Origin of the sequence: Sinorhizobium sp. RAC02, assembly GCF_001713395.1 — a bacterium.
Taxonomy (GTDB): domain Bacteria; phylum Pseudomonadota; class Alphaproteobacteria; order Rhizobiales; family Rhizobiaceae; genus Shinella.
Genome location: NZ_CP016450.1, coordinates 3,362,915 through 3,590,850, shown reverse-complemented (window position 1 = coordinate 3,590,850; position 227,936 = coordinate 3,362,915). Strand labels below are relative to the sequence as shown.

211 protein-coding genes, 1 tRNA gene and 3 riboswitches (2 of these 215 running past the window's edge) are annotated in these 227,936 nt (G+C 63.7%); of the genes, 95 read left to right on the top strand and 117 right to left on the bottom strand.

Features of this window, described 5'->3' with window-relative positions; all coding sequences use genetic code 11:
- Nucleotides 1-138 carry the end of a hypothetical protein gene (locus BSY16_RS31980; protein WP_150129988.1) on the top strand. The gene continues 837 nt to the left of window position 1, outside the view, so only the last 138 of its 975 coding nucleotides appear in the window; the start codon falls outside the window, past its left edge; the stop codon is at nt 136-138.
- On the opposite strand, the gene BSY16_RS17240 is transcribed toward BSY16_RS31980, so the two are convergent.
- Nucleotides 139-999 carry a hypothetical protein gene (locus BSY16_RS17240; protein WP_069060806.1) on the bottom strand — a complete coding sequence of 287 codons (861 nt, stop codon included), beginning with the start codon at nt 997-999 and terminating at the stop codon, nt 139-141. It lies immediately after the preceding gene.
- Nucleotides 1,000-1,198: 199 nt separating this feature from the next.
- On the opposite strand from BSY16_RS17240, the gene BSY16_RS17235 reads away from it, so the two are divergent.
- Both BSY16_RS17235 and BSY16_RS17230 read left to right on the top strand, forming a co-directional pair.
- Entirely contained in the window at nt 1,199-1,462 is a 264-nt protein-coding gene (locus BSY16_RS17235; RefSeq protein ID WP_069060805.1) for a BON domain-containing protein, read from the top strand.
- A gap of 74 nt (nt 1,463-1,536) precedes the next feature.
- On the top strand, nt 1,537-3,180 hold the full coding sequence (locus tag BSY16_RS17230) for an AMP-binding protein (protein ID WP_069060804.1): 1,644 nt from the start codon (nt 1,537-1,539) through the stop codon (nt 3,178-3,180).
- Nucleotides 3,181-3,249: 69 nt separating this feature from the next.
- Here BSY16_RS17230 and BSY16_RS17225 read toward each other — a convergent pair whose 3' ends face one another.
- The 3 genes from BSY16_RS17225 to secA all read right to left on the bottom strand — a co-directional run bounded on the left by BSY16_RS17225 (nt 3,250) and on the right by secA (nt 8,809).
- The gene (locus BSY16_RS17225) at nt 3,250-4,521 is read right to left on the bottom strand and encodes a GNAT family N-acetyltransferase (RefSeq protein ID WP_069060803.1); all 1,272 of its coding nucleotides are present in this window, start codon (nt 4,519-4,521) and stop codon (nt 3,250-3,252) included.
- Nucleotides 4,511-5,938 carry a lipopolysaccharide biosynthesis protein gene (locus tag BSY16_RS17220; protein WP_069060802.1) on the bottom strand — a complete coding sequence of 476 codons (1,428 nt, stop codon included), beginning with the start codon at nt 5,936-5,938 and terminating at the stop codon, nt 4,511-4,513. Before BSY16_RS17220 ends, BSY16_RS17225 begins: the two co-directional genes overlap by 11 nt.
- Nucleotides 5,939-6,082: 144 nt before the next feature.
- Entirely contained in the window at nt 6,083-8,809 is a 2,727-nt protein-coding gene (gene secA, locus BSY16_RS17215) for a preprotein translocase subunit SecA (protein ID WP_069060801.1), read from the bottom strand.
- Between the two features lie 234 nt (nt 8,810-9,043).
- Here secA and BSY16_RS17210 point away from each other — a divergent pair, with 234 nt between their 5' ends.
- From BSY16_RS17210 to BSY16_RS17185, 6 genes are all read left to right on the top strand, one after another.
- Nucleotides 9,044-9,943 carry a peptidylprolyl isomerase gene (locus BSY16_RS17210; RefSeq protein WP_069060800.1) on the top strand — a complete coding sequence of 300 codons (900 nt, stop codon included), beginning with the start codon at nt 9,044-9,046 and terminating at the stop codon, nt 9,941-9,943.
- A 131-nt stretch (nt 9,944-10,074) separates the two neighbouring features.
- The gene (gene argJ, locus BSY16_RS17205; protein ID WP_069060799.1) at nt 10,075-11,307 is read left to right on the top strand and encodes a bifunctional glutamate N-acetyltransferase/amino-acid acetyltransferase ArgJ; all 1,233 of its coding nucleotides are present in this window, start codon (nt 10,075-10,077) and stop codon (nt 11,305-11,307) included.
- A 37-nt stretch (nt 11,308-11,344) separates the two neighbouring features.
- Nucleotides 11,345-12,103 carry a GNAT family N-acetyltransferase gene (locus tag BSY16_RS17200; RefSeq protein WP_083242937.1) on the top strand — a complete coding sequence of 253 codons (759 nt, stop codon included), beginning with the start codon at nt 11,345-11,347 and terminating at the stop codon, nt 12,101-12,103.
- Nucleotides 12,100-12,522 carry an 8-oxo-dGTP diphosphatase MutT gene (mutT, locus tag BSY16_RS17195; protein ID WP_069060797.1) on the top strand — a complete coding sequence of 141 codons (423 nt, stop codon included), beginning with the start codon at nt 12,100-12,102 and terminating at the stop codon, nt 12,520-12,522. Before BSY16_RS17200 ends, mutT begins: the two co-directional genes overlap by 4 nt.
- 108 nt (nt 12,523-12,630) lie before the next feature.
- A complete protein-coding gene (locus tag BSY16_RS17190; RefSeq protein ID WP_069060796.1) occupies nt 12,631-12,948 on the top strand; it encodes a hypothetical protein in 318 nt (105 codons plus the stop codon).
- Nucleotides 12,949-12,992: 44 nt separating this feature from the next.
- Nucleotides 12,993-13,172 (top strand): Flp family type IVb pilin, encoded by a 180-nt coding sequence (locus tag BSY16_RS17185; RefSeq protein WP_069060795.1) that lies wholly within the window; start codon nt 12,993-12,995, stop codon nt 13,170-13,172.
- A gap of 5 nt (nt 13,173-13,177) precedes the next feature.
- Here BSY16_RS17185 and BSY16_RS17180 read toward each other — a convergent pair whose 3' ends face one another.
- Nucleotides 13,178-14,047, bottom strand: a complete 870-nt coding sequence (locus BSY16_RS17180) for a methyltransferase domain-containing protein (protein ID WP_069060794.1) — start codon at nt 14,045-14,047, stop codon at nt 13,178-13,180.
- Between the two features lie 61 nt (nt 14,048-14,108).
- On the opposite strand from BSY16_RS17180, the gene BSY16_RS17175 reads away from it, so the two are divergent.
- From BSY16_RS17175 to BSY16_RS17155, 5 genes are read left to right on the top strand one after another with little or no spacing between them, the layout of a single operon-like run.
- A complete protein-coding gene (locus BSY16_RS17175) occupies nt 14,109-14,900 on the top strand; it encodes a ComF family protein (protein WP_069060793.1) in 792 nt (263 codons plus the stop codon).
- Between the two features lie 35 nt (nt 14,901-14,935).
- Complete coding sequence (gene grxC / locus BSY16_RS17170) at nt 14,936-15,193, top strand: glutaredoxin 3 (protein WP_069060792.1); 258 nt, start codon at nt 14,936-14,938, stop codon at nt 15,191-15,193.
- An 11-nt stretch (nt 15,194-15,204) separates the two neighbouring features.
- Nucleotides 15,205-16,062 (top strand): carbon-nitrogen hydrolase family protein, encoded by an 858-nt coding sequence (locus BSY16_RS17165; protein WP_069060791.1) that lies wholly within the window; start codon nt 15,205-15,207, stop codon nt 16,060-16,062.
- Nucleotides 16,059-16,487 carry a DUF1178 family protein gene (locus BSY16_RS17160; RefSeq protein WP_069060790.1) on the top strand — a complete coding sequence of 143 codons (429 nt, stop codon included), beginning with the start codon at nt 16,059-16,061 and terminating at the stop codon, nt 16,485-16,487. Before BSY16_RS17165 ends, BSY16_RS17160 begins: the two co-directional genes overlap by 4 nt.
- Nucleotides 16,487-17,065 (top strand): DUF3291 domain-containing protein, encoded by a 579-nt coding sequence (locus BSY16_RS17155; RefSeq protein ID WP_069060789.1) that lies wholly within the window; start codon nt 16,487-16,489, stop codon nt 17,063-17,065. Before BSY16_RS17160 ends, BSY16_RS17155 begins: the two co-directional genes overlap by 1 nt.
- On the opposite strand, the gene ubiG is transcribed toward BSY16_RS17155, so the two are convergent.
- The 4 genes from ubiG to BSY16_RS17135 form a co-directional block, all read right to left on the bottom strand.
- On the bottom strand, nt 17,066-17,815 hold the full coding sequence (gene ubiG / locus BSY16_RS17150; protein WP_069060788.1) for a bifunctional 2-polyprenyl-6-hydroxyphenol methylase/3-demethylubiquinol 3-O-methyltransferase UbiG: 750 nt from the start codon (nt 17,813-17,815) through the stop codon (nt 17,066-17,068).
- A 73-nt stretch (nt 17,816-17,888) separates the two neighbouring features.
- A complete protein-coding gene (locus BSY16_RS17145) occupies nt 17,889-19,013 on the bottom strand; it encodes a mandelate racemase/muconate lactonizing enzyme family protein (RefSeq protein WP_069061601.1) in 1,125 nt (374 codons plus the stop codon).
- Between the two features lie 75 nt (nt 19,014-19,088).
- Complete coding sequence (locus BSY16_RS17140; protein WP_069060787.1) at nt 19,089-20,588, bottom strand: aldehyde dehydrogenase; 1,500 nt, start codon at nt 20,586-20,588, stop codon at nt 19,089-19,091.
- 9 nt (nt 20,589-20,597) lie between these two features.
- Nucleotides 20,598-21,740, bottom strand: coding sequence for an iron-containing alcohol dehydrogenase (locus BSY16_RS17135; protein ID WP_069060786.1), 1,143 nt, complete (start codon nt 21,738-21,740; stop codon nt 20,598-20,600).
- A 92-nt stretch (nt 21,741-21,832) separates the two neighbouring features.
- Between BSY16_RS17135 and BSY16_RS17130 the strand changes: the two genes are divergently transcribed.
- The 5 genes from BSY16_RS17130 to BSY16_RS17110 all read left to right on the top strand — a co-directional run bounded on the left by BSY16_RS17130 (nt 21,833) and on the right by BSY16_RS17110 (nt 25,540).
- Complete coding sequence (locus BSY16_RS17130) at nt 21,833-22,759, top strand: LysR substrate-binding domain-containing protein (protein WP_286157151.1); 927 nt, start codon at nt 21,833-21,835, stop codon at nt 22,757-22,759.
- Nucleotides 22,760-22,943: 184 nt separating this feature from the next.
- Nucleotides 22,944-23,141, top strand: coding sequence for a hypothetical protein (locus BSY16_RS17125; RefSeq protein WP_069060784.1), 198 nt, complete (start codon nt 22,944-22,946; stop codon nt 23,139-23,141).
- Between the two features lie 75 nt (nt 23,142-23,216).
- The gene (locus BSY16_RS17120; RefSeq protein ID WP_150129987.1) at nt 23,217-24,011 is read left to right on the top strand and encodes a DUF6030 family protein; all 795 of its coding nucleotides are present in this window, start codon (nt 23,217-23,219) and stop codon (nt 24,009-24,011) included.
- A gap of 60 nt (nt 24,012-24,071) precedes the next feature.
- Nucleotides 24,072-24,695 (top strand): thermonuclease family protein, encoded by a 624-nt coding sequence (locus tag BSY16_RS17115; RefSeq protein WP_069060782.1) that lies wholly within the window; start codon nt 24,072-24,074, stop codon nt 24,693-24,695.
- An 80-nt stretch (nt 24,696-24,775) separates the two neighbouring features.
- Nucleotides 24,776-25,540, top strand: coding sequence for a metallophosphoesterase family protein (locus tag BSY16_RS17110; RefSeq protein ID WP_083242935.1), 765 nt, complete (start codon nt 24,776-24,778; stop codon nt 25,538-25,540).
- Nucleotides 25,541-25,558: 18 nt separating this feature from the next.
- Here the strand turns inward: BSY16_RS17110 and BSY16_RS17105 are convergent, their stop codons facing one another.
- The 9 genes from BSY16_RS17105 to BSY16_RS17065 form a co-directional block, all read right to left on the bottom strand.
- Entirely contained in the window at nt 25,559-26,986 is a 1,428-nt protein-coding gene (locus BSY16_RS17105; RefSeq protein WP_069061599.1) for a mannose-1-phosphate guanylyltransferase/mannose-6-phosphate isomerase, read from the bottom strand.
- 230 nt (nt 26,987-27,216) lie between these two features.
- The gene (locus BSY16_RS17100) at nt 27,217-27,624 is read right to left on the bottom strand and encodes a F0F1 ATP synthase subunit epsilon (RefSeq protein ID WP_069061598.1); all 408 of its coding nucleotides are present in this window, start codon (nt 27,622-27,624) and stop codon (nt 27,217-27,219) included.
- A 69-nt stretch (nt 27,625-27,693) separates the two neighbouring features.
- Complete coding sequence (atpD, locus tag BSY16_RS17095; protein ID WP_083242934.1) at nt 27,694-29,307, bottom strand: F0F1 ATP synthase subunit beta; 1,614 nt, start codon at nt 29,305-29,307, stop codon at nt 27,694-27,696.
- 26 nt (nt 29,308-29,333) lie between these two features.
- Nucleotides 29,334-30,215: a F0F1 ATP synthase subunit gamma gene (locus BSY16_RS17090; RefSeq protein WP_069060781.1), complete on the bottom strand. Its 882-nt coding sequence runs from the start codon at nt 30,213-30,215 to the stop codon at nt 29,334-29,336.
- A 102-nt stretch (nt 30,216-30,317) separates the two neighbouring features.
- Nucleotides 30,318-31,847: a F0F1 ATP synthase subunit alpha gene (gene atpA, locus BSY16_RS17085; RefSeq protein ID WP_069060780.1), complete on the bottom strand. Its 1,530-nt coding sequence runs from the start codon at nt 31,845-31,847 to the stop codon at nt 30,318-30,320.
- Nucleotides 31,847-32,413, bottom strand: a complete 567-nt coding sequence (locus tag BSY16_RS17080) for a F0F1 ATP synthase subunit delta (RefSeq protein WP_069060779.1) — start codon at nt 32,411-32,413, stop codon at nt 31,847-31,849. Before BSY16_RS17080 ends, atpA begins: the two co-directional genes overlap by 1 nt.
- A 262-nt stretch (nt 32,414-32,675) precedes the next feature.
- On the bottom strand, nt 32,676-33,059 hold the full coding sequence (locus tag BSY16_RS17075; protein WP_069060778.1) for an AGROH133_08824 family phage infection protein: 384 nt from the start codon (nt 33,057-33,059) through the stop codon (nt 32,676-32,678).
- Nucleotides 33,060-33,163: 104 nt separating this feature from the next.
- Nucleotides 33,164-35,368: a primosomal protein N' gene (locus BSY16_RS17070; protein WP_069061596.1), complete on the bottom strand. Its 2,205-nt coding sequence runs from the start codon at nt 35,366-35,368 to the stop codon at nt 33,164-33,166.
- Between the two features lie 61 nt (nt 35,369-35,429).
- The gene (locus tag BSY16_RS17065) at nt 35,430-36,563 is read right to left on the bottom strand and encodes an AAA family ATPase (protein WP_069060777.1); all 1,134 of its coding nucleotides are present in this window, start codon (nt 36,561-36,563) and stop codon (nt 35,430-35,432) included.
- Nucleotides 36,564-36,792: 229 nt separating this feature from the next.
- On the opposite strand from BSY16_RS17065, the gene BSY16_RS17060 reads away from it, so the two are divergent.
- Both BSY16_RS17060 and BSY16_RS17055 read left to right on the top strand, forming a co-directional pair.
- A complete protein-coding gene (locus tag BSY16_RS17060) occupies nt 36,793-37,728 on the top strand; it encodes a tyrosine recombinase XerC (protein WP_069061595.1) in 936 nt (311 codons plus the stop codon).
- Between the two features lie 63 nt (nt 37,729-37,791).
- Nucleotides 37,792-38,874, top strand: a complete 1,083-nt coding sequence (locus tag BSY16_RS17055; protein WP_069060776.1) for a TraB/GumN family protein — start codon at nt 37,792-37,794, stop codon at nt 38,872-38,874.
- A gap of 3 nt (nt 38,875-38,877) precedes the next feature.
- Here the strand turns inward: BSY16_RS17055 and BSY16_RS17050 are convergent, their stop codons facing one another.
- From BSY16_RS17050 to sdhC, 20 genes are all read right to left on the bottom strand, one after another.
- Complete coding sequence (locus BSY16_RS17050) at nt 38,878-39,366, bottom strand: DUF2867 domain-containing protein (protein WP_069061594.1); 489 nt, start codon at nt 39,364-39,366, stop codon at nt 38,878-38,880.
- Between the two features lie 83 nt (nt 39,367-39,449).
- A complete protein-coding gene (gene lpdA, locus BSY16_RS17045) occupies nt 39,450-40,856 on the bottom strand; it encodes a dihydrolipoyl dehydrogenase (RefSeq protein ID WP_069060775.1) in 1,407 nt (468 codons plus the stop codon).
- A 24-nt stretch (nt 40,857-40,880) separates the two neighbouring features.
- On the bottom strand, nt 40,881-41,633 hold the full coding sequence (locus tag BSY16_RS17040) for an SDR family oxidoreductase (protein ID WP_069061593.1): 753 nt from the start codon (nt 41,631-41,633) through the stop codon (nt 40,881-40,883).
- Nucleotides 41,630-42,121, bottom strand: coding sequence for a hypothetical protein (locus BSY16_RS17035; RefSeq protein ID WP_069060774.1), 492 nt, complete (start codon nt 42,119-42,121; stop codon nt 41,630-41,632). The genes BSY16_RS17040 and BSY16_RS17035 overlap by 4 nt, the downstream gene beginning before the upstream one ends.
- Nucleotides 42,122-42,123: 2 nt before the next feature.
- Nucleotides 42,124-42,768: a LysE family translocator gene (locus tag BSY16_RS17030; protein WP_069060773.1), complete on the bottom strand. Its 645-nt coding sequence runs from the start codon at nt 42,766-42,768 to the stop codon at nt 42,124-42,126.
- A 14-nt stretch (nt 42,769-42,782) separates the two neighbouring features.
- Complete coding sequence (locus BSY16_RS17025; protein ID WP_069060772.1) at nt 42,783-43,196, bottom strand: MAPEG family protein; 414 nt, start codon at nt 43,194-43,196, stop codon at nt 42,783-42,785.
- 11 nt (nt 43,197-43,207) lie between these two features.
- Complete coding sequence (odhB, locus tag BSY16_RS17020) at nt 43,208-44,443, bottom strand: 2-oxoglutarate dehydrogenase complex dihydrolipoyllysine-residue succinyltransferase (RefSeq protein WP_069060771.1); 1,236 nt, start codon at nt 44,441-44,443, stop codon at nt 43,208-43,210.
- Nucleotides 44,444-44,495: 52 nt separating this feature from the next.
- Nucleotides 44,496-47,492, bottom strand: coding sequence for a 2-oxoglutarate dehydrogenase E1 component (locus BSY16_RS17015; RefSeq protein WP_069060770.1), 2,997 nt, complete (start codon nt 47,490-47,492; stop codon nt 44,496-44,498).
- Between the two features lie 2 nt (nt 47,493-47,494).
- On the bottom strand, nt 47,495-48,247 hold the full coding sequence (locus BSY16_RS17010) for a hypothetical protein (RefSeq protein ID WP_150129986.1): 753 nt from the start codon (nt 48,245-48,247) through the stop codon (nt 47,495-47,497).
- Between the two features lie 79 nt (nt 48,248-48,326).
- Nucleotides 48,327-49,229 (bottom strand): succinate--CoA ligase subunit alpha, encoded by a 903-nt coding sequence (gene sucD, locus BSY16_RS17005; RefSeq protein ID WP_069060768.1) that lies wholly within the window; start codon nt 49,227-49,229, stop codon nt 48,327-48,329.
- Between the two features lie 17 nt (nt 49,230-49,246).
- Nucleotides 49,247-50,440 (bottom strand): ADP-forming succinate--CoA ligase subunit beta, encoded by a 1,194-nt coding sequence (gene sucC / locus BSY16_RS17000; RefSeq protein ID WP_069060767.1) that lies wholly within the window; start codon nt 50,438-50,440, stop codon nt 49,247-49,249.
- Between the two features lie 25 nt (nt 50,441-50,465).
- Complete coding sequence (mdh, locus tag BSY16_RS16995) at nt 50,466-51,428, bottom strand: malate dehydrogenase (protein WP_069060766.1); 963 nt, start codon at nt 51,426-51,428, stop codon at nt 50,466-50,468.
- A gap of 166 nt (nt 51,429-51,594) precedes the next feature.
- The gene (gene zapE / locus BSY16_RS16990) at nt 51,595-52,788 is read right to left on the bottom strand and encodes a cell division protein ZapE (RefSeq protein WP_069060765.1); all 1,194 of its coding nucleotides are present in this window, start codon (nt 52,786-52,788) and stop codon (nt 51,595-51,597) included.
- 38 nt (nt 52,789-52,826) lie between these two features.
- Nucleotides 52,827-53,372, bottom strand: coding sequence for a protease inhibitor Inh/omp19 family protein (locus BSY16_RS16985; protein WP_069060764.1), 546 nt, complete (start codon nt 53,370-53,372; stop codon nt 52,827-52,829).
- Nucleotides 53,373-53,528: 156 nt separating this feature from the next.
- Entirely contained in the window at nt 53,529-54,332 is an 804-nt protein-coding gene (locus tag BSY16_RS16980; protein ID WP_069060763.1) for a nucleotidyltransferase domain-containing protein, read from the bottom strand.
- Between the two features lie 2 nt (nt 54,333-54,334).
- Nucleotides 54,335-55,114 carry a succinate dehydrogenase iron-sulfur subunit gene (locus BSY16_RS16975; RefSeq protein WP_069060762.1) on the bottom strand — a complete coding sequence of 260 codons (780 nt, stop codon included), beginning with the start codon at nt 55,112-55,114 and terminating at the stop codon, nt 54,335-54,337.
- Nucleotides 55,115-55,126: 12 nt separating this feature from the next.
- On the bottom strand, nt 55,127-55,687 hold the full coding sequence (locus BSY16_RS16970) for a hypothetical protein (RefSeq protein ID WP_286157150.1): 561 nt from the start codon (nt 55,685-55,687) through the stop codon (nt 55,127-55,129).
- Between the two features lie 7 nt (nt 55,688-55,694).
- Nucleotides 55,695-57,536 (bottom strand): succinate dehydrogenase flavoprotein subunit, encoded by a 1,842-nt coding sequence (gene sdhA / locus BSY16_RS16965; RefSeq protein ID WP_069060760.1) that lies wholly within the window; start codon nt 57,534-57,536, stop codon nt 55,695-55,697.
- A 6-nt stretch (nt 57,537-57,542) separates the two neighbouring features.
- Nucleotides 57,543-57,923 (bottom strand): succinate dehydrogenase, hydrophobic membrane anchor protein, encoded by a 381-nt coding sequence (gene sdhD / locus BSY16_RS16960; protein WP_069060759.1) that lies wholly within the window; start codon nt 57,921-57,923, stop codon nt 57,543-57,545.
- Nucleotides 57,924-57,933: 10 nt separating this feature from the next.
- Nucleotides 57,934-58,326 carry a succinate dehydrogenase, cytochrome b556 subunit gene (gene sdhC, locus BSY16_RS16955; RefSeq protein ID WP_069060758.1) on the bottom strand — a complete coding sequence of 131 codons (393 nt, stop codon included), beginning with the start codon at nt 58,324-58,326 and terminating at the stop codon, nt 57,934-57,936.
- A gap of 300 nt (nt 58,327-58,626) precedes the next feature.
- Here sdhC and BSY16_RS16950 point away from each other — a divergent pair, with 300 nt between their 5' ends.
- The gene (locus tag BSY16_RS16950; RefSeq protein WP_150129985.1) at nt 58,627-59,085 is read left to right on the top strand and encodes a hypothetical protein; all 459 of its coding nucleotides are present in this window, start codon (nt 58,627-58,629) and stop codon (nt 59,083-59,085) included.
- Here the strand turns inward: BSY16_RS16950 and BSY16_RS16945 are convergent.
- The 5 genes from BSY16_RS16945 to tsaD form a co-directional block, all read right to left on the bottom strand.
- Nucleotides 59,066-59,722 (bottom strand): class I SAM-dependent methyltransferase, encoded by a 657-nt coding sequence (locus BSY16_RS16945; RefSeq protein ID WP_069060756.1) that lies wholly within the window; start codon nt 59,720-59,722, stop codon nt 59,066-59,068. The two genes, BSY16_RS16950 and BSY16_RS16945, sit on opposite strands and share 20 nt — an antisense overlap.
- A 70-nt stretch (nt 59,723-59,792) precedes the next feature.
- Nucleotides 59,793-60,224: an EVE domain-containing protein gene (locus BSY16_RS16940; RefSeq protein ID WP_069060755.1), complete on the bottom strand. Its 432-nt coding sequence runs from the start codon at nt 60,222-60,224 to the stop codon at nt 59,793-59,795.
- 5 nt (nt 60,225-60,229) lie between these two features.
- Nucleotides 60,230-60,523, bottom strand: a complete 294-nt coding sequence (locus BSY16_RS16935) for a YciI-like protein (protein ID WP_069060754.1) — start codon at nt 60,521-60,523, stop codon at nt 60,230-60,232.
- Nucleotides 60,524-60,555: 32 nt separating this feature from the next.
- On the bottom strand, nt 60,556-61,542 hold the full coding sequence (locus BSY16_RS16930; RefSeq protein WP_069060753.1) for an NAD(P)H-dependent glycerol-3-phosphate dehydrogenase: 987 nt from the start codon (nt 61,540-61,542) through the stop codon (nt 60,556-60,558).
- Nucleotides 61,539-62,633 (bottom strand): tRNA (adenosine(37)-N6)-threonylcarbamoyltransferase complex transferase subunit TsaD, encoded by a 1,095-nt coding sequence (tsaD, locus tag BSY16_RS16925; RefSeq protein ID WP_069060752.1) that lies wholly within the window; start codon nt 62,631-62,633, stop codon nt 61,539-61,541. The genes BSY16_RS16930 and tsaD overlap by 4 nt, the downstream gene beginning before the upstream one ends.
- Nucleotides 62,634-62,706: 73 nt before the next feature.
- Here tsaD and hemC point away from each other — a divergent pair, with 73 nt between their 5' ends.
- The 7 genes from hemC to BSY16_RS16890 all read left to right on the top strand — a co-directional run bounded on the left by hemC (nt 62,707) and on the right by BSY16_RS16890 (nt 69,194).
- The gene (hemC, locus tag BSY16_RS16920; protein ID WP_069060751.1) at nt 62,707-63,636 is read left to right on the top strand and encodes a hydroxymethylbilane synthase; all 930 of its coding nucleotides are present in this window, start codon (nt 62,707-62,709) and stop codon (nt 63,634-63,636) included.
- Between the two features lie 3 nt (nt 63,637-63,639).
- A complete protein-coding gene (locus BSY16_RS16915; RefSeq protein ID WP_069060750.1) occupies nt 63,640-64,365 on the top strand; it encodes a uroporphyrinogen-III synthase in 726 nt (241 codons plus the stop codon).
- Between the two features lie 252 nt (nt 64,366-64,617).
- A complete protein-coding gene (locus BSY16_RS16910; protein ID WP_069060749.1) occupies nt 64,618-65,865 on the top strand; it encodes a COG4223 family protein in 1,248 nt (415 codons plus the stop codon).
- Nucleotides 65,866-65,877: 12 nt separating this feature from the next.
- Complete coding sequence (locus tag BSY16_RS16905; protein ID WP_069060748.1) at nt 65,878-67,509, top strand: heme biosynthesis protein HemY; 1,632 nt, start codon at nt 65,878-65,880, stop codon at nt 67,507-67,509.
- A gap of 27 nt (nt 67,510-67,536) precedes the next feature.
- Complete coding sequence (locus BSY16_RS16900) at nt 67,537-68,025, top strand: tellurite resistance TerB family protein (protein WP_069060747.1); 489 nt, start codon at nt 67,537-67,539, stop codon at nt 68,023-68,025.
- 3 nt (nt 68,026-68,028) lie between these two features.
- The gene (locus tag BSY16_RS16895; protein ID WP_069060746.1) at nt 68,029-68,745 is read left to right on the top strand and encodes a glutamine amidotransferase; all 717 of its coding nucleotides are present in this window, start codon (nt 68,029-68,031) and stop codon (nt 68,743-68,745) included.
- A gap of 155 nt (nt 68,746-68,900) precedes the next feature.
- Nucleotides 68,901-69,194, top strand: coding sequence for a YggT family protein (locus BSY16_RS16890; protein ID WP_069060745.1), 294 nt, complete (start codon nt 68,901-68,903; stop codon nt 69,192-69,194).
- 93 nt (nt 69,195-69,287) lie between these two features.
- On the opposite strand, the gene ppa is transcribed toward BSY16_RS16890, so the two are convergent.
- The gene (gene ppa, locus BSY16_RS16885) at nt 69,288-69,821 is read right to left on the bottom strand and encodes an inorganic diphosphatase (RefSeq protein ID WP_069060744.1); all 534 of its coding nucleotides are present in this window, start codon (nt 69,819-69,821) and stop codon (nt 69,288-69,290) included.
- A 130-nt stretch (nt 69,822-69,951) separates the two neighbouring features.
- Here ppa and BSY16_RS16880 point away from each other — a divergent pair, with 130 nt between their 5' ends.
- Nucleotides 69,952-70,566 (top strand): hypothetical protein, encoded by a 615-nt coding sequence (locus BSY16_RS16880; protein ID WP_069060743.1) that lies wholly within the window; start codon nt 69,952-69,954, stop codon nt 70,564-70,566.
- Between the two features lies 1 nt (nt 70,567).
- Here the strand turns inward: BSY16_RS16880 and BSY16_RS16875 are convergent, their stop codons facing one another.
- The 4 genes from BSY16_RS16875 to BSY16_RS16860 form a co-directional block, all read right to left on the bottom strand.
- Entirely contained in the window at nt 70,568-71,074 is a 507-nt protein-coding gene (locus tag BSY16_RS16875; protein WP_069060742.1) for a GNAT family N-acetyltransferase, read from the bottom strand.
- 215 nt (nt 71,075-71,289) lie between these two features.
- Nucleotides 71,290-73,116, bottom strand: a complete 1,827-nt coding sequence (gene typA, locus BSY16_RS16870) for a translational GTPase TypA (protein ID WP_069060741.1) — start codon at nt 73,114-73,116, stop codon at nt 71,290-71,292.
- Between the two features lie 134 nt (nt 73,117-73,250).
- The gene (locus tag BSY16_RS16865) at nt 73,251-74,813 is read right to left on the bottom strand and encodes an alkaline phosphatase D family protein (protein ID WP_069060740.1); all 1,563 of its coding nucleotides are present in this window, start codon (nt 74,811-74,813) and stop codon (nt 73,251-73,253) included.
- A gap of 135 nt (nt 74,814-74,948) precedes the next feature.
- Nucleotides 74,949-77,009: a M3 family metallopeptidase gene (locus BSY16_RS16860; RefSeq protein ID WP_069060739.1), complete on the bottom strand. Its 2,061-nt coding sequence runs from the start codon at nt 77,007-77,009 to the stop codon at nt 74,949-74,951.
- Nucleotides 77,010-77,388: 379 nt separating this feature from the next.
- Between BSY16_RS16860 and BSY16_RS16855 the strand changes: the two genes are divergently transcribed.
- On the top strand, nt 77,389-78,507 hold the full coding sequence (locus BSY16_RS16855) for a DUF475 domain-containing protein (RefSeq protein ID WP_069060738.1): 1,119 nt from the start codon (nt 77,389-77,391) through the stop codon (nt 78,505-78,507).
- 252 nt (nt 78,508-78,759) lie between these two features.
- Here the strand turns inward: BSY16_RS16855 and BSY16_RS32470 are convergent, their stop codons facing one another.
- From BSY16_RS32470 to BSY16_RS16835, 5 genes are all read right to left on the bottom strand, one after another.
- A complete protein-coding gene (locus tag BSY16_RS32470) occupies nt 78,760-78,924 on the bottom strand; it encodes a hypothetical protein (RefSeq protein WP_171902425.1) in 165 nt (54 codons plus the stop codon).
- A 157-nt stretch (nt 78,925-79,081) separates the two neighbouring features.
- Entirely contained in the window at nt 79,082-80,599 is a 1,518-nt protein-coding gene (locus BSY16_RS16850) for a tripartite tricarboxylate transporter permease (protein ID WP_069060737.1), read from the bottom strand.
- Nucleotides 80,600-80,609: 10 nt separating this feature from the next.
- Nucleotides 80,610-81,098: a tripartite tricarboxylate transporter TctB family protein gene (locus BSY16_RS16845; protein ID WP_069060736.1), complete on the bottom strand. Its 489-nt coding sequence runs from the start codon at nt 81,096-81,098 to the stop codon at nt 80,610-80,612.
- The gene (locus BSY16_RS16840) at nt 81,095-82,039 is read right to left on the bottom strand and encodes a Bug family tripartite tricarboxylate transporter substrate binding protein (protein WP_069060735.1); all 945 of its coding nucleotides are present in this window, start codon (nt 82,037-82,039) and stop codon (nt 81,095-81,097) included. Before BSY16_RS16840 ends, BSY16_RS16845 begins: the two co-directional genes overlap by 4 nt.
- A 230-nt stretch (nt 82,040-82,269) precedes the next feature.
- The gene (locus BSY16_RS16835; protein ID WP_069061592.1) at nt 82,270-83,337 is read right to left on the bottom strand and encodes an ABC transporter substrate-binding protein; all 1,068 of its coding nucleotides are present in this window, start codon (nt 83,335-83,337) and stop codon (nt 82,270-82,272) included.
- Nucleotides 83,338-83,416: 79 nt separating this feature from the next.
- On the opposite strand from BSY16_RS16835, the gene BSY16_RS16830 reads away from it, so the two are divergent.
- The gene (locus tag BSY16_RS16830; RefSeq protein ID WP_069060734.1) at nt 83,417-84,091 is read left to right on the top strand and encodes a response regulator; all 675 of its coding nucleotides are present in this window, start codon (nt 83,417-83,419) and stop codon (nt 84,089-84,091) included.
- Nucleotides 84,088-85,479, top strand: a complete 1,392-nt coding sequence (locus BSY16_RS16825) for a sensor histidine kinase (RefSeq protein ID WP_069060733.1) — start codon at nt 84,088-84,090, stop codon at nt 85,477-85,479. Before BSY16_RS16830 ends, BSY16_RS16825 begins: the two co-directional genes overlap by 4 nt.
- Here BSY16_RS16825 and BSY16_RS16820 read toward each other — a convergent pair.
- The gene (locus BSY16_RS16820) at nt 85,476-86,117 is read right to left on the bottom strand and encodes a LysE family translocator (protein WP_069060732.1); all 642 of its coding nucleotides are present in this window, start codon (nt 86,115-86,117) and stop codon (nt 85,476-85,478) included. The two genes, BSY16_RS16825 and BSY16_RS16820, sit on opposite strands and share 4 nt — an antisense overlap.
- Nucleotides 86,118-86,281: 164 nt before the next feature.
- Here BSY16_RS16820 and BSY16_RS16815 point away from each other — a divergent pair, with 164 nt between their 5' ends.
- Entirely contained in the window at nt 86,282-86,767 is a 486-nt protein-coding gene (locus tag BSY16_RS16815; protein ID WP_069060731.1) for a MarR family winged helix-turn-helix transcriptional regulator, read from the top strand.
- Entirely contained in the window at nt 86,764-87,981 is a 1,218-nt protein-coding gene (locus BSY16_RS16810; RefSeq protein WP_069060730.1) for a multidrug effflux MFS transporter, read from the top strand. Before BSY16_RS16815 ends, BSY16_RS16810 begins: the two co-directional genes overlap by 4 nt.
- Nucleotides 87,982-88,048: 67 nt before the next feature.
- On the opposite strand, the gene BSY16_RS16805 is transcribed toward BSY16_RS16810, so the two are convergent.
- The 5 genes from BSY16_RS16805 to BSY16_RS16785 all read right to left on the bottom strand — a co-directional run bounded on the left by BSY16_RS16805 (nt 88,049) and on the right by BSY16_RS16785 (nt 91,765).
- Nucleotides 88,049-88,552, bottom strand: a complete 504-nt coding sequence (locus tag BSY16_RS16805; protein ID WP_069060729.1) for an invasion associated locus B family protein — start codon at nt 88,550-88,552, stop codon at nt 88,049-88,051.
- 341 nt (nt 88,553-88,893) lie between these two features.
- The gene (locus BSY16_RS16800; protein ID WP_069060728.1) at nt 88,894-89,283 is read right to left on the bottom strand and encodes a YkvA family protein; all 390 of its coding nucleotides are present in this window, start codon (nt 89,281-89,283) and stop codon (nt 88,894-88,896) included.
- A gap of 101 nt (nt 89,284-89,384) precedes the next feature.
- Nucleotides 89,385-89,693 (bottom strand): 4a-hydroxytetrahydrobiopterin dehydratase, encoded by a 309-nt coding sequence (locus tag BSY16_RS16795; RefSeq protein ID WP_069060727.1) that lies wholly within the window; start codon nt 89,691-89,693, stop codon nt 89,385-89,387.
- Nucleotides 89,694-89,771: 78 nt separating this feature from the next.
- Nucleotides 89,772-90,497 (bottom strand): beta-ketoacyl-ACP reductase, encoded by a 726-nt coding sequence (locus BSY16_RS16790; RefSeq protein WP_069060726.1) that lies wholly within the window; start codon nt 90,495-90,497, stop codon nt 89,772-89,774.
- 86 nt (nt 90,498-90,583) lie between these two features.
- Nucleotides 90,584-91,765 (bottom strand): acetyl-CoA C-acetyltransferase, encoded by a 1,182-nt coding sequence (locus BSY16_RS16785; protein WP_069060725.1) that lies wholly within the window; start codon nt 91,763-91,765, stop codon nt 90,584-90,586.
- A 292-nt stretch (nt 91,766-92,057) separates the two neighbouring features.
- On the opposite strand from BSY16_RS16785, the gene phaR reads away from it, so the two are divergent.
- Entirely contained in the window at nt 92,058-92,636 is a 579-nt protein-coding gene (phaR, locus tag BSY16_RS16780) for a polyhydroxyalkanoate synthesis repressor PhaR (RefSeq protein WP_069060724.1), read from the top strand.
- A gap of 34 nt (nt 92,637-92,670) precedes the next feature.
- On the opposite strand, the gene BSY16_RS16775 is transcribed toward phaR, so the two are convergent.
- The 4 genes from BSY16_RS16775 to mtgA form a co-directional block, all read right to left on the bottom strand.
- Nucleotides 92,671-93,078 carry a hypothetical protein gene (locus BSY16_RS16775; protein ID WP_069060723.1) on the bottom strand — a complete coding sequence of 136 codons (408 nt, stop codon included), beginning with the start codon at nt 93,076-93,078 and terminating at the stop codon, nt 92,671-92,673.
- A gap of 166 nt (nt 93,079-93,244) precedes the next feature.
- Nucleotides 93,245-93,430, bottom strand: a complete 186-nt coding sequence (rpmF, locus tag BSY16_RS16770) for a 50S ribosomal protein L32 (protein WP_069060722.1) — start codon at nt 93,428-93,430, stop codon at nt 93,245-93,247.
- A gap of 147 nt (nt 93,431-93,577) precedes the next feature.
- Nucleotides 93,578-94,225: a glutathione S-transferase family protein gene (locus BSY16_RS16765; protein ID WP_069060721.1), complete on the bottom strand. Its 648-nt coding sequence runs from the start codon at nt 94,223-94,225 to the stop codon at nt 93,578-93,580.
- 68 nt (nt 94,226-94,293) lie between these two features.
- A complete protein-coding gene (gene mtgA, locus BSY16_RS16760; protein WP_150129983.1) occupies nt 94,294-94,977 on the bottom strand; it encodes a monofunctional biosynthetic peptidoglycan transglycosylase in 684 nt (227 codons plus the stop codon).
- Nucleotides 94,978-95,185: 208 nt separating this feature from the next.
- Here mtgA and BSY16_RS16755 point away from each other — a divergent pair, with 208 nt between their 5' ends.
- The 3 genes from BSY16_RS16755 (at nt 95,186) to BSY16_RS16745 (ending at nt 98,082) form a co-directional block, all read left to right on the top strand.
- Entirely contained in the window at nt 95,186-96,103 is a 918-nt protein-coding gene (locus BSY16_RS16755; RefSeq protein ID WP_069060719.1) for a polyprenyl synthetase family protein, read from the top strand.
- Nucleotides 96,104-96,107: 4 nt separating this feature from the next.
- Nucleotides 96,108-97,163, top strand: coding sequence for a histidinol-phosphate transaminase (hisC, locus tag BSY16_RS16750; protein WP_069060718.1), 1,056 nt, complete (start codon nt 96,108-96,110; stop codon nt 97,161-97,163).
- Nucleotides 97,164-97,437: 274 nt separating this feature from the next.
- A complete protein-coding gene (locus tag BSY16_RS16745) occupies nt 97,438-98,082 on the top strand; it encodes a LysE family translocator (protein ID WP_069060717.1) in 645 nt (214 codons plus the stop codon).
- A gap of 61 nt (nt 98,083-98,143) precedes the next feature.
- Here the strand turns inward: BSY16_RS16745 and ispG are convergent, their stop codons facing one another.
- The 6 genes from ispG to BSY16_RS16715 all read right to left on the bottom strand — a co-directional run bounded on the left by ispG (nt 98,144) and on the right by BSY16_RS16715 (nt 106,026).
- Entirely contained in the window at nt 98,144-99,397 is a 1,254-nt protein-coding gene (gene ispG / locus BSY16_RS16740; protein WP_069060716.1) for a flavodoxin-dependent (E)-4-hydroxy-3-methylbut-2-enyl-diphosphate synthase, read from the bottom strand.
- A 242-nt stretch (nt 99,398-99,639) separates the two neighbouring features.
- Nucleotides 99,640-100,833: an MFS transporter gene (locus tag BSY16_RS16735; RefSeq protein WP_069060715.1), complete on the bottom strand. Its 1,194-nt coding sequence runs from the start codon at nt 100,831-100,833 to the stop codon at nt 99,640-99,642.
- A gap of 38 nt (nt 100,834-100,871) precedes the next feature.
- Nucleotides 100,872-101,636: a DeoR/GlpR family DNA-binding transcription regulator gene (locus BSY16_RS16730; protein WP_502696011.1), complete on the bottom strand. Its 765-nt coding sequence runs from the start codon at nt 101,634-101,636 to the stop codon at nt 100,872-100,874.
- 192 nt (nt 101,637-101,828) lie between these two features.
- Nucleotides 101,829-102,572 carry a Bax inhibitor-1/YccA family protein gene (locus BSY16_RS16725; RefSeq protein WP_069060713.1) on the bottom strand — a complete coding sequence of 248 codons (744 nt, stop codon included), beginning with the start codon at nt 102,570-102,572 and terminating at the stop codon, nt 101,829-101,831.
- Nucleotides 102,573-102,760: 188 nt separating this feature from the next.
- Nucleotides 102,761-105,313 carry an ABC transporter permease gene (locus tag BSY16_RS16720; protein WP_069060712.1) on the bottom strand — a complete coding sequence of 851 codons (2,553 nt, stop codon included), beginning with the start codon at nt 105,311-105,313 and terminating at the stop codon, nt 102,761-102,763.
- Nucleotides 105,310-106,026, bottom strand: a complete 717-nt coding sequence (locus BSY16_RS16715; protein ID WP_069060711.1) for an ABC transporter ATP-binding protein — start codon at nt 106,024-106,026, stop codon at nt 105,310-105,312. The genes BSY16_RS16720 and BSY16_RS16715 overlap by 4 nt, the downstream gene beginning before the upstream one ends.
- 60 nt (nt 106,027-106,086) lie before the next feature.
- On the opposite strand from BSY16_RS16715, the gene BSY16_RS16710 reads away from it, so the two are divergent.
- The 4 genes from BSY16_RS16710 to BSY16_RS16695 all read left to right on the top strand — a co-directional run bounded on the left by BSY16_RS16710 (nt 106,087) and on the right by BSY16_RS16695 (nt 108,387).
- Nucleotides 106,087-106,731 carry an arylesterase gene (locus BSY16_RS16710; protein WP_069060710.1) on the top strand — a complete coding sequence of 215 codons (645 nt, stop codon included), beginning with the start codon at nt 106,087-106,089 and terminating at the stop codon, nt 106,729-106,731.
- An 82-nt stretch (nt 106,732-106,813) separates the two neighbouring features.
- The gene (gene thpR / locus BSY16_RS16705) at nt 106,814-107,395 is read left to right on the top strand and encodes an RNA 2',3'-cyclic phosphodiesterase (RefSeq protein ID WP_069060709.1); all 582 of its coding nucleotides are present in this window, start codon (nt 106,814-106,816) and stop codon (nt 107,393-107,395) included.
- Nucleotides 107,396-107,773: 378 nt separating this feature from the next.
- Nucleotides 107,774-108,202, top strand: coding sequence for a hypothetical protein (locus tag BSY16_RS16700; protein ID WP_286157148.1), 429 nt, complete (start codon nt 107,774-107,776; stop codon nt 108,200-108,202).
- On the top strand, nt 108,199-108,387 hold the full coding sequence (locus tag BSY16_RS16695) for a helix-turn-helix transcriptional regulator (protein ID WP_069060707.1): 189 nt from the start codon (nt 108,199-108,201) through the stop codon (nt 108,385-108,387). Before BSY16_RS16700 ends, BSY16_RS16695 begins: the two co-directional genes overlap by 4 nt.
- A 69-nt stretch (nt 108,388-108,456) precedes the next feature.
- On the opposite strand, the gene BSY16_RS16690 is transcribed toward BSY16_RS16695, so the two are convergent.
- The gene (locus BSY16_RS16690; RefSeq protein ID WP_069060706.1) at nt 108,457-108,777 is read right to left on the bottom strand and encodes a low molecular weight protein tyrosine phosphatase family protein; all 321 of its coding nucleotides are present in this window, start codon (nt 108,775-108,777) and stop codon (nt 108,457-108,459) included.
- A 251-nt stretch (nt 108,778-109,028) separates the two neighbouring features.
- On the opposite strand from BSY16_RS16690, the gene BSY16_RS16685 reads away from it, so the two are divergent.
- From BSY16_RS16685 to BSY16_RS16660, 6 genes are all read left to right on the top strand, one after another.
- A complete protein-coding gene (locus BSY16_RS16685) occupies nt 109,029-109,739 on the top strand; it encodes a hypothetical protein (protein WP_069060705.1) in 711 nt (236 codons plus the stop codon).
- A 300-nt stretch (nt 109,740-110,039) separates the two neighbouring features.
- Nucleotides 110,040-113,120: a helicase-related protein gene (locus tag BSY16_RS16680; RefSeq protein WP_069060704.1), complete on the top strand. Its 3,081-nt coding sequence runs from the start codon at nt 110,040-110,042 to the stop codon at nt 113,118-113,120.
- Nucleotides 113,121-113,123: 3 nt separating this feature from the next.
- Nucleotides 113,124-113,543, top strand: a complete 420-nt coding sequence (locus BSY16_RS16675; RefSeq protein WP_069060703.1) for an RNA-binding S4 domain-containing protein — start codon at nt 113,124-113,126, stop codon at nt 113,541-113,543.
- Between the two features lie 183 nt (nt 113,544-113,726).
- Entirely contained in the window at nt 113,727-114,065 is a 339-nt protein-coding gene (gene fdxA, locus BSY16_RS16670; RefSeq protein WP_069060702.1) for a ferredoxin FdxA, read from the top strand.
- Nucleotides 114,066-114,537: 472 nt separating this feature from the next.
- Nucleotides 114,538-115,107: a CarD family transcriptional regulator gene (locus BSY16_RS16665; protein ID WP_069060701.1), complete on the top strand. Its 570-nt coding sequence runs from the start codon at nt 114,538-114,540 to the stop codon at nt 115,105-115,107.
- Between the two features lie 261 nt (nt 115,108-115,368).
- The gene (locus BSY16_RS16660; RefSeq protein WP_069060700.1) at nt 115,369-116,229 is read left to right on the top strand and encodes an RNA polymerase factor sigma-32; all 861 of its coding nucleotides are present in this window, start codon (nt 115,369-115,371) and stop codon (nt 116,227-116,229) included.
- Nucleotides 116,230-116,307: 78 nt separating this feature from the next.
- Here BSY16_RS16660 and BSY16_RS16655 read toward each other — a convergent pair whose 3' ends face one another.
- The 4 genes from BSY16_RS16655 to thiB form a co-directional block, all read right to left on the bottom strand.
- Nucleotides 116,308-117,801 (bottom strand): M48 family metalloprotease, encoded by a 1,494-nt coding sequence (locus BSY16_RS16655; RefSeq protein WP_150129981.1) that lies wholly within the window; start codon nt 117,799-117,801, stop codon nt 116,308-116,310.
- A gap of 226 nt (nt 117,802-118,027) precedes the next feature.
- A complete protein-coding gene (gene thiQ, locus BSY16_RS16650) occupies nt 118,028-118,747 on the bottom strand; it encodes a thiamine ABC transporter ATP-binding protein (RefSeq protein WP_069060698.1) in 720 nt (239 codons plus the stop codon).
- Nucleotides 118,740-120,359, bottom strand: a complete 1,620-nt coding sequence (thiP, locus tag BSY16_RS16645; RefSeq protein WP_083243009.1) for a thiamine/thiamine pyrophosphate ABC transporter permease — start codon at nt 120,357-120,359, stop codon at nt 118,740-118,742. The genes thiQ and thiP overlap by 8 nt, the downstream gene beginning before the upstream one ends.
- 4 nt (nt 120,360-120,363) lie before the next feature.
- Nucleotides 120,364-121,371, bottom strand: coding sequence for a thiamine ABC transporter substrate binding subunit (gene thiB / locus BSY16_RS16640; protein ID WP_069060697.1), 1,008 nt, complete (start codon nt 121,369-121,371; stop codon nt 120,364-120,366).
- A gap of 39 nt (nt 121,372-121,410) precedes the next feature.
- A riboswitch (TPP riboswitch) is annotated at nt 121,411-121,523 on the bottom strand.
- Nucleotides 121,524-121,702: 179 nt separating this feature from the next.
- Here thiB and BSY16_RS32465 point away from each other — a divergent pair.
- The 8 genes from BSY16_RS32465 to BSY16_RS16605 all read left to right on the top strand — a co-directional run bounded on the left by BSY16_RS32465 (nt 121,703) and on the right by BSY16_RS16605 (nt 130,394).
- Complete coding sequence (locus BSY16_RS32465) at nt 121,703-121,879, top strand: hypothetical protein (RefSeq protein ID WP_171902424.1); 177 nt, start codon at nt 121,703-121,705, stop codon at nt 121,877-121,879.
- A gap of 750 nt (nt 121,880-122,629) precedes the next feature.
- Nucleotides 122,630-123,295, top strand: coding sequence for a thiamine diphosphokinase (locus BSY16_RS16635; RefSeq protein WP_069060696.1), 666 nt, complete (start codon nt 122,630-122,632; stop codon nt 123,293-123,295).
- Nucleotides 123,296-123,298: 3 nt separating this feature from the next.
- Nucleotides 123,299-125,125 (top strand): ABC-F family ATP-binding cassette domain-containing protein, encoded by a 1,827-nt coding sequence (locus BSY16_RS16630; RefSeq protein WP_069060695.1) that lies wholly within the window; start codon nt 123,299-123,301, stop codon nt 125,123-125,125.
- 254 nt (nt 125,126-125,379) lie between these two features.
- Nucleotides 125,380-125,622, top strand: coding sequence for a hypothetical protein (locus BSY16_RS16625; protein WP_069060694.1), 243 nt, complete (start codon nt 125,380-125,382; stop codon nt 125,620-125,622).
- 99 nt (nt 125,623-125,721) lie between these two features.
- A riboswitch (SAM riboswitch) is annotated at nt 125,722-125,799 on the top strand.
- 60 nt (nt 125,800-125,859) lie between these two features.
- Complete coding sequence (metA, locus tag BSY16_RS16620; RefSeq protein WP_069060693.1) at nt 125,860-126,780, top strand: homoserine O-acetyltransferase MetA; 921 nt, start codon at nt 125,860-125,862, stop codon at nt 126,778-126,780.
- 2 nt (nt 126,781-126,782) lie between these two features.
- Entirely contained in the window at nt 126,783-127,235 is a 453-nt protein-coding gene (locus BSY16_RS16615; protein WP_069060692.1) for a GNAT family N-acetyltransferase, read from the top strand.
- Between the two features lie 96 nt (nt 127,236-127,331).
- Nucleotides 127,332-128,348 (top strand): aldose epimerase family protein, encoded by a 1,017-nt coding sequence (locus BSY16_RS16610; RefSeq protein WP_069060691.1) that lies wholly within the window; start codon nt 127,332-127,334, stop codon nt 128,346-128,348.
- Nucleotides 128,349-128,486: 138 nt separating this feature from the next.
- Nucleotides 128,487-130,394: a methyl-accepting chemotaxis protein gene (locus BSY16_RS16605; RefSeq protein WP_069060690.1), complete on the top strand. Its 1,908-nt coding sequence runs from the start codon at nt 128,487-128,489 to the stop codon at nt 130,392-130,394.
- 75 nt (nt 130,395-130,469) lie between these two features.
- Here BSY16_RS16605 and BSY16_RS16600 read toward each other — a convergent pair whose 3' ends face one another.
- Nucleotides 130,470-131,537 (bottom strand): alpha/beta hydrolase family protein, encoded by a 1,068-nt coding sequence (locus tag BSY16_RS16600; protein WP_069060689.1) that lies wholly within the window; start codon nt 131,535-131,537, stop codon nt 130,470-130,472.
- Between the two features lie 20 nt (nt 131,538-131,557).
- On the opposite strand from BSY16_RS16600, the gene BSY16_RS16595 reads away from it, so the two are divergent.
- Nucleotides 131,558-132,694 (top strand): helix-turn-helix domain-containing protein, encoded by a 1,137-nt coding sequence (locus BSY16_RS16595; RefSeq protein ID WP_353652368.1) that lies wholly within the window; start codon nt 131,558-131,560, stop codon nt 132,692-132,694.
- Nucleotides 132,695-132,697: 3 nt separating this feature from the next.
- Here BSY16_RS16595 and BSY16_RS16590 read toward each other — a convergent pair whose 3' ends face one another.
- From BSY16_RS16590 to BSY16_RS31975, 4 genes are all read right to left on the bottom strand, one after another.
- The gene (locus tag BSY16_RS16590) at nt 132,698-134,011 is read right to left on the bottom strand and encodes an MFS transporter (RefSeq protein WP_069060688.1); all 1,314 of its coding nucleotides are present in this window, start codon (nt 134,009-134,011) and stop codon (nt 132,698-132,700) included.
- Between the two features lie 45 nt (nt 134,012-134,056).
- Nucleotides 134,057-134,422 carry a MarR family winged helix-turn-helix transcriptional regulator gene (locus BSY16_RS16585; RefSeq protein ID WP_286157146.1) on the bottom strand — a complete coding sequence of 122 codons (366 nt, stop codon included), beginning with the start codon at nt 134,420-134,422 and terminating at the stop codon, nt 134,057-134,059.
- A 144-nt stretch (nt 134,423-134,566) separates the two neighbouring features.
- A complete protein-coding gene (locus BSY16_RS16580) occupies nt 134,567-136,264 on the bottom strand; it encodes a caspase family protein (RefSeq protein ID WP_069060686.1) in 1,698 nt (565 codons plus the stop codon).
- Nucleotides 136,265-136,311: 47 nt separating this feature from the next.
- The gene (locus BSY16_RS31975; RefSeq protein ID WP_150129979.1) at nt 136,312-136,542 is read right to left on the bottom strand and encodes a hypothetical protein; all 231 of its coding nucleotides are present in this window, start codon (nt 136,540-136,542) and stop codon (nt 136,312-136,314) included.
- A gap of 179 nt (nt 136,543-136,721) precedes the next feature.
- Between BSY16_RS31975 and BSY16_RS16575 the strand changes: the two genes are divergently transcribed.
- From BSY16_RS16575 to BSY16_RS16565, 3 genes are read left to right on the top strand one after another with little or no spacing between them, the layout of a single operon-like run.
- Nucleotides 136,722-138,437: a heparinase II/III domain-containing protein gene (locus tag BSY16_RS16575; RefSeq protein WP_069060685.1), complete on the top strand. Its 1,716-nt coding sequence runs from the start codon at nt 136,722-136,724 to the stop codon at nt 138,435-138,437.
- Nucleotides 138,438-138,860, top strand: a complete 423-nt coding sequence (locus BSY16_RS16570; protein ID WP_069060684.1) for a hypothetical protein — start codon at nt 138,438-138,440, stop codon at nt 138,858-138,860. It begins immediately after the preceding gene.
- Nucleotides 138,857-141,076 carry a glycosyltransferase gene (locus BSY16_RS16565; protein ID WP_069060683.1) on the top strand — a complete coding sequence of 740 codons (2,220 nt, stop codon included), beginning with the start codon at nt 138,857-138,859 and terminating at the stop codon, nt 141,074-141,076. The genes BSY16_RS16570 and BSY16_RS16565 overlap by 4 nt, the downstream gene beginning before the upstream one ends.
- 76 nt (nt 141,077-141,152) lie before the next feature.
- On the opposite strand, the gene BSY16_RS16560 is transcribed toward BSY16_RS16565, so the two are convergent.
- On the bottom strand, nt 141,153-142,382 hold the full coding sequence (locus tag BSY16_RS16560; RefSeq protein WP_150129978.1) for a PD-(D/E)XK nuclease family protein: 1,230 nt from the start codon (nt 142,380-142,382) through the stop codon (nt 141,153-141,155).
- A 229-nt stretch (nt 142,383-142,611) separates the two neighbouring features.
- A tRNA-Gly gene (locus tag BSY16_RS16555) sits at nt 142,612-142,686 on the bottom strand.
- Nucleotides 142,687-142,906: 220 nt separating this feature from the next.
- On the opposite strand from BSY16_RS16555, the gene BSY16_RS16550 reads away from it, so the two are divergent.
- From BSY16_RS16550 to BSY16_RS16535, 4 genes are all read left to right on the top strand, one after another.
- Nucleotides 142,907-143,416, top strand: coding sequence for a prolyl-tRNA synthetase associated domain-containing protein (locus BSY16_RS16550; RefSeq protein ID WP_069061589.1), 510 nt, complete (start codon nt 142,907-142,909; stop codon nt 143,414-143,416).
- A gap of 63 nt (nt 143,417-143,479) precedes the next feature.
- The gene (gene trxA, locus BSY16_RS16545; RefSeq protein ID WP_069060681.1) at nt 143,480-144,445 is read left to right on the top strand and encodes a thioredoxin; all 966 of its coding nucleotides are present in this window, start codon (nt 143,480-143,482) and stop codon (nt 144,443-144,445) included.
- A gap of 135 nt (nt 144,446-144,580) precedes the next feature.
- Complete coding sequence (locus tag BSY16_RS16540) at nt 144,581-145,261, top strand: LON peptidase substrate-binding domain-containing protein (protein WP_069060680.1); 681 nt, start codon at nt 144,581-144,583, stop codon at nt 145,259-145,261.
- A gap of 10 nt (nt 145,262-145,271) precedes the next feature.
- Nucleotides 145,272-145,460 (top strand): Trm112 family protein, encoded by a 189-nt coding sequence (locus BSY16_RS16535; RefSeq protein WP_069060679.1) that lies wholly within the window; start codon nt 145,272-145,274, stop codon nt 145,458-145,460.
- Between the two features lie 166 nt (nt 145,461-145,626).
- Here the strand turns inward: BSY16_RS16535 and BSY16_RS16530 are convergent, their stop codons facing one another.
- Nucleotides 145,627-146,847: a ubiquinone biosynthesis hydroxylase gene (locus BSY16_RS16530; RefSeq protein ID WP_069061588.1), complete on the bottom strand. Its 1,221-nt coding sequence runs from the start codon at nt 146,845-146,847 to the stop codon at nt 145,627-145,629.
- A gap of 110 nt (nt 146,848-146,957) precedes the next feature.
- Between BSY16_RS16530 and tesB the strand changes: the two genes are divergently transcribed.
- From tesB to BSY16_RS16500, 6 genes are all read left to right on the top strand, one after another.
- Nucleotides 146,958-147,845: an acyl-CoA thioesterase II gene (gene tesB / locus BSY16_RS16525; protein WP_069060678.1), complete on the top strand. Its 888-nt coding sequence runs from the start codon at nt 146,958-146,960 to the stop codon at nt 147,843-147,845.
- 230 nt (nt 147,846-148,075) lie between these two features.
- Nucleotides 148,076-148,414, top strand: coding sequence for a P-II family nitrogen regulator (locus tag BSY16_RS16520; RefSeq protein WP_069060677.1), 339 nt, complete (start codon nt 148,076-148,078; stop codon nt 148,412-148,414).
- A 30-nt stretch (nt 148,415-148,444) separates the two neighbouring features.
- A complete protein-coding gene (locus tag BSY16_RS16515; protein WP_069060676.1) occupies nt 148,445-149,806 on the top strand; it encodes an ammonium transporter in 1,362 nt (453 codons plus the stop codon).
- Nucleotides 149,807-150,159: 353 nt separating this feature from the next.
- Nucleotides 150,160-152,832: an FtsK/SpoIIIE family DNA translocase gene (locus BSY16_RS16510; RefSeq protein ID WP_069060675.1), complete on the top strand. Its 2,673-nt coding sequence runs from the start codon at nt 150,160-150,162 to the stop codon at nt 152,830-152,832.
- A 97-nt stretch (nt 152,833-152,929) separates the two neighbouring features.
- The gene (locus BSY16_RS16505) at nt 152,930-153,604 is read left to right on the top strand and encodes an outer membrane lipoprotein carrier protein LolA (RefSeq protein WP_069060674.1); all 675 of its coding nucleotides are present in this window, start codon (nt 152,930-152,932) and stop codon (nt 153,602-153,604) included.
- 185 nt (nt 153,605-153,789) lie between these two features.
- Nucleotides 153,790-154,596, top strand: a complete 807-nt coding sequence (locus BSY16_RS16500; RefSeq protein WP_069060673.1) for an exodeoxyribonuclease III — start codon at nt 153,790-153,792, stop codon at nt 154,594-154,596.
- Between the two features lie 57 nt (nt 154,597-154,653).
- Here BSY16_RS16500 and BSY16_RS16495 read toward each other — a convergent pair whose 3' ends face one another.
- Nucleotides 154,654-155,109 (bottom strand): cyclic nucleotide-binding domain-containing protein, encoded by a 456-nt coding sequence (locus BSY16_RS16495; protein WP_069060672.1) that lies wholly within the window; start codon nt 155,107-155,109, stop codon nt 154,654-154,656.
- 19 nt (nt 155,110-155,128) lie between these two features.
- Nucleotides 155,129-155,812, bottom strand: coding sequence for a response regulator transcription factor (locus BSY16_RS16490; protein WP_069060671.1), 684 nt, complete (start codon nt 155,810-155,812; stop codon nt 155,129-155,131).
- Nucleotides 155,813-155,974: 162 nt separating this feature from the next.
- Between BSY16_RS16490 and BSY16_RS16485 the strand changes: the two genes are divergently transcribed.
- Both BSY16_RS16485 and BSY16_RS16480 read left to right on the top strand, forming a co-directional pair.
- Entirely contained in the window at nt 155,975-156,490 is a 516-nt protein-coding gene (locus tag BSY16_RS16485) for a L,D-transpeptidase family protein (RefSeq protein WP_286157145.1), read from the top strand.
- Nucleotides 156,491-156,621: 131 nt separating this feature from the next.
- Complete coding sequence (locus tag BSY16_RS16480) at nt 156,622-157,452, top strand: aldo/keto reductase (protein WP_069060669.1); 831 nt, start codon at nt 156,622-156,624, stop codon at nt 157,450-157,452.
- A gap of 34 nt (nt 157,453-157,486) precedes the next feature.
- On the opposite strand, the gene BSY16_RS16475 is transcribed toward BSY16_RS16480, so the two are convergent.
- Nucleotides 157,487-157,999 (bottom strand): SixA phosphatase family protein, encoded by a 513-nt coding sequence (locus tag BSY16_RS16475; protein ID WP_069060668.1) that lies wholly within the window; start codon nt 157,997-157,999, stop codon nt 157,487-157,489.
- Nucleotides 158,000-158,070: 71 nt separating this feature from the next.
- Nucleotides 158,071-159,480 (bottom strand): 3-isopropylmalate dehydratase large subunit, encoded by a 1,410-nt coding sequence (gene leuC, locus BSY16_RS16470; protein WP_069060667.1) that lies wholly within the window; start codon nt 159,478-159,480, stop codon nt 158,071-158,073.
- 349 nt (nt 159,481-159,829) lie between these two features.
- Here leuC and BSY16_RS16465 point away from each other — a divergent pair, with 349 nt between their 5' ends.
- Complete coding sequence (locus BSY16_RS16465; protein ID WP_069060666.1) at nt 159,830-161,728, top strand: CASTOR/POLLUX-related putative ion channel; 1,899 nt, start codon at nt 159,830-159,832, stop codon at nt 161,726-161,728.
- 2 nt (nt 161,729-161,730) lie between these two features.
- On the opposite strand, the gene BSY16_RS16460 is transcribed toward BSY16_RS16465, so the two are convergent.
- A complete protein-coding gene (locus BSY16_RS16460) occupies nt 161,731-162,537 on the bottom strand; it encodes an amino acid ABC transporter permease (protein ID WP_069060665.1) in 807 nt (268 codons plus the stop codon).
- A gap of 9 nt (nt 162,538-162,546) precedes the next feature.
- Entirely contained in the window at nt 162,547-163,344 is a 798-nt protein-coding gene (locus BSY16_RS16455) for a basic amino acid ABC transporter substrate-binding protein (protein ID WP_069060664.1), read from the bottom strand.
- A 142-nt stretch (nt 163,345-163,486) separates the two neighbouring features.
- On the opposite strand from BSY16_RS16455, the gene BSY16_RS16450 reads away from it, so the two are divergent.
- Nucleotides 163,487-164,815 carry a caspase family protein gene (locus BSY16_RS16450; RefSeq protein ID WP_083242932.1) on the top strand — a complete coding sequence of 443 codons (1,329 nt, stop codon included), beginning with the start codon at nt 163,487-163,489 and terminating at the stop codon, nt 164,813-164,815.
- Nucleotides 164,815-165,408 (top strand): peptidoglycan recognition protein family protein, encoded by a 594-nt coding sequence (locus BSY16_RS16445; protein WP_210187396.1) that lies wholly within the window; start codon nt 164,815-164,817, stop codon nt 165,406-165,408. The genes BSY16_RS16450 and BSY16_RS16445 overlap by 1 nt, the downstream gene beginning before the upstream one ends.
- Nucleotides 165,409-165,474: 66 nt before the next feature.
- Here the strand turns inward: BSY16_RS16445 and rplS are convergent, their stop codons facing one another.
- On the bottom strand, nt 165,475-166,032 hold the full coding sequence (gene rplS / locus BSY16_RS16440; protein WP_069060662.1) for a 50S ribosomal protein L19: 558 nt from the start codon (nt 166,030-166,032) through the stop codon (nt 165,475-165,477).
- 304 nt (nt 166,033-166,336) lie between these two features.
- Here rplS and BSY16_RS16435 point away from each other — a divergent pair, with 304 nt between their 5' ends.
- Entirely contained in the window at nt 166,337-167,083 is a 747-nt protein-coding gene (locus BSY16_RS16435; protein WP_069060661.1) for a sulfite exporter TauE/SafE family protein, read from the top strand.
- On the opposite strand, the gene trmD is transcribed toward BSY16_RS16435, so the two are convergent.
- The 6 genes from trmD to BSY16_RS16405 form a co-directional block, all read right to left on the bottom strand.
- Nucleotides 167,065-167,757, bottom strand: a complete 693-nt coding sequence (gene trmD / locus BSY16_RS16430; RefSeq protein ID WP_069060660.1) for a tRNA (guanosine(37)-N1)-methyltransferase TrmD — start codon at nt 167,755-167,757, stop codon at nt 167,065-167,067. The two genes, BSY16_RS16435 and trmD, sit on opposite strands and share 19 nt — an antisense overlap.
- A 1-nt stretch (nt 167,758) precedes the next feature.
- Nucleotides 167,759-168,424 (bottom strand): ribosome maturation factor RimM, encoded by a 666-nt coding sequence (rimM, locus tag BSY16_RS16425; RefSeq protein WP_083242931.1) that lies wholly within the window; start codon nt 168,422-168,424, stop codon nt 167,759-167,761.
- Nucleotides 168,425-168,461: 37 nt separating this feature from the next.
- Entirely contained in the window at nt 168,462-168,827 is a 366-nt protein-coding gene (gene rpsP, locus BSY16_RS16420) for a 30S ribosomal protein S16 (RefSeq protein WP_069060658.1), read from the bottom strand.
- Between the two features lie 34 nt (nt 168,828-168,861).
- Nucleotides 168,862-169,185: a chorismate mutase gene (locus BSY16_RS16415; RefSeq protein WP_069060657.1), complete on the bottom strand. Its 324-nt coding sequence runs from the start codon at nt 169,183-169,185 to the stop codon at nt 168,862-168,864.
- Between the two features lie 11 nt (nt 169,186-169,196).
- A complete protein-coding gene (ffh, locus tag BSY16_RS16410; RefSeq protein ID WP_069060656.1) occupies nt 169,197-170,765 on the bottom strand; it encodes a signal recognition particle protein in 1,569 nt (522 codons plus the stop codon).
- Between the two features lie 249 nt (nt 170,766-171,014).
- A complete protein-coding gene (locus BSY16_RS16405) occupies nt 171,015-172,154 on the bottom strand; it encodes a hypothetical protein (protein ID WP_150129975.1) in 1,140 nt (379 codons plus the stop codon).
- A gap of 177 nt (nt 172,155-172,331) precedes the next feature.
- On the opposite strand from BSY16_RS16405, the gene BSY16_RS16400 reads away from it, so the two are divergent.
- The 5 genes from BSY16_RS16400 (at nt 172,332) to BSY16_RS16380 (ending at nt 177,864) form a co-directional block, all read left to right on the top strand.
- Nucleotides 172,332-173,414: an MBL fold metallo-hydrolase gene (locus tag BSY16_RS16400; protein ID WP_069060654.1), complete on the top strand. Its 1,083-nt coding sequence runs from the start codon at nt 172,332-172,334 to the stop codon at nt 173,412-173,414.
- A gap of 79 nt (nt 173,415-173,493) precedes the next feature.
- Nucleotides 173,494-174,393, top strand: a complete 900-nt coding sequence (gene dapF, locus BSY16_RS16395; protein WP_069060653.1) for a diaminopimelate epimerase — start codon at nt 173,494-173,496, stop codon at nt 174,391-174,393.
- Complete coding sequence (mtaB, locus tag BSY16_RS16390; RefSeq protein ID WP_069060652.1) at nt 174,390-175,679, top strand: tRNA (N(6)-L-threonylcarbamoyladenosine(37)-C(2))-methylthiotransferase MtaB; 1,290 nt, start codon at nt 174,390-174,392, stop codon at nt 175,677-175,679. The genes dapF and mtaB overlap by 4 nt, the downstream gene beginning before the upstream one ends.
- An 11-nt stretch (nt 175,680-175,690) precedes the next feature.
- Complete coding sequence (gene ftsY, locus BSY16_RS16385) at nt 175,691-177,217, top strand: signal recognition particle-docking protein FtsY (protein WP_069060651.1); 1,527 nt, start codon at nt 175,691-175,693, stop codon at nt 177,215-177,217.
- Nucleotides 177,214-177,864 (top strand): septation protein A, encoded by a 651-nt coding sequence (locus BSY16_RS16380; protein WP_069060650.1) that lies wholly within the window; start codon nt 177,214-177,216, stop codon nt 177,862-177,864. Before ftsY ends, BSY16_RS16380 begins: the two co-directional genes overlap by 4 nt.
- A 195-nt stretch (nt 177,865-178,059) precedes the next feature.
- Here BSY16_RS16380 and BSY16_RS16375 read toward each other — a convergent pair whose 3' ends face one another.
- From BSY16_RS16375 to ccmA, 5 genes are all read right to left on the bottom strand, one after another.
- The gene (locus BSY16_RS16375) at nt 178,060-178,674 is read right to left on the bottom strand and encodes a DsbE family thiol:disulfide interchange protein (protein ID WP_069060649.1); all 615 of its coding nucleotides are present in this window, start codon (nt 178,672-178,674) and stop codon (nt 178,060-178,062) included.
- Nucleotides 178,671-178,835 (bottom strand): heme exporter protein CcmD, encoded by a 165-nt coding sequence (gene ccmD / locus BSY16_RS16370; RefSeq protein WP_069060648.1) that lies wholly within the window; start codon nt 178,833-178,835, stop codon nt 178,671-178,673. The genes BSY16_RS16375 and ccmD overlap by 4 nt, the downstream gene beginning before the upstream one ends.
- Nucleotides 178,832-179,593: a heme ABC transporter permease gene (locus BSY16_RS16365; RefSeq protein ID WP_069060647.1), complete on the bottom strand. Its 762-nt coding sequence runs from the start codon at nt 179,591-179,593 to the stop codon at nt 178,832-178,834. The genes ccmD and BSY16_RS16365 overlap by 4 nt, the downstream gene beginning before the upstream one ends.
- A gap of 60 nt (nt 179,594-179,653) precedes the next feature.
- On the bottom strand, nt 179,654-180,313 hold the full coding sequence (gene ccmB, locus BSY16_RS16360) for a heme exporter protein CcmB (RefSeq protein WP_069060646.1): 660 nt from the start codon (nt 180,311-180,313) through the stop codon (nt 179,654-179,656).
- Between the two features lie 181 nt (nt 180,314-180,494).
- The gene (ccmA, locus tag BSY16_RS16355) at nt 180,495-181,136 is read right to left on the bottom strand and encodes a heme ABC exporter ATP-binding protein CcmA (protein WP_069060645.1); all 642 of its coding nucleotides are present in this window, start codon (nt 181,134-181,136) and stop codon (nt 180,495-180,497) included.
- Nucleotides 181,137-181,401: 265 nt separating this feature from the next.
- Between ccmA and acnA the strand changes: the two genes are divergently transcribed.
- The 3 genes from acnA (at nt 181,402) to BSY16_RS16340 (ending at nt 185,818) form a co-directional block, all read left to right on the top strand.
- Nucleotides 181,402-184,095, top strand: coding sequence for an aconitate hydratase AcnA (acnA, locus tag BSY16_RS16350; protein ID WP_069060644.1), 2,694 nt, complete (start codon nt 181,402-181,404; stop codon nt 184,093-184,095).
- Between the two features lie 173 nt (nt 184,096-184,268).
- Entirely contained in the window at nt 184,269-185,030 is a 762-nt protein-coding gene (locus BSY16_RS16345) for a DUF1223 domain-containing protein (protein WP_171902423.1), read from the top strand.
- 413 nt (nt 185,031-185,443) lie between these two features.
- A complete protein-coding gene (locus BSY16_RS16340) occupies nt 185,444-185,818 on the top strand; it encodes a DUF2794 domain-containing protein (protein ID WP_069060642.1) in 375 nt (124 codons plus the stop codon).
- Nucleotides 185,819-185,948: 130 nt separating this feature from the next.
- Here the strand turns inward: BSY16_RS16340 and BSY16_RS16335 are convergent, their stop codons facing one another.
- The 3 genes from BSY16_RS16335 to BSY16_RS16325 form a co-directional block, all read right to left on the bottom strand.
- Nucleotides 185,949-186,500 (bottom strand): GNAT family N-acetyltransferase, encoded by a 552-nt coding sequence (locus BSY16_RS16335; RefSeq protein WP_069060641.1) that lies wholly within the window; start codon nt 186,498-186,500, stop codon nt 185,949-185,951.
- 172 nt (nt 186,501-186,672) lie between these two features.
- Nucleotides 186,673-190,131 (bottom strand): pyruvate carboxylase, encoded by a 3,459-nt coding sequence (gene pyc, locus BSY16_RS16330; RefSeq protein ID WP_069060640.1) that lies wholly within the window; start codon nt 190,129-190,131, stop codon nt 186,673-186,675.
- Nucleotides 190,132-190,247: 116 nt separating this feature from the next.
- Complete coding sequence (locus tag BSY16_RS16325; RefSeq protein WP_069060639.1) at nt 190,248-190,988, bottom strand: LuxR family transcriptional regulator; 741 nt, start codon at nt 190,986-190,988, stop codon at nt 190,248-190,250.
- Between the two features lie 306 nt (nt 190,989-191,294).
- Here BSY16_RS16325 and BSY16_RS16320 point away from each other — a divergent pair, with 306 nt between their 5' ends.
- On the top strand, nt 191,295-193,052 hold the full coding sequence (locus tag BSY16_RS16320; protein WP_069060638.1) for a glucan ABC transporter ATP-binding protein/ permease: 1,758 nt from the start codon (nt 191,295-191,297) through the stop codon (nt 193,050-193,052).
- Between the two features lie 8 nt (nt 193,053-193,060).
- Here BSY16_RS16320 and BSY16_RS16315 read toward each other — a convergent pair whose 3' ends face one another.
- Together BSY16_RS16315 and BSY16_RS16310 are read right to left on the bottom strand one after the other, a co-directional pair.
- Nucleotides 193,061-194,230, bottom strand: coding sequence for an OpgC family protein (locus BSY16_RS16315; protein WP_069060637.1), 1,170 nt, complete (start codon nt 194,228-194,230; stop codon nt 193,061-193,063).
- 24 nt (nt 194,231-194,254) lie between these two features.
- On the bottom strand, nt 194,255-202,744 hold the full coding sequence (locus BSY16_RS16310; RefSeq protein WP_083243006.1) for a glycoside hydrolase family 94 protein: 8,490 nt from the start codon (nt 202,742-202,744) through the stop codon (nt 194,255-194,257).
- Nucleotides 202,745-203,151: 407 nt separating this feature from the next.
- A riboswitch (cobalamin riboswitch) is annotated at nt 203,152-203,368 on the top strand.
- 100 nt (nt 203,369-203,468) lie between these two features.
- Between BSY16_RS16310 and BSY16_RS16305 the strand changes: the two genes are divergently transcribed.
- Nucleotides 203,469-203,684, top strand: coding sequence for a hypothetical protein (locus BSY16_RS16305; RefSeq protein WP_069060636.1), 216 nt, complete (start codon nt 203,469-203,471; stop codon nt 203,682-203,684).
- Between the two features lie 85 nt (nt 203,685-203,769).
- Complete coding sequence (gene metH / locus BSY16_RS16300; protein ID WP_069060635.1) at nt 203,770-207,561, top strand: methionine synthase; 3,792 nt, start codon at nt 203,770-203,772, stop codon at nt 207,559-207,561.
- A gap of 1 nt (nt 207,562) precedes the next feature.
- On the opposite strand, the gene BSY16_RS16295 is transcribed toward metH, so the two are convergent.
- Entirely contained in the window at nt 207,563-208,597 is a 1,035-nt protein-coding gene (locus BSY16_RS16295) for a YeiH family protein (RefSeq protein ID WP_069061585.1), read from the bottom strand.
- Nucleotides 208,598-208,675: 78 nt separating this feature from the next.
- Here BSY16_RS16295 and BSY16_RS16290 point away from each other — a divergent pair, with 78 nt between their 5' ends.
- The gene (locus tag BSY16_RS16290) at nt 208,676-209,551 is read left to right on the top strand and encodes a LysR substrate-binding domain-containing protein (protein WP_069060634.1); all 876 of its coding nucleotides are present in this window, start codon (nt 208,676-208,678) and stop codon (nt 209,549-209,551) included.
- Here BSY16_RS16290 and cobM read toward each other — a convergent pair.
- Entirely contained in the window at nt 209,548-210,309 is a 762-nt protein-coding gene (gene cobM, locus BSY16_RS16285) for a precorrin-4 C(11)-methyltransferase (protein ID WP_069060633.1), read from the bottom strand. The two genes, BSY16_RS16290 and cobM, sit on opposite strands and share 4 nt — an antisense overlap.
- 1 nt (nt 210,310) lies before the next feature.
- On the bottom strand, nt 210,311-211,567 hold the full coding sequence (gene cbiE, locus BSY16_RS16280) for a precorrin-6y C5,15-methyltransferase (decarboxylating) subunit CbiE (protein WP_286157143.1): 1,257 nt from the start codon (nt 211,565-211,567) through the stop codon (nt 210,311-210,313).
- Between cbiE and BSY16_RS16275 the strand changes: the two genes are divergently transcribed.
- A complete protein-coding gene (locus BSY16_RS16275) occupies nt 211,560-212,330 on the top strand; it encodes a cobalt-precorrin-6A reductase (RefSeq protein WP_069061584.1) in 771 nt (256 codons plus the stop codon). The two genes, cbiE and BSY16_RS16275, sit on opposite strands and share 8 nt — an antisense overlap.
- Here BSY16_RS16275 and BSY16_RS16270 read toward each other — a convergent pair.
- The 6 genes from BSY16_RS16270 to BSY16_RS16245 all read right to left on the bottom strand — a co-directional run bounded on the left by BSY16_RS16270 (nt 212,294) and on the right by BSY16_RS16245 (nt 217,499).
- Nucleotides 212,294-213,058, bottom strand: a complete 765-nt coding sequence (locus BSY16_RS16270) for a precorrin-3B C(17)-methyltransferase (RefSeq protein WP_069060631.1) — start codon at nt 213,056-213,058, stop codon at nt 212,294-212,296. The two genes, BSY16_RS16275 and BSY16_RS16270, sit on opposite strands and share 37 nt — an antisense overlap.
- Nucleotides 213,055-213,792, bottom strand: a complete 738-nt coding sequence (locus BSY16_RS16265) for a precorrin-2 C(20)-methyltransferase (protein ID WP_069061583.1) — start codon at nt 213,790-213,792, stop codon at nt 213,055-213,057. The genes BSY16_RS16270 and BSY16_RS16265 overlap by 4 nt, the downstream gene beginning before the upstream one ends.
- Before the next feature lie 2 nt (nt 213,793-213,794).
- The gene (locus BSY16_RS16260; protein ID WP_069060630.1) at nt 213,795-214,427 is read right to left on the bottom strand and encodes a precorrin-8X methylmutase; all 633 of its coding nucleotides are present in this window, start codon (nt 214,425-214,427) and stop codon (nt 213,795-213,797) included.
- A complete protein-coding gene (gene cobG, locus BSY16_RS16255) occupies nt 214,424-215,773 on the bottom strand; it encodes a precorrin-3B synthase (protein WP_069060629.1) in 1,350 nt (449 codons plus the stop codon). The genes BSY16_RS16260 and cobG overlap by 4 nt, the downstream gene beginning before the upstream one ends.
- Entirely contained in the window at nt 215,770-216,549 is a 780-nt protein-coding gene (gene cobF / locus BSY16_RS16250; RefSeq protein WP_069060628.1) for a precorrin-6A synthase (deacetylating), read from the bottom strand. The genes cobG and cobF overlap by 4 nt, the downstream gene beginning before the upstream one ends.
- Before the next feature lie 128 nt (nt 216,550-216,677).
- Nucleotides 216,678-217,499 (bottom strand): AraC family transcriptional regulator, encoded by an 822-nt coding sequence (locus tag BSY16_RS16245; protein ID WP_069060627.1) that lies wholly within the window; start codon nt 217,497-217,499, stop codon nt 216,678-216,680.
- A gap of 111 nt (nt 217,500-217,610) precedes the next feature.
- Between BSY16_RS16245 and BSY16_RS16240 the strand changes: the two genes are divergently transcribed.
- Nucleotides 217,611-218,810 carry an MFS transporter gene (locus BSY16_RS16240; RefSeq protein ID WP_069060626.1) on the top strand — a complete coding sequence of 400 codons (1,200 nt, stop codon included), beginning with the start codon at nt 217,611-217,613 and terminating at the stop codon, nt 218,808-218,810.
- A gap of 51 nt (nt 218,811-218,861) precedes the next feature.
- Here BSY16_RS16240 and BSY16_RS16235 read toward each other — a convergent pair whose 3' ends face one another.
- Together BSY16_RS16235 and BSY16_RS16230 are read right to left on the bottom strand one after the other, a co-directional pair.
- Nucleotides 218,862-220,145, bottom strand: a complete 1,284-nt coding sequence (locus BSY16_RS16235; RefSeq protein WP_069060625.1) for an NAD(P)/FAD-dependent oxidoreductase — start codon at nt 220,143-220,145, stop codon at nt 218,862-218,864.
- A 110-nt stretch (nt 220,146-220,255) separates the two neighbouring features.
- Nucleotides 220,256-221,158, bottom strand: coding sequence for a LysR family transcriptional regulator (locus BSY16_RS16230; protein WP_069060624.1), 903 nt, complete (start codon nt 221,156-221,158; stop codon nt 220,256-220,258).
- Nucleotides 221,159-221,330: 172 nt separating this feature from the next.
- Here BSY16_RS16230 and hglS point away from each other — a divergent pair, with 172 nt between their 5' ends.
- From hglS to BSY16_RS16210, 4 genes are read left to right on the top strand one after another with little or no spacing between them, the layout of a single operon-like run.
- Nucleotides 221,331-222,728, top strand: a complete 1,398-nt coding sequence (gene hglS, locus BSY16_RS16225) for a 2-oxoadipate dioxygenase/decarboxylase HglS (protein ID WP_069061582.1) — start codon at nt 221,331-221,333, stop codon at nt 222,726-222,728.
- Between the two features lie 11 nt (nt 222,729-222,739).
- On the top strand, nt 222,740-224,158 hold the full coding sequence (locus tag BSY16_RS16220; RefSeq protein ID WP_069060623.1) for an FAD-binding oxidoreductase: 1,419 nt from the start codon (nt 222,740-222,742) through the stop codon (nt 224,156-224,158).
- A 22-nt stretch (nt 224,159-224,180) separates the two neighbouring features.
- Nucleotides 224,181-225,704, top strand: a complete 1,524-nt coding sequence (gene amaB / locus BSY16_RS16215) for an L-piperidine-6-carboxylate dehydrogenase (RefSeq protein WP_069060622.1) — start codon at nt 224,181-224,183, stop codon at nt 225,702-225,704.
- 22 nt (nt 225,705-225,726) lie between these two features.
- The gene (locus tag BSY16_RS16210; RefSeq protein WP_069060621.1) at nt 225,727-226,959 is read left to right on the top strand and encodes a pyridoxal phosphate-dependent aminotransferase; all 1,233 of its coding nucleotides are present in this window, start codon (nt 225,727-225,729) and stop codon (nt 226,957-226,959) included.
- Nucleotides 226,960-227,113: 154 nt separating this feature from the next.
- Here BSY16_RS16210 and BSY16_RS16205 read toward each other — a convergent pair whose 3' ends face one another.
- Nucleotides 227,114-227,936, bottom strand: partial view of a saccharopine dehydrogenase family protein gene (locus tag BSY16_RS16205; RefSeq protein WP_069060620.1) — the 3' portion only. 278 nt of this gene lie beyond the right edge of the window; only the last 823 of its 1,101 coding nucleotides appear in the window; its start codon lies beyond the right edge, outside the window; the stop codon is at nt 227,114-227,116.

Here is a 227,936-nt window from a genome sequence, read left to right as displayed (position 1 = left end):
GTGCCGCATTTTACGGGGGCAGCCGCAGACACCCCCGGATGCGGTTGTGAGGGGGACCCGAGAGCGATGTGCACGCTCTTGGGTCTCAACCATTTTAGGCCCCATAAACGGAAATACGGGGCCGCCCGCGGGCGATGATCAGAGAATGAAATCTGCCTTGGTGAAGGTGATGGACGCGTCCACCACAATCGAAAAATCCGCCTTGCCATCGCCGTTCACGTCCCCCTGAATATAGGTGTCGCCACCAGTCTTCACGTAACGAAGTTCGCCGGCATCCTTCGAGAAGGCCTTGTTGCCGATGAAGGAGAACGCCTGGTCCTTGGCAAGCGTGGCATCGGCGTCGATCGCCTTGAGGTCGATCCTGTCTTTTTCCTTCTGACTGAAATCGAAGATCGTGTCGCGCCCGCTCGCAGCAACCGTCGAATCCTGCACCGAGAGGAAGACGAAGGTATCGGCACCGGCACCGCCATAGAGCTTGTCCGCGCCGACACCACCCTCCAGCCGGTCATTGCCGGCATCACCCTTCAGCGTGTCGTTGCCAGCGCCACCGTAGAGCTTGTCCACGCCATTGCCGCCGGACATCGTGTCGTTGCCGTTGTAGCCGTAGAGCGTGTCATTGCCATTGCCGCCCCAGAAGACGTCGGCATAGTTGGTCGCCTTGATGACATCGTCACCGGACAGGAAGGCGTTGAGGAATTTCGCGGTGCTGCCGCTGTCGATCGCCGCCGTCAAGGCCTTGCCCGTCAGCGAAAGGTTGGTGACGTCGAGGACGGCGATGCCGTCGGAGACGGCCTTGAAAGCCGTGATCGTGCCGCCGGTGACACCAAAAACTTCCCCACCCACGACCTTGTACGTCAGGTTCGTACCGCTGAACTTCATGTAGTTCTTGCTGTCGTCGCGAAACTCGAGGTAGGTCGGCTTTGCAACTTCGCGATCATAATCCAGGATTGTCTGCAACTTTTCAGAAACGAATTTGTTGAAATTTGCGCCGGATTTCAAAGAGAAACCCCTAATATTGATATTACTCATACTCTATCCCCGGTTGCGATAGCCGATGCTTAGCCTGCGCCAAACAGGCCAACAACTCCCAATTCGGGGCGGATCTGTCCGACTTCGGAACAGTCCTAATCATCCCTAAACAGCACCGAACAAATCCTCCCCTTCCGCGTTTCCATTCAGTCAACCACAGGAGCGTTCCATGGTCTTCAAAGAAGGTACCTTCAAGGGTGAACCACCCGAACACTTCGAAGCACCACACCCCGCCTGGCTCGAACAGGCGGTCGCTGACGCCCTGTCCGTCGCCGGCGACGTGGATGCGTCCGATGTAACCGTGACCTGCGAGGGCACGCGGATCATTCTGTCAGGCAACATCAGCTCCCCGCAGGAGGCGGAGCGCGCGACGGCAATCGCGGCGTCCATTGCGAATGTCAGCAGCGTGGACAACCGCCTGTCCTGGCTCTGACCCCCACAAAGGCGCCATTGCGGGCTGCCCCTCCGGAATGCTAGGTGCAATGCAGCAAACTGGAGTGCCGCCGGATGCTCGCCGAGAGATCGACCTATGATGCGCTGTACCGGGATTTCCGCTGGAATATCCCGGAACGGTTCAACATCGGCACCGCTGTATCCAATGCCTGGGCCGAGCGTGAACCGGAGCGTATCTGCCTTCAGCATTTCCGCCCGGATGCGCCGCCGCTTTCGATGACCTATGGCGAGCTTGCCGCACGCTCCGACGCGTTTGCGGCGGCGCTTGCTGCGGAAGGCGTCAGCCGGGGTGACCGCGTCGCGATCCTCCTGCCGCAGGGTTTCGAGACGGTCATCGCGCACCTGGCGACCTACAAACTTGGCGCCATTGCCCTGCCGCTCGCCTTGCTGTTCGGCGCCGATGCCCTGCTCTACCGGCTGAAGAACGCCGAGGCGAAGGCGATCGTCACCAACCATTTCGGTTTCGACCGTTTGCAGCCGATCCGGCCGGAGCTGCCGACTCTTGATCTGGTGATCACGATCGAACCGGTCGGCGATCCGGCAGCGAAGTCCTTTCAGGACCTCGTCGACCGCCACGCCGGTCCGTTCGAGGCGGTCGACAGCGGCCCGGACGACCCGGCGATGATGATCTATACCTCGGGCACGACCGGCCCGCCGAAGGGTGCCCTGCATGGCCACCGGGTGCTGCTCGGCCATGTGCCGGGTTTCCAGATGCATCACGAGTTCCTGCCGCAGCCGGGCGACCGCATCTGGACGCCCTCCGACTGGGCCTGGGCGGGGGGCCTGCTCAACGTGCTGCTGCCGGCCCTGCTGCTCGGCGTGCCGGTCGTCTCCTCGCCAGGGCAGAAATTCGATCCGGACATGGCCTACCGCATCATGCAGGACATGGACGTGCGCAATGCCTTCATCCCGCCGACGGCGCTGCGGCTGATGAAGAGCGTCGCAAACCCGCGCGAAAAATATCGGCTGAACCTGCGCACCATCGGCTCGGCCGGCGAATCGCTCGGCCGCGAGACCTGGGAGTGGGTCCGCGACACGCTCGGCATCACCATCAACGAATTCTACGGCCAGACCGAGTGCAACATCGTGCTCGGCTCGATCGGCAAGCTCGGCGTGTCGCGGCCCGGCCCGATCGGCAAGGCGGTGCCCGGCCATGCCGTCGCGATCATCGACGCCGAGGGCCGGGAAGTGCCACGCGACACGGTCGGCCAGGTCGCGGTCAAACGGCCCGATCCCGTGATGTTCCTCGGCTACTGGAGAAACGAGACGGCGACGGCGGAAAAATTCATCGGTGACTGGATGACGACCGGCGACCTCGGCCGCATGGACGAGGAAGGCTACGTCACCTTCTTCGGCCGCGACGACGATGTCATCACCTCCTCCGGCTACCGCATCGGCCCGAGCGAGATCGAGGATTGCCTCGCCGGTCATCCGGCCGTGCAGCTTGCCGCCGCCGTCGGCAAACCGGATCCGGTTCGCACCGAGATCGTCAAGGCCTATGTCATGCTGCGCCCGGGAGAGGCACCCTCGGAAGCGCTCGCCTCCGACATCCGCGACTGGGTGAAATCACGGCTTTCCATGCACGAATATCCCCGCGAAGTGGATTTCGTCGAATCCCTGCCACTGACGACCTCCGGCAAGGTCATCCGCCACCTGCTGCGCAAGCGCGCGGCGGAAGAGGCGCCGTTCGCGGCCTAGAGCAATTCCGGCAAAGGTGCGCAGCGGTTTAGCGTTTGGAATTACGTCAAACACGAAAAGCGGACGCGTCTAACGCCGCGCCAGCGACCGGATCTTGTCGCGCAGCAGCCGCGCGACATTGCGCGTGTTGCGGTAAAGGTGAAGCTGTGCCGCCGTCTGGCGGACGTCGCGGTCACGGTTCTGTTGCAGCCCGACGACGAGCGTACCCATGTCCTCGCGCTCTTCCCAGAAGCGGCTCATGACCGGATGGTCCGGCACCGCACAGGAATCCGACCGCGCGATGTTCGCGTCGTCGAGGTGCCATTCGGTCAGTTCCGCGACGAGCAGCTTGCCGGGCGAATATTTCGCAAACGCCTCGTCATAGGCCGTCTTCCACGTATAGGCCTCGCCGCCCGTCATGAAGACGATCATCGAGGCGATGGCGCGCCCGTCGAGATCGAGCGTGTGGATGCGCACGCCGTCGGTTTCCGCAAGATTGCTGATCGCCTCGCGGGCAAAGGCGGCGCGATACCGGTCGTTGATCATCGCCGTGCGGCCGCGTCCCTTCCAGCCGGCCGCCTCGAGCAGCAGGAATTCTTCCATGCGCAGGCGGATGTCGGCGGGCTGGCGGGCGACATTGTAGCTGAGCTCGCCCATTGCATCGAGCCGGCGCCATTGCCGGCGCAGCTCGCGGAAATGCTCGGGCGAGATGGCATTCTGCAGATAGGTCTGGCCATCGAGCAGGCTGTCCAGCATCGGCCGACGATAGGTATCGGTGATGGTGACCGGCAGGTTGCGGCCGATCGCGACCGCGCGCAGCAACTGGGCGAAGGCACCGTTGAGGCGCAGGTCCGGCAGGACGAGGATCGGCGGCAGGCCAGTGCCCGGCCCACCGAGCGCTTCGAGGAAATTGTCCAGCGTTTCAGCCGCATCCTCGGCATCGACGAGCGGCGTGCCGAGCGGCCCAAACGGGTTCGACCAGGCACGCAGGATGCTGGAGCCGATGGAGAAACCCGGCTTTTCCACGGAGAACGGCATCAGGAAACGCATGCGGCTGCGCCCGTCGCCCTCGTCGCGGATGACCGAGAGCCGCACGGTGCGATCCTCCAGGCGCGGCATGGCCGGCGCCAGGAACCGTCCCGTAAAGAAGACGTTCGGCTCCATGACGCGGTTCGACAGGAAATCGAGTTCCTGCTGCAGCTCATAGCCCGCCGTTGCCGGATAGAGCGCCAGCGAGCGGCCCGGCCGCCCGACGATGAAACGCTGGTCGGCCGGCGGTTGTGCCAGTGGCGGGGCTGGCGGGATAGCGGCCTGGGCGCGCCCTGCCGCGATGGCGTGGTCGATGCCGTGGCTATCGGTCATGATGGTCCATCCCGTTGACGAGGCTCGCCTTCACCGGATTGGCGAAGGCGAAGAGAATGATGGAAAGTTTGGTGCGCACCACGATGTGCAAAAGCAGCGCCTCGACGACCATGGCGCCCGCCGTCGCGATGGCGGCGCCCGTCAGGCCGAAGAGCGGAATGAGCGTGACGTTGAAGAGGATGTTTGCCGTAAGCGCCACGGCATAGACGCCGACACAGAGCCGCTGTTCACCGCACATGGTGAGCAGCACTTCGCCCGGCCCCACAAGCGCCTTGGCGAGAATGCCGGCAAAGAGAATGAACATCAGGCTCCAGCCGGCCGTGAAAGCCGGCCCGAAGAGCGACAGCAGCAGATGGCCAGACAGCAGCACCACGCCGCCAACGACGAGCGACGGCCAGAAACTCCAGCGCACAGTTTCACCGGCAAAGCGCGCAAGGGCTACGCGGTCACCCGCGGAGAACATGGCCGAAAAACGCGGGGCTGCGGCGGCCTTTACGGAGAAGAACACGAAGTGCACGAGCGCCATGGTTTTTGCCGCGGCGAAATAGATGGCCACACTTTCCGGATCGAGGAAGAGACCGACGACGATGACGTCGGAATTGGTAAGCAGGAAGCCGAACCCTTCGATCAAGAAGATCGGCAGCGCCGCCTTGATCCAGAGCGAGAACTCGATCTTGCGCGGGCCTGCGACATAGCGTTTGCCGAGCCGGTAGACGATGTTGAAGAACTGCACGACCGTGGTGAGGTAGGTCGCGGCCAGCGCCGCGGTCATCGCCGTCAGGGCCGTATGCGGCGCGCCGAGCGTCACCGCGAGCACCATGAAGACGAGGATCAGCAGCGGGCGGACGATATAGGTGGGGCTCAGCGCCACCACCGCCCAGCTATGGGCGCGCGCGGTGCTTTCCAGCACGTCGCCGAGCGCGATCATCGGCATGCAAAACAGGCCGATGAACAGCGGCAGGACGTAGTAGCTGGCAAAGGAATCGCGGAAAAACCAGAGGCAGAGGAACCCGAGCACCGCAAGCGTGGTCGAGGACAGAATGGCGAAGATGCGGGCGGTGGAGGTAAGCCCGCGGATTTCCGCAAGCGCGCTGCGGCCGACATAGTCGGGCAGGAAGCGCACGACCGTCGTGTGGAAGCCGAGACAGGACATGTCGCCGACGATGACGATGAGCGCCCAGACGAAAACGAAGATGCCGTATTCGAACTCGCCCATCACCCGGGCCAGCACGATCTGCGTCAGGAAGGCGATGGCAGCGCTGGCAACCCGGATGGCAAAGGCAATGAGCGCCATGCGCTGGGCGAGGTTGCGGGGATCATCGCTGGACAGGATCGTCGCGAGCGCACGCGTGAGCGGCTCCGCCTTGCCGCGCAGGCCGGATGGCAGCAACCTCTCAGCCGATTGAATGACCGCCATCAACACAGGAACCCAAACGCTACGCAGAACTCAACAGCGTCAGTCTTGTCAGATCAGGGTTAACAAACGGTTGGATCGCGGCGTCACGCGCCTTGGCCGGACAAAGAAAATGCCGCCCGAAGGCGGCATTTTCAGTCTTTGCGATCAGGCCTGTTCGAACGCGCCGTGGCAATGTTTGTATTTCTTGCCGGAACCGCAGGGGCAGGGCTCGTTGCGCGAGACGCGGCCCCAGCTCGACGGATCGTTCGGGTCGCGGTTCTCCGGCTCGACGCCAACCGCCATGAAGCCGCCGCCATTGCCTTCGCCGAAATCGTCCTCGCCGGTCGTGCCGTCGATATGGTGGCCTTCCATGGCCGGCAGGGACGGTGCCGGTCCATCGGCGGCCTGGCGCACGAGCTCGACGCGCATCAGCTGTGCCGTGACCGTCTGGCGAAGGTTCGCCAGCAGCGCCTGGAAGAGTTCGAAGGCTTCCGCCTTGTATTCCTGCAACGGATCACGCTGGGCATAGCCGCGGAAGCCGATGACGGAGCGCAGATGGTCGAGGTTGACGATGTGCTCGCGCCACAGAAGGTCCAGTGTCTGGAGCAGCACGGAGCGCTCGACATAGGTCATGATTTCCGCGCCGAAGCGTTCGGCACGGTCGGCGGCGGCATCGTCGGCTGCCTTGTGCAGGCGCTCGAGAATGTCCTTCTCGTCGATGCCTTCCTCGGCCGCCCAGGCCTCGATCGGCAGGTCGAGATTGAGCTGTTCGACGACGCCGGCCTTCAGGCCCGCAACGTTCCACTGCTCGGCATAGGCGTTTTCCGGAATGTTCAGGCGGACGAGATTCTCGACCACTTCGTTGCGCATGTCGGTGACGATTTCCGACAGGTTCTCGCTGTCCATCAGCTCGATGCGCTGTTCGAAGATCACCTTGCGCTGGTCGTTCAGCACGTCGTCATACTTCAGGAGGTTCTTACGGATGTCGAAGTTGCGGGCTTCGACCTTCTTCTGCGCGCGTTCCAGTGCCTTGTTGATCCAGGGATGGACGATCGCCTCGCCTTCCTTGAGGCCGAGCTTCTGCAGCATGGAATCCATGCGCTCGGAACCGAAGATGCGCATCAGGTCGTCCTGCAGCGACAGGAAGAACTTCGAGCGGCCCGGGTCGCCCTGACGGCCGGAACGACCGCGCAGCTGGTTGTCGATGCGGCGGCTTTCGTGACGTTCGGTGGCAAGAACATAGAGTCCGCCGCCGGCAAGCGCCTGCTCCTTCAGCTTCTTGACCTCGGCAATCACCGATTCGCGCTTGGCGTCACGCTCGGGACCCGGCTCCATCTCGGCAAGCTCGCGCTCGAGACGCATTTCGAGGTTGCCGCCGAGCTGGATGTCGGTACCGCGACCAGCCATGTTGGTGGCGATCGTCACCGCACCCGGTACGCCGGCCTGCGAAACGATATAGGCTTCCTGCTCGTGGTAGCGGGCGTTCAGCACCTGGAAGTCCTTGAAGCCGGCCATCTTGAGGCGCTCGGCAAGGTATTCGGACTTTTCGATCGAGGTCGTGCCGACGAGAACCGGCTGGCCCTTCTCGCGGGCGTCCTTGATCTCCTGGATGATCGCCTTGTATTTTTCTTCGACGGTCCGGTAGACCTCATCGTCCTCGTCGAGGCGCTTGATCGGCAGGTTGGTCGGTACCTCCACGACGTCGAGGCCGTAGATGTTGCCGAATTCCTCGGCTTCCGTCGAAGCCGTACCCGTCATGCCGCCGAGCTTGGAATACATGCGGAAATAGTTCTGGAAGGTGATCGAGGCCAGCGTCTGGTTTTCCGGCTGGATCGTGACCTTTTCCTTGGCTTCCAGCGCCTGGTGCTGGCCTTCCGAATAGCGGCGGCCCGGCATCATGCGGCCGGTGAACTCGTCGATGATGACGATCTCGTCGTTGCGGACGATGTAGTCCTTGTCGCGGGTGAAGAGCTTGTGGGCCTTCAGCGCGTTGTTGATGTGGTGCACGATCGCGACGTTCTCGACGTCATAGAGCGATTCGCCCTTCAGAAGCCCCGCCTGACGCAGCAGGTTTTCGAGCTTCTCCGTGCCGACTTCCGAGAAGTTGGCGGAGCGCTGCTTCTCGTCGATCTCATAATCCCCTTCATCGAGCAGCGGAATGTAGGCATCGATGGTGGTGTAGAGATCGGAGCGGTCGTCGAGCGGGCCGGAAATGATCAGCGGCGTGCGCGCTTCGTCGACGAGGATCGAATCCACTTCGTCGACGATGGCAAAGAAGTGCCCGCGCTGGACCATCTGGCCGCGCTCGTACTTCATGTTGTCGCGCAGATAGTCGAAGCCGAGTTCGTTGTTCGTTGCGTAGGTGATGTCGCAGCCATAGGCCGCGCGGCGCTGGTCGTCGTCAAGCCCGTGCATGATGACGCCGGTCGTCATGCCGAGGAAGCCGTAGATCTTGCCCATCAGCGCGCTGTCGCGGGTGGCGAGATAGTCGTTGACGGTCACGACATGCACGCCCTTGCCGGCGAGCGCGTTCAAGTAGACGGGAAGCGTCGCGACGAGCGTCTTGCCTTCACCGGTCTTCATTTCGGCGATCGACTTCTCGTGCAGGATCATGCCGCCGATCAGCTGGACGTCGAAGGGACGCAACCCCAGAACACGCAAGGCCGCCTCGCGGGCGACCGCGAAGGCCGGCACCAGAATGTCGTCGAGCGTCTTGCCCGCGGCGAGCTGCTCGCGGAATTCCACGGTCTTCGCACGCAATGCGTCGTCGGAGAGCGCTTTCATCTGCGGTTCCAGCGCATTGATGGCGTCGACACGCGGACTATAGGAGCGGATGCGACGATCGTTCGAGGAACCGAACAACTTGCGGGCTATGCCGCCGAGGCTGACCATCAGGATGGTCCTTTCTTTGTGGGCACCCGGCGCGTGACAGGTCGTAGGAATTGCGCGCAAAGCCGTGAAACGCCCGGAAACTGATCTGGACGCGGGATTGCGTGACAGATAAGAGGGGGGTCGAATGATGTCAACGGCTCAGGCGGTTGCACAACTGCCACATTCTGGTGGTGTTGAGCCGTTTGGCACCGGATATCCGCTTGATTCCGGCGAGGATGTGAAAGGTCTTTCTCTATGTTGAAGTACAGCAAGCTCGCGGCAGTCGCCCTGATCGCGATCGTCGCCGCAAGCACGAGCGTCCGTGCACAGGACGCCGCCGCCGATCCGGTCGTTGCCAAGGTCGGCGCGCTCGAGATCCACGAATCGGAACTGAAGCTCGCAATCGCCGGCCTCGACCCGCAGCTCGCCAACCTGCCGGACGAGCAGAAGCGCGTCGCCGCCCTTTCCTCGATCATCGACGTCAAGTTGCTTGCCGCCGATGCCGACAAGGAAGGCCTGAAGGACGACGCCGAATTCAAGCAGCGCCTCGCTTTCCTCACCGATCGCGAACTGCACAACGCCTATTTCAAGAAGCACGTCGTTGATGCCGTCACGCCGGAAGACGTGAAGGCGCGCTACGAAAAGGAAGTCTCCGCCATCACGCCGGAAGACGAAATCCGCGCCCGCCACATTCTCGTCAAGACCGAGGAAGAAGCCAAGGCCGTGATCGCCGAGCTCGATGCCGGCAAGGATTTCGTCGAGATCGCCAAGGCGAAGTCGACCGATCCGAACAAGTCGGAAGGTGGCGACCTCGGTTACTTCGCCAAGGGCCGCATGGTTCCGGAATTCGAAACCGCCGCCTTTGCCCTCGAAAAGGGCGCCTATTCCAAGGTGCCGGTCAAGTCGCAGTTCGGCTTCCACGTCATCAAGATCGAGGACAAGCGCAAGCAGCAGCCCCCGGCACTCGACCAGGTCGAGCCCCAGGTTCGTCAGCTCGTCATGCGCGACAAGTATCTTGAGCTTCTGGAAAAGGCCAAGGCTGCAGCATCGATCGACATCCAGGATCCGGCGCTGAAGACCGCTTACGACGCGGTTAACAAGGCGGAAGCTGCAGGCGAAGGCGAACCCGCACCGGCCATCGAAGGCCAGCAGTAAGAACGACAACGGCCCGGCGTTTTCCGCCGGGCCTCATTCACTCAAGGCCGGCCCGGCTGTCTACCGTCGGGCCTTTCTTCAAACAGGCCGGCCCGGCTCCCGTCGGGCCTTTCCTCAAACAGGAATGCACGATGTCCGGCTCGATCTCCCCGCTTGCCCCGAAAACCTATGCCGATATGCCGCCGGTCCGCGGCGTGCGCATGGCGACCGCCGCCGCAGGGATCAAGTACAAGAACCGGACGGACGTGCTGATGATGGTCTTCGATCGCCCCGCGGCGGTCGCAGGCGTCTTCACCCGCTCGAAATGCCCTTCCGCCCCGGTCGATTTCTGCCGGGCCAACCTGGCCGGCGGCGTCGCCCGTGCGGTGGTCGTCAATTCCGGCAATGCCAATGCCTTTACCGGCCGCAAGGGCCGCGAATCGGCGAAGCTGACCGCCGAAGCGGCCGCCAAGGCGATCGGCTGTGCCGAGAACGAAGTCTTCCTCGCCTCGACGGGCGTCATCGGCGAACCGCTCGACGCCACAAAATTCTCCGGCGTGCTTGATGGCCTCGCCGCCTCCGGCGCGGAGGATTTCTGGTTCGAGGCCGCCAAGGCGATCATGACGACAGATACCTATCCGAAGGTCGCCACCCGCACCGCAGACCTCGGCGGCGTTACCGTCCGCATCAACGGTATCGCCAAGGGCGCCGGCATGATCGCGCCCGACATGGCGACCATGCTCTCCTTCGTCGTCACCGACGCCGACATCCCGGCACCGGTGCTGCAATCCCTGCTGTCGGCCGGCGTCGGCCCGACCTTCAATGCCGTCACCGTCGACAGCGACACCTCGACCTCCGACACGCTGATGCTGTTTGCGACCGGCGCCGTCGATGGCCAGCAGCTGGTAACGGCCGACGACGCATCGCTCGACGGTTTCCGCGCCGCCCTCAACGACCTTCTGCGCGACCTGGCGCTTCAGGTCGTGCGTGACGGCGAAGGCGCGCGCAAGATGGTCGAAGTCACCGTCGAAGGCGCTGAGAGCGACGCCGCCGCCAAGCGCATCGCGCTGTCGATCGCCAATTCGCCGCTCGTCAAGACCGCGGTTGCCGGCGAGGACGCCAATTGGGGCCGCATCGTCATGGCCGTCGGCAAATCCGGCGAGATGGCTGACCGCGACCGCCTCGCCATCTGGTTCGGCGACGTGCGCGTTGCCGTCGATGGCGAACGTGATCCTTCCTATTCCGAAGATGCGACGACGGCCGTCATGCAGAAGCAGGACATCCCCGTCCGCGTCGAGATCGGCCTCGGCAATGGAAAGGCGACGGTCTGGACCTGCGACCTGACCAAGGAATATGTCGAGATCAACGGCGACTACCGTAGCTGAGGCCGGGACCCGCGTGACCCCCTCCGGACAAAAGACGATGAATGATCTCCCCAAAGTCCGCCGGCTCGAGGCCGTCGGTTTTCGTGCCTGGCCGGCAGCCTCGGTGCAGTATGACGGAAGCTGGCTCTGCCGGCTGACGGCCGGCCACCCCTCCCGCCGGCTGAATTCGGTAAATCCGCTCGATCCGTTCGACTACCGCGACATCGACATCCGCCTGCAAAAGGCGGCAAAGCGTTTCGCCGATTACGGTCGGCCACTGCTCGTGCGCCAGACGCCGCTGACGCCGCCAAAACTCATCGACTTCATGGACGAGGCCGGCTGGGTCGACGACGGCCATACCGTCGTCATGATGGCCGACCTTGCCACCCTTCCCCGTGATGAAGGCCTCGACCACCTGCCGAGCCGCGATGTCGGCCGCTTCGTCGATGCGCGCATCCGCGTTGCCGGCGACGACCCGGCGCTGAAGCCCGGCCTGACCGAGATCATCAACGCCATCAAGCCGGAAACCGGCCTCTTCATCTTCGAGGAAGCGGAGTTCGGCCCGACGGCCGTAACGATCGCCGTGCACGACAATGATCTGGTCGGCATCCTCCAGCTCGGCGCCGCAGAAGAGCGGCGCGGCCAGGGCCTCGGCACCGCGATCCTGCATGCGAGCCTGCGCTGGGCCAAGCTCAAGGGCGCCCGCCATGCCTGGGTGCAGGTCGAGGCGGACAATGCGGCGGCCATCGCGCTCTACCGCCGCGCCGGCTTCCAGGACGTCTACGAGTACAGCTACCGGGGACCTGCCGCGGCATGACCGAACCGACGCCCAAGCCCCGCCGCATCCTGCTCGTCGCCGCCTGCGCGCTCGTCGATGCCGATGGCCGTATCCTTCTGGCACAACGCCCCGAGGGCAAATCGCTCGCGGGTCTCTGGGAGTTCCCGGGCGGCAAGGTCGAGGCCGGCGAAACGCCGGAAGAGACGCTGATCCGTGAACTGGACGAAGAACTCGGCATCCAGACGAAGGTCGCCTGCCTCGCGCCGCTGACCTTCGCCAGCCACACCTATGACGACTTCCACCTTTTGATGCCGCTCTATGTCTGTCGCCGGTTCGAGGGCACCGCCCACGGCCGTGAAGGACAGGCGATCAAGTGGGTGCGGCCGAAGGCGCTGCGCGATTATCCGATGCCGCCGGCCGACGAACCGCTGATCCCCTTCCTGATGGATCTTCTTTAAGCGTTCGGCAGGAAATAACCCTGCATTTTTCGTTTCCCGTTAAGCAATCGTTTAGCACCGTCGTTCAAAGATTAGCTTTGAACGTTGCAATGCCTACGAGACCCTGTGATGCGTGACGATGACTTCTGGAAAGCCGTTCAGGAGAAGGATTACACGCCGGCCGGAGATACCCGGACCGGTGCTCTGAACCTTGCTCTGCTCTTCGGTACTGCCGTGATAGCACTTGCGCTTGTCCTCACCCCGGTCCTCTCCGCGAAGACCGACAAGCGCATGATCGCGAACGTGCCGGACGACTTCGACATGATCTCGACGGGCTCGATCCCGACGGATGGAACCAAGCGATACACGGTACGCCGAAGCGTACTGCAGGAAATGCCGGGCGCCGTCTGCATCGTCAGCGGCAATGGTCAGGGCAGCGGCTGCTGAGCCGACAGGAAACCTCAAGTGCTCGAAGCACGCAGGAGAGATGAATGGTGCGCAGGCTGCTGAAATCATTCCTCTCAAGCTGCAATGGCGCGACAGCTGTCGAATACGGGCTCCTCGCGGGGCTCATCGCCATCGGTCTCCTGGCCGGTCTGCAGGCCTTCAGCGGCAGCCTCGGAAATGTCTTCAACACGGTCACGACCAGCATCGAATCTGCACGGAATTAACGCGGTTATTCCTGCCCGGTCTGCTTGAGCGCATCGGCCAGGCGCATCGTCGCCGAGCCGGGCTTCAGCGGTTTCTGCTGGCTTTCATGCGGCGCCCAGCCAGAGACATAGATGACCGAAAAGGTCGCGCGGATGCGCCCGTCGGGATCGGAAAAGCGTTGCGCATAAAGCTCCGCCGCCCTTAGCAGCACGCCGCGTGCCAAAGGCCTGCGGCTGCGACCGGCAAGCGGATTGGCCATGCCCATGGCGCGCAGGTCCTTCATCAGCGGAAAGATCGAATCGTAGCGGACCGTATAGGTCTCCTTGTCCGTCACCGGCAGGGCGAAGCCGCCGCGCTGGAGCAATGCGCCGATGTCGCGCACGTCCGGGAAAGGCACGACCCTCGGGCTCGCCCCACCGGTCATCTCGCTTTCCGCCGCAAGCAGAACCTCGCGGAGTTCCTGCAAGGTGCCATTGCCCGGGATCGCCGCGAGAAACAGCCCGTCCGGCTTCAGCGCCCGGCGTATCTGCACAAAAACCCCCGGCGTGTCATTGGTGAGGTGCAAAGCGAGCGGCGACACGATGAGGTTTGCCGATTGCGGCGCCAGCGGCACCGTTTCCAGCGGCGAGACGGTAAACTCGGCACCGGGCGTGGCAAAGCGCCGGTCGCTCTCGATCCGCTCGATGGCATCCACCTTGCCCGTTTCGGCAATCGCCCGCGCAACGGCGCCGGTATGGCCATGCAGCTCCACCGCCCGCTCGAAGCGTCGGTCGATGACGCTGAGACGCTCGGCCAGTTCCCGCGCCACCACGTCGAGCAGGAAATCCGCCGGCCCGTCCTTGAGGGCGCGCAGCCGGTGCATGTCGATGAGGGCGTGGTCGAAGAGCGTTTCCATCGTCAAAATCCAGTTCGGAATCCCATCGCTTTGGCCATTGGGAGAGACTATTGTCAACCGCATGGGCGAAATCGAGGCCGAGGCATTGCCGGCAATCCCGCTCCGGCTGGTCGCCGCCCGCCGGTTGCGCGGCCTTGCAGGTGCCGCCCTCGACCTCGTCTACCCGCCGGCCTGCGCCGGGTGCGGCGTACTGCTCGGCAGCAGCGCCAGCCTCTGCCCTCACTGCTGGGCGAAGCTCGCTTTCATCGAACGCCCCTATTGCGAGGTGCTCGGTACACCCTTCTCGCACGATCTCGGCCCCGGCATCCTCAGCGCCGATGCCATCGCCAATCCGCCGCCCTTCGACAGGCTGCGCTCCGTCGCGCTCTATGACGACCTCGCCCGCGTGCTGGTGCATTCGCTGAAATACCGCGACCGAACCGACCTGGCGCCAATGATGGCGCAATGGATGCTACGCGCCGGCGACGGCAGCGTGCAGGCGGCCGATCTCATCGTGCCCGTTCCCCTGCACCGCTTCCGTCTGCTCTGGCGCAAGTTCAACCAGGCCGCCGAACTCGCACGCGCCCTTGCAGACCTTTCCGGCAAACCGGTGCTCATCGACGCCGTGCGTCGCACGAAACGCACCCGCCGTCAGATCGGCCTCGGCCCCCGCGCCCGCGAGGAAAACGTGCGCGGCGCCTTCGCCATTACGCCGGAAGGCCGCGAGAAACTGTTCGGCCGCCGCGTCGTGCTCGTCGACGACGTCTACACAACCGGCGCCACCGTCGCGGCGGTCACCCGCATCCTGAAACGCGCTGGCGTTGCCGACGTCACCGTTTTGACCTTTGCAAGGGCGCTTCCCGGACCTATATGAAAGACAAGGTTTTCCAAGCTTTGGAGCAGCAAACTATGGCTTCGGTCGTCATCTATACGCGTCAGTTCTGCGGCTATTGCAGCGCCGCCAAGAAACTTCTCGAGACCAAGGGCGTGGCCTTCGAGGAGCATGACGCAACCTATGCACCGGAAGTGCGCCAGGAAATGATCAAGCGCGCCAACGGCCGCACAACCTTCCCGCAGATCTTCATCAAGGACCGCCATGTCGGCGGCTGCGACGACCTGCATGCGCTGGAACGCGCCGGCGAACTCGACGCGCTGCTGGCAGCGTAGGGAGACAATCCATGACCGTCACGATCGCCGCCGTCCAGATGTGCTCCGGGACCGATCCCGTCCGCAACGTGGAAGCGATGCGGCGCCTCGTGCGCGAGGCGGCCGCCAAGGGCGCCGTCTATGTCCAGACACCGGAGATGACCGGTGCCCTCCAGCGGGATCGCACCGGGCTTAAAGCCATCCTCCGCTCGGAGGACGACGACCTCGTGGTCGCGGCCGCTGCCGCGCTTGCCAGAGAACTCGGCATCCATGTGCATGTCGGCTCGACGGCCATCGCGCTTTCCGACGGCAAGGTCGCCAACCGTGGCTTCCTGTTCGGCCCGGACGGCGAAAAAGTCTGCAGCTACGACAAGATCCACATGTTCGACGTCGATCTCGACAATGGCGAGAGCTGGCGCGAGAGCGCGGTCTATTCGCCGGGTGCCGTTGCGCGCATGGCCGACCTGCCCTTCGCCAAGCTCGGCTTCGCCATCTGCTACGACGTGCGCTTCCCGGAACTCTTCAAGACGCAGGCCCAGGCCGGCGCCGAGATCATCTCCGTGCCCGCCGCCTTCACCCGCCAGACCGGCGAGGCGCATTGGGAAACACTGCTGCGCGCCCGCGCCATCGAGAACGGCGTCTACATCATCGCCGCAGCGCAAGCGGGCGTGCACGAGGACGGCCGCGAGACCTTCGGCCATTCGATGATCATCGACCCGTGGGGCCGCGTTCTTGCCTCGGCCGGCGGCACCGGCGAGGCGATCGTGCTCGCCGAGGTCGACCCTGCCGCCGTCAAGGCCGCGCATGACAAGATCCCGAACCTACGCAACGGCCGCGCCTTCACCCTCGATGTGGCGGGCGAGCCCGCGAAGGGAGGCGTTGCCGCTTGATCCGCTACGAGCTTTCCTGTGACAACGGGCACGCCTTCGAAGGATGGTTCGGCTCGGCGGGCGATTTCGACCGCCAGCAGACGATGGCGCTCGTCTCCTGCCCGTCCTGCGGCTCCGCCCACGTCGCCAAGCGCCTGATGGCTCCGTCCGTCTCGACCGCCCGCAAGAAGGAGCGCCGCCAGGAACTCGTCGTGCAGGCCGGCCAGAAGGAAATGATGGCGAAGCTCCGGGAGGTCGTCACCTCCATCCGTGCCAATTCCGAGGATGTCGGCGAGCGCTTCCCCGAGGAGGCCCGCAAGATCCACTATGGCGAAACCGAGCAGCGGGGCCTGATCGGCCGCGCCTCCGCCGAAGAGGTGCGCGACCTGCTGGAAGAAGGCGTCGAAGTCGCCCCCCTCCCCGTCCTGCCTGACGATACGAACTGATGCGCGGCCATCACCTCGCCGCCTACAATTTCGGCCTCCATGTCGATGACTACGAAAGCCCGCGCGTCGAAGGATTTCGCCTGCGCGAGCCGTTGAACTTCGAGGCGGCACGGCGGGCAGACGGCTATGTCGGCCGCTCGGGCTATGACGACGTGCCGGGACCGGAAAGCTGGGGCGAGAAGGTCTATCCCCGCTTCATCAAGGGCAGCGGCTTCGAAGACGCACCCTCCTCGCTGTCGCTCTGGACCGACCTCGAAGCGCTGATGGCCTTCACCTATAACGGCGTGCACGCCGACGCGCTGAAATACGCCCGCAACTGGAACCAGAAGCAGGCCTGGCCTTCGCTCGTTTTATGGTGGGTGCCGGACGGTTTGCGGCCCGTCTGGGCCGACGGTGCGGAGCGGCTGGAATACCTGCACGACAACGGCCCGACGCCGCGCGCCTTCACCTTCAAGATCGCCTTCTGTCCGGACGGCAACCCCGTCGCCATCGACCGCGACCGTGTGAAGGCAAAGGCCGAACGCAATGCGCCCGGACAGGAAGACCTGCTTGCCGTTGCGAGGGCCCTGAAACCTTGACTACACGGAGGCGCGGCGGGCGACCATCATGTAGTTGACGTCCATGTCCTTCGACAGGTTCCACTGATTGAGCAGCGGATTGAAGAACACGCCGGTCCGGTCCGTCACCGTCAGGCCCGAAGCCGTAAGCGGCTTCTCGATCTCTTCCGGGCGCACCAGCTTTTCATATTGATGCGTGCCGCGCGGCAGCCAGCGCAGCACGTTTTCCGCGGCAAAAATCGCCAGCGCCGCCGCTTTCATGGTGCGGTTGATCGTGGCGACGAACGTCATGCCGCCGGGACGCACCATGGAGGCGCAGGTGGTGAGGAAGAATTCGACGTCGGAGACGTGCTCGACCACTTCCATATTGAGCACGACGTCAAAGGTCTCGCCGGCTTCCGCCAGCGCCTCGGCCGTCACCGCCCGGTAATCGACCGGCACGCCGCTGCCGGCCGCATGCGCCTTGGCGATGCCGATGTTCTTTTCGGATGCATCGGCACCCAGCACATCCGCCCCCATGCGCGCCATCGGCTCGGAGAGCAGACCGCCGCCGCAGCCAATATCGAGGATGCGGAGCCCCTCGAGCGGGCGATGCGCCTTCGGGTCACGGCCGAACTGGGCGGAGACGAGATCGCGGATATAGGTGAGGCGAACCGGGTTGAACTTGTGCAGCGGACGGAACTTGCCGGTCGGGTCCCACCACTCGGCGGCCATCGCCGAAAAGCGGTCGACTTCCGCCTGGTCGATCGTCGTGCGGGCTGCCTCGCTCATGGCTCGTCTCCTTCGCGTCCGTATCCCCGTGAAGTCGGCCTCCACGGGGCGGATGTCAAGAGGGCGAAGCGTCTCAGCCGAGCCGCGTTGCCTTGAGCCGCGCTTCGTCGAGCACGATGCCAAGGCCGGGTGCCTCGCCAAGCAGCAGCCAGCCATTTTCATGGCGCAGCGGCGTTGCAAGCGGATAGTCGCGACGCGCCTCGCTCCATTCCGGCGTGTCATAGGGATATTCGAGGAAGGGCGCGTCCCCCGCCCCCGCCGTCAGGTGCGCGTTGGCCAGCACGCCGATGCCGTTCGTCCAGGAGTGCGGCGTGAAGGTGACACCCGCCTCGCGCGCCTGGAAGGCGAGCCGCCGGCAACCGGTAATGCCGCCGACCAGCGCCACGTCCGGCTGGATGACGTCGAAGGCGCGTTCCTCGATGATGTCGCGGAATTCGTAGAGTTCCCGCGTCATCTCGCCGCCAGCGATGCGGATGTCGGTCGCCTCCTTCAGCGCCTTCATGCCCTTGCGGTCGGAGCGGTGCAGCGGCTCCTCCATCCAGTAGATGCCGAGCCGTTCCAGTTCGCGCGCAACGACGAGCGCATCCTTGAAGGTCCAGGGTAGCGTCGTGTCCCAGGGCATGCGCCAACCCTGGTTGCAGTCGACCATCAGTTCCAGTCGGTCGCCGACGCGCGCCCGGATTGCCTCCAGCGCCTTGACGTCGTCGCGCCAGCCATTCCGGCCGCCGGCAGACGACGAGAAGCGCACCTTCATCGCCGGAAAACCCTCTTCGATATAGCGCTCCGCCTGGTCCGCCATGGCGGAGGGCTCGCGCAGCACGCCGGAGGAGGCATAGAGCCGAACGCGATCAGCCCGGCCGCCCAGCATGCGCCAGACCGGCTCGCCCGTCACCTTGCCGGCAAGGTCCCAGAGCGCGAGATCCAGCGGCCAGCAGCGGCCATAGTGGAAGTTGATATGCGACAGCACCTCGTAGTGCCGTTCGAGATGGCGTGGGTCCTGGCCGATGAACAGGTCGTCGTGCCCCTCGAACCCCTTCATCAGGTCGCCGGAGCCGATGCCCTCGCGGCCCTCGTCGTCCGTCACGCGCACGATCGTTGCGTCGAAATGCCGGCGCGGCCGGCCATCCCAGCTGGCCTTGAACGGCGGATCGAGCGGCAGCCGGTGGTGGCTGATCCCGATGGAAACGATCTTGCTCATGCCTTCCCCCTTCAAGAGCAGTTCCAGGAAAAGTGTGAAGCGGTTTTCCGTGGGAACTGCGAAAAAACAAAAAGCTCAGCCGAACTGCTGCCAGATCGTCTTGTAGTCGCAGTATTTGTCGATCGCATGCACCGAACGGTCGCGGCCGAAGCCGGATTGCTTGAAGCCGCCGAAGGGTGTCGCGAAATTCGACATGTCGTAGGTGTTGATCCACACCGTGCCGGCATGGATCGCTTCGGAGAAGCGGTGCGCCCGGTCCATGTCGCGGGTGAAGACCGCGCCGGCCAGCCCATAGATCGTGTCGTTGGCGATCGCCAGCGCCTCCTCCTCCGTGTCGAAGGCAATAGCCGCCAGCACGGGTCCGAAAATCTCCTGGCGGGCGATGCGCATGTCGTTCGTCACATCGGTGATGACGCCGGGCGAGACATAATAGCCGCCAGTTTCCGACAGCACCCGTTCCGCCCCGAAAGCACGACGCCCGCCATCCTTCTCGCCAATGGCGATCAGCCCGAGCACCTTGTCCATATGCTCCGCCTCGATCAGCGCGCCGATCTGCGCCGAGGGCTCGAAGGGGTGTGCGAGCGCAATCTCGCGCTTCACCACCGCCTCGATCTTCTCGATCAGCGTGTCCTGCACCGAGCGCTGCACGACGAGGCGGGTGGCGGCGTGGCAGGTCTCGCCGGAATTGTAGAAGCAACCCCAGGCGGCTGCACTCGCCGCCGCATCCAGATCCGCATCCTCGAACACGACGAGCGGCGACTTGCCGCCAAGCTCCAGCGCCACGCGCTTGAGGTTCGATTGCGCCGCATACCCCATGATCAGCTTGCCGACCTCGGTCGAGCCGGTGAAGGCGACCATGTCGACATCCATGTGCAGCGCAAGCGGCTTGCCGACCTCTTCGCCGAAGCCGGTGACGACGTTGAAGACGCCGGGGGGAAGACCCGCCTCGATCGCCAGTTCCGCCAGCCTCAACGCCGAGAGCGAGGACTGTTCGGCCGGCTTCAGCACGACGGAATTGCCGGCCGCGATCGCCGGACCAAGCTTCCACGCGTCGATGATCATCGGATAGTTCCACGGCGTGATCGCCGCGACGACACCGATCGGCACCTTCCGCACCAGCGCCCGGGCCTTCGGCCCCGTCGGCGCGATCTCGTCATAGAGCTTGTCGATCATCTCGCCGTAATACTGGATACCATCAGCGCAGAGCCGCACGTCGACGCCGAGCGACGCCTGCACCGGCTTGCCGACATCGAGCGTCTCCAGCAGCGCCAGTTCCTCGCCATGGGTACGGATCAGCTCCGTCCAGGCTAGCATGATCTTCTTCTTTTCCAGCGGTTCCTTGCCGCGCCATACGGCGCTTGCAAAGGCGTTGCGCGCCGAGGCGACGGCCAGGTCGACATCCGCCGCATCTCCCTGCGCCAGCACGGCACCCGGCTGGCCGTCCATCGGGCGCGTGCGCACGAACGTTCGGCCGGACGCGGCAGGCTGCACCTTGCCGTCGATGAAATGTCCGCGGTCGAACGAGAGCCCGGCAAGGCGGTCTTCCCAATAGGCACGGCTGAACTGTTCGGTCATGTCAGGTCCTCAGAGCGTCTTGGGCAGGGCCATCATCGCGGCGGCCATCTTATCGATATCGGCGTCGGCAATGTCGCGGATCGTCGAGCGGCGCATCGGCTGGTTCTCCGGTGCGCGCATCTCGCGGGCGAGATCATCGGCGGTGAAGGCGGCAAAGGTTTTCGGCAACGCGCGGACAATGCCGCAGCGATCCATCAGGTCGCCGACGAAACCGGGCAGCATCGCCGCATCGGAGAGGCCGCAGGCACGCGCGGCGGCGGCAAGATCCGCGGTATCCGCCTCCACGAGCCAGGCAAGCGTCGCCTCGAATCCGAGCGCCGTGGCCAGCCCGTGATGCAACGGCGCAAGGCCTGCAAGCGCGTGGCTGATATTGTGCGCGACCGCGGTGCCGCAATTGTCAATCGCCACGCCGGCATAACACGAGCCGAGCAGCACCTTGCCGCGCGCCTCGATATCCGCCGGGGTCTTCACCGCCGTCTCCAGCGCCTCGGTGAGAAGGCGCAAAGCGGCATGGGCATAGAGCGCCGCACCCGCATGGGCGTTGCGGTTGGTCGCCGCCTCGAAGGCGTGCACGAAGGCATCGAGCCCGCACCAGGCGGTGAGGCTGGCCGGCAGCGTCACCGTCAGCCCCGGATCGAGCAGCACGAGATCGGCCTTGGTTTCCGGCCCCCAGATCCAGAGTTTCTTGCCCTCCGGCCCGGCAAAGATCGTCGTCGCCGAGGTCTCGGACCCCGTGCCCGCCGTGGTCGGCACCATGATCTTCTTCAGCGGCTTGTTGGGAAGCGGATTGGCGGCCAGCGCGTAGTGCATCGGATCTGCATCCGCCGCCGCCGCACAAGCCGCAATCTTCGCGATATCGAGCGCCGAGCCGCCGCCGATGCCGACGACGAGATCCTTGCCGCGCGCGGCGTCCGTCGCCGCCCTGACATGGGCCAGTTTCGGTTCGCCCGCAAAGTCGGAAAAGAACGCCGCGCTCACGCCTTCCGCTGCAAACTGGGCAGCGAGACGCTCGCCAAGACCATTCCCCGCGAGAAAACCATCGATGACGATGAGGACCTTTTCGGCGCCGAGCGCGCGGGCAGACGCGGCGATGGTGTCATGAACACCTTCACCAAAGCGGATATCAGGCACGAAAGACGTTGCGAACTTCACGAGAACACCCCGGATTGATTTGCCGAACCGTGCATCACGATTTCAGATTTTCAAATCCTTGGATTTTTCGGGCTTTTTGATAACTTCAGATCATGAAAGCCAGTTTGCTCGCCCATATCCCCCTTGAAGCCTTTCGCGTCTTCGACGCCGCCTGCCGCCACATGAACTTTTCCCGTGCCGGCCGCGAGCTGAACATCACGCAAGCCGCGGTCAGCCGCCGCATCAAGGGGTTGGAAGACCATCTCGGCACTCAGCTCTTCGCCCGCAGCGGCAAAAACCTGACGCTGACACCGCGCGGCGAAAAACTGTTCCAGCGCGTACGCGCCTCCCTCGACTATCTGGAAGAAAGCCTCGAACCCTTCCGCACCGGCGCCGGGCACAGCATATCGCTTGCTGCCAGCGGCTCGGTCTCGCATCTCTGGCTCGGCCAGCGCCTGCGCAATTTCGCGCGCGACAACCCGGACGTCTCCCTCCGCCTCGTCACATCGGACAGCCCCGCCGATCTCGCCTCGGAAAACAACGACCTCGTGATCCTCTACTCCGCGGGGGAACATCCCCGCTGGGACCTGACCCCGCTGCTGGCCGAGGAACTGGCGCCGGTGGCCGCACCGGGCTACATCGCCCGCAAGGGACTGGAGGCCGCCACGGTCAAGCCCGCCGATCTCGCAGGCCTCGATCTGATCGACTACGAGCGCTTCAACGCCAACTGGATCTCCTTCCGCCCCTGGCTGGAGCGCGTGGCGCCCGAAGCCTACCGCCGGATGCCGTTTCCCCGCCCGCACCTCACCTTTTCGACCTATGCGCTTGCCATCGACGCAGCGCTCAGCGGCGATGGCGTGGCGCTCGGCAGCCTCGGTCTTATTGCCGCAAAGCTTGCCGAAGGTTCCCTCGTGCAACTGGGCACGACAAGCCTCGTCACCGGCTACGGTTATCATCTCGGCCTGCCGAAATTTCGCACCCCGCCGCCGGAAGTGCTGAAACTGCACGCCAGCCTGCTGGCCGCGCGAAACGGGCTGTAGCAGAACCATCCAAACATGCTTACCGACATCATGTTTCTATTGGCAACGATGGTAAACAGTGTCACACTTTGGGGCATTCAGGAGAGAAGCGAGGCCGTGGGGAGGCCTCGGTGATCGTGTGGTCCGTCGAGGACCATGGGGGTGGCTTACACGCCGCCCTCCTGCAACGAAGGATCGTGGGACAATGACACTCAGCGCCTTGCTCATGGCCTTCTATACGCTGATCGCGCTGCTGTTCATCGACTGCAGCCTGCGCGAAGGCGCGGAAAAGAGCGGCCGGTGGGATCTCGACCGCGTGCTCGGCCTGCTGCTTTGCGTCGCCTGGCCACTGGCGCTTGCCGGCACCCTGCTTGTAGCCTATCAGGAGCGTGAGATCGGCTGATCCAGGGGCCTTGCCCTGCCTGTTGCACGATGACCGGCATCAGCTCCATCGCCACAGGCAACGGCGCGGTTCGGCATGACGGAGCGGAGAAAACAGGGCATATCCGGCTTGCTTGTCTTCGGGCTTTTCGCCGTGGTGCTGCTGGGCGCGATCGGCGCCACCGTGCTTCTCGCCAACAACTACCGCAATCTCAATCTGCTGCTTTCCCGCTTCGGCTTCGATCCCATCGACACGACCCCGCGCGAGCGCGCGCTTCGGCCCTACGAGCTGAAGGGCAATCGCATGCCGCGCCCGAAGGGTCTCATTTCGGAACGCCTGCTCACCCCCGTCACCCCCAGCCAGACGCAATTCGTGCGCACGATCCGCAAGGCACCGCAGGCCCTCTGCGAAGCCCTGGAGCGCAGCGGTTTTCCCAATCCCGGCTGGAAGGTCGGGATTTTCGACAAGGAAAGCTGGGATTGCCAATCCTACCGCGAATTCCCGCACGCGCAGGATGGCGCAAACGCCCCCTCCTCCGCCTTCCTTGCCATCAAGGGCAATGCGGAGACACGCGTTTCCTCGTTCCGCATCAAGCTCAATATCGAAAACCCCGCAACGCAAGGCCTGGTGACGGACGCCGTCATCGCCACCCTCGAAGTCTTTCTCGAGGAGGTGCGCTGGGAAGAAGCGCCGGAGATTTTTGCGGATATCCGTGCCCTCAAGGAATTCGACATCATCCGCTTCGGCAACCGGATCCAGCTCAAGAAGGAGTTCAGCGAGACGCCACGCTACAACTTCGTCATCACGCCGGACCGTACGCGAAACCGCGGCTCCTACCTGCCGGACTATTTCGATCGCGGCCGCTGGATGCCGCTGCCCGATACGCTGTAATCCTCCCTTGATGGCACAGACATTCCCAACCACACTCCTCCCATTCACACCGGAGCAGGCATGAAAGCGGCGACGAGGACGAAACCGAACGGGCGGGCGATTGCATGGGCAATGGCAGCCTCGCTTCTCCTGTCATGGACGGCAGCGCAGGCCGCGGGCCTGCAATCGGGTGCGGTTTCCGACGATCCGATCTGGACCGACAAACCCGTTCGCATCGATCGCAAGGCGCAAGGCTATGAGCGAGTAAAAGTCGAACGGAAAATCCCACCGCTGACCCTGAAGCCGACGACGCGCGTCTCCGTCTTCGACAGCAGCTCGTTTCAGGAGGGTGGACGCCTCTACGTGCTGGCGGATGCCGTGGCGGTCAACCCGAAGCGGCTTTGCCGTGGCGATGACAGGCACATCGCCGCCTGCGGCCAGCAGGCACGGCTTTTTCTGAAGCGCCTGATCACCAATCGCACACTGGCCTGCCGTGAACATTTTCGCGCAGGCCACGCCGTCTTCGTCTCGTGCCGTGTCGGTGACGCTGACCTGGCGGAAAGCCTCGTTGCCAAGGGAGCGGCGTGGGCTGCGACGCCACGCCTGGCTGCGGTCCAGCAACGGGCGATGGCTGCAAAAACCGGAATATGGATCGACACGGAATGCCGCGCAAACGGGCGCTGCCCGCCACAGGAGCGGCGCTGAGTGCTGCCACGCCCCTTGCCAGTTCACAGCGCAATCGCTTCCGCCTATGGTCTGCCCATATGAAAAACCTTCTCCCCCGCATGTTTCGCAATACAGAAACCAGCACCCATGACGCCCCGCCACGACGGCGCATCGAAATCGACCGGCGCCGGTCGACGATCTACGCCATCGGCGACATCCACGGCTGCCTCGATGCGCTGCTCGCGCTGGAAGCACGCATCCTGGCGGATGTCCGGCAAAGCGGCGTGCAGGACCCGCTGCTGATCTATCTCGGAGACTATATCGATCGCGGGCCGGATTCGAAGGCAGTGCTCAGCCATATCGCCCGGCAGGACCACGGCGACGGCATCGAGCGCATCGCGCTCTGCGGCAATCACGACGATACGTTCCTGCGCTTCATTCATGACCCGGCGAACAATGCGGCCTGGATGAATGTCGGAGGCGATGCGACCTTGCGGTCCTACGGCCTCGGAGAGTTGGCGCATCTGCGGCGGCCGGAGGAACTGGCGGGTATCGGGCCGATGCTGCGCGCGGCGATCCCGAACGAACACGTCACCCTTCTCGAAAACCTGCCTGTCATGGCGACGATCGGAACCTGCCTCTTCGTGCACGCCGGCATCCGCCCGGGCATTGCGATCGAAGACCAGACGGATCGCGACCTGCTGTGGATTCGCGAGCCGTTTCTGAGCGAAGGGCCCCGCCTGCCGATCAACGTGATCCACGGCCATACGGCCGGGGCGGAGGCGGTTTTCGGCACCCGCCGGATCTGCATCGATACGGGCTGCTACAAGACGGGGCGGCTGACGGCGCTCAAGGCGACGCCGGGCGGGGCAAGGCTGCTTTAGCCTTGCCGCCTACCCCATTTACCCGCGGCCGAACTCATCCTCGATGCGGATGATATCGTCTTCGCCGAGATAGGACCCCGTCTGGACCTCGATCAGCTCCAGCAGGATCTTTCCGGGATTTGCCAGGCGGTGCAATTCGCCCTGCGGAATATAGACGGATTCGTTTTCGCGCAGCGGGATCGTCTTATCGCCGATCGTCACCTCGGCCGTGCCGCGCACTACGATCCAATGTTCGGAGCGATGATGGTGCTTCTGCAGCGAGAGCCGCTTGCCCGGTGTCACGAACAAGCGCTTCACCTGGAAGCGCTCGCCGTTCAGCACGGAGGTGTAACCGCCCCAGGGACGGTAGGATGTCGGGTGGGTTTCGGTCAGCTTCGCCGTCTTCGGCAGGGCCGCCAGATGCTTGACCAGCTTGCCGACATTCTGGCTGTCTTCCATGCGGCCGACATAGACCGCGTCTTCGCTGGCGATGACCGCGATATTGTCGAGACCCTGCACCGCGACATGGATGTCGCGCGAGATGACCAGCGAATTGCGCGTGTCGAGCACCGTCGTGCTGCCATCCGCGACGTTGCCGGCCTCATCCTGCTTGCCGGTCTTCCACACCGAATCCCAGCTGCCGAGATCCGACCAGGTGATCGGCGAAGGTACGACGGCGGCGATCGGCGTCTTCTCGAAGATCGCATAGTCGACGGAGATATCGGGTGCCCGGGCAAAGGCCTCTTCGTCCAGCCGCTCGAAATCGAGATCGTGTTTGGCCTTGGCAACGGCTTCGCTCGCCGCATCCAGCACCTCGGGCGCATATTGCCGAAGTTCGCGCAGGAACAGGCCGACCGGCAGCATGAACATGCCCGAGTTCCACAAATAGCCGCCCGCCGCCAGCATGGCCGTCGCGCGGTCACGATCCGGCTTCTCGACGAAACGCCGCACCGCATTCGCCCCGTTGCCGAGGTCCTCGCCGATCTCGATATAGCCGTAGCCGGTCGCCGGTTCGTTCGGCGTGATGCCGAAGGTGACGAGACGGCCGGCCTCGGCGGCGGCCTGTGCCTTGGCGATGCAGGCGAAATAGACGTCGTTCGCATCGATCTCGTGGTCCGATGCCAGCACCTGCATGACGGCCTGCTCGCCAAACTGGCGCGCGATGACGGCCGCGGCGACGGCAAGCGCCGGCGCGGTATTGCGCGCGACGGGCTCCAGCAGGATCGAGGTCAGCGCGATGCCGGCCGCGCGGGCCTGCTCGGCGACGAGAAAGCGGAAATCATTGTTGGTGACGACGATCGGCGGCGCATAAAGGCCCGCGTCCGCGACTCGCGCCAGCGTCTTCTGGAACAGCGTCGCCTCCCCGAGAAACTCGAGGAACTGTTTTGGCGCTGACGCGCGGGAGAGCGGCCACAGGCGGGTGCCCTTACCGCCGGCCATGATCACGGGTACGATCTTGCTGGTCATCATTCCTCGTCCTGATGCTTGGCCCACCGTCATGGCGGGCATGGCATATGTGACGCCACTCTCCACCTGCCCCGTAAAGAAACAGCAAATTGCATGGCCGACACCTTGCCCGCAAAAGTGCCTTCTTGACGTTAAGGTAAAGAGGACCTTCTGCAAGGCCCGCGCATTTGACAGACAACAAAAAAGCCCGCCAAGGCGGGCTTCTGTTTCAAGCGATCACCCCTTGGGGATCAGACCGGCATTACGATGCCGTTCAGCGTGGTCAGCTCGGCAAGGTACGTCTCGACGCCGAACTTGTGCTCGTCCGAGGCAGCATGTTCGAGTTCCTTGCGGGCGGCCTCGATGCGGCGGGTGATGTCTTCGCTCTTGATGTCATCGACATGCACGGCCGATTCGGCCAGCAGCGTGCAACCGGTCGGGATGATATCGGCAAAACCGCCGAAGACCACGTAGCGGTCCTTCTTGCCATCCGCGAACGTCACGGTGACGACACCCGGCTTGATCGTCGTCATGGTCGGCGCATGGTTGGCCATGACGGTCATTTCGCCCTCGGTCGCCGGAATGACGACGGAGCTGACGCTGCCGGAAACCAGCAGGCGCTCGGGAGAAACGAGTTCAAAGTTGAAACTGTCAGCCATGACCATTCACTTCTTCTGATTTCATTCGGCCGGAAAATAGGGCGCCCGGTTCAGGGCGCCCAAAGTTCATCAAGCGGCTTCAGCAGCCAGCTTCTTGGCCTTTTCGACGGCTTCTTCCATGGAACCAACCATGTAGAAGGCGGCTTCCGGCAGGTGGTCGTACTCGCCGTTGACGAGGCCCTTGAAGCCCTTGATCGTGTCTTCGAGAGCGACGAGCTTGCCCGGCGAACCGGTGAAGACTTCGGCAACGAAGAACGGCTGGGACAGGAAGCGCTCGATCTTGCGGGCGCGGGCGACGGCGATCTTGTCGTCTTCCGACAGTTCGTCCATGCCCAGGATCGCGATGATGTCCTGGAGCGACTTGTAGCGCTGCAGGGTCGTCTGGACCTTACGGGCGACTTCGTAGTGCTCTTCACCGACAACCATCGGGTCGAGCATGCGCGAGGTCGAGTCGAGCGGGTCCACGGCCGGGTAGATGCCCTTTTCGGCGATCGAACGGGACAGAACCGTCGTTGCGTCCAGGTGGGCGAACGAGGTTGCCGGCGCCGGGTCGGTCAAGTCGTCGGCGGGAACGTAGATAGCCTGAACCGAGGTGATCGAGCCCTTGGTCGTGGTGGTGATGCGTTCCTGCATCTGGCCCATGTCCGTGGCGAGCGTCGGCTGATAGCCCACGGCCGACGGGATACGGCCGAGCAGAGCCGACACTTCGGAACCAGCCTGCGTGAAGCGGAAGATGTTGTCGACGAAGAACAGAACGTCCTGGCCCTTGTCGCGGAAGTCTTCAGCGATCGTCAGACCCGTCAGAGCGACGCGTGCGCGTGCGCCCGGCGGTTCGTTCATCTGGCCGTAAACGAGGGCAGCCTTGGAGCCTTCGCCACCGCCGTGCTTGTTCACGCCGGATTCGATCATTTCGTGGTAAAGGTCGTTGCCTTCGCGGGTACGTTCACCCACGCCTGCGAACACCGAGTAACCACCGTGCGCCTTGGCGACGTTGTTGATCAGTTCCATGATGAGAACGGTCTTGCCGACGCCTGCGCCGCCGAACAGGCCGATCTTGCCGCCCTTTGCGTAAGGTGCGAGCAGGTCGACGACCTTGATGCCGGTGACGAGGATCTGCGCTTCCGTCGACTGCTCGACGTAGGACGGTGCTTCCTGGTGGATCGAACGCTTGCCGGAAGTGACCAGCGGGCCAGCTTCGTCAACCGGCTCGCCGATGACGTTCATGATGCGGCCGAGCGTTTCCGGGCCGACCGGAACGGTGATCGGGGCGCCCGTGTCGGCGACCGGCTGGCCGCGGACGAGACCTTCGGTCGAGTCCATGGCGATGGTGCGCACGGTGTTTTCACCGAGGTGCTGGGCAACTTCGAGAACAAGACGGTTGCCGTTGTTGTCGGTTTCCAGCGCGTTGAGGATCTTCGGCAGGTCGCCGTCAAAGGCGACGTCGACGACGGCGCCGATAACCTGCGTCACGCGGCCGGTTGCGACGAGTGCGGCCGGAGCGGCAGCCTTCGTGGCGGCCTTGGCGACAGCGGTCTTTGCAGCCGGTGCCTTGGCTGCCGTTGCCTTCGCGGCCGGAGCCTTGGTTGCTGCTGCTGCGGCCGGAGCCGCCGCTGCTGCTGCCGTCTTGGTCGCAGCCGGCTTCTTCGCCGCTGCGGTGTCCTTCGGGGTAGCTGCCTTAGCCATATCTCTTACCCTCTTTGTCCTGGTCCTTAGAGCGCTTCAGCGCCCGAGATGATTTCGATGAGTTCCTTGGTGATCTGAGCCTGGCGCTGACGGTTGTAGGAAAGCGTCAGCTTGTTGATCATTTCACCAGCATTGCGGGTCGCGTTGTCCATGGCGCTCATCTTGGCACCCATTTCGCCGGCGACGTTCTCGAGCAGGGCCCGGAAGATCTGGACGGAAATGTTGCGCGGGATGAGATCCCCGAGGATCGCGGCAGCATCCGGCTCGTAGTCGTAGATCGCCGTCGCGCCGGTCGTCTCGGCAACAACCGCCGGAGCGGAGGCCGGAATGAGCTGGAGCGCGGTCGGGATCTGCGAGATGACCGACTTGAACTCGGAATAGAACAGCGTGCAGACGTCGAACTCGTTCTTCTCGAACAGACCGATGACCTTGCGGCCGATCTGGTCAGCGTTCTCGAAGCCGACGCGCTTGACTTCACGCAGGTCGACACGGTCGATGATCAGCGAAGCGAATTCGCGGCGCAGGATATCGAAACCCTTCTTGCCGACGCAGATGATCTTGACCGTCTTGCCGCTCGCCAGAAGCTTGCGGGTGTGGTCACGTGCGAGACGCGCAATCTGCGAGTTGAAACCGCCGCACAGGCCGCGTTCCGCCGTGCAGACGACGAGCAGGTGAACCTGGTCCTTGCCCGTGCCGGTCATCAGGCGCGGTGCCGAATCGTCCTGGCCAACGGCCTGGGCAATGTTGGCGAGCACGACGCTCATGCGCTGCGAATAGGGCCGGGCGGCCTCGGCCGCTTCCTGGGCACGCCGAAGCTTTGCCGCCGCGACCATTTTCATCGCCTTGGTAATCTTCTGCGTCGCCTTGACGGAGGCGATCCGGTTTTTCAGATCCTTAAGTGAAGGCATCCGTTTTCCGTCCTGTGACATGATCTGGGTAGATCATGCGTCAAATCCTAAGTTCGGGACACCTGCGCGCCAGATCAGCGCGCAGGGCTGGAACCGTCAGCTTCAGCCGAAGGTCTTGGCGAAGGCATCGAGGGCGGCCTTGAGCTTGCCCTTGGTGTCGTCGCTGATCGCCTTGTCGGTGCGGATCGCATCGAGGATCGCCTTGCCCTCGGAGCGGAAGTAGCCGAGCACACCCTGCTCGAACTTGCCGACCTGGTTGACTGCGATCTTGTCGAGGTAGCCGTTGACGCCAGCGAAGATCACCACGACCTGCTCTTCCGTCTTCAGCGGCGAGAACTGCGGCTGTTTCAGGAGTTCGGTCAGGCGTGCACCGCGGTTCAGCAGGCGCTGCGTTGCGGCGTCGAGGTCCGAGCCGAACTGGGCGAAGGCTGCCATTTCGCGATACTGGGCGAGTTCGCCCTTGATCGAGCCGGCAACCTGCTTCATCGCCTTGATCTGAGCGGACGAGCCCACGCGGGAAACCGACAGACCGACGTTAACGGCCGGGCGGATACCCTGGTAGAACAGGTCCGTTTCAAGGAAGATCTGGCCGTCGGTGATCGAGATCACGTTGGTCGGGATGAACGCCGAAACGTCGTTACCCTGGGTTTCGATGACCGGCAGAGCCGTCAGCGAGCCAGCGCCCATGTCGTCGTTGAGCTTTGCAGCGCGCTCGAGGAGACGCGAATGCAGGTAGAAAACGTCGCCCGGATAGGCTTCGCGGCCCGGCGGGCGGCGCAGCAGGAGCGACATCTGGCGGTAGGAAACGGCCTGCTTGGAAAGGTCGTCGTAACCGATGAGGGCGTGCTTGCCGTTGTCACGGAAGTATTCGCCCATCGCGCAACCGGCGAACGGCGCGAGATACTGCATCGGTGCCGGATCGGAGGCGGTTGCAGCAACGATGATCGAGTACTGGAGAGCGCCACGCTCTTCGAGAACCTTCACGAACTGGGCGACGGTCGAACGCTTCTGGCCGATAGCGACGTAGACGCAGTACAGCTTCTCGCCGTCCGGGCCGTTGTCGTGGATCGCCTTCTGGTTCAGGATCGCGTCGAGGATGATCGCGGTCTTGCCGGTCTGGCGGTCGCCGATGACCAGCTCGCGCTGGCCGCGGCCGACCGGGATGAGGGCGTCGATGGCCTTGAGGCCGGTCGACATCGGCTCATGCACCGACTTGCGCGGGATGATGCCCGGAGCCTTGACGTCAACGCGCGAGCGCTGCTTGGCATTGATCGGGCCCTTGCCGTCGATCGGGTTGCCGAGCGCGTCGACGACGCGGCCGAGCAGTTCCGGACCAACCGGTACGTCCACGATGGCGCCAGTCCGCTTGACGGTGTCGCCTTCCTTGATGTCACGGTCCGAACCGAAAATAACGACACCGACGTTGTCGCTTTCGAGGTTCAACGCCATCCCGCGGATACCACCGGGGAATTCCACCATTTCGCCGGCCTGGACGTTGTCGAGGCCGTAAACGCGGGCAATACCGTCACCGACGGAAAGCACCTGGCCGACTTCCGAGACTTCCGCCTCTTTGCCGAAATTTTTGATCTGATCTTTGAGAATTGCGGAAATTTCCGCGGCGCGGATATCCATCAGCCGACCTCTTTCAGTGCAAGCTTAAGAGTAGAGAGTTTGGTGCGAAGGGACGTGTCGATCTGGCGCGATCCCACCTTGACGATCAGACCACCGAGAATGGACGGGTCGACGGTGACGGCGATCGCCACGTCTTTGCCGGTGACGCCCTTGAGCGCCGCCTTCAATTCTGTTTCCTGCGCTGCGGTCAGCGCGTGGGCCGAAGTGACTTCGGCCGTGATTTCGCCGCGGGCGCGGGCCGCTATGACGCGGTATGCCTTGATCATGCCCGGGATAGCAAAGAGGCGGCGATTTGACGCAACCACCTTGAGGAAGTTTGCGACGAGACCCGTGATGCCAGCCTTGGCGGCAACGGCGGCAATGGCCTTGGTCTGATCTTCGGCGGAGAAGACAGGGCTGAGAATCAGCCGCTTGAGGTCTTCGCTTCCATCGATCAACGCCTGGAAACGGGCGAGATCTGCACCGACACTGTCAGCCGAACCGGCTTCCTGCGCGAGGTCGAAAAGCGAAGACGCGTATCTTTCTGCAACACCGGAAACGAGCTGGGATGTGTCTGCCACGGGCACAAGCTTCTCTTCTTATCATCCAGAGCGGAGGGCGGTAGCGGTGCTACAGTCCTAACGCACTGAAATCGTTGCGGTAATCTTCAGTCCCCACGAGCTCTTGCGCCCGCTTTTTCTGAATTTCGCGGTTCGTCTAGCATACGAAACCGGGACTCGCAACACGCGCGGCGCAGGAATGCGCCATAAGTCGGCCATAGTCGGAGCAAAAGTTGACTGCGCAGACTATGCTCTGGCGCCACTGAGGTGGGAAACGTCGTTTTTTCGCTCAGAGAAAGCCGAAAGCATAGCCGAGCGGCAGGGCGGCGAGCACTGCCTGCACGACCAACACGAGAAGATTCTTGGCCGAAAACGACCCGTCCGACATCAGCGACAGGATGCGGCCGAAGGCGGCGAGCGCGAAACCACCGCCGATCGCCATATAGATCCAGCTCTGCGCCATCAGCAGCGCGACGATCGCCAGCCCCGCATAGAAGCCGCCGGCCGAACGGACGAAGGCGAAGCCCTCGCGGCTCGTCTCGCGGGGCTGGAGGCCCGCAAGTTTCAGCGCCATTCCCGGCGCGAACAGGCCGAACAGCCCCAGCAGGGCCGTTGCGATGGCCGCTGAGAAGGCCAGGAACTCGCCCGTCTCGGTGGGGATGTAGAATTCCATTTCGGCGTTTCTCCGTCGGTGCTTATCCGCCCTCTATCGCACAGGCGCGCGAATCGCAGAAGCCAGCCGGCCGAATTCACACAACTCTTTGTTAACCCTGCAACTCAGAGGAAACTCTGCGGGTCGATGTCGAGCTGCACCTGCAGCGACGCCCGCTCCTTGGGCCCATTGGCGATCATGGTGCGCAGGAATGCCTGCATGTCGCTGTTGCGGCGGCCATGCACCAGCAGGCGAAACCGATGCCGGCCGCGCACGAGCGCCAGCGGCGCCTCGGCCGGCCCCAGGATCGAGATGCCGTCGACATGGGGTGCCGCCTGGCGCAGCCCCCGCGCATGGGCCTCCGCCTCGATACGAGTGTCGGCCGAAACGATGACCGAGGCAAGCCGACCGAACGGCGGCAGCAGCGCCTTCTCCCGTTCGCCGATCTCGCGGTCATAGAAGGCCTGCGCATCACCGGAAACGATCGCCTGCATGACGGGATGAAGTGGCTGGTAGGTCTGGATGAGGCCGTGGCTCTTCAGGCCGGAGCGCCCCGCACGCCCCGTCACCTGGGAGAGCAGCTGGAAAGTGCGCTCCGCCGCCCGCGGATCGCCATTGGCAAGCCCGAGATCCGCATCCACCACGCCGACCAGCGACATCAGCGGAAAGTTGTGCCCCTTGGCAACAAGCTGCGTGCCGATGACGATATCCGCCTCGCCGCGCGCAATCGCCTCCAGCTCCAGCCGCAGCCGCTTCACGCCCATCAGGTCGGAGGAGAGCACAATGGTGCGCGCTTCGGGGAAATGCTTCTCCACCTCCTCCGCAATACGCTCCACACCCGGCCCACAGGCGGCCAGATGATCGAACGTTCCGCATTCCGGGCAGGCTTCCGGCGTGCGCTCGGCATAGCCGCAATGGTGGCACTGGATCTGCCCGCGGAACCGGTGTTCCACCAGCCAGCTGGAGCATTGCGGGCACTGGAAGCGATGGCCGCAGACCCGGCAGAGCGTCAGCGGCGCATAACCGCGCCGATTGAGGAAGAGCAACACCTGCTGCTGTTTTTCGATGGTGCGCGCAATGCCGCGCAGCATGATGGGTGAAAGGAAACCGCCGCGCGCCGGCGGATGGCGGCGCATGTCGACGAGATGCAGGTCGGGAAGGGCAGCATCGCCATAACGCGTCGGCAGGTGCAGTTTCTTGTACCGCCCGACATCGCTGTTAACACGGCTTTCGACGGACGGCGTTGCCGAAACGAGCACCGCCGGAAAATCACCGATGCGCGCCCGGACCACCGCCATGTCGCGCGCATTGTAGAAGACGCGGTCCTCCTGCTTGTAGGCCGGATCGTGCTCCTCATCGACGATGACGAGGCCAAGATTCTCGAACGGCAGGAACAGCGCCGACCGCGCGCCCGCAACGACCCGAACATCTCCCGTCGTCACCTGCCGCCAGACCTTTTCACGGATGCGCGGGGCGAGGTCGGAATGCCATTCGGCCGGCTTGGCACCGAAACGATCCTGGAACCGCTCCAGGAAACTCGCGGTCAACGCGATTTCCGGCAGCAGGATCAGCACCTGCCTGCCCTGCCGCAAGGTCTCGGCGATCGCCTCGAAATAGACTTCCGTCTTGCCCGACCCGGTAATGCCGTCGATCAGCGAGACGTTGAACCCGCCGGCCTGCACGCTTTCCACCAGCTCCGCGGCGCTGTCCGTCTGCGGCCCTTCGAGCCGCGGCTCGACATAGTCCGGGTCTGGTGCCGCCACGACAGGCGGCGGCGGCAGGAACACGGTCTCGAACGTGCCCTGCTTCACAAGGCCGTCAACGACGCTGGTCGACGTGCCTGCGGCATGCGCGAGACCCGAGCGGGTCCACGGAATGCCGTCCTCGACCATTTCCAGCACGCGCTCACGCGCGCTGGTCAGCCGCTCCGGCCGGTGTCCGGTAAAGCGCAGTCCTTCGATCATCGGTTCGGGATCGAAGGCGGCCGGCGCGCGCAACGCCATGCGGGCGACGAGACCGGGCGGCGTCACCGTGTAGGCGGACACCCAATCGAGAAAATCCCGCATCTCCTTCGAGAGTGGCGGGCAATCGAACACCTTCTCGATGGGCCGCAGCTTCTTCGGATCGAACTTGCCGTCGTTATCGCCATCCCAGACCACACCCGGCACCAGCCGTGGCCCGAGCGGCACCTGCACGATCGAGCCCGGCTCGACCGCCATGCCCTCCGGCACCGTGTAGGAATAGGGCACGGGCGTGGGCACCGGCACCATCACGGGCACCGTGCGCGGAAACAGTTTTTCCCCGAAAAGGTCGATCGAATCGTTGTCCATCAGGCGCGAAGATGCCCCCGACACGCCGGGAAGAAAACCGCAAAGATCGCGATCCTCCCGCTCATTCGTCATCCTCCGCCATTTCGCCGGTCAGCCGCATGCCGTCGATCCAGGTCGCGCCGTCATTGCGCACGACACGTTTGGCGCGCACGCCGCAGCGCGTCTCCACCTCCCGCGCCAGCCGCTCGGAATGGGTGACGATCCACAGCTGGCTCGACTGCGCGGCACGCGCGATCATTTCGGCCAGCGCCGGCAGCATGTCCGGATGCAGGCTTGCCTCCGGCTCGTTGAGCGCGATCAGCGGCGGTGTGCGATAAGAGAGTAGTGCCGCCGCCAGCGCCAGGAAGCGGATCTGTCCGTCGGAAAGTTCGCGTGGCTGGAAGACGCGCTGCGGAAACTGCGGGAAGACCAGCCCATAGGACGCGAACTCCTCCGGCTCAGGCACGGAAAGCTGCGCGCCGCCAAAGGCAGCCGCCACCGCCCGGTCGAGGTCGACCGTGTCGCCCCGCGTCCACTTCAGCGTCGCGAAGACCGCCGCCATGTTCGCCCCGTCCTCGTCGAGCAGCGGCGCGGTGACGGCAAGGCACGGTTGGCGTAGCGCCGAATCCCGATCAGAGCGAAAACCGTGGAAGAAGCGCCATTGCGAGACGGCGCGCCGAAACGTCCCGACCTCCGGATAATGACCGGCGTCGCCAAGCAATGCCACGGCGGTCTCCGAGGCCAGCGCCTGCTCCGGATGTTCGGCCATGCGCCCGGCCTCGTTGCGCACCATGATGCCGGGTCCCGCCCGCTTCATCATCGTCACCGGCCGGCGACCGGTCTCGATCGACAATTCCTCGACCTTGACCTGCGGCTCGAAGGCGAAGCCGGCGGCTGCCGGTGGTCGCAACCCCGCTTCGATCCGATAGCGGAAGGTGATCGCACGATCCTCGTCGAGCAGTTCAGCTTCCAGGCGAATGCGCACCGGCTCGTTCGGCCGCCGCTTGCCCGTCCAGAGCGCCGAGCCCATGCCGCCCTCCGCCGCGATCTCCTGGGCGAATGTGCCACGCACCGCGGCCTGCACCAGTTGCAGCGACCGGTAGAGGTTGGATTTCCCCGCCCCGTTCTCGCCGACGAACAGGTTCACCCGCCCGAGATCCATGCGGATTGCGCGCAGCGAGCGGTAGTTTTCGGCGGACATGGAACGCAGCAGCATGAAACGGATCCGAATTCGAAACGATAGCGCTCTCTATACAAGCCACCATGTCTAGAGGAAGGCAGGCCGACTTGCCCAGCCCTCGCACCGACCATTAGCAAATCCCTAACGCAAATCACCCATCCTGCCGCAAACGGCGGATCGCCTCCGACGATCCCATTTTTGTTTTGCGCACATTCCGACGCAAGACCGCTCAAGCATTTTGCCGGAATTGCGCCAGGGGCAGGACATGAACGAACTTCTCATCATCGCCGACCCGACGCTGATGGCCGAGCGGCAGGGCTGGCTGGCAGCACTTGCCGACGAGCGACGGCTCTCCGGCAACACGCTCGACGCCTACGAGCGCGACACCCGCCAGTTCCTCGCCTTCCTCACCGGGCATCTCGCCGCCCCGGCCCGCCTCAAGGACATCGACAACCTGCGCCCGGCGGACCTGCGCGGTTTTCTCGCCTCCCGTCGCCGCGATGGAGCCGGTGCCCGCACGCTTGGCCGTGGCCTCGCCGGCCTGCGCTCGTTCCTGCGCCATCTGGAGCGCAAGGGCCTCGCCAATGCCGCTGGCGCCTCCGCCGTGCGTTCGCCGAAACAGCCGAAGTCGCTGCCGAAGCCATTGTCCGACCGCCAGGCCATCGCCGTCGTCGATGCGCATGAGCAACTGGCCGACGAACCGTGGATCCGCATGCGCAACGCCGCCGTGCTGACATTGCTCTATGGCTGCGGCCTGCGCATCTCCGAGGCGCTGTCGCTGACGCCCGCCGATTTCGCCGGCAAGCCCACGTCGCTGCGCATCACCGGCAAGGGCGACAAGATGCGCATCGTGCCGCTGATCGCACCGGCACTCACTGGTGTTCAGGATTACATAAAACTCTGCCCCATCCCGCTGTCCGACGACAGGCCGCTCTTTCGCGGCGCGCGCGGCGGGCCGTTGCAGCCGGCCATCATCCAGCGCGAGATGCAGAAGATGCGCGGCGCGCTCGGCCTTCCCGACAGCGCCACGCCCCATGCGCTGCGCCATTCCTTCGCCACACACCTTCTTGCCGGCGGCGGGGACCTGCGCACCATCCAGGAACTGCTCGGCCATGCCAGCCTCTCGACGACGCAGGTCTATACCGGCGTCGATTCGGCCCGGCTTCTCGAAATCTACGACCGCGCCCATCCCCGCGCCTGACGTTCGTTAAGAGATTATGAGGGCGAGGCCGCTAGGGTCGCCGAAAATGACAGGGAATCGACCATGATCGCCACGCTTCAGAAAAGCCGTACTGCCATCGCCGACCGCCTGGCGGATGCCGGCCTCTGGATGATGGCAGCGCTTCATGTGCTGGTCGCCCTCTCCTTCCTCGTCGTTCTGGCGACGCTCTCTCCCGCCAATGCACAGGAACCGCCGGTCTGCGGCGGCGATAACCTGCTGGTGAAATACGAGAAGGACGATCCGGCGGGCTTTGCCAAGCTGCGTGCCGAGGCGGACGCCGTGCCGAACGGCAAGGGCATCTTCTGGAAGATCGAGAAGGATGGCAGGCCCGCCTCCTGGCTGCTCGGTACCATGCATGTGACGGACCCGCGCGTGCTCGCCATGCCGGAGGCCGCACGCACCGCCTATGCCAATGCCACGACCATCGTCGTCGAATCGGACGAAATCGCCGACGAGAAGAAGGCGGCCGCGGCGATCATGACCCGGCCCGACCTCACCATGTTCACCGATGGCAAATCCATCACCGACTTCCTCGACAAGGACGGTGAGGACAAGCTGGCGGAGGGCCTCAAGACCCGCGGCCTGTCGCTCGCCGCCGTCGGCCGCATGAAGCCGTGGATGATCATGAGCTTCGTGGCACTTCCCGCCTGCGAAGTCGCTCGCAAGACATCCGGCATTGCCTTCCTCGATCAGCGCCTCGCCAGGGATGCGCTTGCCGATGGCAAGACGCTGAAGGGTCTCGAAACCCTGATCGAGCAGATTTCCGCCCTCGATTCGCTGCCGATCGAGCCGCAGGTGGAAGGCCTCGTCCAGACGCTGGCGCTCGGCGACACGCTGAAGGACGTCATCGAAACGATGAGCCAGCTCTATCTCGCCGGCGATACCGGCATGATCATGCCGATGATGCGCGCCGCCGCCCCCCAGACGGACGACGACAAGGCCGCCTATGCCGATTTCGAGCAGCGCATCATCATCGACCGCAACCACACGATGGCGGAGCGCGCAGCCCCCATCCTGGCGAACGGCAACGTCTTCATCGCCGTCGGCAGCCTGCACCTTCCGGGCGCCGAAGGTGTCGTGGAGCTGCTGCGCAAGCAGGGTTTTACCGTGACGGCGGTGAACTAAGCCTCACCTCTGGACGACCCGGCGTCCGATGCCGGACAGCATCGTGCGAACGATCAGCTTGTGGAACGGCATGACGGCTGCAAGATAAAGCCTGCCGAGCAGGTTGTTGCGATGCACGAGCGTCATCACGCTCAAGGTCTGGCCGCTCGGCCGGTCCTGCCGGATGTCGATGACGATGCGGAAATCCAGATGCCGGTCGTCGAAGCCGAGCACGACCCGGTCGTCGGTCGCACTCACCACCGGAAAGCCGCCGATCTCCGTTTCCGATGTCTTCACCTGCTCCGCCGCCCCCTTCAGCCCGAAGGGCGCGACGAGCGCATTGCGCAGCACCATCAGCCGGCGCACCCAGCCCGGCGGGTGCTCCAGCGCCAGCCGTGCCGCCTCGCGTGCCGTGAGGTTGTCGACGGGCAAGCCAAGCGTAAAACGATCCGCCCAGTCGGCAGACGGAAGAAGTGGATGCGGGAGCGAGACGGGTCTCGATACGGGGGACATGAAGGCCATCCTTTGTGGCTTTCATGGTGCCCCCGTTCGGCGGGCGAGGACAGGCGGCCGGTTGTCGCAGCCGCCTGAGGCGATCACATATGGATCGGCTTGAAGAAGGTCGCGAGTGCGGCTTCCTTGACGGCTTCCGACATGGTCGGGTGCGCATGGCAGGTGCGACCGAGGTCTTCCGACGAGCCGCCGAACTCCATCAGCACGGCTGCCTCGTGGATCATCTCGCCGGCGCCGAAGCCGACGATGTGCACGCCGAGCACGCGATCGGTGTCCTTGTCGGCCAGCACCTTGACGAAGCCGTCGGTCGCCAGCATGGCGCGGGCGCGGCCGTTTGCCGTGAAGGGGAACTTGCCGGCCTTGTAGGCGATGCCCGCGGCCTTCAGCTCCTCTTCCGTCTTGCCGACGGAGGCGACTTCCGGCTGGGTGTAGACGACGCCCGGGATGACGTCATAGTTCACGTGACCCGCCTGGCCGGCGAGGATTTCGGCAACCGCCACACCCTCGTCTTCCGCCTTGTGGGCGAGCATCGGGCCGCGCACCACGTCACCCAGCGCATAGATGCCGGGAACGTTGGTCTGGAAGTGGTTGTCGATCTCGACGCGGCCGCGGTTGTCGAGCACCACACCGGCTTCCTTGAGGCCGAGGCCATCGGTGTAGGGCTTGCGGCCGGTGGCGATCAGCACGACGTCGGCGTCGATGGTGGTCGCGTCACCGCCCTTGACCGGCTCGAAGGTCACCTTGGCGCCCGAACCCGCCTTTTCCACACCCGTCACCTTGGCGCCGAGCTTGAACTCCATGCCCTGCTTGGCGAGCATGCGCTGGAACTGCTTGGAAACGTCGCCGTCCATGCCGCCGAGGATCGTGTCGAGATATTCGACAACCGTCACCTTGGCGCCGAGGCGGGCCCAGACCGAGCCGAGCTCGAGGCCGATCACACCACCGCCGACGACGATGAGATGACCCGGCACTTTTTCGAGCGCGATGCCGCCCGTCGAGGAGACGATGATCGTCTCGTCGATATCGACGGGGACGCCCGGAATGCCGGAGACGTCGGAGCCGGTGGCGATGACGATGTTCTTCGTCTCCAGGACCTGCTCTTCACCCTTGTCGTTGGTGACGGAGACCTTGCCTGCGCCCAGCACCTTGCCGGTGCCCTGGATACCGTCGATCTTGTTCTTCTTGAACAGGAAGGCGACGCCGTCGACGTTCGACTTCACGGTCGCATCCTTGTGCGCCATCATCTTCGGCAGGTTGAGCGTCGGCTTCACGCCGTCGATGCCGAGCGCTTCCATGCCATGGGCGGCATGGCTGTAGGTCTCCGACGCGTGCAGCAGCGCCTTCGACGGAATGCAGCCGACATTGAGGCAGGTGCCGCCGTAGGTCGCGCGCTTTTCGACGACCGCCACCTTCAGGCCGAGCTGAGCCGCCTTGATGGCGCAGACATAGCCGCCGGGGCCGGAACCGATAACGATGAGATCATATGCCATGACAAGTCCTTCCTGCGCGGGGGCCTAGCGGCCGCCGCTGACGTTGAGGGCGGCACCCGTCACATAGGATGCCGCATCGGAGAGAAGATAGAGAATGGAATGGGCGACTTCATCGGCCGTACCCGGCCGCTGCATCGGAATGAGCGAGGCCATGTCGCGCGCCCGCTCCGGCAGGCCGCCGGAAGCGTGGATGTCGGTGTCGATGATGCCGGGGCGCACGAGATTGACACGGATGCCTTCCAGCGCCACCTCGCGGGCAAGCCCGATGGTAAAGCTCTCGATCGCGCCCTTGCTCGCGGCATAATCGATATATTGCCCGGCCGAGCCGAGCTGGGCCGCCACCGAGGAAATGTTGACGATCGAGCCGCCCTTGCCACCATGCAGCGTCGACATGCGCCGCACCGCTTCCTGCGCACAGCGGATCGAGCCCATGACGTTGACGGCGAACATGCGCTCCAGCCGCTCGGCGGACATCTCGTCGAGACGCTGGGGCAGGGCGACGATGCCGGCATTGTTGACCAGCCCGTCGAGCCGGCCGAAGGTGCCGTCGATCGCCGAAAAGATCGAGGCAAGGCCGAGCTCACTGCCGACATCACCCTGAACGGCAATCGCCGAGCCGCCCAGCGCATGGATCTGCGCGACGACAGCCTCGGCCGCGTCGAGGTTGGAGACATAGTTCACCGCGACCTGCCAGCCGGCAGCGCCCGCCATGCGGCAGACACTTGCGCCGATGCCACGGCTGCCGCCGGTGACGAGAAGAACGGGTGCTTCCGTCATGCGGCGCATCCCTTCCGCTTGAACACGTCCCACGGCGCGACCTTGGCCTTGCCTTCGTCCCACAGCGTCGAATAGCGCAGCGACGGCCCGAACCCGGCCAGCAGCAGCGTTTCGGCAGCCTTTGCGCCTTCTTCCGGCAAGACGGCGGCATCACCGGCACCATCGAGCACGTAGATCACGCCCTCCCAGACAGTGCAGGCGGCGATCTCCTCGCCGGTCACGTCGCCCTCCGGGCAATTGTGCATGACCATGCCGTTGGAACGGACAGGGTCGTCACCGGGCATCACGATGCCGTCGAGAACGGTCTTGCTCGAAAGAACCTTCAGCTTGAAATGATGGCTGGTTGCCGCGGCACTCGAGCCGACCGGTTCGAAGGTCAGCTCATAGCCCCCGTCGCGATCCGCATAGATCGCGCGGTCCTGCCGGCACTCCGCCGCGGAAGCGGCGGTCGCGGCAACGAGACCGAGGAAAACGAGGGCGGTGCGCATGCTCAGTGGGCCTTTTCCGTGGCGAGCTTGATGCCGAGCGCGATGAAGACGAGGCCACTGGCGCGATCGATCCACTGGCTGGCACGGGAAAACGCCGCCCGCATGCGCGGCGTCGTCATGAACAGCGAGACACCGACGAACCAGGCGATCAGGCAGGACGCCATGACGAGGCCATAGCCGAACTTGATGGCGATCGGCGTGTGGGCGCTGACGACGGTCGAAAAGATCGACAGGAAGAAGAAGACCGGCTTGGGGTTCAGCGCATTGGCGAGGAAGCCGAGGCCGAAGGCGCGCAGCGCCGACTGCTCGCCCTTGCCGTCCTCGTTGTCCTTCACCGCCTCGACGGACATGTCCGTCTTGCCGGCGCGCAAGGCCTTGATGCCGATATAGATGAGGTAGGCGACACCGCACCACTTCACGATGTTGAAGAGGTAGATCGACTGGGAAATGATGAGGCCGAGGCCCAGGATCGTGTAGGTGACGTGGAACATCAGCGAGGTCCCGACGCCGAAGGACGTGATGATCGCCGAACGGCGCCCATGCACGATCGACTGGCGCATGACCATGGCAAGGTCGGCACCCGGCGAGACGATGGCAAAGGAGAAGATCGCCATCAGCGAGGCGAGTTCCAGAAAGTAGCTGTTCATGGGATGTCTGCCTCCTAGAAGATGACCACGCCCGCCATGACCGCGAGACCCGCCAGCGCGACGAGCCAGACGATCGAACGGATATAGGGAATGCCTGCGAGATAGAGCGGGATATAGACGAGCCGGGCCACGAACCACAGCCACGCCCCGATGAGGCCCCAACCTGCCGGGTCGCCCGCGATGGCAAGCGCCAGCGCAAGAGCGACGAAGGCGGGATAGGTTTCCCGAAAATTCGCCGATGCGCGGGCGGCGCGTCCGGCAAGCTTGCCTGTCGGCTCCCGCGCGCCATCGCGCGGGCCGGCGTTCCAGGCGGAGCCAAGCTCCCTCGTGGAGAGCATGCCCTGGAGCCCGATATGGAAGACGAGCAGCGCCACGCTCAGTGCAAGAAGCACGAGCATCGGCGAAGATGCAGACGCTGCCGCCTCCATAGGGACCTCCCTTACAGATCGAGAACGAGGCGTTCCGGATCTTCCAGGCTGTCCTTGACGCGGACCAGAAAGGTAACTGCCTCCTTGCCGTCGACCATGCGGTGGTCATAGGAGAGGGCGAGATACATCATCGGGCGGATGACGATCTGGCCGCCGACAACGACCGGGCGCTCCTGGATCTTGTGCATGCCAAGAATGCCGGACTGCGGGGCGTTGAGGATCGGCGAGGACATCAGCGAACCGTAGACGCCGCCGTTCGAGATGGTGAACGTGCCGCCCTGCATGTCGGCCATGGAGAGCGCGCCGTCACGGGCGAGCTTGCCGAGACGGCCGATGTCCTTTTCGATTTCGGCAATCGACATCTGGTCGGCATCGCGTACGACCGGAACGACAAGACCCTTGTCCGTGCCGACGGCGACGCCGATGTGGCAGTAGTTCTTGTAGATGATGTCGGTGCCGTCGATCTCGGCGTTGACCGCGGGCAGTTCCTTCAGCGCGTGCGTCACGGCCTTGGTGAAGAAGCCCATGAAGCCGAGCTTCACGCCGTGCTTCTTCTCAAACAGGTCCTTGTAGCGGTTGCGCAGGTCCATCACGGCCGACATGTCCACCTCGTTGTAGGTGGTGAGCATGGCTGCGGTGTTCTGGGCGTCCTTGAGGCGCTTGGCGATCGTCTGGCGCAGGCGCGTCATCTTCACGCGCTCTTCGCGCGGCGCATCGGCTTCGGAAGATGCCGCACGGGCGACAACCTTGACCGGCTCGGCGGCAGCAGCAGGTGTTGCCGTGATGCCCTTGGCAACGGCGGCGATCACGTCGCCCTTCAGCACCTGGCCACGCTTGCCGGAACCGTCGACCTGATCGGCCGAGACGTTGTTTTCGGCAAGCAGCTTTGCAGCGGACGGGGCCGGCGGCATGGAGGACGCAGCAGCGGCCGGCTTGGCTTCGGCAGCCGGAGCGGCCGCAACCTTCTCGACCTTTTCGGCGGCAGCCGGAGCGACCGCACCGGCAGAAGCGCCTTCGGAGATCTGGCCGAGCAGGCCGCCCGGGGCGACGGTGTCGCCGGCATTCGCAACAATTTCCGACAGGACGCCGGCGGCCGGTGCGGGCACTTCGATCGTCACCTTGTCGGTTTCGAGCTCACAGAGCGGCTCGTCTGCCTTGATGACGTCGCCGACCTTCTTGAACCAGGTGCCGACGGTGGCTTCGCTGACGGATTCGCCCAAAGTCGGGACGCGGATTTCGGTAGCCATGAGTGTGTTCCGTTCTTGATTTCGTTGTCGCGGGTGCGGGGAACTGGGCGGATCAACCGCCCAGTGCGTCCTCAAGGAAGGCAGCGAGCTGCGCGAGGTGCTTGGACATCAGGCCCGTTGCCGGCGAGGCTGCGGCCGGACGGCCGGTGTAGCGCACGCGCTGGTACTTGGCGTCGATATGGGCAAGCACCCATTCGAGATAGGGGTCGATGAAGGCCCAGCCGCCCATGTTCTTGGGCTCTTCCTGGCACCACACCATCTCGGCATTGCGGAAGCGCGACAGCTCGTTGATCAGCGCCTTGGCCGGGAACGGATAGAGCTGTTCCAGGCGCAGCAGGTAGACGTCGTCGATGCCGCGCTTTTCGCGCTCTTCCAGCAGGTCGTAGTAGACCTTGCCCGAGCACATCACGACGCGACGGATCTTCGCGTCCTTCTGCAGCTTGATCGGGCCGTCCTTGATGACCTCCGCGTCGTCCCACAGCAGGCGGTGGAACGAGCTTTCGCCCGCCATTTCCGACAGCGAGGAGACCGCGCGCTTGTGGCGCAGCAGCGACTTCGGCGTCATCATGATCAGCGGCTTGCGGAAGTCGCGCTTCACCTGGCGGCGCAGGATGTGGAAGTAGTTCGCCGGCGTCGTGACGTTGGCGACCTGCATGTTGTCTTCGGCGCACATCTGCAGCCAGCGTTCGAGGCGGGCGGAGGAGTGCTCCGGACCCTGGCCCTCATAGCCGTGCGGCAGCAGGCAGACGAGACCCGACATGCGCAGCCACTTGCGTTCGCCCGACGAAATGAACTGGTCGAAGACGACCTGCGCACCGTTGGCGAAGTCGCCGAACTGGGCTTCCCACAGCGTCAGCGCGTTCGGACGGGCCAGCGAGTAGCCGTATTCGAAACCGAGCACGGCCTCTTCCGAGAGCATAGAGTTGATGACCTCGTAGCGGGCCTGGGTCGGCGCGAGGTTGGCGAGCGGGATGTAACGGTCTTCGGTCTCCTGATCGTAGAGCACAGAATGGCGCTGCGAGAAGGTGCCGCGTTCGCAGTCCTGGCCGGACAGGCGGATCTTCGTGCCCTCGACGCAGAGCGTGCCGAAAGCGAGCGCCTCGGCCATTGCCCAGTCGATGCCTTCGCCCGTCTCGACCATCTGCATGCGGTTGTCCATGAACCGCTGAATGGTCTTGTGGGCGCGGAAGCCTTCCGGGATCGTCGAGATCTTGCGGCCGATTTCCTTCAGCTGCTTCATCGGCACGGATGTCTTGCCGCGACGCTGTTCGTCCTGGTTGTCGGCCGAGCGCAGGCCCGACCAGACACCGTCCAGCCAGTCGGCCTTGTTCGGCTTGTAGGACTGACCGGCCTCGAATTCCTGTTCGAGGCTGGCACGCCAGTCGGCCTTCATCTTCTCGAATTCGCCTTCGCTGATCACGCCCTCGGCAACGAGGCGCGAACCATAGAGGCTGACCACGGTCTTGTGGGCGCGGATCGCCTTGTACATCTTCGGCTGGGTGAACGCCGGCTCGTCGCCTTCGTTGTGGCCGAAGCGGCGGTAGCAGAAGATGTCGAGCACGACCGGCTTGTGGAACTTCATCCGGAATTCGGTGGCGATCTTCGCAGCGTAGGTCACCGCTTCCGGATCGTCGCCGTTGATATGGAAGATCGGCGCCTCGATCATCTTCGCCACATCCGACGGATAGGGCGAGGAACGCGAGAAGGCCGGATTGGTGGTGAAGCCGATCTGGTTGTTGATGATCACGTGCACCGTGCCGGCGACGCGATGGCCGCGCAGGCCCGACAGGCCGAGGATTTCAGCCGTGACACCCTGGCCGGCGAAGGCCGCATCGCCGTGCAGCAGCAGCGGCATGACCTGGGCCCGCTCGGACAACGGAATGATGTCGCCCTCGAAGATCTTCGCCATCTGGTCCTGCTTGGCGCGTGCCTTGCCCATGACGACCGGGTTGACGATTTCGAGGTGCGAGGGGTTGGCGGTCAGCGACAGATGCACCTTGTTGCCGTCGAACTCGCGGTCCGAGGAGGCACCGAGGTGGTACTTCACGTCGCCCGAACCTTCCACTTCGTCCGGCGCGTAGGAGCCGCCCTTGAACTCGTGGAAAACGGCGCGATGGGGCTTCGCCATCACGTTCGTCAGAACGTTGAGGCGGCCGCGGTGGGCCATGCCGAGCACGATTTCCTTGAGGCCGAGCTGGCCGCCGCGCTTGATGATCTGCTCGAGCGCCGGAATCAGCGCTTCGCCGCCATCGAGGCCGAAGCGCTTGGTGCCCTTGTACTTGACGTCGATGAACTGTTCGAAGCCTTCCGCCTCGATCAGCTTCTGCAGGATCGCCTTCTTACCTTCCGGCGTGAAGTCGACGCCCTTGTCCGGGCCTTCGATGCGTTCCTGGATCCAGCCCTTCTCTTCCGGGTTGGAGATGTGCATGAACTCGACGCCGATCGTCGAGCAATAGGTGCGCTCGAGGATTTCGACCATTTCGCGAATGCTCGCGTATTCGAGGCCGAGCACGTTGTCGATGAAGATCTTGCGGTCGAGGTCGGCATCGGTGAAGCCGTAGTTCGACGGCGACAGCTCGTGATAGTCCTCGACGGGTGCGGCAATGCCGAGCGGGTCGAGCTTGGCATGCAGGTGGCCGCGGGCGCGGTAGGCGCGGATCATCATGATGGCGCGCACGCTGTCGCGCGTCGCCTGGTTGACGTCGGCCTGGTTGACCGGCGCGCCGGTCTTGGCGGCAACGGTTTCCGCCTTTGCCTGGACCTTCTTCTCAAGCACCTTCTCGACGACGCCCCAGTTGCCGTCGAGCGCCGAGACGAGTTCGCCATTGGCGACGATCGGCCAGTTCGCCCGCTGCCACGAGGCGCCCTTGGCGGCCTTCACAATGTCAGAGGGCTGGTCTTCGAGGGCCTTGAAGAAGGCCTGCCACTCTTCGCCGACGGAAGCGGGGTCCGCCTCGTACTTCGCGTAGAGCTGTTCGATATAGGCTGCGTTCGCGCCGTCGAGGAAGGACGTGGCGAGAAATTGTTCGTTGGCGTCTAGTCGTGCCATAGCTAAAGATACCTCTCGTGATACTCGAGGAACAGTTGAGTTGATGCGTGGGGAATACCCAATTTATCGCACGTTTGCGTTATGTAGGAGCCGGATTCGAAACAATCCAAACACACTGCCGAACCGTCGCGTCCTCCGACGCGACCGTCAATCTTGACACAGCCCGGATCGCTGTTCGAATCGGAGTAAGAAGCCGAGTACTTCATGCGAGACATGATCCAGATGTATTCGGATCTGATGAACGGAGTTATGAAGCGTTCAAAATTCGTATCAAACGCCAAGAGCAGGATCATTTCACGAACGGGTCCATTTATACGTGAGCGCAAATGGACTGCAGTATTCCCGAGGAAGCGACTCGTCAGAACCGCTTCACAAAGAAATTCATCATCGGCCCGATCAACACTCTCGATCCAGTACCGCTTACGCAATTGTTCCCGCTGACCTTGGAACTCCGCTGCCTGATTATAATGCAACGGACCGGTGGCAGCGATTGCGTTCCGCGTGGCACGGACATTGAGGAGGAGATCTCGGGCGCGTTCATCGCCGGTCGCCCACCCATTTCTCTCCAGAAAATCCCGCATCTCCAAAAACGTCTCCTTTGGAGATGTTTTTGGAAGGTCACCTTCTAGGGCAATCATCGCGCAAAAGAGACGGACAATCGCCTCAAAGGCACGTCTTTGATCCAAATCGGAAATACCGCAGGAATCAAAGTCATAACCCGGTGTTTCAAGCTCGAATAGGCTTGAGAGTTGCAATCCCGCGCGAAAGCTAGGCCAGATCGCGTCCTGCGACCTGGCTTTAGTTCTGCTTATGCGCGGGACCCGCAACACCGCCTCAGCCCTTCAGGACTTCGACCAGCGTCTTGCCAAGGCGTGCCGGCGACGGCGAGACGCGGATGCCCGCGGCTTCCATTGCGGAAATCTTGGATTCCGCGTCGCCCTTGCCGCCGGAAACGACAGCGCCGGCGTGGCCCATGGTGCGGCCCTTCGGTGCGGTACGGCCCGCGATGAAGCCGGCCATCGGCTTCTTGCGGCCCTTCTTGGCTTCGTCGATGAGGAACTGCGCCGCATCTTCTTCAGCCGAGCCGCCGATTTCGCCGATCATGATGATGGAGGTCGTGGCGTCGTCCGCCAGGAACATCTCCAGCACGTCGATGAATTCGGTGCCCTTGACCGGGTCGCCGCCGATGCCGACAGCCGTCGTCTGGCCGAGGCCTTCGTTGGAGGTCTGGAAGACGGCTTCATAGGTAAGCGTGCCGGAGCGCGAAACAATACCGACCGAACCCTTGCGGAAGATCGAGCCCGGCATGATGCCGATCTTGCATTCTTCCGGCGTCAGGATGCCCGGGCAGTTCGGGCCAAGCAGGCGCGAGGAGGAGCGGTCGAGGCGAGCCTTGACGCGCACCATGTCGGCAACCGGAATGCCTTCGGTGATGCAGGTGATGAAGGGGATTTCCGCTTCGATCGCCTCGATGATGGCGTCCGCGGCGCCGGCCGGCGGAACGTAGATCACGGAAGCGTCCGCACCGGTCTTTTCCTTGGCTTCGGCAACCGAGGCGAAGATCGGCAGGCTTTCGCCCTTCGAGCCGGTCCAGGTTTCGCCGCCCTTCTTCGGGTGGATACCGCCGACCATCTGCGTGCCGTAATAGGCGAGCGCCTGCTCGGTGTGGAAGGTACCGGTCTTGCCGGTCAGGCCCTGAACGAGGACCTTGGTGTTCTTGTTGACGAGAATCGACATGAGGTCAGGTCCTTCAATTAGCCGTTGATCGCGGCAACGATCTTCTTGGCAGCATCGTCCAGATCGTCGGCGGCGGTGATCGCCAGGCCCGATTCGTTCAGGATCTTCTTGCCAAGTTCGACATTCGTGCCTTCGAGACGAACGACCAGCGGAACCTTGAGGCCCACTTCCTGCACGGCTGCGACGACGCCTTCAGCGATGACATCGCACTTCATGATGCCGCCGAAGATGTTGACGAGGATGCCCTCGACCTTCGGGTCGGCCGTGATGATCTTGAAGGCCGCCGCGACCTTCTCCTTGCCGGCACCACCGCCGACGTCGCAGAAGTTCGCCGGCTCCTTGCCGTACAGCTTGATGATGTCCATCGTCGCCATGGCGAGGCCGGCACCGTTGACCATACAGCCGATGTTGCCGTCGAGCGCCACATAGGCGAGGTCCCACTTGGAGGCCTCGATTTCCTTGGCGTCTTCTTCGGTTTCGTCGCGCAGCGCCTTGATGTCGTCATGGCGGAACAGCGCGTTGCCGTCGAACGAGACTTTGGCGTCGAGAACGCGCATGCGGCCGTTCTTCATGACGATCAGCGGGTTGATCTCGAGCAGGCTCATGTCCTTCTCGACAAAGGCCTTGTAGAGGATCGGGAAGAGCTTTTCGGCGTCGGCCTTGGCTTCGCCTTCAAGCTTCAGGGCCGAGGTGAGCTTCGCCAGGTCGTCGGCGGTAACGCCGGCTTCCGGGTTGATCGCAACGGTGAGGATCTTTTCCGGCGTGTCGTGGGCGACAGCCTCGATGTCCATGCCGCCTTCGGTCGAAACGACGAAGGCAACCTGGCCGACGGAGCGGTCGACGAGCAGCGACAGGTAGAGTTCACGGTCGATGTCGGCGCCATCCTCGATATAGAGGCGGTTCACCTGCTTGCCGGCCGGGCCGGTCTGCGCGGTGACGAGCGTGTTGCCAAGCATTTCCTTGGCGTGGGCCTTGGCTTCCTCGATCGAGAAGGCGAGGCGCACACCACCCTTGGCGTCGGGGCCGAGTTCCTTGAACTTGCCCTTGCCGCGGCCGCCGGCGTGGATCTGGCTCTTCACCACGTAGAGCGGGCCGGGCAGCGACTTCGCAGCCGCTTCCGCCTCGTCGGCGGAGAAGATGGCAACGCCCTCGGCGACCGGGGCGCCAAAGCTCTTCAGCAGAGCCTTGCCCTGATATTCATGAATGTTCATAGGGGAATCCTATCCTGATACCGGATTACTTCAGCGAAGGGGCGATGTTGATGCAGGCTTCGCAAAGACCCGCAACGGCACCGACCGACTTTTCGAAGGCTTCCTGTTCGGCCTTGTTGAACTCGACCTCGATGATGCGCTCGACACCACCTTCGCCGATGATGGTGGGCACACCGACATACATGTCCTTCACGCCGTACTGGCCGGAAAGGTAGGCGGCGCAGGGCAGCACGCGCTTCTTATCCTTGAGGAAGGATTCGGCCATTTCGATCGCCGAAGCGGCCGGTGCGTAATAGGCCGAGCCGGTCTTGAGCAGGCCGACGATTTCGGCGCCGCCGTCACGGGTGCGCTGGATGATTTCTTCGAGGCGTTCCTTGGTGACCCAGCCCATCTTGACGAGGTCGGTCAGCGGAATGCCGCCGACGGTCGAGTAGCGGGCGAGCGGCACCATCGTGTCGCCGTGGCCGCCGAGAACGAAGGCGGTGACGTCCTGCACGGAGACCTTGAATTCTTCGGAGAGGAAGAGGCGGAAGCGGGCGCTATCCAACACGCCGGCCATGCCGACGACCATGTTCTTCGGCAGGCCGGAGAACTTCTGCAGCGCCCAGACCATCGCGTCGAGCGGGTTGGTGATGCAGATGACGAAGGCGTTCGGCGCGTACTTCTTGATGCCGGCGCCGACCTGTTCCATGACCTTGAGGTTGATGCCGAGCAGGTCGTCGCGGCTCATGCCGGGCTTGCGGGCAACACCGGCGGTGACGATGCAGACATCGGCGCCTTCGATTGCGGCGTAGTCGCTTGCACCCGTCAGCGAGGCATTGAAACCTTCGACCGGCGAGGACTGGGCGATGTCGAGGCCCTTACCCTGCGGAATGCCGTCGGCGATGTCGAAGAGGACGATGTCGCCCAGTTCCTTCAGGCCGGCGAGATGCGCCAGCGTGCCACCGATCATTCCAGAACCAATAAGTGCGATCTTCTTGCGGGCCATGAAAGCTTCCTCTTGCTCCGATCAACAGGTCCCGAATGTCGCAATTGCAGGACCTTTCGGCGCAAGGGCTTACGCCCCTCGCGTTAAAAATTCAACACCTACTTTTGGAGTGAAGCTTTTCAATCGGTTAGATGCAAAAATTCTTACGTAAACGTAAGAATTGCCGTCACGCTTTCGTCACGTCATTGGTGTAACGGGCCTTGTGGTCGGCCAGATACTCGGTGCTGCGGATCTCGATGAGGCGCGACACCGTGCGGTCGAACTCGAAACCTTCCGTGCCCTTGCGGGTCGCCAGCAGGCTCTCCGGTGCCGCCGCAGCCGAAGCGAAGAGCCGCGCGCGATGGTCGTAGATCGTATCGACGAGGTTGATGAAGCGCTTCGTCTCGTTGCGCTTTTCCGCCCCGAGCAAGGGCACATGATCGACGAACAGCGTGTCGTAATGCGCGAGGATTTCGAGATAGTCAGCCGCGCCCAGCGGCCGCTCGCAGAGATCGGCGAAGGAGAAGCGGGCAACGCGGCCCGCCGCCTGCGGCACGGCTATTTTTCTGCCCCGGAAGGAAATCGTCTCGGGCGCAACCGTCCTGCCCGCCGTCTCGCGCCGCCATGCCGCATCCATCGCCATATCGGCTTCGGCGCTCAGCGGATAGCGGAAGACCGGCAGGCCGCTGTCCTTCTCCAGCCGGTAATCCGTCAGGGAATCGAGCGGCACGATCTCGACATATTGCTTGAGAAGATCGACGAACGGCAGGAAAAGACTGCGGTTCAGCCCATCCCGATAAAGATTGTCCGGCTCGACATTCGACGTCGCGACCAGAATGCAGCCACGCCGGAACAGTTCGCCGAAGAGACGCGACTGGATCATCGCGTCGGCAATGTCGGTCACGGAAAATTCGTCGAAGCAGAGAAGCCGCGCCTCCTCGATCAGGCTTTCGGCGACCGGCGGCACGGGATCGGCCTGCTTGGTCTCGCCGGCCTTCAGCTTCTGGCGATGTTTGTGGATGCGGTCGTGCACATCGGCCATGAATTCATGGAAATGCGCGCGGCGCTTGCGCTTCACCCGCGCCTGCTCGAAGAACATGTCCATGAGCATGGTCTTGCCGCGCCCGACGCCGCCATGAATGTAGAGCCCCTTGGGCGCACTGACGGTCTCGGGCTTGCGGGAGGCGAAGAGCCAGCCGAGCGCGCTCGACTTGCGGGCCGGCCGCTGGGCATGAAGCTCGACAAGCAGGCGGTCGAAACGCGCCGCCATCGCCCTCTGGGCCGGGTCGGGCTTCAACTCGCCGCTTGCGACAAGCGCTTCAAGCCGATCCGAAACGCCATGGTCCGGATGCGTCGAACCCCTGTCCCAGTCCTTGCCCATAGGCGGAGGCTACCCGTATCGGAGAGATCGGAGGGGGATCAGCGAGAAAGGCTGACGGGCTGGCCCGAATTGGTCGTGCCGTTGAAGCGGGCATCCGCCGACTTGTAGAGGCGCGCGATCGCGTTGCCGGCACGGTCTTTCAGCACGACCTGCTTGCCGGCAACTTCCCAGGAGCCCATCGCCGTCAGTTCGCCGGCACAACCGCGCGTGCCGCCGCGCGAGCCGCCGCCAAGGTTGGTGAGCGTCAGGAACATGTCGCAGGAGGACGGGCCGCTTGCCACGCGCCAGTTGCCGACCATGGATTCCTTGGTGACATCAAGCGCCGTCGCCGCCGCCGCATCCACCGTGCCGCCGGCAACAGCGGTGCCCGTCGCCATCGCCGTGTCGGTCGTCGGCTTTGCCGGGAACTGCGAGGTATCGGTGGTCGGGTCCGGAAGCTGGCTCGACTGGACAGTCCCGATCGGCTGGGCTTCCAGCGGCGTGAGGTTCTGCTGCGTATTCACGCTGTCCATCGACGAAGTCCGCTGGCAACCGGCCAGAGCAAGCGCCATCATCAGCCCGCCTGCCACATGTACAATCCGCATGTCGATACTCCTGCCTTCGTGCGATGCCGTGCATACGCGACAATCATGGCGAATTAGCGTGAATCGTTGGTTTAAATCAAGTGTCGGTGAGCATGTTTCGAGTTCACGGAGTCTGTCACACGTTTACTTTACGCGCAGTAAACTTGCCGACACTCTCTAGGACGGCCCGCTAAGAACTTCGGCTCGGTAGAACGCATTCGCCTTTTCTTTTCGCCAGTCGATATCGGGCGCAGTTTTTAGTAGCTGCTTATCCGTATGGACGAAGCGCGCGTGGGTCTCCGCCACGAAGGCCCGCAAGACCGGATGTGGCAAGCCCTCACCCATCTCCCGTGTCCGTTTCTTGGTGTCTATGAGCAGCAAGGTTTCGCGCGTGACCTCATCCGGAAGCACTACACCCTCCATGCATTCCACCATGTTCATCGGCGGCAGCGACGTGAAATCCCGAGCCGACATCCAGGTAAGCGCGATTGCGGGGCGAAGCGCGTAAAGGAACTTCTTCAATCTGGCCGATTCGAGCAGGCTATCGTCAGCGTGTTTTTGCAGAAGCCCGACATAGTGCTTCGCCACTCTCTGCGGCTCGACGATCTCGTCGAGCAGCGCAGACAGTCGAGCACGGAAGCCCGCTTCTTCCTCGTAGACCAGCGGCGATTTCAGCCACTCGATGATCACGGCATTGCCCGAAAGGGCGAGAAGAAGCGCCTTGCGAAGGTCCCAGCCCCCCGTATCGACAAGGCCGACAATCGGAAACTCGATGACGTCGCGGACCACCTGTAAACTCAGGTGGTCCTTCACCGGCCGCACATAAACGAAACGGCAATCATAGTCGCTGTCAGGCGAAGGGAACCCCCAGGCGCGACTGCCGCTTTCGATGGCAAAACCAATCCGAATGCCCTGCGCCCGCACGCTGTCCAGACGACGGCGAATCTCTGCGACGATTTCGGGTGCGAAACCGTCCAGCATGCTCAGAGACGGCGCTCGACCATCATCTTCTTGATTTCACCGATGGCCTTCGCCGGGTTCAGCCCCTTCGGGCAGGCCTGGGCGCAGTTCATGATGGTGTGGCAGCGATAGAGGCGGAAGGGGTCTTCCAGATTGTCGAGGCGCTCGCCCGTCGCTTCGTCGCGGCTGTCGATCAGCCAGCGATAGGCCTGGAGGAGGACGGCGGGGCCGAGATAGCGGTCGCCGTTCCACCAGTAGCTCGGACAGGAGGTCGAGCAGCAGGCGCACAGGATGCACTCGTAGAGGCCGTCGAGCTTGAGGCGGTCCTCGTGGCTCTGCTTCCATTCCTTGGCCGGCGCCGGCGACACGGTCTTGAGCCACGGCTCGATCGAGCGGTGCTGGGCATAGAAGTTGGTGAGGTCGGGAACGAGGTCCTTCACGACAGGCATATGCGGCAGAGGATAGACCTTTACCGTGCCCTTCACCTCGTCCATGCCCTTGGTGCAGGCAAGCGTGTTGGTGCCGTCGATGTTCATGGCGCAGGAGCCGCAGATACCTTCACGGCAGGAGCGGCGCAGCGTCAGCGTCGGGTCGATCTTGTTCTTGATATAGAGCAGCGCGTCCAGCACCATCGGGCCGCAATCGTCGACGTCGATGGTGAAGGTGTCGATCGACGGGTTCTTCCCGTCGTCCGGGTTCCAGCGATAGATGCGGAACTCGCGGGTGTTCGTGGCGCCGGCCGGCTTCGGCCAGACCTTGCCTTCGGTCATCTGCGAGTTTTTCGGGAGAGCGAGTTCAACCATCTGTCCTAGTCCTTACATACCATCGACGGACCGAACGGCTTTGTCGGTCTCGGGCTTTTGAAGCCGGGCTTTGTGCTCGGCTTCAACCTTGCGGTAGGCCTGCATGTCTCTGCGTTCGTTCTCGTACGTCCACTTCAATCCCCATCGGCATTCATCGTTGTCGCATTTCTCTCGCTTGGGCTGGATCAGGCGGAGCTGAAACGCGTCACCACCGATTTCACCCTTGATCGAACCTGTCCGCCCTTTTCTTGCCGAAACAAGTTCAAAACGCCCCACTCGACCGTCGAGACAATAAATCTGCCCTCGGTAAATTCGGTCCTTCATGGACACCCCAAACATGGATGCCCCTTCTACCGATACCACGTACTCACCTTCGCACTCTTGTTTCCATACCGAGCCAATCCGGAGAGTTCCGCCCTCCCGCTCATCCCGGGACGAAACCTGGCCGTGAAGCGGGAATCCGGTCGCAGTGTAAGCTCCCTCAACACCGCTCACAAACAGGTACGAACATCCCGCGAGCATTGAGGCGCCCGCCGCTACGGCCGTGATAGACAAAATACCACGGCGCGCCATCATTGCCTCAATACACGCGGGCCTTGGGCGCGATCTTTTGGGGATCGATCCCGTCCGCGATGAGGTCGGTGTGCACCGGGCGGTAGTCGAGCGTCACGTCGCCCGCCTCGTTTACCCAGGACAAAGTGTGCTTGCGCCAGTTGACGTCGTCGCGGCCGGCGAAGGGGCCATCGACATAGTCTTCGCGGGCATGCGAGCCGCGGCTCTCCTTGCGCGCTTCGGCACCGTAGACCGTGGTGATGGCGTTTGCCATCAGGTTTTCCAGCTCCAGCGTCTCGACGAGGTCGGAGTTCCAGATCATCGAGCGGTCGGTGACCTTGATATCCGGCAGTTCCTTCCAGATCGCCGTCATGCGCTTGCAGCCGCTTTCGAGCGATTCCTGGGTGCGGAACACCGCCGCGTCGTCCTGCATGGTACGCTGCATCTTGTCGCGCAGGATCGCCGTCGGCGTGCCGCCATTGGCGTTCCTGAGGCGGTCGAAGCGGTCCATTATCTTGTCGCAGGCGGCAATGTCGAGTGCTGGCACGGAGCCGACGCGGTCGATCACCTGGCCGGCGCGGATGGCAGCGGCACGGCCGAACACCACAAGGTCGATCAGCGAGTTGGAACCGAGGCGGTTTGCGCCGTGCACCGAGGCACAGCCGGCTTCGCCGACAGCCATCAGGCCGGGCGCGATGCGCTCCGGGTTCTCGCTGTTGGCGTTCAGCACTTCACCCCAGTAGTTGGTCGGCACGCCGCCCATGTTGTAATGCACGGTCGGCAGGACCGGGATCGGCTCGCGCGTCACGTCGACACCGGCAAAGATTTTTGCGCTCTCGGAAATGCCCGGCAGGCGCTCGTGCAGAACGGCCGGATCGAGATGGTCGAGATGCAGATAGATGTGGTCCTTGTTCTTGCCGACGCCGCGGCCTTCGCGGATTTCCATCGTCATGCAGCGCGAGACGACGTCGCGCGACGCTAGGTCCTTCGCCGACGGGGCATAACGCTCCATGAAGCGCTCGCCTTCCGAATTGACGAGATAGCCGCCTTCGCCGCGCGCGCCCTCGGTGATGAGGCAGCCAGCGCCATAGATGCCGGTCGGGTGGAACTGCACGAACTCCATGTCCTGCAGCGGCAGGCCGGCACGCGCGATCATGCCGCCGCCGTCGCCCGTGCAGGTATGCGCCGAGGTGGCGGAGAAATAGGCGCGGCCGTAGCCGCCGGTCGCCAGCACCACCATCTTGGCGGCGAAGCGGTGGATCGTGCCGTCATCGAGGTTCCAGGCGACGACGCCGGTGCAGCGGCCGTCGGGGGCCATGATCAGGTCGAGCGCGAAATACTCGATGAAGAATTCCGCATTGTTGCGCAGCGACTGGCCGTAGAGCGTGTGCAGGATGGCGTGGCCGGTCCGGTCGGCGGCGGCACAGGTGCGCTGCACCGGCGGGCCTTCGCCATAATTCTGCATATGGCCGCCGAACGGCCGCTGGTAGATCTTGCCTTCCGCATTGCGCGAGAACGGCACGCCGTAATGCTCCAGTTCGTAGACCGCCTTCGGCGCTTCCATGGCGAGATACTGCATGGCGTCGACGTCGCCGAGCCAGTCGGAGCCCTTAACGGTGTCGTAGAGGTGCCACTGCCAAGAATCCGGCGTCATGTTCTGCAGCGAAGCCGCAATGCCGCCCTGGGCGGCGACGGTGTGCGAACGCGTCGGGAAAACCTTGGTGATGCAGGCGGTCTTGAGGCCCTGTTCGGCCATGCCGAGCGTGGCGCGCAGACCCGCACCGCCGGCGCCGACGACGATCACGTCGAAGGAGTGGTCCACATAGTTATAGGCCTTGCCGTTGGCCGCCGGGGAGGAGATCGCTGCCATGATGGATTATCCTGCGAAAGCGATTTTGAGGACGGCGAAAAGACAGAGCCCGCCGACGAGAATCGCGAAGAAGGTGTTGAGCATGAGAAGGCCGATCTTGATGCCTTCCGCATGCACGTAGTCCTCGATGATGACCTGCATGCCGAGCTTCATGTGGATGAGGCCGGAAACGACGACAAGGCCCATGAGGACGGCGACGATCGGGTTCGAGAGTGCTGCGGTGACGTCGGCATAGGACGCGCCGTTGTAGCAGATGAGGAAACCGACGAAGAACAGGATGAGCGGAACGTTGGCGACGGCCGTCAGGCGCTGGCGCCAGAAATGCTCCGTGCCGTCCTTTGCCGAGCCGAGGCCGCGAACCTTGCCGAGGGGCGTGCGCATGTCCATGGGGCTCTCCTCAGCGGGCCAGGTAGGCCACGATCCAGATCAGCAGCGTCAGGGCGACGGAGACGACCGGGGTTGCGATGGCGAGTTTGGTGGAAAAATTCTTCTCGTAGCCGTGGCCCATGTCCCACATGAAGTGGCGAAGGCCGCCCAGCATGTGCTGCATCAGCGCCCAGGTGTAGCCGAACAGCACGAGTCGGCCGATCAGCGAGCCGAACAGCCAGTTGGCCCATTCGAAATAGGCTTCACCGGACGCAGCCGCAATCAGCCAGAAGGCGACCAGCACGGTACCGAAGTAGAGTGCGGCACCGGTGATGCGATGCACGATGGACATGACCATCGTCGGGATCGGTTTGTAGACCTGGAGATGCGGCGAGAGCGGCCGGCTTCGAGTGACATTCGCCATCTGAACCTCACGGAACCCCGGAGAGCCAAAAACTGGACAAATTTTCTCCGGAATTGCAGTATGTTGTGCACAATGTAGTGAGTGCGACGTTTACTCACCAGAGGGCGGGACCACAAGCCTCATTGCACTGCAAAATGAATTTAATCGATTATACGGCAGTCGTCGTTTGCGCCATTTCGAGACGCTTTCCGCCAATTAACGATAACGCCAAAATTCATAACCAAATCCGTGACTTTTGCCCGGCCCTGCCCCATCTTGCCGTTAAGGATTTGTTAAGCGTAATCCGAAAGGCAGGACAGAATGAGTCTGTTTTCAGTATCCCGTGCGACGAAAGTTCTAGTGCTTTCGGTCGCATTGGCAGCGGGCGGCATGACGGCCGCACAGGCGAGCGACCGCAATTCCGATGTCGGATGGTCGGGCGGTTCCGAATGGTCGCAGGACAACATCAGCGGCCGCGTCACGACGCAGCGCGACCGTCGCGAATGGCGACCGCGCGACCGAAACCGTTATGAGCGCCGGGTGGAGCGCAATCGCGATCGCCATTGGCGGCAGGACCGCAACTTCTACGGCGGCGCCATCTCGGCCTACCGCGATCCCGGCAACGGCCTGTATTTCTACATCGACAGGGACCGCTATTCTGACGACCTGATCGATGCGCCGTTCGTCGAAAACCGCAGGCCCAAGGTGATTACGGTCACGCCCGGCCAGGATGGTTGTTCGTGGGAAGCCGGCGTCTGCGTCATCCGGCCGGGTTCCTGAACCGCCAGACGGTGGTTTTCTTGACCTCGCTGTCCTCCAGCGCCCGCGTCACCGGCACCGTATAGGTCGCGAGCGCTTCCATGCGCTCGCGCGGGCAATAGGCGCGGCCCGGGTCACCGACGATCACCATCGCCCCGCGCGCCGCAAGGGCGGAAAACCACGGGATGAGGACGTCCGCAAAGGCGCGGTCATAAAACACGTCGCCGGCAAGCACGACATCCCAGCCCTCGTCCCGGCCCACCAGGTTTTCTGCGGTAGAGGCGAGCTCCACGCCATTCAGCGCCGTATTGAGCCGGATGGCGGTTTCGCTCCAGGGATCGATATCCGCTGCCAGCACGGATGCAGCACCGGACAGGCGCGCCGCAATGCCGACAAGGCCGGAGCCGCTGGCAAAATCCAGCACGGACCGCCCCGCCACGAGGGACGGATGATCCAGCACATGGCGAGCCAGCCCCTGCCCGCCGGCCCAGGCAAAGGCCCAGAACGGCGGCGGCAGGCCGATGGCCTCCAGCTCCTCCTCCGTCTTCAGCCAGAGCTCATGCGCCTCGGTGGCAAGCCTGAGCTTGACCTCCGGCACATGCGGCGGCGACAGCACGTCGGTGTTCTCGCGGATGAAGACTTCGGGGTGGGTTTTCACCGAAGCATCGTCCCGAAAAGGGGGAACCGGTTTTCGGGAAGACGATGCGGAGAACAAAAAAGGCGAAGCATTAGCGCGGCGGCTTGGAGAGCCCACCCATACGGCAGACCTCGATCCACTCGTCCTCGGTCACCGGCTGCACCGAAAGACGCATGGAGGTAACGAGCGCCATGTTGGAAAGCTTGGGATTGGCCTTGATATCCTTCAGCGTCACCGGCTTCGGCATATCCTGCAGCGCGCGGATATCGACGCAATCCCAGCGAGGATCCTCGCCGGCCGTCGAATCCGGATGCGACAGCGCACAGACTTCCGTGAAGCCGACGATCTCCAGCCCTTCATTCGAATGATAGAAGAAGCCCTTGTCGCCGACCTTCATCGCCCGCATGTGGTTGCGCGCCAGATAGTTGCGCACGCCGGTCCATTCGGTGCCCGCTTCACCGGCATCCTTCTGCATCTGCCAGGACCATTTGAAGGGTTCGGACTTGTAGAGCCAATATGCCATGTGTCTCAGGCCTCCGGATTGTTGAAGACCCAGTTCCAGGCCTTCACCTCGACGGAGGCGAACAGGCCAGCCTTGGCATAGGGGTCGTTGTCGGCGATCTGCCGCGCCTCTTCGATCGTCTCGGCCTTGACCACGACGAGGCTGCCGGTCGGCTTGCCGTCGTCACCGAGAAACGGGCCGGCAAAGGCGAGTTTTCCGCCCGCATTGAGCGCGTTGAGATAGGCGACGTGTTCAGGCCGTGTATCGAGGCGCACCTGAAGTGCACCAGGCTTGTCTGCGCAGGTGAATGCGAAAAGCATGAAACAATCCTTCTCTTGTTTTTCTGGCCTTGTCATTCCTGGGTGATCGGGCGCGTCATCAATTGCCCGATCGCTGTCTTCACGTCGAGCGTGCCATCGATGATGCGGGCGACCGCATCGGTGATCGGCATGTCGATACCCTTTTGCACGGCAACGCCGGCGGCAACCGAAGCGGCAAAGGCGCCCTCGACGAGATCGCCGGACCAGCCGGCGGCATTGCCGTCGCGGCCGAGCGCGATGCCGAAGCGCAGGTTGCGCGACTGGTGGCTCGTGCCGGTCAGCACGAGATCGCCGAGGCCGGAAAGCCCCGTCACCGTGTTGCCCTCCCCGCCATGCGCCGCAACGAAGCGCGACAGTTCCGCAAGCCCGCGCGAAATCAAGGCTGCGCGCGCCGAATCACCGAGCTCGGCGCCCTCGATGATGCCACAGGCGATCGCCAGCACATTCTTCAAGGCGCCGCCAAGCTGCACGCCGATCCGGTCCGTCGACGGATAGAGCCGGAACGTCGGCCCGGACAGGGCCTGCGCCAGCGCCGCACCGATCTCCGCCGTCCGCGCGGCAATCACCATCGCCGTCGGCAGGCCACGCGCGATATCGGCCGCAAAGCCGGGGCCGGACAGCACCGCAATCTCGCGACCGGGCAATTCCTCTTCCAGCACGTCCGTCAGGAGCCGGCCGCTGCCCTTCTCCATGCCCTTGGCGCAGATGACGACGGCCGTGCCCGGTGCCAGCAGGGGCGCCAGATCCCGCGCCGCCTGGCGCTGCGCCTGCGAGGGCATGGCAAACAGCACGATGCCGGCACCGCGAACGGTTTCAACCTCGGCGCTGAAGGCCAGCGCTTCCGGCAGGTCGATGCCCGGCAATGCCTTCTCGTTGCGCCGCGACGCGCGCATCACCTCGACGGCCGCGGCATCACGACCGATCAGCGTGACGTCGCCGCCGCTCGCCGCGGCCACGCTTGCCAGCGCCGTACCGAAGGCGCCCGCGCCGACGACGGCGATCCTTGGGGTGGTGCTCATGCCTTGGCTCCCCGTTTGCCGGATCCAAGCATCGTCGCGGCCTCGCGGTCGAGCGGCCAGCGCGAACGCGGCGCGACGGCGAGGTCATCCGGCGCAAAGCCGGCCGCCATACGCTCCAGCCCCGCCCAGGCGATCATCGACGCATTGTCGGTGCAGAGCGCCAGCGGCGGCGCGATGAAACGGAATTTGTGTTTGTCGCAGAGCGTCTGCAGCGTCGACCGCAGCTCGGCATTTGCCGCAACACCACCCGCAACGACGAGCGCCGGTGTCGCCATTTCGGGAAAGAGCGTCCGAAACCGTTCGAGCCCGCGGCCGATGCGGTCCTTCAGGGTACGCGACACGGCGCGCTGGAAGGAGGCGCAGATATCCGCGATATCCTGCTCCGTCACCGGCTCGATCGACTGTGCCGCCTGGCGCACCGCGGTCTTGAGGCCGGAGAAGGAAAAATCAAGCCGTGCCTCGCCGACGAGAGGGCGCGGAAAGGTAAAGCGTTCCGCATTGCCCGTCTTCGCCATGCGCTCGACCGCCGGCCCGCCGGGATAGGGCAGGCCGAGCAGCTTGGCCGTCTTGTCGAAGGCCTCGCCCAGCGCGTCGTCGATCGTCGTGCCCCAGCGCTCATAGTCGTCAACACCACGGATCAGCACGAGCTGGGTATGGCCGCCGGAGACGAGCAGCATCAGATAGGGAAACGACAACCCGTCCGTCAGCCGCGCCGTCAGCGCATGGCCTTCGAGATGATTGACGGCATAGAGCGGCTTGCCGGTGGCGCGGGCGATCGCCTTGCCCGTCATCAGCCCGACGATGAGCCCGCCGATCAGCCCCGGCCCGCTCGTCGCGGCGATGGCATCAACATCCTTGAGCGAGCGCCCGGCGCGCAAAAGGGCTTCGGCAATCAGGCTGTCCAGCGCTTCCACATGGGCGCGCGCCGCGATCTCAGGCACCACACCGCCATAGGCGCTGTGCTCTTCGAGCTGGCTCAGCACGACTTCGCCGAGAATCTCGCCCCTTCCGTCCGGATCGCGCACGACAATGGCAGCGGCGGTCTCGTCGCAGCTCGTTTCGATGCCGAGAATGGTCAATTGGGACGACATGAAGCACTAGGATTGATTGCGGGCGGCTTTAAAGCCGGTTACGAGACATCCCGGTAACAACGGATTACGGCGGATGCAAACAAAACCTTTCAGGATCGGCACGCGCGGCAGCCCGCTGGCGCTCGCCCAGGCCCATGAGACCCGTTCGCGCCTGATGGCGGCCCATGGTCTTTCGGAAGCAATGTTCGAGATCGTCGTGCTCTCGACGAAAGGCGATCGCATCACCGATCGTTCCCTGGCGCTGATCGGCGGCAAGGGCCTGTTCACGGAAGAAATCGAGGCGCAACTCATCTCCGGCGAACTCGATTTCGCCGTGCATTCCTCCAAGGACATGCCGACGAAACTGCCGGACGGCTTGTATCTCTCTGCCTTCCTGCCGCGCGAGGACGTCCGCGACGCCTTTATCGGCCGTGCGGCAAAACGCCTGCTCGACCTGCCGCAGGGCGCCACCGTCGGCTCCGCGTCACTTCGCCGCCAGGCATTGATCCGCCGCCTGCGGCCGGACCTCAACGTCATCGTCTTCCGCGGCCAGGTCGAAACGCGCCTCGCAAAACTCGCCGAAGGCCAGGCCGATGCGACGCTGCTCGCCTATGCCGGTCTCAAGCGCCTCGGCAAGCTCGACGTGCCGACGGAAATCCTCGATCCCGTTTCCTTCCCGCCCGCCCCGGCGCAGGGCGCGATCTGCATCGAAAGCCGTCTAGGCGATGATCGCATGAACGGCCTGCTCGCCGCCATCGACGACCGGGCGACGCGCACCGCCGTCACCTGCGAACGCGGCTTCCTCGCCACGCTCGACGGCTCCTGTCGCACGCCGATCGCCGGCTATGCGACGGTCGAGGGCGAGCACCTGCAGTTCCGCGGCATGATCCTGACACCCGACGGCAGCCAGTATCACGAGATCGAGACGAGCGGCCCGGCGGGTGATGCTGGTCAGCTCGGTGAGGAAGCCGGCCGGGCGATCCGCGACAAGGCGGGAGCGGATTTCTTCGAAAGCTGGGGTTGATCCGTGCAGGTTGTCGTCACACGACCGCAAAAAGCGGCGGCACGCACCGCACGCAAGCTGGAAGCCCTTGGCCATGACACGAGGCTGCTGCCGCTGGCCGCGCCGGAACACGATGTCGAGGCCCTGAAATCCGCCCTTGCCGTGCGCCATTCGGCAATCGCCATCACCAGCGCGGAAGTCGCCCGCCTTTTCGGCATGGTCGGCGAGACACTCGACCGACACCTGCTAACCACCGTCTTCTCTGTCGGCCGCGCCTCGGCAGAGGCCGCGTCAGAGGCCGGTTTCCGCACCGTGCTGACCCCCGAGGGGGACGGCCGGGATCTGGCCAACATGATCATCGGACATTGCCGGGATTTCGGCATGCCGGCCGAACCGATCCTCTACCTTGCCGGCAATCCGCGCGCGCCCGCCTTCGAAGCCCGTCTCACGGAAAACGGCATCCCCTTCCGCACGGTCGAATGCTACCGCATGGTGCCCCGCATCCCCAAACGCAGCGAAACGGAGGCGGCCCTCCTCCGGCCGGTGCCGGATGCCGTGCTGTTCTATTCGCGGGAAACGGCGCGCACCTTCTTCGAACTGTCGCCGCTGATCGAAATGCCCGAGCGCTTTCTTTCGACGCTCATGCTCTGCATGAGCCCGAATGTCGCCCACGGCGTACCGCAGCGTTTCGCGGCCTTGACGGTCGTCGCCATCGCGCCCAACGAGGAAAGCCTGCTCGATCTGCTCTAGGGGTGTCGAACAAAACCTTCGGGCGGAGGATTGCCGAGAGGTTTTCGTCTGCCGCGAGGAGCTGCCCGCAGTCGATGCTATCGGCGTCGACGACGACGCGACAGTCGAAAAGCGCCGGCAAACCAACCCCGAGCGGTTTTGTTCGGTACTCTAAGCGCAGGCGCCGGCGGATGAATTTACCGCAAGGGTCTTTCCCTCCTTGCCTTCCCTGTCTACGTTTAATGCAATGCACATGAACGCGAGGAGCTCGCCATGGAACCGGAAACCCCGTCCCGTCGCAAGAAGGCCAGCGATGAACCCGTGACCATCGACCTGGAGGCGGTTCCGGCCTCCGTGAGCAACGAAGCGCTCGCGGCCGAGGAAAAGGCCGAAGCCGAGGCCGTCACACCGGAAACCGCAACCGAGGAACCGGTCGGCGAGGAGACTGCCGCCGCTGAGCCCGAGGTCGTCGAGGAAAAGCAGGACCCGGTCGAGCCGGCCCGGTCGACCTATGAGGAACCGGTGCGCGCGCAAACGCCACCGCCGCCGCAGAAAAGCAATGCCGGCATGCTTGCTACCGGCATTCTCGGCGGCCTGATCGCGCTTCTCGGCGCCGGCAGCCTGCAATATGGCGGCTACCTGCCCGCACTCGGCCCGGAACACGCCGGCGACACCAGTGCGGTTGCTGTCCTTTCCAATGAAGTCGAGGCGCTGAAAAGCCGGCTCTCCGAAACCACGGCCGCCAGCCCGGTCGATCTCCAGCCGATCGAGGCCCGCATCGCGGCGCTCGAAACCTCGGCGGGCGACGGCACGGCTGCTGCCGGTGCGGCGCCGGAGGCTGTCACCAGGCTCGAAGCCGACGTGACGCGCCTTACGACCGAACTGACGGCACTGCGCGAAGCCGTTGCGCGCACCACCGAGGCGGTCAGCTCCACCGAAACCCAGTTGACCGAGCGCATCGCCGCCGCCGAGCAGAAGCTCGACGAACCGCGCAACGACACCGAGTTGGCGCGCGCCGTGGCCGCAAGCGCGCTCAAGACCGCGATCGACCGTGGCGGCCCCTATCTCGCCGAACTCGAGGCCTTCGCCAGCATCTCGCCGGACGACCCATCCGTCGCGGGCCTTCGCGAACATGCCGCCATCGGCGTGCCGTCGCGCTCGGACCTCGTGCGCGATTTCCAGAAGACCGCCGACGGCATTCTCGATGCCGTGCACCAGCCGGACGGCGACCAGGGCATCTTCAACCGCCTGATGTCGAGCGCCGCTTCCGCGATCCGCGTGCGGCCGGTCGGCACGGTCGAGGGGGATTCACCCGAAGCCATCGTCGCCCGCATCGAGACCAAGCTGCAGAACGGCGATTTCAAGGGCGCGCAGATCGAATGGCAGACCCTGCCGGACGTCGGCCAGGCCGCGGCGGTCGACTACAAGCGCACGCTCGACCAGCGCGTCGCTGTCGAAGGCCTGATCGGCAGCGTCGTTTCCGGCGCAATGACCGGCACATCCACCGGCAACCAGGGCTGAGGAGAAGACTTCATGATTCGCATTCTGGTCTTCGCTCTGTTCGTTCTCGCCCTCGCCGCCGGCTTTGCCTGGCTTGCCGATCGTCCCGGCGAGCTGTCGATCATCTGGCAGGGCCAGCGCGCCGACATGAGCCTGATGGTCGCCGCCACGCTCGTCGTGTCGCTGATCGCCGCCGTCATGTTCTCCTGGTGGATCGTGCGTGTCGTCTGGACGTCTCCCCACTCGATCCAGCGCTATTTTCGCGCCCGCAAGCGCGACCGCGGCTACCAGGCCCTGTCGACCGGCCTGATCGCTGCCGGTGCCGGCGACGCCGCCGGTGCCCGAAAGATGCTCGGCCGTACCAAGGGCCTGCTCAATGCCGAACAGGAGCCGCTACTCCACCTGCTCGAAGCGCAGGCGGCGATGATCGAAGGCCGCTATGACGATGCGCGCAAAAAATTCGAGCTGATGGCCGACGACCCGGAGACCCGCGAACTTGGCCTGCGCGGCCTCTATCTCGAAGCCCGCCGCCTCGGCGCCAACGAAGCCGCCCGGCAATATGCCGAGCGTGCCGCGGAAAAGGCGCCGCAACTGCCCTGGGCAGCCGAGGCCGCGCTCGAATACCGCTCCGCCGCGGGTGACTGGGACGAAGCCCTGAAACTGCTTGGCGACGGCCGCACCGGCTCGCCCGAAGAAAAGAAGGCCCATGCCCGCCGCAGGGCCGTGCTGCTGACCGCCCGCGCCGCTGCAAAACTCGACGCCGACCCCAAGGGTGCACGCGACGATGCGCATCGGGCGCTGAAGCTCGACGAAAACTTCGTGCCGGCCGGCCTCATCGAGGCGAAAGCCTATTTGCGCGAGGACAATCTGCGCAAGGCAGCCACCATCCTCGAAAAGCTCTGGAAGGCGACGGCGCATGGCGACGTGGCAAAGCTTTATGTCCGCGCCCGCAGCGGCGATTCGGCATCCGACCGGTTGAAGCGGGCGGAGAAGCTGGAAGCGCTGCGGCCGAACAATGCCGAGGCGCTCTATGCGGTTGCCGAGGCCGCGCTGGAAACCCGCGACTTCGCGCTTGCCCGCACCAAGGCGGAGGCCACCGCACGCCTTTCGCCGCGCGAAAGCGCCTTCCTGCTGCTCGCCGACATCGAGGACGCCGAGACCGGCGACCAGGGCCGCATCCGCCACTGGATGAACCAGGCGTTGAAGGCGCCGCGCGACCCGGCCTGGACCGCCGATGGCATCACGGCGCCGGAATGGCACGCCGTTTCGCCCGTCACCGGCCGTCTCGATGCCTTCGAATGGAAGACACCGGTTAGTGAATTGCAGGGGCCGGTCGAAGAGGGCTCCACGGATGCCGTCGACGAGGCCATCCGCACCTTGCCGCCGCTCGCCATCGAGGCGAAGCCGGTCGTCCGGGTCGAAGAGGTGGTGAAGGTCGAAAGGGCCGAGGCCGAGGCACCCGTGGTGATCGCCACGGTGGTCGAGCCGATCCCCCTCAAGGCGGTTACGCCGGCCAAGACACCTGAAAAGGCGTCCGAAAAGGCGAAGGTGGAGACGGTGGAGGAAAAAGAGGAAGAACGTCCCTTCTACGGCCTGCCGGACGATCCGGGCGTCAAGGAAGGGGCAGTCAAGCGAGACGGAACGAGCGGCTTCAGGCTGTTCTGAGGGTTTTGGGAACGGGGCTAAAAATCGATGTTCGAACGCTTGCAGCAATTCCTCGCGAGCCTCTCCGGCGGCGATGACAAGCCGGCCTTTGCCGCCGATGATCCGCGCGTCGCGGTCATGGCGCTGTGCATCCAGGTGATGGAGGCGGACGGCAAGGTGCTTGAGGTCGAGAAGAAGGCGCTGCGCGCCCGCTTCAAGGAATTTTACGGTGTCGACGAGGCGGAACTCGATGCCCTTGTCGCCGCCGGCACGGATGCCGAAAGCGAGGCGATCGATTTCTTCCGCTTCACCTCCGAGCTGAAACGCCAGCTTTCGGAAGAGCAGCGTGTCGACCTGATCGGCCTGCTCTGGGAGATCGTCTATGCAGATGGCGAGCGCAGCGAGATGGAGGATCATGCCATCTGGCGCATTGCCGACCTGATGGGCGTCTCCGGGCGAGAGCGCATCATGAAGCGGCAGGAAGTGGCCGGACGTGTGGGGGCAGCCGGGGAAAAAGAGGAACAGGACGAAGCCTGAGCCATGCTCGATTTCCCGCGAAACCCGCGCCGCAGGCGCCCTGTCCTGATCGTGCTGCACCAGGAGACCTCGAGCCCCGGCCGCGTCGGCCAGATCCTGCAGCAGATGGGTCATGCGCTGGATATCCGTCGCCCGGTGCTGGGTGATCCGCTGCCTGAAACGCTGGAACAGCATGCCGGCGCCGTGGTCTTCGGCGGGCCGATGAGCGCCAATGACGACGAACCCTATGTCCGGCAGGAAATCGACTGGCTCTCGGTGCCGCTGGCGGAGAACAAGCCGTTCCTCGGCATCTGCCTTGGCGCGCAGATGCTGGTGAAAAATCTCGGCGGCACGGTGTTCGGCCACGAGGACGGCTGGACGGAGATCGGCTGGTATCCGCTGAATGCCACCGAAGCCGGCACAGCGCTGATGCCCTGGCCGGAGATGGTCTACCAGTTCCACCGCGAAGGCTTCGACCTGCCGACAGGCGCAATACTGCTCGCCACCGGCCATCACTACGAGAACCAAGCCTTTCGCTACGGCGACAACGCCTGGGGCATCCAGTTCCACGGTGAATTGACGCTCGCCATGATGCACCGCTGGGTCGTGCGCGGTGCGCACCGCTTCGAGCTGCCGGGCGCGCAGGCCGGCCGCGCCCACCTCGATGGGCGCCTGCTCTATGACGCGCGCCTGCGCCTCTGGATGACGGCCTTCCTCGACCGTATTTTTCACGAGGGTTGAGCGCAATTCCAAGAGACCGGCGAAGCGGTTTTACGCCGGCAATTGCGTAGTTACAAAGGCCGGCATTAAACATGTTGCCGCACCCTATGAACCCCGGCCTTGCTGGCGGGGCCTGCAATGGCTACATGTCGTGACGAAACCAATTGGAGACGTCAATGATAGCGGTCATCAACACCCTATTGTTCATCATCAGCATTGCATGGTTCCTGGTGATCGCCTCGGCGATCTTTTCCTGGCTCTACGCTTTCAATGTCATCAACGCGAACAATCAGGTGATCGCGACCATCGGCCGCTCGCTCTACCAGCTGACCGAACCGATCTATCGCCCGATCCGCCGCATCCTGCCGAATTTCGGCGGCGTCGATCTGTCGCCGCTCGTCGTGCTCGTCATCCTGTTCTTCCTGGAGCAGGTGATCCGCAGCGTGCTGGCGCCCGCCCTTCTGTCCTGATCTCAGGGTCGACAACGTTCAGAAAAGAAAATCCTCCGGATCGACACCGACCCGGAGGATTTTTGTTTCAGGCTCGAAGAGCGCAGCAGGCGCTTACTTCTGGGCGTTGTAGCGGTCGACCGCCTCGAGAATCATCCGCTTGGCGACGTTGACGTCTTCCCAGCCGGCGATCTTCACCCACTTGCCGGGCTCCAGATCCTTGTAGTGCGAGAAGAAGTGCTCGATCTGCTTCAGCGAGATTTCCGGCAGGTCGGTGTAGTTCTCGACCTTGTCGTAACGGCGGGTCAGCTTCGGCACCGGCACGGCGATGATCTTCTCGTCCTTGCCGCCATCGTCTTCCATGACCAGCACGCCGATCGGGCGCACGTTGATGACGCAGCCCGGAACGAGCGGGCGTGTGTTGGCGATCAGCACGTCGATCGGGTCGCCGTCTTCCGACAGCGTGTGCGGCACGAAGCCGTAATTGCCCGGATAGGTCATCGGCGTGTAGAGGAAACGGTCGACGACGAGCGCGCCGGCTTCCTTGTCCATTTCGTACTTGATCGGGTGGCCGCCGACCGGCACCTCGACAATGACGTTCACGTCGTCCGGCGGGTTCTTGCCAACGGAAATCGCATCGATACGCATGGGGGCTCCCTCAGTGCACTGGGTTGATTGCGGGCTTCCTAATGCGAATCCCGCTGCGGCGCAACATGACTTTCACTGGGGCCGAATAGACCGGTGCGATGTTTCGTCTTCTCAGGACCGGAGGATACCCATGCACCTGACAGCTTTTCTTCTTGCGACAACCCTCGCCGCCTGCGTCGCGACCCTCGCACAGGCGAACGAAAGCGCCTATTCCGAGCGCAATCTCGATGCCTGCAAGACGCTGTCGCAAACCGACGAAGGCCCGAGCATCACCCTGCAATGCGACGGCTACAAGGATCTTGCTGTCTATTTCAAGGAGGGTGACCTCCGCCAGAGCCAGGCCTACGGCCCGATCAGCAAGATCTGGCTCGACGAGGCTTTTGAAAGCTTCGGGCCGTTCAACCACACCAACGCGAAGATCGAATGGCGCCTCGGCGCGGATGGCAGGCCGGTTGCGACCATCGTCCGCTGGTTCGTCTCCGATCCGGAAACCACCGGCGACGTGACAACGCGCTACGGCCAGGTCCTGGTCGTCTCGACGGTCGCAACGGCTGAAAACCCGACGAGCTGCGTCGTCGGCTATGTCGATGCGCTGGAAAACAAGGATGCCAACGCGCGCGCCCGAACGGTCGCGGACGAGGAAGCGCACAATTTCGCCTGCGGCGTCAGCGAGCCGCAATGGCATGGCACAAGGGGAAAACTGGCAGGCGAACCGATGCGCTATCTGCCGGAGACCAAGAAATAGCCTAAGGCCAGACGAAACCGACCTTCTTCAGTTCCTTCACGCCGAAACTTTCCATGCCTTCGGCAATATCGCGGCCGCCGGCGGATCGGAAGAAGCGGTCGGCATGTTCGCTGTCTTCCAGGCACCAGACGATCAGGCCGTTGCAGCCGAGCGATTTCAAAAGCCGTTGCGCCTCGCCGAACAGCATGCGGCCAAGGCCGATACCCTGGTACTCCGGGCGCAGATACAATTCGTAGATCTCGCCTTCCTGCGGCAGGGCCCGGGCGCGGTTGAGGCCGAGTGTGGCATAGCCCGCCACCGTACCGGCAACATCCAGCACCAGCAAAGTCGCGGGACCGCGTGTCGCCTTGCGCCACCAGGTCTCGCCCCGCCGGTCGACCATCTGGTTGAGCGGGATATGCGGAATGAGGCCGCCATAGGTCTGCAGCCACGATACCCGATGTACCTCGGATATCGCGCGCGCGTCCTGCGGCTCGGCGCGCCGCACATCGATCGACAGTGTTTTCATAACACCACTCTTATTCCCGCACCGATTCCATCGGAATCCCGCACCATGCAATGGCATCCATTGCCCACAGGCGAGTTCCGGATGGCACGCGGAAAAGTTAACGCTTTTTTAACAAACGTCACAAGTCGTAAAACGATGGCACACACATGAAAAACCCCGGCCCCCATATTTCAGGGGGCCGGGGTTCAAAATGTCCCGTTTCGGGAAGGCGTGGCTTATGCCGCGCCGGACGCGCGCTGCTTGTCGAATCGCTTGCGGTCGTTGGCGTCGAGGAACATCTTGCGCAGACGGATCGACTTCGGCGTCACTTCCATCAGCTCGTCGTCCTGGATCCACGACAGCGCGCGGTCGAGCGTCATGCGGATCGGCGGGGTCAGCTTCACGGCTTCATCCTTGCCGGCGGCGCGGATGTTGGTGAGCTGCTTGCCCTTGAGAACGTTGACCTCGAGGTCGTTGTCACGGGTGTGGATGCCGATGATCATGCCTGCATAGACCTTTTCGCCCGGCTCGATGATCATCGGGCCGCGGTCTTCCAGGTTGAACATGGCATAGGCGACAGCTTCGCCCGAAGCGTTCGACAGCAGCACGCCGTTGACGCGACCACCGATGGCGCCCTTGTAGGGCTGGTAGTCGTGGAACAGGCGGTTCATGACGGCCGTGCCGCGCGTGTCGGTCAACAGTTCCGACTGGTAGCCGATCAGGCCGCGGGTCGGCGCCAGGAACTTCAGGCGAACACGATTGCCGCCGGACGGGCGAAGCTCCGTCATCTCGGCCTTGCGCTCGGACATCTTCTGCACGACGACACCCGAATGCTCTTCGTCGACGTCGACGACGACTTCTTCGATCGGCTCCATCGTGGTGCCGTTCTCGTCCTTGTGCATGACGACGCGCGGACGCGACACGGCCAGTTCGAAGCCTTCGCGACGCATGGTCTCGATCAGAACGGCGAGCTGAAGTTCGCCGCGGCCGGAAACGTAGAACGAATCCTTGCCTTCGGCCTCTTCGATCTTCAGCGCGACGTTGCCTTCGGCTTCCTTGAACAGGCGGTCACGGATGACGCGGCTCGTCACCTTGTCGCCTTCGGTGCCGGCAAGCGGGCTGTCGTTGACGATGAAGGACATGGTGACGGTCGGCGGGTCGATCGGCTGTGCCGTCATGGCCTCGGTGACCGACGGATCGCAGAACGTGTCGGCAACCGTGCCCTTGGAGAGACCAGCGATCGCGACGATGTCGCCCGCATGGGCTTCGTCGATCGCCGTGCGCTCGATGCCGCGGAAGGCGAGGATCTTCGAGATACGGCCGGTTTCGATGAGCTTGCCGTCCTGGCCGAGAACCTTGACGGCCTGGTTCGGCTTGATCGAGCCGGAATGGATGCGGCCGGTGATGATACGGCCGAGGAAGGGGTTGGCTTCGAGGATCGTGCCGATCAAACGGAACGGACCGTCGGCGACCGTCGGCTCGGGCACATGCTTCAGCACGAGGTCGAGCAGCGGCGCCATGCCTTCGTCCTTCGGGCCTTCCGGGTTGACGTTCATCCAGCCGTTACGGCCCGAACCATAGAGGATCGGGAAGTCGAGCTGCTCGTCGGTGGCGTCGAGATTGGCGAAGAGGTCGAAGACCTCGTTCAGCACTTCCTCGTGGCGGCCGTCCGGACGGTCGATCTTGTTGATCGCGACGATCGGCTTCAGGCCGACCTTCAGCGCCTTGCCGACCACGAACTTGGTCTGCGGCATCGGGCCTTCCGACGAGTCGACGAGAACGATCGCGCCGTCCACCATCGAGAGGATACGCTCCACTTCGCCGCCGAAGTCGGCGTGGCCGGGGGTGTCGACGATGTTGATGCGAACGCCCTTCCAATCCACCGAGGTCGCCTTGGCGAGAATGGTGATGCCGCGTTCCTTTTCGAGATCGTTCGAGTCCATCACGCGTTCGGCAACGCGCTGGTTTTCACGGAACGAGCCGGACTGCTTCAGAAGCTCGTCAACAAGCGTGGTCTTGCCATGGTCGACGTGCGCGATGATCGCGATATTGCGGATAGACATGGTGTAATCTCTGAGGTTCGGGGCGCGCAGGGTATAAGGGCGCCGTCTTCAATGGTCGGGCTCTTACATGTTTTTCCGCAAATGCGAAAGGGGCGGGATGCAACTCTGTTGCCCGATCAGCGCGCGGCTTGCTCTCATGATGAACGCGTGGGCGGCAACGTGATGCGCCAAAGCTCCTGATCCTCCCGATCCATCAGCCGCACGGTCATCTCCTCGCTCGATCCGTTGATATCGACGAGACCGAAGAATTGCAGGCCGGCGGACGGCGGCAGGTTGCTGTCGACCCCGCCTTTCGACGACTTGATGAAGCGCACTTCCGGGCCGAAGGTCATGTCGAGCGGTTTCGGCCCATAGGTGCCGGAATGCAGCGGCCCGGAGACGAATTCCCAGAACGGATTGAACTCCTGGAATTTTGCGCGCGACGGGTCGTAGTGGTGCGCGGCGGTGTAGTGCACGTCCGCCGTCAGCCACACGACATTGTGGATCGCATTGTCGCGCATGAAGGAAAGCAGGTCGGCGATTTCGCGCTCGCGCGCCGCCGGCGGACCATTGAGACCGTCCGCAACCCCCTCATAACCAAGGCTGTTGGCATAATCGTCCCAGATGACGAGGCCGAGCGGCATGTCGCAGGCGATGACCTTCCAGACGGCTTGAGAGGCGGCAAGCTCTCGGCGCAGCCAGTCCGCCTGCCGCCAGCCGAACAAGCCATTTTCCGTGCCGCCGCGGTTGGGGCTGCGATACGAGCGCAGGTCGACGAAGAACACGTCGAGCAGTGGCCCATAGGCAACCTTGCGGAAGATGCGGCCGGGCTCGGTGGGAAAATAGCGGATCGGCGTCATTTCATGGAAGGCGCGCCGCGCGCGCTCTTCATAGACGCCGATATCCTTGTCCGGATAGCGTCGGTCGCCGGTCAGGTCGCTCGATTCCGACCAGTTGTTCAAAACCTCATGATCGTCCCACTGGAAGAAGGTCGGGCACTGGGTGTTGAAGGACAGAAGGTGGTCGTCGAGCAGATTGTACTTCCACTGGCCGCGAAATTCTTCCAGCGTGCGCGCCACGCTGCGTTTCTCATCCGTCACGATGCGGTTCTTCCACACGCCGCCGTCACGCAGCGGAATTTCGTCCGGGATCGGCCCGTCGGCATAGACGGTATCGCCGGAGTGGATGAAGAAATCCGGCTCGTGGCGCAGCATGGTCGAATAGGTCTTCATGCCGACATCGTCGATGCCCCAGCCCTGCCCGGCCGTATCGCCAGACCAGACGAAACGCACAGAGCGCTTGCGCATCGGCGCCGTGCGGAAGCGCCCGACGACCGGCTCGGAGATCAGATGGCTGGAATAGGGATCGCTTGCGGTGAAGCGATAGAAAATATCCTGGTCCGGCAGCAGGCCCTGCAGCATCGCCTTGACGGTATTGTCCGTGCCCATCGTCGCTTTCTGCAACGGCAGGCGTGCCGCATCGAGAAAACTCTCGGTGGTCGAATATTCGAGTGTCACCTCGGCCGGCCGGTCGACCCGCGCCCAGACCATGCCGGACGAACAATCGACATCACCAGATTGCACGCCGTGGGAAAAGACCGGACTGCCATGACGCCGCGCATAGTAGGGCACCGCCAGCGCCGAGGACGTCGCAAGCGCGCCGGCCCCTGCGGTCAGAAGGAAAGAACGCCGCGTCAGCGTCTCCGGAACAATCGCCATGCCACCTCCGGCCTGACCCGCGAATCGAAACGCCAGGCGGGCAGACCATGAGTCCCGGCCATGTCAGTCCGGTAACGGGACGATGACGATTCACCGAAAGTTCAGTGACGGGACGATGACGGCGATGGGTCGCCCCTAAGCCGCCAAACCCTTTTTCTCCAGCATCGCCTCCGGGCTCGGCAGCTTGCCTCGGAAGGCCTTGTAGGCGTCTTCCGGGTCGACGGCACCGCCGACGGCGTAGATATAGGTCTTCAACCGCTCTGCCATGGCTGGGTTGAAGGCGTCGCCGGTTTCCGTGAAGGCGGCGAAGGCGTCCGCGTCCAGCACTTCCGACCACATGTAGGAATAGTAGCCGGCCGAATAGCCGTCGCCGGAGAAGACATGCTGGAAGTGTGGCGTGGCATGGCGCATGACGATGGACGCCGGCATCCCGATCTTTTCCAGCACCTCAGCCTGCACCGCCACCGGATCCGCGACGGCGCCACGCGTGTGAAACGCCATGTCGACCAGCGCCGAGGAGGTGAACTCCACCGTCGCGAAGCCGGAATTGAAGGTGCGGGCGGCAAGCACCTTGTCAAGCAGCGCTGCCGGCATCGCCTCGCCGGTCTGGTCGTGCACGGCATAGCGCGTCAAAATTTCCGGCACCGTCAGCCAGTGCTCGTAGAGCTGCGAGGGCAGTTCGACGAAGTCGCGCGAAACGCCGGTGCCCGACACCGACGGATAGGTGACGTCCGACAGCATGCCGTGCAGCGCATGGCCGAATTCGTGGAACAACGTGCGCGCATCGTCGATCGACAGCAGCGCCGGTTTGCCCTCGGCGGGTTTAGCGAAATTGCAGATATTGTAGATGATCGGGATTTCGCCGACCGAACCGTTCGCAAGCGGCAGCCGGTGCTGGCTCTGGTAGGAGCTCATCCAGGCGCCCGAGCGCTTGGAGGACCGGGCGAAATAATCGCCAAGGAACATGGCGACAAGCGTGTCGTCGCGGTCACGAATCTCGAACACGCGCACGTCAGGATGATAGACCGGCACATCCTTCTTCTCGATCGCCCGGACGCCGAACAGCCGCTCGGCAACGTCGAAGCAGGCGTCGATGATCTTTTCGAGCTGGAGATAGGGCTTCAGCTCGGCCTCGGAGAAGTTGAATTTTTTCGCCCGCAGCTTTTCCGCATAGTAGCGCCAGTCCCACGGCATGACCGCGTGGTTGCGGCCTTCGTCGGCGACGAGCACGGCCAAATCCGCCTCCTCTTCCCGCGCCCGCGCCACGGCCTTTTCCCAGACCTGCATCAGGAGCCCGTTCACCGCGTCGGGCGTCTTCGCCATCGTGTTGTCGAGCTTCAGCGCGGCAAAGTTCTCGTAGCCGAGCAGGCCCGCCTTTTCCGCCCGCAGCGCCAGCGTGTCCTTGACGATACCGCGATTGTCCGTCTCGCCCTCGTTCTCGCCGCGCGCCACCCAGGCACGAAACGCCTGTTCGCGCAGGTCCCGGCGCGCCGAAAACGTCAGGAAGGGTTCGATGATCGAGCGCGACAGCGTGACGGCATAGCGCCCGTCCTCCCCGCGTTCGCGTGCCACGGATGCCATAGCATCCTTCAGGAAATCCGGCAGGCCATCGAGCGCATCGCCCTCATCGAGGAACAGCACCCAGCTCTTCTCGTCGGCCAGCACGTTCTGGCCGAATTTCGCGCCGAGCCCGGCGAGCGTCTCGTTGATCGTCGACAACCGCTCCTGCTCCGGCTTTTCGAGCTTGGCGCCGGATTTCACGAAACCCTTCCAGTGCCGCTCCAGCACGCGGGTCTGCTCCAGGGAGAGGTTCAGGGCCTCGCGGCCTTCCCACAGCGCATCGATACGCTGGAAGAGCGCGGCATTGGTGCCGATCTTCGAATAGTGCCGCGACATTTTTGGCGCGATCTCGCGTTCCAGCGCCTGGATCGTGTCGTTGGTGTTGGCGCCCGCCCGGCTCCAGAACAGGGCAGAAACGCGCGACAGCTGGTCGCCGGCAATTTCCAGCGCGACGATCGTGTTCTCGAAGGTTACCGGCTCCGCGTTGTTGGCAATTCCGTCGATCTCCGCCTCATGCGCTACCAGCGCCGCATCGAAGCCCGCGGCAAAGGCCTCGTCCTTGACACGATCGAAACGCGGCAGGCCGTTGAGGCCGGTCCACTCGACGAGGGCGGGATCGATGCGCGTTTCAGTCATGCAGGCGGTTCCTTCTGGCAAATCACTGTGCGGCGAATATAGGAACGGAGCAGCGTGTTGGTACAGGGCGCCGGCATAAAATACGGGAACAGAGGTCGCGCAAACGCGTTGAGGGCGATGCGGCACCCTGCCTCTTGACGTGGAGGGCAACTTCGGTGAAAACAGCCCTTATCGCGGCTTTTGACATCCTGCCGCGGTGAACCCTGGTGCCGGGCCCCTCTGGCGAGAGTTTTTACGGCGCTCTCGTGATGTCGGTACCGCCAGCAATTAGCCGGCGGATTCAAACGCACATGAAAATCCTGACCATGCCTTACCCGCATGCCCGTTGTGGTATGCACAACCTCGCTTCCCGTATTTCCTCCAGCATGGAGGCGCTGTCATGATCGGCAACGGCGAAGGCAAGACCACCCTTTCCTACCTGAAATGGGCCATCATCTCCACCGTCATCGGCCTGGCGCTCGGCGCCTTGCTCGGCTGGCAGACCGAAGGCACGCTCGCCGGCATGGCGACCGTCTTCTTCATCTGCGCGGTTCTCGCGGTTCTGGAGATTTCACTCTCCTTCGATAACGCAATCGTGAATGCCAACAAGCTCAAGGACATGACGCCGGTCTGGCAGCACCGGTTCCTGACCTGGGGCATCGTGATTGCCGTCTTCGGCATGCGTATCGTCTTCCCGCTGCTGATCGTCGTCATCGCCGCCCGCATCGGCCCGATCGAAGCGATCATTCTCGCCGCGCGCGAGCCTGCGGAATACGCCCGCATCATGAACGACGCCCACCTGCCGATCGCTGCCTTCGGCGGCACCTTCCTGATGATGGTCGGCCTCACCTACTTCTTCAACCATGAGAAGGACGTGCACTGGATCGGCTTCATCGAGAAGCACATGGCCCGTTCGGCGACCGTCAAGGGCATCGAGATCGCCTTTGTTCTCGCGCTCATCCTCGTCTTCTCGAACCTGCTCGAGGGTGAAGACGCCAATACCTTCGTCTTCTCCGCCATCTACGGCCTCCTGACCTTCCTTGCAGTGGAAGTCGTCGGCGGCCTGCTCGATGCCTCGCAGAAGGCGATGTCGGAAGCGGCCAAGGGTGGCCTCGGCGCGTTCATCTATCTTGAAGTGCTCGATGCCAGCTTCTCCTTCGACGGCGTCATCGGCGCCTTCGCGCTGACGCAGAACCTCTTCATCATCGCCATCGGCCTCGGTATCGGCGCCATGTATGTGCGCTCGATGACGATCATGCTGGTGGAGAAGGGCACGCTTGCCGAATACCGCTACCTGGAGCACGGCGCGTTCTACGCGATCCTGGTCCTGTCGGTCGTCATGTACTTCCAGACACTGGTGCACATTCCGGAAGTCATCACCGGCCTTGGCGGCGCAACGCTGATCGGTATCTCGCTCTGGTCGTCGATCCGCTACAACAGGCGCGAACGCGAACTGGGCAGCCATGCCGGCCACGGCTCGGACCGCGTGTCGGCCCAGCTTGGCGAGAACAACGCGTAACGCACATTGAGCCGGCCGTTTCGGCGGCCGGCCATTGCACTTTGAAACCCTCTCCTCCGTCATCCTCGGGCCTGACCCGAGGATCCAGGCTGCAGGTGTCGCGCGGATGCTCGGGTCAAGCCCGACCATGACGATAGAGAGGGACGGCGTCCAACAAAGTGAGATCAAAACGGACGCAAATCGCAAAACACAGAAGGCCCGCTGATCTTGCGATCAGCGGGCCTTTTCATTCAGAGAATTCTATACTTCGCGTTAGACGCGCGGGAAGTCGGCAGGGTTGATGCCGAGCGTCTTCAGGTCGCGTTCCTTCGGGCGGCGGTGCCCTTCGACAGCCGCGGCGGCTGCATTGGCAGCGCTCAGTACGGCGAAGGCCCGGCCGAAGAAGCCCTGGGCGAAGGAGTTGCGGAGGGTGGTCATTTGATTGCTCGCTTTCTGTTTTAGCTTACGAGCAGAAGATGATGCTTGCGGCCCGAAAGAACAACTGACGGTTTGTCAGCCCAGCCATGCAACGAATGCAGGCCGGAAACGGGGGTTTCCGGCCTGCACTGCTTTCGATCCCGTGAGGAACCGAGATCTAGTCTTCGTTCGCTGCAAACTGCGAGAGAACTTCGCCCTTGCCGCGCGCCCGCAGGATGAGCGGCACGACGACGGCGAGCACGGCCAGCACGAAGAGCACGGCAGCGATTGGCGACATAAACAGCGAGGTCACATCGCCCTGGCTGATTGCCAGCGCGCGGCGCAGTTGCTGTTCCGCCATCGGCCCGAGGATGAGGCCGACGACGACAGGCGCGATCGGATAGCCGAAGATGCGCATGGCAAAACCGAGCAGGCCGAAGGTGAGCAGCATGCCAAGCTCAAACACCGACGGATTGGCGCCGATCGTGCCGAGCGTCGCAAACAGCAGGATGCCGGCATAGAGCCAGGGCTTCGGGATCGTCAAAAGCTTCACCCAGAGGCCGATCAGCGGCAGGTTCAGCACCAGCAGCATGAAGTTGGCGATCAGCAGGCTGGCGATGAGACCCCAGACGAGCTGCGGATTGGTGGCAAACAGCAGCGGACCGGGCTGAAGCCCGTATTGCTGGAAGCCGGCGAGCATGATCGCCGCCGTCGCCGTCGTCGGCAGGCCGAGCGAAAGCAGCGGCACAAGCGTGCCGGCAGCGGATGCATTGTTCGCCGCTTCCGGACCGGCAACACCCTCGATGGCACCCTTGCCAAACTCGTCCTTGTGCTTGGAGAACTGCTTTTCCGTCGAATAGGACAGGAAGCTCGCAATATCCGCGCCGCCGGCCGGCATGGCGCCGATCGGGAAGCCGATGAACGTGCCGCGCAGCCACGGTTTCCACGAGCGCGCCCAGTCCTGCTTGCTCATCCAGACCGAACCCTTGACCGCCTCCACCTTCTCGGGGATGCGGGAGCCCTGACAGGCGACGTAGAGTGTCTCGCCGATGGCGAACATGGCAACGGCAAGCGTCGTCACCTCGATGCCGTCGAGGAGATCGGGAATGCCGAAGGAAAGCCGCGCCTGGCCGGTCTGCTGGTCGATGCCGATGACGGCAAGAGCGAGGCCGACGAAGAGGGCGGTAAGGCCGCGCAGCGTCGAATCGCCGAAAGCGGCTGAGACGGTCACGAAGGCGAGCACCATCAGCGCGAAATATTCGCGCGGGCCGAAGGAGAGCGCGAATTTCACGACGAAGGGCGCGATGAAGGCAAGGCCGAGTGTCGCAATCAGGCCGGCGACGAAGGAGCCGATCGCCGCCGTCGCCAGCGCAGGGCCGCCGCGTCCGGCGCGGGCCATCTTGTTGCCTTCGAGCGCGGTGACCACCGAGGCGCTTTCGCCCGGCGTGTTGAGCAGGATCGACGTCGTCGAACCGCCATACATGCCACCGTAATAGATGCCGGCAAACATGATCAGCGATCCGGCAGGATCAAGCTTGTAGGTGACGGGCAGAAGCAGCGCGACCGTCAGTGCCGGGCCGATGCCGGGCAGAACGCCGACGGCGGTGCCGAGCGTGACGCCGATCAGCGCATAGAGCAGGTTCATCGGTTGCGCGGCGATGGCGATGCCCTGCAGCAGGAATTCGAAAGTACCCATTGTCAGGCCCTCAGAAGAACAGGTGCTCGAGCGGCCCGGCAGGCAGCGAGAGCTGCAGGAAGCGGCCGAAGATGATGAAGACGACGAAGCTGAACGCGATGCCGATCGGCAACGAGATCCACAGCTTGCGCCGGCCGAAACCGAAGGCCGTCAGCGCGAACAGCACACCCGTCGCAATGGAGAAGCCCGCGGTCTTGAGCAGGAGCATCTGCCCGGCAAGGCCCGCGACGATGAAGACCACCGGCTGCACCTCGATCGGTTCGCGCTCGGGAAAATCGCCGCGCCAGGCTTCAAACGCCGTCCAGATGGCGAGCAGCGCCAGACCGATGGCGACGACATGCGGCACGGTGGCGGGGCCGATGCGCGAATAGTTGCTCATCTCCGCAAGGCGGCCGGCATCCCACCAGATCACGGCAGCGATGATGAAGAGGACCGGTGCGATGACCAGCGCCGCCCTATCAGGGCGGCGCTTTTCGTTGGAGGACTGGACCTCGCTCATTTGACGAGCCCGATGTCCTTGAGGATGCTTGCGGTCGAAGCAATGTCCTTGTCGAGCTGGGCGTTGAAGGCGTCACCGGCGAGATAGGTGTTCTGCCAGCCCTTGGTCTTCAGGATGCCCTTCCAGGCATCGGAGTTCACAACCTTCTCGATATCGGCATTGACCGCGGCCACCTGCTCGGCCGAAAGACCGGGGGCTGCGGCCACCATGCGCCAGTTTTCAACGACGACGTCGAGGCCGCCTTCCTTGATGGTCGGGGCATCGATGCCTTCGACACGCTCGGCGCTGGAGATGGCGATCAGGCGCAGCGTGCCGGCCTTGACCTGGGCTTCGAACTCGCCGTAGCCGGAAATGCCGGCCGTCACCTGGTTGCCGAGGATCGCGGCAAGCGCTTCACCACCGCCGGAATAGGCGATGTAGTTGATCTTGGTCGGGTCGACGCCGGCTGCCTTCGCGATCAGGCCGACTGCGATGTGGTCCGTGCCGCCGGCCGAACCGCCAGCCCAGGAAACGGCACCCGGATCGGCCTTCAGCGCCTTGACGAGATCGTCCATGTTCTGGATCGGCGACGCGGCCGGAACGACGATCGCTTCGTACTCGCCGGTCAGGCGGGCGATCGGCGTGACGTCCTTGAGGGTCACCGGCGACTGGTTGGTGAGGATTGCGCCGACCATGACGTAGCCGCCGACGATGAGCGCGTTCGGATTGCCGGAATTCTGGCTGGCGAACTGGGCAAGGCCGATCGTGCCGCCGGCGCCCGGAACGTTCACCACCTGGACGCTGCCGGAAATCTTCTCATCCTGCAGAACCGTCTGCAGCGAGCGGGCCGTCTGGTCCCAGCCGCCGCCCGGGCCTGCCGGTGCGATGATCGAATAATCGGCAGCAAAGGCCGGAAGCGCCATGGCGCCGGCAATCAGGGATGCCAGGAAGAAATGTTTCAAGAGTGTGTCCTCCGTCAGGCGCGGCTTGTTTCGCGCATCGTTGATTATGGAGGGAGGAACGGATCGGCCACGGCAACGCGAACGTCGGTTCGCGGGCGCAATTTTGGCTGAAGTCTCCTCCCGGTCTTCCGTCCGCCTCCACGGACGTTGAAGACCCCTAAACCAACACAAGAAGCTGACATCTACCTGACATAGACAGGCTCTCTATTCGCTGGTCGAGCATGACCGCGCTATTGCGTGCGCAGAACCTCGTTCCAGCGTGCAATCAGCCGCGCGCGCTTCACCTGGTCGAGATAGACCATGAGGCCCGGGCTCACCGGCACCGGCTTCAGCTGCGCACCGAGCAGCGCGCTCATGGTGCGCGCCGTGTTCGAGCCGGAGACCTCCGGGCTGACGGCGGCGATCTGCAATTCGCGCGCCATGATGGTCTGGCCCTCCTTCGACATGAAGAAGGCGAGGTAACGCCGCCCGAGTTCCGGGGAGGCGGCCGCCTGCGGCACGAGGCCGATGCGCGACATGACGACGGTATAGTCCTTCGGCAGGACGATGCCGACATCCGGGTGGCGCGAGGCCCAGTCCGCCGCATAGGAGCCGAGAATGTTGTAGCCGAGCACGAAGCGCCCGTCGGCGACCCGCTCGAGGATGGCCGAGCTGGTCGAATAGAGTTTTACCCCCGCCGCCCCCATCGCCTGGATCACCGTCCAGATATCGCCGAACTGCTCCTGGTCGCGCGCCATGAACAGAAAGCCGACGCCCGAACGCTCGATGTCATAGGTGCCGATGCGGCCATAGACCTTCTCACCCTGCCGTTTCAGGTACTCGACGAACTCGGCGCGCGAGGCGGGCGGCTTTTCATCCTTGAAGCTTGGCTTGTGATAGACGAAGACGGCCGGCTCGAAGGTCAGCGCATAGGCCGTGTTGCGCCAGTTCGCCCATTGCGGCCAGCGCTCGCTCATCGGCAGGTCACTGCGCTGGGCATAACCGTCATTGCTGAGCTTGACCTGCAGGTCCATCGCCGAAGAGAAGGCAAAATCCGCCGTCTTTTCGCCGGCATCCGTCTCGCGCACGATGCGATCGTGCACTTCGCCGGTCAGCATCTCGTCATAGCGCACCGCGACATCGGGATTGGCCTCCTGGAAGCCCCTGATCATCGGCCGGGCGAGCGGCTCGTCGAGCGACGAATAGACGACCAGCACCGGCGCCTGCGCATTGCCGTCGCGCGCCGGAAAGAAGGTCGGCTCGGCAAAAGCCGGAAGGGGCACCGCAAGTAGGGCAAGAAGGATGAGGACAAGACGCATGGCGCGACCTTGCCAAAGCGCGAGGCCGTTCACAAGTGCACGCGCCACCGTTAGAGTTCCGCAAGGAGGACGAAACGACGTGCGCATTCTACTGGTCGAAGACAATGATGCCCTGGCGGACGGCCTGTCCGCCATCCTCAAGGGCACCGGCCATGCCGTGGACGTGGTGCGCGACGGCGCGTCTGCCGATGCCGCCATCGCGTCGGAAAATTTCGACCTCGTCATTCTCGACCTGACCTTGCCGGAAATGGACGGCCTCGATGTGCTGCGTGCCATGCGCGCCCGCAAGGACAAGGCCTCCGTGCTGATCCTGACGGCGCGCGGTGCCCCGGAGGAGCGGGTGCGCGGCCTCGATCTCGGCGCCGACGACTACATGATCAAACCCTTCGACATTTCTGAATTCGAGGCGCGCGTGCGCATGCTGTTGCGCCGCCAGGCGGGCCTGCGCTCCTCGGCCATCACCTTCGGCGGCGTCGCGCTCGATCTCAACTCCCGCACCTTCTCGGCCGAGGGTGCGCCGCTCGACATTCCGGCCCGCGAAGTCGGCCTGCTCGAAATCCTCTTCATGCGCGCCGGCAAGGTCGTCGCCAAGGAGGCGATCATGCAGTCGCTTGCCGCTTTCGACGACGATCTCTCCGCCAATGCCATCGAACAATATGTCAGCCGGCTCCGCAAACGGCTGGCCCCGCACGGCCTGACCGTGCGCACCGCGCGCGGCATCGGCTACTATCTCGACAAGGCGCCCGCCGCTTGACCCTCTCCCCCGCCTCCTCGCTTCGTCGGCGCCTGCTGCTCTGGCTGCTCGTCTCGACGGCGGTGATCGGCATCGTCGCTCTCGTCGACACCTACTGGGAGGCCGTGAAGACGGCGAACGCCGTCTCCGACCGGGTGCTCGCCGGCTCGGCGCTCGCCATTGCCGAACGCGTCGTGGTAGCGGAAAACGGCAGCCTCGAAGTCGACATCCCCTATGTCGCGCTGGAAATGCTGACCTCGGCCGCGCAGGACCGCGTGTTCTACCGGGTCGACGGCCCGCCGGGCCAGTTCATCACCGGCTACCAGACGCTGCCGACCATCGATGACATGCAGGGCCAGCCGATCGGCTTCCAGGACGCAACCTTCCGCGGCGAGCCGATCCGCATCGCCGTGCTGCAACGCTCGGCCTCGACCGGCATCAACTCCGTGCCCTTCGCCGTCACCGTCGCCGAAACCACCATCGCCCGCCGACAATTGGCCCAGGCCATCCTGTTTCGCTCGGCGCTGCGCCTTGCCATGATGATCGCCGGTGCCGCCACCATCGTCGGGATCGCCGTCACCGTATCGCTGCGCCCGCTCTATCGGCTCAGCGACGCCATCGCCGAACGCAGCCCGAACGACCTGCACCCGATCGAGCAGCGTGTGCCGAGCGAGGTGCAGGGCGTGGTCGAAACGGTCAATTCCTTCATGGTGCGCCTGCAATCGGCACTCGATGCGCTGCGCCACTTTTCCGGCAATGCCAGCCACCAGCTGCGCACGCCGCTCGCCATCATCCGCACCCAGCTGGCGCTCGCCAGCCGCGCCGGCACGCTGGAGGAAGCGCAGGAGGCCGCCCGCAAGGGGGATGCGGCGGTAGCACATGCCGAGCGCATCCTCGCCCAGCTTCTGCTGATGGCCAAGATCGACGCCGCCGGCTCCAACGAGCCCCAGAAACCGGCCCCAATAGATATCGCCGCGCTCGCCCAGCAGCTCACGGCTGATCGCGTGCCATCAGCAGCCGAAGCCGGTATCGATCTCGGCTATGAAGGCGACGGCCCGGCACTTGCCCGCGCCGAACCGCTGCTCTTCTGTGAGCTTCTGCGCAACCTCGTGGAAAACGCCATCGCCTATGCCGGCAACGGCGCAGAAGTGACGGTCCGCGTGCGCGAGGCGGCCGATGCCGTGCTCCTCATCGTCGAGGACAACGGCCCCGGCATTCCCCGGGAGCGCCGCAGCCTCGTGCGCCAGCGGTTTTCCCGCGGCGACCACAACACCGCGCCGGGCATGGGGCTGGGCCTGCCGATCGTCGAGGAAATCGCCGCGCTTTTCGATGCGACGATGGCGCTGGAGAGCGGTGCGGACGACAAAGGCCTGCGCGTGACGATCCGCTTCCCCGCCGTCGCGGCCTAGGGTTTGCGCCAGCCCAAGAGACCGGGCGCCGCATGCCAGACGGCCTGCACGGCAAAGCCCATGAAGAGCAGGCCGGACAGGCGCACGATCGCCAGTTCGTGACGCCGGTAGAAGCGGCGCACCAGGCCGGCGCCGATGATGGCGACCAGGATGATATCCGCCATCAGGAAGCCGAAGAACGAGACGCCGAGCAGCGCCGGCAGCGCATCGAAATCAAGCGCGTTCGAGGAACCGGCAAGCAGCGCCGTGAAGGTCGCCAGCGCCACCGGGTAGCCCTTCGGGTTGGTGAGGCCGAAGATCAGCCCGCGGCGCAGCGGCCGGTCGACCGTCATCACCGCGCCGCCATCCGCGCGCGGTTTTGCCCTGAGCGCCGACCAGCCGATCCAGGCGAGATAGAAACCACAAAGCAGGCCGAGCACATCGAAGACCGTGGTGCCGATCGTCTTGGCCCCGACAATTGCCACCAACGCCAGGCTCGACCAGAGCAGGTCACCGGCAAGATGTCCGCCCATGAACAGTGCGCCCGCCTTGCGCCCCTGCCCGGCACCGATGCCGAGAAGGGCGAGGAAAGCCGGCCCGGGAATGAGCACATAAAGCAGGGCAGCCATGAAGGCGCCGAATAGCATCGAACCGGTCATCGGGAATCCTCTGGAATCTCACGGCATTCCAGCGCCTGCGAAGGCGTTCGTCAAGGGCGCATTTGTCGTTTCGCAAGGCAGCCATGCGTTGCAGCGCTGGCTTGGCCGTTGTTCATTTCGGCCCGGTATAGTAAGTTGAACTTACAATAAGCCAGAAAGTGATCATGTCCCCTCGCCCCGATCCCGACGCCCTCGGTTTCGTCCTCATCGACGTTGCCCGCATGCTGCGTAGCGCTTTCGAGCGCCGCATCGCCACCGCCGGTCTCGGCCTGACACCGGGCGAGGCCCGCACGCTGGTGCGCATCGCCACGCTGGAGGGCAGCCGGCAGCTCGACATTGCCCAGCGCATGGGCATCGAACCGATGACGCTTTCCACCTATCTCGACCGCCTCCAGAGCCTTGGCTTCATCGAGCGCCGCGCCGATCCGGTCGATCGCCGTGCCAAGCTGATCTTCACGACGCCGGCCGCCGGCGGCCTCATCGCCAGCATCCGCGACGAGCAGATCGAGCTGATGCAGCACGTGACGAGCGGCATCGGCATGGCTGATATCGATGTGATGCGCGGCCAGCTGAAGCAGCTGCGCGCCAATCTCGTGGCACTCGAGGAAGACAGTTCTGCACTCGCCTTCGTCAAGGAAGGTATTCGATGACGGCGCCACGCATGAGCGAACGCCGGACCAGCATCATCAGCGCCTTCCTCGTGGCGCTCGGCCCCGTCTCCATGGCGCTCTACACACCGGCCATGCCGGAACTGGTGCATGCCTTTGCCTCGACGGAATCGGCGATCAAGCTGACACTGTCGCTCTACTTCGCCGGCTTCGCCCTGTCGCAGCTGGTGTCCGGCACCATGTCGGACGTGCTTGGCCGGCGCAAGACAACGCTGATCTTCATGAGCGTCTACCTTGCCGGCAGCCTGATGGCCGCCTTCGCGCCGAGCGTCGAAGTGCTGCTCGCCGGCCGCCTCGTCCAGGGCATCGGCGCCTCCGTCGGCATGACGGTGTCGCGCGCCATCGTGCGCGACCAGTTCACCGGCACCGAGGCCGCCCGCATCATGAACATGGTGGGCATGATGCTGGCCATCGGCCCGGCCGTCTCGCCGACGCTTGGCGGCTTCGCGCTCGGCCTGTTCGGCTGGCAGTCGATCTTCTTCCTGATGGTCGGCTTTGCACTGACCGCCTGCGGCGCGGTCTATTTCTGCATGGCCGAGACGACGACGCCGGACCCGGCCAAGGGCCATATCGGCCCGATCCTGCGCGGTTATCGCGAACTCGCGACCAGCAGCCGCTTCGTCTCCGCCACGCTCGTCATGGCGGGCGCCGTCGGCGCGCTCTATGGCCAGGCGACCATGCTGCCCTTCGTGCTGATCGGCAAGGTCGGCCTGACGCCTACAGAATTCGGCGTCGGCATGCTCATGCAATCGGGGTTCTTCTTTGCCGGAACCGTCGTCGTGCGTTTCCTGATGCGCAAAATGCCGCCGGCCCGCATCGTCTTCCCAGGCCTCTGCTTCATCGGCATTGCCAGCATCCTGATCGCCGCCACCTCGCACCTGCTGGAGCCGACCTTCCTCAGCGTCATGGGTCCGGTGGGCATCTATGCCTTCGGCATCGCCTTCGTCATGCCCTACATGATGACCGCCGCCATGGAACCCTTCCCGCACATTGCGGGCTCGGCATCTGCCGCCATGGGCTTCATCCAGATGGGCTCCGGCTTCATCGCCGGCCTCATCGCCGCCGCCATCGGGCTCCCCCTCTTCGCCTTCGGCACGATCATCCCGACCATGGGCCTGATCGCCATCGTCTCCTACGTCTGGTACCGCGCGATCTGCAGCCGCGACGCGCAGCTTGTGACGAAACCGGCGGAATAATCGCCCCAAACGAAAAGGCCGGCGTAAAGCCGGCCTTTCACTGCAACACTGCGAAATTCAAGGGCTGTTAGCGGCAACCTTCGATCTGCTTCAGCGCAGCCGAGATACCGGAAAGCGAATAGGAGTAGGACGTGCCCGTGCCGCGGCGCGATTTCGCCTGTACCTGCATGTCCTTGCCGCTGCGCATGGCCGCGACGAGCGCCGGCTCTTCGGCAGCGTTCTCCACCCAGGCCGAATTGCCCTTGGTGAACATCGCGAAGCTCCGGCCGTCGATGACGACGTTGACCTTGGAGTTTTCCTGAAGCGGATAACCCATCATCGCCTGCGGCTCGTAGCTGATGTTCTGGCCGGGGCGCTGCGAGACCAGGAAGAACACATCGCCGTGGTCGACGCCGGGCGGGTTCTTGTCCTTCGGCACGGAGAGCACGTAGCAGACCTTGCCGCCGTTCGCCTGATAGGAATAGGCGCCCCAGGCATTGAACTGCTGAATGCGCGTCGGCGTCTGGGCCGAGGCAACGCCTGCGGTCGCGACGACAAGGGCGAGTGCGGTTGCGAGCTTTCTTACGAACATGTTTTCCTGCCGGTTGTCTTGCCTGTGGTGTACCGACCGAAGGCGGCGCCCCCGATGCCGGTTTAAGCCATGCATGATGACGATTTGGTTCATTTTGACTTAATTCAGGTTACCAAACCGTCAACAGACACGCATTTTACGTGGAGTTTCCGCACTGCACCGGGACAGTTTGCGTCAGGAACCCGCCGCTGCCTTCGCAAGAAAGGCGGGCGTCCCCGATCCCCATATGGTGAGATAGAAACCCGTCGAAACCCCTAATGGCACAAGGAATAGGGCAAGAATTTGACTGGCGCTACCACGGTTTACGCGAACAACCGGGAGATGCCGTCCAGGACCGCCGTTTAACCGGCAGCCTGCATGTCCGGCTCGTCCGCCATGGCCTTGTCTGCGGCCACATAGTGATCGGGGCGGATGTGCCCGCGGATCGCCGCGAAGGCCGCCGTCAGCACGGCAATATCGTCGGAAAAGCCGACAAGCGCGAAGAAATCGGGAATGCCGTCGAGCGGCAGCACGAAATAGGCAAGTGCCGCCAGAAGGATGCCGCGAACCCGGGCCGGCGTGCGGGAATCGAGCGCGCAATAGTAGGCGGCAACGAGATCGCGGGAGAAGGGAACCTGCCGCATTGCGCGCTTCAGAACCGGCCAGAACCGCCTCTTCACGCGGCTCTTCTGCCGGTCCTGCTCGTCCTCGTCTCCCGGCAGAAGGATCTCGCCGATCTTCACATCATCCATGCAGGGCCTCCTTCAGGTGGCAAAGCCGGCCTGCGCGCAAGGCGCGCTGTAACGTTCAAAACCGTCCGGCGAGGATCATATGGGAATGCGCTCACGCAGCTTCAACTCTTCGTGCGCAGTGCCGCCGCCTTGTCCATGGCGGTCGCCAGCTTGACATCAAGCTCGGTCAGCCCACCCGCATCGTGGTTGGTCAGCCGCACATCGACACGATTGTAGACGTTGAACCATTCCGGATGGTGGTTGAATTTTTCCGCCGCAAGCGCCCCTTCGGTCATGAAGCCGAAAGCCTCGCGAAACGTCTTGAATTTGAACCGCTTCTCGATGGCGATGCCGTCATCGGAACGGCTCCAGCCGTCCAGTCCCGCCAGTGCCTCGGCAATCGCCTCTTCGCTCAATCGTTCCTGTTTCATGGCCCTCTCCGCCTTGCGTACTGTACCACATGAAAACGGCGCCCGAAGGCGCCGTGTTCCGTTTCGTTCAAAATGGCGTCAGACGAAGAACTGCCCGCCATTCGCCGAAATGGTCGAGCCGGTGATGAAACCGGCATCGTCGGACGCGAGGAAGACGACGACGCGGGCGATTTCTTCCGGCTCACCGAGGCGACCGACGGGGATCTGCGGGATGATCCGCTCGTTCAGCACCTTTTCCGGAATGGCGCGCACCATTTCCGTGCCGATGTAGCCCGGGCAGATGGCGTTGACCGTGATGCCCTTGGCGGCACCCTCCTGGGCGAGCGCCTTGGTGAAGCCGAGATCGCCGGCCTTGGCCGCGGAGTAGTTCGCCTGGCCCATCTGGCCCTTCTGGCCGTTGATGGATGAGATATTGATGACGCGGCCGAAATTGCGGTCGCGCATGCCGGTCCAGACCGGATGGGTCATGTTGAACAGGCCCGTCAGGTTGGTGTTGATCACCGCACCCCACTGGTCAGGCGTCATCTTGTGGAACATCGCGTCCTTGGTGATGCCCGCATTGTTGACGAGAACGTCGACGGGGCCGAGATCGGCCTCCACCTTGCCGATGCCCTCGACGCAGGCCTCGTAGCTCGAAACGTCCCACTTGTAGACGGGGATGCCCGTTTCGGCCTTGAAGGCATTGGCGGCATCGTCATTGCCGGCATAGCTTGCAGCCACCTTGTATCCCGCGGCCTTCAGCGCCACCGAAATGGCAGCACCAATGCCCCGCGATCCACCCGTTACCAATGCTACCCTGCTCATGTCGCTCACTCCCCTGAAACTGTTTTTTGAGTCGACCTGTCGCCCGCTGGCGGCAGGTCCTGGCAAAGCAGAATGTCAGTCGATGCTTACAGGCTCTCGACGCACATCGCCACGCCCATGCCGCCGCCGATGCAAAGCGTGGCGAGGCCCTTCGAGACGCCGCGGCGCTTCATCTCGAAAAGGAGCGTGTTGAGGATACGGGCGCCAGAGGCGCCGATCGGATGACCGATGGCGATCGCGCCGCCGTTGACGTTGACGATCGATGGATCCCAGCCGAGGTCCTTGTTGACCGCGCAGGCCTGCGCCGCGAAGGCTTCGTTGGCTTCCACGAGGTCGAGATCGCCGATCTTCCAGCCGGCGCGATCGAGCGCCTTGCGCGACGCCGGGATCGGGCCGGTGCCCATGATCTTCGGGTCGACGCCGGCGGTCGCCCAGGAAACGATGCGGGCGAGCGGCTGGATGCCGCGGCGCGAGGCTTCGGCTTCCGACATCAGGAGGGCTGCGGCCGCACCGTCATTGAGGCCAGAGGCATTGGCCGCCGTGACCGTGCCGTCCTTGTCGAAGGCCGGGCGAAGCTTGGCCATCGAATCGAGCGTCGCGCCATGGCGGATATATTCGTCGGCATCGACCGACACGTCGCCCTTGCGGGTCTTGACGATGAAGGGAACGATCTCGTCCCGGAAGCGTCCGTCCTTCTGGGCGGCCTCGGCCTTGTTTTGCGAAGACACGGCGAAGGCGTCCTGCTCGTCGCGCGAAAGCTGCCACTGCTTGGCGACATTTTCCGCGGTGATGCCCATATGGTAGCCGTAGAAGGCGTCGGTCAGGCCGTCCTTGATCATCGTGTCGATCATCTTGAAGTCGCCCATCTTCACGCCGGCGCGCATATGCGCGCAATGCGGCGCCATGGACATGGATTCCATGCCGCCGGCAACGATGATGTTCGCGTCACCCGTCGCGATCTGCTGCATGCCGAGTGCCACGGCGCGAAGACCCGAACCGCAGAGCTGGTTCATGGTCCAGGCGGTGGCTTCCTGCGGCACACCGGCCTTCATTGCGGCCTGGCGGGCTGGGTTCTGGCCTTCGCCGGCCTGCAGCACCTGGCCGAGGATCACCTCGTTCACCTCGCCCGCTGCCACGCCCGCGCGCTCCAGAACCGCCGAAATCGCCGTCGCCCCGAGTTCATGGGCGGGCGTGTTGGCGAAGGCTCCGTTGAAGGACCCGACCGCGGTGCGGGCGGCGCTGGCGATGACGATGGATGGGGTGCTCATGGTGTAACTTCCTCAGTTCTGACGGCCTTGCGGACGGCCCTGGAACCGGGCCCGATGCGCGAACGGCGCGAGCCCGGCGGTTCTCCCAAATCAAAACTGGCAAAGCGGAGGGGGAGAGTCAAACGGGATATCCCGCAGCGCTAAAATTTCATCGAACGGGCATGCAGCATGAAATTCCATGTTGCGCAGCATTCCTCGCCGCATCGCACAATTCGATTGTCAGGAAGCCTGTTTTTGCGGATACTCCCCGGCATCAAAAAAGAAACAGGAACACGGGGATGAGGAGACCCTAATGGCCAAGAACGACGGTCAGATCGTCATCAAGAAATACGCCAACCGCCGCCTCTACAATACGGGCACGAGCACCTATGTGACGCTCGACGATCTCGCAGTCATGGTGAAGAAGGGCGAGGACTTCACCGTGCAGGATGCGAAATCGGGCGACGACATCACCCATTCGGTGCTGACGCAGATCATCTTCGAGCAGGAATCCAAGACCGGCAACACGCTCCTGCCGATCTCCTTCCTGCGCCAGCTGATTTCCTACTACGGCGATCAGATGCAGATGGTGGTGCCGAGCTATCTCGAACACTCCATGCAGGCCTTCACCGAGCAGCATTCGCAGATGCGCGAGCAGATCAACAAGGCGCTGGGCGATACGCCGCTTGCCAAGAACCTGCAGGTGCCGATGGCGCTGATCGAGGAAACGACGCGGCGCAACACCGAACTGTTCCAGCAGGCGATGAAGATGTTCGCCCCCTTCGCCAATGCCACGCCGCCGAAGGAAACCCGCAAGGCCGAGCCCAAGGATCTCGACGAGCTGAAGGAACAACTGCGCGCGCTGCAGACCAAGCTCGACAACCTGAGCTGAGACCAGAAACGGCGCGGGGCCTCCCCGCGCCTTGTCAGAGCCCGATCGAGAGATCCCGGCCCGCCGTGCGGATCGAGACCGCAAAGCCCGCGATGACGTCGATGAAGCAGATGGTCATCAGGATGAAGAAGATCTGCGTGGCCGCCCCCTGCACCAGCAGGAACTCGACGAGAGACGCCACGAACAGCACCATCGACAGCATGTGATCGAAGAGCGCGCGCGAGCCCGGCCGCGTGGCCTTCAGGATTTCCACGAAGAGCAGCACGAGCGCGATGAAGATGAGCAGGTCGCCGAAGGCCATCGTCCAGGTCGTGCCGGACAGCATGTTGACCGCCAGAACCTCGCTGTCGAGCACGGCGGTGCCACCATCACCGAACAGCCCGGTCATGGCGAGATTGTAGAGAGCGAACGGGATGATCAGAAGCGGGATGGCAAAAAGCATGGGTAGCGCTCTCCTCTGGCCGCTCTCGCACGAGCAGCCCTTCCGGCCCTCTTAGCCGAAGATTCGGCACAAGAAAATGTCGTGTCGATGGGACCGGCAAAAATGGCGCAAAAGAAAAGGGCCGGTCGAACCGGCCCCTGATCTCAGCTGATGCCGAAAACGCAGATTATGCGCTTTCCTTCGGCGTCAGGACCTGGCGACCGCGGTACATGCCGGTCTTCAGGTCGATGTGGTGCGGACGGCGCAGTTCGCCCGAGTTCTTGTCTTCGATGTAGGTCGAACCCTTCAGAGCGTCTGCGGAACGGCGCATACCGCGCTTGGACGGGCTCGTTTTTCTTTTTGGTACAGCCATTTCACTAACTCCACTTATCGGGCAAACACATCCGCAGGCCACCGAATGGCTGACAAAGACATGTCTTTATTTCGGAAATTTGGCGGGCTTATACATGGCAAAACGCCGCTTGACCAGTCCCTGACCCGAATTTTTCGATTCCGTCGGTCAGGCTTCGTCTTCCGGCACGATCCAGGTCTCGGCGCGCGCGGCCCGCTCCCATTCCTGCCAGGCCGGATGCGCCTTCATGCGCGCCATGTAGGCCAGTACGGTTTCCTCCTTCGTGAGGCAATAGGCTTCGAAGCGATTGACGACCGGCGCATACATGGCATCGGCCGCCGAAAACGCACCGAACAGGAACGGGCCACCGGAGCGTGCCAGTGCCGTCTTCCAGATCGTTTCGATGCGCGCGACGTCGTTTCTCACGCCATCGGACAGGTCGACCGCGCCGGGCTCGCGGCGGATGTTCATCGGGCAGGTATTGCGCAGCGCGTGGAAGCCGGAGAGTATTTCCATCGAGATCGCCCGTGCCTCGGCGCGGGCCGCCACGTCTTCGGGCCAGATGCCCTTGTCGGGAAAAAGCTCGGCGGCATATTCGATGATGGCGAGCGATTCCCACACCCGCACGGCGCCATGATACAGCACCGGCACCTTGCCCGTCGGAGAGACTTTTCGAATTTCCGGATTGCCCGCGGCGAAATCGAAGGGGATCACCTTGTCCGTGAAGGGCACGCCGGCCGCTGCCAGCGCAATCCAGGGCCGGAAGGACCAGGAGGAATAGTTCTTGTTGCCGACATAGAGGATGAGGTCTGACATTGCGTGCTCCTTGCAGGCGCCGAATCCTATGGGCTCAGGCCGGCAAACGCCAATGAAAAGCCCTGACGTCACTCATAAAGGCATTTGATATATTCGCCCGACCGGCTCGCCCGCCGCTCGATCAGCCGCGCCAACCGTTGCAGGCCGCGTCCCGGCTTGCCGGCATTGCGCTCGAAGGGATTGGGCAGCGAGACCGCGAGAAGGGCTGCCTGCCGGCGCGAGAGTTTGGCGGCCGGGACCCCGAAATGATGCTGTGCCGCCGCCTCGACGCCGTAGATGCCCGGCCCCCATTCGGCGATGTTGAGATAGATCTCCATCAGCCGCCGCTTGCTCCAGACGAAATCCGAAACGACGGCGAGCGGCAGTTCCATCACCTTGCGCAGGAAGGAGCGGCCGTTCCACAGGAACAGGTTTTTTGCGGTCTGCATGGGGATGGTGCTGGCACCGCGCGTCTGCTCGCCGGCCAGCGCCTCGTTCACCACCGCCCGCATCTCGCCCCAGTCGACGCCGGCATGGCGACAGAACTGCCCGTCCTCCGACATCATCACCGCCTGCACGAGATTGGGTGAAATCGCGTCGAACTCCACCCATTGCCGGTCGTAGCCGCGCAGCAGCACGAGATCGCTCAGCATGAGGGTCGAAACCGGACGGACGAACTCGATCGTGTAGAGCAGGATCAGCACATAGGGCAGTGCAATAAAAGCCGCCACGGCAAGGACAATGCGTCGCCAGTGCCGGCGAAGGCGGGTCATCAAACCATCCCTGCCACCGGCATCTGCCTCCGAATTGACCGTGTCTGCCCGTGTTTCCGGTACGATGTCCAAATGCCGGCGCCCATCCTTGCGTCGTTGCGCTTTCATACCGTCACGGCTCGCCAAAAACCAGCGGCGTGCCGCGATTCTTTGCCGCCATCCCGGCATTCCCGTTGCCTAAGCCCGGAGCCCATGCCAAAGAGCGGCCATGAGCGAACGTTACCAGGAATTCCAATCCCTCCTGAAGAGCAATGCCGAAGCGGTGGAAGCGCTGCTCGCCGCACTGTTGTCGAGCACCGTGCAGGCGGACGAAATCGCCCGCCCCGAACGGCTTCTCGCTGCCATGCGCCACGGCGTGCTGAACGGCGGCAAGCGCCTGCGCCCCTTCCTCGTCATCGAATCCGCCGCCCTCTTCCCGAATGTCGAGCGCGAGACGGCGCTGCGGATTGGCGCGGCGCTCGAATGCATCCACTGTTATTCGCTCGTGCATGACGACCTGCCGGCCATGGACGACGACGACCTGCGCCGCGGCCAGCCGACCGTGCACATCGCTTTCGACGAGGCAGCCGCCATCCTTGCCGGCGACAGCCTGCTGACACTTGCCTTCGACATCGTTGCCGCGCCCGAAACCCGCCTGCCCGACGCCACCAAGACGGCCCTTGTGCTGGCGCTCGCCCGCGCCGCCGGCATTGGCGGCATGGCCGGTGGCCAGGCGCTCGATCTTGCGGCGGAAAAACAGGCGCCGGACGAAGACGGCATCGTCACGCTGCAGGCCATGAAGACCGGCGCGCTCCTGCGCTTTGCCTGCGAGGCCGGGGCGATCATCGCAGGCGCCTCAAATGATGAGCGGGCGACGCTGCGCCGCTACGGCGAAACGGTCGGCCTCGCCTTCCAGATCGCCGACGATCTGCTGGATCTCACCGCGGATGCGCAGACCATGGGCAAGGCGACCGGCAAGGATGCCGACCGCGGCAAGGCGACGCTCGTTTCGCGCCGTGGCCAGGCCTGGGCGGAAAGCCGTCTTCAGGAGCTTGTGAAGGAGGCCGAGGCGCTTCTTGCGCCGTTCAGCCATCGGGCCGGGATTCTCATCGAAACCGCCCATTTCATCGCCAATCGCAGGAACTGACCTCATGAGCAAATTCTGGTCGCCGATCGTCGCCACGCTCAAGCCCTATGTCGCGGGCGAGCAGCCGCGCATTCAAAACCTCACCAAGCTCAACACCAACGAAAACCCCTATGGCCCCTCGCCCAAGGCGATCGCCGCCATGCAGGCCGCCGTCGCCGACAGCCTGAAGCTCTACCCGGACCCGTCGGCCCTGGCGCTGCGCCAGTCGATCGCCCGCTTCTACGGTGTGGAGGCGGACGAGGTCTTCGTCGGAAACGGCTCGGACGAGGTGCTGGCGCACGCTTTCATGGCGCTTCTCAACCACGAGCAGCCGCTGCTCTATCCGGATATTACCTACAGCTTCTACCCGACCTATTGCCGCCTGTTCGGCATCGAGGCGATAGAGATCCCGCTGAGGGACGATTTCACCATCGATCTGGCGGATTACGCCCGCCCCGCCGGCGCCATCATCCTGCCGAACCCGAACGCCCCAACAGGCATCGGCCTGCCGCTGGCGGCGATCGAAAAGCTCGTCGCGGAACACCCGGACCAGCCGGTCGTGGTCGACGAGGCCTATATCGATTTCGGCGGCGAGAGCGCCATCCCGCTAACCAGGAAGTACGACAACCTGCTCGTCGTGCACACGCTGTCGAAATCCCGCTCGCTGGCCGGCCTGCGCGTCGGCTACGCCATCGGCCAGCGCCCGCTGATCGATGCGCTGGAGCGCGTCAAGGACAGTTTCAACTCCTACCCGCTCGACCGCGTTGCCCAGGCCGGCGCCGCCGCCGCCGTGGACGACCGCGCCTGGTTCGACGAGACCCGGGGCAAGGTCATCGAGACACGCGAACGCGTCACCGGCGCGCTTCGCCAGCGCGGCTTCGAGGTCCTGCCCTCGCAGGCCAACTTCGTCTTCGCCCGCCACCCGGCCTTGAGCGGCGAAGCCCTCGCCAAGGGCCTGCGCGACCGCGCCGTGCTGGTGCGCCACTTCGCCAAGCCCCGCATCTCGGACTTTTTGCGCATCACCATCGGCACGCCGGAGGAATGCGACCGGCTGATCGCCGCGGTCGAAGAGATCGTCTGAGGGTTCGACCAGGGCGGCGACAGCCCCCTCATCCGCCTGCCGGCACCTTCTCCCCGCTGGGGAGAAGGGGACAAGGCCTCCTTTTCATCCTCTCGATGGCGCGTTCAACAACACACCGCACCTCCCCTTCTCCCCAGCGGGGAGAAGGTGGCCCGAAGGGCCGGATGAGGGGGATGCGCCGACCTTCCCGACCGACAGTGACATGCGGTGCAATTCTCCAGCTAGGAGCGGAAAACACGATCGGCTATCGTCCACCGACATCCACCGGTGAACCATGACCGACATCACGCCCTACCTGCCGCAACTCGCCGTCGCCTGGACCGCTTATTTCATCGCGACAGCCTCGCCGGGACCGGCGATCATCGCCATCATCGCAACCTCGATCAGCCAGGGCCGCCGCGCCGGGCTGGCGCTTGCCTCGGGCGTGCTGACCGGCTCCTACATCTGGGCGATCCTCACGGCGTCGGGCCTTTCCGCCCTCATCCGTACCTACGGCCAGGCGATCATCGTGCTGAAGATCGTCGGCGGCTGCTACCTGCTGTGGCTCGCCTGGAACGCCTACAGGGCGGCTCGCAAGAGCGAGGAAGTCTATCGCGCGCAGATGGCGGCGATGCCGCCGCTGTCGCCGCGCCGACAGTATCTCAAGGGCCTCGGCATCCACATCACCAATCCGAAGGCGATCTTCAACTGGATCATGCTGACATCGCTCGGCATGCCGCCGGGCGCGCCGGGCGGTGTGATGATCACCTTCATCGCCGGCTGCATGGTGATGGGTGTCTGCGTCTTCCTCGGCTTCGCGCTGGTCTTCTCGCTCGGCCCCGTGCACCGGGCCTATCTCAAGTCGCGTCGCGCCATTGAAGGCGTCATGGCCGCCTTCTTCGCTTTTGCAGGCTTCAAGCTTTTGACAACGCGGCTGTGAGCCTGAGCCGCGCCAGGAAAAGTGTGAAGCGGTTTTCCGTCCGCGTGGCGCCTGAGAAAGCTTACTCGGCCGCCGCCTGGCCCTGCCCGTAGCGCTTCTCGATATAGTCGTTGACCAGCGTCTCGAATTCGCCGGCGATATTGGTACCGCGCAGCGTCATCGCCTTCTTGCCGTCGACATAGATCGGCGCGATCGGCAGTTCGCCGGTGCCGGGCAGCGAGATGCCGATATCGGCATGTTTGCTTTCGCCCGGCCCGTTAACGATGCAGCCCATGACCGCGACCTTGAGACCCTCGACACCCGGATATTTTTCACGCCAGACCGGCATGTTCTTGCGAATGTCGTCCTGGATTTTCTGCGCCAGTTCCTGGAACACCGTCGAGGTCGTGCGCCCGCAGCCCGGACAGGCGGCCACCACCGGAATGAACTGCCGAAAACCCATGACCTGCAGCAATTCCTGCGCCACCTGCACCTCGCGGGTGCGGTCGCCGCCGGGCTCCGGCGTCAGCGAAATGCGGATCGTGTCGCCGATGCCCTGCTGCAAGAGAATGCCGAGCGAGGCCGACGAGGCGACGATGCCCTTGGTACCCATGCCGGCTTCCGTCAGTCCGAGATGCAGCGCATGGTCGGAGCGGGAAGACAGCATCGCATAGACGGCGATGAGATCCTGCACGTTGGAGACCTTGGCCGACAGGATGATGTGGTCGCGCGGCAGGCCGATTTCTTCCGCCAGATCCGCCGAGAGCAGCGCCGACTGGCAGATCGCCTCGCGCATCACCTGCTGGGCCGTCAGCGGAAAACCCTTGGCCTGGTTTTCGTCCATCAGCCGCGTCAAAAGCTCCTGGTCGAGCGAGCCCCAGTTGACGCCAATGCGCACCGGCTTGTTGTGGCGGATCGCCGTCTCGACGATTGCCGAAAACTGCCGGTCCTTCTTTTCCTTGAAGCCGACATTGCCCGGATTGATGCGGTACTTCGCCAGCGCCTCGGCGCAGGCCGGGTGATCGGCGAGCAGCTTGTGGCCGATATAGTGGAAGTCACCGACAAGCGGTATGTCGAGGCCAAGACGCAGCAGGCGCTCGCGGATCTTCGGCACCGCCGCCGCACTCTCGTCGCGGTCGACCGTGATGCGCACGATCTCCGAACCCGCGCGATGGAGGGCCGCGACCTGGGCGACCGTTCCGTCGATATCAGCGGTATCCGTATTGGTCATCGACTGCACGACGACCGGCGCACCGCCGCCGACCAGCACGCCGCCGACATCGACCCCGACGGACTGGCGCCGCGGCTTCGGTTCAAAGTCGAAGGAAAAGGACATAATGGAGCCTCTTGCTCGAAAAGCGGCTGCACGCGAGCCTTGGCGCGCGGCCTTTTCCCTCAGGTGGATCAGGAAACCGGGCTTGTCAACTGCAAGCGCCAGAGCATTTCCGCTTTTCTGCGAGAAGCGAAAACGCCCTATCTCTTTGTTTTTACGAAATTCCGGACGCAAAACCGCTGCGCACTTTTGCTGGAATTGCTTTGGGACACGCGACGATTTGATCGCCGCGCGTCGTTTTGCCGTCAGCGGTGATCGTGCACATCCGCATGCACCGCATGGTGCGACAGCAGCAGCACGACGATGAACAGCACCGGCAGCAGCGCGAAGATGATGGCAAAGCCAGTATGCTCGGCAATGAAGCCGATGATCGACGGTGCAAACAGCGAGCCGGAATAGCCCATGACGGTCGCGACCGACAGCGCCACGCCCTGCGCGAAACCGGGCAGGTTGCCGGCGGCGGAAAAGGCGATCGGCACCATGTTGGAAATCCCGACGCCGCAGATCGCAAAGCCGATCACCGCGATATAGGCGTTCGGCGCCAGGCCGGCGGTGACCATGCCGATCATCGCCATGACGGTGCAGAAGCGCAGCGTCTTCACTGCGCCGAAGCGGTCGCGCACATGGTCGCCGGCAAAGCGCATGACGGCCATCGTCAGTGAGAACGCACCGAAGGCGAAGCCCGAGAGCGCCAGCGACGCACCAAGCTCGTCGCGCATATAGAGCGCACCCCAGTCGAGGATCGCGCCCTCGGGCGCCATGGAGAACAGCGCCATGAGGCCGATCAGCCAGGGCAGCAGCGTCATCGGCAGGCGCACCTTCTGGCGCTCCTCGTTCGGATGCGGCGCATCGTGCAGGACAAAGGGCCAGATGAACACGAGTGCGACGGCACCGACCACGGTGAGCAGTCCCGCATGGCCCATCACACCGAGCCGCTCGATCAGGAAACCGCCGGTCGTGGCCCCGATGAAGGCGCCGAGACTCCAGAAGGCATGGCAGGACGACATGATGGCGCGCCGCATGGATTTCTCCACTTCGACTGCATTGCCGTTCATGGCGACGTCCATCGCGCCCATCAGCCCGCCGAAGAACAAGATGGCGACGGCACCGACCGGGATATTCGGCGCGATGGAGAGCAGCAGCATCGTCGAGAGGAAGAGGATCGTCGCGCCCTTCACCGTGCGCGTCGTGCCGTAGTGGGCGATCAGGATGCCGGCGATCGGCATCAGCACCAGCGAGCCGATGCCGAAGCACATGATCATCAGGCCGAGCCCGGATTCGGAAAGGTCGAGACGGCTTGCGAATTCTGGGATTTTTGGCGCCCAGGCGCCGGCAAAGGTGCCGTTCAGCAGGAAGAGGCCGGAGACGGCAAGCCGTGTCGGCGGGAAATAGGTCTTGGCGATGGATTTGCCGGCAAGGGCATTGTCGGAGGTCGTCATGGGAGATCCGTTTACAAAGGAATCGCGAGGTTCGGAGCCTACCTGGCGCGGATGATCTGGATACCGGCCGCCGCGAGCCGGTCGGCCTCGGCGTCATCCGCGTCCGCCTCGAGCACGGCGCGCGTCACCTGGGAAAGCGGCACGACCGAATAGGGAGCGGCGGCGGAAAGCTTGTCGTTCAGGACAGCGACCAGCACGGATTTGCTCAGCGAGATGATGAGGCGCTTCAGCTCCGCATCCTCGAAACTGAAAGCGGTGACGCCGGCATCCGGGTCGATGCCGCAGACGCCGAGCACCGGGATATCCGGTCGGAACGCCTCCGCATCGCGCATCGCCTTCGCGCCGACCGCGCCACCGGCGCGCGGATCGATCAATCCTCCCAGCTGGATCGTTGCGATATCGCGTTCGAGAACGGCCGTCGCGATCGCCGGCGCGTTGGTGATGACCGTGAGATCGCGGCCCGCCGGCAGAGCGCGGGCGAGCGCCAGGTTGGTGCTGCCGGAATCGAGGAAGATCGTGCTGCCGGCCGGGATCAGCTCGGCCGCGGTGCGCCCCAGCGCCGCCTTGCGGTCGCCGCTGACGGCGATACGCTCGTTCATCGAAGTGGTCGACTGCAAAACCCGGAGCGCGCCGCCATAGACACGGCGGCAAAGCCCCAGCGCCGCCATCTCGCGCAGATCGCGCCGGATCGTGTCTTCCGACACACCCAGCTCCTGCGCAAGCTCCGCCGCGATCACCCGGCCCGAGACGTCGAGCCGTGCGCGGATCAGATCCTGCCGTTCTCCCAGAAGAAGGTCGTGTATGGACATCGTCGACACCAAATCGTGCATGATTGAGTGACAATGCGCATGAACCGGCAAAAACGTCAAGAAACGCGAAGATCACGTTTGATTGCCGAACGACATTGAGGACATGTCTGCAAACGCCGAGGCCCCAAACAAAAACCCCGCCGTCTCCGGCGGGGTTCGTGTTGATCAGCCATACGGCTCCTGGCGTTACTCGCGGTTGCCGAGGAAACGCAGCAGGAACAGGAAGAGGTTGATGAAGTCGAGGTAGAGCGTCAGCGCGCCCATGATGGCCTTGCGGCCGGCCACGGCGGCGTCGTCGGCTTCAAAATACATTTCCTTGATCTTCTGCGTATCCCAGGCCGTCAGGCCTGCGAAGACCAGCACGCCGATCGCGGAGATCGCGAAGTCGAGCGCCGAGGACTGCAGGAACAGGTTGACGAGCGAGGCGATGATCAGGCCGAACAGGCCCATCACCAGGAACGAGCCCATCGCGGACAGGTCCCGCTTCGTCGTGTAGCCGAACAGCGACAGTGAGCCGAAGGCGGCGGCGGTGACGAAGAAGGTCTGCGCGATGCTGGCGCCGGTATAGACCAGGAAGATCGACGACAGCGACAGGCCCATCAGGCCGGCATAGACCCAGAAGGTCGCCTGCGCGGCGGCAACGCTCATCGTGTGGATGCGGAAGCTCAGGAAGAAGACCAGCGCCAGCGGGGCGAGCATGACGACCCACTTCAGCGGGCTCACATAGATCGCCTGACCGAATGCGGTCAGCTGGCCATCGGCGAAGGCGGCCTGCGAGGCGAAATACGCCACGAGACCGGTGATCGCGAGACCGAAGGCCATCAGGTTGTAGACCCGGAGCATGTAGGTGCGCAGGCCCTGGTCGATGACGGCACCGGCCTGAGCGCCGGTATTCGCCGTTCGGGTCTGGTAGTTGCGAAGATCAGCCATGTTTTCCTCTCATAAAGCCCCTTGGAATAGACGGTGTCGGGCTCCCGCGTATTCGCTCCGATCGTTCGGCGCGCTTGCGGGGTCCAGGCAACCGCTGCGGGGCTCCAGCTTGCCTGTGGTAAATATGCGCATGAATTGTGTCTCGCACAAGACCCGCGACCCTTGCGCGAGCCACGGGCCTTGCAATTTCAAAGCTCTCGCAGCACCGGCGCCGCCTTCTGTCCCAGAATACGCCAGGTCCCGGCAAGGCCGATACCCACCGTCATGACGAGCGCCGTCACCACGGTCATCACCGCGACATCCGGCAGGAAGCTCGAAGGCAGCGTCATGATCCGGCTCACCACGAACCAGGCCGCGACACCCCCGGCAAACAGCGCGAAGATCGCGGTGGCCAGCCCCAGCATCAGATATTCGTAACTGAAGGCGCGGATCAGCGTGGCGCGTGTGGCGCCGAGCGTCTTCAGCACGACCGCATCGTGCACGCGCGCCCGGTTGCCCGCGGCAAGCGCGCCGGCCAGCACGAGGATCGAGGCGATCAGCGCCACGGCGGCCGCGGCACGGATCGCCGTCGCCAGCTGGCCGACCAGCTCGTTGACCACGTCGAGCGCATCCTTGACGCGCACGCTGGTGACGGTCGGATAGGCGTTGGTGACCGCCTTCAGCGTCGCCGCCTCCTGCTCCGCCGTCGCCGACGGGTCGATCACCGTTGCCAGCCACGCATGCGGCGCGCCGGCAAAGGTGTTCGGCGAAAAGACCATGACGAAGTTGATCGACAGCGATTCCCACTCGACATTGCGGAAGTTGGCGATGCGCGCCGTCATGTTGCGGCCGAGTACGCTGACGGTCACGGTATCGCCGATCTTGAGGCCGAGCTCGCGACCCTCCTCCGCGGCAAACGAGACGAGCGGCTCGCCGGAATAGTCCTCCGGCCACCAGTCACCCTCGGCGAGCGTCGAATTTTCCGGCGTGCGCTTGGCATAGGTGATGCCGCGATCGCCGCGCAGCACCCACTGGCCTTCCGGTGGCACCTTGACCTTGGCCACGTCGACGCCGTTCAGCTCCATAACGCGGCCGCGCAGCATCGGCACCTCGATGATCTTGCCATCGGGCATGTTGGACTGCAGCACCTGCCGGAACCCGTCGAGTTCGCTGCCCTGGATATCGACGAAGAAGAAGTTCGGCGCCCGCTCCGGCAGGTTGCCGGTGAGTTCGCGGCGCAGGTTCCCGTCGATCAGCGTCAGCGTGACCAGCAGCGCAAGCCCAAGCCCGAGCGACAGCACGACGGAGGAGGTGAGCGCCCCCGGCCGGTGGATGTTGCCGATGGCGAGGCGCAGCGACGGCGAATTGACCCGCGGACTGCGCTTGGCCAGCGCCGTGATCAGCATGGCGACGACACGCAGCACCACGAAGGCAAAGGCGATGGCGCCGAGGAAGACCAGCGCGATGTAGCGGTCATAGGCGGTAAAGATCGCCAGCCCCGCCAATGCGGCAAGAAAGACCGCCGCCCCCAGCACATAGGGCCAGCTCGGCAGCCGGCCGGCTTCAAAACCCTGTTCGCGGAACAGTGCCGTCGCCGGCACCTCACGGGCATGGCCAAGCGGCATGATCGCGAAGGCGAGCGCCGTCAGCAGGCCGAAGACGGCGGCGATCAGCAGGGCGGACGGATAGAGCGTCGCCTCCGCCGGCACCGGCAGCACGCCTTCGAGGAACTGCATGGCCACCATGGGCATCAGCGCCCCGGCGACAAGGCCGATCAGGATGCCCACGGCCGCAATCAGCGCGATCTGCGTCAGGTAGATCAGCGCCACCAGCGAGGCCGGCGCACCGAGGCACTTGAAGGTCGCGATGACCGAGCGCTTGGAATCGAGATAGGCCCGCACGGCATTCGCCACGCCGACGCCGCCGACGATCAGCGCCGTCAGGCCGACCAGCGTCAGGAATTGCGAGAAGCGGGTGATGTTGGTGGTCAGCGAGGGTGCGGCGCTGTTGGCGGTGCGGACCGACCAGCCGGCCTTCGGGAAGGCCTTGTTGGCATCGGCCCGGACCTTTGCGAGCGACACGTCCTGATCGGCAAGCCGGACGCGATAGGCATTTTCCACCAGGCTGCCGGTCTGTACGAGGCCGCTTGCCTGCAAGGCAGCTTCCGACAGCATCAGGCGCGGCGCGAAGCCAAAACCTTCCGACACCGCATCGGGCTCGCGCACCAGCGTGCCCGTCACCTTGAGCTTCGCCGTGCCGAGCAGGATCTCGTCGCCGACGGCAATGCCCAGCCGGTCCAGCAGCAAGGGCGCCACCACGGCGCCAAAGGCCTCGCCCTGCTTGGCAAACAGCTGGCTCGCCGGCTGTTGCGGCAAGGTTTCCAACGCGCCGTAGAGCGGATAGGCACCATCGACGCCCTTCGCCTCCACCAGCGTCTGGTCGGAGCCATCAGGCAGGCGCGCCATGGAACGCAGCCCGGTGGACAGCGACACATCGCCAAGGCTTTGGAAATGCTTCAGTTCTTCCGGCGTCGCAAAGCGGTTGTTGAACTCGAAACGCACATCGCCGGCCAGCAGCGTCTGCCCCTGCGAGGCGATCGCCTGCGTGATGGCGCTCGATACGGAATTGACGCCCGCAATCGCCGCCGTTCCAAGCGCGATGCAGGCGAGGAAAATGTAAAACCCCTTCAGGCCACCGCGCATTTCGCGCAGCGCCAGACGGATAGCCAGCGGAAACTGCCGAAGGATCGAGCCGACCCTCATGCCGGCACCGCCTCTGCAAGCGTGGCCCTGAGAGGTGCGGCACCGGACACGATCTCGCCGGAACGCATGGCAACCTGTCGGCTGCACCGGGCGGCGAGCGACGGATCATGCGTTACCAGCACCAGCGTCGTGCCGCGCTCGGCCTGCTTGGCAAACAGCAGGTCGGCGATCTGCCGGCCGGTCTCGGTGTCGAGATTGCCCGTCGGCTCGTCGGCGATCAGCAGTTTCGGCGCCGGCGCCAGCGCGCGCGCAATCGCCACGCGCTGCTGCTCGCCACCGGAAAGCTGGCCGGGATAGTGCGACAGGCGCTCGCCGAGCCCGACCGCCGTCAGTTCGCGCCGGGCGATCTCGAAGGCATCGCGCACATTGGCAAGCTCCAGCGGCACCGCGACGTTTTCCAGCGCCGTCATGTTGGGAATGAGGTGGAAGGACTGGAAGACGATGCCGATGTTGCGGCCGCGAAAATCCGCCACCTGATCCTCGCTCATGCCATGCAGGCCGGCGCCGTCAATGTGGATTTCACCGCTGTCGAGCCGTTCGAGACCGGCCAGCACCATCAACAATGTCGACTTGCCGGACCCCGACGGTCCGACGATGCCGACCGATTCGCCCGCATCGATCGACAGGCCTATCCCCTTCAGCACATGCACGGAGGCGGCAGCCCTCCCGAGGGTGAGATCGGCATTTTTAAGATCGATGATGGTTTTGGCCAAGGAATTCTGCCCTATATGTTGTTGGAACAACTGGAATGCCAGCAATCTAGGATCAGCACTATGTCGTTTAAAGCGGCGCTTTCGATTTTCGCCTCACTTGCAATCACAGCTTTGTTATCCGCCGGCAACGCTCTGGCCGAGCCGGTCAAGCTCGTCGGCTTCGGCGACAGCCTGATGGCCGGCTACCAGCTTCCCGCATCGGATGCCTTTCCGGTCAAGCTGGAGGCGGCGCTGCGCGAAAAGGGTTTTGCGGTCGAGGTCACCAATGCCGGCGTGTCCGGCGACACCACGTCGGGCGGTCTTGCCCGTCTCGACTGGTCGATCCCGGACGGCACGAAGGGCGTCATCCTCGAACTCGGCGCCAATGATGCGCTGCGCGGCATTCCGCCGGAACAGACGGAAAAGAACCTCGATGCCATGCTGACCCGCCTGAAGGAGCGCGGCATCGCCGTGCTGCTCGCCGGCATGATCGCGCCCCCGAACATGGGTCCGGAATACGGCGAACGTTTCAACGGCATCTACCAGCGCATGGCGGACAAACACGGCGTGGCGCTCTATCCGTTCTTCCTCGACGGCGTCGTCACCAAGGCAGACCTCCAGCTCGAGGACGGCATGCACCCCAACACGCAGGGCGTCGACGTCATGGTGAAGACCATACTTCCGGCCGCGGAAACCTTCCTCAAGTCGATCACGGCAGGGGAGTAGTTTTCGCGGGTGCGAAATAAGGGTTGCGCAAAAAGCGGTTGCGTGATTCGCTGACAGCACATTCCAGTGTGGAGAGGTCGCCATGCCGAGACTTTTCATCGCCCTCGAAGTGCCGCGCAACGCGGCCATGAGCCTCTCGTTACTGAGAGGTGGCCTCCCCGGAGCCCGCTGGATAGACGTCGAGAACTTTCACATCACCTTACGCTTCATCGGCGATATCGACGGCCGCACCGCCGACGAGGTGGTCGACAAGCTCGACCGCATCGAGCGCCCTGAATTCCAGCTGGGCCTGTCCGGCATCGGCTCCTTCGGCTCGAAGAAACCCCATTCCGTCTTCGCCGGCGTCACCCAGGCCCCGGAAATGTACGCCCTCCAGGCGGAAATCGAGCGCATCTGCCAGCGCCTCGGCCTGCCCGCCGACCCGCGCAAATTCACCCCCCACGTCACCCTCGCGCGCCTGCGCAACGCCCGCCCCGAAGACGTCGCCCACTACCTCTCCGGCCGCGGCAACTTCTACACCAACACCTTCACCGTGAACCGCTTCGTGCTGATGTCCTCCAAGGAATCAGTCGGCGGCGGCCCCTATGTCACCGAAGAGGTCTTCCCGCTCTACGAATCGGGCGGAAGCTGGGACGGCGCGGACCTGCACGACCATCCGGTTTGACGGTCCTCGAAGAAAGCGTCAGGGCTACATTTCCGCCAGCGCGATCCGAGTCGAAAAATCCTGCATGAGATGACGCTCGCCGGGCGGCAATACAGTGATGTGCTCAAGCGCGGCCTGCACCTCTGATGTCATGGCCTGAGTGTTGCGCTCACTGCCGCCGCCCGCCGGGCTATACCATTAACAACGACGTCGCGATTGAAGGCCGAGAGGCCAATGTCACGCTCTTAAACGCGCCAGTCGCGCGGGGGAGTTCGCGGCTGACGACGCGCTGCTGCCGCACGTCCTGCGTAAACCCGCAACGACCATCGAGGCGCTTTTGTCAGCGTGAGGCCGGTAAATCGACCCTGTCGCGGCTCCTCCCGCGAAGACATGTAAAGCATGCTTGACACGCCAACTATCCATATCTATGTAAAGCAAACTTTACAGGAGATAATCATGAAGCGGTATCGTTACATCGTGGAGTTTGGCGCGGGCATGGCTGCCTATGCGGTCGTTCTCAGCATCTCCGTCCTTTTCGTCAATCAGCTGGAAGGCTTTTGGAAAACGGCCCTGTCGCTCGCGCCCATGGTGCCGGCGCTTGCCGTTGCCGTGTCTATCATGCGGCAGATCCGCCGCATCGATGAACTGCAGCGGCAGATCCAGCTGGAGGCCCTGTCCCTGGCCTTCGGCGGAACCGCGCTGATTTCATTCAGCTACGGCTTTCTGGAGAATGCGGGCTACCCGAAACTCTCGATGTTCGTCGTCTGGCCGCTGATGGCAATCTTGTGGATCATCGGCGGCCTGATCAGCCATCGCCGGTTCCGATGAAAAACCGGATCAGGCAGCTGCGCAGCGACCGGGGCTGGTCTCAGGGTGAACTGGCCGCCCGCCTCGACGTCTCGCGGCAGACGGTCAATGCGATCGAGAACGAGCGCTACGATCCGAGCCTTCCGCTGGCTTTCCTGATAGCCGGCGTCTTCGGTTTGCCGATCGAGCAGATTTTCGAGCCGTAGTCGGTCGTTTATCGTAGCGCCACATGCCTTGGGCATTGAAAGGCAAGGCCCGCTGTTGCCGCACGGAGGCTAAAAGTGCCGAGGGACTTTGGCCTCCAATAGCCGAATGAGGGCGGGATCCATGAAGTCGTAGTCGTCCGGAATGTGCAGGCAGATCAGCCGTTTACCCTTGAGCGCGGCGCGGTATTTGCCCTGCACCTTGTTGCGGTGCGCTTTCTCCATCACGAAGACGATATCGGCCCATTCAATCTGCTCTGCCGAAAGCGGATTCTCCGCATCATTGTTCGTGCCGGCCGACGCGGTTTCGATATTCGGCCAGCTCGCGAACACCTGCTCGGCCGTCGGACTGCGAAGCTTGTTCTGGCTGCACACAAACAAGACGTTTTTCACCGCTTCCTCTTATGTTGTCCGCCACGCTGGCGACCATACACCGCCTCACATTGAAATAGCCGAAGCAATCCAACGACAGGCCGTGCTTTCCGTTTGCCTCGACGAGGGTAACCGCTCTTCAAAACATTCAACAGTTTAATATTTCCTAGATGGTTGACTTCAATCCGCGCAAGCGGACACCAGAACGGATGAGCCGGGGTAGGCGGGCATCGTAAGTCGTTTTTTGGATTATTTTGCGGAAACGAATACACATGGATTGCAGGGTCATTGGCCTCTTGTTGGCGGTCTTTTTCTTTTCGACTTCCTGTGACAACCAAAATCCGCCGATACCGGATGTCGATTTTCTATCGAGGGACGCACACTTTTCGATCGCCGATGAGACGGTTGTTTTACCCTTCGTAGCGCTTAGCGGCGCTTCTGTTCGGGACGCTAATTTTCAAGCAGCTTTTGATAAGGCTTCGTCTTCGGACGACGCGAGAAAGCAACTTGTAAAACAAGCAAATGATCCCGAAAGACCAGTTTCAGCGCGTTCATTACGGATGTCTATTGCCCTTTATGGCTCCTACAACGAGATGTCGATCTCGCGGAAAATCTGCCCGTTGCTAAGTCGCATGTGGGCAAGGCAGCTTTGCACCGGATTAAGATCAGAGGAACTCGCTGATCTTCCAGGAAGCTTCGAGCTAATGGATATCCGCGAGATCAGCATGCTGAAATCTCATACCACTGTCGGGCGTGAGCGGGTTTTTGATCAGATAGTCTCTATGCAACTGACAAAAGCGGGTTTGGTGCAAACGGTATGTGATCGCGACCCTTCGTCAAAGTTCTGCTCGGCGGCAGTGGTTCTCGACGATCATCTCCTTGCCCACTGGACGGTTTGGTCAGGAGATGAGACGGCGGAGCATATGGCCAATCGCCAAGGAATCGCAATCGTTAGGTTCATTGATCGGCACCTCCGCTATTAAGATCGGTGCGTCTCTACGATCGCCAAAACCAAGCGCCAAATCCATTGATCCGATTCAACATTTCGCCCCCACCGCACCAATCCCGTCCACCCCTTGTGGTGAACAAACCCTGAATCCACCCGAGTCAGCGATTCGTCGCCGTTTCGTTCCGCTCCCGTTCCATAAGCCGGCAAACGACCCGGAAAAACACGCAGTTTCGCCTTCCCCCTTGCCATCGCGGCCCCCGATGGGCATCTGTTGCCTGCCGGATGCGTCCGGCTGATGTTGAAACAACCGGTATGTGACTTGTCGCAAGCACCCATGATCTTGAGCGGCCGCGGGGTCACCGCGGTGCTCGGCCCGACCAATACGGGCAAGACCCACTACGCAATCGAGCGCATGGTGGCACACGAGACGGGCATTATCGGCCTGCCTCTGCGCCTCCTGGCGCGCGAGGTCTATACGCGTGTGGTCGAGAAGGTCGGGCAGCACAATGTGGCGCTCGTCACCGGCGAGGAGAAGATCACGCCGCATATGGCGCGCTTTTCGGTCTGCACGGTGGAGGCCATGCCGCGCGAGACGCGCGCCTCCTTCGTCGCCATCGACGAGGTGCAGCTCGCTGGCGATCTCGAGCGCGGCCACATCTTCACCGACCGCGTGCTGCACTTGAGGGGCCGCGACGAGACGCTGCTGCTTGGTGCGGCCACCATGAAGCCGATCCTCGAGCAGTTGCTGCCCGGCATCCACGTCATCGAACGGCCGCGCCTCTCCCAGCTCTTTTATGCCGGCTCGAAGAAAATCACCCGCCTGCCGCAGCGCACCGCCATCGTCGCGTTTTCCGCCGACGAGGTCTATGCGATCGCCGAGCTGATCCGCCGCCAGCGCGGCGGGGCGGCGGTGGTGCTCGGCGCGCTGAGCCCGCGCACCCGCAACGCCCAGGTCGCGCTCTATCAGGAAGGCGACGTCGAGTATCTCGTCGCCACCGACGCCATCGGCATGGGGCTCAATCTCGACGTCGACCATGTCGCCTTCGCGCAGGACCGGAAATTCGACGGCTACCAGTTCCGCAATCTGAACCCCGCCGAACTCGCCCAGATCGCCGGCCGCGCCGGCCGGCACCTGCGGGACGGCACCTTCGGCATCACGAGCCGGGTCGATCCCTTCGACGACGAACTGGTCAAGCGCATCGAGACGCACCAGTTCGATCCCGTCAAAGTGCTGCAATGGCGCACCACGCGCTTCGACTATTCGTCGCTCGTGACGCTGCGCAAATCGCTCGACGCAGCACCGCCGATCGCCGGCCTGACGCGGGCGCTGCCGGCCGTCGACCAGCAGGCGCTCGAACATCTTTCGCGCTATCCGGATGTCCGCGACCTCGCGACGACGCCGGAGCGCGTGCAGAAACTGTGGGAGGCCTGCGCGCTTCCCGACTACCGCCGCATCACCCCCGCCCAGCACGCCGACCTGATTTCGACGCTCTATGCGGACCTCGTAAAGCGCGGTACGGTTAACGAAGATTTCATGGCGGATCAGGTCCGGCGGGCCGACAGAACCGACGGTGAAATCGACACGCTTTCGGCGCGAATCGCGCAGATACGGACGTGGACCTATGTGTCGAATCGGCCCGGATGGCTTGCCGATCCGACACACTGGCAGGAAAAGACGCGGGAAATCGAAGACCGATTGTCCGATGCGCTACATGAACGGTTGACGAAACGCTTTGTTGATCGCAGGACATCTGTGCTCATGAAGCGCCTGAGAGAGAATGCGATGTTGGAAGCTGAAATCAGTGTGAATGGCGATGTCTTCGTAGAAGGACATCATGTCGGGCAGTTGGCCGGTTTCCGGTTCACGCTCGTCTCCGGAACGGAAGGACCCGATGCGAAGGCCGTACAGGCTGCCGCGCATAAGGCGCTTGCGCTGGAGTTCGAGGCTCGTGCCGCGCGCCTGCATGCCGCTGGCAATGCCGACCTCGCGCTCGGTTCCGATGGCACGGTGCGCTGGCTCGGCGATCCCGTCGCGCGTCTCGCCCCCTCCGACCATATCATGCGTCCGCGCGTCATCCTGCTCTCCGACGAGCAGTTGACCGGCAATGCGCGTGACCACGTCGCCGCCCGCATCGAGCGCTACGTCAACCATCACATCGCGACCGTGCTGAAGCCGCTCGACGATCTTTCGCGCGCGGAAGACCTTCAGGGCCTCGCCAAGGGCCTCGCCTTCCAGCTCGTCGAAAATCTCGGCGTGCTGTTCCGTCGCGACGTTGCGGATGATGTGAAAGCGCTCGACCAGGATGCCCGCGCCTCCATGCGCAAGCACGGCATCCGCTTCGGCGCCTACCACATCTTCATGCCGGCCCTCCTGAAGCCGGCGCCGGCCGAACTCATCACCCTGCTCTGGGCGCTGAAGAACGACGGCATCGACAAGCCGGGTTACGGCGACCTCATTCCGGTGCTGGCCGCCGGCCGCACCTCTGTTGTCACCGATCCGACCTATGAGCGCGCCTTCTACAAGCTCGCCGGCTTCCGCTTCCTCGGCAAGCGCGCCGTGCGCATCGACATTCTCGAGCGCCTCGCCGATCTCATCCGCCCGCTGCTGCAGTGGAAGCCGGGCACGCCGCGTCCGGAAGGCGCCTATGATGGCCGCCGCTTCACGGCGACGACCGCCATGCTGTCCATCCTGGGCGCCACGCCGGACGATATGGAAGAGATCCTGAAGGGTCTCGGCTATCGTGCCGACAGCGTGAAGCCCGAGGAGGCCGCCGCCTTCCTCGCCGCGCAGGCGCCCGCAGCTGTTGCTGCCGCCGAACCGGCAGATGCGACCGCCGAAACGGCTGAAGCAACCAGCGAGACGACGGACGAACACGACGCCGACGCGTCGGATGCCGACAGCGAAGCACCGGCTGCAGCCGCGACGGCCGAGCAGGCGCCGGCTGCCGAGCCCGAGGCCGCCGTAGAAACGCCCGTCGCAGCGGACGCTGCCGTCGAAGGCGAACCGGTCGAAGTCAAGCCGGTTCTGCTCTGGCGTCCGGGCTCGCGCCACGACAACAACCAGCGCCAGGGCAATCGCCATGGCGGCGAGCGTCAGGGTGATCGTAACAACGGCGAACGCCAGGGCCAGGGCGAACGCCGCGGCGGCGATCGCAATCGCAACCAGCCGACCGGTGAGCGGGGCGAGCGCCAGGGCGACCGTCGCGACGGCGGCCGTGGCCGTCCGGACCAGAACAAGGGCCGCGACGGAAAGCCGCAGGGGGGCAACCGCCCGGATCGCGGCGAGCGCAACGATCGCGCGGCCAAGCCGCAGCAGGCGAAATTCGAGGCCCGGCCACCCCGCAAGGAAAAGCCGATCGACCCGGATTCACCCTTCGCCAAGCTGGCAGCGCTCAAGGAGCAGATGAAGAAGTAAGCGATGGCGCAACACGAAGAACAGCCGGCAGGTCAGGCGCGACAGCGCATCGACAAGTGGCTGTTCTTCGCGCGCCTGCGCAAGTCGCGCTCGCTGGCCGCGAAATCCGTCGAGGCCGGCGATGTCAGCGTCAACGGCATCAAGGTCCGCCAGCCTTCCCATGCCCTGCGTCCCGGCGATGTCGTCGCGCTCTCGCTCGATCGGCACGACATGATCGTCAAGGTGCTTCTGCCCGGCGAGCGCCGCGGCCCCTATGAGGAAGCCCGCCACCTCTACAGCGACATGACGCCGCCCCCGCCGCCGCGCGAGGAACGCTCGCTCTACGACCAGGCAACGCGCGAGCGCGGCGCCGGCCGCCCGACCAAGCGGGAACGCCGGGAAACCGACCGCCTGCATGGTTTTTCCGGCAAAGACGAGGATTAGAATTCTATACCTCGCATGCGCCCGGCGACGCATGTATTACGCTTGCAAAGCGCCCCCAAAGCCTTTACCTCAGCCTCCGGACCGCCTGCGCGTGCGCGGCATTCCCGTCCGGCAGGCCGATCACGTGACAGGTTCTGCGGTGGCGGACGGCTCCGCCGCCTTATGACTACTCTGGAGTGACTCATGACGTATGTCGTGACCGACAACTGCATCCGCTGCAAATACATGGACTGCGTCGAAGTCTGCCCTGTCGACTGCTTCTACGAGGGTGAGAATTTTCTCGTCATCCATCCCGACGAGTGCATCGACTGCGGCGTCTGCGAGCCCGAATGTCCTGCGGAAGCGATCAAGCCGGACACCGAACCAGGCCTCGACAAGTGGTTGAAGATCAATACCGAGTTCGCCTCGATCTGGCCGAACGTCACGGTCAAGCGCGATGCCATGCCGGAAGCCAAGGAAATGGACGGCGTCGAGGGCAAGTACGAGCAGTTCTTCTCGCCGAACCCCGGCCAGGGCGACTGAGACATCCGGTCGCCGGAACGAATTTGCCTGCCGCCCAACACAGTGCGGGAAAACAACAGGTTGGCGCGGTAGCGCATCGGACGCCGACCTTCAAAACCTCACCGGCCCGCGCAAGCCGCCGAGTGAACCTGGGGAAAAAAGCATGCTCCCGCGAAAAAGCGATAGGGCAGGCTTGATGACCCATGCGAAGCAAATTATTGATTTCGGCACTTTTTTGTGGTAGGGTCTGAATACTGATCCACATCGCGGCATTTCGCATGCCCGAACACCACCACGAAAGCAAACGATCCCTCAACGTCGCTCACCTCCCATAGGCAACCTCGGTTGCTCACATGTGATCGCGTCGCTAGGGGACCTTTTTGCGTCGGCGGACGGACCAGAATGGTGACACCCCCCAGGGTGCCCCCGTCTTTCCCGGGTCCCCGGACCCACCCGGCATCGCCGGGAGCGTAACAGGGAGTATTTGAACAGAATGACGACCCAGCAGAAGAAATCTTCCACGCGCCATGGCTTCAAGACCGGTGAATCGATCGTTTATCCCGCTCACGGCGTCGGTCAGATCGTCGCCATCGACGAGCAGGAAGTCGCCGGCATGAAGCTTGAGCTTTTTGTCATCGATTTCGAAAAGGACAAGATGCGTCTCAAGGTGCCGGTTGCCAAGGCCGTTTCCATCGGCATGCGCAAGCTGTCGGAGACCGATTTCGTCGAACGCGCTCTGAAGGTTGTCCAGGGCAAGGCCCGTGTGAAGCGCACCATGTGGTCGCGCCGCGCGCAGGAATATGATGCCAAGATCAATTCCGGCGACCTGATCTCGATCGCCGAGGTGGTTCGCGATCTGTACCGTGCCGAAAACCAGCCGGAACAGTCCTATTCCGAGCGTCAGCTCTATGAAGCCGCCCTCGACCGCATGGCTCGCGAAATCGCAGCCGTCAACAAGATGTCGGAAACCGAAGCCGTTCGTCTCGTCGAGACCAACCTGAGCAAGGGTCCGAAGCGCGGCAAGGCCATCGAAGAAGACGACTCCCAGGACGAAGCGGCCTGATTTAGGGCGCGCCTTCCAAATTTAAAGCCCGGCTGGCAACAGCCGGGCTTTTTCTTTGGAACTTTTCTGCCGCAGGGCCGTTTGCAACCCCGAGGACGACCGGCTTCGGGCGGCCGCGGCGTGAGGTCATCACTTTTTTTCCCGGAATCGGTGTTTCGGGCGAACCGTCGGTCTTTCTGAAACGTCATCATCAAGCAGGGTGCAAGGCGAATGCCTGAAACGGGCGTCCTTGCATCGGTTCGGTTCACGTGGAGAGACCCCATGGCTACGACGACCGCAGACCGCCGCATGATCAAGCTTGCAATGTCGGCTCCCTATCTCGAGCGGGAGGAAGAGCAGGCCCTCGCCCACGCCTGGAAGGACAACAAGGATCAGGAAGCCCGCAACCGCATCGCCATGGCGCATATGCGGCTTGTCGTTTCGATGGCCGGCAAGTTCCGCAACTTCGGCCTTCCGCTCGGCGATCTCGTTCAGGAAGGCTACATCGGCCTCTTGGAAGCCGCCGCCCGCTTCGAGCCGGAGCGCCAGGTGCGCTTTTCCACCTATGCCAGCTGGTGGATCCGCGCCTCGATCCAGGATTATGTGCTGCGCAACTGGTCCATCGTGCGCGGCGGCACAAGCTCCGCCCAGAAAGCGCTGTTCTTCAATCTGCGGCGCCTGCGCGCCCGCCTCGCGCGCGGCGACACCTATCTGACGGCGGAAGCCATGCACCAGGAGATCGCCGCGGCCCTCGGCGTCAGCACGGCCGACGTGCGCACCATGGATGCCCGCCTCTCCTCCTCCGACCTGTCGCTTCAGGCGCCGATTTCCTCGGCCGAGGGCGAAAGCTCCAGCCGCCTTGACTTCCTGACCAGCGACGCCCCCCTGCCGGACGAGCAGGCCGAAGGCAGCATCGACGGCGAACGGCGTCACCATTGGCTGCACGCAGCACTCGGCCAGCTCAACGAGCGCGAGATGAAGATCATCCGCGCCCGCCGCCTTGCGGAAAATGGCGCGACGCTCGAAGAGCTCGGCGTTCTTCTCGGCATTTCCAAGGAGCGGGTCCGCCAGATCGAGAACCGCGCGCTGGAAAAGCTGAAAGCCGTGCTGGTGAGCAAGACGACGGATTTCGCCTACGCGTGAGACGCCATGCCGGTGGATCCTCGGGTCTAATCCGGGGATCCATGGTCTCGGCGCGCCTCAAACGAGGCGCCACTCAAATCACTCGCTGATGATCTTGAACTTTTCGCCCGGCCGCACCGTGCTGGTCGCCGTCATCGCGTTGATCAGCCGGAAAAGATCGACCTTCCTGTCCGTGCCCATCATGCGTGCGGCAAGCGATCCCACGGTATCGCCGGCGCGCGCGGCAATGACGCGGATACGCAACGGCTTGAGCGAGGCGACTTCGGCCGGCGTCAGCTTGCGGAACGATCCCTTGAGGGTCGCGGCCGTCGGTTCCAGTGCCTTGGAGCCCGCCGGCACCGCCGTCAGGAAGCGGTAGATCTGCTTGTCGATGCGCACGACCGTAACGTCGAACTCCCAGCGGTCGGCCGCCGCCTTGGCGGTGGCACCCTCCAGCCCGTTGATCATGATGGGCTGGATCGTCTCGGGCCGGAGGCCGGTCACCCAGCCGCTCGAAATATAGTTGACCAGGTCCTGTCCGCGGCTGTCGGCCACGCCGTCGAAGCGGATCGCCACGTCGCCGGGACCGGTCGCCAGAACCGCCTCGGCCTTGTTGTCGATCTGGAAGCCGACAGGCACGTCGAAGCGGATGCCGAGCTTGCCGTGCAGGAAGGTCTGGCCGCGCACATAGCCTTCTTCCGGCGCATCGCCGTAGAGCAGACCGTCGATGCCGGCGAGGTAATAGTCGCGGCCACGGTCGCCCACCGTGCCTTCCGCCCCGAAGGCCCGTGCATGCAGCCGCGCCAGTTCCACGCGCTGCGGCGCGTTCGGATGGCTCGACAGGAAGTCGAGGCTCTGGTCGGAATCGGGGTCGACCGCCGTGAAGCGGGCATAGGCCGCCATGGAATCGAGGAAACGCGCCGCCGCATACGGGTCGTAACCCGCCTCGCCCAGCATGCGCACGCCGATGACGTCGGCCTGGAGTTCCTGGTTGCGCGAGAAGGCGGCGAGGCGCATTTTCCCGCGCGCCAGCGCCTGCTTGCCGGCAATGTTGCTGGAGAGCACTTCCGCCACCACGCGGCTCGCGATGACTTCCGCCTCTTCCTTCTTCTGTCGCTCGATGCCGTGATTGGCGGTGACGTGCGCCATTTCGTGCGACAGCACGGCCGCCACTTCCGATGCATCATTGGCAAGCGCCAGCAGGCCGCGCGTCACGTAGAGATAACCGCCCGGCAGCGCAAAGGCGTTGATCGCCGGTGAATTCAGGATGGTGATGCGATAGGACTGGTTCGGGTTTTCCGAAACGAGCGTCAGTGCGCCGGCAATGCGCGCGACAAGCCGCTCGGTTTTGGCGTCCTTGTACTCGCCGCCATAGCTCGCAACGATGCGCGGATGCTCGCGTGCACCCATCTGGGCGCGCGGATCGTTCTTCTGCACCTCGTCGACGATCTGCGGATTGGACGATGGCGAGATCGTTGGCTCGTAGGTCTGCTCGATGATCGACTGGCAGCCGGAAAGCAGCATGCCGGCAAGCAGCAGCCCCGCGATGGGTCTGAAAACCCCGCGTCCGGATACCACTGCAGTGTCCTGCATTGCTTTCGCCATTTCTCTTGCCCACAGCCATGACGGAGCCCTCGCCCGAACAGCAACCCTGCGGTGCAGCTCGAACGCGGATCCTCGCGTCCTCGAATAGAGGAGATAGACGCACCATACCCGGCCGGCAACCTCCGATTCGACAAACGCTTCCCTTGTGGCTCCGGTGACACAGGGGGGCGACCAAATTGTGGCACCGCGCGAGGGCGAAAACCCGCCCTTCCCGCTAAATCGCGGAATGACCGAGGAATTTTGCAACCCCTGGCGGTTCCCGCCGCGATAGGAAGTCGCGCGCCGCCTCGTCGAGCACGATCGCACCGTCCTCGAGAAACAGCACCCGGTCGGCCAGCCGGCGGATATCGTCCGGCTGGTGGGTGATGAACAGCATCGTGCTCTTCGTCTCGGCACGAAGCTCTAGAAGCAGCTTTGCCATGTCGGCCCGCATGGCCGGATCGAGTGCTGCAAACGGCTCGTCGAGCAGCAGGATCGGCCGGCGCCGCACCAGCGCGCGGGCGAGCGCCACGCGCTGCCGCTCGCCGCCGGAGAGCGAGCCGGGCAGGCGTCGCTCGAAACCACCGAGGCCGACGCGTGAAAGCGCCGAGAAAACGCTCTGCCGCGCCGCCGTATCGAGCCGCAGCCCCGGATGGATGCCAAGCCCGACATTGTCGGCAATCGTTAGATGCGCGAAGAGATTGTTGTCCTGGAAGATGATGGAGACGGGCCGCTCCGCCGGTTCGCGCGCCGCCATATCCTCGCCAAGAAGCGACACCGTCCCCGCCGCCGGCGCCTGGAAACCGGCGATCACGTTGAACAGCGTCGATTTCCCCGCCCCCGACGGCCCCGCCACGGCAACCGCTTCGCCCGCGGCAATGGCGCAATCGAAGGTCAGCCGTTTCTCATCGAAGCGCACGGTGACATCGGTCAGGCGAACGGCAATATCAGGCATCGCTGGAGGGTCTTTCCGTTGGACGCTCCGCCGCCGTCGAGGGCAGCGTCAGAGCCAGGCATATCAGGCCGAGGATCAGCGCGATGCCCGCCGCATCCGCCGTGCGATAGCTCGCCATGCGCGAGAACAGCAGCCAGGGCAGCGTGACAAAACCTTCGGCACCGAAGATGGCGACGGCCCCGAGATCGCCGAGCGACAGCGCCATGGCAAAGGCAAAGGCCGTCAGGAACGGTTTCTTGAGTGCCGGCCAGTCGATCCATAGCAGGCGATGCATCCCTGTGACGCCGAGGCTGAGCGCAAGCCGTGCCGTGCGGGCAAGATGCGTGCGATAGGCCGGCTCCAGCACGCGCACCACGAAGGGCAGCGCCATCAGCGCATTGATGACGGTGATGACGGCAGGCGCGAACCGCCCCGTCTCGCCGAACAGCCGGAGCACCAGAAACCAGCCCGTCGCGACGACGACCGGCGGCACGAGCAGGATGAGCGAACCGACCGCCGGCAGCGCGCGGCCCATCGCCCGCGTTGCGGCACCCGCACCGCCCGCTTCCGCAAGCCGCGGCACGAGCACGACCGGCAAGGCGATCGCGAGGCTGAGGCTCGCGGAAGCAAAGGAGATCGCAAGGCTGGTGAGCAGCGCCCGATGCAGCAGCGGATCAAGCGCCAGCCGGCCGAAATCCGCCGCCAGCCCCGCCGCAAGGGTCGCGGCGAGCGGCGCGGCGGTGAACAGCGTGAAGACGAGGATGACGACCCCATCGGCAAGGCGCCGCCGGCGCCCGTCGAAACGGCGGATGGCGCGGCCGGCCGTCGCACCTTCCTCCGGGGGACGCGCGAACAGCGACAGGAGCCAGAGCAGCGCCGCCGTCACGGCGATCTGCAGGAAGGCCAGAAGCACGGCGCGCTGCGGATCGAAATCGAAGCGCAGCGCCTGGTAGATCGCCACCTCGATCGTCGTCGCCGCCGGCCCGCCGCCGAGCGTCAGCACGATGGTGAAACTCGTTGCGCAAAGCATGAAGACGAGCCCGGCAATGCCCGGCAAGACGCGCCGGATCACCGGCCATTCGATCAGCCGGAAGACAGCACCGCCGCCCATGCCGAGATTGGCCGACGACAGCCAGTATTCCGGCGGAATGCGGTCGAGCGCCGCCAGCAGGAAGCGGGCGGCGAGCGGCAGGTTGAAGAAGACATGGGCAATCAGGATGCCGGCGAGCCCGTAGACGCTGACCGGGTTCTGCAAACCACCGAGCCGCAGCAGATCATTGACCACACCCTGCCGCCCCCAGACCTCGATAATGCCAAGCGCAGCCACCAGCGCCGGCAGCCCGAGCGGCACGACGGAGAGGCGGATGATCCACACCCGCTCCCGAAAATCCCGCTGTCGCGCCAGCGCGCGGGCGACGGGAATGGCAAGCAGGAGGGAAAGCCCGGTCGAAAGTGTCGCCTGCATCAGGGTAAACTGCGCCACGCGCCAGATATAGGCGTCGAACAGCGGCGTATCGCCGCCGCCGGCATGCGCCAGCAGCATCACCGTCGCCACGCCGACGAAAGCAAGCACGCCGCCGAGGGCAAGGCCCCCGGCGACGCGCAATGTCTTTCGTTCAGCGCGTGCGAAGATCACGTTACTTGGCGCTCATCGCGGCCAGCCATTCGTCGATCCAGGCCTTGCGGTTCGCCGCCACCTCGTCCGATGCCATCAGGAAGGTCTTTTCCGGTTTGACCAGTGCGTCGAAGGCGGCCGGCAGCGGATCCTTCGTCTTGGCGGCCGGCATCATCCAGTTGGTTTCCGGGATGATCGACTGGAAGTCAGGTCCGGTCATGAAGGTCAGGAACTGCTTTGCCAGGTCCTTGTCGTCGGAGGTGCGCGTCAGGCCGGCCACCTCGATCTGCACATAATGCCCTTCGGAGAAGGCGGCCGCCTTGTAGCGCTCCGACTTTTCCGCGATCACATGGTAGGCCGGCGAGGTCGTGTAGGACAGCACCATCGGCGCCTCGCCCTTGGTGAACAGGCCGTACGCTTCCGACCAGCCGGGCGTCACCGTCAAGACGCGGTTCTTGAGCGTGCCCCAGGCCTCGCCCGCCTTGTCGCCATAGACCGACTTCACCCAGAGCAGCAGGCCGAGCCCCGGCGTCGAGGTGCGCGGGTCCTCGATGACGATCTTCTGCGACGGATCGCCCTCGACCAGTTCCTTCAGGCTCGTCGGCGGATTTTTCACCGTTTCGGTGTCGTAGATCACGGCGAAATGGCCGTAGTCATAGGGCAGGAACGTATCGTCGGAAAAACCGCCCGGCACCGTCAGCCCCTCGGGCGTCAGGCCGTGCGCCTCGAAAAGCCCGGTCGCCTTCGCCTCGGTAATAAGGTTGGTGTCGAGGCCGAGCACCACGTCGGCCTTCGTGCCCTCGCCTTCCAGCTTCAGGCGCGTCAACAGCTCGACGCCGTCGGCCACGCCGACCCATTCGACCGTGCAGCCGCAGGTCTTTTCGAAGGCTTCCTTGACCTTCGGGCCGGGGCCCCATTCGGAAACGAAGCTTTCATAGGTGTAGATCGTTAGCGTCTTGTCCTGCGCGAAGGCGGGAAAAGCGATGGAAACGGCAAGTGCCGCAATCGAGGACAATACAATCTTGCGCATCCGCGCCTCCTAGTCTGTTCACAAACGGGAATAGGGCGCTGGAATGTGCCGTCTAATCCCTCCGCCGGTACGAGCCGGATCAGGTTCTTCGGGTTGGCGAAACCGCCTCTCAGCCCATGGATCGAAACCCACAAGCACCCCGTTAGAGCAGGAAAAGGCATAATCCCGCTTGTGACAGTGCGCAAGGGGTTGTGCGGGCAAGCACCCTCCGGTCGATGCAAAACGGCACGGCCCCGGCCTGTTCCATGCGGAACAGCGCGGGGCGGGGCGATGTGGGAAAGTCCAATTACCGGATGAGAGAGGCTCATCCCCCGGAACTCAGGAGAGACCCATGCGCAAGTTCATCGTTTCCGCCACCGTTGCCCTCGTTGCAGCCGTTTCCTTCGCCGCCCCCTCGCAGGCCGGCTACTACAGCTACGGCCACAAGCCGCACTGCTTCATCAAGAAAGTGAAGTCCTACGATTACTACGGCAACGTCATCATCAAGAAGATCAAGGTCTGCAAATAAACCACCCGCCCCCTGACCTCCCCAAAAGCCCGGATGTCCCTGCATCCGGGTTTTTGCTTTCTGGGTGTTATCGGCCAGAGCCAGCAGTACGAAAGGAAGCCGTCATCTTCAAAAAAAAGTCCCCACATTTTCCCCACCCCGCAAATCCATGCCTACAATCCTCTCATCCCGCCGAAGGATACGCTGCCAGGCGTGGCAGTCAGGCGGGATCGGCGCTTTCGGTGCGGGAAGGACGTGAACCTTCACCGGAAGGGCCTGCGGAAAATGGTCTCCCTCCGGCGATCCGGGGGAAACGACGGGGGCGCCGGGCCGGGCCTGCCGTTTCTCCTGATAAATTCGACGGGCGTGCCTGTGGGGCACACAAAGGGATCGGGTTTGGCGCCGGGTGACGTCCGCGGGGTTTACCCCGGTTCGTCCGGCGCGATGGAAGACGGTGCCGACCGGCAGCCATGGCTGCGGCGCCGTAAGTCTGAGGGCGTGCATGGCGCTTTCCCTGCGGAAAGGCACGCCACCGTTCCCATAGACCCATCCTCCCAGAGAGACCGAGTCGCAGGCAAAAACCGCTGAACGGGGCGCTGCAAGGTGCCACATAAACTCACTCATACGAGGCAGCTTCCAGCGCCCCGTCCGATGCTTCCTCACAAAACCACGGGCGGAAACGCCGCGTGGATATGCCTGCTGGCTCGGAAGAGCCGGGCAAAACGCCAAAATCTTTCCCTTTCCCGGAAACATGCGCTAAGGGCATCAGCCATGACCTTGCCGGCACCGACAGACCAGACCTTCGTCGTCCTCCTCGGAGGCGCGCTCCAGCCGACGCCGCGGCTTGCGGCGGACGTTGCGGGTGCGCGTGTCGTGGCGGCCGATGGCGGCATGCGGCATGCGAAAACCCTTGGCGTCACGCCGGAAATCTGGGTCGGCGATTTCGATTCCACGCCGCCGGACTTGCTGGCCGCCTGGCCGGACATCGAGCGCCAGCCCTATCCCGTCGCCAAGAACGAGACCGACGGCGCCATCGCCGTCTCCGCCGCCACCGAGCGCGGCGCAAAAAACATCGTGCTGGCCGGCGCACTCGGCGGCGAACGCAGCGACCATGCCCTGATGCACCTCCTCCACGCCGTATCGCTGGAAGAGCAGGGCTTTTCGATAAAACTCACCTCCGGCGAGGAAGAGGCCTGGCCGCTCCTGCCAGGCAGCCGCGAAATCGACCTGCCGAAGGGCAGCCTGTTTTCCGTTCTCGGCCTCTCGCCGCTTGCAGGCCTCGATATCGGCAACGTGCGCTATCCGCTGACGAATTTCTCGCTGCCCTTCGGGGCATCCCGCACCATCTCCAATGTCGCGGAAGGCGCAATCCGTCTTTCGCTCGCCTCCGGCCGCGCGATCCTGATCGCCCGGCCCTATGACCTTTCAGGAGCCTGACCCTTGGCACCGCCCATCCTCAAACTCGACGACATCTTCCTGAGCTTCGGCGGCACGCCGCTGCTGGCCGGCGCGAGCCTGCAGGTGGAGCCCGGTGACCGCATCTGCCTTGTCGGCCGCAACGGCTCGGGCAAGTCGACGCTGATGAAGATCGCCGCCGGCCTTGCCGAGGCGCAATCCGGCGAGGTGTTCCGCCACCCGTCCGCCACCATCCGCTACCTGCATCAGGCGCCGGATTTCGACGGCTACGACACGGTGGCCGCCTATGCGGAATCAGGCCTTGGCCCGAGCGACGATCCCTACCGCGTCACCTACCTGCTCGAACATCTCGGCCTCAACGGCACCGAGGACCCGAAGTCGCTGTCGGGCGGCGAGGCGCGCCGGGCGGCGCTCGCCCGCGTCATGGCGCCGGAGCCGGATATTCTTCTGCTCGACGAGCCGACCAACCATCTGGATCTCCCAACCATCGAATGGCTGGAAGGCGAGCTGCAATCGACGCGCTCGGCCCTCGTCGTCATCTCGCACGACCGTCGTTTCCTCGAAAAGGTCTCGAACGCCACCGTCTGGCTTGATCGCGGCCAGTCGCGCCGGCTCAACCGCGGCTTCGGTCACTTCGAAGCCTGGCGCGACGAGGTGCTGGAGGCCGAAGAGCTGGAACAGCACAAGCTCGGCAAGGCGATCGAACGCGAGGAACACTGGCTACGCTACGGCGTGACGGCGCGACGCAAGCGCAACATGCGCCGCCTCGGCGCACTGCATGATCTGCGCTCGCGCTACCGCGGCCACAAGGGCCCGCAGGGCAGCGTGCAGGCCAGCGCCTCCGACGCGCAAGAGTCCGGCAAGCTGGTCATCGAGGCGGACAAGATTACCAAGGCCTATGGGGAGCGCACCATCGTCGCGCCCTTCTCGATCCGCGTGCACCGTGGCGACTGCATCGGCCTCGTCGGCCCGAACGGTGCCGGCAAGACCACCCTGCTCAAGATGCTGACCGGGCAGCTCGAGCCGGACAGCGGCACGGTGAAGCTCGGCACCAACCTGGAGATCGCGACCCTCGACCAGCGCCGCGAGGACCTGAACCTCGACGACACGCTCGCCCATTACCTGACCGACGGCCGCGGCGAGACGCTCATCGTCAACGGCGAGCAGCGCCACGTCACCGGCTACATGAAGGAATTCCTGTTCCAGCCCGAACAGTCCCGCACGCCGATCCGCAACCTGTCCGGCGGCGAGCGCGCGCGGTTGATGCTGGCCCGCATCCTGTCGCGGCCGACCAACCTCTTGATCCTCGACGAACCGACCAACGACCTCGACATCGAGACGCTGGACCTGTTGCAGGAGATCGTCGCGGGTTTTGCCGGCACCGTGCTGCTCGTCAGCCATGACCGCGACTTCCTCGACCGCACCGTCACCTCGACCATCGCGCCCGCCGATCCGGAAAACCCCGACGGCCGCTGGATCGAATATGCCGGCGGCTATTCCGACATGATGGCGCAGCGCCGCGGCGCAATCGAGGAGAAGCGCAAGGCGGACAAGGCCGAGAAGGCGAAAGCCGCCGAGACAGCCACGGCCGCGTCGCCCGACAGCAAGGCCAAGGCAAAACTCTCCTACAAGCAGAAATTCGCGCTCGAAAACCTGCCGAAGGAGATGGCGAAGACGGAAAAGGAGATCGCCGCCCGCGAGGCAAAGATGGCCGATCCCGCCCTCTTCACCAAGGACCCGGCAACCTTCAACAAGCTTGCCGCCGAGATGGAAAAGCTGCGCGAGCAGCTCACCAAGATGGAAGAGGAATGGCTCGAGCTGGAAATGCTGCGGGAAGAGCTGGAAGGCTGAGACGGCCGCTGAGAACGTCGCCCAACCTCTCCTTCGTCATGCTCGGGCTTGACCCGAGCATCCACCGACCGCAGCCGCGGCATGGATCCTCGGCTCAGGGCCGAGGATGACGTTGCGAGTGGACCGGGATGGGGAAAACGGACGCGAGACCACCTGTTCCATCCGAAACAGCTTAAATTCCTCCGATATGGGAAAGTCTGATCACTGGATGAGAGGAGCTCATTCTGTAACCCGAAAGAGATCAGGAGAGTCCCATGCGCAAGTTCATTATCTCTGCAGTTGTCGCCGTCGTCGCTGCTGTTTCCTTCGCTGCCCCGTCCGAGGCCGGCTACTACGGCTACGGTCACAAGAGCTACGGTTACAACAGCTATGGCTACGGCCATCACGGCTACAAGCACTACCGCGTCAAGCGCCACTATGGTCACTACGGCCATCGCTGGGGCGGCCACTGGGGCGGCAAGGTCTATTACAAGAAGCGCCACTACAGCTACTACTAAGTTCTCGACGCTTTGAACGGTCAAGGCCCGGATGCTTGCTGCATCCGGGCCTTGACCGTTCCCGGCGATGGATTGATTCGCAAGGAAACTAGCGCTATCTAAAACGCTCGTGGTGATTTGGCCGGCCGGCTTGCAGCCACGTTAAACAAGTTGCTAAAGGGCCGCGCGAGGAAGACCCTTACGTGGACCGGTTGCGACATCGTTGCGGCCGGTTTTTGTTTTGGATCGAGTTGAGACATGCCCATCAAGATTCCCGATACGCTCCCCGCCTTCGAAACCCTCGTTCACGAGGGTGTGCGGGTGATGACCGAAACGGTGGCGATCCGGCAGGATATCCGCCCGTTGCAGATCGGGCTGCTCAACCTCATGCCGAACAAGATCAAGACGGAAGTGCAGATGGCGCGCCTCGTCGGCGCCTCGCCGCTGCAGGTGGAACTGTCGCTGGTGCGCGTCGGCGGCCACCGCGCGAAAAACACCTCGGAAGACCACCTGCTTGCCTTCTACGACACGTGGGAAGAGGTGCGTCACCGCAAGTTCGACGGCTTCATCATCACCGGCGCGCCGGTGGAAATCCTCGATTACGAGGACGTCACCTATTGGGACGAGATGAAGGAGATCCTCGACTGGACGCAGACCAACGTGCATTCGACGCTGAACGTCTGCTGGGGCGGCATGGCGGCGATCTACCATTTCCACGGCGTGCCGAAGCACACGCTGGAGGAAAAGGCATTCGGCGTCTACCGCCACCACAACCGCAAACCGTCGTCGGTCTTCCTCAACGGCTTCTCCGATAATTTCGAGGTCCCCGTCTCGCGCTGGACGGAAATCCGTGCGGAAGATATCCGCGCCGTACCAGGGCTTGATATACTGCTGGAATCGGACGAGACGGGGGTGTGCCTGGTGCAGGACAAGGCGAAGAATCTCTACATCTTCAACCATGTCGAATATGATTCGACATCCCTCGCCGACGAGTATTTCCGCGATGTTTCGGCCGGCGTGCCGATCAAGTTGCCGAAGAACTACTTCCCGCACAACGATCCGTCGCTGCCACCACAGAACCGCTGGCGTGGCCATGCACACCTGCTTTTCGGCAACTGGATCAACGAAATCTATCAAACCACGAGTTATGATCTGGAAAAGATCAGAACAGGAGCCTGACCATGAGCCGTGTCGTCATTCGCCCTTTGCATGCAGACGATGAAGGCGAATGGCGCCGCCTGTGGACCGCCTATCTCGCCTTCTACGAGACGATCCTGCCCGAGGAGATTTTTGCCACCACCTTCGCCCGGCTGACGGGCGAAGTGGCGGACGGCGAGTTCCGCGGCCTCCTCGCCACGCTCGACGGCAAGCCGGTCGGCCTCGCCCACTACCTGTTCCATCGCTCCTGCTGGACGATCGGCAATGTCTGCTATTTGCAGGATCTCTATGCCGACCCGGAGGTTCGCGGCTCCGGTATCGGGCGCGCGCTGATCGAAGGGGTCTATGCCAAGGCGAAGGAGGCGGGCTCGCCGGAGGTCTACTGGATGACGCAGGAGTTCAACGCCACCGCGCGCCAGCTCTACGACCGCATCGCCGACAAGACGCCCTTCATCATCTACCAGAAGACCTTCTAAGGGCCGATTCTCGAAAAGTATGACTTTTCGGTTGCGGGCCGGAAGGAATTGCAGCAGTTTGCCGCCCGCAATTGGGATCGGCGAGGAGACGCGAGCGTGGGTGCAGGGAATGAAATTTTCGGTCGCCTTGAGTCTGGCGAGACGGTCGAGCGCATCACGATCACCGGCGGCGGGTTGACCGCCCAGGTGCTGACCTGGGGCGCCGTCATCCAGGACCTCAGGCTCACGGGACATGACGCGCCGCTGGTGCTGGGCTTCGAAGATCTCCCCTCCTACCTCGCCCACTCTCCCTATTTCGGCGCGACGCCGGGGCGCTGCGCCAACCGCATCGGCGGCGGCCGGTTTGCAGTCGACGGCACCGAGTACCAGCTCGAATGCAACGAACGCGGCGTCTCGCACCTGCATGGCGGCAGCGACGGCATCGGTCGGCAGAACTGGCATATCGCCGATCACGGCAGCGACTTCGTCACCCTGACGCTGGCCGACCCCGCCGGCCGCGCCGGTTATCCCGGCACCTGCGCCATCACCTGCACCTATCGCCTGCCGGGCGATGGCGTGCTCTCCGTCGCCTACCAGGCGACGACGGATGCGCCCACACCGGTCAACCTCTGCCAGCACAGCTATTTCATCCTCGACGACACGGCCGACGCCCTCGGCCACGAGATCCGCCTCAGGGCCGAACATTATCTGCCGGTCGACGAGAACCTCATTCCGACCGGCGAAATCCGCTCCGTCGCGGGAACGCCGTTCGATCTCCGCGACTGGACGCCGCTCCGCCGGCAGACCGAAGAGGCTGGCGTCGCCTTCGACCACAATTTCTGCCTCTCGCCGGAGCGTCAGCAAAAGCGCACGGTCGCCGAGGTTCGCAGCCCCCTGTCCGGCATCTCGCTGGAGGTGCTGACCACGGAGCCGGGCGTACAGCTCTACACCGGCGCGAAGGTCGGCCCGCCGGTCCCAGGGCTCGATGGTCGCCGCTACGGAGCCTTTGCCGGCTTCTGCCTGGAAACGCAGGTCTGGCCGGATGCCGTCAATCACGCCGGCTTCCCGAATGCCATTCTCCGACCCGGCGAAACGCTGCGGCAGGAGACGGACTACGTCTTCCGCAAGGGGTGAGACCCTCGGGGTGCTGCGGCGCAACAAATTAGAAACCTTTCTATTAGACAAACGATGCCAGATTGACCCGGAATGTTCCCGGGTTGTTTGGGATGGAACGCGCCAGGACAGCGTCGGTCGCCCTTAGGGACGCTATCCATGAAAATTTCGGATCTCTCGATTTCCCGGAAAGTCGGCCTGCTCGTGCTTTTGATGGGCCTTGCCGCCGGCACCATCGCCACCGTCGGCAGCCGCGGGTTGACCTCGCTGGGTGCCGCCCTTTCGGATACCGGCGGACGTGAGGAAGTGGCCCGCGAGGCCATGGACCTGCGCATCGACGTCATCGCCATCAGCCGCATGACCTACCAGCTCGCAATCGCCCCGGAAAAAGCGGCCGATTTCGCCGCCGAGACGGAAAAGCGCGCCGCGGAAATGCTCGACCGCTTGCCGAAGATCGCCTCTACGGCCGATGCCAACGAACAGAAGCTGCTCGACGGCGTTCGCGCGGCACTGACACCGTACTTCGAAGACATCCGCGCCATGGTGGCCGTCGCCGGCTCGGACAAGGGCCAGGACCGCGCTGCCGTTCTCGCTGCCCTCGACAAGGCGCTGGAAGGCCAGAAGGCCGTCACCGCCGCGCTGAAGGAATACACAACCTACTCCGCCAACACGCTGTCGGAATCGCGCGCCGTCGCAATCTCCCGCTCGACGACGACGCAGATCCTGCTGCTGGTGACCGCCTTCGTCTGCATCGTCGCCGGCATGCTGTTCAGCATGCTCTTCGCTCGTAACGGCATCGTGCGTCCGATCCAGCTGCTCACTGGCGTCATGTCCAACCTCGCCGCCGGCAAGCTCGACGACACGATCCCCTGCACCGAGCGCAAGGACGAGATCGGCGCCATGGCGCGCACGCTCGACGTGTTCCGCGCCAACGAGATGCAGATGCGCGAAATGGAGACGCAGGAAGCTGCCCTCCAGGCGCAAAGCAAGGACCTGCAAACGAACATCAGCACCATTGTCGCGGCCGCTGCCGCCGGCGATTTCTCGCGCCGCATCACCAAGGCCTATGAGGACGAAGACCTTCGCCGTTTCGCAACGGGCGTCAATGATCTGGTGATCAATGTCGACCGCGGCGTCAGCGAAGTGCGCCGCGTGATCGCCTCGCTCTCGCATGCCGACCTGACGCAGGAAATGGCCGGCCACTTCCAGGGCGATTTCGCCGAGCTTCAGGCCAACGTCAACGGCGCCATGCTGACGCTGCGCAGCACGATGACCGGCATCCTCACCACCGCCGGCACTATATCCGGCAATTCCCGCGAGCTTTCCGCCGCGGCAAACCAGCTTGCCCACCGCACGGAGCAGCAGGCGGCTTCGCTTGAGGAAACGGCGGCTGCCCTAGAGGAAATCACCACCACGGTCAAAACCTCGACAAGCCGCGCGCTCGAAGCCTCGGAAATCGTGCGCGAAGCCAAGGACAGCGCCGACAAGTCCGGCGACATCGTCCAGAACGCCATCAGCGCCATGGGCCGCATCGAGCAGTCGTCGCAGAAGATCAGCCAGATCATCTCTGTCATCGACGAGATCGCTTTCCAGACCAACCTCCTGGCACTGAATGCCGGTGTGGAAGCGGCGCGTGCCGGCGAAGCCGGTCGCGGTTTCGCCGTCGTCGCCCAGGAAGTGCGCGAACTCGCCCAGCGCTCCGCCAATGCCGCCAAGGAGATCAAGACGCTGATCAACGCCTCGGCCGGCGAAGTGAAGGGTGGTGTCTCGCTGGTTCTTTCGACCGGCGACGTGCTCTCCGAGATCAAGGATCTGGTAAACCGCGTCAACGACCACGTCGTCTCGATCACGCGTGCGGCCCAGGAACAGTCCGCAGCGCTTGGCGAGATCAACACGGCCGTCAACCAGATGGACCAGATGACCCAGCAGAACGCCGCGATGGTGGAGGAAACCACCGCCGCAAGCCAGGTGCTCGCCAGCGAGGCCGCCCAGCTCCAGACCGCGCTGTCGCAGTTCCATATCGACACAGGACGCGGCAACGCCGTCTACCAGCGCCGCGCCGCCTGACGCCCTCTACAAACACGCCAAAGACCAGCGACCGGACAACCGGTCGCTGGTCTTTCTCATTCAGCAACCCTCGGCTCAGAACGAACCCTTGAGGCTACGCTGAAGCGCATCGACGATGAGGCGTTTCAGCTCCGCATGGATATCCGCCCGCGACCGGCTACCCGTTTCGTCGCAGATCGGATCGATCTCGCCGACCGATTTCAGGAAGTCACCAGCGCCGTCCTTGCACTCCGGCAGGAAGCTGAAATGCACGGCTTCCGTGACCGTCGCATAGCTTGCCTGCGGCACCAGCGCCGCCAGCTTGTCGGCGATCACCGCTTCGGGAATTGCGCCCGGGCCGCCGAGATTGATGAAGCTCAACGGAATGTCGATCGCCTTGAGACTGTCATCGACATAGGCCTGCGCCAGCCCGGGATCCACCAGCACGGCGGCACGGATGCGCGGGTCGTGGTTCGACTGTTCGAAACGGGCCTTGTCGAGCTTGCGCAGGTCGACCTTATCCACGTCGACGGGCATCTCGTCGACATAGCCACGCCCGCCGGCAAACCAGGCGCAATCCCACTTGTCATAGCTGTCGCAATAGCGGGCATAGGCTTCGAGATCGGCCCGCGCGCCGGCAATTTCCAGCGCGGTCGAACCGCCGAGCGAGAAGCCGACGACGCCAATCCGCGCCGGATCGATCGCAGAACTCCAGGTCGGATCGGTCGAGAAGCGGTCGATCACCGCAGAAAGATCGGCCGTGCGCTCCCAGATGAGGGGCGTTGCCGCAGGCGTGGAATCCCCACTCGTCGTGCCGGGATGGTTGGGGCCGACCACCACGAACCCCGTTTCGGCGAGTTTCGTCGCCAGCCAGCCCATGGTTTCGACGCGCGCACCGGAGCCGTGCGACAGCAGCACGAGCGGAAAGCGGCCCGTGGCGATCGCCGCATCGCGCGTGGCGGGCTCTCCTTTGAAAATCCTGTTGTCGCCGACCAGGCCTGGCGTTCCGCCGTCAGCGGCGGGGTACCAGACGGTGACCTCAATATCGCGGCCACGTTCCGGCGCGGCAACGCCGAAGGTGCGAACGCCGACCTCGGCGGCATGGACGGATGTGATGGATGCACCCGCCATGAGAAGGACGGAAAACATGCGAAAGGGAAACATGGGAGCCTCGCTCGATTGATTTGACGGGCAAATCATCGCCGCTGACGCCCTTCCCGACGTCCTCGATCATGTTTGAGGTCGCCCTTGATCGCGATCCGGATCATGATGCGTCCATCGTCAACAGAACCGTTCCTGCCGTGCTCTTCATTCCCCTGCCCTTCGTCGTCGCCCTGTTGCTCGCCATCCGCTTCGTGGCGCTCCTGCGCAATCAGGAAAGCGGCAACCGACCGTTTCTCGCCTTGATCGGGCTCTGCATCCTGCAATCCGTCATCGTCGGCCTGCGCTGGGGCTACGACCTGACCGCACTACGCTATGTGCTGCCTGTGCTGGCGGCGTCGCTACCGCCGCTGGTGCTGGCGAGTTTCCGCAGCCTGATCCAGCCTGACCGGCAAGACATGCCCTGGCTCAACGGGCTGCCGCCGGTCGTCGTCATCGCCCTGCTGCTGTTTGCGCCCTATTTCATCGACGTTGCCCTCGTCGTCATCTTCGTCGGCTATGCCGCGATCCTGCTGCGGCTCGCCACGGCCGGTCCCGACGGGCTGGACGAGGCGCGGCTCGATGGCGCTGCGGGCGCGCACAAGGCCCTGCTGATTGCCGCCGGCGCGCTCTGCATTTCCGCCTCCTTCGATATCGCGGTCGTGCTCGATTTCGAATGGAGCCGCGGGGAGAACGTGCCGATGATGGTCAGCAACGCCAACCTGCTCAGCCTCTTCCTCCTCGGCCTGACGGCAACCGTCGCCGCCCGCGCCCGCGCGCTCCCCGCGGCACCCGGCGAGACGGATCAGGATCCTTCCGCGGATGAAAGGGACCGCGACGTTCTGGAGCGCGTCGACCGGCTGCTTGCCACGCAAAACCTTTTTCGCGACGAGAACCTGACGCTCTCACGTCTTGCTCGGCGGGCAGGCGTACCGGCCCGGCAGATTTCCGGCGCCATCAACCGCCTCGCCGGCAAGAACGTTTCGCAATATATCAACGACTTCCGCATCGCCGAGGCCTGCCGGCTGCTGCGCGAGACCGACATGCCGGTGACCTCGGCCATGTTCGAAGCCGGCTTCCAGACGAAATCGAACTTCAACCGCGAATTCCGTAGGGTCACCACGCAGAGCCCCGCCAGCTGGCGGGCGGAGAATCGCTCACCAAGCCCGGCAGGCGGTTGACGCTCATGCAGGCTGCGGTGCCGCTTCCGGCATTTTCGGCTCGCGGATCGTAACCACGGCAAGGGCACCGATGAGGCACAGCACGCCCGCGATGAAGAAGGCCGGAAGATAGGTCTCGTATGCCGTCCTGGTGAAGCCCGCGCCCCAGGCCGCGAAGGCGGCGCCGAGCTGGTGACCGGCGAAGACCCAGCCGAACACCATGGGCGCCCGTGCTCCGAAGCGGTCGATGGTGAGCTTGAGGGTCGGCGGAACGGTGGCGACCCAGTCGAGACCGTAAAAGACGGCAAAGATCGATAATTCGTAGAAGCTGAAGCTGGTGAAGGGCAGATAGACCAGCGAAAGCCCGCGCAGCCCGTAGTACCAGAACAGCAGGATGCGGCTGTCGAACCGGTCGGACAACCAGCCCGAACCGATCGTGCCGGCAATGTCGAAGATGCCGATGATCGCCAGCATGCCGGCAGTCGCGGTGGCGGCCATGCCGAAATCGCCGCAGAGCGCTATGAAATGTGTCTGCACCAGGCCATTCGTGCTGGCGCCGCAGATGAAGAAGGTGCCGAACAGCACCCAGAAGATCCGGGTCTGCGCCGCCTCCATCAGGACCGCGATGGGGGAGGCGAGCATCGCGCCCAGTGTCGCCGGTGGTGCGGGGGCGACGACCATTCCGTCCTTGGCGCCATAGGGCGCCAGGCCGACATCAGCGGGGTGATCACGCATGAAGACAAGGACGACGACGGCCGTGAGGAACAGCATGACGAGAATGAGCGTAAGCGCGTCACGCCAGCCGAGGCTCTCCGTGAGTGATGCCATCAGCGGCAGAAACACCAGCTGGCCGGTCGCCGTACTCGCCGTCAACAGGCCGACCACGAGGCCGCGCCGGGTGGCAAACCAGCGCGTCGCGACCGTCGCGCCGAGAACCATGGCCGTCAGCCCCGTGCCGAAGCCGACAACGACGCCCCAGAGCAGGGTGAGTTGCCAGAGCTCCGTCATCGCGAAAGATCCGAGAATGCCGGCGCCGATCAGTAGAAGCGCCACGCTCGCGACCCGACGGATGCCGAAGCGGTTGATGAAGGCGGCGGCGAAGGGGCCCATCAACCCGAACAGCACGAGGCGGATGGCGAAGGCGGAGGAAATTTCCGACGTGCTCCAGCCGAATTCCTGTTGCAGGGGACCGATCAGCACGCCCGGCGTGCCGACGGCACCCGCCGTCACCAGCATGGTCAGGAAGGTGGCGGCCGCCACCACCCAGCCATAATGAACGCCGTGACGGGCGGCGAAACGCGAGATCGTCGTGCCGGTGGAGGGTAGGGTGTTCGGCATGCGGCATCCAATCTACGGGTAGCTACCCGCTTAACGGTCAAAAAATCACAGCAGGCTGTTCAGTTCGGTTATGAGTGCGAGTTTTTCCGGCCCGAGGCGAGCGGCCACGTCGTCCTGGCAGGCCTGCCAGAGCGGCACGGCGGTCTGCAATATCTCGGTGCCGCGGCCGGTCAGAAGCACCAACGCCTCGCGCTGATCGTCTCCACTCCCGAATTCGACCAGACCCATGCGTTCGAGGACGCGGACATTGCGTCCAAGCGTCGAGCGATCCAGTTCCATATGTCGGCCAAGCTCCGTCAGGCTCACCGGCTGACGCCGCTCGACATTCCTCAGCAGGGAAAACTGCGCAATATTGATGCCCGTCGGCTCCAGCGCGCCGTCATAGAGGGCGCTGAGCTTGCGGTTCGCCATTCTCAAACGGTTGCAGTAACACGGTGCGTTCATTATGCGGGTATATGCCCATACTTAACCCGCAGTCAAGCCCGCTGGCTTCAACGAACGACTGAAGGCATGCCGGACAGCACGCACAACAAATCAAATCTGACGTGAAAATCATCAACCGAAGCGACCGCGTGCCCAGTCGTCCAGCCGCTGCTGCAGGATCTCCTTGTCGCCTTCGGACAGAACGGCCCGCGTCGTGCGCAATTTCTCCAGCGCGTCTTCCCGCCCCTCGCGTGACGCCAGCGTGAACCAGAACGCGGCCTGCAGCAGGTCCTTTTCGACCCCGCGGCCTTCCTCATACAGATTGCCCAGATTGACATAGGCAGCGACCGCACCGAGCCGGGCCCCACGCGAATAGAAGTCGAAGGCCTTTTTCGGATCCTTCTCGACGCCCTTGCCGTCCTTGTAGAGGTTGGCAAGGTTGACCATGGCGCTGCGGTCGCCGAGATCCACGCCCTTCTGGAAGTTCTCCGCGGCCGCCTCCAGATCGACCTTGGTGTCGAGCCCCTTGAGATAGATGAGGCCAAGCTTGTCGAAGGCGGCACCCCAATTCTGGTTTGCCGCCTTTTCCAACCAGATACGCGCCTTGCCATAATCCTGCGCGACACCCTGGCCCTGGAAATACATGTAGCCGACATTGCTCTGGTCTTCGGGATGGCCCCGTTCGGCGGCATAGAGATAAAGCTCGAAGGACTTTGCCAGATCGAGCTTCACCCCGAGGCCCTTGCGGTAGAGGTTGCCCATATTGTGATAGGCGGCCAGATTGCCGGCGGCCATGGCCACTTCATTGAGCTTGTAGGCATCCTCGCCGCGACCGGCCTTGTCGAAGGCACGGGCAAGCAGCGTCTTGAAGCGCATGTTGGTGGGATCGCTTGCCACCGCCGCCTCGCAGGCCGGAACGGCGATCTGCGGATCGAGATTGGCATATTCCACGCTCGGGCCGATGCGTTCCGGATCGGAGGGATGGGCGGCCGCTAGATCGCACGGCGTCGCCTCGACGACCTTGGGACCGCCGGCCTGCGGAATGAGCACGACATCGCGCACGAGCGACGAGTTTTCCCACGGGATCTGCTCGCCGCCGGTCGCCTCAACCACCCGGGCGCGTGTTTCCTTGAAGATCGCTTCTATCGATTGCCCCGGCGTGCGCAATGCGGCGGTCAGCGCTTTGGTATAGGGGCTGTTCCCGCCCTTGCCGTCCTGCGCCACGTCACCCGGCGAGGTGGAGAAGGCGATCAGCGTTCCCGTATGTTTGCTGACGATGCGGGCAAGCCCGCGCGACAGGGAATCGCCGTTGCCGATGGAACGGGTCTTGCCGTCCTTGCCGAGGAAGGGATTGTCCCGGCAGGCATCGAGGATGAAAATGATCGAACCGGCCTTCGTGCCCTCGAGCTGGCGCAGCACCTGGCTTGCCGACATGGCAACGAGCGGCAGGTCCATGGCGTCGGCAATCCTGGCATCGATCGGCACCAGGAAATTCTCCTCCGATGCCTGCAACCCATGCCCGGCATAATAGACGAGCACGACGGAGTCGGGCTCGATCTTGTTGCGGAAGTCGATGAGCGCGCGCTCCATGCCGGACTTGTCGGCATTGCGCACGAGCTGCACCTCGAAGCCCACGTCACGCAACGCCGCATCCATGGCATCCGCATCGGCCAGCGCATTCTTGAGCGGGGGCAAATCCTTGTAGGCTTCATTGCCAAGCACAAGCGCAAGACGCTTGACCGGAGACGTTTCGGCAAAGGCCAGTCCGGGAAGGACAACAAGAAAGAAGGAAAGGGCATAAACAAGAAGGCCATGGCGTCGCATGTCCATCAACTCCTTCCCATAATAGTTCTACAGTGCGGCTTGAACGCAGGCCATCAGTAGTTGTTTCTCGACAATTGAGAAACCGAACTTTTTGCCTTCTGAGTTTTCCGAGCCTGACTGACTTTCACAGGCTGATTTTTGACAACCTTCGCGCAGCGCGAAGACTTTGGATTTGTCTTGCAAATTTCCGGCGCACCGGCCGTTGTCTCACAACCACTGATGATCATCGATGCCGTAAAAAGAGCGACGAGCGCCGATATCTTCCCTGCCAGCAATATCGCCATGGCCCATCCCCACTTCGCACGGTTATGGCTTGAGAATACACTACTGTCGAAGAATTAAGTGCCCTCATCCTCTGGGTTTATCTAGCGCTTGTCAAGTTTGGAAGCGTCGTGCTCTATGCTGTCTGTCGGACAATTCAAGGCGGGCCGCAGACGGGTCAATCCGACCAGGGGCGTTTCCTATGATGCTCTTCGGGAACAACAAACCGGATCGATTGCGGCGTCTCCTGGCGCAGAACGCCCATGCCGCACACATCGCCGGGACGATCGTCGCGCGCGCCGACGACATGGGCGGGGCGGCACCCATCGAACACCGCATCGATCCGGCGCGTGGCATCCTGCTTGAGACGAGCCGGCTGCTCGGCGAGCGCGTCGTCACGCTTGGGGTAGCCTGGGCCGTCACCGGCCACACTGCCTTCCGGCGCAGGATCGTCAGCGAAATCATGGCCGCCGCCCGGTTTCCCGATTGGAACCGACAGCATTTCATCGACACGGCCGAAATGGCCGCTGCCGTGGCGATCGGCCGAAACTGGGCACAGCCCGTCATGTCGAAAAACGAACTGGCGCTGGTCGAAGACGCCCTTCTTCGCCATGCACTGCTTCCCGGCCTCTCTTCACTGCATGCCGGGTCGGACTGGACAACGGCGCGGACCAACTGGACGCTGGTGTGCTGCGGTGGCCTGATCACCGCTGCGGCCCTGACGCGCTCGGCCATGCCCGAACCCTGCGACGAACTCCTCGATCTCGCTCTCGGCCCGTTCCGCTCGGCCCTTTCCATTTTCGACGACAAGGGCGGTTGGCCGGAGGGCGCCGCCTACGGCGCCTATGCCGCGCGCTACGCCATCCTCGCCGTCGAGGCGCTCACGGAGGCTGGCCTGTCGCACCGCGTGCCCGAGGAAGTCAGCCGCCTGCCCGCCCATTGGCGCTTCCAGCGGGCGCTCGTCAGCCCGTCCGGCCAGGGTTTCAACGCCGGCGACGAGCCGACCGAGCACGAACGCTCCCCGATGCTTGGCTGGTTTGCCGCACGCAGCGAAGAGGAGGGCGCCGTTGCCTGGCAGTGGCAGGCACCGGGTGCGGTCCATCCCTTCGATCTTTTATGGTACCACGCGCCGCCCGACCCGCCGACCTTCGAAGCGGCACCCCGCATTGAGGTGTTCGACGCCGGATACGCCATCCTGCGCCACCACGCGGACGGACGGGAGTGGTACCTAGCCGCCCGCGCCGGGCGCAACACCACAAACCACTGCCATGCAGACCTCGGAAGCTTCGTGCTCGATGTAGGGAGAAACCGCCTGGTTTGCGATCTCGGGCGCGAAGACTATGCGGCGCCGGGTTATTTCGACCCCGCACACCGCCCCTCCTATTTCCTGACGCAGACCCGTGCGCACAATGTCGCCTTCGCCGGCGAGCAATCGAGAGAGGCCGAGGCGACCATCGTGGCAGACGGTTCCCGTATCGCGCTGGATATCGTCGACCCCGCTTCACCCTTCCGGCATCTGCGCGGCTTTACACCCAGCGAAAACGGCGTCGTCGTCGTTGCGGACCTGATCGTGCCGAAGCACGAAAGCGACAGGCTCCCGGTCCTCTGGCAGTGCCACACGCAGGCTGCGGCTTCCGATGGCGACGGACGGATCTGTCTCGGTGATGGCGACCTCGCGATCACTGCTCGCCTTTATGCACCCGACGAACACCCGCTCACGATCGAGCCGATCGCGGCCGATGAGGATCGCTTCAGCCAAATCCGGCGCTTGACCGCCCGACTTGCGGTGCCGGCCGACGGCCTGTTCGTCGCGTGCCTGTTTTCCGACCGGCAAGGCGAGCCGGATCAACAGTCGGTGGAAGCCTGGCTGAGAGAGATCGCCAGCGTGCGATGGCCTAAACAGACCGAGGAGGCATGAATGGATCTTCTGCGGTTCTTCCGGGCCGATCGACAGCCCGCGGCCGCGGCCGCAGAACAGAACGACCTCTACATCTACCGCTCGGCCGGGCCGAAACGCATCGTGGTCGTGACGCTGTTCGAGGTGGCCCGCGACAAACACGACGAGATCATCACCAAGGTCGGCAAGACCTTTGCGGGGTATGACAAGATCGTCTACGTCACCGATCTGCCGGAGTTCCTGCATTTTCGTGCCGCCGGCGCGGCGTTCGAATATTTCCCGTCGCTTACAGAGCAGACGCGGCACCGCGATACGCTTTCCTGGCACGCCTATCTGAGCGCCCGCTGGGAGATCATCCTTGCCAAATGGCAGCCCGAGCATGTGCTGGCCTATGGCGCCAACATCGACCGTTTCCTTGCTGCGACAGAGGAGCGGCCTGCATGACGATCTGCCGCTACGACATCGTTTTCGTCGCCGACGTGCGTTTCGAGGGGGGTACGTCCACGGCCCTTGCCGCGGAAATGACGGCCGCCGCGCGCGAAGGCTGGAGCACGGGGCTGCTCATGGTGAAAGGGCCGATCCTCGGCCTGCCCTTCCCGGTGCATGCGGACATCCGCGCCCATCTCGGCAACGGCCTGACGGATCGGGTCGATCCGGCGCAGAAGGTCGAAACCCGGCTGCTGCTGCTGCACCATCCCGGCATCCTGATAAACCCGCTGCAGCCACGACCGATGATCGAGGCGGAAAAAGTGGTGATCGTGCTGCATCACCCCGCCATCGACCGGGCAGGAAGCCGGCAATATGACATCGCAACCGTCGTGAAACACGCGCGCTTCGCCTTCGGCAAGCCGGTGCTGCTGGCGCCCGTCAGTGCCGTCGTCCGCAAAAGCCTGCCGCGCCATCTGCCGCAGGATTGCGCCCTGCTGGAGGAGGATTGGCACAACCTCATCGATCTCGACGACTGGCCCTGCCGCAAACCACAGGCCCTCAAGATGCCGGTGCGCATCGGCCGGCATTCCCGTCCGCACCCCCAGAAATGGCCCGACACGCTCGAGGAGGCCAAGGCCGTCTATCCGACGGATGCCAGGCGCTATGAAATCCGCATGCTGGGCGGAGAAGAATTCCTGCAGGCCCATTACGACGCGATCCCGGAAAACTGGAAGCTCCAGCCGTTCGGCTTCACGGGTGTCGCGGAGTTTCTCGCAGACCTCGATTTCTATGTCTATTACCACAGCACGGCCTGGTCGGAGGCTTTTGGCCGCGCGATCCTGGAGGCGCTTGCCGCCGGCCTCGTCACCATTCTTCCCAAACATTTTGAGCCGCTGTTCGGCGAAGCCGCGCTTTATGCCGTGCCCGATGACGTCAAGAGGATCATCGACCACCACATCGCCAATCCGGCCCTCTATGCCGCCCAGAGCGAGCGCGCCCGCCGTTTTGCCGTGGAGCGGCACAGCATCGAACGTTTTGCCGGCCGGATTGCCGCCCTGATGCCCGCCGATGCGGATAAACCGCCGCCACCAACACTCCTCATGCCACCGCTGCCGGCGCGTCCCGTGCTTTTCCTGTCGTCGAACGGCGTCGGCATGGGGCATATCACTCGCCAGATGGCCGTCGCCGACCGCCTGCCGCCGGATCTCATTCCGGTTTTCGCGACCATGTCCTATGCCGCGAAGGTGGCCGTCGATGCCGGCTACCAGACGCATTTCTTCAACCACCACAGGGCCATGGACGCGGATACGCAGGACTGGCGCAGCGTCTTCGCCGACGAGCTTTTCGAACTCGTCAGCCATTTGAAGCCCGCCGTCATCGCCTATGACGCGACAGCCGTGTTTCCCGCCATCGCCGACGTGCTGGCGCTCTTTCCGGATATCTATTCCCTCTGGATGCGCCGGCCGATGTGGCGGGAAGGCCATCGCCTCTTCCTCGACCTGGAAGGCGCTTTCGACGCCGTCATCGAACCGGGCGAGTTTGCCGAAGAATTCGATATCGGGCCAACCCGGGACGTTCGCCACCGCGCATATACGGTCCCGCCGGTGCTGCACATCAGGCCGGAAGACCGAATGGAAAGGGGCGAAGCCCGCCGCCTGCTCGCTCTGCCAGCGGACAGCACGGTCGTCGCGCTGCAGATCGGCTCGGGCAACAATTTCGACATGGCAGGGGTTCGCGCCGCCGTCATCGACGCAGTGCTGTCGCATCCCGATACGGTCATCGTCGAATTCCAGTCACCGATTCGCGCGGCCGTCGAACCCGTCCAGTCATCCGGTCCGCGCCACCTGGTGCGCGAGGCCTATCCCGTCTTCCGCTACAGCCGCGCCTTCGACGCCGCCGTATCGGCCGCCGGCTATAACGGCTTCCACGAAAACCTGCTCGGCGCCATCCCGACCCTCTTCGTGCCGAATGAGGCCGATGAAATGGATATGCAGCTCAGCCGCGCCCGCTGGGCAGAACTCAACGGCTACGGCTGGACTATGCGGCGCGACACCGACCTGCCACGCTGCCGCGATTTCATCACGCGGCTCCTCGACCCATGGCAGCGGCGCCACATAGTGGCGCGCTGCGAGGCTATCGACTGGCAGAACGGCGCCGACAGGATCGCCGCCTTCATCACCGATCACGCGCGGCTCGTGCGCTCCGACCGCAAGCTCGCCGATTCGCTCTAGGGTATTGTTTGTCGCATGATCCGGCGCCGAAGCGGCGCCGCTTCGGCTGGAAATGCTCACATGGGCGAAATTCAGGCTATTCAGGTTGCCGAGGACGCATCACTTGGTCGAGTTCCACGAAAACTCGTGCCACAAAGAGATTGAATGCGGCAGATACTGTCCGAACCGCCTCTTCCTGGTTGAATTCGAATGGGTCGGCCGGCTTGAAGACCTCTGCTTCGTTGAGCATCGACCATTTTCTGGTCTGTGCTTCCGCCTTGGTGATCACGCCCTTCTCCAACAGAGCTGACAGGAATCGTTTGCGAAGGGGATTTGAAGAGGGGCCAATGCAAGCGAACAAGCTCAGGCCGCCGTTGCCATACTTGAGCTCGAAGAGAACGAGCCGCCCTGAAGCTGTCCACTCCTTCGAAGACAAGAAGCCAGGTACGGCGTCCCACTCGGTAACGCCGAAACGAACATTCCCTGACGCAGGCTCGTCAGGGACAACGGTGATGCCTGGCGTGCTTGCCCCCGCTGCGAGATCACCGGCCTGAGACTTTAGCGTTTCGAACAGCTGACGAAGGGGGTTGGGCCGATTCCGCATCAGATAATCCAAAGCCTCGCCATGCTGCGCCCAAAGCTTTCGTGCGGCATCCTTGAGCATATGATCGCCCACGTGGTGCCTCCTCATCATTGAAATGTAGTGAACAAGGGTTTCGCGCGCTGGAGTATGTAGCCCTTTGGCGGCAATCTCATCGAATTTATGAACGACCTGGGCAAGACGCAATTGCTCCCAGTTATCCTGAGCGGCCTCGTTAGTCTTTGTCATGAATACGAATTTGTGGGTCCAACCATCATTTACCAACCAATGGCGTTCGACAATTCCCCGATATTTTTGAAGCTGGTCTTTTCCCTGGCTTGCATCGATCTTCAGCTCGAAAACGATGATAGTCTTCGTGACAGGAAGCACGATCATCAGATCGATATCCCTCCACTCTCGCCGGATTTCGATGGCAGCGGCGTTCCGTTCCAGCAGACCCTTTGCGTCTAAAGGAGCATCACCTTCGAAGAGAACCCCTAGAAATGCCTCCAACAGTCGTGACCCGTAGCCGTGCGGCTTGCGGGGATTGAGCATGTAGGCGAGGAAGCTTCCGTGGCGAATCTCCGCACGGACCATTCCGGTCGCTTCAAAGGGGCAGAAGCGGTTAATGCGGCTGGAAAGCAAGGTGAAGTCTTTGCTTTCGATCATCGCATCGAAGCGCAGAGCAGCATCAACTTTAATGGTCGTCTCCATTTCATCCGCAAGCGTACGGATCGCCAGCGTCACACTACTCACTGCGCAAAATAGAGACGCTGCATTGGAACACAAGCAGAATGCCTCTGGTCAACGGGTGTCGTCGCCGACTTCTTCGAAGTTGCGATTTCATATCGCTCGATTGAGCGAACATGTAACCCGCCGGTAACCGCGCCCTCTTTCGCCGCTTCGGCTGGAAATGCTCCGAGAGCGAAAAACACAAAAGCCCCGGCGAACCGAGGCTTTGAAGCTCTGGAAGAATTGGAGCGGGTGAGGCGATTCGAACGCCCGACCCCAACCTTGGCAAGGTTGTGCTCTACCCCTGAGCTACACCCGCTCATCATCGTCGGCCTGGGGTAGTGGTTGGCCGAAGGTCGCTGCTGCGTTGCGGCGACGGGCGCTATATGGCCCAAGGCCTTTTTAAATGCAACAGAGAAATGTCGGATTTTGCAGAAAAAATCGTGGCGACTTTCAAAGCGCCGGTTTTCCGGGCGGTTGCGCTGGGGCTGCCGAAGCCCTATCAGCGGGCAGGAGCAATTCATGCCGGGAAGACAAGAATGACCGACACGCAGCCGAAGACCGACAAGGACCTCTTTCAGTTTCTCGATGGGCTCGGCATCGCCCACAGCACGAAGGAACACGCGCCGGTCTTCACCGTCGCCGAATCGGTGGCGCTGCGCGACGAAATCCCCGGCGGCCACACGAAGAACCTTTTCGTGAAGGACAAGAAGGACAATTATTTCCTGATGACGGTCGAGGAGCATGCAACGGTCGACCTCAAGACCATCCACAGCGTGATCGGTGCGGCAAGCCGCGTCTCCTTTGGCAAGCCGGAAAAGCTGATGGAATATCTCGGCGTCATCCCGGGCGCGGTCACCGCTTTCGGCGTGATCAACGATGTGGCGGGCAAGGTGAAGATCATCATCGATGCCAACCTGATGGCCTACGACACGATCAATGGCCATCCGTTGCGCAACGATGCGACGACCTCGATCGGCTCGAAGGATCTGTTGCGCTTTATCGAAGCGACCGGACACGAGCCGCTTGTCTTGAAAGTCACGTCCTGACATACGATTTTGGGCGCAGCGACGACGAATGAAGGCGCGCGGTTCGCGCCACAGGAGAGACCCATGAGTGCAGGCGACAACCCCTATGCATCGTCCTATGGCGGGCAGATGAACGTTTCGGCGAACTATGGCGGCGCGGCACCGGCGGCGGACGACCTGATCAAGGACACGACGACCGCGAATTTCACGCGCGACGTGCTGGAAGCCTCGCGCCAGCAGCCCGTTCTCGTCGATTTCTGGGCGCCCTGGTGCGGCCCGTGCAAACAACTCCAGCCGATCATCGAGAAGGTCGTGCGCGAAAGTGCGGGCCGGGTGAAGCTCGTCAAGCTCAACATCGACGACCATCCCTCCATTCCCGGCCAGCTCGGCATCCAGTCGATCCCCGCCGTCGTCGCCTTCGTCAACGGACGGCCGGCCGATGGCTTCATGGGCGCCGTGCCGGAAAGCCAGGTGCGCCAGTTCATCGACAAGATCGCCGGCCCCGCAGGCGCTGACGAGAAGGCCGAGATCGAGGCACTGCTCGCCGAAGCGAAGACGCTGTTCGACGCAGGCGATCTCGACGGTGCAGCCGATCTCTACAGCACCTTGCTGCAGGCCGATCCGGAAAATGCGGCCGCTCTTGCCGGCATTGCCGACTGCATGATCGCTGTCGGCCAGCCGGAGAGTGCCCGCCAGGCACTCAGCGACCTGCCGGACGCCGTTGCGGCCGATCCGGCCGTCGTGGCCGTGCTGAAAAAGCTCGACCAGATCGAGGAAGCCCGCAAGCTCGGCGATCCGGCTGCCCTCGAACAGGCGCTGGCGCTCGACCCCGATGACCATGCCGCGCGGCTCAATCTTGCGAAAATCCGCAATGTCGAGGGCGACCGCCAGGCGGCGGCCGACCATCTGCTGCACATCATGAAGCGCGACCGCACCTTCGACGACGACGGTGCCCGCCGCGAGCTTTTGCAGTTCTTCGACATCTGGGGACCGAAGGATCCGGCGACGATGGCCGCCCGTCGCAAGCTGTCGGCGATCCTGTTTTCCTGAGGCATTTTTCCGTGGAACGGTGCGGCCTCCCTTGAGAAATGCCGCACCTACCCCACATTCGGGAGGAGGCGCGAGGACGAGGGGCGGGAGATTTTCACCGCGCCGCGGACCGACCGGGAATGGGAAGGCAATGCCATGCATGTGGGAAATGCGCGTTATCTGAAGCCGGCGGACCTGCCCGAGGCCATCCCCGTCTTTCCGTTGACGGGCGCCCTGCTGCTGCCCGGCGGGCAATTGCCGCTCAACATCTTCGAGCCGCGTTATCTCTCCATGCTTGACGACGCGCTCGCCACGCACCGGCTGATCGGCATGGTGCAGCCGGTCTTTGGCGACCACCGCGCCGATGACACCGCAAGCGAAACGCCAGCACTCTGCCAGGTCGGCTGTATTGGCCGAATCACCTCGTTTGCCGAGACCGGCGACGGGCGCTACATCGTTTCGCTGACGGGCGTGTGCCGCTATCGCCTGCTAGAAGAGGTGCGCGGCAGCAAATCCTACCGCAATTTCCGCATCGCCCCCTTCATCGCCGATCTGACCGCGCAGGACGACGAAACGAGCGTCGACCGCGATGCCTTGCTCGCCGCCTTCAAGGCCTATCTCGACGCCAACAAGCTGGAAGCCGACTGGGAAAGCGTGGAACGCGCCAGCAACACAACACTCGTCAATTCCATGGCGATGATGTCGCCCTATGGGCCGGCGGAGAAACAGGCCCTGCTGGAGGCGCCTGATCTCAAGACCCGCGCGGAAACGCTGATCGCCATAACCGAGATCGTGCTGGCGCGCAGCTACGGCGATGTCGACACGATGCTGCAATAGGACGCCAGCAATGAATGCCAGCACCAGCCAGGTTGACCCCAAGCTGCTCGAACTGCTCGTCTGCCCGCTGACCAAGGGCCGGCTAAGCTACAATGCGGCAACCGGCGAACTGATTTCGGAAAAGGCAAAGCTCGCCTATCCGATCCGTGACGGGATCCCGATCATGCTGATTTCCGAGGCGCGCGAAATCAAGGATTGAGGGCGGAGTACCGAGCAGTTGTCCGGGGGCATGGCACCCTCTGCGTCATCCTCGGGCTTGACCCGAGGATCCACGCAGCACGGCATGCCTGGAGATTGTGGATCCTCGGGTCAAGCCCGAGGATGACGCATAGGGGCGGGATGCGCGTTTAGAGGTTCACCGCGAATCAGATCCGCTGCCCGACCAGCATACGCGGATGACCGCCGCCGGATGTGCCTTCCGCCTGGCGGATGAAGAAGGATTTGAGGCCCGGCAGGCGATCGACGACACCGAGGCCGACATCGCGCAGCACGCGCAGCGGCGTTGCGTCGTTGGAAAACAGACGGTTCAGCACATCCGTGGTGATGCCCATGCGCACCGTATCGAAGCGGCGCCAGGTTTCGTAGCGCTCCAGCACGGAGATCGCGCCGATATCGAGGCCGAGACGGTCGGCCTCGACGACCGTTTCGGCAAGCGCCGCCACGTCCTTGAAGCCGAGATTGAGACCCTGGCCGGAAATCGGGTGGATGCCATGCGCGGCGTCACCGGCAAGCGCAAAGCGCGGTGCGACAAAGGCGCGGGCGAGCGTCAGGCCGAGCGGAAAGGCCCGGCGGCCGCCGACGACCTTCAGACTGCCCAGCTTGTGGCCGAAGCGGCGCTCCAGTTCTTCCTCGAAGACCAGGTCGTCGCTTTCGACGAGGCGGCGCGCGTCTTCCGTGCGCTCGGTCCAGACGAGAGAGGAGCGGTTGCCGGTGAGCGGCAGCGTCGCGAAGGGGCCGGCGGGCAAAAAGTGTTCTTCTGCCGTGCCATCATGCGGGCGTTCGTGCTCGACCGTCGTGACGATGCCCGACTGGCCGTAATCGAAGCGCACGGTCTTGATGCCGGCCATGTCACGCAGCTTCGAGCGCACGCCATCGCAGGCGACGAGCAGCCGGGTCTGGCACTCGGACCCGTCCGAAAGACGGACCGCCGTGGCATGCTGGCCGGTGGCAAACCCGTCTGCCGAGGTCGCCCAGCGCACGGCCACGCCGAGGCTTTCGGCCTGGCGGAGCAGGCTGCCGGTCATGGCGCGGTTCGGCACCATATGGGCGAAGGGCTGGCCATCGTCGCCGGAGCCGGTTCCCTCGAAGGTGAGGAAGACCGGGCGCACGGGATCGGCCGTGCGCGAATCGGTGATGACCATGCGGCGGATCGGTTCGGCTTCCGGCGCGATCTCGTTCCACACACCAAGTACGTCGAGCAGGTTGCGCGCGGCGGCAACGATCGCCGAGGCGCGCTCGTCCTTCTGCCAGACATGCTCCGGCGCGCCATCGACGACTTCAACGGCGAGGTGCGGCGCGGCTTTCTTGATCGCGACGGCCAGCGACAGGCCGACATAACCACCGCCGGCGACAAGGACGTCGAGCATGGGGGCTTCGGGCATGGCGTTCTCCTGGACGCTTGAGGTCTGCTTTTGCTCTATATAGAGGAAGAAGGCCCGCTTTCCTACCTTGGGCCACCCTTGGGAGCCACGTCCAAATGTCGCGCCAACCTGCACAAAACCCCGCCATGGATGCCCTTCTGGAGACGCTCGACCTGGAACGGCTGGAGATCCGGCTGTTTCGCGGCAAGAGCCCGCAGGTCGGCTGGCAGCGCGTGTTCGGCGGGCAGGTTATCGGCCAGGCGCTGGTGGCGGCGACACGAACCGTGGAAGAACCGGGCCGCTTCGTGCATTCACTGCATGCCTATTTCGTGCGGCCGGGCGATCCCGCCGTGCCGATCCTCTACGATGTCGAAAACATCCGCGACGGCGGTTCCTTCGCGACGCGCCGCGTCGTCGCCATCCAGCACGGCAAGCCGATCTATTTCATGACGGTGTCCTTCCAGGACGACGAGGATGGTTTTGAGCACCAGGCCCCCATGCCGAACGTGCCGCCGCCGGAGGAATTGCTCGGCGAGGCGGACCTGAAGGCGCAGTTCATGACGCAGGCGCCGTCGCATATCCGCGCCTATTGGGAGCGTCCGCGACCGATCGAACTGCGTCCGGTCTCGCTCACCCACTATTTCTCGCGCGACAAGCTGGAGCCCAGCCAGAACATCTGGGTGCGCACCACCGGGCCGGTGCCGGCCGAACGCCACCTTCAGGCAGCTGTGCTCGCCTATCTCTCCGACATGACGTTGCTCGACACGTCGCTCTTTGCGCACGGCACTTCGGTGCTCGATCGCTCGCTGCAGGTGGCGAGCCTCGACCATGCCATGTGGTTCCACCGGCCGCCCGTTCTCGACGACTGGCTGCTCTACAGCCAGGACAGTCCTTCGGCATTTGGCGGCCGCGGCATGACCCGTGGCGCAATTTTCACCCGTTCCGGCACCCTCATTGCCTCCGTCGCGCAGGAAGGGCTGATTCGGAAAAAGGCAACTGAGTAATTTTTACTCATAAGTCTATTAACGCCTATTTTTTGACCATTTGCGGTGATGATTTTTTGCACCGCAACATGGGCGCGATTTTTATCGATTTAAATTCATAACCTTAGCGGATCATTTTCGATCCGTTCGAATCTGGCACGCCCCTTGAATGTGTAGTTCCCAGTCGTTGCGTTTGCCGCGGCAAGGAGAGATGGCCCCGGCTGGGGACAAGCACGAAGGATGGGAACCAGATGAAAATCGTAATGGCCATTATCAAGCCGTTCAAACTCGATGAGGTGCGCGAAGCCCTCACCGCCGTTGGCATCCAGGGCCTGACGGTGACCGAGGTGAAGGGTTACGGACGCCAGAAGGGACACACGGAAATCTACCGCGGCACCGAATATACCGTGAGCTTCCTGCCGAAACTGAAGATCGAGATCGCCGTGCCGAGCGATATCGTCGACACCGCCGTCGAAGCGATCACCGTTGCCGCCAAGACCGGCCAGATCGGCGACGGCAAGATCTTTGTCTACTCCATCGATCACGCCGTGCGCATCCGCACCGGCGAAACCGATTCCGAAGCGCTTTAAGCAAACGGCCTTTCAGGGAGCCTATTTACAATGTCGTCATTCAAGTTTTCTCATACCCTTTCCCGCGTGGCTGCCGCCACGACGGCCATGTTTGCGCCCGTTGTCGCCTTCGCGCAGGAAGCAGCGCCAGCTGCCACCGAAGCCGCTGCTGCGGCACCGGTTCCGGACAAGGCCGACACCGCCTTCATGTATCTCGCCACCATCCTCGTCCTGTTCATGCTCGTTCCGGGCCTCGGCCTGTTCTACGGCGGCCTAGTGCGCGCCAAGAACATGCTGTCCGTGCTGATGCAGTGCACGGTCGTCGGCGCCGTCATGATGATCGTCTGGGTCGTCTATGGCTATTCGTTCGCCTTCGGCGGCTCGACGAGCGCCTACTTCGGCGGCTTCGGAAAGCTCTTCCTGTCGGGCGTCACGATCGACAGCACGTCGGCCACCTTCACGGATGGCGTCGTGATCTATGAATATGCCTTCATCGCCTTCCAGATGACGTTCGCCGCCATCACGCCGGCCCTCATCGTCGGCGCCTTCGCGGAGCGCATCAAGTTCTCGGCCGTGATTCTGTTCACCGTGCTCTGGGCAACCTTCGTCTACTTCCCGATCGCTCACATGGTCTGGGACGCCAATGGCCTGATCTTCGGCATGGGCGCTCTCGACTTCGCCGGCGGCACGGTCGTTCACATCAATGCCGGTGTTGCGGGCCTTATCGGCGCGATCATGGTCGGCAAGCGTACCGGCTTCGGCAAGGACATGATGGCCCCACACTCGATGACGCTCACGCTCGTCGGTGCAGCAATGCTCTGGTTCGGCTGGTTCGGCTTCAATGCCGGCTCCAACCTCGAAGCATCGGGCGGTGCGGTCCTCGCCACGATCAACACCTTCCTCGCAACCGCCGGCGCGATCGTTGCCTGGTGCCTGGCGGAAAACTTCACCCGCGGCAAGGCTTCGATGCTGGGTGCTGCCTCGGGCATGATCGCCGGCCTCGTCGTCATCACCCCGGCTGCCGGCTCGGTCGGTCCGATCGGCGCCATCGTGCTTGGCCTCATCGCCTCGCCGGTCTGCTACTTCTTCGTCTCCACGGTGAAGAACAAGTTCGGCTTCGACGACACGGCTGACGTCTTCGGCGTCCACGGCATCGGCGGCATCATCGGCGCTGTCGGCACCGGCATCTTCACCGCACCGAGCCTTGGCGGCACGGGTGCAGCAGACTTCTCCATCGTCTCCCAGACCTATACCCAGATCGTCGCCGTTCTCATCACCATCGTCTGGTGCGGCGTCGTCTCGGCGATCCTCTACAAGATCGTCGACATGGTCGTCGGTCTGCGCGTCTCCGTCGAAGCCGAGCGCGAAGGTCTCGACCTGTCGTCCCACGGCGAAGCGGCCTACCACTCGTAAAAAGTTCGCGGCGGCTAAAGCAGTTCCAGCAAAAACGCGCAGCGGTTTTGCGTCCGGAACTGCGTAAGAACCAAGGGCAGGAGCATTTTCGCGGCTCGAAGAAAAGCGGAATTGCTCCTGCCAGCCGCCGCCACGATCCCGTCGCGGCCATAGGAAACTATGCCGCCCTTGGCCCGGACCCAAAGTCCGGGCCCTTTTCGTTTCCACACTGCAAAGCACGGTCTCATATGGCTTCGGGCGGCGCATGGTTAACGCGCCATTAAGGCTTCCTTCGTAGGGTTCACAGTCAGGCACCTCCGCGAATCGCGCGGAAATGATGCGATATTCCTTGGCGTGAACACGGACTGTACCCCATGAGCAGAAGCATTTCGGCAGGACTGGATAACCGTCACGACCGTTTCGTTCTGTCAGCATTCGTCTGGCGACAGACGCAGATCCTGTTCGGGCTCTGCGTCTTCCTCGGTCTCGCCCTCGCCATTGCAGCGCTCTCCACCTGGAACGTCGCCGACCCCAGCCTCTCCTATGCCTCGGGCGGCACGCCGGCCAATATCCTCGGTTATCCCGGCGCCGTCTTCGCCGATCTCTTCATGCAGTTCTTCGGCCTTGCCAGCGTGATCGCACTGCTGCCGGTCGTCGCCTGGGGCCTGGCGCTGATCAGCGGCCGGCGCTTTAACCGCGTACCGCAACGCGCCGGCGCCTGGCTCGGCGGCGCGATCCTCGCTTCCGCAGCATTGTCCTGCGTGCCCGCCCCCGTCACCTGGCCGCTGCCGACCGGGCTTGGCGGCGTCTTCGGCGACATGATCCTGCGCTTCCCCGCCCTCTTCACCGGCGCTTACCCGACCGGTGTGTTTGCGAGCATCCTCGGCGGCATCATCGCCATCCCCGCCGCCTGGTCGATGGTGTTCAGCGCGGGCCTGATCGGCTCCGTCTCGATCGACGACGAGGAGGATTTCGCTCCCGTCCCGACGGCGAGCCGGGCCCGCACCATTGCCGAGGGCAACGAGGATGACGACGACGAGCGGGAAGGTCCGCTCACCGTTCTCGCCGGCGCGATGACCCACGCCTGGTACACCGGCCACGCCCGCATGCGCCGCCTCTTCGGCCTCGGCAACCAGCGCCGCAGGGCGCGCGGCATCGAGCAGCCCTACGATTTCAACGAGGACGAATTCGGCACGCTGAACGAACCGGCACGGGCCCGCACGCCGGCCCGCGCCATCGAGCGCGTCGAACCCTCGCTGGACGGCCGCCGCGTGGTCGCCGCCCCCCCGATGGCCACCGACGATGACGATGTGCCCTTCGACATGGACGAGCCGCTCGTCCGTCCGAGCGGCATCCTCTCGGACGACGATTCCGACGACATCGCTGCCGACTGGGCGCCACGCCGTGCGCCGCCCCGGCAGACGGCGCCTGCCACAACGGCCCGCGTGGCACCGCCCGCCGCTCGACCGAAACCCGGCCAGCGCATCGAGCGCGAGGCGCAGACCTCCTTCGTCGGCCCGGATGGTTTTGCGCTGCCGCCGATCCATCTGCTCGCCGAACCGCGCGGCCAGGTGCGCGACACCACTTTGTCCGCCGACGCGCTGGAGCAGAATGCCCGCATGCTGGAAGGCGTGCTGGAGGATTTCGGCGTCAAGGGCGAGATCATCCATGTCCGCCCCGGCCCGGTCGTCACGCTTTACGAACTGGAGCCCGCACCCGGCATCAAGTCGTCGCGCGTCATCGGCCTCGCCGACGACATCGCCCGCTCGATGAGCGCGATCGCCGCCCGTGTCGCCGTCGTGCCGGGCCGCAACGCCATCGGCATCGAGCTGCCGAACCAGACCCGCGAAACCGTCTATCTTCGCGAACTCATCGCCAGCCGCGATTTCGAGACCAGCAAGACGAAACTCGCCATGGCACTCGGCAAGACGATCGGCGGCGAGCCGGTCATTACCGATATCGCCAAGATGCCCCACCTGCTCGTTGCCGGCACCACCGGCTCTGGCAAGTCGGTCGCCATCAACACCATGATCCTGTCGCTGCTCTACCGGTTGAGGCCGGAACAGTGCCGGCTGATCATGATCGACCCGAAGATGCTGGAACTTTCCGTCTATGACGGCATCCCGCACCTGCTCTCCCCCGTCGTCACCGATCCGAAGAAGGCCGTCGTCGCCCTCAAATGGACGGTGCGCGAGATGGAGGAGCGCTACAAGAAGATGTCGAAGATCGGCGTGCGCAACATCGACGGCTTCAACAGCCGCGTCGAGCAGGCGCTGGCCAAGGGCGAGCAGATCAGCCGCACCGTGCAAACCGGCTTCGACCGCCAGACCGGGGAGGCGATGTACGAGACCGAGGAATTCGATCTCCAGCCGATGCCCTATATCGTCGTCATCATCGACGAAATGGCCGACCTGATGATGGTCGCCGGCAAGGACATCGAAGGCGCCGTCCAGCGGCTTGCCCAGATGGCGCGTGCCGCCGGCATCCACGTCATCATGGCAACGCAGCGTCCTTCGGTCGACGTCATCACCGGCACGATCAAGGCGAACTTCCCGACCCGCATCTCCTTCCAGGTGACCTCGAAGATCGACAGCCGCACCATTCTGGGTGAACAGGGCGCCGAACAGCTGCTCGGCATGGGTGACATGCTCTACATGGCCGGCGGCGGGCGCATCCAGCGCGTGCACGGCCCCTTCGTCTCGGACGGCGAGGTGGAAGCTGTCGTGGCGCACCTGAAGACGCAGGGCGCACCGCAATATCTCGACGCGATCACCGCGGACGACGACGAGGACGGTGACGACGGGCATGGTCCCGCCGGTACTGCCAATCTCGACGATTCGGACGATCCGTACGACCAGGCGGTGGCCGTGGTGCTGCGTGACGGCAAGGCCTCGACATCCTACATCCAGCGCCGCCTCGGCATCGGCTACAACCGCGCCGCCTCGCTGATCGAGCGCATGGAGAAGGAGGGGCTGATCGGCCCCGCAAACCACGCCGGCAAGCGCGAGATCCTCGTGCCGACGGAAGACGAAATATCGGGACGATAACCGGGAACGGAGCGCCTCGAACGGCGTTCCAATCCTCACGTCCCGCGATGTGGGCCGATGCCATCATGGCGCCGCGTTTGGCTCGCATGACATGCCCATGAAGGAGACCGACATGACCCGATCCGAGAACGGCCGCGCGACCGGAACGCTGACGCGCCGCGGTTTTACCTGCCTGATGGCCTTCACGCTTGCCGCCGGCCCTTCGGTGCTTTCGCCCGTCGAGGCGTCAGCGCAGGCAAGTGCCACGGCGCAGAAGATCGCCGACCATTTTTCGTCCGTGAAAACCATGATGGGCGAGTTCGTGCAGTTCGGCCCGCGCGGTGAACAGACCGGCGGCAAGTTCTTCATCGACCGCCCGGGAAAGATCCGCTTCAACTATGAAGACCCCTCGCCGATGCGCGTCATCGCCGACGGCAAGTCGGTCGTCATCGGCAACCGCAAGCTCAAGACCTGGGACATCTACCCGCTCTCCAAGACGCCGCTGAACCTGCTCCTCGGCAACAAGATCGACCTGTCCGCCAAGATGGTGCGCAACGTCAAGGAAGAGGCGGACCTGACGACCATCGTGCTGGGCGACCGCAACATGTTCGGTGATTCGACCATCACCATGATGTTCGACCCGAAGACCTATGACCTGCGCCAGTGGACGATCACCGACGCGCAGGGCAAGGACACTTCCGTGATGATCTTCAACGTGAAGACCGGCGTTCCGCTCGACGACAAGGTGTTCTCGATCCCCTACGACGAAATCCGCAACCGCGGAACGAAGTAACAAGCCGTTTCCGTTTCGGCACACATGCGCTACGGCGCCGTGCGCCATTCGTGACGCACGGCGCCGTAGCTTTATAAAATTGCTGCATAATTTTATCCTTAAACCGATACCGGTTTAAGGAATTATGCAGTAAGACGCCCCGACCGGCCCGTGAGAACGGGCCGGGTGTTTTTGAGGGTTTGAGCATGGCACTTTCGATCGCGACGTGGAACATCAACTCCGTGCGGCTGCGCATGCCGCTCGTCGAGCACTTCCTGAAGACGTTCGCGCCGGACATCCTGTGCCTGCAGGAAACCAAATGCCCGAACGACCTCTTCCCCTCCAAGCCATTGAAGGCGCTCGGCTACGAGCACATCGTCATACACGGCCAGAAGGGCTATCACGGCGTCGCCACCATCTCCCGCCTGCCGCTCACCGAGATCGTCGAGCGGCGTGACTATTGCGGTGTCGGCGATGCGCGCCACGTCTCGGTGCTCTTCCATCACCGGGGCAAGTCGATCCGCCTGCACAATTTCTATGTGCCGGCCGGCGGCGACGAGCCGGACCGCACGATCAACACGAAATTCGGCCACAAGCTCGATTTCATCGAGGAGATGAAGCTGCTGCATGCCGAGGCCGAGGCCGGCATTTCCTCGATCCTCGTCGGCGACCTCAACATCGCGCCGCTGGAACACGACGTCTGGTCGCACAAGCAGCTCCTGAAGATCGTCAGCCACACGCCGATCGAGACCGAGGGCCTGACCGACGTGATGACGAAGGGCGCCTGGGTCGACCTGATGCGCCGCAAGGTGCCGGCCGAGGAAAAGCTCTATACGTGGTGGAGCTACCGCTCCGCCGACTGGCAGGCCGCCAACAAGGGCCGCCGCCTCGACCACATCTGGTCCTCCGCCGACCTCGACCCGCACCTCACCGACATCAAGGTGATCCGCGAGGCGCGCGGCTGGGAACGGCCGTCGGACCACGTGCCGGTGATTGCCGAGTTCGATTTTTAAAAGCAATTCCAGCAAAAGTGCGCAGCAGGCTTGAGCTTGGAATTGCGCTGGAAGAGCTCAAGCGAAGCGGCGGGCGAGGCCGCGCATCTGGGTAATCATTGCTGAAAGATTTTCGCGGATGCGCGCATCGACGAGCACGGCGACATCAGGATATTCCTCCAGCATGCGCCGGAACAGCGGCCGGTTGATGCGGATGACCTCGCTGTCCTCGATCGCGACTGCCGTATACTTCCGCTCCACCGCGGAAATCATCGCAAGTTCGGAGAGAAGTGTGCCGGCATCCGCCATGCCCTCGTCGCGCGTCGAGCCGTCGCGCAGTGTCGAGGTCAGGCCGAACGCGCCGTAAGCGACGACAAAGCCGCAATCAGCCGACGTGCCCTCACGAAACAGCGTCTGCCCCTCGACCAGCCGGCGGCGCTCCGCACCAAAGGCCATCAGCCGCAGCTTGTCGTCGGAAAGCCCCGCGAAGAGCGGCACGCGGGACAGAAGGGCGATGTCGTCAGCGAGTGCCACGTCGGGCGCTCCTCTTGAATTACGGTACGATCTTGTACCCGCCGTTCTCTGTCACGAGAATCTCCGCATTGGAAGGGTCGCGCTCGATCTTCTGGCGCAGGCGGTAGACGTGGGTCTCCAGCGTGTGGGTCGTCACACCGGAATTATAGCCCCAGACTTCCTCCAGCAGCACGTCGCGCGTCACCACCTTCTGGTCGGCGCGATAGAGGTAGCGGATGATCGCCGCCTCCTTTTCCGTCAGCCGAATCTTTTGGCCGTTTTCCAGCGTCAGCAGCTTCTGGCCGGGCTTGAACGTGTAGGGGCCGACGCTGAAGGTGGCGTCTTCGCTGCTCTCGTGCTGGCGCAGCTGTGCGCGAATGCGCGCGAGCAGCACGGCGAAGCGGAACGGCTTCGTCACATAGTCGTTGGCGCCGGCTTCAAGCCCGAGAATCGTGTCCGAATCGGTATCGTGCCCTGTCAGCATGATGATCGGCGCCTTGAAGCCGCCCTTGCGCAACAGCTTCACCGCCTCGCGGCCATCCATGTCCGGCAGGCCGACATCCATGATCAGCAGGTCGATCTGGTTGCCGCGGGCCGCCTGGATGCCCTTGCCGGCCGTGGTTTCCTCGAGCGTGGTGAATTCCTCATAGAGCGAAAGCTGCTCGACGAGCGTTTCACGGAGGTCGTTGTCGTCGTCGACAAGAAGGATCGTGCGGGATGTCATGCTTTACCTCTCGGCATTCCCCTGGAAAGTAAGGGAGTTGTGCCCAAAATTCAAATGGAAGGGATGGCCTTCCGGGTGCGCCTATGTCTTAGCCTGTTAAATTGCCCCATGGCGCGAATATGGCAGGGACAGATGAGCCGGATCACTTCTCCTAAACATTGCGTGAAGACTGTCCTCGTGCGCCCTGCACCGGGCAACAAGACCCGCGCGATCGTGCAGGTCGGTTCCTTGCGCATCCCCGCCGTCATCGGGCGCTCCGGGCGCACCAGCCGCAAGCGCGAGGGTGACGGCGCAACACCCATCGCCGCCATGCAGCTTCTCTCCGGCTTCCTGCGCGGAGACCGGCTGGCCCTGCCGAAGACAGCCCTGCCGCTTCGCCGCGTCCGCCCCTCCATGCTCTGGTGCGACGATCCCGGCCACCCAAACTACAATCGCTTGGTCCGCGCGCCCTTCAAGCCGAGCCATGAGGACATGCAGCGCGAGGACGCGCTCTACGATATCTGCCTCGTGCTCGACTGGAACATCACGTCGCGCCGCCGCAATGCCGGATCGGCGATCTTCTTTCATCTTTTCGACCCGGACCGCCCGCAAACCGCCGGCTGCATCGCCGTTTCCCGGCGGAACATGCTGCTGATCCTGCCGCATCTGCGCCGCGGCACGGTCGTACGGGTTCTCTGAATTTTCTGTTGGAGCGCCGCTGAAATAACGCGCCGACGGACCTATATGCATCCCGACCGTCGCCAGGCTGCAAGGCGCCACGGGAAACCTTCGGGTTCAAGCACGCCGTCCATTTTCACGGAGACATCCTGATGAGCGATCAAACGACAATCACATTTCATGACGGCAACAGCATTCCCCAGGTCGGCCTCGGCGTCTGGCAGACCCCGAACGACACCGCCGTAACCGCAGTCAAGGCAGCGCTCGCCACCGGTTATCGCCACATCGACACGGCTGCCATCTATGAGAACGAGCAGGGTGTCGGCGAGGGTATCAGCACGTCCGGCGTCGACCGTGCCGAAATCTTCCTGACGACGAAACTCTGGAACTCCGACCAGGGCTACGAGCAGACGCTCAAGGCGTTCGATGCCAGCCTGAAGCGGCTCGGCACCGATTATGTCGATCTCTACCTCATCCACTGGCCGGCACCGAACCGCGGCCAGTATGTCGATACCTGGAAAGCGTTCATCCAGCTGCAGAAGGAAGGTCGCGCCCGCTCGATCGGCGTGTCCAACTTCTATCCCGCACACCTGCAGCGTCTGATCGACGAGACCGGCATCACGCCGGTCATCAACCAGATCGAGCTGCATCCGGACTTCCCACAGACCGAGACGCGGGCCTACCACGACAAGCACCGCATCATCACCCAGTCCTGGAGCCCGCTCGGCCAGGGCACGTTGCTGGAAAACCCTGTCGTCGCCAAGGTCGCCGCCAAACACGGCCGCACACCGGCGCAGGTCATCACCCGCTGGCACATCGACAACGGGCTGGTGGTCATTCCCAAATCGGTGACGCCGTCGCGCATCGCGGAGAACTTCAAGGTCTTCGATTTCAAGCTCGACGCCGAAGACATGGCGACGTTCGCCGGCCTCGAAAAGGACGGCAAGCGCATCGGGCCGGATCCGATGACGGCAACGTTCTGATCCTGCGACGGGCGGCTTCGGCCGCCCGTTTCGTTTACGGTAACGTCTTCGGCGTGACGAAGCCTTCGAGCCGACCGGTTCCCGGCGCGACATTCTCCCAACGCTCGACATCGAAGACGATCACCGCCAACCCCGCCGTCGGATATTTCGTCCGCAGCCGAGCCAGCGCATCCCCATCGCCGTCCGGCGCCAAGAGCGCGGCCAAATTCTCAAAACCCGGATTGTGGCCGATGACGAGCAGCGTTTTGCTCTCCTCCGGTGCCGCCTGGATCGCCGCGCGAATGGCCGCCGGCTCGGCTTCATAAATCGACGGCACCGTACGGGACCGGCAGGGCTTCGCAAACGCCTGTTCGACAAGCGCCCAGGTCTCCTGCGTGCGCCGCGCCGACGAGACCAGCCCGAAATCCGGCTGGAGGCCGGCGGAGGCGATGTAGGCGCCCATGCGTGGTGCGTCCCGGCGGCCGCGGTCGCCGAGTGGGCGATCGTGATCTTCCACGCCCTCCGGCCAGGCGGACTTGGCGTGGCGCAACAAGAGGAGGCGTTTCATGGGATCTCCTACAAATGAAAAAGCCGGGAGCGTGCTCCCGGCTTTCTATCACAACGGCAATGAAGCCGTGATCAGTTCCACTCGCGGATATCGACGAAATGGCCGGCGATCGCGGCGGCGGCGGCCATGGCGGGCGACACGAGGTGCGTGCGGCCCTTGAAACCCTGGCGGCCTTCGAAGTTGCGGTTCGAGGTCGAGGCACAGCGCTCGCCCGGCTTTAGGCGGTCGTCGTTCATGGCAAGACACATGGAGCAGCCCGGCTCGCGCCAGTCGAAACCGGCCGCCTTGAAGATCGTGTCGAGACCTTCCCGCTCCGCCTGCTCCTTCACCAGGCCCGAGCCCGGAACGATCATCGCGCTGACGGTCGACGCCACCTGCTTGCCTTCGACGACGGCAGCGACGGCACGCAGGTCTTCGATACGGCCGTTGGTGCAGGAGCCGATGAAGACGCGGTCGATGGCGATATCGGTGATCTTGGTGTCCGGCTTCAGACCCATATAGTCGAGTGCGCGCCACTTGGAGGAACGCTTGGTCTCGTCATCGATCTCGTCCGGGTTCGGCACGACGCCCTGCACGGAAACGACGTCTTCCGGCGAGGAACCCCAGGAGACGATCGGCGGCAGGTTGGCGGCATCGAGCACGACGACGCGGTCGAAATGCGCGCCTTCTTCCGTGTAGAGCGTCTTCCAGTAGTCGATCGCCATGTCCAGCGCCTGGCCCTTCGGCGCGCGCGGCTTGCCCTTTATATATTCGAAGGTCTTTTCGTCCGGCGCGATGAGGCCGGCGCGGGCGCCGCCTTCGATCGTCATGTTGCAGATCGTCATGCGGCCTTCCATCGACAGCGAGCGGATGGCCTCGCCTGCGAATTCGATGACGTGGCCGGTGCCGCCGGCAGTGCCGATCTCGCCGATGATGGCGAGGATGATGTCCTTTGCGGTAACGCCCGGCGGCAACTGGCCGTCGACGCGCACCAGCATGTTCTTCGCCTTCTTCTGGATCAGCGTCTGGGTTGCGAGCACATGCTCGACTTCAGAGGTGCCGATGCCATGCGCCAGCGCGCCAAAAGCGCCGTGCGTGGAGGTGTGGCTGTCACCGCAGACGATGGTCATGCCCGGCAGCGTAAAACCCTGCTCCGGGCCGACGATGTGCACGATGCCCTGGCGGACATCCTTTTCCGAATAGTATTCGACGCCGAATTCCGCGGCGTTGGTCGCAAGCGCCTCGACCTGGATGCGGCTTTCCTCGTTCTTGATGCCCTGCGCGCGATCCGGCGAGGTGGGAACGTTGTGATCGACGACGGCGAGCGTCTTTTCCGGTGCGCGGACCTTGCGGCCGGCCATGCGCAGGCCTTCGAAAGCCTGCGGCGACGTCACTTCGTGAACGAGGTGACGGTCGATGTAGAGAAGACAGGTGCCATCTTCCTGGCGGGAGACGATATGATCGTCGAAAATCTTGTCATAGAGGGTACGGGGTGCGCTCATAGCTCTTCATCCGCTTGGCATGTTGAGGGTACAGGAATTCAGCAAGCACACGGGCTTGCAGGATCGAGAGCGATCAGGCTAGGCGGCTGGTGAGCGCCCCGAAGACACGCGCAAAGAAGCGTGCCGGCAGGCGCTTATGGTCCTGCAGCACGACGACATGCTTTTCCGTGCATCCGAATTTGGATTCCATGGTCCCGCATATAGCGATTTTTCGCAGGCTCGGCAAGTTGGTGGCTGCCCCGCGGCGCACGCTGTTTCCGAAAATATCCACCCGTCCTCCTTGCCCCGGCTCCGAATATTTGACACTCGATAGGCGTATCCGGCTAAGGGTCGGCCAAGGGGACAGAATATGAAGACGATTACCTGGCGGGACCGCCTGCGCTACCAGTTCGACAAGAGCATGGCGGCAGGGCCGATCGCGCTGATCGGCTGGCTGACCGTGATCTCGCTGGTCGTGATTGTCGTCGCCGGCCTGTTCCTGGCGATAACCGGCATTACCCAGCAGGGCAGCGAGCCCGTTTCCTTCATTGAAGGCGCCTGGGAATCGCTGATGCGCACCATGGATGCAGGCGCCATGGGCGGCGATGTCGGCTGGGGGTTCCGCGGCGTCTCGCTTTTCGTCACCGTCGCCGGCATCTTCGTGTTCTCCGCCCTCATCGGCGTGCTGAGCTCGGGCCTCGACGAAAAGCTCGACGAGCTGCGCAAGGGCCGCTCGCATGTGCTGGAAAAAGACCATACGATCATCTTCAACTGGTCGCCGTCGATCTTCGACGTCATTTCCGAACTGGTGATCGCCAACCAGAGCCGCCGCAATGCCCGCATCGTCATCATGGCCAACAAGGACAAGGTGGAGATGGAGGACGAGATCGCCAACAAGATCGAGGACCTCGGCAGCACCCGCATCATCTGCCGCAGCGGCGACCCGACCGACCTCTATGACGTCAACATCGTCAATCCGCAGGCGTCGCGCTCGATTATCGTGCTGTCGCCGGAAAGCGACTACGCCGATTCCGAGGTCATCAAGACCGTGCTCGCCCTCGTCAACGATCCCGGCCGGCGGAAGGAGCCTTACCGGATCGCCGCCGAAATCCGCGACGAGAAGAACGCCGAAGTCGCCCGCATCGTCGGCGGCACCGAATTGCAGCTGGTGCTCGCCGATGAATTGATCTCCCGCATCGTCGTCAGCTCCAGCCGGCAGGCCGGCCTTTCGGCCGTCTATACCGAACTGCTCGATTTCGACGGCTCGGAAATTTACACCGTCGAGCAGCCGGCCCTTGTCGGCAAGTCGTTCGGCAATGCTGTCATGGCCTATGAGACATCGACGCTGATCGGCCTTTGCGACAATGACAGCGTGGTGCATCTCAACCCGCCGACAAACCACATCATCCTCGCCGGCGAACGGGCAATCCTGATTGCCGAGGACGATGCGACGATCAAGCTCAGGACGGGAGAATTCGAGGTCGACCGCGAGATCGTGCGCCCGCGCGTCCACCGCGAGCCGGGACCGGAGCGCACGCTGCTGCTCGGCTGGAATCGGCGCGGGCCGATCATCACGCAGGAGCTGTCGCGCTACGTCTCGCCGGGCTCCGAGCTGATGATCGCCGCCAATACGCCGAATCTCGAGGCGGAAGTCGCAGGGCTCTCCTATTTGCAGGAGAACCTGACGGTTCGCTGCACGGCGATCGACACGTCAAACCGCGCCGCCCTCGATGCGCTCGACGTGCCGTCCTACGATCATGTGCTGGTGCTCGGCTACAGCGACCACATGGCCGCACAGCCGGCCGATACCGCAACGCTGGTGACGCTGCTCCAGCTGCGCAAGATCGCGGATGCCGCCAACCAGCATATCGGCATCGTCAGCGAGATGATCGACGTGCGCAACCGCAACCTCGCAGCCGTCACCCGCGCCGACGATTTCGTCGTCAGCAACAAGCTGGTCAGCCTGATGCTGGCGCAGGCCTCGGAAAACGAACTGATGGCGCAGATCTTTGACGAACTGCTCGACAAGGACGGCTCGGAAATCTACATGCGCCCGGTCACCGACTATATCGCCATCGACCGGCCGGTGAATTTCTACACCGTCAACCTCGCCGCCCTCATCCGCGGCGAAGTGGCGCTCGGCTACAGCCGCGCCAATGCGCCGGGCCACGACCCGCGCAACATGGGCGGCGTCGTGGTCAATCCGGTGAAGTCGGAGAAAATCACGTTCGATCCCACCGACCGCCTGATCATCCTCGCCCGCGAGTAAGCTCAGTTGCGGCGCAGGCGTCTTTCCAAGCCGCGAAGGCCGAGCGAAAGGCCGATCGTCAGGATGAGATAGACATAGGCGACGATGGAATAGGTCTCGAAGAACCGGAAGGATCCGGAGGCGTAGACCTTGCCCATCTGCGTGATGTCGGCGACGCCGAGCACCGAGACGAGCGAGCTGTCCTTCACCATGGCGACGAAATCGTTGCCGAGCGGCGGCAGGATGACACGCACCGCCTGCGGAAAGACGACGAGCCGGAAGCGCTGGAAACGCGACAGGCCCAGCGCCTTGGCCGCCTCGATCTGCCCCTTGTCCACCGCCTGGATGCCGGCACGGAAAACTTCAGCGATGAAGGCGGAATAGCCGATCATCAGCGCGAAGATCGCCCGCCACATCAAGGAGAGGTCACGCACCTGCATCGGCTCGGCAAGGCCGGCACCGACAAGCGGCGAGAGCACGAGATTGATCAAGGCCACCAGTGCCGGCGCGCCGACAAAGGCGATGTAGAACAGCAGCACAAGGATCGGCACGCCACGGATCACCTCCGTGTAGAAGCGGGCGATCTGGCGCAGCACCTTGCTGTCCGACAGCGCCATCAGCGCAACGCCGAGGCCGAGCATCGTGGCGAGCAGAAAGGCGACGAGGGTCACGAAGACCGTGACCCACAGTCCCTTCAGCACGACGCTGAACACCTGTGTATAGAGATCATTGGCGACGATGACGCCGGCAAGCGCCAGCGCAATCACGCCGAGCGCGACCAGCCACCAGGGATAGTCGCCCTTCGACGCGTCAGAAGAAACGGGAGCCATGGCCGCCCGCTACTGGCCCATCTTGTAGTCGAGGAACCACTTCTTGTTGAGTGTATCGAGCGTGCCATCCGCCTTGAGCGCGGCGATTGCCGCGTTGACGGGGGCGACGAGATCAGACCCCTTCGGGAAGATGAAGCCGAAGTCTTCCGTGCCGAGCGGCCCGCCGACGACCTTCAGCTTGCCGTTGGAAGCATCGACATAACCCTTGGCCGCAACGCTGTCGGTCAGCACGAGATCGACATCGCCGCCCTGGAGCGCCTGCACGGTCGCGCCAAAGGTCTCGAACAGCTTGATACGCGGGTTCTGCTCGTTGCCATCGAGGATTTCGTAGACGGCGGTGTAGAAGGGCGAGGTGCCCGGCTGCGCGGCGATCAGCCCGTCCGTCAGGGCAGCGAAGGACTTGGCGTCGGTGAAGCGTGTCTCATCGGCACGCACCAGCATGAACTGCTGCGAGCGCATATAGGGGTCGGAGAAATCCACCTTCTCCTTGCGGTCGTCCTTGATGGTGATGCCGGTCATGCCGATGTTGTACTGGTTGTCGGAGACGGCCTGGATCATCGCGTCCCACGAGGTGTTCTGGTACTCGACCTTGAAATTCAGCCGCTTCGCGATCTCGTTCATCGCGTCATATTCCCAGCCGATCTGCTCGCCCGTCTTGGGATCGACGAACTGGATTGGCGGATAGGCATTTTCCGTCACGACGACGACGGTCTTGCCGCCGAGGTCCGGCAGGTCCGAGGCGAAAGCGACGGCGGGCATGAGGGCAGCGGCAGCAAGGCCTGCAAGGACGGCGCGGCGGGAAAACATCAACTATGCTCCTGAATTGTGGCGGCGGAACACTGTCACAGTTACCGTTCGCTAGGCAAGCCGCGCGCTTCTTTCACCTTTGCTCTTTTCGCGCGAAGAGCATGGGCGTAGGCTTGGTGGATGGCATGGCCGGGGGGCTTCCATGAGATATCTGTTCGTCATTCTGACTTGTCTATTGTTCGGCACGGTTCCTGCTGCCGCCAAACGAGTGGCGCTGGTCATCGGCAACGACGCCTATGAGGCCGTGCCGCAGCTCCAGAAGGCCGTGAACGACGCGCGCGCCGTCGCGCAGTCACTGGCCAGGCTCGATTTCGCCGTCGATCTCGGCGAAAACCTGACGCGGCGCCAGATCAACGCGAAGTTCGCCGACTTCGTCGAACACATCTCGCCCGGCGACACGGCCTTCTTCTTCTTTGCCGGCCATGGCGTGGCGATCGACGGCCAGAACATCCTGCTGCCGATCGATATTCCGGATTCCAGCAATGCCGGCCTGGTGCGCGACGAGGCGCATGTGGTCGACGACCTCCTGGCGCGCGTGCAGGGCAAGGGGGCGGCCGTCAGCTTCTTCGTGCTCGATGCCTGCCGCAACAATCCTTTCGCCTCGAAAGGTGGCCGGAGCGTCGGCGCGACGCGCGGCCTTCAGGTCGTGGCACCACCGACGGGCACCTTCGTGCTGATGTCGGCGGGCGCCGGGCAGGAAGCGCTCGACCGGCTCGGCGACAATGACGCCAATCCCAACTCGATCTTTACACGCACCCTGCTGCCGCTGCTGCAAAGGCCCGGCATGAGCCATATCGCGCTCGCCAAGGCCGTGCAGAGCGAGGTGGAGGCGACGGCGAAGACCGTCGGCCGCAAGCAGCAACCCGCCTTCTACGACCAGATCACGGGCGAGATCGTGCTTCTTCCTGGCGGCAGTCAGGCTACGCCCGTCGAGACGGCCAAGGAAACGCCGGACGAGACAAACAACCGGGGTTCCGTTCAGGTCGAGGTCGATCCCGCGCTTGAAGAGTGGAACGCCATCAAGGATCTGCGCAGCCTGAAGATCCACCAGGCCTTCCTGCGCAAATTTCCCGACAGCCGCTACGCCGACTATGCGCGCGCGCTCGTGGAGGAGCTTGAGACAGAGGCCGCGAGCAAGGCGAAGGTGGAGGAGGTCAAGCAGGTACCGGACACGGACGAGGATGTGGAACCCGAGGCAAATACCGAGCTCGAGACCCAGCGCGTCTCGGCTGGCTGGTTCGTCATCCTCGGCTCCTTCCCGCAGGGCCAAGCGGAAAAGGCCCGCAAGCGCGCCGGCTTGATGCGAAACCGGGGCTACGACGTCTCCATCATCGATACGAACAACTACCGAAGCCTTGCCGACGGGCTCTACTCCGTGGTGATGGGTCCCTACAAGAAAAGCACGGCCCTGCGGGAACTCGGCAACGCGCAACAGGTTGTGGGAGACGCATACATCAAGGAAATCCGCTGATGGGCATCACAAGACCGGCATTTCTTCTCCTCGCCTCGTTCATGATGGCGTCTTCCGCGGACGCCGCTGAGGTGATGAGCCGAGCCGAATGGGGCGCCCGCAAGCCGGTGCTGGCGATGGAAAAGCAGACGCCGTCACGCATTACCGTGCACCACACCGCAACGCGCAGCAAACACGGCCTTTCGATCGTCAAGAAGATGACGTCGCTACAGGCGTTTTCGCAGGCGAAATCCAAGCTTGCGGACGGGCGCACGAAGGAGCCCTGGGCCGACATTCCCTACCACTTCTACATCGCCGTGGATGGCAAGATCGCCGAGGGCCGGCAGATCAGCTTCGTCGGTGATACCAACACGAAATACAATCCGGCCGGCCATATCACGATCGTCGTGGAGGGCAATTTCGAGAATGAGAAACCGACGACCCAGGAGCTGGCCGCGCTGAAGACGCTGATCCGCGATCTTTCCAGACAGTACGGCATTCCGGCCGACCGCATCGGCACCCACAAGGATTTCGCCCAGACCGCCTGCCCCGGCAAGAATCTCGAGGGCGAGGTTCACCGTATCGCCGCCGAACTTGGCGCGAAAAGCCAGTAAAGCCAGCAGAAACGAAAAAGCCGCCGGCACGGGCCGACGGCTTCGATCGATCAGATGCCGCGCTGATTATTCAGCGGCGGGCTCTGCAGCCTTTGCGGCTTCAGCAGCTTCTGCTGCTGCCTTTTCGGCAGCGGCCTTCTCGGCGGCTTCAGCTGCGGCCTTTTCAGCGGCGAGTGCCTGGGCTGCTGCAATCTTCTCGGCTTCGAGACGGGCCTTTTCTTCAGCAACAGCGGCGCGCTCGGCGTCGTTCAGGCTGCGGGCGCGCGTGCCGGTGTTCTCGACGATACGAGCCGACTTGCCGCGACGATCGCGCAGGTAATAGAGCTTGGCGCGACGGACCTTGCCGCGGCGCACGACTTCGACGCTTTCGACGAGCGGCGAGTAAACCGGGAATACGCGCTCGACGCCTTCGCCGTAGGAAATCTTGCGAACAGTGAAGCTCTCGTTGATGCTGCCACCCGAACGGGCGATGCACACGCCTTCATAGGCCTGGACGCGGGTACGGGTACCTTCCGTCACGCGGACGTTGACGCGGAGCGTGTCGCCCGGGGAAAATTCCGGAAGCGTGCGCTTGGCTTCGATCTTCGCGGCCTGTTCGGCTTCGAGCTGCTGGATGATGTTCATCGGTCTAAACCTTCTGGTTCTTCTGAAACAGCCAGAGCGCTCGACGGTCACCTTGCGAGGTCATGCCTCTTGGGTTAGCCCGTTGCCGGGCGGAGCGGATTCGCCATTCTTTGCTTGCAGGTCGGCTGGGTTATCCCAAATCCGTGCGGGCCAATACACCAATCGAACCGGCTTGTCATCCCCGAGGCCGAAAGAATCCGCCTTGAAGAGCCGGTTTTCGGCGCTTGCCGGTCCCTTGCGGCCACGCTATCACCCCAAAAGGGAGGAGCGGCACGGCATCCCGGCCGCTGCCGCCGGGAGTATCATGTCCATAGCCGATGCCATACTGCTTTTCGTTGCCGGCTTCCTGTCGGGCGTGGTGAACGCCATTGCCGGCGGCGGCACGTTCCTCACCTTCGGCGCGATGACGCTGACCGGCCTGCCGCCGATCGTCGCCAATGCCACCTCCTCGATCACCCAGTTTCCCGGCTATGTCACCTCCTCGCTTGCCTATGCCAAGGAGATCAAGGCGGACTGGCGCGAAGCGGCGCTGCTCGGGGTGATTTCCCTCGTCGGCGGCCTTGGCGGAGCGCTGCTGCTGCTGTCGCTCGACAATCCGTCCTTCCGCGCGCTGGTGCCCTGGCTGCTGCTCGCCGCGACCGTCATCTTCGCCGCCGGCCCCTATCTCAAGCCGAAGACGCTGCATGCCGAAACGCCGGTCTCGCCGCTCGGCCTTGCCGGGCAGTTCGCGACCTCGATCTATGGCGGCTTCTTCGGTGCCGGCATGGGCATCATGATGCTCGCCGTGCTCGGCCTCACGAAGGGCGGCGACTACCACCGGCTCAATGCGCTGAAGAATTTCCTGGCCGTGGTGATCGCCGCTGTCGCGATCGTCGTCTTTGCCAGCGGCGACGTGGTCGGCTGGCCGCAGGCGGCCGTCATGGTACCGGCTGGCGCGCTTGGCGGCTGGTCCGGCGTCTGGGCGGCACGACGCGTGCCGCAGCCGGTCATCCGCGCCCTGGTGGTCGCTGTCGGTGCGGCGCTGACGGTCTATTATTTCGTGACGGGCTGAGCGAGAAGATCCGGCCGGCGCTCGCGCGTCAGCGCCTCGGCCTCCTCACGGCGCCATCTGTCGATCGCCGCATGGTGGCCGGAGGTCAGCACGCCGGGGATTTCCTGGCCTTCCCAGACCTGTGGACGGGTATAGTGCGGATGCTCCAGCAGCCCGCCCTCGAAACTCTCATGCTCGCCGGACAGCGCATTGCCCATCACGCCCGGCAGGATGCGCACGATGGCATCGAGCAGGATCATCGCCGCCGGCTCGCCGCCCGAGAGAATGTAATCGCCGATCGACACTTCTTCGAGTTGCCGCCCGTCAATGACGCGCTGGTCAACACCCTCGAAACGGCCGCAGACCACAATCACGCCCTCGCCCGCAGCGAGTTCGCGCACGCGGGCCTGCGTCAGCGGCAGCCCACGCGGGCTCATCAGCAGCCGCGGGCGGCTGTCGCCCTCGGAGGCATGATCGATGGCACGCGCCAGAACGTCCGGCTTCAGTACCATGCCGGCACCGCCGCCGGCCGGCGTGTCGTCCACGGTGCGGTGGCGGTCGGTCGTGAAATCGCGGATCTGCACGCAGTCGAGCGCCCAGTCGCCGCGATCCAGCGCCTTGCCGGACAGCGACTGGCCCAGGAGGCCCGGAAACATTTCCGGGTAGAGCGTCAGGATGGTGGCGCGGAAAGCCACGTCATTCCCCGTCGTCTTCGGGGGGGCGGCGCCGCCAGCTGCCGGGGCCTTCCTTTTCTTCTTCCTCGAGACCGGCCGCAAAGGCGTCGATCACCAGGCGGCCGCCATCGACATCGATTTCCAGCACGGCAGCTTCGGAGAACGGAATGAGCACAGGACGCTTGCCGGGACCTTTGAGCTCCAGGAGATCACCTGCACCAAAATCGAAGATGCCGGTCACCGTGCCGTGGCTGCGGCCCTGCGTGTCGACGGCCTCCAGGCCTTCGAGATCGGCATAGAAGAACTCGTCTTCGTCCAGTTCCTCGTCCGGCAGGTTGTCGCGGTCGATATAGAGTTCAAGGCCGTTCAGCGTCTCGGCCGTGTTGCGGTCGTTGATGCCGCGGAAGCGCACCACGACGACATTCTTCGCCTCGCGCACCTCCAGCACCTCGAAGGACCGGCCGTCCTGGGTGTGCAGATGGCCGTAGTCACCGATCGCCGTCGGGTCGATGGTGTAGGATTTCACACGGACTTCGCCGCGCAGGCCCTGGGCCGCGCCGATGGTGCCCATGAGGATAGGATTTTCCGGTTTCGCCATGGTTCGGTTCCGAACGTTCGATGAGGCTTCAGCTACGCGAAAACGCTTTACGACGTTCTTGAGCTTCATCCAAATAAAAACGGGCGGCATGGAACACGCCGCCCGTTCAAGATGATGTCAGGGGAGATTATTCGCCAGCGGCAGCAGCAGCGGCGTCTTCTTCCTTCTGCTTCTTCTCGGCAGCGCGCTCGAGCGCCTTCTTGCCCGGCTTTGCCTTGTCCGGGTTGTTGCGGGCTTCGCGCTTCACGACGCCGGCTTCATCGAGGAAGCGGGCAACGCGGTCGGTCGGCTGGGCGCCCTTGGAGAGCCATTCCTTGATGCGGTCGGCGTCGATCTGGACGCGGGTCGCGTCTTCCTTGCCGAGCATCGGGTTCCACGAACCGACCTTCTCCAGGAAGCGGCCATCGCGCGGCGAACGGGCGTCGGCAACAACGATCTGGTAGTACGGACGCTTCTTGGAGCCACCGCGGGCGAGACGAATTTTCAGTGCCATGTCATTTCTCCTTGGATGTAGGTGACCGCTTGTTTCAAGCGGTATTCTGGTTTGCGCCGCTGTGTTCAGCAGCAATGGCTTCGTGGTGCCGGATCACCTCGTGGATGATGAAGTTCAAAAACTTCTCCGCGAAATCCGGATCCAGATTGGCATCCTTCGCCAGGCGGCGAAGGCGCTCGATCTGGTATTCCTCGCGCGCCGGGTCAGCCGGCGGCAGTTCATGCGTCGCCTTCAGAACGCCCACCGCCTGCGTGCAGCGGAAACGTTCGGCGAGCATATGCACAAGGGCAGCGTCGATATTGTCGATCGACTGCCGGTATTCCCCCAATTGCTGCTTGACCGTCGGATCGATCGTCATGCCTCAATTCCTCACTTCTTCTTCGGCAGGCCGGGAAGGCCCGGCAGGCCACCAAGACCCGGAAGACGGCCGCCGCCGAGACCGGGAAGACCACCGCCGCCCAGGCCCGGCATGCTGCCCGGCTTGATGCCGGCGGCTTCCGCCTGTTTGGCAAGTGCTTCGATCTGCTTCGGGTCCATCTTCGACAGATCGGGCATGCCGCCCATGCCGCCGCCAAGGCCACCGAGGCCCATCTTGCCGGCAAGGCCGCCCATCATCTGCTTCATCATGCCGCCGCCCTTCTTGCCGCCCATCATCTTCATCATGTCCGCCATCTGACGGTGCATCTTGAGAAGCTTGTTGATGTCGGAGGCATCGGTGCCGGAGCCGGCGGCAATGCGCTTCTTGCGGGAGTGCTTGAGCATGTCCGGGTTGGCGCGCTCGGCCTTGGTCATCGAATTGATGATGGCGATCTGGCGGCCGAAAAGCTTGTCGTCGAGACCGGCGGCGGACATCTTGTCCTTCATGCCGGCCATGCCGGGCATCATTCCCATGATGCCGCCCATGCCGCCCATCTTCTGCATCTGGCCCAGCTGGTCGGCGAGGTCGTTCAGGTCGAACTTGCCCTTGGCCATCTTGGCGGCCATGGCGGCCGCCTTCTCGGCGTCGATATTCTCCGCCGCCTTCTCGACGAGCGAAACGATGTCGCCCATGCCGAGGATACGGTCTGCGACGCGGCGGGGATGGAACTCCTCGAGTTCGCCCATCTTTTCGCCGACGCCGATCAGCTTGATCGGTTTGCCGGTGACGGCACGCATCGAAAGGGCGGCACCACCGCGGCCATCGCCGTCCATGCGGGTCAGCACGAGGCCGGTAATGCCGACGCGCTCGTCGAAATTGCGGGCGAGGTTGACGGCGTCCTGACCGGTCAGCGCATCGGCGACGAGCAGGATTTCATGCGGATTGGACTTCCGCTTGATCTCCGCCATCTCGATCATCAGCGGTTCGTCGATATGAGTACGGCCGGCCGTGTCGAGGATGACGACGTCATGGCCGCCGAGTTTTGCGGCCTGCACGGCACGCGAGGCGATGTCGGTCGGCGACTGGCCGGCGATAACAGGCAGCGTATCGATGCCCGCCTGGACGCCCAACTGGCGCAACTGCTCCTGCGCGGCCGGACGGCGCGTGTCGAGCGAGGCCATCAGGACCTTCTTCTTGTCGCGCATCTTCAGCCGGTTGGCGATCTTGCCCGAAGTGGTGGTCTTGCCCGAGCCCTGCAGACCGACCATCATGATCACGACGGGAGCCGCCGCATTGAGATCGATCGACACGCCCTCGGAGCCGAGCATCGAGACCAGCTCGTCATGCACGAGCTTGACGACCATCTGGCCGGGCTTGATCGACTTCAGGATTTCCGCGCCGACGGCCTTTTCGCGCACCGCATCGGTGAAGGAGCGCACCACTTCCAGCGCCACGTCCGCTTCGAGCAGCGCACGGCGGACCTCACGCAGCGCCGCCGAGACATCGGCCTCGGAAAGCGCGCCACGGCCCGTCAATCCATTCAGAATGGAGCCAAGGCGGTCCTGGAGTGTTTCAAACATCACGTCATCCTTCTTGTTTCCGCACGGAACGGAAACGTCGGTGCCATCAGTGACAAAAACAAGACGCAAAGCCAAAAAGCACCCGAGGGCGCATCGCGCTGTCGGGTGTTGACCTCCGGGATCTGTTTATACCGCAATGGGTCCCGGTCGGTGGCTTCAAGTCGTCTCACTTGTCGCAGATGCGCGGCTTAAACAGCAAAGAGGCTGGAAAGTCAAGGCAAGGGCTTGCCTTCGTATCCACGCTCATTACTAGCGTCCTGTGACAGAAGGCGAGCTGCCACGGCCGGTGGCATAGTGCAAATACTCGAAATATTCCCCGCGCTCGCGATGTTGGACCGCCCGATAGAGGTGGACCGTGTCCTCCGCCGTGGCTCCGTATCGGTTTATCTTGTATTCGAGAATATCGCGCGCCTGTGAAATGTCCTGGTCTCTTTGACTGTATGTTTTCCGTGCCATCGCCATACGCTCGAAGCGTTCCAGCCTGAGGCGTGCAATACGCGACAGGCATTCCCCGCAATCGATGCGGTAATGCATATTCATGAGGGAGGAGATCGATCTGTCGTAAGCGTCGGAAACATGCCTGTTTCTTTCGATGTCCACATAGATTTTGTTGAATATGGCGGGCAGGAAATTCTTGTCGACTGCCAGCGCTTTGTCGATCCAGTAGGAAGCGCGATCAAACCGCCCGAGGACGATGTCGGCATTTGCGTTCCGATCGAAGATGCTGGCCTCTTCAAGATATGTGAAGGCGACCAGGTTCATATACCACTTCACCTGTTTGCCTTGCGAAATAGCCACAAACGAGCGACGCCGAGCTTCCGCGGTCGTTTTATAGTCCCGAGCCAACACGACAGTGGGTATGAAATCGTCCACGACATTCACCACTTCTTGTGCGATCGGCTCGAAATCACCACCGGAGGAGATCGGAATAAACCTTCGTTCGTTCTTATGGATCAGGACGGCACTTTTCGCCGTACAGTCGCCATCCGCCATATTAATAAATATCTGGATCTTTCTATCTTTATATCCTTTGACCTCGCTGATCAGCGTATACAATTTATTCGTATCGAACAGCGTTTTTAAGACAGAATTGTCTTCTTCATTTGTGACGATTTCGGTGGAATCAAGGTATTCTTTTACCTTTAGGGAATTCACCCGCGAGATATATTTATAAGAAGCGACCCTTATCTCCTCTTTGATCAGATTAAGCTTTTCAGCATTGCACTTCATCTCGCCGATGCCATCTCTGTAGGCGGACACGACGATGACATAGGGCGGCATGAATCGGCCGAACGCCTGACCTACGAGCAGAACGAGCACAACCAAGACGCTGACGTAAACGCCCGACTTGAAAAACAGCAAAAGTGAACTCTTCAGATATTCTCCCACAGCTCCCCCCTGAAGCTATATTCGCAATAATTTTATCACTTATTGGTTGAGTTTGTAAATTATCAGATACGCTTCGGTTGCGGATGCGCACCCGCCGGACAAAACTGGCAAAGTAACATTTCCGCGAGCCCCGCGCGGCACATTGCGGCGTCGTCCGCCAGGACTTATGTATTGTCAATGAACCGTCGCAAGTTCCTGAAATGGTCGAGCCTTGGTGCCCTGGCAACGCTTGCCGGCGGAGCTTTCGCCGGCCGCAGCATGGCCGCCAACCGCTATTATGACGGCCCGGTCAGCGATCATTTCGACGGCACCTATTTCTTTAATCCCGATGGGGAAGAGCCGAACAGCTTCTTCGAGCTGATGCGATGGAAACTGGGTGGCGGTCAGGCGGCCTGGCCGCTCGACTGGCCAAGTCCGTTTCCCTTCGCCGTGCCGGAGCCGCGGGTCGATGGCGAGCGCCTCGTCGTCACCATGGCAGGGCATGCCGCGCTGCTGATCCAGACGGCCGGCCTCAACATCCTGACCGACCCGGTGTGGAGCGACCGTGCGAGCCCGATCGGCTTTGCCGGCCCGAAGCGCGTCAATCCGCCCGGCATAAAGCTTGCCGACCTGCCGAAGATCGACCTCGTGCTCGTCACGCACAACCACTACGACCATCTCGACCTTGCCACGCTGAAGGCGCTGGCCGAGCGGGACGATTGCCGCATCGCCACACCGCTTGGCAATGACAGGATCATCGGACCGGTTGTCGGAGAAGGGCGCGTGACGACCATGGACTGGGGCGGCAACATTCCGGTCGCCGACGGCGTAACCCTCCATTGCGAACCCTGCCACCACTGGTCGGCCCGCGGGCTCGGCGATCGTCGCATGGCGCTGTGGGCGGCCTTCCTCATCGAAACGCCGGGTGGCAAGATCTACCATATCGGCGATACCGGCTTTCACCAGGGCATCAACTACCGGGCGATCCGCGAGAAACACGGCGCGATCCGCCTCGCCAACCTGCCCTTCGGCGCCTATGAGCCGCGCTGGTTCATGCGCCCGCAGCACCAGAACCCGCACGAGGCGGTCCAAGGCATGGTGGCGAGCGGTGCGGCCTATGTCGCCGGCCATCACTGGGGTACGTTCCGGCTGACGAACGAGGGCGTCGACGAGCCGCTCGCCGCGCTGGAAACCGCCCTCGATGCGGCCGGCGTTGCCCGGGCGCGTTTTCGCGCCTTGAGGCCCGGCGAAGTCTTCGAGGTCCCCGCCGCCACGGCCTGATGCAAGGCACTGGAAATCCGCGGGCTTTTCCGCCATATACGCCCCCAACGGGGCCTTTTGGCCCGATCGGGCAGACGTGATGACAAAGACGGTCGACTTCGCGAAGATGAACGGGCTGGGAAACAACATCCTGGTCGTGGACATGCGTGGCCGCAAGGATGTCGTGACCCCGGCCGCGGCGATAGCGCTCGCAGCCGATCCCGCCACCCGCTTCGACCAGATCATGGCCGTCCACGATCCCAGGATCGACGGCACCGATGCCTGGATCGACATCCTCAATTGCGATGGCACGAAGGCGCAGGCCTGCGGCAACGGCACGCGCTGCGTCGTGCAGGCGCTCGCCGCCGAGACCGGCCGCAAGGTCTTCACCTTCCAGACCGTCGCCGGCATCCTGAATGCCGTCGAGCATGAGGACGGCACGATTTCGGTCGACATGGGCAAGCCGGTCTTCGAATGGAGCCGCATTCCGCTGGCCGAAGAATTCTACGACACCAGCCGCATCGAATTGCAGATCGGGCCGATCGACGATCCGATCCTGCATTCGCCCGCCGCCATGTCGATGGGCAACCCGCACGCCGTTTTCTGGGTCGATCGCGATCCGATGACGTTCGACCTCGACCGTTTCGGCCCGCTGCTCGAAAACCACCCGATGTTCCCGGAAAAGGCCAACATCACGCTGGCACAGGTCACGTCGCCGACGTCCATGACGACGCGCACCTGGGAGCGCGGCGCCGGCCTGACGCTCGCCTGCGGTTCCGCCGCCTGCGCTTCGGGCGTCAGTGGCGCACGCACCGGCCGCACCGGCCGCAAGGTCACGATCACCGTCGCCAGCAGCCCGAACCGTGGCACGCTGCAGATCGAGTGGCGCGACGACGACCACGTCATCATGACCGGCCCGGCCGAATGGGAATGGTCGGGCACGCTGGACCCCGCGACCGGCGCCTTCCGCCGGGACGATGCCGAGGCGGCCGCCCTTTGAGCGGCGTCGAGGTCATAACCTTCGGCTGTCGGCTCAACACCTACGAATCGGAAGTGATGCGCGCGGAGGCCGAGAAGGCGGGGCTCAACAATGCCGTGCTGGTGAACACCTGCGCCGTGACGGGCGAAGCCGTGCGCCAGGCGCGCCAGGCCATCCGCCGCGCCCGCCGCAACAATCCCCATGCCCGCATCATCGTCACCGGCTGCGCCGCGCAGACGGAAAAACACACTTTTGCGGAGATGCCGGAAGTCGACGCCGTACTCGGCAACGAGGAGAAACTGAAGAGCGCCTCCTACCGTGCACTACCGGATTTCGGCGTCTCGGCGGAAGAAAAGCTGCGCGTCAACGACATCATGAGCGTGCGGGAAACCGCACCGCAGATGGTGAAGCTGATCGATGGCCATGTGCGCGCCTTCGTGCAGGTGCAGAACGGCTGCGACCATCGCTGCACCTTCTGCATCATTCCCTACGGCCGCGGCAATTCCCGCTCCGTGCCGATGGGTGCCGTCGTCGACCAGGCACGCAAGCTCGTCGAGAGCGGCTATTCGGAGATCGTGCTGACCGGCGTCGATGCCACCAGCTACGGCGCCGACCTGCCCGGAAAACCGAGCCTCGGCCAGCTCGCCAAGGCGATTTTGAAGCAGGTGCCGGAAATCCAGCGTCTGCGCCTCTCCTCGATCGACAGCATCGAGGCGGATGATCACCTCTGGGACCTGATCGCCGACGAACCGCGCTTCATGCCGCACCTGCATCTCTCGCTCCAGCATGGCGACGACATGATCCTGAAGCGCATGAAGCGGCGCCATTCCAGCGCCGACGCCGTCGCCTTCTGCGAGCGGGTGAAAACCTTGCGTCCGGAGGCGAGTTTCGGCGCAGACATGATCGCCGGCTTCCCGACGGAAACGGAAGAGATGTTTTCCAATGCGCAGCGGCATGCCGAAGACTGCGGCATCGCCCATCTGCACGTCTTTCCCTACAGCCCGCGCGCCGGCACGCCGGCCGCCCGCATGCCGCAGCTCGACCGCGCTGTCGTCAAGGAACGCGCCGGCCGGCTGCGCGACACTGGAAAACGGCTGCACGAGGCCCATCTCGACCAGATGGTCGGCACCGTGCAAAAAATCCTCGTCGAGAACAACGGCCTCGCCCATACGGAAAACTTCACGCTCGTCGATGCCGCGGGCCTCAAACCTCGCGACCTTGTGCCGGTGACGATCACCGGCCACAATGGCAGACACCTGACGATGCAGCCGGCGAATGCTCCCGGCCCCACCCCCCTTCGCAACTAGCGGACACTTTTATGGCCCTCGGCTTCATCAAGAAGATTTTTACATTCGGAAAAGACACCGCCCCAGCGCCCAAGCCGGAGGCGGAAGCCCCCGTCGTTGCGCCCGAGGTGATCGAACCAGCGCCGGAGCAGGCGGTCGAGCGCGAGGAAATCACCGTCATCGATGCTGTCGAGGAGCGTGACGCGCTGCTCGACGAGGCGGAAGCCGCCAATCCCGAAGCCGCCCATCATGTGCCGGAGGAAGCGGAGCCGGATATCTATCCGCTGCCGCATGCCCCGGATCTGCCGGTTGTCGAGGATCCGGTCGCGCCGGCTGAGGTGGAAACCGCAGCCGGGCCGGAGAGTGATGACGTCACCTCCGAGGAAGACGTTACTGAGGCGCCGGTCGAAGAAGAGCCGGCGGCTCGGGTAGAGGCCATCGTTGAAGATGAGCCGGCCCCGCCAGTGGAAAAGATCGCCGAACCGGAGCCGGAAATCGTCCCGATAGAGGAAGCGCCGCCTGCGGAAGTCGAAGATCCCGTTCTCGAAGAGGCAATCCGCACCGAGCCGAAAGTGCTGCCGAAGGGTTTTGCCACAGCCGAGCGCTCGGCCGTCGTGGAGACGCCGGTGGCGCAGCCCAAGCGCACTTGGTTCCAGCGCCTGCGCGACGGGCTTTCGCGCACCTCCTCGCAGCTCACCGGCCAGATCACCAGCCTGTTCACCAAGCGCAAGCTCGACGACGCGACGCTGCAGGACCTCGAAGACCTGCTGATCCAGGCCGATCTTGGCGTGGAAACGGCGCTGCGCATCACCGACACGCTGGCCTCCGAACGCTACGGCAAGGACGTGACGGGCGGCGACGTCTCGCGCATCATGGCAAGCGAGATCACCAAGGTGCTGTCGCCAGTCGCCAAGCCGCTGGAACTCGACCTTAACCACAAGCCCCACGTCATCCTCGTCGTCGGCGTCAACGGCACCGGCAAGACGACGACGATCGGCAAGCTCGCTGCCAAGCTCTCGGGTGCCGGCCTGAAGGTGATGCTGGCAGCCGGCGACACGTTCCGCGCCGCTGCCATCGAGCAGCTAAAAATCTGGGCGGAGCGCACCGGCTCCGACATCGTCTCGTCCAAGCTCGGCGCCGATGCGGCAGGCCTCGCCTACGAGGCCTACGAACAGGCCAAGCTGAAGAAGAGCGACGTGCTGATCGTCGACACGGCCGGCCGGTTGCAGAACAAGACAGAGCTGATGGCGGAGCTGGAAAAGATCGTACGCGTGCTCGGCAAGCTCGATCCGGACGCACCGCACACGGTTCTCCAGACGCTTGATGCCACGACCGGGCAGAACGCGATGAACCAGGTCGAGATTTTCCGCAACGTCGCGGGCGTCACGGGCCTGATCATGACAAAATTGGACGGTACGGCCCGCGGCGGCATCCTTGTGGCGATTGCCGCCAAACACAAGCTGCCGGTCTATTTCATCGGTGTCGGAGAGGGGGTCGACGATCTCGAACCCTTCGAGGCCAAGGATTTCGCGGAAGCGATCGCAGGAGTTGGAGAATGAGCAAGGTTACGCTGGAAAGCCCGGCCAAGACGGAGGAGAAGGTCAGCCCCCTCCTCAAGATGGTGCTGGAGCTCGGCCCCCTCGTCGTCTTCTTCTTCGCCAACTCGCGCGGCGAATGGCTGGCGGCGCAGTTTCCGGTGCTTGCCGAAATGGGCGGGCCGATCTTCATCGCCACCGGCCTCTTCATGGCGGCCACCGCGCTCGCACTGATCGTCTCGTGGATCCTGACCCGCACGCTGCCGATGATGCCGCTGATCTCAGGCATCGTTGTCCTGGTCTTCGGCGCGCTGACGCTGTGGCTGCAGAACGACACCTTCATCAAGATGAAGCCGACCATCGTCAACACGCTGTTCGGCACCATCCTGCTCGGCGGCCTTCTGTTCGGCAAATCCCTGCTCGGCTACGTCTTCCACGCCGCCTTCAAGCTGACCGACGAAGGCTGGCGCAAGCTGACGCTGCGCTGGGGCCTGTTCTTCCTCGTGCTTGCCGTGATGAACGAAGTCGTCTGGCGGTCGTTCTCGACCGACTTCTGGGTGGCATTCAAGGTCTGGGGCACGATGCCCATCACCATCCTCTTCACGCTCTCCCAGATGCCGCTGATCATGCGCCACTCGATCGAGCAGCCCGAAGAGGGCAAGGCGCCGTAAGCACACGTCGCGGACACTGCTTTTCCGTCATCGGATGCCGTGTGGATTCTCGGTTCAAGCCCGAGGATGGGCGAAAAAAGAGGCGAACGGCGGCTCACGCAACGACGTCGCCTTCCGCGCCGTCCAAAGGTCTTTGGGGTCTCTCCTCCCCTCCGTCATCCTCGGGCTTGACCCGAGGATCTACGGCAAACACCATCAGCTCGCTTTAGCAGGCGCGCCAAGTGCCTTTTCGATCGCGGGGAAAAGCCCGTTCTTCAGGCTCTTTTCATCGAATGGCCCGACCTTCTTGTAGAGGATCGTGCCATCCGGGCCGACGAGATAGGATTCGGGGATGCCGTAGACGCCCCAGTCGATCGCCATTTTCCCCACGGGATCGAGGCCGATGGCGGAGAAGGGATTGCCGAGTTCGCCGAGGAAACGCAGCGCGTTTTCGCTGCCGTCCTTGTAGTTGACGCCGACCACGGTGAGGCGCGGGTCCTTGGACAGCGACAGGATGACCGGATGCTCCTGCCGGCACGGCACGCACCAGGACGCCCAGAAATTGACCAGCGTCAGCTTGCCCTTCACCGCTTCCGCCGAAAGGGCGGGAACCTGCACGCCATCTCTTAGCGCACCCGCTAGCGGCTCGAGATCGCGAAACGGCGCCTTGGTACCGATCAGCGCGGAGGGGATTTCGGAAATGTCGCGGCCGGAATTGAGCTGCGTCCAGAAGATCAGCGCAAGACCGAGGAAGATTGCCAGCGGTAGTGCTGCAAGAATAAGGCGCGTGCGCGTGCCAGCACCCTGTGCAGTGCCTTCTGATTCGCTCATCGGGTTTCCTCACGGGCGGAGCGGCGGCGCACGCCGGCCGCTTCCAGCCGTTCAAGCTCGCGATGACGGCCGCGATGATCGAGCCAGACCCACAGGATGAGGCCGATCGAGACCGAGAAGGCGGCGATATAGGACGCCGTGACGTAGAAGGCGTGGCTCATGCGGCACCTCCGGCGGAACGGGCGGCGTGGCGGCGCAGCGCGGCAATGCGCCGACGCAGGATCTCGTTGCGCATGGCAAGAATGTGCAGCGTGAAGAACAGCATGGTGAAGGCGATGGCCATCACGAGCAGCGGGCGGAGGAATTCGCCGGAAATCGTCGGCCCGTCCAGGCGGATGACGCTTGCCGGCTGGTGCAACGTGTTCCACCACTCGACGGAAAACTTGATGATCGGGATGTTGACGAAGCCGACGAGGATCAGCACGGCGCTGACTTTTGCAGCGCGGGTCGGCTCGTCCATGGCGCGATTGAGCGCGATCAGGCCGAGATACATCAGGAACAGCACGAAGACGGAGGTAAGCCGCGCATCCCACACCCACCAGGTGCCCCACATCGGCTTGCCCCAGAGCGAGCCGGTGATGAGGGCGACGAGCGTGAAACAGGCGCCGATGGGTGCCGCGGCCTTCGCCGAGACATCCGCGAGCGGGTGGCGCCAGACCAAGGTGCCGAGCGCGGACAGTGCCATGACGGTGTAACACATCATGGAAAGCCAGGCGGCCGGCACATGCACATACATGATGCGCACCGTCTCGCCCTGCTGGTAATCGCCCACCGTTGTGAAGGAAAGATAGAGCCCGACCGCGAACAGACAGAGCGTCAACCCGGCAAGCCAGGGCCAGACGGTCGAGACCAGCGCCAGGAACCGCGTCGGGTTGGCGAGATCGCTGAATTTGCGGATGGCAAGGCTCGGTTCGCTCATGATGGTTCTTTAACGTGTAAGCCCGGTATCTTCAATTGATCTGCCGCAATCACATTCGTGTCAGTCGCTGGACAGGCGAAGGGCCGCGGCCGCCGCGACCGGCCCGAGAACTGCAAAGAACAGGTTGATCGCGACAAGAATGAGGAAGGGCGGCAGGAAGGGGGCCGGTTCCTGGATCGCCGCATAGACCGCACTCACCCCGAAGATCAGCACGGGTATGGCGAGCGGCAGCACGAGGATCGACACAAGCAGCCCGCCGCGCGGCAGTGCCACCGCGATCGCGGCACCGGCCGCGCCGATGAAGGTGATAGCCGGCGTGCCGGCCAGCAGCGTCAGCGTCGTTGCGCCGATCGCCACCTCGTCCATGTTCATGAATAGGCCGAGCAGGGGCGAGGCGATGACGAGCGGCAGGCCGGTCGCAACCCAGTGCGCGATGCATTTGACGAACACAACAAGCACCAGCGGCGTCTCTTGCATCAGCAGAAGATCGAGCGAGCCATCCTCGCGCTCGGCCTGGAACAGCCGGTCGAGGCCGAGCAGCGAGGCGAGCAGGGCGCCGATCCAGAGGATCGCCGGGCCGATTCGCGACAGGAGATTGAGATCGGGGCCGACGCCGAAAGGAATGACGGCAACAACCGTCAAAAAGAACAGCACGCCGATGAGGGCACCACCGCCGGCACGGACGGAGAGTTTGAGGTCGCGGGCGAGGAGGGCGATCATGCCGGCACCTTGGCGAGCAGTACGGGCAGCGTTTGTGCGCCCCCCTCATCCGACCCTTCGGGCCACCTTCTCCCCGTGGGGGAGAAGGGAAAACGAGAGGTTAGCGACCTTCCCCTTCTCCCCCACGGGGAGAAGGTGCCGGCAGGCGGATGAGGGGGCCTCGTCGCGTATGCTGACGTCATTACCATGCCCCTTCCCCCACACCCGCAAACCCCGTCATCCGCAACTCCCTCACCCCCTCCAGCCCGAGCGGCTGGTGCGTCGCGGCAATCGCGATGCCACCGCGGGTGAGGTGGGTGGTGACGAGGCCGGCGAACATTTTTTCGGCGTCCACATCGAGCGCGGCCGTCGGCTCGTCGAGGATCCACACCGGGCGCCAGGCGACGAGAAGCTTTGCCATGGCCATGCGGCGCTGCTGGCCGGCGGAGAGATAACCGAAGGGGAGATGGGCGATGTCGCCGAGGCCGACTGATTCGACGGCCTCCTCGACGGAGACCCCGGCACCACCTGCAAAATCACCGAAGAAGGCTTTCCAGAAGGCGAGATTCTCGTCGACGGTCAGCTCGCGCTTCATGGCATTGCGGTGGCCGAGATAGTGGCAGGCCTCGCCGAGACGCTCCACCGGTTGCGCCGCAGCAACGAGTTTTGCCGTGCCCGTTTCCGCCGGCAGAAGGCCGGCCAGGACGCGCAGCAAGGTCGACTTTCCCGAGCCGTTCGGCCCCTTGACGACGAGGGCCTCGCCGCGTGGGATTTCAAAGGAAATATCTTGGAAAATCAAATCCTCGCCGCGCTTGGCGCTCAATCCCTCGGCGACGAGCCGCATGGCGTTTCACTTTCCTTTTACGACATTGGTCGCAATGCAAAAAAATTGTCCCGATTTGCCCTTCGGCGCTCTGGAACCTTGTTTAGAAATTATCTATAACGCCCGCAACACGCCAGCGGTCGGCGTGAATTTCATCCAAGCGCCGAACACGGAATGAATTCCGCGTACGGACAGCGGAAATGACCGCACCCGCATCCCATTCGCGCTCAACGCGCAAGGGCGTTCGTACGTCAGCTTTCTGGCGCCAGACGAGACGGGGTATAAAGTGTCCAAATCCCTAGACAGTTTCAATTGTCGTTCGACCCTTACGGTCAACGGCACCGACTATGTGTATTACAGCCTTCCCAAGGCTGAGGCGAACGGGCTGGCCGGCGTCTCGAAGCTGCCCTATTCCATGAAGGTGCTTCTGGAGAACCTGCTGCGCTTCGAGGACGGCCGTTCGGTCACCAAGGAGCAGATCCTCTCCGTCGTCGACTGGCTGACGAACAAGGGTACGGTCGAAAACGAGATCGCCTATCGCCCGGCGCGCGTGCTGATGCAGGACTTCACCGGCGTTCCGGCCGTCGTTGACCTTGCGGCCATGCGCGACGCGATGGTGTCGCTTGGCGGCGACCCGGAAAAGATCAACCCGCTCGTTCCCGTCGACCTCGTCATCGACCACTCCGTCATCGTCGACGAATTCGGCACGCCGACCGCCTTTGCCCGCAACGTCGAGCTGGAATACCAGCGCAACGGCGAGCGCTACCGCTTCCTCAAGTGGGGCCAGCAGGCGTTCAAGAACTTCCGCGTCGTTCCCCCGGGCACCGGCATCTGTCATCAGGTCAATCTGGAATATCTGGGCCAGACGGTCTGGACCAAGGAAGAAGACGGCGAGATCATCGCCTACCCGGATACCTGCGTCGGCACCGACAGCCACACGACCATGATCAACGGCCTTGGCGTTCTCGGCTGGGGCGTGGGCGGCATCGAAGCCGAAGCCGCCATGCTCGGCCAGCCGGTCTCCATGCTGCTGCCCGAGGTCATCGGCTTCAAGCTGACCGGCAAGCTCAAGGAAGGCGTCACCGCGACCGACCTCGTGCTGATGGTCGTGCAGATGCTGCGCAAGAAGGGCGTGGTCTCGAAGTTCGTCGAATTCTTCGGCCCCGGCCTCGACAACATGACGCTCGCCGACCGCGCGACGATCGGCAATATGGGTCCGGAATATGGCGCGACCTGCGGCTTCTTCCCGGTCGACGGCGAAACCGTCAACTACCTCACCATGTCCGGCCGCGAAGAGCAGCGCATCGCGCTGGTCGAAGCCTATTCGAAGGCGCAGGGCATGTGGCGTGACAATGACGGGTCCGACCTCGTCTTCACCGACACGCTCGAACTCGACCTCGGCGCCGTCGTGCCCGCCATGGCGGGCCCGAAGCGTCCGGAAGGCCGCATCCCGCTGGAAAACATCGCGTCGGGCTTCGCCGGTTCGATGGACACCGACTACAAGAAGCCGGGCCAGCTTTCGAACCGTTACCCGGTCGAAGGCACCGACTACGATCTCGGCCATGGCGACGTCGCCATCGCCGCCATCACATCCTGCACCAACACGTCCAACCCGTCGGTCCTCATCGCCGCAGGCCTCCTCGCCCGCAATGCGGTCGCCAAGGGCCTGAAGACGAAGCCGTGGGTCAAGACGTCGCTGGCACCGGGATCGCAGGTCGTTGGCGAATACCTTGCCAAGTCCGGTCTGCAGGCCGATCTCGACAAGCTCGGGTTCAACCTCGTCGGCTTCGGCTGCACGACCTGCATCGGCAATTCCGGTCCGCTGCCGGCGCCGATCTCCAAGACGATCAACGACAAGGGCCTGATTGCCGCCGGCGTTCTCTCCGGCAACCGCAACTTCGAAGGCCGCATTTCGCCGGACGTACAGGCGAACTACCTCGCCTCGCCGCCGCTCGTCGTCGCCTACGCACTCGCCGGTTCGGTCCAGAAGGACCTGACGACGGAGCCGCTCGGCGAAGACAAGGACGGCAACCCGGTCTACCTCAAGGACATCTGGCCGACCTCGCAGGAAATCCAGGAGTTCATCCTGAAATACGTCACCCGCGCGCTCTACGCCGCGAAATATGCCGACGTGTTCAAGGGCGACGAGAACTGGCAGGCCGTGCAGGTACCCGCCGGCCAGACCTATGCCTGGGACGACCACTCGACCTATGTGCAGAACCCGCCCTACTTCGTCGGCATGGGCAAGACCGGTTCGGGCCTCAAGAACATCGAGGGTGCCCGCGTCCTCGGCCTGTTCGGCGACAAGATCACCACCGACCACATTTCGCCGGCCGGTTCGATCAAGGCCGCCTCTCCGGCCGGTGCCTACCTGACGGACAACGGCGTTGCCGTTGCCGACTTCAACCAGTACGGCACGCGCCGCGGCAACCATGAAGTGATGATGCGCGGCACCTTCGCCAATATCCGCATCCGCAACCACATGCTCGGCCCGAACGGCAAGGAAGGTGGCTACACGATCCACTATCCGACGAAGGAAGAGATGTCGATTTACGACGCGGCCATGAAGTACAAGGCCGAGGGCGTTCCGCTCGTCATCTTCGCCGGCGTCGAATATGGCAACGGCTCGTCGCGCGACTGGGCGGCCAAGGGCACCAACCTGCTCGGCGTCAAGGCCGTGGTGGCACAGTCCTTCGAGCGTATCCACCGCTCCAACCTCGTCGGCATGGGCATCGTGCCCTTCGTCTTCGAGGAAGGCACGACCTGGGCGTCGCTCGACCTCAAGGGCGACGAAGTCGTCACGATCGAGGGCCTGGAAGGCGACATCAAGCCGCGCGAGAAGAAGATCGCCAAGATCACCTATGCCGACGGCACGGTGAAGGAGGTTCCGCTGCTTTGCCGCATCGATACGCTCGACGAAGTCACCTACATGAACAATGGCGGCATCCTGCAGACCGTTCTGCGCGACCTCGCCGCCTGATCGGTTTCAACGTCAAAACACGAAATGCCGGGGCCAAAACCCCGGCATTTTTCGTTTTCCGGAGCCTTTTTCTCCGCTATGAAGCTCACTCCATCGTGACTTCCTGTTGAACCGGCAAGCGCGTATGACGGCTCAAACGGCTGGCCATTGCCGGCGCTCCATTGGAAATGATCATGCCGAGACCGCACATACTGGATTGTCTGGCGATCCTGCTCGCGTTGGGAGCCGGCACAGGGGCTGCGCATGCGCAGGAAATAACGAAGCCCAAGGGTGTCGTCGAACTCTTCACCAGCCAGGGCTGTTCATCCTGCCCGCCGGCCGACAAGGCGCTGGAAACCCTTGCCCGTGAAGGCGAGGTCGTCGCGCTCTCCTACCATGTCGACTACTGGAACTATCTCGGCTGGGCGGACACGCTCGCTTCAAAGGACAATACCGACCGGCAATATGCCTATGCCCGCATGTTCGGTCGTAACGGCGTCTATACCCCACAGGCCGTGCTGAACGGCCGCGAGCACATCAACGGTGCGGATATTTCGGGCATCCGCTCGCGTATCGGTGCCATGCCCGACGAGGGCAAGGGGCTGACGGTGCCGGTCGACGTCGAGGTCAAGAACGACGAATTGCGCATCCGCGTCGGCCCCGGCGAGGGCAAGGCCAACATCGTCATCGCCTATTTCGAGCGCGAGCGCACGATCAACATCGACAAGGGCGAGAATCTCGGCAAGACGGTCAACTATTGGCATGCCGTCACCGACATGGAAACGATCGGCATGTGGGAAGGCAAGGAGACCAACCTGGTGCTGCCGGCCGACATGCTGAAGAAGAAAAAGAAGTCCGGCGGCTGCGCCGTGCTTATCCAGCGCATGCAGACAGCCGATACACCCGGCGCCATTCTGGGCGCGACGGTGCTGACAGGCGACAAGAAATCTCGGTAAATCTCCCGCAGAGCATACCGCGCTAAAGTGTGAAGCGGTTTTGCGGGGACGGTATGCGAAAGACAAACCTGAAGTGCGCAAGCACGTCAGGGGAGGCCCGGTCCGGTTTCCTCGAGGGGCTGGGGCTTGAGGGTTCGAAGAAACACGGACCGGACCAAGACGAAGTTACCGGCAACGGAATACAGGGCAACTTCGACAGGCGCTAACCCTACCAAACCAGCTTCCCGCACAAGGCAGCAGGCAGGCATGGGCTGCGACTGGCGAACTCTCGCTGCAAATTTGGGCGTCTGTTTGTCTGAAATGCGGCGAAGTCGATTTTTGCGAAAACGCAAGTCTCGGCCTATCCGCCTTGCATTTCGGCTCCGGTCAGGCACACTGTCACCTCGCCGTCACAGACGAGGTGCGGAGATTCGATGACTGATCAGCCGGATTTGCAGGCTTCCAATGGCGTGGTCGACCTCAGGGAATACAGGAGCAGCAAGGATCCGCTGCCCGTAACGTTCCATCGACGAGAGCTCGACGCAATCCTCCGGGTCTACGGCCGCATGGTCGGCGAAGGCGAATGGCGCGACTATGCCATCGACCATATGCGCGAGAAAGCGGTGTTCTCCATCTTCAAGCGGTCCGGCGAAATGCCGCTCTACCGCGTCGAGAAAAACCCCAAGCTCACCGCCAAGCAGGGCGCCTACAGCGTCATCAACCAGCACGGCACCATCCTGAAGCGCGGCCACGAGCTGAGCCAGGTTCTCAAGGTGTTCGACAAGGCGCTACGGCTCATCGAGACGTAAAGGATCGCCCTTCCTTCGGTCATAACCAGGCCTTCAATGGCGTCATCCTCGGGCTCGGCCCGAGGATCCATCCCGTGGATGGCCGGGTCAGGCTCGGCCATGACGAAGGTGAGGTTTGCAGCCTCCGATTTTAAGCCATCGTTCCCGGATAATCCTGCCCGGACGGCTCCGTGCCGGCGCCCTCGCCGAGCGCGCGCTGCATGAAAACGGTATCCAGCCAGCGCCCGTGCTTGAAGCCGGTTGCCGTCATGCGGCCTGAATGTTCGAAGCCGGCCGCGCTGTGCACGGCGATGGAGGCGGGGTGCGCGCCGCCGATGACGGCCACCATCTGGCGAAAGCCAAGCTCCGTGCAGCGGCGGATCAATTCCGCCAGCAGTGCCTTGCCGACGCCCTTGCCACGCGCTTCCGGCGCCAGATAGACAGAATCCTCGACGAGCCAGCGATAGGCCGGCCGCGTGCGGAAGGCCGATGCATAGGCATAGCCGAGGATGAGGCCGGTCTGCTCGATCGCCACGATATAGGGGTAGCCCTTATCGGTGATTGCCTTGAAGCGCGTCCCCATCTCGTCAAGCGACGGCGGGTCGACCTCGTAGCTCGCCACCCCGTTCAGGACGGATTCGCGGTAGATTTCTGTGAAGGCAGCAATATCGCCGAGATCGGCGGTGCGGATGACGAAGCTCATGGAAAGCCCACGTTTGTATGACAATTCCGCCGCGTTTTGCGTCCGGCCTTACCGGAAAGCAAGACCAAAAAGGGGATGGAGTTACCCCATCCCCTCAGTTTGTCGAAAAGCCTCTCCCACCACGACGTCATCCCCGGTCGACCCGAGATGACGAAGGTGAGGTAGGGACCGCTCAGGCGCCGTAGACGATGAGCAGGTCCTTGGCGTCGATCTGGTCGCCGGCCTTCACCAGCACTTCCGAGACCGTGCCGTCCTTTTCCGCATGCAGCGCCGTTTCCATCTTCATCGCCTCGATGGAGAGCAGCACGTCGCCGGCCTTGACCGACTGGCCGGCCGAGACCGAGACCGTCGAGATGACGCCCGGCATCGGCGCACCGAGATGGGTGGCGTTAACGATTTCCGCCTTGCGGCGGGCCGTCGACGTCGCAGCGCGGTTGCGATCCGGAACCTTGATGAGGCGCGGCTGGCCGTTCAGCTCGAAGAACACCTTCACCATGCCCTGCGTATCCGGCTCGCTCTGCGCCTGGTGCAGGATGACGAGCGAGACGCCCTTTTCCAGTTCCGGCGACAGTTCCTCGCCGGGCGAAAGGCCGTAGAAATAGGCCGGCGTCGGCAGGATGCTGACGGGACCGTAGGTATCGGCGGCAAGCGCGTAGTCCGTGAAGACCTTCGGATACATCAGGTAGGAGGCGAACTCGAAGTCGTCGACCTTGCGCTCCAGCTTGTCCTCGATGGTTTTACGCTCCGCATCAAGATCGGCCGGCGGCAGCAGCGAGCCCGGCACGGCAGTATAGGGCGCCTCGCCCTTCAGTGCCTTCTTCTGCAGTGCCTGCGGCCATCCGCCCGGAGGCTGGCCAAGATCGCCCTTCAGCATCGAGACGACCGAGTCCGGGAAGGAGACGTCCTTGCCTGGGTTCTCGACGTCCGCGACCGTCAGGTCCTGACTGACCATCATCAGCGCCATGTCGCCCACCACCTTGGAGGACGGCGTCACCTTGACGATATCGCCGAACATCTGATTGGCGTCGGCATAGGCTTGGGCGACCTTGTGCCACTTGGTCTCAAGCCCGAGCGAGCGGGCCTGTTCCTTGAGGTTGGTGAACTGGCCGCCCGGCATTTCATGCAGGTAGACTTCGGACGCCGGCCCCTTGAGGTCGCTTTCGAAGGCGGCGTATTGGTAGCGCACGGCTTCCCAGTAGAAGGAGATGCGGCGGATCCATGCCGGATCGAGGCCCGGATCGCGCTCCGTGCCCTTCAAGGCTTCGACGATCGAGCCGAGGCAGGGCTGCGAGGTGTTGCCGGACAGCGCATCCATTGCCGCATCCACCACGTCGACACCCGATTCGACGGCTGCGAGCACGGTTGCGGCGGCAATGCCGGACGTATCGTGCGTGTGGAAATGGATCGGCAAGTCGGTCGCCTCGCGCAGCGCCTTGAACAGCACGCGGGCGGCAGCAGGCTTCAAGAGACCCGCCATGTCCTTCAGCGCGATCATATGCGCACCGGCCTTTTCCAGGTCGGCGGCGAGCGCGGTGTAGTATTTCAGGTCGTATTTCGGGCGAGCGGAATTGAGCAGGTCGCCGGTGTAGCAGATCGCGGCCTCACAAATCCTGTTCTCTTCCGCGATCGCGTCCATCGACACCCGCATGTTGTCGACCCAGTTCAGGCAGTCGAAGACGCGAAAAACGTCGATGCCGCCCTTGGCTGCCTGGCGGACGAAATATTTCACGACATTGTCGGGATAGTTCTTGTAGCCGACGCCGTTGGCACCGCGCAGCAGCATCTGGAGCAGCAGGTTCGGCGCGTCCTCGCGGATGCGGGCGAGACGATCCCACGGATCTTCCGTCAGGAAGCGCATGGAGACGTCGAAGGTCGCGCCGCCCCAGCATTCCAGCGAGAAGAGCTGCGGAAGCGCCCTGGCATAGGTGCCGGCGACGCGGGCGATGTCATGCGTGCGCATGCGGGTGGCGAGCAGCGACTGGTGGCCGTCGCGCATGGTCGTGTCGGTCAGGAAGACCTGGCTTTCGCCGCGCACCCATTCGGCGAACTTCTTCGGCCCGAGTTCGTCGAGCTTCTGCTTGGTGCCGGCGACGATCTTGCCTTCGATGAAGGGCACGATCGGCTTGGCGACATCCGCCGGTGGCCTCGGGCGGCCCTTCGCCTCCGGATGGCCGTTGACGGTGACGTCGGCGAGATAGGTCAGAAGCTTGGTGGCGCGGTCCTGGCGCTTCACCTGCTGGAAGAGTTCCGGCGTCGTATCGATGAAGCGGGTCGTGTAGCTGTTGTCGCGGAAGGACTCGTGGCTGATGATCGCTTCAAGGAAGGTGAGGTTGGTGGCTACACCGCGGATGCGGAATTCGCGCAGCGCCCGGTCCATGCGGGCGATCGCCTCCTTCGGGTTTGGCGCCCAGGCCGTGACCTTGACGAGCAGCGGATCGTAGAAGCGGGTGATCACCGCGCCCGGATAGGCCGTGCCGCCGTCGAGACGGATGCCGAAGCCGGAGGCCGAACGGTAGCCGGTGATGCGGCCATAGTCGGGGATGAAGTTCTGCTCCGGATCTTCCGTGGTGATGCGGCACTGCAGGGCATGGCCGTTGAGGCGGATATCGGCCTGCGCCGGCACGCCCGATTCCGGCGTGCCGATCGCCTCGCCGTCGAGGATGTGGATCTGCGCCTTGACGATGTCGATGCCGGTCACGACTTCCGTGACGGTGTGCTCGACCTGGATGCGCGGGTTCACCTCGATGAAGTAGAATTTGCCCGAATCCATATCCATCAGATATTCGACCGTGCCGGCGCCGATATAGTTCGTCGCCTTGGCGATCTTGATGGAATGCGCGGCCAGCTCCTGGCGCTGCGCCTCGCTCAGATACGGGGCCGGTGCGCGCTCGACAACCTTCTGGTTGCGGCGCTGGACCGAACAATCGCGCTCGAACAGATGCACGACATTGCCATGCGTATCGCCGAGGATCTGGCTTTCGACGTGGCGGGCGCGCTCGACGAGCTTTTCGAGATAGACCTCGTCCTTGCCGAAGGCGGCCTTGGCCTCGCGCTTGGCTTCCGTCACCTCGCGCAGCAGGTCCTTCGGGTCGCGGATGGCGCGCATGCCGCGCCCGCCGCCGCCCCAGGAGGCCTTCAGCATGACGGGATAGCCGATTTCAGCGGCCAGGCGGTGGACCTCGTCCGCATCGTCCGGCAGCGGATCGGTGGCCGGCACGACCGGCACGCCGACGGAAATGGCAAGGTTGCGCGCGGCGACCTTGTTGCCGAGTTGACGCATCGTATCCGGCCGCGGGCCGATGAAGATGAGGCCGGCGGCATCGCAGGCATCGACGAATTCCGGGCTTTCCGACAACAGGCCGTAACCCGGATGGATTGCATCGGCGCCGGAGAGTTTCGCGACGCGGATCACTTCCTCGATATTGAGATAGCTCTCGATCGGCCCGAGATCGCGCGCCAGATGCGAGCCGCGGCCGATCTGGTAGCTTTCATCCGCCTTGAAACGGTGCAGCGCGAGTTTGTCCTCTTCCGCCCATATCGCGACCGTTTTTATGCCGAGCTCGTTGGCTGCGCGGAACACGCGGATGGCAATTTCGGAACGGTTGGCGACAAGGATCTTGGAAATGGGCAAGTCGGACTCCTCAGTGACTTGAAAACGGGAAATGCTGCACCCGCGAAGAGAATTATTAGCGGGTTATTTTCAAAGTTCAATTTTGGAGTCGTCGTTCGACAAAAGAATTACGACAGTCAGGAGACAAGGCCGAGCCGGAAGGCGATGGCGATGGCGTGGTGCCGGTTGCGCGCGCCGAGCTTTTCCTGGATGCCGTTCATGTACCAGTCGACCGTGTGACTGGAGATGCCGAGCACCCGGCCGATATCGTGCGAGGTCATGCCCTCGGCAAGCAGGCTCAACGCCTCCATTTCGCGGCGCGTCAATTCCACGTCGACGACGGCGGAGAGGCGTGCCGCCTCTTCCGGATCGGCTGCCTGGATGAGTTTCCAGTAGAGCCGCCGGGCGATACCGTCGAAAAGGCCGATCTCGACGCTTTCCAGTTCGACCGGCTTGCCGCCCAGGCTGAGGCTGCCGATAAGGCCGCGCCGGCCGTGAACGGGAAACATGTAGCCATCCTCCAGCCCGTTGTGCCGCGCATCGACCATCATGCGCTCCATGCGCTTGCGATGCGGGCTCAGGCGAAAGGCGCCGAGCGTGTCGCGCCAGCGAAAGCCGGCCTGCGCATGGCCGAGATAACGTATCGTCGGATCGACCTGCATGTAGCGCTTGCGCAGATAGGTTTCCGGCCAGCCCTTTGGCCAGCGGCCGGCGAGCAGCAGGTTGGTCGGGCTTTCCACCGGCTTCGGTGCCTGGATGAGACCGTAGTAGTCGAAGCCATAGAGCAGGAGAAGACGCTCAAACTCGGCCGTAGTCTCGTCCCGACCTCGCAACTCGTCGATCAGTGCAAGGAACTGCACCAGCAAGTTGATCTTCATATGCCTCGCGCGTGAAGCGCCCCAAATCCAATTCTGAAAAAAACCAAAGCCGGCCCCGCGTTCGGACCAGTCATGTCCCATTCATGTTGCCCCGCATACAATTGGCAGGATCGAAGGATGAAAATCAATCGGCCAAAGGACATAGCGCAGCGGAAAACGGAAAATCACGCAAGATTTCATGGGAGTCATGAAATTTGCACGCTGCCGAAGAACTTTTGCCCCTTCCGCTGATTAACAGCGCACTGCAAAGAGAACAGGTGCTTTCGCTGCACCGCACAACAGGTATCGCCGGAAAGGCCTTATTTCGTGTCTTTGTTTCAGGTTTATGCAAGAGCCCTCAGCTATCTTGGGGTCTACAAGATTCGCGTCGGCTCGGTGGTTGTGGCCAACATCGTGCTGGCAATCATCACCATTGCGGAACCGATCCTGTTCGGCCGCATCATCGACGCCATCTCCTCCAAGGGCGACGTCACGCCGATGCTGGCCATGTGGGCGGGCTTTGGCCTGTTCAACACGATCGCCTATGTGCTCGTCGCCCGCGAGGCCGACCGTTTGGCGCATGGCCGTCGTGCGAGCCTTCTGACGGAGGCGTTCGGCCGCATCATTTCCATGCCGCTTGCATGGCATAGCCAGCGCGGCACCTCGAACGCGCTGCACACGCTGCTGCGCGCCTGCGAAACGCTGTTCGGCCTGTGGCTGGAATTCATGCGCACGCATCTGGCGACCGCCGTCGCGCTCGTTCTGCTGATCCCGACTGCGTTCGTCATGGATTACCGCCTGTCGATCGTGCTGGTGGTGCTCGGCGTGCTCTATGTCATCATCGGCAAGGTCGTGATGAACCGCACCCGCGAAGGCCAGGCATCGGTTGAAAACCACTACCACACCGTCTTTTCCCACGTGTCGGACTCGATCAGCAACGTTTCGGTCGTGCACAGCTACAACCGCATCGAATCCGAGACGCGCGAGCTGAAGCGCTTTGCCGAACGCCTGATCAACGCGCAGTTTCCTGTGCTCGACTGGTGGGCGATTGCCAGCGCGCTGAACCGCATCGCCTCGACGATTTCCATGATGACGATCCTCGTCATCGGCACGGTGCTGGTGCAGCGTGGCGAAATCCGTGTCGGCGACGTCATCGCCTTTATCGGCTTCGCCGGCCTGCTCATCGGCCGCCTCGACCAGATGAAGGCCTTCGCCACGCAGATTTTCGAAGCGCGCGCCAAGCTGGAGGATTTCTTCACGCTGGAAGACGCGGTGAAGGAACGCGAGGAGCCGGTCAACGCCGGCGATCTCGGCGAGGTCAAGGGCCGGGTCGAATACCGCAACGTCAACTTCGACTTCGCCAATGCGACACAGGGCGTCAGCGACGTCTCCTTCACGGTAGAGGCCGGCCAGACCGTCGCCATCGTGGGCCCCACGGGTGCCGGCAAGACGACGCTCATCAACCTGCTGCAGCGGGTCTACGAGCCGAAATCCGGCCAGATCCTTATCGACGGCGTCGATATCGCCACGGTGACGCGCAAGTCGCTGCGCCATTCGATCGCCACCGTCTTCCAGGATGCCGGCCTTCTCAATCGCTCGATTTCGGACAATATCCGCCTGGGCCGCGAAGGTGCGACGCAGGAAGACATCGAGGCTGCGGCGGAGGCTGCCGCCGCGAACGACTTCATCACCTCTCGCCAGAGCGGCTACGAGACCCATGTCGGCGAGCGTGGCAACCGGCTTTCCGGTGGCGAGCGCCAGCGCATCGCCATTGCCCGCGCCATCCTCAAGAACGCGCCGATCCTCGTGCTCGACGAGGCGACCAGTGCGCTCGACGTGGAAACGGAAGCGCGTGTGAAGGCGGCAATCGACCAGTTGCGCCGCAACCGCACGACCTTCATCATCGCCCACCGCCTGTCCACCGTCCGCGAAGCCGACCTCGTCGTCTTCATGGACCATGGCAAGGTGGCGGAGATGGGCACGTTCAACGACCTCAGCCAGAGCAACGGCCGCTTCGCCGCCCTGCTCCGGGCGAGCGGCATCCTGACGGACGACGACGTGCGCAAGAGCCACACCGCCGCCTGACGTCTCTCTCATCGTTGCGAGTCGTTCCTTTTGACCGGCAGGGCCTGCAAGCCCTGCCGTTTCGCGTTCTGGCTGATGACGGCTGCCTGCCAGTCGAGATAGCGCGCATAGGCGATGTGCAGCGCGATGCCGAGGATCGCGTAGAGCGTACCGAGGATCGGGTTCTTGCCGGTCACGAACATCATCACCTGCCCCGTCATCGCAAGGATCGTGCCGAAGATGAAGACGGCAAGCGAATGCCGCCCCACGGCCACCAGCGGATGGGAGAGCGGCAATGCGGCCCAGTTGGACAGAACCGGGATCGTCGCCACCAGATAGGCGCCGGCCAGCACATGGAGCAGCCGGGTGGTCGACAGGAACGTCTTGTCGAAGCCGGTCAGCACTGCCGGCAGGCCATAGGAAAAGTCGATGTTCCACCAGGCGAGCACGACCCAGAGCCCTGACACGACGAGGTAGGCGGCCGACAACGCCATCAGCACCGGATTGCGGGGAAAACCCTTCTTCTTCGCCCGCAACACGCCGACGAAGCCGATGACGAACAGGAACTGCCAGGACAGCGGATTGAGGAACCAGTAGCCGTCGTCGAGAAAATTCGACGGCGCGATCTGCCAGATACCGGCACAGAGCCAGAGCGTGCCAGAGACGGCGATCAGCAGCCAGGCGCTGCGCCGATAGAGCCAGAGGAAACCCGGCAGCATCAGGAACAGCACGGCATACATGGAGAGAATGTTGTTGTAGCCGAACTGATGGCCGAGCAGCACCATGCTGACCACGCCCTGCTCCGTGCGGTCGACCACGGCGCGCAGGTTGATCTCGGACAGGAGATCCGGCCGGCCGAACCAGAGTGCGCCGCCGGCAAAGATCGCGAAGGTGATGACGCTCGTCATGATATGCGCGACGTAGAGCGTCAGCGCCCGACGCAGGATGCGCAGCGTCACCGCCAACCGCTCGCCGACCGCAAAACGAGAACCATAGGCAAGCCCGACCGACATGCCCGAGATGAGGACGAAGGCTTCCGCCGAATCGGAAAAGCCGAAGTTCTTATGCGTCAGGTGTTCCAGATACTGGCCCGGAACGTGATTGACGAAGATCGTCAGCAGGGCAAGCGCCCGGAAGACGTCGAGGCGTGTGTCGCGTTCGCGCGGCACAGCGCCCACCGGTCCAAGTCTGTCTGTCATAATGCTCTGGTCCACATGCGTGGATCAGAGCAAATAACCCTCGTTTGAAGATTTGATGACAGTTCCGTTCACACTTGCTTGCCATCCACCGTCATCGGCACGCTCGATGCGGATCGCAAGTGTTTGGCCGTCCAGCTTGAGCGTCGCCTCGTAGCCGCTCCACGCCGCCGGCAGCACTGGTTCGATGAACAGGCGACCCGCCTCCCTGCGGATACCGAGGATGCCCTCGACGGCCGCGCGGTAGAGCAGTCCGGCCGACCCCGTATACCAGCTCCAGCCGCCCTGCCCCGTGCGTTCGCCTTCGCCATAGACATCGGCGGCAACGACATAAGGCTCGACGCGGTAGAGTGCCGCCGCCTCCGGGTTCTGTGCGTGGTTGATCGGGTTCAGCAGGTTGAAGCAGGTCCAGGCATCTTCGGCCCGGCCCTGCCGCGCCAGCGCCAGCACGACCCAGGTCGCGGCATGGGTATACTGGCCGCCGTTTTCGCGCACACCCGGCGGATAGGCCTTGATGTAGCCGGGATCCTGCGGGGTCTCGACGAGCGGCGGAGTGAACAGGCGGATGATGCCATGCTCCCGGTCGACGAGGTTTTCCATCACCGCATCCATCGCCTGGCGCGACCGTTCCATGCTGCCCATGCCGGACAGCACACTCCAGCTCTGTGCGATCGAATCAATCCGGCATTCCGCGCTCTCGGAAGAACCGAGCGGCGTGCCATCATCGAAATAGCCGCGACGGTAATAGCTGCCGTCCCAGCCCGCCGTTTCCAGCGCGACCTTGAGGCGGCCGAGATGCTCTTCCCATTGGCCGGCACGGGTCTGATCGCCCCGCTCGCGGGCAAGCGGGATGAAGCCGCCAAGCGTGCCGGCAAGGAACCAGCCAAGCCAGACGCTCGTGCCGCGGCCGGCTTCGCCGACGCGGTTCATGCCGTCGTTCCAGTCACCACCGAGGATGAGCGGCAGGCCGTTCTCTCCCGTGCGGCGCAGCGCCAGGTCGAGTGCACGAGCGCAATGTTCATAGAGCGGCGCCTCTTCGGACGACCTATCCGGCGTGAAGAACGCATCGTGCTGGCCCTCGGTAAGCGCCTGCCCCTCGATGAAGGTCAGCGTTTCGTCGAGGATCGCCCGGTCGCCGGTGACCCGGCAATAATATTCAGTCGCATGGGCAAGCCACACCACGTCGTCGGAGATCATGGTGCGCACACCGGCGCCGTTGTCCGGCAACCACCAATGCTGCACGTCGCCTTCGACGAACTGCCGCGAGGCGGCGTTGAGGATCTGCCCGCGGGCAAGCTCCGGCCGGTGCAAGATGAAGGCAAGCGTGTCCTGCAACTGGTCGCGGAAGCCGTAGGCGCCGCTCGCCTGGTAGAAGGCCGAGCGGGCCTGGATGCGGCAACCCAGCGCCTGATAGGGCAGCCAGTCGTTGACCATGCGGTCGAGCGCCGCATCGGGCGTCTTGACCTGCAGCGTGCCGGTAAAGTCGCTCCAGTAGCCACGAACGGCGGTCATGACCTTGTCGAAATCCGCCGTGCGGCTCTTGTCGGCCAGCGCACGGGCGCTGTCCGCATCGGCCGTGTCGCCGAGCACGAAATGCAGTTCACGCGTCTCGCCGGGTTTCAGCGTGATATCGACGGCAAGCGCCGCGCAGGGGTCGCCGATGCCTTCAGCGGAACCGGACAGTGCCTGCCCCGCGACGACAGCCGCCGGCAGCACGATATCGCCGCCGCGGCCGATGAACTCGCGCCGTTTCGCGGTGAAGCCCGAGAGCGGCGCATCGACGGCGAAGAAGCTGGTCCGGCCGGCAAAGTCGAAGCTGTACGGGTTCGTTGCAAAGAGCGCGCCGCTTTCCTCGTCATGGCTGGTCAGCACGAAGGGCGCGGTCCTGGCGGGGTTGTTGCCGAGCACCCATTCGACATAGCCATAGACCGTCAGGCTGCGTTCCGTTTCACCGGTGTTTTTCACGACGAGGCGCGAATATTTGACCGGATCCTCCGGATCGACCGTCTGCACGAGATCGAGCTCGATATCGTCTTCCCAGCTGCGGAAGGCGGAATAGCCGAGGCCATGCCAGGTCTCAAACTTCACCGAGGACTTGCGCGACAGCGTGGCGAAGGGTGTCATCACCGTGCCGCGCTCGCGGTCTCTCACATAGAAGGCCTCGCCCGGACGGTTGATGACCGGATCGTTCGTCCAGAGCGTCAGCTGGAAGTCGCGCGAATTGCGGCTCCAGGTGTAGCCGGCGCCCTCCGCCGAGACGTGGAAGCCGAAATGCTGGTTGGCGATGACGTTGATCCACGGCTGCGGTGTCGCTTCGCCGCCGCGCAGTCGCACGGCATATTCCCGGCGCTCGGCGTTGAAGCCGCCGAAACCGTTCCAGAAGGAAAGACCGTCACCGTTTATGTCGACCGGCTCGCCGGCGGGCACCGGCAGCTTGGGTGCTGGCGTTTCGGCCTTTGTCTCTTCCTCGCCACGCGGCGTGGAGAACAGGGCGACCGTGCGGGCGATCTGGTCGGAAAGCGTGCCATTGCGCGCGTGGAAGACGGCCCGCGCCGTGGCGAGAAGCGCCTGCCAGGTTGTGCCGTCCATCAAGTCGCGGCGCACCGTGAAGACGTGCTGGCGCGCGCCGTCGGACTGGCTGCGGATGCGCAGGTTTTCGCACATATGGTCGAGCGTGTGCTGCATGTCCTGCGCGTAGGAGGCGGCGCGTTCGTTGAGGATCACGAGGTCGGCCGTGACACCGCGATGGCGCAGGTAGTCCTGTGCACGCAGTGCCTGGCGGGCGACGTCGATGTCGATCTCGTCGTTGATGCGCAGCACGAAGATCGGGAAGTCGCCGGAAATCGCCAGCGGCCACAGCGCCGACTGGGCGGCAAGCCCGCTCTGGATCGTGCCGGTATCGGCGCGAAGGTGCATGTCCGGATAGGTGAGATAACGGCCGAGCATCTGGAAGCTCGCCGCCTCCTGCGAGGTCACACCAACATGGCGCATATGCACCTGCGAGCGCGTCCAGGCATGGATCATTTCATGGTTGAACACGTCCGGATGGCGATAGCGGTCGATGGCCGCATCCACTTCGGCACGGCTGGGGGCAGCAATGGTCCAGAAGATGACCTTGACCTTCTTGCCGGCCGGTACGCGCACGACGCGGCGCAGCGCCATGATCGGATCGAGCGTGAAGCCGTCCGTGCCGGAAAGCTGTGCACCCGGATCGAAGGCGGCAGCCGTCGTCAGCGACCGGCCCCGGCCGATGAAGCGGCGGCGGTCCGTCTCGATTTCGGTGCGGCGCGAGGGGCCGGCATTATCGACGATCAAGTGGGCGATCGTCATGTCCGGTTCGTTCGGATTGCGCTTCTGCCGCTCGGCGCGCACGACGTCGCCGCGCTTGCCGATCTCGGTGCGGATGAACATTTTGGAGAACAGCGGATGGGCGCTGTCGGCGTCATCCGTCGAAATCACCGGTTCCATGTAGGAGGTCACTTCGATGAAGCGGTCTTCCGGCCCGGTGTTGAGCAGCGTCAGGCGACGGCCTTCGGCATCGTGCTCGGTGGCAACGATGACCTCGACCTCGCTCGTCAGCGTACCGACGGTCTTGATGAACTCCGCCTTGTCGTCGCCGAACTGGGTTTTCGTTTCCTCGCCCTCGGCACGCTTCGGCTCGGCGGTGGCGGACCACCACTCATTCGTTGCCGTATCGCGCAGGAAGAGGAAAGAACCCCAGCGGTCTTCCGTCGGGTCAGGCTTCCAGCGGGTGACCGACTGGCCGTTCCAGCGCGAATAGCCGGCACCGTTCGCCGTCAGCATGACCGAGTAGTGACCGTTCGACAGGAAGACGGTCTCGCGCTCCCTGGAGAACGGATCCTTGATGATGCGGATTTCCGGGCGCAACAGGTCGGCCTGCGTGCTGCCGACGGTTTCCGGTTCGCGCTTGGCGTTGATCACCGGAATGTCGCGCGGCGCCTTTTCCTGCAGGAGAAGTTCGGCAGCCTCGATGACCGGGTCAGAGTGGAAACGTTCGCGCAGCGCGCCATTGAAGACGACGTTGGCAACGGCGGCGATCGACATGCCGTGATGGTGCGCCATGTAGTTGCGCACGACCGCGCAGGTCTTGCCCTCCGGCACACGCGTCGGCGTGAAGTCGACGGCATCGTGGAAGCCGTAAACGCCGAGAGCACCGAGCTTGCGCAGACGCTCGAGATTTTCGAGCGAGGCCGCCGGCGCATATTGCGACGCAAGCAGCGAGGCATAGGGCGCGATCACCGCATTCTGGCCGAGGCCGCGCTTGAGGCCGAGCGTCGGCACACCGAAATTGGTGTACTGATAGGTCAGCTCGTGGTCGCGGGCGTTGAAGGCCGCTTCCGAAATGCCCCAGGGCGTACCGAGACGGCGGCCGTGGTTCATCTGCTCCTTCACCACCAGATTGTTCGTCTGGTTGAGGATACCGCCCTGACGCTCCTGCATGACGAGCGGCGGCATGAGATATTCGAACATCGAGCCGGACCAGGAGACCAGCGCACCGCGCGAGCCGACCGGCACGACCGGGCGGCCGAGCTTGTACCAGTGCTCGGTGGGAAGATCCCCCTTGGCGATGGCAAACAGGCTGGTGAGGCGCGCTTCCGAGGCGAGCAGGTCATAGCAGGCCTCGTCGAGTTCGTTGGTCTCGACGCGGTAGCCGATGGACAGCAGGCGACGCTCCTGGCGGAACAGGAAGCCGAAATCCATCGAGAAGGCGATGTCGCGCGCACGGTCGCGCAGCACGACCAGCCGCGCCCGCAACGTCTCGATGCTGCCAAGGTCGAAGACGCTGTCGGCGATATGTGCCTCGCAGGCCGCGACCAGCGCGCTTGCCCAGTGCACGACCTCGCCGCTCTGCGGCGACTTGATCTCATGGTCGAGGTTGACGATCAGCTTGTTGACGTCGCGCGCCAGCACCGAAAGGTTGATGACGCGGATGGAGGCGAATTCGTGCTCGCGCTTGACGGCGGCAAGCGCGTTGTGGAAGCCGGCGATGCGCTCCTCGATGAGACGGCGCAGCGGCCGGACGGTCTTGCGGTCGTCGGGGAGTTCCGTCAGCGTCTCCGACAGGATCGATGCCACGTCGCCGATGCCGTCGAGGCTTCCTTGCAGAAACGCCGACGGCGCTTCGGCCCATTCGCGGCACATGGAGGAGACGGCGATGAGGTGGCCGGCGAGGTTGCCGCTGTCGACCGCCGAGACGTAGCGGGGGCCAAGCGTTTCCAACGTGTTCGTACGGTACCAGTTGTAGAGGTGGCCACGATATTTCGGCATGCCGTCGATGGTCGAAACCGTCTGCTCCAGGCGGCGAACCGTCTCTTCAAAACCGATCCAGCCGAAATCGCGCGCGGAGATGACCGAGAGCAGGTAGACGCCGATATTGGTGGGCGACGTGCGCTCGGCAAGCACCGGCTGCGGCGTTTCCTGGAAATTGTCCGGCGGCAGGAAGTGCTGCTCGGCCGTCACGAAGGTCTCGAAATAGCGCCAGGTGCGCCGCGCGATCTTGCGCAGCTCAGTGGCGACATAGTCGGACACGACGAGCTGGTCCTCGGTCTCCGCCGTCTGGCTGACATTCCAGGCGATCATCGGCGAGAGCAGCCAGACGAGGGCGAAGGGAATGCCGATGAAGGGCAGGCCCGTATCGGAGACCATGGCGAGCGCCACGGAAACCACGGCGAGCGCCGGCGCCTGCCACATGGTTTTGTAATGGGCGAGGATGCCGCCGCGCGCAGCACTGTCGGCCTGCGCGGCCGTGCGCCATTCGAGCATCAGCTTGCGGCTGACGAAGGTGCGGTAGAGCGAGCGGATGATCGCATCCGCCATCAAGCCGGCCGAGTGGGCGATGAAGACGATGCGGAGTGCCACCTGCGCGTTCGCCGCGCGGATGTCCGAGATGACCCGATGCACATGGGCACGCGCGACAATGTCGTTGCGGCGCGGCATGATGCCGGAGATCAGCGACAGCGTCGGCGCGACGAAGAGCAGGAAGATCAGCACGAGCTGCCAGATCAACGCCTGGCGCGGCTCCATGTAGTACCAGCCCATGACGGAGGCGACGAGCCAGCCGATCGGAATGAGGCTGCGGCGCAGGTTGTCGTACATCTTCCAGCGGCCGATCATGGAAATTCCACTCGACGGGCTGAAGAGGTAGGGCAGCAGCTGCCAGTCGCCGCGCGCCCAGCGATGCTGGCGCGAGGTCTCGACACCGTAGCGCGTCGGGAAATCCTCGACGAGCTCGACATCCGTCACCAGCGCGCAGCGCGACAGCGAGCCTTCGAGAAGGTCGTGGCTCAGCACGGCATTCTCGCCGATCCGGCCCTTCACGGCCGCCTCGAAGGCATCGACGTGATAGAGGCCCTTGCCGGTGAACGTACCTTCGCCGACGAGGTCCTGGTAGATGTCGGACACGGTGAAGACGTAAGGGTCGATGCCGCGGTCGGCGGAATAGATGCGCTGGAAGGTCGAGGCTTCCTTGCCGGTCGTCAGCGAAGGCGTGACGCGCGGCTGGAGAATGCTGTAGCCGGCAGTGATTTCGCCCGTCGCCTCGTCGATGACGGGACGGTTGATCGGGTGATGCATCTTGCCGACAAGCTTGGTCACGGCATCGCGCATCAGGCGCGTGTCGGAATCGAGCGTCATGACATATTTGACATCCGCCGGCACGATGTTGGCGCCCGGCAGGAAGGTCGTGTCGCCGTCGCCGCGCAGAAGCAGGTTCAGCTCGTGCAGCTTGCCGCGCTTGCGCTCCCAACCCATCCAGGCGCCTTCCGACGGATTGTAGAGCCGGCGGCGGTGCAGGAAGTAGAAACGCGTGCGCCCGTCATAGGCGTAGCGGGCGGACAGCGCCGCAACCTCGCGCTTGGCGTATTCGAGCACGTCGAGATCGGCCGGCGTCTCTTCCGACTGGCTGTCGGCCCAGTCGCTGATGAGCGCGAAATAGATCTCGCCACGCGGATTGGCGAGGTAGTGCACTTCGAGATTGCGCACCAGTTCGTCGACATGATCGCGCTTGGAAATCAGACAGGGCACGGCAAGCAGCGTGCGTGCATCGTCCGGAATGCCGTCCTTGAATTCATAACCGACAAGGCGGGACGGCGTGACGAAGAAGGTGACCAGCGTGTTGAAAAGGCCGGTCGCGCCCTCGGAGGCCGGCAGCGCGAAAAGCACGAGCATGATCAGCCATGCGCCGTTCGGAATATCGAGCGGATCGAGGAAGAAATAGACAGCGATCATCGCCAGCAGCGTCAGGATGATGTTGGGCGCGGCAATCGCGAACCAATCCAGCTTGCGGGTCAGGCGCACAGCGCGCTGGACCATCGACGGACGATAGCCGATGCGCTTTTCGAGCTGCTTGCGCTTCTTGCCGACGAGGAAGGCCGCCACATTGGCCTTGTAATCCAGGTCCTCGACATGCGCCGCCGCGTCTTCCTCGGTCATGGTGAGCGCGATTTCGGTCACTTCCAGCTCGGTCTTGCCGGAGCGGCGGGCGAAGCGCTCGATCGTGTTGCGGTACTTGTTGCGCGAGCCGAAATCGAGGTCGCTGTAGTCGGAGCGCTGGCGCAGCGCTTCGTCGAGGCGGCTGACGCTCTCGAACCAGACGGGCCATTCCGTATCGTCGACGGAGCGCAGGCTCTTGATGAGCGAACTCATCGTGACGTTGCCGGAGGACAGCCGGTTGTTCTCCGCGACGATCAGCTCCTCGAGGTCGCTGCCGCGGCTCTCGATCTTGCGCTCCAGCCACTGGATCACCGCGCCCGAGGCCTGCAGGCCGTCACGAAGCCGGTAGAGCAGCTGGATGACGAAGGTGTTGTCGTCGATGAAGGTCTCCATCGACTGGAGATGGGCAATGCATTTTTCCGGATCGTTGAGCCGGATCAGTTCGTCCGCCACCTCGTTCGCCTTCAGCCGCATCTTGCGCGAGCGCTCGACGCGGCTCGAAATGCGGCGGAGGTTTTCAAGAAGCACGAAACGAATGAAGGAAGGCAGCGCCCAGAGTTCGCCGATCTTCAGCGCATCGACCTTCTGGAAGCCCTGAACGAAAGCCGTCAGGCCATCATGCGAGACGCTGCTATGCGTATGGGCGACGTAGAGCCAGGCGACGGCGAGCGTGCGCGGCATCACCTGTCCCTCGACCTCCAGGGTCGGCAACTGGCGGAAGAAGCGGCGGGGGAAATCGCGACGGACTTCCTGGATCGCCTCTTCGACGACGTAATAGTTGTCGAGCAGCCATTCGGCTGCGGGGGTTATCTGCACGCCCGCTTCGACATCCTTCGCCGTCGTCTGGTAGACGCGGAAGATCTCCTTCTCGTTTTCCTTGTGCCGGGCACGGAATTCGAAGGGTCGGAAGCCGGGCAGGGCCGCGCGTTTGTCGCGCGCCAGCGCTTCACCGCAATCGGCGAGCTCCTCCAGCGTCAGATAGGTGGCGCGGATCGAATCGTTATAATCGATCTGCTTGACGTCGGCATCGCGCGAGGAGGCTTGCGGCGTATTATGAAGGGGCATGTTTCTGATTCTGGATCCGGCCATGTGGAACCATCCGGCGGCGGCCTTTGCGCTGGACAGTTTTTTGCGGGCAGGGTTCATATTTGTGCCGCGATCAGCCATGGCACCGAACCGCACCCCGGGGGTACTTGACGGTTGGACATGGCTCAGGCGACACGCTTGTTGGCATCCTGGCCGCGTGGTGCATGAAAACGGCATTTTTTAGCCGTAAGGACAGAGACTTGCAACATGTCAACAGGACTGGATGGCGCAGCATGGACCCTCATCTGCGGATTTGGTGAATCGCCCATCCCTCCCCAAGGGCGAACCTGCGCATGGTGCAGGCGGAAAGCCAAATGCCTGGTGACGGAAAAAGTTCCCGCCCTGTGCATGATAGTCAAAACCATTGACTTGCCGGCGCGCTGACGCCAGTTTGCCGAAGTCAGGGTCTTCCGAGTCGCATGCGGCTTGGAGGCTAAGAGGGAAGCCGGTGCGATGCTCCAGATGGAGTGCCAAGACCGGCGCTGCCCCCGCAACTGTGAACGGCGAGCGACTGTCGATAAAGCCACTGGTCTTTGGACCGGGAAGGCGAGACAGAGGCGACGACCCGTGAGCCAGGAGACCTGCCCTGATACTTGAAACGTCCATGGGCGGGGTGTCCCAGTGGTGCGCTTGCTTGTCGCCTTTCGGCGAAATCCAGCATGCGTGCGTCCGGTCATCCCCCAATTTACCGATTGGGGAAGAAATGCTTGCACTTGATCACAACGGCCTCTCCGGCACCGGAAAGCCGGAATCCGTCTTCATCTCCTGGCTGCTCTGGCAACCGCGCGGCGCCGACCTTGCCGTCGAGGCACTGAAGGAGGTGCAGAAACTCTCCCGTTATGAGGATGCCGATCCGGATATTGCCCGCCTGCGATCGCTGTTCGCCTCGCTTGCCGGTGCAGACCGTCCGCTTCACTGACGCGTCGTTCGCATAAACGCATATTGACATAAAGATATCTTTATGTGACTTCCGATGCAGTATGATTGCACCGGAGGGCTTTGCCATGGCCAAATCGCACCTGGACACCCTGTTCGGCCCCGAACTGCCGCGACGCGACGGCCGCGAGATCCTCGCAGCCCTGCAAAAAGCCGCGCGCGAGCGCATCCTGGTGCTCGACGGCGCCATGGGCACGGAAATCCAGACGCTCAAGCTCGTCGAGGACGATTTCCGCGGCGACCGCTTCGGCGATTGCGCCTGCCACCAGCAGGGCAACAACGACCTGTTGACGCTGACCCAGCCGGGCGCGATCGAGGACATTCATTACCGCTATGCGCTGGCCGGCGCCGATATTCTCGAAACCAACACCTTCTCCTCCACCACCATCGCCCAGGCCGATTACGGCATGGAGGACATGGTCTATGAACTGAACCGCGACGGTGCGCGCCTTGCGCGGCGCGCCGGCCTGCGCGCACAGGAAAAGGACGGCCGCCGCCGCTTCGTCGCCGGCGCGCTCGGCCCGACCAACCGCACCGCCTCCATCTCGCCCGACGTCAACAATCCCGGCTACCGCGCCGTCTCCTTCGATGACCTGCGCCTCGCCTATGCCGACCAGCTGCGTGGCCTCATCGATGGTGGCGCCGACATCATCCTGATCGAGACGATCTTCGACACGCTGAACGCCAAGGCCGCGATCTTCGCCACCCGCGAAGTCTTCGAGGAAAAGGGCATCGACCTGCCCGTCATGATATCAGGCACAATCACCGATCTTTCCGGCCGCACGCTGTCCGGCCAGACGCCGGAAGCCTTCTGGAACTCGGTGCGCCACGCCGACCCCTTCTCGATCGGCCTCAACTGCGCGCTCGGCGCCAATGCCATGCGCGCCCATCTCGCCGAAATCTCCTCCGTCGCGCAAACCTTCGTCTGCGCCTATCCCAATGCCGGCCTGCCGAACGCCTTCGGCCAGTATGATGAAACGCCCGGCGAGATGGCCGCCCAGATCGAAGGCTTCATGCGCGATGGGCTGGTCAACATCGTCGGCGGCTGCTGCGGCTCGACGCCGGACCATATCCGCGCCGTCGCCGCCGCCGCCGCCCGCCATAGCCCACGCGAAATCCCCGACATCCCGCGCCATATGCGGCTTTCCGGCCTCGAACCCTTCACGCTGACCGACGCCATTCCCTTCGTGAACGTGGGCGAGCGCACCAACGTCACGGGCTCGGCGAAATTCCGCAAGCTGATCACCGCCGGCGACTATGCGGCCGCGCTCGACGTCGCCCGCGACCAGGTGGCGAACGGCGCGCAGATCATCGACATCAACATGGACGAGGGCCTGATCGATTCAGCCAGGGCCATGACGGAATACGTCAATCTCATCGCCGCCGAGCCGGATATCGCCCGCGTCCCCCTGATGATCGACAGTTCGAAATGGGAGGTGATCGAGGCCGGCCTGAAATGCGTGCAGGGCAAACCGCTGGTCAACTCGATCTCGCTGAAGGAAGGCGAGGAAGCCTTCCTGCACCACGCGAAGCTCGTGCGCGCCTATGGCGCCGCCGTCGTCGTCATGGCGTTCGACGAGACCGGGCAGGCCGACACCAGGGCGCGCAAGGTGGATATCTGCACCCGCGCCTACAAGCTCTTGACCGAAGTCGCCGGCCTTGCGCCGGAAGACATCGTCTTCGACCCGAACATCTTTGCCGTCGCCACCGGCATCGAGGAGCACGACAATTACGGTGTCGACTTCATCGAAGCGACCGCCGAAATCACCGCCACCCTGCCGCATGCCCATATCTCGGGCGGCGTCTCCAATCTCTCCTTCTCGTTCCGCGGCAACGAGCCGGTGCGCGAGGCGATGCACGCGGTCTTCCTCTATCACGCCATCCAGGCGGGCATGGACATGGGCATCGTCAATGCCGGCCAGCTCGCCGTCTACGACACGATCGAGGCCGACCTGCGTGAGGCCTGCGAGGACGTGGTGCTGAATCGCGCACCGAAGGGCGGCGGCACCGCGACCGAGCGCATGCTGGAGATCGCCGAACGCTTCAAGGGCACGGCCGGCAAGGAAGCCAAGGAGCGCGACCTCGCCTGGCGCGACTGGGCGGTTGAAAAACGCCTCGAACACGCCCTCGTCAACGGCATCACCGAATTCGTCGAGGCCGACACGGAAGAGGCCCGGCAGAATGCGGAACGCCCGCTGCACGTCATAGAAGGCCCCTTGATGGCCGGAATGAACGTCGTCGGCGACCTGTTCGGCGCCGGCAAGATGTTCCTGCCGCAAGTCGTGAAATCCGCCCGCGTGATGAAGCAGGCCGTCGCCGTGCTGCTGCCCTACATGGAGGCCGAAAAGCTTGCCAATGGCGGCAGCGGTGAGCGCCAGAGTGCGGGAAAAATCCTGATGGCGACCGTCAAGGGCGATGTGCACGATATCGGCAAGAACATCGTCGGCGTCGTGCTCGCCTGCAACAATTACGAGATCATCGATCTCGGCGTCATGGTGCCGGCGGCGAAGATCCTCGAGACGGCGAAGGCCGAAAAGGTCGATATCATCGGCCTGTCCGGCCTGATCACGCCCTCGCTTGACGAGATGGTGCATGTCGCCAATGAAATGGAGCGCGAGGGTTTCGACATTCCCCTCCTCATCGGCGGCGCGACGACGAGCCGCGTGCACACCGCCGTCAAAATCCATCCGCGCTACGACCGCGGCCAGACCGTCTATGTCACCGATGCCAGCCGCGCCGTCGGCGTGGTCGGCAGTCTGTTGTCGGCCGAGATGAAGCCCGGTTACGTCGAGACGCTGAAGGCCGAATACCGCAAGGTCGCCGATGCCCATGCCCGCAGCGAGGCGGAAAAGCAGCGCCTGCCGATTGCCAAGGCGCGTGACAACGCCTTCAAGGCCGACTGGTCCGCCTACCAGCCGAAGACACCCTCCTTCCTCGGCACCCGCGTCTGGCAGGATTGGGACCTCGCCGATCTCGCCCGTTACATCGACTGGACACCCTTCTTCCAGACCTGGGAGCTGAAAGGCGTCTTTCCGAAAATCCTCGATGACGAGAAGCAGGGACCGGCGGCCCGCCAGCTCTTTGCCGATGCGCAGGCGATGCTGGAAAAGATCATTTCGGAAAAGTGGTTCACGCCGAAAGCCGTCATCGGCTTCTGGCCGGCCGGCACGGTGGGCGACGACATCCGCCTCTTCACCGACGAGGCGCGCAACACGGAGCTTGCGACCTTCTTCACGCTGCGCCAGCAGCTTTCCAAACGCGACGGCCGGCCGAACGTCGCACTCTCCGATTTCGTCGCACCCGTTAACAGCGGCAAGCAGGATTATCTCGGCGGCTTCGTCGTGACGGCCGGCATCGGCGAGATCGCCATTGCCGAGCGCTTCGAGCGGGCGAACGACGACTACAACTCGATTCTGGTGAAAGCGCTCGCTGACCGTTTCGCCGAAGCGTTTGCCGAACGCATGCATGAAGTGGTGCGCAAGGAACTCTGGGGTTATGCGGCGGACGAGACCTTTGCTCCGACCGACCTCATTGGCGAGCCCTATGCCGGCATCCGCCCTGCTCCCGGCTATCCGGCTCAACCGGATCATACGGAAAAGACGGCACTGTTCCGCCTGCTCGACGCGGAAAAGGAAATCGGCGTGACTTTGACCGAAAGCTTCGCCATGTGGCCCGGCTCCTCCGTCTCCGGTCTCTACATAGCGTCGCCCGAAAGCTATTATTTCGGCGTCGCCAAGGTGGAGCGCGACCAGGTGGAAGACTACGCGCGGCGTAAGGATATGCCAGTCGTCGAAGTGGAACGCTGGCTCGGACCGGTGCTCAACTACGTGCCGGCACCGGTGCGGGAAAACGCGGCCTGAGTCAGGCCGTCGCAAGGTTGAGGGCGAGCACCATGGCGTAGCTGGCGAGAACCAGCACGCCGAGCGACAGCACGACCGCGGCCGTCACCCGCGGTCCCGCGCGCATCACGCGCTTCAGGTCGATGCCGAGGCCGAGTGCGGCCATGGAAAGAATGGTCAGCACCGTCGCGACCTCACCCATCGCGCCCGCCATGGCGGCATCGACAAGGCCGACACTGCGGGCAGTCAGCATGGCGAGAAACCCGAGGATGAACCACGGCACGAGCCGGTACAGTGCGGGCCTGCGCCCCGTCGCCCCCGCCGAAGCACAGGACAGGAGGAAGATCACCGGCCCCAGCATCAGCACGCGCACGAGCTTGACGAAGGTGCCGATCTGGATGCTGAGGGCGGAGACCGGCGCGGTCGCCGCCAGCACCTGCGGCACCGCATAGACCGTCATGCCCGCCATCACACCGTAACCCGTCGCCGAAAGGCCGAGTAGCGGCACTAGCACCGGCAGGAGCAGCACGGTGATCATGCCGAGCACGGCGGTGAACGCAATCGACGAGGCGACATCCTCGGCGTCAGCGTGGATGACGGGCGCCGTCGCGGCAATCGCGGAATTGCCGCAGATCGAGTTGCCGCAGGCTACCAGCAGCGCAACGGAGCGGGACAGGCCAAGCCAGCGCCCTATCCCGTAACTCGTCATGAGAACCGCCCCCACAACCACGGCAATGGCACCGATCAGCGAAATGCCCATGCCACCGATCGCCGCAGCACTGACGCTCGCACCGAGCAGGACGATGGCCACTTCGAGAAAGTACTTTGCCGAAAAGACAATGCCGGGATCGAAACGGGCGGGTTGACGCAAAAACAGCCGCAACACCGCGCCGATCAGGATGGCCAGCACCAGGGCCTCGATCCAGGCCCCGCCTGTCAGGCGCGCTTCCAGGTGCTCGGCAAGCACCGCAAGGCCAGAAACCAGGCCGGCCAGGACGACACCCGGCAGCAGTGCCCGCGTTCCAAGAAATGCTCTTCTGTTAGATAAATTTTCCATGCGCCAACGATGCGCTTGAAACTCCATTCAATCCATCAGTAAGTATCGGATGTTTCATTCGATTGGATCGAACATATGATGACGCTCGAACAGCTCCGTATCTTCGTCGCCGTGGCGGAGCGCGAGCATCTCACGCAGGCCGCCGAGGCGCTGAATCTCACGCCCTCCGCCGTCAGCTCGGCGATCCGCGTCGTGGAGGAGCGCTACGGCATCGCGCTATTTCACCGGACCGGCCGGCGGATCGAACTGACGGAGACAGGCCATGCCTTCCTGCCGGAAGCCAGGGCCACGCTGGCACGGGCCGAAAGCACGGATCTCTTCCTCACCGAAATCGGCGGCCTCAAGCGCGGCACGCTGACGCTTGCCGCCAGCCAGACGGTCGGCGCCTACTGGCTGCCCCCGCTGCTCATAAGCTTCCACGCGGCCTATCCGGCCATCGACATGCGCGTGGGCAGCGGCAACACGGAGCAAGTTGCCGAGGCCGTGCTCGAGGGGCGGGTGGAACTCGGATTCGTCGAAGGCGCAATCGACCATCCTGCCCTCTCGCAGCGGACCGTCGCGCGCGACCGCGTCGTGGTGGTTGCGCCGGCCGGCCATCCACTCTTGGGCAAACCGGTCGAGCCGGCCGATCTTTTGGCGGCGCACTGGGTTCTGCGCGAAGCGGGCTCCGGCACACGCGGCGCCCTGACCGCTGCGCTGGCGGCGCGCGGCGTGGACGAGGCATCTCTCGACATCACACTTTCCCTGCCGTCGAACGAAGCCGTGCGCAGCGCCGTGCTTGCCGGCGGCGCATTGACCGCGATTTCCGAACTGGCCGTCGCGGACGACCTGGCATCGGGCCGGCTGGCCCGCATCGCCTTCGACCTGCCGGAGCGCGCCTTTCGCCTGCTCCGGCACAAGGAGCGTTACCGCTCCAAGGCGTCGCTCGCTTTGGAAGCGCTTCTGCCGACCTAATCGCCCCGGCCGCGGAAACGCCGTTGGTAGGTGGGATCGTAGAGCGAGCTTTCACGAAAATCCGTGGCCGCCAATGCGCGGCCGACGAAGATCAGCGCCGTGCGCTCGATCGGTTCTTCGGCAACTTTCGCCACGATATCGGCCAACGTGCTGCGCACCACGCGCTCATCGAGCCAGGAGGCTTTCACGACGATCGCCACCGGGCAATCGGCGCCGTAGAGCGGGGTAAGGTCTTCGACCACCTTGTCCAGGGCGTGAATGGCCAGATGGATGGCCAATGTGGCGCCTGTCGCACCAAAGTTCTCCAGCGTCTCGCGGTTCGGCATGGGCGAGGCGCGGCCGGAGACGCGGGTGAGCACGAGGCTCTGCGCGACGGCCGGAATGGTGAGTTCGCGACCGAGTGCGGCGGCGGCCGCGGCAAAGGACGGCACGCCCGGGGTCATCGTATAGGTCAGCCCGTGGTTTTCGAGCCGGCGGACCTGCTCGGCAACGGCGCTCCAGACGGAAAGATCGCCGGAATGCAGCCGCGCCACGTCCTCGCCCGCCTGCGCCGCGCGCAAGAATTCGGCCTCGATCTCGTCGAGCGATAGCGGCGCCGTGTCGACGATGCGCGCGCCCGGCGGGCAATATTGCAGAAGCTCCGGCGAGACGATGGAACCGGCATAGAGGCAGACCGGGCACTTGCCGATCAGGTCACGCCCACGCACGGTGATGAGGTCGGCAGCACCGGGACCGGCGCCGATGAAATGAACGATCATATTATTCCTCAATTTGTTTAGCCGGCTTGACCCAGCTCCATTGCGTGACCGGCATGGCGGGCCGCCAGCCCGTCATCTGCCCGATGGGTGAGGCCCGCGTGACATCGATGCGGGTCAACGCGCCGCCAAGCCGCGCATGGTGCGCAAGCAGCACCACTTCCATTTCCGTCGTCACCGCATTGGCGACGAGCCGACCGCCGGCCTTCAGGCCGCCAATCGCCGCCTCCATCACCCCCGCCTCGCTGCCGCCGCCGCCAATGAAGACGGCATCCGGCGCAGCAAGCCCGGCAAGCGCTGCCGGCGCCGCGCCCTCGACGACCGAAAGGCCCGGCACGCCGAAATTGTTGGCATTGCGGCGGATGCGGGCGGCGCGTTCGGTGTTTCCCTCGATCGCGATGGCGCGAAGCGAGGGGTCGGCCAGCATCCACTCGATGCCGATCGATCCCGAGCCGGCGCCGACATCCCACAGCGATTCGCCCCGCTTCGGCGCCAGCGCGGAGAGGGTCAGCGCGCGGACTTCGCGCTTGGTGATCTGCCCGTCATGCTCGAACAAACCATCATCGAGACCGGGCGTATAGGCGAGGACCCGTGCGGCACTGCCAGCCACAACCTCCACGGCGCAAACATTCAGCATATCGGCATCCGTAAGTGCAAAGGTCTCCGCCCGATGGCTGCTCAGCCGCTCCCGCGCGCCGCCGAGCGCTTCGAGAACGGTGAGCGTCGAGGCGCCAAAGCCGTTTTCCGCGAGCAATGCGGCCAGCGCCGCCGGGCCGTCACTGTCCGACGTCAGAGCAAGAATGCGGCTGCCTGGATGCAGGTGCGGGCGAATGAGATCGATGGGGCGGCCATGCAGCGAAAGGCAAAGCGTATCCTGAAGCGCCCAGCCCATGCGGGAAGCCGCAAGACTGAACGACGACGGCGCCGGAAAGACGCGCATTTCGGCCCGCGCGATGCGACGGGACAACGTGACGCCGACGCCGTAGAAAAACGGATCGCCCGAGGCCAGCACGACGACCGGCCGGTCCCGGACTGACAGCACGGCATCGACCGAACGCTCGAACGGGGACAACCAGCCATGGCGCTCGCCCCGGATCGCCGCATCGGCGAGTTCCAGATGCCGTGTGCCGCCGAAAACCAGCTCGGCGGCGGCAATTGCGGCCTTGGCCTCGTCACCGAGACCCGCTAGACCGTCCTCGCCGATCCCGACGATGGAAAGCCAGGGGGCGGCTTGCGGGGGGATTTGATCAGGCGTGGACAAGCGACGCATCCTCATACTGGGCGGCACGACGGAAGCCCGCGACCTTGCCGGCCGCCTTGCCGGCCGAACCGATCTTGCCGTCACGCTCTCGCTTGCCGGCCGGACCGTCGATCCCGCGCCGCAGCCCGTGCCCGTGCGCATCGGTGGTTTCGGCGGCGTACCGGGGCTTGCGGCCTATCTCGATGAGCATGCCATCGAGCTCGTGATCGATGCGACCCATCCCTTCGCGAGACAAATTTCGGCCAATGCCCGTGCAGCAAGCGCTGCGGCGAATATTCCGCTGCTGCGGCTGGAACGGCGCGGCTGGGAGGAGACGGAGGGTGATCGCTGGATCCGCCGGACCTCCATCGAAGAGGCCGTTACCGCCTTGGGTGTGCAGCCGCGCCGCGTCTTTCTTGCCATCGGCCGGCAGGAGGCGAGAGCCTTCGACGCAGCACCTCAGCACCACTATCTCGTGCGCAGCGTCGATCCGGTCGATCCGCCGATGGAGGCACCGAGCGTCGAATACCTGCTCGCCCGCGGTCCCTTCGCCGTCGAGGCGGAAGTGGACCTGCTGCGGCAACAGCGCATCGATGTCATCGTCAGCAAGAATTCCGGCGGCGACGCCACCTACGGCAAGATCGTCGCCGCGCGTATTCTCGGCCTCCCCGTCATACTCGTCGAGCGGGCGGCCAGCGAAAGCGGCCACCACGCAGAGACGGTCGAGGATGCGGTCCGGCTTACCGATCATCTGCTCGCGTCCTTCAGGAAGCGCGGCGTATAGACCAGGTCCGGCAGGCCGGGACGCGCGATGACCCGCGTTTCCGGCGAGCCGATCACGACGCAGGTCGCCATATCGGCCCGCTCCGCCGCGGCGTCTCCCAACGGCATGACCAGCATATGCTCGTCCGGCCGGCCCGCGGCACGGCCGAAGATCACCGGCGTCGTGGCCGGAAGTGTCTCGCGAAGTATCTCGAATGCCTTGCCGAGCTGCCACGGCCGCGCCTTGCTGATCGGATTGTAGAGCGCGATGACAAGCCCGGCTTCGGACACCAGGCGCAGCCGCTTCTCGATGATCTCCCAAGGCTTGAGATTGTCGGACAGCGAGATCGCACAGAAATCGTGGCCGAGCGGCGCGCCGATGCGGGCTGCGACGGCCAGCATCGCGGTGACGCCCGGAACGATGACGAGGTCGACGGATTTCCAGTCGTCCGGCCCGGCATCGATCGCCTCGCAAACCGCCGCCGCCATGGCAAAGACACCCGGATCACCACCGGAGACGACGCAGACATTGATACCCGCCGCAGCACGGATCAGCGCCGCCTGCGCACGGTTCAGTTCCTCGCGATTGTCCGAGGCGACCTTGATCTGGTCGGAGCGAAGATTCAGCCGGTCGATATAGGGAAAGTAGCCGAAAAACTCGGTCGACGCCGCAACGGCGTTAAGCGCCTCCGGCGTCATCTGGTCCGGATTGCCGGGACCGGTTCCGATCACGAAGAGCTTGCCCGTCATCCGCGGGTGCTCCAGCCCGGCACGAGCACCAGCGAGAAATAGGGCGCGGTGTCGTCGAGCTTTTCCGAGAGCCGGATGGATTTGCCGACGGGCGTGGTACCGCGCTCGACATAGACCGCTTCGCCCAGGCGGCCGGCCTGCGAAAGGGCCCGGCGGATTTTCGGCAGGTTACGGCCGACCTTCATGATGACGGCGGCCTGTGTATCGACGAGACGGCGCGACAGCTCGTCCTCGCCCATCGTGCCTGGCAGCACGGAAAGCACGTCGTCGCCCTGCACGATCGGCAGGCCCGAGAGCGACCAGCAGCCGGACATGGCCGTGATGCCGGGGATGACCTCCGTCGGAAAGCGATCGGCGAGCCGCACATGCAGATGCATATAGGAGCCGTAGAACATCGGGTCGCCCTCGGAGAGGATTGCGACCGTGCGACCGGCGGCGAGATGCTCGGCGACGGCCGCGGCGGAGGCATCGTAGAAGGCGGTGATCTGGTTCTTGTAGTCGTCGTGGTCCTTGTCGATCTCCGTCGTCACCGGATAGTAGAGCGGCAGCTCCACCATATCCGGCTTCAGCAGGCCTTCGACAATCGCCCGTCCATTGCCGGAGCGCCCGGCCTTGGCGAAGTAGGCAAGCACATCCGCCTCGCCGATCGCCCGCACCGCCTTCAGCGTGAGGAGTTCCGGATCACCCGGCCCCGTGCCCACGCCATACAATCGTCCCGTCACCGTCGCCACCATGTTCATAGTCCCGGCCTCGCCAGCGAATTGAGCGCCGCCGCCGTCATCGCGCTACCGCCGAGACGGCCGCGCACGATGGCATAGGGCACGCCATAGGAATTTTCGGCCAGCGCATCCTTGGATTCAGCCGCCCCGACGAAGCCGACCGGCATGCCGAGGATCGCCGCCGGTTTTGGCGCGCCATCGCGCAAAAGTTCGAGCAGGTAGAAAAGTGCCGTCGGCGCGTTGCCGATGGCAACGACCGAGCCGGCCATGCGATCGAGCCAGAGCCGGATGGCGGCCGCCGAGCGGGTGTTGCCTGTTTCCGCGGCAAGTTCCGGCGTGCGCGGATCGCGCAGCGTGCAGAGCACGTCGTTGTTTGCCGGCAGGCGGGCGGCGGTAACGCCGCGGGCGACCATCTCGGCATCGCAGAAGATCGGCGCACCACCCTGAAGGGCCGCGCGCGCGGACGTCACGAAATCCGGCGAAAAGACGAAATGCGGCGCGGCTTCCACCAGGCCGGCAGCGTGGATCATCCGCACCGCGACATCCGCTTCCATTTCGGAGAAGCGCGAGAGATCGGCCTCGGCGCGGATGATCGCGAAGGATTTTTCATAGATGGCAGTGCCATCCTTGATGTAGTCGTACTGGGTCATGATTGGCCTTGATATGCGGAAAGAAGGACCGCGGACGGGGTGCGGTCGAGCAGGTTTCTGGCGGTCTCGCCTCCCGCGCTGCGCGCGCGCAAAACGCTGCCGAAGCGCTGGATAGCCGGCTTCAGATCACCGGCTGGGATAATCGCCGCCGGCGCATCGCTCGCCCGCCCGTCAAGGATCAGGCCGACACCTGCGGTCGTGCCGCAGAGCGTGATGGCGGCAACGGGCGGATGGGCGCAGCCCTTCGGGCAGCCGGAAATGTGCATGTCTAGGGAACCGTCCAGCAAGCCGCCAGCTTCTGCGACCAAGGCATCGGCGGCGGCACGAGTGTCGAAGCTGGCCGAAGCGCAGCCGGCGGCGCCGGCGCATATGGAGATGGTGCGGCCGGGCGCGTTGTCCGTGTTCCAGAACCCCTGGCGATCGGCGCAGGCCCGGGCGACTGCAAGCGTTTCGCCGGAAAGGCCGCGCACCAGCAGGCTGCGATGCGGTGCGAGGCGGAATTCCACGGCGCCACAGGCGGAAAGTCCCTCGACAAGCGCCGCAAGCCGATCGGCATGCATCTGGCCATATGCCGGCGCCAGGCCAAGCACGGTTTCGCTCCCGATGCGGTGTGCGCCGAGCGGGTGGGTGGACAGGGCCGCAGGTACAGCCTGCATCGGCGCAGCACCCGGCATCCGCACCAGCGCGGCGACATCCAGATCGCGGCCGCGGGCGGCGGGACCGATGGCCACGAGCGCGGCGATGACGGCCATTGCACCATCCAACACGGAGTCTTCTGGCAGCAAGGCGACAGGTCTGGCCCTTTGACGATCACCACCGACCGACAGGCGCCACGCCATGCGTCCCCCGACAACGACGGCATCAAGCCGGAGATCCGCGATCATGTCGGCAAGCGAAAGCATGCCACCGCCATCGACAACGATTGCGAGCTTCGGGGCGAGGGTAAACGATGCCCGGGAAATCGCCTTGCGCAACGCATCCGCAACCGGCGTGGCATCGGCGATTTCTGACGGATCGATGCCGGCGAACGGCGGGACTTCAATGGCGACGCCCGTCTGGGGAACGATGCCGGCAGCGGCAAGGCCGGCCGCCAGATGCGGCACCGAAGCCTCCGTCAAGCCGCGAAGCTGGAGATTGCCGCGTGCGGTGATTTCGATGAGGCCATTGCCATGGGCGCGGGCGAGATCGGCAAGGGCAAGCAGATCATCCGCCGTCAGGGCAGGCGCGGCAGGGCGCAGGCGCACCAGCAGGCCGTCACCGGTCTGCATCGGCGCGGCGATCGAGGGGCAGGCGCCGCGGCGCAGCGCACCCGTATCGCACCGGTCGAGGGCGAGCGTCACCGTCATGCCGGCCCCTCCTCCGCCTCAGTGGCAGGACGGCGGATCAGATAGGTATCCATGATCCAGCCATGCTTTTCGCGCGCCGTGCGGCGGGTCTCGGTGATGGTTTCGGCCATGTCGGCCAGCCGGCCGGAAAGCAGGATTTCGTGTGGCGTGCCGAGATAGGCGCCCCACCAGATGTCGGCTTCCGGATCCGTCACCGTTCGAAAAGCCTGCACGCCATCGAGCATGACCAGCGCATCACGCGAGGATTCCGGCCAACCTTCGGCAAGCCGGCGGCCGGTGGTAATTTCGACGGGCAGCCCGATGCGGTTCAGCGCGATGCCGTGGCTGGCGCAAAGCGCCTGGACGCTGGTGATGCCAGGGATGACCTCCGTTTCGAAGGCGACGCGTCCGGCATCGCGGACATGGTCGATGATGCGCAGCGTGCTGTCGTAGAGCATGGGATCGCCCCAGACGAGCAGGCCAAGCGTCTCGTCCTCGCCGACCGCGTTCAGCAGCGTGCGCTCGTAGATCGCGGCGATGGCGCGGTGCCAGTCGTTGACACCGTCCTCGTAGGAGCCATCGGCGCGGCGCAACGGTACGGCATAGTCGAGGATGCGGCAGGCAGGATTGGTGAGGAACCGGTCGCAGATGTCACGGCGCGCATCGGCGAGAAAGGCCTTTTCGTCGCCCTTCACAGGTATAAGCAGCACATCCGACCGGTTCAGCGCATTGATCGCCTGAACGGTCATGTGCTCGGGATTGCCCGCGCCGATCCCGATGACCCGTATTTTTCTCAAATTCCGTCTCCCGTGCGGCTTGCGCTCCCGGTCTGCGGCCCGATTTGGGTCCCGCACCCCTTCCTAATCCCAAAAGCCGGCGGAAAACAGTCCCCGGATCGCGTCCTTTGCCGGTCTTTTTGAGACTCCTATGCCGCCTCGCGGCTTGTGAGATAGGCGCGCGGCGAGGAGCCGAGCATGCGCTTGAACATGGTGGTGAAGGCCGGCACGCTTTCATAGCCGGCTTCGAGCGCCACGCGCGTCACCGGCTCGCCGGCAGCAAGCCGCGGCAGGCAGGCGAAGAGGCAGGCCTGCTGGCGCCAGGTCACGAAGCTGATGCCCATCTCCTCGCGAAAGAACCGCGTGAAGGTGCGCCGGCTCATGTTGAGGCGGCGCGCCCAATCGTCGATCTTCGCCGTCGGTGACGGCTGCTCGACGAAGTCGCGGCAGAGGCCGGCAAGCCGGCCGCTCGCCGGAAAGGGCAAGCCGAGGCGGCGTTCGGGCAGGCGGCTGATCTCGTCAAGCAGCAGCGCCATCACCAGCTCCGCCCGGTTGCGCTCCTCGGAAAGCGCGCCCTTGCGCACCGCCTCCGTGATCAGCTGCCGGGCAAGGTCCGTCACCTCCAGCACCGTCGGCTCCTGCGAGGCGGCGCGGCCTTCCGGCGAATAGATATAGACGGAGCGCATGCTGACATCGCTGTACATCTCGACCGAATGTTCCAGCCCGCGCGGGATGAGCAGCGCGTGGCCGGGCGGGATCATCCAGCGGCCGCGATCCGTCGAAACCAGCACGACGCCGGCAAAGACGCAGAGGAACTGCGTGCGGCGATGGCGGTGCGGCGGCACGGTGTAGCCGCCCGGAATCTCCGAACTGTGGACCAGAACGTCCTCGTTCGACTGTTCCATGCGAGAAAGATTGCGGATGTGATCGTCATCGAGCGCCTTGAGGCGCGCAGCTGTCAATTTTTCCATCTTTGGCCCACTCGCGTAAGAAATGGACCTCAGCACAAAAGCAGGCCGCAGGCAATCCTAGTATGGGAACGGCAAAAGACGCCAACCCGGGCGGATCATTCGAGGCTACCCATGTCGACTGTCGTTCCCGCAGCGCCCCGCAGCGCTGCCACCACCACCTATTCCATCATCGCCGCGGTCAGCGCCTGCCACATGCTGAACGACATCATGCAGTCGCTGCTGACGTCACTCTATCCGCTCCTGAAGGAAAACTACGCGCTCGACTTCGTGCAGATCGGCCTGCTCACCATGGCCTTCCAGGTCACGGCCTCGCTGCTGCAGCCGGCCGTCGGTATCGTGACGGACCGCTGGCCGATGCCCTTCTCGCTGCCGGTCGGCATGGGCAGCACCTTCGTCGGCCTCATCATGCTCGCCTATGCGCACTCGTTCCCCGTGCTGATCTTCGGCGCCTGCCTGATCGGCCTCGGCTCGGCGATCTTCCATCCGGAATCCTCTCGCGTCGCCCGTCTCGCCTCCGGCGGTCGCCACGGCCTCGCGCAATCGATGTTCCAGGTCGGCGGCAATGCCGGCACGGCGATCGGCCCGCTGCTCGCCGCCTTCATCGTGCTGCCCTTCGGCCAGACGAGCGTTGCCTGGTTCTCGGCGATCGCGCTTCTCGGCATGGTCATCCTGACCTGGGTCGGCAACTGGTATGCCGGCGAGCGCCGCTCGTCCGCCGGCCGCCCCGCCGTCAGCCGTGAACTGCCGCTGCCGGGCAAGCGCGTTGCCTGGGCGCTCGCCGTGCTCGTTCTGCTGACCACGACGAAGAACGCCTATCTCGCCAGCATTTCGAGCTACTTTACCTTCTACACGATCGAACGCTTCGGCCTCGACATACAGCAGGCGCAGCTCATGCTGTTCCTGTTCCTCGGTGCCTCGGCCGTCGGCGTCTTCCTGGGCGGCCCGATCGGCGACCGCTTCGGCACGCGCTTCGTGATCTGGTTCTCGATCCTCGGCGTCATTCCCTTCGCACTGATGCTGCCCTACGCCAACCTGTTCTGGACGGGCGCCCTGACGGTGCTGATCGGCCTGATCTTCTCGTCGGCCTTCTCCGCCATCGTCGTCTTCGCGCAGGAGCTGATACCGGGCCGCGTCGGCATGATCGCCGGCATCTTCTTCGGCTTCGCCTTTGGCGCGGGCGGCCTGGGCGCTGCGCTGCTTGGCGGCGTCGCAGACAGCCACGGCATCGAGTTCGTCTTCCAGGTCTGCTCGTATATGCCGCTGCTCGGCATTCTCACGATCTTCCTGCCCCGCCTGCCGGGCAGACACTGAGATCATGAAAAGAAACGCCCGGCTTCGACCGGGCGTTTTCATTAAAGGCGTTTAAATGCGCGCGCCTGCGAAATGGGCGATCTGCGCGCCGAGTTCGTAATAGCCCTCCCGCACCGAGCGGAAGGACTGGGCCTCGGGATCGCTGACCGGCAGCGGCAGGTCCATCTCGGCGATCTCGCCGGATATGAGTTGCGCCAGCGTGCGGCCGAAAACGGTGCCTGGCGCGATGCCGCGACCGTTATAGCCGGAAAAACCGATGACATTTTCGGCCAAGCGATGGAAGCGCGGCAGGTTGTCGGTGGTCATGCCGATCTTGCCGTACCATTCCGCCTCGAAAGCGACATCGCCGATGGCGGGGAACAGCTTCTTCAGCGCCCGTCGGGCCCAGGATTTGTGGATGCCGGTCCCCATGCCGCGCAATGCCCCGACGCTGCCGAACACCAGCCGGCCGCGCTTGTCGAAGCGGAAGGAGGAGAGCACCTCCTTCGTGTCCCACGCGCCCTGCTTTTCCGGCAGGATTTTTGCCTGCATCTCCGCCGAAAGCGGCACCGTGGCGAAGTTGAAATAGGGCAGGTGGAGAAGCTCTGCGCGCACCTCGTTCCAGGGTGCCACCGTATAGGCATTGGTCGCGACGACGACCCAGTCCGCCGTCACCGAGCCGCGCGGAGTGTTGACCGTCCAGCGCTTGCCGGTCCGCTCCGCACCCGTCACCGGGCTTCCCGTAAAGACCTGTGCGCCGGCGGCAATCGCAGCGCGCGAAAGGCCGCGCGCATAGGCAAGCGGCTGGATCGTGCCGGCGCGCATGTCGAGAAGTGCGCCGGCATAGGCATCGGTTCCCACCTTCACCGCCGTCTCGGCCGCATCGAGCAGGCGCACCGGTGCGCCGCGGCGCGACCACTGCTCCGCGCGCTGCTTCAATTCATCGAGGCCGGACTGGCCGACGGCACAGTGCAGCGTGCCGGCCGGGTTGATCTCGCAGTCGATCTTGTGTTTCTCAACAAGGTCGAACACCAGGCGCGGCGCATTGCCGAGCAGTTCGAGCAACCGGCTGCCATAGAGATCGCCGAGCACGCCCGGCAACTCGTCCGGCATCACCCACATGCCGGCATTGACGAGGCCGACATTGCGGCCCGAGCCGCCGTAACCGATTTCAGCACCTTCCAGCAGGATGACCCGCGTGCCGCGCTCGGCAAGATGGAGTGCTGTCGAGAACCCGGTATAGCCGCCACCGACGATGACGACATCCGCATCCGCCTTGCCGGAAAAGGCGACCGTTTCGGGGGCGGGCGGTGCGGTCATCTCCCAAAGGCCATGGGAGCGCGGGTCGTTGAGCATGGTGGTCTGCTTTTCAGAAGGAGGAGCTATTCCCGCACCATCGACGATGCGGCACCATGACTAAAGCAAAAATTGAGAACGGGGTCATGCCCCGTCCGCATGACAGGCGGTCAATGCCGGTCGGGAACCTGATTGGCGATCCAGGCACGAAACGCCTGGCTCAACGGGTTTTCGAGCTTTCCCTCGGGCACGACGAGATAATAGCTGTTTTCCGTCTCCATCGGCCGGTCGAAGACGACAGCCAGCCGGCCGCTCGCCAGCTCCTGCTCGATCAGGTAGTGCGGCAGGAGCGCAAAGCCGAGGCCGGCGACGGCCGATTCGATGACCATGGCGAACTGGTCGAAGCGATGGCCGCGATAGGCGGTATCCGCCGAACCGCCGTTCAGCTCGAACCATTGCGCCCACAACTTCGGGCGCGTCGCGAGATGGAGAAGCGGTGCCGTCTCCAGGTCCTTCGGCTCGGAAAAGTTCCACGCCTTCAGAAGCTCTGGACTTGCTGCCGGCAGGATGACCTCGCTGCACAGATAGGAGCAGGCGGCGCGTGCCCACACTGGCTGGCCGTAATGGATGGCAAGGTCGAAATTCTCTTCGTCGAAATCGAAGGGTTTCGAACGGGAGGCGATGTTGACGATCGTGCCCGGATGTTCGCTGAGAAATGCCGGAATGCGCGGCGTCAGCCAGCGGCTGCCGAAGGTCGGCAGCGTTGCGATGCTGAGGCTGTGTTCGGACGACGCCGACGCCATGGCACGCAGCATGGTCTCTTCCGTCTGGTGCAGCAGCTTGCGCACTTCCGGCAGGAAACGCCGCCCGTCATCCGACAGCACGACCCGCTGGCGCACGCGCTCGAACAGCAGCACGCCGAGCTGTTCCTCCAGGTCCTTGATCTGGCGGCTGACGGCGCTCTGGGTGAGGTTCAGCTCGTGTGCCGCCTGCGTGAAACTGCCATGGCGGGCAGCACATTCGAACGCCTGCAGCGTGGTGACGTCCGGGATCAGCCTTCGACTGAGCTTCATTCTTTCCTCGCATCAACATAGTCAGAACGGTCGCAATCGCTCAAGGAAACGATCCGGTATGATCCGTTTTGAGAATGATCAGGGCCCTCCCACCCTTCTAAAGCAATTCCAGGAAAAGTGTGAAGCCTTTTCCATCCGGAACTGCCGCGCCAACGAGACGAGACCGTTCGCCATGACATCCAGTTCGATCCTTTCCGCCGACAAGATCCGCTCGAATTTCTCCGCCGCCATGTCCGCCATGTACCGCGACGAGGTGCCGGCCTATGGCACGCTGATGTCGCTGGTGGCCTCGGTCAACGACGAGACGCTCGCCGCAGACGCGCATCTGAAGACGCGCCTCGAAGCGACGGATACGCTCGACCGCATCTCGGAAGAACGCCATGGCGCCATCCGCCTCGGCACACGACAAGAGCTTTCCATGATGCGCCGCGTCTTCGCCGTCATGGGCATGCATCCGGTCGGCTATTACGATCTTTCCACGGCCGGCGTGCCTGTTCATTCCACCGCCTTCCGGCCGGTCGGCGCCGAAAGCCTCAGCCGCAACCCGTTTCGCGTTTTCACCTCGCTGCTCCGCCTCGACCTGATCGCCGACGAAACACTGCGCCAGGAAGCCGCCGACGTGCTCGCGGCACGGAAAATCTTCACGGATGAAGCCGTGGCCCTCGTCGAGAAGGCCGAGCGCGACGGCGGCCTGGATGCCGCTAACGCCGCCCGCTTCGTCGCGCAGGTGCTCGAAACCTTCCGCTGGCACGACCATGCCATCGTCAGCGCCGACATGTACAAGCGCCTGCACGATGCGCACCGCCTGATCGCCGACGTCGTCTCCTTCAAGGGCCCGCACATCAACCACCTGACGCCGCGCACGCTGGATATCGACAAGATCCAGGCGCGCATGCCGCAGGAGGGCATCGCGCCCAAGGCCATCGTCGAAGGCCCGCCGACCCGCAATTGCCCGATCCTGCTGCGCCAGACCTCGTTCAAGGCGCTGGAGGAGGCCGTTTCCTTCATTGCTGCGGACGGCACTTGGCAGGCGGGATCGCACAGCGCCCGCTTCGGCGAGATCGAACAGCGTGGTGTGGCGCTGACCCCGAAGGGCCGCGCGCTCTACGACACGCTTTTGAACGACACCCGTGCCCGCGTGCGCCCAGCCGCCGACGGCTCCAATGCGAGCGAATACGAGGCAGCACTTGCCGACGTCTTCAAGGCCTTCCCGGACACCTGGGACGGTATTCGCAAGGCGGGCCTTGGCTATTTCAGCTATTCGCTGACCGAAAAGGGTATGTCGGTCTCCGGCCGCAGGGCCGATCTCGAAACCGCCATCGAAGCCGGTCTCATCCAGTTCGATCCGATCGTCTACGAAGATTTTCTCCCGGTCAGCGCCGCGGGCATCTTCCAGTCGAACCTCGGCGACGATGCGGCGCAGGATTTTGTCGCGAGCCCGAACCAGATGATGTTCGAGCGCGATCTCGGTGCAACGGTTCTGGACGAATTCGCGCACTATGCCGGCATCCAGCGCGCATCGCTTGAAATGTGCCTCGGCATCGTCAACATGGCGGCCGCCGCGGAGTGACGGACGAAAGAATGATCGAGGCACGCCATATCGACACGCTGAAAAGCCTGCTCGGCGAGAAGGGTCTTCTCACCGAGGCTTCGGACATGGCTGCCTACGAGACCGGCGCGCGCTACGACAAGGGCCGCGCCGCCTTCGTCGCCCGTCCGACCGCGACAGAAGAAGTCTCCGCCGTCGTCTCCTACTGCGTGAAAAACGGCATCGCGCTGGTGCCGCAATCCGGCAATACCGGCCTCGTCTCCGGCTCGACACCGGACGACAGCGGCCAGCAGGGCATTTTGAGCCTCGATCGCCTCACGGCGCCCTTTGAGCTCGACCGCGTCAACCGCACCATCAAGGCAGGTTCTGGCGTTCGCCTCTCCGATCTCAACGGCAAGCTCGACGAAACCGGCCTGTTCTTCCCGATCGACCTCGGCGCGGACCCGCGTCTCGGCGGCATGATCGCCACGAACACCGGCGGCTCGCGCTTCCTGCGCTATGGCGACGTGCGCCGCAACACGCTGGGCCTCACCATCGTTCTCGCCGACGAGGCCGGCACCGTGCTCGACCTCTCTTCGGATCTGCGCAAGAACAACACCGGCGTGGACTGGAAACAGCTCTTCATCGGTACGTCCGGCGCCTTCGGCATCATCACCGAATGTGTGCTCAACCTCGAACCCGCACCAAAACAGTCTGCGACAGCGCTCCTCATTCCGTCTTCGGACGAACAGGTTTCCGCCCTCCTCGTCGCCATGGAAGATGCGCTCGGCAGCTACCTCTCGGCCTTCGAGGGCATGTCCGGCAATGCCATTCGCGCCGCCCTCGACCATGTACCGTCGTTGAGAAACCCCTTCCAGGGTGGCATCGTGCCGGATTTCGTGATCCTTGCGGAAATCTCCCGCTCCAGCCCGCCGCGCGACGGCGAACAGCCGCTCGATGCAGTGCTGGAAGAGGTGCTGGCCGCCATCTGGGAGCGCGAGGATGCACCGCTCGCCGACGCTTTCGTCGGCCCGCCGCATGAGATCTGGGCGCTGCGACATGCTTTGTCCGAAGGCGTGAAACATAGCGGGCGATTGATCGCCTTCGATCTATCGTTCCGCCGGGGTGACATCATGCCTTTCCTCGCCCATATGAAGGCGGAAATGCCCGGTCACTTCGAAGACGTGACGATCTGCGATTTCGGCCATATCGGCGATGGTGGCGTGCACTTCAACCTCGTCGTCGCCAAGGACGATCCACGCCTTGCCGATCCCGATTTCGAAATGGACCTGCGCGACTGGGTGTTCACGGTGGCGGTCGAACAGTTCGACGGCAGCTTCAGCGCGGAACACGCCATCGGCCGCAAGAACCAGGCCTTTTACGACAAATACACGCCCGAAGATATCCGCCGGCTTGCGGCCGGGCTGAAAACCATCACCTCGCCGGGTTCGCTCGGCGCCATGACCTTTTAACAAGACATCAGGGAGAATACCCATGACGAAAGTCGACGTGAAACAGGAAACTGCCGCCCTTCTCGACAAGCTCGGCGTGCCGCGCGCCGCCTGGCAAGGCGGTGACATGACCTCCTACAGCCCGGTCAGCGGCGAGGAAATCGCCAAGCTGAAGTCCATTTCCGCGGCCGATGCCGCCAAGGCCATCGAAGCCGCCCATGAGGCCTTCAAGGAATGGCGCCTCGTGCCCGCTCCCAAGCGCGGCGAGCTCGTGCGCCTGCTCGGCGAAGAACTGCGCGCCGCCAAGGCCGATCTCGGCCGCCTCGTTTCCATCGAAGCCGGCAAGATCACCTCCGAAGGCCTCGGCGAAGTGCAGGAAATGATCGACATCTGCGATTTCGCCGTCGGCCTCTCCCGCCAGCTCTACGGCCTGACGATCGCCACCGAGCGCCCCGGCCACCGCATGATGGAAACCTGGCACCCGCTCGGCGTCGTCGGCATCATCTCGGCCTTCAACTTCCCCGTCGCCGTCTGGTCGTGGAACACCGCACTCGCCCTCGTTGCCGGCAATTCCACCGTCTGGAAGCCGTCTGAGAAGACCCCGCTCACCGCGCTTGCATCGCAGGCGATCTTCGAGCGTGCGCTTGCCCGCTTCGGCGAAGCCCCGGCAAACCTCTCCCAGGTCCTCATTGGCGACCGCGCCATCGGCGAAGTCCTTGTCGATCACCCGAAGGTCGCCCTCGTCTCGGCCACCGGCTCCACCCGCATGGGCAAGGAAGTCGGCCCGCGTCTCGCCAAGCGTTTTGCCCGCTCGATCCTCGAGCTCGGCGGCAACAATGCCGGCATCGTCTGCCCCTCCGCCGACCTCGACATGGCGCTGCGCGCCATCGCCTTCGGTGCCATGGGCACTGCCGGCCAGCGCTGCACGACGCTCCGCCGCCTCTTCGTGCATGACAGCGTCTACGACCAGCTCGTGCCGCGCCTGAAGAAGGCCTATACCAGCGTTTCCGTCGGCAACCCGCTGGAAACCTCGGCTCTCGTCGGCCCGCTCGTCGACAAGCAGGCCTTTGACGGCATGCAGAAGGCGCTGGAAGCCGCCAAGGCCGAAGGCGGCTCCGTCACCGGCGGTGATCGCGTTGCCGATGCCGGCAAGGACACGGCCTACTATGTGAAGCCGGCCATCGTCGAAATGCCGAAGCAGGCCGGCCCGGTTCTCGAAGAAACCTTCGCGCCGATCCTCTACGTCATGAAATATTCCGACTTCGACGCCGTGCTGGACGACCACAACGCCGTCTCGGCTGGCCTCTCCTCGTCGATCTTCACACTGAACGTCCAGGAAGCCGAGCGCTTCCTCTCGGTCGACGGCTCGGATTGCGGCATCGCCAATGTCAACATCGGCACGTCCGGTGCGGAAATCGGCGGCGCGTTCGGCGGCGAGAAGGAAACCGGCGGCGGCCGCGAATCCGGCTCCGACGCCTGGAAGGCCTATATGCGCCGCGCCACCAACACGGTGAACTACTCGAAGGCCCTGCCGCTCGCCCAGGGCGTCTCGTTTGACATCGAATAAGGGCGATATCGAGTAAACCGCCATGAACAATCAGACCAAGGTTGAGGAGGCGGGCTTTACGCCCGCCTCGCGCATCGCCGCCATCGGCGTTTCAAAAATCCTGCAGATCGGCGCCCGCGCCGCTGCCATGAAGAAGGACGGCCTGCCGGTCATCATCCTCGGCGCCGGCGAGCCCGACTTCGACACGCCCGACAACGTCAAGGCCGCCGCCAAGGCCGCCATCGACCGCGGCGACACCAAGTACACCGCGCTCGACGGCACGCCGGACCTGAAGAAGGCGATCTGCGAAAAATTCCGCCGCGAAAACAACGTCGACTATGCACTCGACGAGGTCACCGTCGCGACCGGCGCCAAGCAGATCCTGTTCAACGCCTTCATGGCGACGGTCAATCCGGGCGACGAGGTGATCATCCCGACGCCCTACTGGACCTCCTATTCCGACATCGTGGAAATCTGCGGCGGCGTGCCGGTGCTGATTCCCTGCGATGCCGAAGCCGGTTTTCGCCTGAAGGCGGAGCAGCTCGAAAAGGCGATCACGCCGAAGATGCGCTGGGTGCTGTTCAATTCGCCGTCCAACCCCTCGGGTGCGGCCTATGGCGAGGCCGATTACCGCCCGCTGCTCGACGTGCTGCTGAGGCACCCGCATGTCTGGCTGATGGTCGACGACATGTACGAACACATCGTCTACGATGGTTTCAAGTTCGTCACTCCCGTCGCCATCGAGCCGCGCCTGAAGAGCCGCACGCTGACAATCAACGGCGTCTCCAAGGCCTACGCGATGACCGGCTGGCGCATCGGCTATGCCGGCGGCCCGAAGGCGCTGATCAAGGCCATGGCGGTGATCCAGAGCCAGGCGACCTCCTGCCCCTCCTCCGTCAGCCAGGCTGCTTCGGTCGAGGCGCTGAATGGTCCTCAGGACTTCCTGAAGGACCGCCAGGCGAGCTTCAAGCACCGCCGCGACCTCGTCGTGTCGGCACTGAACGCCATTCCCGGCCTCGCCTGCCGCACCCCGGAAGGCGCCTTCTACACCTTCTCCGGCTGCGCCGGCGTGATCGGCAAGGTGACGCCCAAGGGCAAGCGCATCGAAGCCGACAGCGACTTCACGGATTACCTCCTCGAAGACGCCCATGTCGCCGTCGTGCCCGGCTCCGCCTTCGGCCTCTCGCCGTTTTTCCGCATCTCCTACGCCACGTCGGAAGCGGAATTGACGGAAGCGCTGAAGCGCATCACGGATGCAGTCGCGCGGCTTTCCTGAGCCGCACCAGACAATCGACAAAAGAAAAGGGGCCTCGAAAGGGGCCCCATTTTTATTGATCCGCGCCTTTTGGCGTTCTCTGCTTCCCCGCGGCGGCGCCACAGATGCGAAAACACCCCGGCTTTTGGGCCGGGGTGTTGAAAAGCTGGAAAAATCAGGCGGCGCGGGCGCCGTGCTGGTCCTGGGCGTAGTGGTGGCCGAAGCGGTTGGCGAGGAAGGCCTCAAGGGCGATTTCTTCCTGGCGAACAAAACCTTCGGCGCGCAGCGTTCCATCGGCCAGCATGTCGAGCACGGCGCAGATCGAGCCGGCGGTCGTGATCTGGATGGCAGAATGCAGGGCGCCGGCGATCGGCGCGCTGTAGACCTTGTTGGCGTAGGTTTCCTGGATCAGGCGGCCACCCTTGCGACCGGAAACGGTCACGAAGATGATGACGACGTCCTGCGTGGTGGTCGGCAGGGCGTTTTCAAAGATGTCCTTGAGGACTTCGCGGCGGTGACGCAGGCCGAGATCGTTCAAGAGTGCCTTCATGATGGCGGCGTGGCCGGGATAACGGATCGTCTTGTAGTTCAGCGTGCGGACCTTGCCCTTCAGCGATTCGCAGAGCGTGCCGAGGCCGCCCGACGTGTTGAAGGCTTCGTAGGTGACGCCATCGAGCGAAAACTCTTCGCGCTCTTCCAGCGCCGGAACCTCGATCAGCGCGCTTTCGACGATCGCTTCGCAGGGCTCGATATATTCGTTGATGACGCCGTCCGTGCTCCAGGTGAGGTTGTAGTTCAGCGCATTGGAGGGGTACTGCGGCAGGGCGCCGACGCGCATGCGCACGCTTTCGAGCGAATCGAAGCGGCTGGCAAGGTCATTGGCGACAATCGAGATGAAGCCCGGTGCAAGGCCGCACTGCGGAATGAAGGCCGTCTTGGCGGTTTCAGCGATGCGCTTGACGTGGCGGGTGGATTCGACGTCTTCCGTGAGGTCGAGA

Excerpts from the sequence above, each read along its gene's own strand:
- odhB (WP_069060771.1), bottom strand. The coding sequence starts at position 44,443 with ATGGCTACCGAAATCCGCGTCCCGACTTTGGGCGAATCCGTCAGCGAA.
- BSY16_RS16340 (WP_069060642.1), top strand. The coding sequence starts at position 185,444 with ATGACTGATCAGCCGGATTTGCAGGCTTCCAATGGCGTGGTCGACCTC.
- BSY16_RS16810 (WP_069060730.1), top strand. The coding sequence starts at position 86,764 with ATGACGGCGCCACGCATGAGCGAACGCCGGACCAGCATCATCAGCGCC.
- sdhC (WP_069060758.1), bottom strand. The coding sequence starts at position 58,326 with ATGGCGAATGTCACTCGAAGCCGGCCGCTCTCGCCGCATCTCCAGGTC.
- mdh (WP_069060766.1), bottom strand. The coding sequence starts at position 51,428 with ATGGCCCGCAAGAAGATCGCACTTATTGGTTCTGGAATGATCGGTGGC.
- BSY16_RS16655 (WP_150129981.1), bottom strand. The coding sequence starts at position 117,801 with ATGCAGGACACTGCAGTGGTATCCGGACGCGGGGTTTTCAGACCCATC.
- BSY16_RS16240 (WP_069060626.1), top strand. The coding sequence starts at position 217,611 with ATGTCGACTGTCGTTCCCGCAGCGCCCCGCAGCGCTGCCACCACCACC.
- BSY16_RS16475 (WP_069060668.1), bottom strand. The coding sequence starts at position 157,999 with ATGAAACGCCTCCTCTTGTTGCGCCACGCCAAGTCCGCCTGGCCGGAG.
- BSY16_RS17115 (WP_069060782.1), top strand. The coding sequence starts at position 24,072 with ATGAAAGCGGCGACGAGGACGAAACCGAACGGGCGGGCGATTGCATGG.
- BSY16_RS17075 (WP_069060778.1), bottom strand. The coding sequence starts at position 33,059 with ATGGAATTCTACATCCCCACCGAGACGGGCGAGTTCCTGGCCTTCTCA.
- grxC (WP_069060792.1), top strand. The coding sequence starts at position 14,936 with ATGGCTTCGGTCGTCATCTATACGCGTCAGTTCTGCGGCTATTGCAGC.
- BSY16_RS16785 (WP_069060725.1), bottom strand. The coding sequence starts at position 91,765 with ATGAGCACCCCATCCATCGTCATCGCCAGCGCCGCCCGCACCGCGGTC.
- BSY16_RS16725 (WP_069060713.1), bottom strand. The coding sequence starts at position 102,572 with ATGGCTGATCTTCGCAACTACCAGACCCGAACGGCGAATACCGGCGCT.
- BSY16_RS16220 (WP_069060623.1), top strand. The coding sequence starts at position 222,740 with ATGATCGAGGCACGCCATATCGACACGCTGAAAAGCCTGCTCGGCGAG.
- BSY16_RS16520 (WP_069060677.1), top strand. The coding sequence starts at position 148,076 with ATGAAAATCGTAATGGCCATTATCAAGCCGTTCAAACTCGATGAGGTG.
- BSY16_RS16660 (WP_069060700.1), top strand. The coding sequence starts at position 115,369 with ATGGCTACGACGACCGCAGACCGCCGCATGATCAAGCTTGCAATGTCG.
- lpdA (WP_069060775.1), bottom strand. The coding sequence starts at position 40,856 with ATGGCATATGATCTCATCGTTATCGGTTCCGGCCCCGGCGGCTATGTC.
- ftsY (WP_069060651.1), top strand. The coding sequence starts at position 175,691 with ATGGCCCTCGGCTTCATCAAGAAGATTTTTACATTCGGAAAAGACACC.
- BSY16_RS16210 (WP_069060621.1), top strand. The coding sequence starts at position 225,727 with ATGAACAATCAGACCAAGGTTGAGGAGGCGGGCTTTACGCCCGCCTCG.
- metH (WP_069060635.1), top strand. The coding sequence starts at position 203,770 with ATGGCCAAATCGCACCTGGACACCCTGTTCGGCCCCGAACTGCCGCGA.
- BSY16_RS17110 (WP_083242935.1), top strand. The coding sequence starts at position 24,776 with ATGTTTCGCAATACAGAAACCAGCACCCATGACGCCCCGCCACGACGG.
- BSY16_RS16755 (WP_069060719.1), top strand. The coding sequence starts at position 95,186 with ATGAGCGAACGTTACCAGGAATTCCAATCCCTCCTGAAGAGCAATGCC.
- BSY16_RS32465 (WP_171902424.1), top strand. The coding sequence starts at position 121,703 with ATGCGCAAGTTCATCGTTTCCGCCACCGTTGCCCTCGTTGCAGCCGTT.
- ccmD (WP_069060648.1), bottom strand. The coding sequence starts at position 178,835 with ATGAGCCACGCCTTCTACGTCACGGCGTCCTATATCGCCGCCTTCTCG.
- BSY16_RS16235 (WP_069060625.1), bottom strand. The coding sequence starts at position 220,145 with ATGCTCAACGACCCGCGCTCCCATGGCCTTTGGGAGATGACCGCACCG.
- BSY16_RS16820 (WP_069060732.1), bottom strand. The coding sequence starts at position 86,117 with ATGACCGGTTCGATGCTATTCGGCGCCTTCATGGCTGCCCTGCTTTAT.
- BSY16_RS17125 (WP_069060784.1), top strand. The coding sequence starts at position 22,944 with ATGACACTCAGCGCCTTGCTCATGGCCTTCTATACGCTGATCGCGCTG.
- BSY16_RS16305 (WP_069060636.1), top strand. The coding sequence starts at position 203,469 with ATGCTTGCACTTGATCACAACGGCCTCTCCGGCACCGGAAAGCCGGAA.
- BSY16_RS31975 (WP_150129979.1), bottom strand. The coding sequence starts at position 136,542 with ATGGCGATATTGCTGGCAGGGAAGATATCGGCGCTCGTCGCTCTTTTT.
- trxA (WP_069060681.1), top strand. The coding sequence starts at position 143,480 with ATGAGTGCAGGCGACAACCCCTATGCATCGTCCTATGGCGGGCAGATG.
- BSY16_RS16815 (WP_069060731.1), top strand. The coding sequence starts at position 86,282 with ATGTCCCCTCGCCCCGATCCCGACGCCCTCGGTTTCGTCCTCATCGAC.
- BSY16_RS16335 (WP_069060641.1), bottom strand. The coding sequence starts at position 186,500 with ATGAGCTTCGTCATCCGCACCGCCGATCTCGGCGATATTGCTGCCTTC.
- ccmB (WP_069060646.1), bottom strand. The coding sequence starts at position 180,313 with ATGATCGCCCTCCTCGCCCGCGACCTCAAACTCTCCGTCCGTGCCGGC.
- thiQ (WP_069060698.1), bottom strand. The coding sequence starts at position 118,747 with ATGCCTGATATTGCCGTTCGCCTGACCGATGTCACCGTGCGCTTCGAT.
- mtgA (WP_150129983.1), bottom strand. The coding sequence starts at position 94,977 with ATGACCCGCCTTCGCCGGCACTGGCGACGCATTGTCCTTGCCGTGGCG.
- tesB (WP_069060678.1), top strand. The coding sequence starts at position 146,958 with ATGTCGCGCCAACCTGCACAAAACCCCGCCATGGATGCCCTTCTGGAG.
- BSY16_RS16265 (WP_069061583.1), bottom strand. The coding sequence starts at position 213,792 with ATGGTGGCGACGGTGACGGGACGATTGTATGGCGTGGGCACGGGGCCG.
- BSY16_RS17235 (WP_069060805.1), top strand. The coding sequence starts at position 1,199 with ATGGTCTTCAAAGAAGGTACCTTCAAGGGTGAACCACCCGAACACTTC.
- BSY16_RS16695 (WP_069060707.1), top strand. The coding sequence starts at position 108,199 with ATGAAAAACCGGATCAGGCAGCTGCGCAGCGACCGGGGCTGGTCTCAG.
- BSY16_RS17015 (WP_069060770.1), bottom strand. The coding sequence starts at position 47,492 with ATGGCACGACTAGACGCCAACGAACAATTTCTCGCCACGTCCTTCCTC.
- BSY16_RS17220 (WP_069060802.1), bottom strand. The coding sequence starts at position 5,938 with ATGGCGGTCATTCAATCGGCTGAGAGGTTGCTGCCATCCGGCCTGCGC.
- BSY16_RS16345 (WP_171902423.1), top strand. The coding sequence starts at position 184,269 with ATGCCGAGACCGCACATACTGGATTGTCTGGCGATCCTGCTCGCGTTG.
- BSY16_RS16540 (WP_069060680.1), top strand. The coding sequence starts at position 144,581 with ATGCATGTGGGAAATGCGCGTTATCTGAAGCCGGCGGACCTGCCCGAG.
- ppa (WP_069060744.1), bottom strand. The coding sequence starts at position 69,821 with ATGCGTATCGATGCGATTTCCGTTGGCAAGAACCCGCCGGACGACGTG.
- BSY16_RS16325 (WP_069060639.1), bottom strand. The coding sequence starts at position 190,988 with ATGAAGATCAACTTGCTGGTGCAGTTCCTTGCACTGATCGACGAGTTG.
- BSY16_RS16710 (WP_069060710.1), top strand. The coding sequence starts at position 106,087 with ATGTCGTTTAAAGCGGCGCTTTCGATTTTCGCCTCACTTGCAATCACA.
- BSY16_RS16845 (WP_069060736.1), bottom strand. The coding sequence starts at position 81,098 with ATGAGCGAGGTCCAGTCCTCCAACGAAAAGCGCCGCCCTGATAGGGCG.
- secA (WP_069060801.1), bottom strand. The coding sequence starts at position 8,809 with ATGGTCAGCCTCGGCGGCATAGCCCGCAAGTTGTTCGGTTCCTCGAAC.
- BSY16_RS16450 (WP_083242932.1), top strand. The coding sequence starts at position 163,487 with ATGAGATATCTGTTCGTCATTCTGACTTGTCTATTGTTCGGCACGGTT.
- BSY16_RS16880 (WP_069060743.1), top strand. The coding sequence starts at position 69,952 with ATGCACCTGACAGCTTTTCTTCTTGCGACAACCCTCGCCGCCTGCGTC.
- BSY16_RS16910 (WP_069060749.1), top strand. The coding sequence starts at position 64,618 with ATGGAACCGGAAACCCCGTCCCGTCGCAAGAAGGCCAGCGATGAACCC.
- BSY16_RS17090 (WP_069060781.1), bottom strand. The coding sequence starts at position 30,215 with ATGCCTTCACTTAAGGATCTGAAAAACCGGATCGCCTCCGTCAAGGCG.
- hglS (WP_069061582.1), top strand. The coding sequence starts at position 221,331 with ATGACATCCAGTTCGATCCTTTCCGCCGACAAGATCCGCTCGAATTTC.
- BSY16_RS17185 (WP_069060795.1), top strand. The coding sequence starts at position 12,993 with ATGGTGCGCAGGCTGCTGAAATCATTCCTCTCAAGCTGCAATGGCGCG.
- BSY16_RS17165 (WP_069060791.1), top strand. The coding sequence starts at position 15,205 with ATGACCGTCACGATCGCCGCCGTCCAGATGTGCTCCGGGACCGATCCC.
- ffh (WP_069060656.1), bottom strand. The coding sequence starts at position 170,765 with ATGTTTGAAACACTCCAGGACCGCCTTGGCTCCATTCTGAATGGATTG.
- BSY16_RS16460 (WP_069060665.1), bottom strand. The coding sequence starts at position 162,537 with ATGGCTCCCGTTTCTTCTGACGCGTCGAAGGGCGACTATCCCTGGTGG.
- atpD (WP_083242934.1), bottom strand. The coding sequence starts at position 29,307 with ATGGCTAAGGCAGCTACCCCGAAGGACACCGCAGCGGCGAAGAAGCCG.
- BSY16_RS16435 (WP_069060661.1), top strand. The coding sequence starts at position 166,337 with ATGTCCATAGCCGATGCCATACTGCTTTTCGTTGCCGGCTTCCTGTCG.
- BSY16_RS16855 (WP_069060738.1), top strand. The coding sequence starts at position 77,389 with ATGATCGGCAACGGCGAAGGCAAGACCACCCTTTCCTACCTGAAATGG.
- BSY16_RS16685 (WP_069060705.1), top strand. The coding sequence starts at position 109,029 with ATGGATTGCAGGGTCATTGGCCTCTTGTTGGCGGTCTTTTTCTTTTCG.
- argJ (WP_069060799.1), top strand. The coding sequence starts at position 10,075 with ATGTCCGGCTCGATCTCCCCGCTTGCCCCGAAAACCTATGCCGATATG.
- BSY16_RS17145 (WP_069061601.1), bottom strand. The coding sequence starts at position 19,013 with ATGAGCAAGATCGTTTCCATCGGGATCAGCCACCACCGGCTGCCGCTC.
- BSY16_RS17230 (WP_069060804.1), top strand. The coding sequence starts at position 1,537 with ATGCTCGCCGAGAGATCGACCTATGATGCGCTGTACCGGGATTTCCGC.
- BSY16_RS16380 (WP_069060650.1), top strand. The coding sequence starts at position 177,214 with ATGAGCAAGGTTACGCTGGAAAGCCCGGCCAAGACGGAGGAGAAGGTC.
- metA (WP_069060693.1), top strand. The coding sequence starts at position 125,860 with ATGCCCATCAAGATTCCCGATACGCTCCCCGCCTTCGAAACCCTCGTT.
- BSY16_RS16465 (WP_069060666.1), top strand. The coding sequence starts at position 159,830 with ATGAAGACGATTACCTGGCGGGACCGCCTGCGCTACCAGTTCGACAAG.
- BSY16_RS16500 (WP_069060673.1), top strand. The coding sequence starts at position 153,790 with ATGGCACTTTCGATCGCGACGTGGAACATCAACTCCGTGCGGCTGCGC.
- BSY16_RS16765 (WP_069060721.1), bottom strand. The coding sequence starts at position 94,225 with ATGTCAGACCTCATCCTCTATGTCGGCAACAAGAACTATTCCTCCTGG.
- BSY16_RS16980 (WP_069060763.1), bottom strand. The coding sequence starts at position 54,332 with ATGCTGGACGGTTTCGCACCCGAAATCGTCGCAGAGATTCGCCGTCGT.
- BSY16_RS16230 (WP_069060624.1), bottom strand. The coding sequence starts at position 221,158 with ATGAAGCTCAGTCGAAGGCTGATCCCGGACGTCACCACGCTGCAGGCG.
- thiB (WP_069060697.1), bottom strand. The coding sequence starts at position 121,371 with ATGCGCAAGATTGTATTGTCCTCGATTGCGGCACTTGCCGTTTCCATC.
- BSY16_RS17105 (WP_069061599.1), bottom strand. The coding sequence starts at position 26,986 with ATGACCAGCAAGATCGTACCCGTGATCATGGCCGGCGGTAAGGGCACC.
- BSY16_RS16570 (WP_069060684.1), top strand. The coding sequence starts at position 138,438 with ATGGATCTTCTGCGGTTCTTCCGGGCCGATCGACAGCCCGCGGCCGCG.
- BSY16_RS16975 (WP_069060762.1), bottom strand. The coding sequence starts at position 55,114 with ATGGTTGAACTCGCTCTCCCGAAAAACTCGCAGATGACCGAAGGCAAG.
- BSY16_RS16675 (WP_069060703.1), top strand. The coding sequence starts at position 113,124 with ATGGCGCAACACGAAGAACAGCCGGCAGGTCAGGCGCGACAGCGCATC.
- BSY16_RS17225 (WP_069060803.1), bottom strand. The coding sequence starts at position 4,521 with ATGACCGATAGCCACGGCATCGACCACGCCATCGCGGCAGGGCGCGCC.
- ubiG (WP_069060788.1), bottom strand. The coding sequence starts at position 17,815 with ATGAGCGAGGCAGCCCGCACGACGATCGACCAGGCGGAAGTCGACCGC.
- BSY16_RS17200 (WP_083242937.1), top strand. The coding sequence starts at position 11,345 with ATGAATGATCTCCCCAAAGTCCGCCGGCTCGAGGCCGTCGGTTTTCGT.
- BSY16_RS16535 (WP_069060679.1), top strand. The coding sequence starts at position 145,272 with ATGAATGCCAGCACCAGCCAGGTTGACCCCAAGCTGCTCGAACTGCTC.
- BSY16_RS16550 (WP_069061589.1), top strand. The coding sequence starts at position 142,907 with ATGACCGACACGCAGCCGAAGACCGACAAGGACCTCTTTCAGTTTCTC.
- BSY16_RS17025 (WP_069060772.1), bottom strand. The coding sequence starts at position 43,196 with ATGGAGGCGGCAGCGTCTGCATCTTCGCCGATGCTCGTGCTTCTTGCA.
- BSY16_RS16835 (WP_069061592.1), bottom strand. The coding sequence starts at position 83,337 with ATGCGTCTTGTCCTCATCCTTCTTGCCCTACTTGCGGTGCCCCTTCCG.
- BSY16_RS16970 (WP_286157150.1), bottom strand. The coding sequence starts at position 55,687 with ATGGCGCGCCGTGGTATTTTGTCTATCACGGCCGTAGCGGCGGGCGCC.
- BSY16_RS17120 (WP_150129987.1), top strand. The coding sequence starts at position 23,217 with ATGACGGAGCGGAGAAAACAGGGCATATCCGGCTTGCTTGTCTTCGGG.
- BSY16_RS16800 (WP_069060728.1), bottom strand. The coding sequence starts at position 89,283 with ATGGATGATGTGAAGATCGGCGAGATCCTTCTGCCGGGAGACGAGGAC.
- BSY16_RS16315 (WP_069060637.1), bottom strand. The coding sequence starts at position 194,230 with ATGACAGACAGACTTGGACCGGTGGGCGCTGTGCCGCGCGAACGCGAC.
- BSY16_RS17130 (WP_286157151.1), top strand. The coding sequence starts at position 21,833 with ATGAAAGCCAGTTTGCTCGCCCATATCCCCCTTGAAGCCTTTCGCGTC.
- hisC (WP_069060718.1), top strand. The coding sequence starts at position 96,108 with ATGAGCAAATTCTGGTCGCCGATCGTCGCCACGCTCAAGCCCTATGTC.
- BSY16_RS17210 (WP_069060800.1), top strand. The coding sequence starts at position 9,044 with ATGTTGAAGTACAGCAAGCTCGCGGCAGTCGCCCTGATCGCGATCGTC.
- BSY16_RS16310 (WP_083243006.1), bottom strand. The coding sequence starts at position 202,744 with ATGCCCCTTCATAATACGCCGCAAGCCTCCTCGCGCGATGCCGACGTC.
- BSY16_RS16950 (WP_150129985.1), top strand. The coding sequence starts at position 58,627 with ATGAGTCTGTTTTCAGTATCCCGTGCGACGAAAGTTCTAGTGCTTTCG.
- BSY16_RS16295 (WP_069061585.1), bottom strand. The coding sequence starts at position 208,597 with ATGGAAAATTTATCTAACAGAAGAGCATTTCTTGGAACGCGGGCACTG.
- BSY16_RS16795 (WP_069060727.1), bottom strand. The coding sequence starts at position 89,693 with ATGAAACAGGAACGATTGAGCGAAGAGGCGATTGCCGAGGCACTGGCG.
- thpR (WP_069060709.1), top strand. The coding sequence starts at position 106,814 with ATGCCGAGACTTTTCATCGCCCTCGAAGTGCCGCGCAACGCGGCCATG.
- BSY16_RS17190 (WP_069060796.1), top strand. The coding sequence starts at position 12,631 with ATGCGTGACGATGACTTCTGGAAAGCCGTTCAGGAGAAGGATTACACG.
- rpsP (WP_069060658.1), bottom strand. The coding sequence starts at position 168,827 with ATGGCACTGAAAATTCGTCTCGCCCGCGGTGGCTCCAAGAAGCGTCCG.
- ispG (WP_069060716.1), bottom strand. The coding sequence starts at position 99,397 with ATGTCCTTTTCCTTCGACTTTGAACCGAAGCCGCGGCGCCAGTCCGTC.
- BSY16_RS16720 (WP_069060712.1), bottom strand. The coding sequence starts at position 105,313 with ATGAGGGTCGGCTCGATCCTTCGGCAGTTTCCGCTGGCTATCCGTCTG.
- BSY16_RS17175 (WP_069060793.1), top strand. The coding sequence starts at position 14,109 with ATGGGCGAAATCGAGGCCGAGGCATTGCCGGCAATCCCGCTCCGGCTG.
- atpA (WP_069060780.1), bottom strand. The coding sequence starts at position 31,847 with ATGGATATCCGCGCCGCGGAAATTTCCGCAATTCTCAAAGATCAGATC.
- BSY16_RS16615 (WP_069060692.1), top strand. The coding sequence starts at position 126,783 with ATGAGCCGTGTCGTCATTCGCCCTTTGCATGCAGACGATGAAGGCGAA.
- BSY16_RS16400 (WP_069060654.1), top strand. The coding sequence starts at position 172,332 with ATGAACCGTCGCAAGTTCCTGAAATGGTCGAGCCTTGGTGCCCTGGCA.
- BSY16_RS16665 (WP_069060701.1), top strand. The coding sequence starts at position 114,538 with ATGACGACCCAGCAGAAGAAATCTTCCACGCGCCATGGCTTCAAGACC.
- fdxA (WP_069060702.1), top strand. The coding sequence starts at position 113,727 with ATGACGTATGTCGTGACCGACAACTGCATCCGCTGCAAATACATGGAC.
- BSY16_RS17060 (WP_069061595.1), top strand. The coding sequence starts at position 36,793 with ATGAACGAACTTCTCATCATCGCCGACCCGACGCTGATGGCCGAGCGG.
- BSY16_RS17155 (WP_069060789.1), top strand. The coding sequence starts at position 16,487 with ATGCGCGGCCATCACCTCGCCGCCTACAATTTCGGCCTCCATGTCGAT.
- tsaD (WP_069060752.1), bottom strand. The coding sequence starts at position 62,633 with ATGTCGTCCCAATTGACCATTCTCGGCATCGAAACGAGCTGCGACGAG.
- BSY16_RS16935 (WP_069060754.1), bottom strand. The coding sequence starts at position 60,523 with ATGCTTTTCGCATTCACCTGCGCAGACAAGCCTGGTGCACTTCAGGTG.
- BSY16_RS16900 (WP_069060747.1), top strand. The coding sequence starts at position 67,537 with ATGTTCGAACGCTTGCAGCAATTCCTCGCGAGCCTCTCCGGCGGCGAT.
- BSY16_RS16790 (WP_069060726.1), bottom strand. The coding sequence starts at position 90,497 with ATGAGCAGGGTAGCATTGGTAACGGGTGGATCGCGGGGCATTGGTGCT.
- BSY16_RS16895 (WP_069060746.1), top strand. The coding sequence starts at position 68,029 with ATGCTCGATTTCCCGCGAAACCCGCGCCGCAGGCGCCCTGTCCTGATC.
- BSY16_RS16375 (WP_069060649.1), bottom strand. The coding sequence starts at position 178,674 with ATGAGCGAATCAGAAGGCACTGCACAGGGTGCTGGCACGCGCACGCGC.
- BSY16_RS16680 (WP_069060704.1), top strand. The coding sequence starts at position 110,040 with ATGATCTTGAGCGGCCGCGGGGTCACCGCGGTGCTCGGCCCGACCAAT.
- BSY16_RS16865 (WP_069060740.1), bottom strand. The coding sequence starts at position 74,813 with ATGGCGATTGTTCCGGAGACGCTGACGCGGCGTTCTTTCCTTCTGACC.
- BSY16_RS17040 (WP_069061593.1), bottom strand. The coding sequence starts at position 41,633 with ATGACGGAAGCACCCGTTCTTCTCGTCACCGGCGGCAGCCGTGGCATC.
- BSY16_RS17050 (WP_069061594.1), bottom strand. The coding sequence starts at position 39,366 with ATGTCCCCCGTATCGAGACCCGTCTCGCTCCCGCATCCACTTCTTCCG.
- BSY16_RS16985 (WP_069060764.1), bottom strand. The coding sequence starts at position 53,372 with ATGCGGATTGTACATGTGGCAGGCGGGCTGATGATGGCGCTTGCTCTG.
- dapF (WP_069060653.1), top strand. The coding sequence starts at position 173,494 with ATGACAAAGACGGTCGACTTCGCGAAGATGAACGGGCTGGGAAACAAC.
- BSY16_RS17180 (WP_069060794.1), bottom strand. The coding sequence starts at position 14,047 with ATGGAAACGCTCTTCGACCACGCCCTCATCGACATGCACCGGCTGCGC.
- BSY16_RS16625 (WP_069060694.1), top strand. The coding sequence starts at position 125,380 with ATGCGCAAGTTCATTATCTCTGCAGTTGTCGCCGTCGTCGCTGCTGTT.
- BSY16_RS16245 (WP_069060627.1), bottom strand. The coding sequence starts at position 217,499 with ATGGAAAAATTGACAGCTGCGCGCCTCAAGGCGCTCGATGACGATCAC.
- BSY16_RS16745 (WP_069060717.1), top strand. The coding sequence starts at position 97,438 with ATGACCGACATCACGCCCTACCTGCCGCAACTCGCCGTCGCCTGGACC.
- BSY16_RS17030 (WP_069060773.1), bottom strand. The coding sequence starts at position 42,768 with ATGAACAGCTACTTTCTGGAACTCGCCTCGCTGATGGCGATCTTCTCC.
- cobG (WP_069060629.1), bottom strand. The coding sequence starts at position 215,773 with ATGACGGTGACGCTCGCCCTCGACCGGTGCGATACGGGTGCGCTGCGC.
- sucD (WP_069060768.1), bottom strand. The coding sequence starts at position 49,229 with ATGTCGATTCTCGTCAACAAGAACACCAAGGTCCTCGTTCAGGGCCTG.
- BSY16_RS17070 (WP_069061596.1), bottom strand. The coding sequence starts at position 35,368 with ATGGACAACGATTCGATCGACCTTTTCGGGGAAAAACTGTTTCCGCGC.
- BSY16_RS16565 (WP_069060683.1), top strand. The coding sequence starts at position 138,857 with ATGACGATCTGCCGCTACGACATCGTTTTCGTCGCCGACGTGCGTTTC.
- BSY16_RS16905 (WP_069060748.1), top strand. The coding sequence starts at position 65,878 with ATGATTCGCATTCTGGTCTTCGCTCTGTTCGTTCTCGCCCTCGCCGCC.
- leuC (WP_069060667.1), bottom strand. The coding sequence starts at position 159,480 with ATGAGCGCACCCCGTACCCTCTATGACAAGATTTTCGACGATCATATC.
- rimM (WP_083242931.1), bottom strand. The coding sequence starts at position 168,424 with ATGCCGCCCGTTTTTATTTGGATGAAGCTCAAGAACGTCGTAAAGCGT.
- BSY16_RS16735 (WP_069060715.1), bottom strand. The coding sequence starts at position 100,833 with ATGACGACCTCCGACAATGCCCTTGCCGGCAAATCCATCGCCAAGACC.
- BSY16_RS16260 (WP_069060630.1), bottom strand. The coding sequence starts at position 214,427 with ATGACCCAGTACGACTACATCAAGGATGGCACTGCCATCTATGAAAAA.
- BSY16_RS16365 (WP_069060647.1), bottom strand. The coding sequence starts at position 179,593 with ATGAGCGAACCGAGCCTTGCCATCCGCAAATTCAGCGATCTCGCCAAC.
- BSY16_RS16930 (WP_069060753.1), bottom strand. The coding sequence starts at position 61,542 with ATGAGCACCACCCCAAGGATCGCCGTCGTCGGCGCGGGCGCCTTCGGT.
- BSY16_RS16415 (WP_069060657.1), bottom strand. The coding sequence starts at position 169,185 with ATGACGATCGATCCGACGGTCAAGCAGCAATTGGGGGAATACCGGCAG.
- mutT (WP_069060797.1), top strand. The coding sequence starts at position 12,100 with ATGACCGAACCGACGCCCAAGCCCCGCCGCATCCTGCTCGTCGCCGCC.
- BSY16_RS16290 (WP_069060634.1), top strand. The coding sequence starts at position 208,676 with ATGACGCTCGAACAGCTCCGTATCTTCGTCGCCGTGGCGGAGCGCGAG.
- BSY16_RS16515 (WP_069060676.1), top strand. The coding sequence starts at position 148,445 with ATGTCGTCATTCAAGTTTTCTCATACCCTTTCCCGCGTGGCTGCCGCC.
- BSY16_RS16805 (WP_069060729.1), bottom strand. The coding sequence starts at position 88,552 with ATGTTCGTAAGAAAGCTCGCAACCGCACTCGCCCTTGTCGTCGCGACC.
- zapE (WP_069060765.1), bottom strand. The coding sequence starts at position 52,788 with ATGGGCAAGGACTGGGACAGGGGTTCGACGCATCCGGACCATGGCGTT.
- BSY16_RS17065 (WP_069060777.1), bottom strand. The coding sequence starts at position 36,563 with ATGCTGCTGCGTTCCATGTCCGCCGAAAACTACCGCTCGCTGCGCGCA.
- amaB (WP_069060622.1), top strand. The coding sequence starts at position 224,181 with ATGACGAAAGTCGACGTGAAACAGGAAACTGCCGCCCTTCTCGACAAG.
- BSY16_RS16875 (WP_069060742.1), bottom strand. The coding sequence starts at position 71,074 with ATGAAAACACTGTCGATCGATGTGCGGCGCGCCGAGCCGCAGGACGCG.
- sdhD (WP_069060759.1), bottom strand. The coding sequence starts at position 57,923 with ATGGACATGCGCACGCCCCTCGGCAAGGTTCGCGGCCTCGGCTCGGCA.
- BSY16_RS16940 (WP_069060755.1), bottom strand. The coding sequence starts at position 60,224 with ATGGCATATTGGCTCTACAAGTCCGAACCCTTCAAATGGTCCTGGCAG.
- rpmF (WP_069060722.1), bottom strand. The coding sequence starts at position 93,430 with ATGGCTGTACCAAAAAGAAAAACGAGCCCGTCCAAGCGCGGTATGCGC.
- BSY16_RS17140 (WP_069060787.1), bottom strand. The coding sequence starts at position 20,588 with ATGACCGAACAGTTCAGCCGTGCCTATTGGGAAGACCGCCTTGCCGGG.
- BSY16_RS16270 (WP_069060631.1), bottom strand. The coding sequence starts at position 213,058 with ATGACGGGCAAGCTCTTCGTGATCGGAACCGGTCCCGGCAATCCGGAC.
- BSY16_RS16480 (WP_069060669.1), top strand. The coding sequence starts at position 156,622 with ATGAGCGATCAAACGACAATCACATTTCATGACGGCAACAGCATTCCC.
- BSY16_RS16530 (WP_069061588.1), bottom strand. The coding sequence starts at position 146,847 with ATGCTCGACGTCCTTGTCGCCGGCGGTGGTTATGTCGGCCTGTCGCTG.
- BSY16_RS16775 (WP_069060723.1), bottom strand. The coding sequence starts at position 93,078 with ATGCTTTTTGCCATCCCGCTTCTGATCATCCCGTTCGCTCTCTACAAT.
- BSY16_RS32470 (WP_171902425.1), bottom strand. The coding sequence starts at position 78,924 with ATGACCACCCTCCGCAACTCCTTCGCCCAGGGCTTCTTCGGCCGGGCC.
- BSY16_RS16585 (WP_286157146.1), bottom strand. The coding sequence starts at position 134,422 with ATGGCGAACCGCAAGCTCAGCGCCCTCTATGACGGCGCGCTGGAGCCG.
- hemC (WP_069060751.1), top strand. The coding sequence starts at position 62,707 with ATGCAAACAAAACCTTTCAGGATCGGCACGCGCGGCAGCCCGCTGGCG.
- BSY16_RS16580 (WP_069060686.1), bottom strand. The coding sequence starts at position 136,264 with ATGGACATGCGACGCCATGGCCTTCTTGTTTATGCCCTTTCCTTCTTT.
- BSY16_RS16890 (WP_069060745.1), top strand. The coding sequence starts at position 68,901 with ATGATAGCGGTCATCAACACCCTATTGTTCATCATCAGCATTGCATGG.
- phaR (WP_069060724.1), top strand. The coding sequence starts at position 92,058 with ATGGCCAAGAACGACGGTCAGATCGTCATCAAGAAATACGCCAACCGC.
- BSY16_RS16850 (WP_069060737.1), bottom strand. The coding sequence starts at position 80,599 with ATGGGTACTTTCGAATTCCTGCTGCAGGGCATCGCCATCGCCGCGCAA.
- rplS (WP_069060662.1), bottom strand. The coding sequence starts at position 166,032 with ATGAACATCATCCAGCAGCTCGAAGCCGAACAGGCCGCGAAGATCGAA.
- BSY16_RS16600 (WP_069060689.1), bottom strand. The coding sequence starts at position 131,537 with ATGTTTCCCTTTCGCATGTTTTCCGTCCTTCTCATGGCGGGTGCATCC.
- BSY16_RS16575 (WP_069060685.1), top strand. The coding sequence starts at position 136,722 with ATGATGCTCTTCGGGAACAACAAACCGGATCGATTGCGGCGTCTCCTG.
- BSY16_RS17035 (WP_069060774.1), bottom strand. The coding sequence starts at position 42,121 with ATGCGCACCGCCCTCGTTTTCCTCGGTCTCGTTGCCGCGACCGCCGCT.
- ccmA (WP_069060645.1), bottom strand. The coding sequence starts at position 181,136 with ATGCGGCTCGTCGCCGAGGGATTGAGCGCCAAGCGCGGCGAGGATTTG.
- sdhA (WP_069060760.1), bottom strand. The coding sequence starts at position 57,536 with ATGGCAGCGATCTCCTCCCCGGCGGCCAACGGCAAGGCCTATAACTAT.
- BSY16_RS16490 (WP_069060671.1), bottom strand. The coding sequence starts at position 155,812 with ATGACATCCCGCACGATCCTTCTTGTCGACGACGACAACGACCTCCGT.
- BSY16_RS17055 (WP_069060776.1), top strand. The coding sequence starts at position 37,792 with ATGATCGCCACGCTTCAGAAAAGCCGTACTGCCATCGCCGACCGCCTG.
- BSY16_RS16445 (WP_210187396.1), top strand. The coding sequence starts at position 164,815 with ATGGGCATCACAAGACCGGCATTTCTTCTCCTCGCCTCGTTCATGATG.
- BSY16_RS16605 (WP_069060690.1), top strand. The coding sequence starts at position 128,487 with ATGAAAATTTCGGATCTCTCGATTTCCCGGAAAGTCGGCCTGCTCGTG.
- cobM (WP_069060633.1), bottom strand. The coding sequence starts at position 210,309 with ATGATCGTTCATTTCATCGGCGCCGGTCCCGGTGCTGCCGACCTCATC.
- BSY16_RS17100 (WP_069061598.1), bottom strand. The coding sequence starts at position 27,624 with ATGGCTGACAGTTTCAACTTTGAACTCGTTTCTCCCGAGCGCCTGCTG.
- BSY16_RS16860 (WP_069060739.1), bottom strand. The coding sequence starts at position 77,009 with ATGACTGAAACGCGCATCGATCCCGCCCTCGTCGAGTGGACCGGCCTC.
- BSY16_RS16455 (WP_069060664.1), bottom strand. The coding sequence starts at position 163,344 with ATGTTTTCCCGCCGCGCCGTCCTTGCAGGCCTTGCTGCCGCTGCCCTC.
- BSY16_RS16700 (WP_286157148.1), top strand. The coding sequence starts at position 107,774 with ATGCTTGACACGCCAACTATCCATATCTATGTAAAGCAAACTTTACAG.
- BSY16_RS16590 (WP_069060688.1), bottom strand. The coding sequence starts at position 134,011 with ATGCCGAACACCCTACCCTCCACCGGCACGACGATCTCGCGTTTCGCC.
- sucC (WP_069060767.1), bottom strand. The coding sequence starts at position 50,440 with ATGAACATTCATGAATATCAGGGCAAGGCTCTGCTGAAGAGCTTTGGC.
- BSY16_RS16635 (WP_069060696.1), top strand. The coding sequence starts at position 122,630 with ATGACCTTGCCGGCACCGACAGACCAGACCTTCGTCGTCCTCCTCGGA.
- BSY16_RS16510 (WP_069060675.1), top strand. The coding sequence starts at position 150,160 with ATGAGCAGAAGCATTTCGGCAGGACTGGATAACCGTCACGACCGTTTC.
- typA (WP_069060741.1), bottom strand. The coding sequence starts at position 73,116 with ATGTCTATCCGCAATATCGCGATCATCGCGCACGTCGACCATGGCAAG.
- BSY16_RS16505 (WP_069060674.1), top strand. The coding sequence starts at position 152,930 with ATGAAGGAGACCGACATGACCCGATCCGAGAACGGCCGCGCGACCGGA.